Origin of the sequence: Flagellimonas oceani (assembly GCF_011068285.1) — a bacterium.
Lineage (GTDB): Bacteria > Bacteroidota > Bacteroidia > Flavobacteriales > Flavobacteriaceae > Flagellimonas > Flagellimonas oceani.
The window spans coordinates 2,794,145-3,024,830 of record NZ_CP049616.1 but is presented as its reverse complement, the minus strand read 5'-3'; the positions used below and the strand labels follow the sequence as shown (position 1 = coordinate 3,024,830).

Sequence of the window (230,686 nt, the reverse complement as noted above, 5' to 3'; positions counted from 1 at the left end):
CTAGTAAAGAACGAAATGGGAGTTCCCGCATTGACGAATGGGGAACAAATACTTTCTGTAAGCCTTACCCATCATGGAAGCTATGGTGCCTTTGCCATAGGATGATTGTTGAAAGAATTGCACATATTATGATATCTAATGAATCTAAAAGCACAAAACGTGTTTTGAACAAAAACTGACTTCATAAGAAAAATATTACGTTTTATCGAAATGTTTTTTCACGTTAGCTTTTAAAAATGTAAGTTTCCACAGCTAAACTAACGCATGAAAAAATTCTACTTCTCAATCCTTTTGGGCCTGGTTCATTTTATGGTATCTGCCCAAACGGAATTTATCACTACTTGGAAGACCGACAATCCAGGAGTATCAGCCGATAATCAAATTACAATTCCCACTTTTACGGGAGAAACCTACAACTATACTGTTGATTGGGGCGATGGCACTTCCGATTCCAACGTATCAGGTGATATCACGCACACATATGGAGTTCCCGGCACTTATCAAGTTTCCATTTCTGGCACATTTCCACGAATATACTTTGAGGCACAAATGGTCTCAGGTAGTTCTGGATTTTTAGTTAATGGACTTGACGATAACAATAAATTGTTGAGCATAGATCAATGGGGTTCTATCCAATGGAGTTCTATGCAAAATGCATTTTTTGGTTGTGAGAACATGGTGATCAACGCCACGGACATCCCCGACCTTTCAAACACTGATAATCTTAGTTCCATGTTTAGATTTTGTTCCTCTCTATCTACTAATGAAGCTATGAGAAATTGGGACGTAAGTTCTATTACTTCCTTTTATAGTATGTTCGAGTATGCAATACTTTTTAATGAAGATATAGGAGGTTGGGATACGTCTAATGTCGGGGGGATGGGGTTTATGTTTTCTGGAGCTGAATCTTTTAACCAAGATATAGGAGGTTGGGATACATCAAATTTACGCGATGCACAGTATATGTTCCAAACAGCATCTGCGTTTAACCAAGATGTTTCATCATGGAATTTAGAGAACTTGATATTTATGAACGGTATGTTTTCCGGGGCAAGTTCTTTTGATCAGCCTATCGGCAGTTGGAACGTTTCCAATGTTACCAATATGGCCAATGCGTTTAGTGGAGCTACTTCATTTAATCAACCTATTGGAGAATGGGATGTTTCCAATGTAGAAAGTATGAATTCACTTTTTGATCAAGCTATGTCGTTTAATCAAGACTTAAGTGCTTGGGATATGTCCAACGTAGTGGATTTGGGCAGTATGTTCCAATTTGCACAGGCGTTTGATCAAAATTTAGGTGATTGGGATATTGGCAACGTAACAAGTATGTCCAATATGTTTTCCTTTACGAAACTTTCCCAATGGAATTACGATAATACTCTTATTGGTTGGTCTAACCTTCCAAGTTTGCAGAGTGGAGTTCAATTAGATGCTGGACGCAGCACATTTTGTAACGGCGAAATGGCTCGGACATTTCTTATTACCGATTATGGTTGGACCATTACGGATGAAGGCAAAGGTTGTCCGTTTGTTACAACTTGGAAGACTGACAATCCTGGAGCTTCAGCCAGTAACCAGATTAGTATTCCTGTTTCCAATGAATCACTTTATGATTATGCAATAGATTGGGGTGATGGCACTGTCGATACTGATGTGGTTGCAGGTATTACTCATACATATTCAGCTCCAGGAACCTATGAAGTTTCCATTAGCGGAGACTTTCCCAGGATTTATTTTAACGAATCCGGCGATGCAGATAAGCTTCTTAATATCAAACAGTGGGGAGATATTGCTTGGACTTCAATGGAATCCGCCTTTGCAGGTTGTTCCAATCTTGCGGTTGGGGCTACAGATGCCCCAAACCTATCGAATGTTACGAGTTTACGCCGAATGTTTTATTACTGTAACTATCTCACTTATGATTATAGAGATACCCGGGAATTCTCCAGCTTTAATGGAGTTGAAAGTTTTGATTCTTGGGATGTGAGCACAATCACGGATATGTCCTACATGTTCGACAAGTCTTCATTTAATCAGGATATTTCGTCTTGGGATACGAGCAATGTAGAGGACATGTCATATATGTTTTTTAGTTCTAGTTTTAATAATGACATTAATTCATGGGACGTAAGCAATGTAGTGAACATGGCGGGGCTGTTTAGCAGCGGTATGTTCAATCAGGACATTTCTGACTGGGATGTAGGTAATGTTGTTAATATCGATTTTATATTTAATAGCACCTATTTCAATCATGATATTACCGGTTGGAATGTTTCGAGCCTTGTAAGTATGCGAAATGCTTTTAACCAAGGCCACTTTGATCAAGATTTAAGTTCATGGGATATTTCCAATGTGTTGGATATGAGTAATGCTTTCGATGATTCGGATTTATCCAGAGAAAATTATGATGCTATACTGATTGCTTGGTCGCAACTTCCGGGATTAAAGACGGGCGTTACTTTAGGGGCCAATGATGCTATATACTGTACGGCCGAAAACGAAAGAGCTACCTTAATCAATGATTACGGCTGGACCATAAACGATTATGGGATTGACTGTGAACCCGAAGTACCTTTTGTGACTACTTGGAAGACGGATAACCCAGGTCCTTCAAATGACAATCAAATAACTATTCCAACAAGTGCAACAGATATTTATGACTATAGGGTAGATTGGGGAGATGGTACTTTTGATGAAGCAGTTACTGGAGACATTACCCATACGTATGCACAGCCTGGAGTATATGAGGTGTCGATTACTGGAAAATTTCCTAGAATATATTTCAACGGTTATGAATTTGGTCCCCAAACCTCCGATGATTTAAAATTATTATCCGTGGATCAATGGGGTTCAAACCGTTGGAGGTCAATGGGTTTTGCATTCTCAGGCTGTGAAAATATGGATATTACGGCAACGGATATTCCCGATTTCTCAAGAGGAGTTTCCTTAAGTGGGATGTTCTGGGATGCCAAATCCTTGAAGGGGAACGCATCTATTGCCAATTGGGATATTGAAAAGGCGACATATATGAACTTTATGTTCAGAGGAGCCAGTAGTTTTAATGGTTCAATTGGAGAATGGGATGTTACCGGAAAGAGAGATTTCTATGGAATGTTCGAAGATGCCGAATCGTTTAATCAAGATTTGAGCAATTGGAATGTTCAAGAGATGGAAAATATGACCAATTTGTTCAAGGGCTCTGGCCTTTCAAATACGAATTATGATAAAATCTTGATAGGTTGGAGTCAGTTGCCATCTTTAAAAAGTGGGGTGCAATTGGGGGCTCCGGACAATTATTATTGTAGTGCCGCGGATGAGAGACAATATTTAATTGACACCTATGGATGGGTAATAGACGATGCAGGTGCCAACGAAACGTGTTTTTTTGTGACTACATGGAAAACAGACAACCCCGGGATTTCTGCGGATAATCAAATTACAATTCCTACCCATCCTGATGAAACCTACAACTATACTGTTGCTTGGGGCGATGGTACTTCTGATGAAAATATAACAGGTGATATTACACATACTTATGCAACTGCAGGAACCTATCAAGTTTCGATAAGTGGAAAATTCCCAAGAATATATTTCAATTATTTTCCAGAAGATGAGGCAAAGGATTACGAAAAGTTGATTTCAGTAAGTCAATGGGGCGACCTTCAATGGAGTTCAATGGCCGATGCCTTTGCGCGTTGTACAAATTTGGACGTTGTCGCAACTGATGTTCCAGATCTTTCCAATGTTGAAGACATGGGTTATATGTTTAGGGCTTGCAGTAGCTTGGTAGGAAAACCGAATTTTTCGGATTGGGATGTTTCAGGTGTCACTACAATGTTCGGTGTCTTTCTTGACGCGCCATTGTTCAATCAAGATATTGGCGGTTGGGATGTTTCCAATGTCACGGATTTGGGAGCTATGTTCTTGGGAGCATCATCCTTCAACCAAGATATATCATCATGGGATGTTTCCAACGTTACCCGAATGGTTAATATGTTTAGTGGTGCCAGCTCATTTAATCAAGACATAGGCCTCTGGGATGTTTCCAGTGTTGATGATATGGCCTACATGTTCAGATCTGCAAACAGTTTTGATCGGTATATAGGAAGTTGGAATGTTTCAAATGTAAACCGGATGGAAGGGATGTTCATGGGCAATAGGGTTTTTAACCAAAATATATCGTCATGGGATGTTTCCAATGTCAGCAGTATGGCGGTTATGTTCCTGTGGACAGATCGCTTTAATCAGGATATATCTTCTTGGGATGTGTCTAGTGTCACAGATATGGACAGTATGTTTCAAGAAGCGGTCGCTTTTGATCAAGATTTGGGTAAGTGGGATGTCTCTAATGTAACAAATATGGATTGGATGTTCCTTGGCGTACAGCTATCCAATGGCAATTATGATGGAATATTAAATGGATGGGGTTCCCTTTCAAGTTTGCAGACTAATATTAATTTTGATGCTGGCTCAAGTCAATATTGTGATTCTGAAGAAGCACGACAAAATCTTATTGATAACTTTGGCTGGACAATCATCGATGGCGGCAAGGTCCCTTTTTGCAACGAGGACAATGATGCCGATGGAGTTTTGGACCATCTGGACCTTTGTTTGAACACCAATCCAGATGCTGTAGTGGATGAATATGGATGTGAAATTATTCCAGCGGATGCCGTCCAGGTTTATGTATTGACACCTAGTTGTATCGATAGTACGGATGGGGCAGTACATATTTTGATGGATGTACCGGGTCATTTGATGGATATTTCAATATCTGGTAATTCTTACTCCAATCAATTTGATGATGTAGCATCCGGGCAGGAATTTGAAATTGGTAATCTATCCGCAGGAATGTATACCATTACCGTTTCCATACCTGAAATTTTGTTCGAACAAACTTATGGTGCCACTATAAACAGTTTGTCTTCCATAACGGGAAAAAGAGCTTCGACCGATTCCAAAAATGGTACCGTTTTATATGAGGTAGCTGGAAGTAAGAATTATGATGTTTTGATAAATGGGGAGAAAAAAAGCTACTCCTTTGAAAATACAGGAAGGCAAAACATTCTGATTGAGAACTTGTACGGTCAAAGTGAAGTTTCCATTTCAGGTGAGAATGCTTGCCAAGGCATTGTGTCCGATAGCTTTTTTATTGGAGACGCCATTCAAGTGTATCCGACCATAACCTCATCCCGAGTAAATATAATGACCAATAAAAGTGTAATTAACACAATGGTTTTTGGTTTGGATGGAAGGCTTGTCAGGGCTATCAATTATGATCAAAACAACAAAAGTATAGATGTTTCCACCCTGAAATCGGGAGTTTATTTCTTGCAAATGGAAGTTGAAGGACATATGGAAACCGTAAAAATTGTAAAGCGATGAAGACAATGAAGTCAATTGCCCAGATGATATGTTTTTGTATGACCCTTATTCTTTGCTCTTGTGGGGGAGGAAGCGGAGGGGAACAACCGCCCCCGGAACCTGAACCCAGTAATGATTTGCCTTTGAAAGTAACAGGAACATTGCCTGTGAACGGGGAACCTTGTTCCGATTATGAAGAAGTACCCTCGGACGATTCCATGGTCTTGATTGCTTTTAATTGGAACGAGGCGCAATTTGCGGACAATTACGAATTAGCTGTTATGGAAGGTAGTTCTGAGGTATTCAGCAATATGTATTCCAATTTGGAGGCCCAAGTGGAACTGCAAAGAGGGAAGACCTATACTTGGTCCGTTACAGCAATCAATGAGTTTGGGAAAACACCAGGAAACACCTATTCTTTTACCACCCCTGGAATACCAGTGGGCAATTACGCACCCTACGCAGCAGAAATAAGCGTTGCGTTTAATACCGAAACAATGGAAATGTCTATAAGTTGGGTTGGTAGTGATGAGGACGACGATGCGCTTACCTATGACATAAAAATTCTTGAAAACGAAAATATTATATTGGAAGAAACGGGTGTCGATGCTAATATTGTCGACCCAATCCAATTTATTGATGGGGTCGACTATTCGGTTGAAATAATCTCCAAGGACACTTCTGGCAACTTTTCGATTTCGACGCGGAGTTTTAAGGCTCCCTAAGAATTAGAAAGCCTCCGAAAGTCGGAGGCTTTTTTGTTTTTATAAGTCAATGGACTCCCCAATATCGGGCAGAATCAATTTTTTGCCTTTCTTCTCAAAATATTCCGCAGCTTTGGATTTATCCAATTTAATTGGGGGGAAAGTGTCGTAATGGCAACCGATGACTTGGTCACATTTAATAAAGTCGCTTGCAATGGTCGCATCCTCATAGCCCATTGTAAAATTGTCGCCAATCGGTAAAATGGCCATATCCAGTTTTGGGCAGGTCATAGGAATCAGTTCCATGTCCTTGGTCAAGGCAGTGTCGCCAGCAATATAAATGCATTTGGAGTCGTCCCATAGCACAAAGCCTCCAGGATTTCCGCCATTGCTTCCGTCGGGCAGCATACTGGAATGAATAGCGGTCACGTATTTGGCCGTTCCAAAATCAAAGGTGTATTTTCCTCCATGGTTCATACCGTGTCCATCGATACCTTTATCGCCAAACCAACTCACCACCTCAAAATTGGAAACCAATAGGGCATCAGGATTGTTCTTGGCTATGGCTTCCACATCAAGCACATGGTCTTGGTGGCCATGGGTCAGAAAAATATAGTCGACTTTAAGGTCATCAATATTAATATCGGATGCCATCTCGTTGCCGGTGATAAAAGGGTCGACCAAAATATGTTTTCCGTTCATCTCGATCAAGAAAGAAGCGTGTCCTAGAAAGGTGATTTTCATAGTATAGTATTTTATTTCATATGTTATTTTGAAGGCAATTCGCCCATCCTATAAAGTTAACAAGAAGAAGATGGAATATCAATTCAAATGGGAAACGTTCAGAATCCTTTTGCACATTTTTTTGAACCAATAAAATAGGATTGCAGAAAAAGAACTTAACTTTGCAGCATGATTGCCACGATTTGTAGAAAAGCACATTTTAACGCCGCGCACAGGCTCCATAACCCAAAATGGAGCAAGGAAAAGAATATTGAGGTGTTCGGTAAATGCAACAGTCCTAGCTTTCACGGTCATAATTTTGACCTTGAAGTACGGATAAAGGGCGAGGTAGACCCCGATACCGGGTTTGTAATGGACCTTGCCGAGCTGGGAACATTGATCCATGATGAGGTAGAGGAACGCTTTGACCACAAAAATTTGAACGAGGATTGTCCGGAGTTCGAAAATCTGCTTCCGACAACGGAGTATTTTGTAAAAGTGATCTACGATATTCTAAAACCCAAGCTTAAAAAGGGGCAATTGTTGCATATTACCTTGCACGAGACATCAAAGAACTCTGCAGAGTATGGAGATTGGGATTAATTTCCGATATTGCACCCCGTTTTCAAAGGGATATTAGCTCAGTTGGTTTAGAGCGCTGCCTTGACAGGGCAGAGGTCACTGGTTCGAATCCAGTATATCCCACTTTTTCTACTCATATTCCGAAATTCTTTTTCTTAATTTTTGGTTACTGCGCTCCAAGCGTTCGTTTTGGTTACGTAAACCGCCCAACACCTTTTGCATGGCCTGTAGGCTTTCTTGTTGTAGGCTGATGATTTGTTCTAAGTCTGATCGGGAAAAACTTTTGCTCATAGTTATGTTTTTATCTCTAAAAAAACTTTAAAGGTCTATTTATCTCCTAATAAAGCATTTCAAAGTTATGTAAAGATTTTTAAATCTCCCAACAAGGCATATTTTAATACTTATAACAGTTGTTTTTCTTGATTATTTTTATTGCTCAATCACAGCAATTGCTATGGATAAACCATTTTACAATAGAATTAAAGCGGTTTTAGCCGAAAAGGGAAAAACCAATAATTGGCTGGCAGATGAATTGGATATGAATACAAATACTGTTTCAAAATGGTGCCGGAATGATATGCAACCAAGGGTTGAAACACTATTTCAAATCGCAAAAGCCTTGGATGTGGATGTCAGGGAGCTTCTCGTTTCCACAAAATGATGGTAATGCGGCACAGGAAAATTCGGATTCATGGTTTTATAAACGTAACAACCAATCATAACACCTCTAATACCCGCTCCAAAGCCATCCCCCTTGACCCTTTTATAAGCATTGATGCTTTTTCCAAAGGATTCTTCATCAAATGTTCCTTTAGGGCATCAAACGATTTGAATTTGTTCAAAGATGTTTTGGTCGCATAGAAATTTTCACCAACGAGGTATGTTTCATCAAATTGTAGCTCGTTGGCAAAATCTGCAATGGCCTGATGCTCTTCGGCCGCTGTGTTGCCAAGCTCGAACATATCCCCGATGATCAAAGTCTTTCTCTTGGCCTTCATTAAATCGAAGTTTTCCAAGGCAGCCCTCATGCTCGTCGGATTGGCGTTGTATGCATCCAGAATGATATCGAAACCATTTTTGGACAATAATTGTGACCTATTGTTTTCCGGACGATAACCCTCAATCGCCGATTTGATATCCTCAATGGGAACATTAAAATATTTTCCCATTAAAATAGCGGCGCAACAATTGGAAAAATTGTATTTGCCCACCAATTGTGTTTGTATTTGTGTTCCTTCCACCTCCACTGCCACATAGGGGTCGGCGCCGAGGAACTTTATGTTATAATATTGATGGTCACTGGAGCTAAAGCCCATTTTTTTGGTGTAGCTCGCTAACTTTTCCTTCTGAATATCATCGTCGGCATTTAAGAAAACATATTTGTTGTGGCCGATTAAATAATCGTAGAGTTCGCTTTTTCCTTGGATTACACCTTCCACGCCTCCGAAACCTTCCAAATGGGCCTTTCCAAAATTGGTGATATAACCAAAATCTGGCTGGGCAATGCCGCACAAGAACTCGATTTCCTTTTTGTGATTGGCGCCCATTTCCACAATGGCGATCTCGGTGTCCTCTTTTATGGACAGCAAGGTCAAAGGAACCCCGATATGGTTGTTAAGGTTGCCCTTGGTGGCTATGGTGTCATATTTTTTAGAGATAACAGCGTTGATAAGCTCTTTGGTGGTGGTTTTTCCATTGCTTCCCGTCAGCGATACGATTCTGGCCTTGGAATAATTTCTATGGTAGGTTGCCAACTGTTGCAAGGTGGCCAAAACATCTTCGAAAAGAAGAAACCTGTCGGAGGTTTTGAATTCCTCCTCGTCGATTATGGCGTAGGCAGCTCCATTGTCCAACGCGCTTTGCGCAAAGGCATTGCCGTTAAAGTTGGGGCCTTTCAAGGCAAAAAACAGACAGTTTTCGGTGATTTTCCGGGTGTCCGTACTTATGGTGGGATGCTCTAAAAATAGAGCGTGCAACTCTTTCATCGTCATAAATCGAAGATAAAAAAAAGCCCCGACCTTTTTGGCCGGGGCTTTTAAAATACTCAATAACTTTTTTATCTCGCCTTTTTGTGGCGTACTGTCTTTTTAGATCTGGATTTGGATCCAACTCTGGACATGGCACATCTAAAGCCGATATCGTCCGTTGCCATATATTGTGGCAAATATCTACGTTGTGCAGGGTCCAACCAGTAAGCGCGGTCTCTCCATGATCCACCTTTGTACACGCGAACCTCGTTGTTGATCAAAGATGTTCTGTAGTTGGATTCGTCATATTGGCGAACAATTTCACCATCCTCGTTGCGCTCAACCTGGTGCTTAGGAGAGTCGTACATTTTTTGGGTGTCGCCATCCTCTTCGCTAAAGCGGCTAAAGAATCTTGAAGATCCTGGATCTCCATCCCTAAAACCTCTGTTGTCACTTTTATCGAAGTTGGTTCTTAGGTAGGTTTCCTCTTCGGTTACCGGAACTTCCTTGATTTCCCCTGGAAGGTTGACAGCTACAATTTTACCGTTTGGCAAGGTGTCGTATACAATTTCATCCTTTAATACCTCAACTTTTCCGTCTTCGCCTATGGCTTTTTTCGTGAAAACGTTTCCGCGGTAATAGTTGAAATCGCTTATTTCATCATCAACTATTGGGCGATACACATCCGCAACCCATTCGTTTACGTTACCGGCCATGTCATATAGACCAAAATCGTTGGGCTTGTATGATTTTACCTGACCTGTGATATCGGCTCCGTCATCGGACCATCCGGCAATACCGCCGTAATCTCCTTTTCCTTGTTTAAAGTTGGCCAATTGGTCCCCTCTACCCACACGTTGACCGTTACGGGTATAGTCACCTTCCCAAGGATATTTTTTTCTACCTCTGTAGTTATTGTATTCTCTGGTTCCAACAAGTGCCTGGGCAGCATATTCCCATTCGGTTTCGGTAGGCAATCTGTATTCTGGCATAATTACACCACTGCTTCTTTTGGCAAAGGAGTTGATGGAATCTTTTTTCTGTTTTCCTTGTAGGGAATCAATCTCACCTCCATAAACGGACTCTGGATTGTTCAAGTAGGCCTCGGTACTGAAAGTACCTTCCAATTCGCCGTTCAATACTTTGTACTTGGTATCGTCGGCAAGGTAGCCCTCTCTTTCCAACATAACTTCGTTTACCCTATCGGTTCTCCATTCGGCATATTGGGTGGCCTGCACCCAGTTTACACCTACAACGGGATACTCCGCATACGCAGGGTGTCTTAGGTAGTTGTTGGTCATTGTTTCGTTAAAGCCCAATCGGTTTCTCCATACCAAGGTATCCGGTAGGGCACCTTGGTAAATATTTGCATATTTTGGGTCGTCCGGAGGGTACACCGCCTTCAGGTAATCCAAATATTCAAGGTACATCACATTGGTTACTTCTGTCTCGTCCATGTAGAATGACTGAACGTGCTGTTGTGTAGGCGTGTTGTTCCAATCATGCATAATGTCGTCCTGGACTTTACCTTTGGTAAAAGTTCCACCCTCTACAAATACGGTTCCTGGAGGAGTTTCTTGTTCTTTAAAATCCGAATTGTATTGAAAACCTCCCTCTTTGGCATTAATTTTCCAACCAGTGGCTCTGGAGACATTCTTTGATGAGGAAGAGTTTTTACAACTGGAAAAACTTCCCATCACTACGGCGCAAGAAAGTACAACTTTAATTAAGTGTTTTTTCATAATTTGGGCTTGAGTACTTTAAATCTCAGGGTTTTGACCCTCAGTATCTTCGACTTGTTTTGATTTTTTAAATCTTTCGATGGCATTAGAACGGTGTTTTTACCATTATATTTTGTGCTCATCAAATATTTCTGACATACAAAAAATGCAGCATGCCACACTTCACTAACGGAGAAGGTTACAAAATAGTATGAAGAGGATGGTTTTTAACGGTTATGATAGGAACTATGGATGTTTTCACACTTTTGAATCAAAATAGGATGTGATTTATCCCTACCTATTATTATAAATATCTACCTCAACATAAGAATTTCGTTAAAACACCGTTTATGTGTAATAAGTCCAAAAGAATTGTTTTGGATTAAATAACTTTACTAAACGCTAAATACTTAGAATGAGAAAGTTACTCGTATTGGTGTTGTTGGTCATCGTAGGGGCACCGTCGATGAGCGCACAACAAGAAAGAGCGATTACCACAGCAGTTCCGTTTTTGACCATTGCAGCCGATGCGCGGGCATCAGGTATGGGGGATATGGGTGTCGCCACCTCCTTTGATGCATATTCCCAACAGTGGAACCCGGCCAAATATGCATTTGCCAATAAAAAATCAGGTGTCGGAATAAGCTATACCCCGTACTTGGAAACCATTGTCAACGATGTTTCCTTGCTAAATGCCAATTATTATAACAAACTTAACGACCAAAGTGCTTTTGCATTTGGACTGCGTTATTTTGGATTGGGGGAAATCGAACTGAGACAGACCATAGATCAAGACCCAACTTTGGTAAAACCCAACGAGTTTGCTTTGGATGGCTCTTATTCCTTAAAATTGAGCCCAACATTTTCCATGGCCGTTGGAGGTAGGTTTATAAGTTCAAATCTAAGATTTCAGGATGGTGTGCAGGATTCACAGGCAGCCAATGCATTTGCCGTGGATGTTGCAGGATTTTACAGGTCCAGGGAGATTGCATACAGCAATTATGATGGCCGTTGGAGAGCTGGATTCAATATTTCCAATTTGGGAGGCTCTTTGCAATATGATGAAGGAGGACAGGAAAACTTTTTGCCGACCAACCTGAAACTGGGTGTTGGTTTCGATTTTATTTTTGATCAAGACAATGTTTTGGCCATCAATACCGAGTTCAACAAACTATTGGTCCCTACGCCAAGGGATTTTAACGGGGATGGTCAGATTACCACGGAAGACAACGATGAATATCAGAATATAAGTTTCTTTAACGGAGTTTTTGAATCTTTTGGGGATGCCCCGGATGGTTTCAGTGAAGAATTGAAAGAGGTGACTTGGGCACTCGGTGCAGAGTACCGATTTAGGGAAGCCTTTATGTTGCGAAGCGGTTACTTTAACGAAAGTGAGGAAAAAGGTTCCCGAAAGTTCTTTACATTGGGAGCGGGCTTCAAATTCAAATCGGCCCAAATAGACCTATCCTATCTGTTCTCGACCTCTCAGGTCAGAAATCCATTGGAAAACACATTGCGTTTCTCGCTCAGCTTTGATTTTGGAGAGGAATTCTTCAACGATTAAGGTGGTTTAAAATATATAATTGAAAACCTGTCCGTTGGGGCAGGTTTGTTTATTTTTGGGTATATCCTAAAAGATTACATGGAAAAAAAGAAAATTGGTTTTGAACTGCTCATTTTTGATGATGCATCGGAGTTGTCACAAAACGAACAAAAATTGTTACATGAAGCGTCCATGGCCAGGCAGAACGCATACGCTCCGTACTCCAAATTTAGGGTTGGGGCCGCTGTGTTACTCGAAAACGGAGAAGTGATCATTGGGAGCAATCAGGAAAATGCATCCTATCCTGCCGGTCTTTGTGCAGAGCGTGTCGCTATTTTTCATGCAGGGGCAAAATATCCCGGTGTAGCCGTAAAAACCATTGCTATCTGTGCTTCTTCCTCCAAAGATGGGACAGTTTCACCTGCAGCGCCCTGTGGCAATTGCAGGCAATCCATTATAGAATACGAACAAAAACAGCGATTACCAATTTCACTATTGTTAAGTTCGGAAACAGGGCCCATATATAAATGTAATTCCATGGCCGATATTCTGCCATTGGCATTCAATAGCTCATTTTTGGGCGATTCTTAATTCAATTCTTTTTCCAAAAGAGATATATATGTATTTTTGCTGTCCCCAGTACAGGGGAAATTCATTTAATTACTACTATAGATGAAAAAAATCACCAAAGAAGTTTACCTTAAATGGTACGAGGACATGTATTTCTGGAGAAAGTTCGAGGATAAACTGGCCGCCGTATATATTCAACAAAAAGTTAGGGGTTTCTTGCACCTTTACAATGGGCAAGAAGCTGTTCTGGCAGGTGCATTGCATGCCATGGACCTCGAAAAGGACAGGATGATCACTGCCTACCGGAACCACGTTCAGCCCATTGGTATGGGGGTAGACCCTCGAAGGGTTATGGCAGAACTTTATGGTAAAGTGACCGGAACCTCAAAAGGTATGGGCGGTTCCATGCATATTTTCTCCAAAGAACACCGCTTTTATGGTGGTCACGGAATCGTAGGGGGGCAAATTCCCTTGGGTGCCGGGTTGGCCTTTGGTGACAAATATTTTAAAAGGGATTCGGTAACACTTTGTTATATGGGCGATGGTGCCGTAAGACAAGGTTCGTTGCACGAGGCCTTCAACTTGGCTATGTTGTGGCAATTGCCAGTGGTTTTCATTTGCGAGAACAACGGTTATGCCATGGGAACCTCTGTGGCACGTACATCACATTCCACGGAAATCTGGAAATTGGGTCTTGGTTATGAAATGCCATGTAGCCCGGTGGACGGAATGGATCCTGCCATAGTTGCTAAGGAAATGGACAAGGCCATCGAGCGTGCCCGTACAGGAGGGGGACCAACTTTCTTGGAGATGAAGACGTACAGGTACCGAGGACACTCCATGTCCGATGCTCAGCATTACCGAACTAAAGAAGAAGTTGAAGAATATAAAAAGATAGATCCGATCACTCAGGTGAAAGATGTGATCCTTGAGAAAGGATATGCATCCGAGGACGACCTTAAGAAAATCGATAAAAAAGTGAAGGACCTTGTTAAGGAGTGCGAGAAATTTGCCGAAGAGTCGGATTTCCCACCAAAAGAACAATTGTACGACACCGTTTACGAGCAAGAAGACTATCCATTTTTACAACATAAATTATAATTAGATGGCAGAAGTAATCAACATGCCTAGATTGAGCGATACCATGGAAGAAGGAACCGTGGCAAAATGGCTCAAGAAAGTAGGGGACAAGGTAGAAGAAGGGGATATATTGGCCGAGATCGAAACGGACAAAGCCACTATGGAATTTGAATCTTTTCATGAAGGGACTTTGCTTCACATTGGAATCGAGGAAGGTGATGGTGCCCCGGTTGATTCACTTTTGGCCATAATCGGTGAAGAAGGTGAGGATATATCCGGCCTATTGAACGGCTCGGGAAGCTCATCCGATGCCCCAAAAGAAGAAGGTTCATCAGAAGATAAGGATTCTTCTTCCGAACAAGAGGAAGAAACTGAATCCAAGGGAGATGAAAGTAGCGAGCCTGCCGATATTCCCGAAGGAGTAGAAATTGTGACCATGCCCCGATTGAGCGATACCATGGAGGAAGGAACGGTCGCCAGCTGGTTAAAGAGCGTTGGGGACAAAGTGGAAGAAGGAGACATATTAGCCGAAATCGAGACCGACAAGGCAACGATGGAATTTGAATCCTTCTATTCCGGAACCCTTTTACATATTGGTATTCAAGAAGGTGAAGGAGCTCCCGTAGATTCCTTATTGGCCATTATTGGCCCAGAGGGAACCGATGTTGATGCTGTTTTGAACGCACAATCATCAGGAGGTTCGTCCAAAAGCGCTCCCAAAAAAGAAGCTTCCAAAGATGATGCTCCGAAAAAAGAAGAATCATCCCAAAAAGAAGAAACAGCTCCGGCCACACAAGATGGTCAGCGTATATTCGCTTCACCATTGGCCAAAAAGATTGCCGATGAAAAAGGCATCAACTTGGCAGATGTAAAAGGAACAGGCGATAACGGGAGAATCGTTAAAAAGGATATAGAGAACTTTAAGCCATCCGAAAAAGCAGCTCCTGCGGCAGAAAAAACCGAAGCGGCTCCCGGAACGGCACCAGTTGCACTTCCTGTTGGCGAAGAAAGCGTGGAAGAGGTTAAAAATTCTACAATGCGCAAGGTAATCGCCAAGCGTTTGGGGGAATCCAAATTCACTGCACCACATTATTACCTGACCATTGAGGTGGACATGGACAATGCCAAGGCATCCCGTGCGCAGATCAACAGTTTACCGGATACCAAAGTGTCCTTCAACGATATGGTCTTGAAAGCTTGTGCCATGGCCCTTAAAAAGCATCCGCAGGTAAATACGTCGTGGAACGGTGATTCCACGATCTATAAACATCACATTCACATGGGTGTTGCCGTTGCCGTAGATGAGGGTCTTGTGGTTCCTGTAGTTAAATTTGCAGATCAGTTGAGTTTGACCCAACTGGGAACTGCCGTGAAAGATTTGGCAGGAAGAGCACGGAACAAGAAAATAAAACCGGACGAAATGGAAGGAAGCACCTTTACGGTTTCCAACTTGGGAATGTTCGGTATTCAGGAATTTACTTCCATTATCAATCAGCCTAACTCGGCAATCTTGTCCGTAGGGGCAATCGTTGATAAACCGGTGGTCAAAAATGGTGAGATTGTGGCCGGAAGTACGATGAAAGTTACTTTGGCCTGTGATCATAGAACGGTCGATGGAGCTACTGGGGCCCAGTTCTTACAGACGTTGAGGGCTTACTTGGAGAATCCGGTGACCATGTTGGCATAGACCATCAATGGAGTACATTCAATAATTACATAATTTAAAAGCATCCTTTTTCAGGATGCTTTTTTTATCTTTAAAAAACTCAAAAAACAACACCAATGAAAATTCTGTCATATGTTCTTGCAGCACTTTTGGCTCTAAGTTGCGGGTCGACCAAGATTGTGCAAACAACCAATGTTTCCCCTGAAACAAAAAAAACAACCAAGCCAACAGAAACTTTTACCGATGCAGAGCGTATTGGTGAAATGATGAATTATTTGGCGAGCAACGACCTCAAAGGAAGGGAGGCCGGTGGCGACGGCATTGAAATGGCAGCGACATATATTGAAAACTACTTTAAATCCTACGGGCTCAAACCATATTTTGAAACGTACCGCGACACACTTTCCAATTTTAAGAAGCCTGCCTACAATATTGTGGGTGTTGTGGGGGGCAACGACCCCGATTTAAAGGATGAATTTATTCTGATAGGCGCACATTACGATCATATTGGGGCCATAAAGCCCGAAAATGGTGATTATATTGCCAACGGAGCCAATGACAATGCTTCAGGTACAACTTCCGTTTTGGAAATGGCACGGTATTTTGGAACACAAAAAACGAACAAGCGGACACTTATTTTTGCTTTGTTCAGTGCCGAGGAGAAGGGTTTGTTGGGCTCCAAGCACTTGGCAAAAAAATTAAAAGAGCAGGATTTGAACCTATACACCATGCTTAATTTTGAAATGACCGGTGTTCCCATGCGGGACAAGGATTATTTGATGTATGTCACTGGATACGAAATGTCCAATCTTGCGGAAATCAGTAACGATTATGCTGGTGAAAAGTTGGTGGGTTTTTTGCCGACTGCAAAGGAGTTCAACCTGTATCAGAGGTCGGACAATTATCCGTTCCATGAAGAATTTGGAGTGCCTTCCCATACATTTTGCACTTTTGATTTCACCAATTTTGCGTATTATCATAAAGTTGGGGATGAGGTTTCCCTGATGGATTTTGACCATATGGCCGCTTTGGTGAACAAAACCATTCCGGTGATTGAAGGGATTGCCAATGCTCCATCGCAAGAAATCAAATTAAAGTAATAGCATATTTTCGAACAATCCGATCGTAGGTCGGAGTGAGAAAACCAAAATACAGTATGGCAAACATTATTATTACGGGTACGAGTAGGGGAATAGGATTTGAGTTGGTAAAACTTTTTGCCCGTGAAGGGCATCAGGTATTGGCGCTATCACGTAATGAAGGACCCGTAAAAGCATTGAAATTGCCCAATGTGCAAACGTTGCCCTTTGATTTGGGCAATCCTGCCGATTTTGAAAAGCTCAATAAATTTTTGGAACAATGGCATGTAGTGGATGTGCTTATCAATAATGCAGGTCGGTTTTTGGGCAAACCATTTTCGGAAACCACGACGGAGGAATTTGAAAGGGTTTACAAAGTAAACGTGTTCGGAGTAGCTGAAATCACAAAGACCATACTTCCAATGATGGGACAGGAGGGTCATGTGGTTACCATAAGTTCCATGGGCGGGGTGCAAGGCAGCATGAAGTTTCCCGGGTTGTCTGCCTATAGCTCCAGCAAGGGCGCCGTAATTACATTGACCGAACTCTTGGCCGAAGAATACAAGGAAACCGGCCCAAGTTTTAACGTGTTGGCCTTGGGAGCCGTGCAAACGGAAATGCTGGAAGAGGCCTTTCCGGGGTACAAAGCTCCTGTAACTGCATTGGAGATGGCCACTTATGTGAAGGAGTTTGCATTGACCGGGCAGAAATTATACAACGGAAAAATGTTGCAGGTGAGCAATAGTACGCCTTAGGTTGTTCGCTCTTATGTTGTTAGCAAATCGGAGTCCAATATACATTCTCAAGTAAAAATTCTTTGAAGGTCATGGTTTTGGGCTCGTCGCTTTTAGATTTTATCTCGAACCTTGCCTTTTCTTTGTTCCATTGCATAAGAACGGACATACATTCTAGCTGGGAATAGATATCATAGGCATTTTTTAATATGTTCAATTTTTCCGATAGTTCATCAAAAGAATCAAAATAGCCCATTGAGTCCTGTCCAACCAATGCATTTTCGATAAACTTTCTGTCATCAATATGGATACTTTCATAGTTTTTTTTCAACAAATAGGTTAAGGTGCTATCATCAATAATTTTGTTGGCCATGTATTCTATTTCTTTTATGTACTGGACAGGTGTGTTTTCATTTTCTTGTGAGTAGCTATAGGAGATTACGGAGTCCTTTTGTTCTTGTAAGATTCCAAAAGGAATAAGTTGTAATGTGAATTTGGTATCAGTTCCAAATCTGGGTATCTCAACATCCAAGAAAAATACCGCATAATCGGAGCTTATGTTTAGCTCTTCTTTTAAAAAGGTGTGAATACCGAAGTTCTCGGGTAGGATCTTTCCCAAATCTTTATTGGATGAGATGGATTTTCTATACTCGCACAAGAATTCTTCCTTTTGTAAAAAGGTATAAATGCCATTGGTATCTTTGTATGCACCTATGGTGGAGCTGCATGTGCATCCACAGGTAGGAAAGCTGCCCCATACTCTCAAATAACCGTTCTTTGAGTCGTCAATTTTATTGTACTCAAGAATACCATCCTCATTGGGTTCAAACAACGAATAACAGTTTTGAACCCTTTGCCATAATTGTTTTTCAAGATTGGTTTTGTTTTGACATACGACGATGTGCGGTAAAACAAAAAGAAGTAGCAGTAATATGGTGTTTCTCATGACTTCTCCATTTGTGGAAAAGTAAAAAACATTTTGAGCATTGGATGAGGTTAATTGACGAATGCCTATTTTCGTTTGACGAATGATGGAAACTACCCTACAAAAATACCTCCCAGAGCTTGCGGTGGCTCCCTGTTTTGAACTCATCAAAACCCATGGAGTGCATCTAAAGATTGTAAACCATCGAGTTACCCGGCATGGGGACTACCGAAGATTACCGAACGGTCTGCATCTTATTACCGTAAACGCTTCCCTCAACAAATACCGGTTTCTTATTACGCTCGTCCACGAGATTGCGCATTTGGTCGCCTTTGAAGCCTATGGTCGTCGAATAAAACCACATGGAACCGAATGGAAGCGTACCTTTCAGCACTTAATGGTTCCTTTTATCAGGCCAGAGGTGTTTCCAACACAGCTATTGCCCATAATAGCGAACCATTTTAAAAACCCGAAAGCAAGCAGTAGTACGGATGCCAGGTTGTCCATTGCACTAAAGGCTTTTGATGAGGAAGAAAGGAAAAACAGTTATGTGTACGAACTACCAACAGGCAGTGTTTTTAGGTTGTACAACGGCAAATTGTACAAAAAAGGAAAGAAGAAAGTAAAACGGTACGAATGTGTGGAATTGTCCACTGGCAGGTTATATTTGTTCCAACCAAACGCAGAGGTCGAGTTGGTGCAAGATGTAACGGGATGACCAACATTTTAAATTAGATCATAGTAAAATGAACAAAAATTATTATGCAGTTTTAATGGCAGGAGGAGTTGGATCACGGTTTTGGCCGGTGAGTACATCATCCAACCCAAAACAGTTCCACGATATGTTGGGAACGGGCAAGACCCTGATTCAAAAAACGTTTGATCGGTTGAACAAGTTCATCCCCACCGAAAACATTCTGATCCTCACCAATGAGCGTTACAACGACTTGGTGCTGGAGCAATTGCCCATGGTAAAGCAAGACCAGGTGGTTTTGGAACCCGCTATGCGAAATACGGCACCCTGTATTTTGTATGCATCGCTAAAGATTCAAAAAATGAACCCAAATGCGGTAATGATAGTAGCGCCCAGTGATCATTGGATTGAAGATGAGGCCGCCTTCGAAAAAGATGTCATTGCATGTTTTGATAAATGTGAAAAGGAAAATGCACTTTGTACTCTGGGAATTCAGCCTACTTTTCCCAATACAGGATTTGGTTATATCGAATTTGAAAAAAGAAGTGACGCCCAACTAAAAAAGGTGTCCCAGTTCAGGGAAAAACCGGATTATGAAACCGCAAAGGACTTTTTGGCACAGGGAAACTTTCTTTGGAACGCAGGAATATTTATGTGGAGCGTGGAAACCATAGTCGAAGCCTTTAAAAAATACCAGCCGGGCCAATATCAACTATTTGGAGAGGGTATGTCCTGTTACAATACAGGTGAAGAAGAAGCCTTTATTCAAGAGAACTACGCCAAGGCGGAAAATATCTCCATTGATTATGCTATCTTGGAGCGATCCCAATCCATTTATACCCTTCCGGCAACTTTTGATTGGAACGATTTAGGTACATGGGGCGCGCTGTACGATAAACTGGAGAAAGACGAAAACGAGAACGCAGTGGTAAACGCCCAGACCCTTTTGGAAGATGCAAAAGGAAATATGATTCGTTCCCCAAAAGGAAAGGTAGTGGTTGTGGACGGTCTGGAAGACTATATTATTGTGGATAAGGAAGAAGTGCTCTTGATCTATCCCAAGGATAAACAACAGGACATTAAAAAAGTATTGACCCAAGTGAAGGACAAATTTGGAGATCAATTAGCATAGCATATGACCGAAGAACAAAAAAAAGAAGCAGAGACCACGGCTCCGAACCAAGATAGTGGGGACGAGGTAAAAAAGGATTTTAAAGGACTTTTGGGCAGTGTGCGCAAGTTCCTTTCGGATCTGTTGGAAATCCGTTCCAATACAGATGCCGCCGCTACCAAAGAATCCATAATAGCGGATATCCCCTTTAAGAACCACACCACATGGATTTTGGTGTGCTCCATTTTTATTGCATCCATTGGTCTGAATGCCAACTCAACCGCAGTGGTAATCGGTGCCATGCTTATTTCCCCTTTAATGGGTCCCATTTTGGGAATGGGCATGTCGTTGGCCATTAACGATATTGATACTTTGCGCAGATCGCTCAAGAATTTCACCGTAATGGTGGTACTTAGCGTGATTACCGCATTCCTGTTTTTCTATTTTTTCCCATTACGAGACGAATCTTCGGAATTGTTGGCGCGAACCAAACCCGATATCCGGGATGTGCTGATTGCCTTTTTTGGTGGGCTTGCACTCGTGATCGCACGTGCCAAAAAAGGAACCATTGCCAGTGTTATTTTTGGTGTGGCCATTGCAACGGCTTTGATGCCCCCTCTTTGTACGGTAGGTTTTGGATTGGCCATCGGTAAGCCATGGTATGCTGCAGGGGCGATGTACCTGTTCATCATCAATACCATTTTTATAGGACTGGCCACCTTCTTGGTCATCAAGTTTTTAAGGTTTCCCATGGTGCGGTATGCCAATTCCCAGCGCAGAAGGCTAATTGCCCGTTTGGCATCCATTACCGGTATTTTGGTGATGATTCCGGCCGGATTTACCTTTTACAATGTGTTTCAGGAATCACTTTTTATGAAACAGGCACAGAGCTTTTTAAAGGATACGGTTGAGATATACCAGTTTGATGGTGCGGGAAGATATGTGGACAACCTCACCAAATTGGAGTACGTGGACGATGGAACTTCAATAATCGAAGTGGTTTTTATGGGGGATGAGCTGGTTCCCGAAAACATAATCAATACGTGGAGAACACAAAAGAACGAGTACAACAGGCTAAAAGATGCCGAACTGCACATCATTCAAGGCGGAAGGGACGATTCCGAAGAGAAGTTCAACTACGTGAGTGAACTTTACGAAAAGAACAAGGCCGAACTTTTGAACAAAGATGAGCAAATCAGATTGCTTGAAGAAGAATTGGCCATGTTGACCAAAAATGTAGGCAATCAGATTCCTTTTCAAAGCATAAGTGCAGAGGCAAAGGCGAATTATGAAAATATTGATGCCTTGGGATTCTCCTACCAGATACGCACCGATTTTAAGAAAATGGATACTGTTCCTGTTTTTGAGGTGGATTGGAAAAGCGGTGTGAGTTCAGACCAAAAAGAGGCGGACACCAAAAAAATGCTGGCTTGGTTAAAGTTGCGGCTTCAAGATTCCACTTTGGTCATTAAAGAGGCCGAATAAGCTTTCGTTTTATTTTTTGAATAGCATTCCAGAACCTGGAATGTCACTGTTTTCATTCCAAGCAGGTACCCAAAAATGGGTTGTCGAACCTTCGTCGGCTTCATCAAAATCATAATAGCCAACATCCAAACGTAAGGAGGTCCACGGACCTTCGTGCATCTTGTTGAGGTATTCAATTGGTATGGCCATTTCCATTTTCGCTCCTGTTTGGGTTTTGGTCAGTGCGGACTCGACTTTTACGGGCAAGGAGTCTTCATTGTAGATAGGGTTTTCTTCTTTGAAGGTTCTCAAAAAAGCCAGCCAATCGCGACCCCTTCCCGCTCCTGCACTAAAAGCACTGGTTCGTTGGGGTCTGGCATCAAGCCTAACAACTATGGCATCCTGCTCCCAATAAGAGCCTTCTTCATTGGTGTAAAAGTTATTGTCCTTTACATCTACGGCCACATAAAAATACCTGTCGTCATAAGCTGTGGCAAACTTCATTTCAAAATCTTCTTTCCCATCAAAATCAAAAGGGGAGCCATCCATATGCTCTACCTTGATCCATTTAGAATTGTCCCATTCCTTCAATTTTCCATCCACTTTTACTTTGGAAATTTCTTCTGTTTCATATTTAAAGAAGGGTAGAAAATTCAAGGTTGAAGAGAATTCAACGTTTGGTTGATTTTCAAACAAGTAGGTAATGTCAGCTTCCACTTTGATGGGAGAAAGGTCTTTTAGGGCTTTGCCATGTACATTTTCGATGGCCAAATCAAAAACGGCCATATCGTTGGGTTCCACAATAAAATCGGTCTCTTTAAACTGATAAAACAGTTCATCGTGGGCGATACCTTTAAGTTGCACTCTCATTTTTGTATCGGAATCGTTGGTGGTCCTTACTTGTGTGATGCTATTTTTGGCATTTGGCTCATTTTCATAAACAGGTTCTATTTTAACGGGAAAAGGGCGGTTCCGAACCAAATCAACAATTTCTTCGGTCACTACATCTTCGTCCCAGATTCCGTCCAAGAACAAATTGGCCAAAATGGGTCCCTCTTCTGTCATTGTGACCCAAACTACATGGTCAAATTCGCCGTACGCCTTTCCTCTAAGCTGACTTCCGCCCCCAGTGGTTGCCAAGGCAATATATTTACCATTGTTTCTTTGTGTTTTCCAGTATCTGTGATAGTGTCCTGCAAAAACGTTGTGAGGTCTGTCCTGAAGCAACTTTTCTACATCTTTCCACCTTTTTGTGTCGTTTTGGACCCAAAGGGGTTGATGTAAAAAGGCCAATGTCCATTTAACATCTTTGTTTTCTTCCAATACTTTTTTGATGTATTCATATTGTTCATCATCAATAGTTCCTTTTCCCGCACCACGTAAGTTGTCTTCAGAATTTAAGCAAAGGAAAAGCACATCTTTATAAACAAAATGATAGTAGGACACCCCGAACATTTCTTCCCATTTTTCCTCCATAACCTCATTGGTGATGTCATGGTTTCCGGGCACATAAAAAAATGGAGCCTCGAGTTGGGATATAAAACCATTAAACTCCTTCCATTCTTCATTCAATCGAACTGTATCACGCGTATATCCTTCAATAAAATCGCCAACGCTCATTACAAACTCGGGTTGTAATAAGTTCAACTTTTTAATTCCTGTTGGAAAAACACCAGGCCGGTGCCCCCCAGTTCGGTCTGTAACGACAGCAAATTGGAACTGTTCAGGGGATGCATTCCAATCGATATGGTTCCAAGGTTTTTGTTGTGTGGGGATATCGATGTAGATCGTAGGTTTGTCTTGGGCCAAGACGGTTGTGAGGGACAAAAGGGTAAGGGTAAGGAAATAAAAACGTGGCATGGTTGATTTTTAACGAAAATTGAGGATTTTTCGTTAAATAAACCGAAGGTTCAAATTAAGGTTGGGTTAATATTTATTTATGAACAGGCTACGCTACAACTCAATTTCTTTCTTCGATATACATTTGTCGAACTTTTTTGAACAACTCGGAGGAGTACACAAAATCGGTCACCGCTTGATTGTCTGTCTTAAAGATTTCCTTGTTGGTACCTTCCCATTCCTTGTGCCCATTTTTTAGGAAAAGGATTTTTTCCCCAATTTCCATTACCGAGTTCATGTCGTGGGTATTTATGATAGTGGTGATGTCGTATTCCTGGGTGATTTCATGGATTAGGTTGTCGATCAGGATGGCCGTTTTTGGGTCGAGCCCAGAGTTGGGTTCATCACAGAACAAGTATTTTGGGTTCATTACAATGGCTCTCGCAATGGCAACACGCTTTTGCATCCCCCCGGAAATCTCAGCAGGAAACCTTGTATGTGCATCGACCAAGTTGACCCGCTTCAAAACAAAATCCACACGATCTTGTTTTTCTGATTGGGACTGTTTGGTGAACATGTCCAAAGGAAACATCACATTGCCCTCTACCGTCATGGAATCAAAAAGGGCACTCCCCTGGAATACCATTCCCATTTCCTGTCTTAGGTTTCTTTTTTCTTTTATAGAAAGCTCGGAATAGATTTGGCCATTGTAGCAAATGTTTCCATCATCGGGCTCAAAAAGGCCCAACAGACATTTTAAAAAAACCGTTTTTCCAGAACCACTTTGGCCAATGATCAGGTTGGTCTTTCCTTTCTCAAAAGTTGTCGATATTCCCTTGAGTACGTGATTGTCCCCAAACGATTTGTGTATGTTTTCTACCTCTATCATTAGCCCAACAATAATTGTGTTAAAATATAATTCACGATGATAATAACAACACTGGTCCAAACAAACGATGTGGTACTGGCCTTTCCCACTTCCAAAGCCCCGCCCGTCATGTAAAAACCATGATATGAGGGCACCGTGGCGATCACAAAAGCAAAGACTACCGATTTTATCAGCGCATAGGTGACGTGGTACGAATTAAAATCCATTTGAAGGCCTTGTATAAAATCACCGCTTGGGGCAAAACCACCGAATACGGCGGCGACCCATCCTCCTAAAATACCGACGAACATCGAAATCGCGACCGCGAAGGGGTATAACATAATCGCTATAATTTTTGGGAATACAAGATAATTCAAGGAGTTGATGCCCATCACTTCCAAAGCATCAATTTGTTCCGTAACACGCATGGTGCCAATGCTCGAAGTAATATAGGAACCCACTTTTCCTGCCATTATTATGGAGGTGAAGGTCGGGGCAAATTCCAGTATCACGGATTGCCTTGCTGCAAACCCGATAAGGCTTTTGGGCAAAAGAGGGTTGGTTAGGTTAAGTGCGGTCTGTATGGTGACGACCCCTCCAATAAAAAAGGAGATGAAAATAATGATGCCCATGGCCCCAAAGACCAGTTCATCAACTTCCTTGAGGATCAAGGTTTTCATTATGCGCCACTTCGTAGGCTTTTTAAATACTTCCCAAACCATGATGAAGTATTTTCCAATCGCTTCTAGGTATTTCATGCGTTTTTTGGACTTGAGATGATAAAAATAAGAATATTGTGCAGCTTTTAACCTTCATTTAAATTTTAAAACAGGATAAATGAATAGTTTTGCCCTAATTTGATTAAACCCATAACATGAGAACAACCAACCTTATAGTTTCCCTTTTAGCATTGTGCATGATCAGCTTTTCCTACGGTCAGCGAAGAAAAAAGAACGATGAGCAAGTACAACCGCCAGCACCTATTGCACAAACCCCGAAACTGGTCGTGGGCATAGTGGTAGATCAGATGCGTTACGATTATCTGACGCGTTTTTGGAATCAGTATGGCGAAGGAGGCTTTAAGCGATTGGTAAACGAAGGGTTTAATTGCAAGAACAATCATTTTAATTACGCCCCAACAAGTACAGGGCCCGGGCATACCTCGGTTTACACAGGAACCACACCATCCATGCACGGGATTATCGGGAACGATTGGTTCGATAAGGAATCCGGGGAAGAAGTGTATTGCGCAGGGGATGACAGCTATAGTTCGGTGGGCACTACCTCCGATGCTGGACAAATGTCTCCGCACCGAATGCTGGTAACCACCGTTACCGATGAGTTGCGCCTGCATACCCAAAAAAGGGGAAAAGTAATAGGTGTCGCCCTAAAAGACAGGGGAGCCATACTTCCAGCGGGCCATACCGCAAATGCAGCATACTGGTTCGAGGGCGGACAGGACGGCAATTGGATAACAAGCTCTTACTACATGGACGAGCTGCCGCAGTGGGTGGCCAATTTTAATGCTTCGGATAAGGCGGAGACCTATAAGAAGCCTTGGAATACCTTAAAACCCATCGAAACCTATGTGGAAAGCGGTTTGGATACCAATAATTATGAAGGATTGCAAAAAGGGGAGACCACCAATGCCTTTCCCCATGATCTTCCTGCCATTTGGGATCAAAACGGACAGTTCGACCTCATAAGAAGGAGTCCTTATGGAAATAGTCTTACAGCTGATTTTGCTTTGGCCGCTTTGGAAGGTGAAGATTTGGGAGCCGATACCATAACCGATTTCTTGGCCATCAGTTTTTCTAGTACGGATTATGTAGGACATTTTTATGGGGTGAATTCCAAGGAGATAGAGGATACCTATATACGATTGGACCAAGATCTGGCCCGTATTTTTTCTACGTTGGACGAGAAGGTGGGCAAAGGTGAGTATACCGTGTTCCTTACCGCTGACCATGCAGCTATTGATGTTCCATCCTATTTGATGGATTCCAAGATTCCTGCAGGATATCTGGACATGAACGGTATGAAAACAAAGTTTGGGGAGTTTCTTCAATATAAATATGGAACAACGGATGTGGTTAAGGATCTTTCCAATTATCAATTGTTTTTGGACCATAAAATATTGGCCAATTTGGATATCGACCTTGATGATGCCCAAGAGGAAATCGCACGGGAATTATTGACCTACGATGGTATTGGCCAGGTCTATACGGCCCATCAAATGTGGGAGAACGAATACACCAAGGGAATACCTTATATTTTACAGAACGGTTACAACCAAAAACGCTCCGGCGATGTTCTTCTGGTCCCAAATGTGGGCTATATTTCGTACAGTAGAACGGGTTCCACGCATGGTTCTGCCCAAATATACGATACCCATGTGCCGTTGTTGCTGTATGGAAAGGGCATCAAACAGGGAAGTACGGTAAACCGCACGGAGATTCCCGATATCGCACCTACCATAGCCGCTTTATTGGGCATTGCGTTCCCAAGTGGAACTACGGGCCGGCCTATTGGGGAGGTTTTGGAGTTTAAATAGAATTAAGTTTGGACCAAATTCCCTTCCAACGGTAGCTCCTTATAAACTTTCCTTCTTTTTTGGAAACGTATCTGGGTTGTTGTTGGAAGAAAGCCTTGAGGTAACCCAAAATAGCTTGGAAGTACAATATTGGGCTTTTGGCCTGCAAAGCCATTTTAAGGGCAGCTATTTTAGTAAGGACGATTCCGTAACGCATTTTGTAAAATGCTTCGCCTTTGGTCTGATAATTTTTGGAACTGTATCCATGTCCTGTCGGGCGGAGGTGTTTTACATGAATTTCTGGGAGTGTAATGGTTTCAAAACCGTGGTATTTGGCCAGAAGCGTGTCCACAGTATCCCAACCCACTCCCGGACGTAGACCGTCGATTTTTTCAAAGCAGGCTTTGTGATAGAGTTTAATGGGTCCCCGGATATGATCTTTATCCGCAATATTTTCATAGATCCATTCATCCTCCTTTTTTATGTAGAGAAGTCCCGAGCACATGCCCAATTTCCAATTGGCCTGAAATTGGTTGACGATAAGTTCAAAATAATTATTGGGCAGTACGATGTCCGCATCAAATTTGCCGACGAGATCATATTCCGAAGCGTGTGCCAAGCCAAAATTGAAGGTGTCCACCACCTTTTTGCCAGGTATATGCTCATCGGTTGAGTTGCGCTGAACGACTTTTATCCAGTCGTATTTTTGTGCGTAGTCTTTTGCAATGGTAAAAGTATCATCAGAAGAGTTGTCGTCCACTACAATCACTTCATTGGGCAAATAAGTCTGGGCCACAAAGGAATCCAAGCAATCCTTTAAAAAAGAAGCTTCATTATGTGCTGGAATAACAATACTGATACGCATTGGCTAAAATTCCAAAAATCCCGGGACTTATCCCAAATTAGTTTTAAGTTTAGTAGTCAGTAGTCAGTAGTCAGTAGTCAGTAGTCAGTAGTCAGTAGTCAGTGGGGTAACCCTTGTGATGCTAAAATCCGGAACTCGGTCAAACCAGAAAGGACTCCTTAACACGCTCAGAAGCAGAAACTATATTTCTCTTTCAGCATAAACAATATAATACCTATTGGTAAAATACCGCAATATGGGACGTATTCCGATTTTTTTGGTGGGGTTGGTCCATTTGGCCGAATCCTTGATGGTCCAACCGGCTTTTTCCAAGAGCCAATCAAATTGCCAATCCTCGAACTCGTGATAGTGGCGGTCCCAAGGGTCCGTCTTGCTGCGGTAAGCTGGTGAAAACCATAGTCGCATAGGTATGCTGGCCACCAATTTTTTTGCTTTTACCTCTTTTAAAACATTCAGGGGGGCCACCAAGTGTTCAAAAATCTCAAAGGCGGTTACCACATCGGCATCCGATTGCGCCACATGTTCAAAATCCACGTCAAGATCTTCTCCGGTCGTATTTGTAACCGAATACCCATTGGACTTCATTATTTCTGAAAATGGATTTTCGACCCCAAGGTCCAAGATGGATTCCGAAGGGTCAATATGTTTTTGCAAGAACACTAGCGTATGCTTGTATCGCTTGTTCGGAAAGTTGTTTTCATACATGGGCTAAAATTCCAAAAAACAAATCACAAATCCCAAATTAGTTTTAGGTTTAAGTATTCAGTAGTCAGTATTCAGTAGTCAGTGGTCAGTGGTGGGCGTATTGAATTTGAACTTGATACTTGAGCAAGCTGTTCTAGATCAACATCTATAAACAATCGCATTCACGTTCATTCCGGCACCGACACTCGCAAAAATTACAACGTCTCCTTTTTTTACTTCATGTTCGGGCAGTTTTCCTTTAAGTACCATATCATAAAGTGTAGGTACCGTAGCTACGGAACTATTGCCCAAATCCTGGATACTCATGGGCATAATGTTTTCGGGAACGTTTTTTCCGTAGATTTTGTAAAACCTTTTGATGATGGCCTCATCCATTTTTTCGTTGGCCTGATGGATGAAAATCTTTTTAACATCATCAATATCAACACCACTATCATCTAGGCAGGAAGCCATGGCCTTTGGCACATGGATACAGGCAAACTCATAGATTTTACGACCTTGCATTTTAATGTACCGTGTGTCCTTGGAGGCTGAGGGACTGTTGGATTTATCAAAATAGAGATAATACGCTTCCTCATTGGCGTACGTTACCGATGCATGGGACAAGATTTCCCCATTGGATGTATTGGCTTCGAGTATGGCTGCTCCTGCGCCATCGGAAAAAATCATGCTGTCGCGATCATGGCAATCTACTACTCTGGAAAGCGTCTCACCGCCGATTACCAAGCATTTTTTGGCCATACCACTTTTAATGAACGCAGTGGCCTGAATCATACCTTCAATCCAGCCAGGGCAACCAAAAATAAGGTCGTAGGCCACACATTTTGGGTTTTGAATCCGTAGTAGGTGCTTTACCCTAGTTGCTAAGCTTGGAAGCGTGTCCCCTTGTATTTTTCCGAGGGTAAGGTCGCCAAAATTATGCGCGAAGATTATATAATCCAGTTCTTCCTTATCCACTCCGGCAGTTGCAATGGCCTCTTCGGCAGCCAGAAAACCGATGTCCGATGTTTTAAGATCCGGTTTGGCATACCTTCTATTGGCAATGCCGGTAATAGCCTCAAATTTTTCAATGATCACATTGTTCTGCTGTTCAAAGGCCGATCCATCGGTTTCCATGAACTTGTTGTGCAAAAAATCTTCGTTCTTGGTAATTATGGAAGGGATATGACTTCCGGTACCTGTTATGCCAATTTTCATGTTGTGCGGAGGTTTTACAATACAATTTAAGGTATTGAATCATTAATATTATGCATGCATAATAAAATATACAATGTTCAAAAGGTAACTTATATATTATTGGATACGAAAAAGCCTTGGTCTATTTCTAGAATCAAGGCTTTTTACTAATGTTTATGATGCTTTTTACGCTTCTATATAATCTTCAATAGGCGCACAGGTACACATTAAATTACGATCCCCAAACGCTTCATCCGTCCTTCGAATACTTGGCCAAAATTTGTTTTCGGCGATATAGGGCAGTGGAAAGGCTGCCTTTTCCCTGCTATATGAATGTTCCCAGGAATCGTTGGTGACCATTGCCAAAGTGTGCGGCGCATTTTTTAAGACGTTGTCCGTATCATCGGCGGAAGCCTCGTCAATTTCTGTTCTAATGGACAACAATGCATTGCAGAAGCGGTCCAGTTCGGCACGGCTTTCGCTTTCGGTCGGTTCTATCATCAATGTTCCGGCCACTGGGAACGATACCGTTGGCGCGTGGAAGCCATAATCGATAAGTCGCTTTGCGATATCGGTCACCTCAATGCCATTTGCTTTGAACGGTCTGCAGTCTATGATCATTTCGTGGGCGGCGCGTCCTCGTTCACCTGCATATAGCACGTCAAACTTTCCTTTTAAACGGTCTTTAATGTAATTTGCGTTTAAAATAGCCGTTTTGGTCGCATTTGTGAGTCCTTCCGAACCCAACATTTTAATGTATCCGTACGAAATCAAACAAACCAAGGAACTTCCCCAAGGTGCAGATGAAATTGCGGTAATCGCATTATCGCCACCTGTGGGAATCACGGGGTTGGTGGGTAAAAATGGTTTCAATTGTTCGGCAACACAAATAGGTCCAACACCAGGTCCTCCGCCACCATGGGGGATGGCAAAAGTCTTGTGCAGGTTCAAATGGCAAACATCGGCCCCAATGGTCGCAGGATTGGTCAACCCAACCTGGGCGTTCATGTTGGCGCCATCCATATATACCTGACCGCCCTTGTCGTGGATAAGTTTGGTAATCTGTTTTATGGATGATTCAAAAACTCCGTGGGTGGAAGGATAGGTGACCATCAATGCAGCCAAATTTTCTGCATGTTGCTCCACTTTTTCTTCCAAATCGTTCAAATCGATATTTCCTTTTTCATCGGTTTTGGTCACAACGACCTTCATTCCGGCCATCACGGCCGAAGCTGGATTGGTTCCGTGAGCCGAAGCAGGAATCAAACAAATGTTTCGGTGTGCTTCGCCCCTGGATTCGTGGTAGGCTCGGATGACCATAAGTCCCGCATACTCTCCTTGCGCCCCTGAGTTGGGTTGAAGTGAAGTAGCCGAAAACCCTGTGATCACATTGAGTTGTTCCTCCAAAGATTTTAGAACCGTTTGATAGCCTTCAGCCTGATTTAAGGGTACAAAAGGATGAATATTGCCCCATTCTCCCCAGCTCAATGGCAACATTTCCGATGCGGCATTCAGTTTCATGGTGCAGCTTCCCAAAGAGATCATGGACTGGTTCAACGCCAAATCCTTGCGCTCCAATTTTTTGATATAACGCATCAACTCCGTCTCTGAATGATAGGAGTTGAAAACTTCGTGCTCCATAAATGGAGCTTGTCTTTGTAGGTTTGACGGGATTCTTACTTCGCTATCCTTTTCAACGAAAAAATCTTCTTTGTTTCCTGTAAAGTGCGCGAATAATTTTGTCAATTTGATGACATCCTCATCGGAGGTGGCTTCGTTCAAGGAAATTGAAATGGTTTTATCGTCAACATAATTAAAGTTAATGCTGGACGATTCCGCCATCTCCTTTAATTTGGCTGCATCTCCCACTTCAATCTTCAATGTGTCGAAAAAGGAATTGTTCAATTGCTTTAGTCCGAGCTTTTCAAGTGCCGTTGCAATGTTGCAGGCCTGTCTATGGACTTTGTTGGCGATATATTTTAAACCTTCGGGGCCATGATAAACGGCATACATACCTGCCATTACGGCCAATAGTACTTGTGCGGTACAAATATTTGAGGTCGCCTTGTCCCTTTTTATGTGTTGCTCCCTTGTTTGAAGGGCCATGCGCAGTGCATGGTTTCCGTCCGTATCTTTGGTGATACCGATAATACGTCCCGGAATGCTTCGTTTGTACTCTTCTTTGGTGGCGAAGAACGCGGCGTGCGGTCCACCATAGCCCAATGGAATCCCGAAACGTTGCGTGGTGCCCACAACGGCATCCACACCCCACTCGCCGGGCGGGGTCAACATGACCAAACTCAGAATATCGGCAGCAACCGCTACCTTTATTTCATTTTCCTTGGCTTTCTCCACAAAGGAGGCATAGTCGTTTACTTGCCCATGCTTTCCGGGATATTGCAACAAGGCACCATAAAATTCATCTGAAAAATCAAACGTCTCATGGTTATCAACAACGAGCTCTATCCCCAGAGGAATGGCTCTTGTTTGCAATAAGCTTAATGTCTGCGGCAATATTTCTTCGGATACAAAGAATTTTACAGCACCATTTTTTTTCTGCTGACGGCTACGAAGCTCGAACAACATGTTCATTGCCTCTGCTGCTGCGGTACTTTCGTCCAAAAGCGATGCATTGGCGATTTCCATTCCGGTAAGGTCGGCGATCATGGTCTGGAAGTTCAACAGCGCTTCCAATCTACCTTGGGCAATCTCTGCCTGATATGGCGTGTAAGCGGTGTACCATCCCGGGTTTTCCAAAATGTTTCTTTTGATGACCGATGGGGTCAGGGATTCATGGTACCCCAATCCGATATATGTTTTAAAAACCTTGTTTTTCTTGGCCAGTTCGTTCAGGTGGCTCAGGAACTCATGTTCGCTGATACCTTCGGGCAGGTCCAATGGTTTTTTAAGTTTGATGTCATCGGGAATGGTCTCATAAATGAGCTGTTCCATACTTTCCACCCCAATGGTCTCGAGCATGTGGGGCAAGTCTCTTTCTGTGATGCCAATGTGTCTGGCGGCAAAAACCTCTGTGTTCATGTTCAATCCAATAAAGTGCACAAAATTAGGGATTAATTCAATGAAAATGGCCAATTTTGATGGTCTCTGGGGCAAAGTTGTTAACCACAAATTAACCTTGGGGGCAAAGCTTGATCTTTTACCTTGATGCGCACCCTAAAAGCTATTTTCGATTTTTACTTGGACGCCAGTGTACATGTGGCCATTGCTGTGATTTCTATGGCGGGCGTCACCTTTCATTTATTGGGAAGTTCATCGGATATCAATCTGATGGGGTTCATTTTTTTTAGTGTGATCGTGTGCTACAATTTTATTAAATATGGGGTAGAGGCCTATAAATATCTGATTGTTTCCAATGCCTATCACAAAATCATTCAACTGTTCAGCTTTGTCTCCTTTGCCTTCGCCATTTATTTTTTGTTGAAATTAGATAAAGCTATCTGGATGGCGACCCTAGTTTTGGGTGCTTTGTCCGCGCTGTACGCCGTGCCTTTGTTGCCCAGCGCCAAAAACTTGAGGAATTTGGCAGGGTTAAAGATTTATATCGTAGCCTTTGTTTGGGCCGGTTTTTCGGTCTTATTGCCTGTTTTGGATGCAAAAATAGCCTTGGACTGGGATTTTGCAGTAACCTTTATCCAAAGGATGTTATTGGTTCTGGTGCTGATTTTGCCTTTTGAAATAAGGGATTTACAATGGGACGACAAAAGTTTGAGGACATTTCCACAGGTCTTTGGTATAAAAAACACTACCAGATTAGGTATTGGATTAATTCTGATATTTTTCTTGATGACGTTTTTGAAAGACGAAATCCATCAAAATGAAATCACATTGCGGCTCATTTTGTCCATAGCACTTATTTTAGTGCTGGTTTCAAAAAAGCGAATGCAGTCCAAATATTTTGTGATGTTCTGGGTGGAGGCGATACCGATTTTTTGGTTCTGTTTGTTCTGGTGGACAGAGAATTATTTTTAAAGTTTATCTTCCAGATGCCTCTTCATTTTCTTCTTGTCGTCATCTGAGAGCATGGTCAGTCCGGCCCTGTCGCACAATGAGGTCAGTTCGCCGTTCTTTTTGGAATAGCCGCGACATACCTTGCAGTACAGCAGGTGGAAGCGAAGTTTTACGATGTCCCAAAAACTAGCTTCCTTGTACTGGGATTTGTCGCAGATACACGATGCCTCTTTACATGAAATCTTCATACCTAAAACCAATTTTCGTTTAAACAGCCCATGAGCGATGTTCTTGCCCTGTGGACCATTACCCACAAGTTGGACGGATTAATATCCAATTCATTACAGATATCCTCGGTGCTCATTCCCTGAATGGTCTTTAATTTAAATACCATGGCCTGTTTTTTGGGCAGTTTTGCAATACAATCTTGGATCGCCGAGCCCAACTCTTCATTTTCCATCACATTGTCCCCATCTCTGCTATAAGGGTCGGCGACCTGTTGTTCCAGCCAATCCCCTTCGGCATCGGTATCGGAACTATAATTGATGCGTACTTCGGCCTTGCCCTTTTTGGAATTTATTTTTCGGTAATGATCTATGACCTTTCGTTTCAAAATAGAAACTAACCAAGTTCTTTCTGCGGCATCACCTTTAAAGTTTTTGGCGGAATTTAAACCTGCGAAAAAAGTTTCCTGTACCAAATCCTTGGCAATTTCAGCATCGCTCACACGCGATACCGCATAGTTGAACAGGTAGTCCGCATATAGGTCGACCCAATTGTCCGGTTGAAGTTTGTGATTGGCCATATTCTTATCGAATTACCAAATGTAATGGTTTTTGGACATATATTTCCGAGGTTAAAAACGAGTTAGACGTTTCCTTGATAGCATACTAACAGGGAGCATTTGGTATTAACTGTTTTTGGCAGTCAATCATTTTCTAATTATTGGTCTCCAAAAGTCCAGCACGTTCCAACAATGCATTAACGTTCGGTTCGGCTCCACGGAATTTTATATAGAGATCCATTGGATTTTCGGTACCACCCTTGGAAAGTACGTTCTCCTTGAACTTATCTGCGACAGTCTTGCTAAATATCCCATTTTCCTTGAAATATGCAAAAGCGTCCGCATCCAATACCTCTGCCCATTTGTAACTGTAATAGCCTGATGAGTATCCTCCCTGAAAAATGTGTGCAAAAGAGGTGCTCATGCATGTTTCTGGGGTTTCGGGGAACAAGTTTGTGCTTTCAAAAGCTGCTTCTTCGTATGATTTTACATCCTTGATGCCTGATGGATTTTTCCCGTGCCATGCCATATCCAAAAGTCCAAAGCTCAATTGGCGAACCGTGGCCATACCTTCTTGAAAAGTAGCGGATTCTTTTATTTTTTCCACCAATTCCATCGGGATCAATTCCCCGGTTTCGTAATGATGTGCAAAAAGTTCCAAAGCCTCTTTTTCGTAGCACCAATTTTCCATCACCTGACTGGGCAGCTCTACAAAATCCCAATATACCGAAGTGCCCGATAGGCTAGGGTAAGTGGTGTTCGCCAGCATCCCATGCAATGCATGCCCGAATTCGTGGAACAGGGTTGTTACCTCGTTAAATGTGAGCAACGATGGTTTTGAGCTGGTAGGTTTGGTAAAATTACAGACGTTGGAAATGTGGGGTCTGCTGTTTTTGCCGTTCAAAATGTACTGAGGTTTGTAGGAGGTCATCCAGGCACCTCCTCGTTTTCCTGGTCTAGGATGGAAATCGGCATAAAACAAGGATATGAAGTTGTCGTTTTCATACACCTCAAAGGTTTTGACTTCTGGATGGTATTTGTCCACGTTGTCAACCTCTTTAAAGGTGAGTCCAAAGAGTTTTTCAGCAACTTTGAACACCCCATTGATCACATTTTCAAGTTTAAAGTAGGGTTTCAACTTCTCATCATCCAGATTGAATAATTTTTGCTTTAATTTTTCGGAATAGTAGGCGCTGTCCCATTTTTCCAAACGGTCGATGTTGTCCAATTCCTTGGCATAGGCCTCCAGTTCGGCAAATTCCCTTTCCGCTGCCGGTTTGGCTTTGTCCAAAAGTTCGTTCAAAAAGTCTTTTACTTTTTCCGGGGTCTCTGCCATACGCTCTTCCAGAACAAAATCGGCATGGGTTTCATATCCCAAGAGATTGGCTCTTTCGTGACGCAAGTTAACGATGCGCTTTACGTTTTCCTGGTTGTCCAGCTCATCATTGTGGAAACCCTTGCTACCGAAGGCCATGGAAAGTTCCTTGCGCAATTCCCGGCTCTTGGCATATTTCATAAAAGGTATATAGCTCGGATAGTCCAATGTAATCAGCCAACCTTTTTTATCCTTGGATTCCGCCAGTTGGGCAGCTGCTTCTTTGGTGCCCTCGGGAAGACCTGCCACATCTTTTTCATCCGTTAGCAACATTTCGTACTTGTTGGTCTCTGCCAATACGTTTTCTCCAAATGTGAGTTTTAACTTGGATAGTTCGGCATCAATCTCGCGAAGACGTTTTTTGTTCTCCTCCTTCAAGTTGGCCCCGTTTCTGCTGAAATTCTTGTATTTCTTTTCAAGAAGGGTCTTCTGTTCGGTAGTCAGATCCAGAGAGTCACGTTGCTCATAAACGGCTTTTACCCTTGCAAAAAGACCTTCGTTCAACGTAATATCGTTGCTGAACTCTGATAAAATTGGTGATACTTCTTGGGCTATTTTCTGAATCTCTTCGTTGGTCTCCGCTGAATTCAGATTGAAAAATATACTGGAGATACGGTCCAATTGCTGTCCGGAAAAATCCAAGGCCTCTAATGTGTTTTCGAACGTAGGGGCTTCAGGGTTGTTCACAATATCATCGATTTCCTTTTTGGTATCCTCGATGGCCTGAAGAAAGGCAGGCTTAAAATGTTCGTTTTTTATTTTGGAAAATGGAGCCTCATTAAATGCCTCCAATAATGGATTGTTCATAGTTGTTGCTTCTGTTCTTTGTTTTTTAAACGTATCACGGCCCAATCACTCAATAAATAGGCAAAACCGATAATGGATGAAATTACGGCCATGGTCAATGGGGCGTAACCTCTTATGGTTGTTCCATAGGTTTTTCTGTTCATGGCGGCGATGGCCTCTTCGGAATATTCGTTGAGGTCCACAAAACCGTTTCCGTTCAAATCGTATTTGCTGGCATAATCCGAAATGAACTGCCAGCGTATTTCAATGAAAATTAAAAGGGCGGCATAGATGGTAAATACCAAAAGGCCACTTTTCCAGAGTCCTTTTAGGTATGGATTGTGCACTTTTTTTAGCGTGAAGCCAAAAAAGGCAATGGCGCAAATCCCCAACAATATGCCGATTTGATTATAGTTCATAACCAAAAATGATTTTCTAAAAGCTCTTTTTTACTTCTTCGGCACCTTTGATGACTTTTTCCTTGAGGCCTTCTTTATAGGAGATGATATTGTTCATAATCTCGCTGTTGGAACTACCGATAATCTGCGCCGCAAGTATTCCAGCGTTTTTGGCCCCGTTCAGGGCAACAGTGGCCACGGGAACACCCCCCGGCATTTGCAGAATGGACAAAACGGAATCCCAACCATCAATGGAATTGCTGCTTTTTACGGGAACCCCGATAACAGGTAGGGGAGATAACGATGCCACCATGCCCGGTAAATGGGCTGCACCACCTGCTCCTGCAATTATTGCGGAATAGCCATTGGTGTGTGCGCTCTTGCTAAAGCTGAACAGTTTTTCGGGCGTTCTGTGGGCGGAGACAATATCCACATCCACTTCTACGCCCAGTTCCTTTAATATGTCGATGGCGTCTTGCATAACGGGAAGATCGCTCGTACTTCCCATGATCACGGCTACTTTGCTCATATCAATTTTTTATTAGGTTGATAATTAGTTTTATCATGATTTCCTTCTGATTTGGGTCGCTTTGTGCTATCAGTAGAGATAAGGCAACTAATGTATTTTCAGAGATTTTGCTATCCCCTGTTTTTTTAAATAGAAAATCATTTTGTTGTAGATACCAAACAAAAAGTAAGGCACCTATTCTTTTATTTCCATCGGAAAAGGGATGGTTTTTTATTATAAAATATAATAAGTGTGCCGCTTTTTCTTCAATGGATGGATATAATGATTGGCCATCAAAGGTTTGTTCTATATTACCTATTATACCTTTAAGGGAGTGGTCTTTTTCATTACCAAATAAGTTAGAGGCTTCTTTGAGAGACATTAACTTGGTCTTTAAGTTTTGAATTAGCTTCTTCGCTTCAGAGTACTCTATTTGATAGTGTATTTTTGAAGATAGGTTGTCGCTGTCCAGTCTATCTTCATCGAATTTATTGAGTATGATAAATGACTGGGTGTATCTTGTTAAAATCTCAACAAATCCTTTGGCTTCAATTAATTGAAGCTCCTTTTTGGATTGAAATGAGTGTGTTAAGAGTTCAATTGTGCTCTCCAGTTGTTTTAAATTGCTTTTATATGTCTGTTTTAATCTTTTTTCGTTTAAGGTGTATCCGTTGATTAGATGGTCTTTAATTAATTTGTTGGCCCATATTCTAAATTGTGTTGCCCTATTTGATTTTACACGGTAACCGATTGAAATAATTACATCGAGACTAAAAACGTCTATATTTCTTTCTACAAGCCTGCCACCTTCATTTTGGTGAACTGTTGCTTTTTTTGCAACGGTTGAGTCCAAAATCAACTCCTTCTCCTTGAAAATATTTTTTATGTGTCTTGAAACGACAGATTTATCCCTTTCAAATAATTCAGAAATCTGGTTTAGCGAAAGCCAAACTGTGTCATCACTAAGATTTACTTGAATCTCTGATTTTCCATCTTCGGTCTTATAAATTTTTATACTAAAGGACATTTTATTGCTTTGTAACCACTTTAATGGTTTCCTTTACTTGCTGTGCCACTTCCCTGGCCCTAACCATGTTCTCGTCCACAATGGTCACGTGGCCCATTTTACGAAACGGTCGGGTTTGTTTTTTGCCATAAATATGCGGTGTAACCCCATCCATTCCCAATATTTCTTCGATGTTTTCATACACTACCTCTCCAGTATGTCCTTCGGCTCCCACCAAGTTAACCATAATTCCGGCTACTTTGCTATCGGTTTTTCCCAATGGAAGGCCCAAAATGGCACGGATATGTTGCTCAAATTGATTGGTATAGGCGGCTTCAATACTGTAGTGCCCACTATTGTGCGGTCTTGGCGCGGATTCGTTGACCAAAATTTGGTCGTCCTTGGTCTGGAACATTTCTACGGCCAGCAGTCCTACGTGCTTCATGTGCTCGGAAACCTTCAAAGCCACTTCTTGGGCTTTTTGGGCTACGGCGTCATCAATCCGAGCGGGACAGATGACATATTCCACTTGATTGGCCTCGGGATGAAATTCCATCTCAACTACGGGATATGTTTTTACCTCGCCTTTGGCATTTCGGGCCACCACGACCGCCAATTCATTTTTAAAATCTATCATTTTCTCGGCAATGCACTCCACATTGGGCAGTTCCTTGAGGTCCTCCATCTTTCTAACGACTTTTACCCCCTGTCCATCATAACCAAATTGGGCGCTCTTCCAAACAAATGGCAGCGAAAGTCCGCCATTGTTTATGCTGTCCTCAATTTCGGAAGTGTAGGCAAAGCGGGTAAAGGGAGCGGTTGGAATACCATGGTCGGTATAGAACAACTTCTGTACGGCCTTGTTCTGGATGGTCCTTAATGTTTTGGTTGGCGGATAGACCGTGATTCCTTCGTCCTCCAGCTTTTCAAGGGCGTCCACGTTTACATTTTCAATCTCTATGGTGAGCACATCCACATCTTTCCCAAAGTCGTAAACGGCATCAAAATCCATTAAACTGCCCTGCACAAATTCGTTGCATGCTATTTTGCAGGGAGCTTCGGCCGAAGCGTCCATAACCTTGGTCTGTATGTCCCATTTTCTGGTTTCGTAGAGCATCATTTTGCCTAGTTGTCCACCACCTAAAATTCCCAATTTAAAGTCTGAAGAGAAAAATTGCATTGATTTGTAAATTGAATGTGGGCAAAAATACATGAAATCCACGAGGGTATAAAAGATGTAAGGTTTTAGCAGCTTTAAAAATAGTATCTTTGCCAACCTGACCATAACTTGAACACATTGATTAAGCTCCACGACAAAGTTTTTAAGCCGTATTTAAAGGAAGAGCAAATCCTTGCGGCCATTGATAAAATGGCCAAGGAGATTGCAGCTGATTATAAGGACGAAACACCTTTGTTTGTTGGTGTCCTTAATGGTGCTTTTATGTTCGTGGCCGATTTTCTGAAGGCTTACCAGCATCCCTGCGAAGTTTCTTTTGTGAGGTTAAGTTCCTATCAAGGACTGACATCAACGGGCATTGTGGAGACGCTTTTGGATGTGCCGGAGGAATTGGAGGGAAAGAGCGTCATTATTTTGGAAGATGTAGTGGATACCGGCCGAACTTTAAAGGAGTTGGTACACTTGTTTTCCAACACCAATGTAAAGGAGTTTAAAATCGGTACGCTCTTTTATAAATCCGATATTTATAACGGGGAATATGCCATAGACTACGTTGGACTGGAAATCCCGGACCATTTTATTGTGGGGTATGGACTTGATTATAACGAGCTGGGCCGAAATCTTAGAGAAGTTTACCAATTAAATCAAACAGATATGATCAACCTAGTGCTTTTTGGAAAGCCAGGAGCAGGGAAGGGGACCCAAGCAGGTTTCCTAAAGGAAAAGTACAATCTGAAACACATTTCCACAGGGGATGTTTTCCGTTACAACATTAAAAATGGAACCGACCTTGGCACCTTGGCCAAGTCTTATATCGATAAAGGCGAGTTGGTTCCCGATGCCGTGACCATTGATATGTTGAAAGCCGAAGTGGAGAAAAATCCGGATGCGGCAGGTTTTATTTTTGACGGATTTCCACGTACGGCCGCGCAGGCAGAAGCATTGGACAATTTCTTGGAGTCCAAGGATATGAAGGTGAACGCCACTATTGCTTTGGAAGCTGAGGACGATATCTTGGTGGAACGTCTTTTGGAACGTGGAAAAAGTAGTGGCCGTTCCGATGATCAGGACGAAAGTAAAATCCGTAACCGTTTTGATGAATACAATGAAAAAACGGCACCTTTAAAAGCATACTACGAAAAACAAGGGAAATTCCATTCTGTAAACGGGATAGGTGAGATTGATGAGATTACCCAGCGGTTGAGCAAGGTAATCGATTCCCTATAATTGATTTCCCAAATACTTTTTTATATTAGAATATGACCGAAGGAAATTTTGTCGATTATGTAAAGGTGCACATCTCTTCCGGAAACGGGGGAAAGGGTTCTGCCCATTTACGTCGCGAAAAATATGTGGCCAAAGGTGGGCCCGATGGTGGTGATGGTGGTCGAGGCGGTCATGTTATAGTCAAAGGGAACAAAAACTTGTGGACGCTGGTCCATTTTAAGTTCAAAAAACACTTCAAGGCCGGCCACGGAGAACACGGAAGTAAAAGCCGAAGCACCGGGGCCGACGGAGAGGATGTTTATATGGAAGTGCCACTGGGAACGGTAATACGGGATACCGAAACCAACGAGATACTTTTTGAGATTACCGAGGACGGTGAAGAGAAAATTGTGCTCGAAGGCGGTATGGGCGGACTGGGCAACTGGCATTTTAAAAGTGCCACGAACCAGACGCCACGGTATGCCCAGCCGGGCATAAAAGGACAAGAGGGCCATTTGACCCTTGAACTCAAGGTCTTGGCCGATGTAGGTCTGGTAGGTTTTCCCAATGCAGGAAAATCAACGCTGCTCTCGGTAATGACTTCTGCCAAACCCAAAATCGCCAATTACGAGTTTACCACGCTAAAACCAAACTTGGGTATTGTGGAATATCGTGATTTTCAAAGTTTTGTAATGGCGGATATTCCCGGTATTATCGAAGGTGCCGCCGAAGGCAAAGGGCTGGGGCATTATTTTCTTCGTCATATTGAACGGAACGCCACGTTATTGTTTTTGATTCCTGCCGACAGCAAAGATGTAAGTAAAGAATACGATATACTTTTGGACGAGCTGCGACGATACAATCCCGAATTGTTGGATAAAGGGCGTTTGGTGGTCATTTCTAAATGTGATATGCTGGACCAAGAACTTATCGCTGAAATGGATGAGGACATGAAAGAGGATTTCAAGGATGTGCCATATATGTTTATATCTTCCGTCAGTGGATTGGGAATTCAGCAACTCAAGGATAGACTTTGGAAGCTATTGAACGAATAATGGCCCGCTACCTATCGTCTAATCAATATATTGATTAATTTTAGGAGAACCCAAATATCCAATATGCGTTATTTACTTTCCATAATTTTGATTGTTTCGCTGGCATCCTGTAGCTCTGTCAAGGTAAACTATGACTACGATAAAACGGTTGACTTTGCCAGCTATTCCACCTATAATTATTATTCGGATATGCAATCTGGATTGAGCCAATTGGATGAAAAAAGATTGCTCAATGCGTTGGATTCTACCTTAAAAGCACGTGGCTATCGATTGGCGGAGGAACCCGAACTCTTTATCAACATAATGAGTAATGAATTTAGAAGTGCACCTAACAACAACGTGGGTGTAGGGCTTGGCGGCGGTGGAAGAAATGTCGGTGGAGGTATTTCTGTAGGGCTGCCATTGGGAGGACCGAACATGCAACGCAGTATCCAAATCGATTTAGTGGATGCCCAGCGGGATGCCCTTGTTTGGCAAGCGGTGGCCGAGAGCGGTCTCCGAGAGAATGCATCGCCCAGTGTGCGTGAGGATAAGCTGCGGGCCGTGGTGAAAAAGGTTTTTTCAAAATTCCCTCCAAAACTTAAATAGTAGCTCAAAATCAGTTTGTTGCATTTTTTTTAGGCCGAATGTCAACGGTTTTACCGTTCGCTTCGTCAAAATTACCACTTGTCATAAATCACTTCATCAGCAAACAATTGTCCGGTACTTTAGCTTCAGAAATAAATTCTAAAACCGAACAGTCATGATAGCACTAGCCAAATTTATTATCTCAATTTTAGTGAGCATTATTTTATAGTTTGCTGAGCCGACTAAAAAATTCATCAAAATGAAAAAACTGAACACAGCACAAAAAGTTGTTTTAACGATAGGCGTTCTGGGCCTTGCTGCATCGATATATGGGAAAATCAATGGATGGGAGTATAAGGAATACTTCCCGTTTTTTTACTCCAGTCTTAGCATGATGTGGATTGCATTCCTACCTCGGAAAAGGGCCTGCTTTAACCCTTTTAAAAGAAAATCGGCACAAAAATCCTAGTATGGCCAATTCTGTATTGGTTTAATGTAAATTTGGGCAGACCTGGCTCAATGGAATGGAATTAAGTTCTCGTAAAAGAAATATCGCATTTTGGACCCTTCAATTATTGGGTTGGGGTTTTATTAACTCCATAGCTGCGTTGATTCCCCAAAACATTAGTATAGAGATGACCGTTTTTTCCGTGGTCGTGGGTATTTTTATAGGTATTTTCTCCACTTCGATACTTCGCTTGTACCTTAAAAGAAATGTACATTTTGATTCTTTTGGAGGTAAAGAAGTCATTAAAATTATTGTGTCCATATTGGTGGCTTCTACAATTTTTGGGCTTTCAAATATATTTTTTGGATATATCTACATAAAATTTGGGCCAGAAATCACCGAGGCGGAAATGCTGATGTTCGAGGGTTACGACAAGTTTATGGTGCAAGTGCTGAACTCTGTTTTTTTGGTCGGGGCTTGGACAATTACCTATTTGGTCATCAAACTGCTCTTAAAGCTTAACCAGAACAGAATTGAACGGTTGGAACTGAACACTACCTTGAAACAGGCCCAATTGAACACCTTAAAAGGCCAGATCAATCCACATTTTATGTTCAATAGCCTCAACAATATTCGCGGTCTAATGTTGGAAGATGTGGAAAAGTCAAGGGAAATGCTTACCAAGCTCTCCGAAATTATTCGATATTCCCTTACCAAGAACAACATTAACGATATTCCCGTTCGGGAAGAGTTGGAGGTAGTGGACAACTATATCGACCTGTCAAAAATCCAGTTCGAGGACCGTTTGGAGTTTGTAAAACAAATAGAGGAAAATACATTGGACCTTAGGATACCGCCCATGATCATTCAGTTATTGATAGAGAATGCGGTCAAGCACGGTATTTCCAACCTTAAAAATGGAGGTCGAATCTTGTTGGCTATTTTCAAAAAGGAGGATGATCTGTTCATTGAGGTACGGAATACGGGAAAACTGAACATTTCCGAAGGCTCCACTAAATTGGGGTTGCAAAATATAGAACAGCGCTTGAAGTTGTTGTATGCAGAGAGCGCATCTTTTAAATTAGAGGAAATATCGGATGAGGTTGTGGCAGAAATCAAAATACCAAAGGCATGAAAATTAGGGCAGTAATAGTTGAAGATTCTCGATTGGCCCGTAATGAGCTCAAGGAACTTATCAAATTACACGATGATTTGGAACTGATAGGAGAAGCGAGCAACGTAGACGAAGGGGTTGTACTTATTGAGTCCGAGTCCCCGGATTTGTTGTTTCTGGACATCAACATGCCGGAAAAGGACGGTTTTGACCTCTTGGAAATGTTGGATGATGTGCCTATTACTGTTTTTACGACCGCTTATGATGAGTATGCCATAAAATCCTTTGAGTACAATGCTTTGGATTATCTGCTAAAACCGGTCAGCAACAAACGCTTTGATATGGCCTTGGAAAAAGTACGTGCAAAAATGGTTTCCAAGCAAGAGGATAACAGTTCCGCTAAAAAATTGACCAAGAACAGCCAGATTTTCATTAAAGATGGTGAAGCCTGTTGGTTGGTGAAAATAGGCGACATTTCCTTGTTCGAAATTGTGGGCAACTACACGCGGGTATTCTTTGAAGACAAGAAACCCATGTTGTACAAATCGCTTAACCAAGTAGAGGAAAAATTACCGGAAGATTCTTTTTTTAGGGCAAACCGCCAACAAATTATAAACACCAACTATATTGAAAATGTAGTGCCTTGGTTCAATGGCAAACTTAAGCTCACCATGAAAAATGGAGAGGAAGTAGAGGTCTCCCGGAGACAATCCTACATATTCAAGGATAAAATGAGTTTATAAAAAACCTCCAATTGAACTATTGGAGGTTTTTATTTCTTAAGGTCTTAGGATGTCCTTGTAACGGTCTTTATAGCCGACAAGCACCACAATGTTTAAAATCAGAAGAACCAAAGCTGGCACAATGGATTCCATAGCCATGGTTAGATGAACCAAAACGGCACATACCGAAACGCTCATCAGTATAATGGCCATTAAGGCTCCGTATTTGTTCAAAATAAATGAGATTCCCGCCAACACTTCTACCAATCCCACTAATATTATAGTTTTGGACATGGTCAACCCGGTGAAATATGCCATCATACCTTCCGACATTTCTTCGGGAGCGGGTAGGAATGGATAAAGTTTGTTGGCTCCAAATATGATGACGAACAATCCCAATAGGATACGGACCACCATAAAAACTTTTGAATTCATAGATGTAAATTTTATTGGTTACACACTAAAAGTATTCAAAAATTGAATATGTGATAATTTTTTAGGTGGATTTAATTTGTTGTACTTCAGTTTTTTAAAGCGATTTCAACAAGCCGCCATCAATCGGGATGTTGGTGCCCGTAATAAAAGCTGCCTGGTCGGAAGCCAAAAATGCAACGAGGTACCCATATTCTTTTGGGTCGCCAATGCGCTTTACAGGAACTTGCTCTTCCATATTGGAGCGGACTTCATCAGGTGAAATACCAAGTTTTTCTGCTTTTTTGGAGTTTAATTGTGCAATTCTATCCGTATCAAAATAACCTGTAAGGGTGCTGTTTACGGTGATGCCATCTTTGGCAACATCATAAGCTAAACTTTTGGCCCATGTGACCACCGCTGCACGAATAGTATTGGAAAGCGCCAAATAATTCAAGGGTTCCTTCACCGAGATAGAAGCAATGTTAATGATGCGGCCCCATTGGTTTTTCTGCATGTGTTTTATGGCGAGTTCTGTAGAGTATACCACAGATTTGAACAAGAGGTCAAAAGCATTTTGGTAATCCTCAACCTTCTTTTCCAAGGCACCGCCCCCTTCGGGACCTTGGGTATTGTTCACCAAAATATCCACGGTGTTGGATGAGAAGTATTCTGTAATCTTTGTTTTATAGGCCTCAAAATCGGTAAAATCAACGGATAGATATTGGTGTTTTTGACCTTGCGAACTGTCCATTTCATGGATCAATTCTTTCATGCGACCCTCACTGCGGGCCATTAGCGTCACACTTGCTCCACTTTCGGCCAGTTGTCGTGCAATCGCCTCTCCAATTCCTTTGCTGCTACCACCTACGAGGGCATTTTTTCCTTTTAACGAAATGTTCATGGTTAACGGTATTCCTCTCTTACAGGACTAAAAATGTCCATTAATTTACACGCGGTCAGTGCTTTTCCACTATGTGGGGCATTGGACGGAATAATCACAACATCTCCAGCGGTGTAGGTTCCTTTCTCTCCGTTCAAGGTAAATTCAAAAGTACCTTCCACAACGTGCATTATCTGTTCATGATCATGTTTATGTTCGGGCACTTCGGCATGTTGGTCCACATCCCAAAATACCCAGCTCATGCGTTCCCCGTGCACCAACTTGCCGTGGTAGCCGGGCATAATTTCTTTGGATTTTATTTCTGATAGGTTCATTGTTCTCAAATTTACCACCAAGATAAACATTAATCCAGCGTTTTCGAATTTGTAATGGCAACCGCTTTGGCTATTTTTGAGGTCTAATTAAAAACAATGCGGTTACATTTTATAGGTTTGGGGGAGGCCCATATGTTCAATTTGGCCATTGCCTTGCACAAAAAAGGGGAAGTGGTTACGGGCAGTGATGAGAAGTTTGATGGATCCCTTACATCAATTATGCGGGAGCAGGGCTTGGTATCGAACCAAACAGGTTGGTTTTCCGATAGAATAAATGATCGATTGGACGCCGTTATCTTGGGCACCGCCGTAAAAGAGGACAATCCTGAATTGATCAGGGCACAGGAACTGGGCCTTAAAATATTTTCTTTTTCCGGGTTCCTTTATGAGCTCACCAAATACAAAACACGGGTAGTGGTGGCCGGAAGTCAACGTAGGTTTATGGTGGCTTCCATGATTTTGCATGTTTTGGAGTACAACGATATTAAGGTAGATCATGCTGTTTCGGCGACAAACGGAATACATCTGACCAATGAAAACGACTTTGTTCTCATCGAAGGAGGGGACGGTATTTCATCCATCATCGACAAAACCCCTCAGTTTCATAAGTATCGACCGAACATAGCTTTGTTGAGCGATATTGAATTTGAAGAAAACGGTTCGTATGCTGACTTTGATACTTATGCGGAGCAGTACAGTATTTTTGTGGACAGCATTGTAAAAGGGGGAAGCATTACGTACAATGATGAAGATGTTGAAGTGAAAAAACGAGTTGAGTCATCCGAAAACCCTATAAGAAAACTACCGTATGTTACTCCGGAATATCAAGAAATGGATGGGGAAGTTTTTTTGGATACGCCCGACGGCGAAATGCCACTTGAAATTTCGGGGCGAACCGCATTGAATAATTTGGCGGGCGCCAAATGGATTTGCCAGCAAATGGGTGTGGACGAGGTGGAGTTTTACGAGGCGATGGCTACTTTTAAGTCTTAAACTCCAAACTGCCTTAAATGATGGTCAAGGTGCTTGTACTGCATTTGCCCCCATTGTTCTGAGGTAAAAGAGCCAAATGCCGGGTGTGGGTCCCATTCTTTTTTGTCTTTTTCTTTGTGGAAATCGTTGACCAAACCAATCAAAACATTTTTTTCTTCGGTGAAGTTTTTTGGTTCCACCACTTTTAGGCCTTTGGCCGTGGGCAACCCTTGGCGCCAAGGTTGATCGTTGTAGAGACTTTTTTTGAAAAATTGGCTCATAAACTTTAAAAGAGGACTTGGCTTGCCCATATCATACCTTCCCAAAGCAATTTTTAAGGGAAATTGGCAATGGTGGAGCATCTGTCCCACCTCCATTTTGCCCCATTGCCTTTCCGAAGATTTTGAAAGTTGATTGATTCGGGATAAAATTTCTTCGTATGCCTCAGTGTTGAAAAGGGATTTCATAATGAAGGATTTATATTGAAAATTACATAAAATTATTCTCCTATCTTTAGCACATGCAAGAAAAACTAGCTTCCTTTCCCATAAAAAACTGGGCCGATGATGACAGGCCAAGGGAGAAACTGGTGCAAAAGGGAAGTTTTGCACTTTCCGATGCCGAGCTGATCGCTATTTTAATCGGTTCGGGAAGTAGGAACGAGAGTGCCGTGGAACTTTCCAAGCGCATATTGGCATCTGTTGGCAATAATCTCAATGAACTTGGCAAATTGTCGGTAAACCAGTTGATGCGCTTCAAAGGAATTGGCGAGGCCAAAGCGGTGAGCATTGCGGCCGCATTGGAGGTGGGCAGGCGAAGAAGATTGGAGGATACCCCCAAAATAATCAAAATACAGAGCAGTCACGACGCCTTTGAGCTGCTCTACCCACTGATCGGCGAACTTCCGCACGAGGAGTTCTGGATCGTTTACCTAAACAACTCCAACAAAGTTGTACATAAGGCACAATTGAGCAAAGGGGGCATTACCGGAACGGTGGTAGACATCAGACTTGTACTCAAACAAGCATTGGAAATAGGTGCCGTAGGGATTATTTTGGCCCATAACCATCCTTCCGGAACTTTAACGCCAAGTGCTGCGGACAAACAAATAACCCAAAAATTGAAGATGGCATCGGATGCCCTGGATATAAAAATATTGGATCACTTGATCTTGGCACAGCACCAATATTTAAGTTTTGCCGATAAAGGAATACTTTAGCCCATGTTATTGATTTTTACCCATAAGGTAACCAATAGATTGAACTATACCGCCAAGCAGATTTTTGAAAAAATCCTGGGGGTAGAAATGGGTTTTACCACAAAGGTCGAAGAGTTCATCAAGCATAACGGACCTAAAATGACCTATTCCAAACAACCGTTGCAGAACGAATTCTTTATTCGGAGCAACGACCTCTTGTTCGAGCAGGGCATCAACGATTTGGAGGTAAAGGTATCCGATTGGGACGGCTTGCCCTGTTTTTTTTCGGCAGGAGATAAAAGTACGGTTCCCTTTGATATTTTTTCTGCCAGTTTTTTTCTTTTGAGCAGGTACGAGGAGTATTTGCCCCATGTAAAAGATAGTGTGGGCAGGTTCCCCGTTAAGGAAAGCATAGCTTATCAGAATGATTTTTTGGAACTTCCCGTGGTGGACCTTTGGGCCTACAAGCTGTTGGAGGCCTTAAGGGAAAGGTTCCCCGATTTGGATACCAAGGAAAAGGATTACCGTTTTACCTCGATCATAAATGTTACAACGTCCCATGCGTATGCCATGAGAGGTTTGGCAAGAAGCATTGGGGGCCTTTTGCTGGATCTGGGCAATTTTAGGTTTCGGGATGTTTTAGATCGCTTTTCGGTGATGATGAGGCTCAAAAAAGATCCTTATGATAATTTTTTCGAGTTGGTGGAGATTCATAAAAAGTTTCCCATTAAAACCATGTTCTTTTTTCAGTTTGCCAAGCATTCGGCGCACGATAAAAATGTATCTACCAATAATAATAAGTTTCGTTATCTAATAAAATCCGTGGCCGATTATAGCGATGTGTCCCTGAGCACCTCGTATATCTCATCCTACGATAAAAATGTGCTCCGTGAAGAAAAAAAACAATTGGGCAATTTGATCAATAGACCCATTAGCTATGCACGGCTCCGTTACAATAAAGTCAATGTTCCCGCTACCTACAGAAATTTGGTGGAGACCGAGTTTACGGACGATTTTTCCATGGGCTACACCCACGAAATCGGTTTTAGGGCGGGTACCTGTACGCCGTTTTATTTTTATGATATCAATACCGAGGTAAGGCAACCCATTAAAATACATCCATTTGCCATGCACGATTACGCATTGATCAAGTATAAGAGCAAAGAAGAGGTTTTTGAGAAGATGGACCGGGTATACCGTTTGGTAAATCAAGTGAAGGGCGACTTTGTTCTTGTATTCTCCAACGAGCTTTTGGGAGGAAAGCAACAATTGGATTGGATGGAACTTTATCAATCCCTTTTAAAAAGATACTATGTTTGATCATAAAGTAACCGACGTTTTTTTTGATTTGGACCATACCTTATGGGATTTTGAAAAGAACTCGGCATTGACCTTCGCCAAAATTTTGGTTGAAAACAAGGTCAACGTGGATTTGGACGATTTTTTAGAGGTTTATGCCCCCATCAATATGCAAATGTGGGCATTGTACCGGCAAAACGGAATTGGAAAATCCGAACTAAGGTACCAACGTTTAAAGAGGACATTTGATCAACTTGGCGAGCACGTGTCCGATGAAATCATCGACATATTGGCCCACGAGTACATTGCCCATCTATCATCTTTCAACCACTTATTGCCAAACACCTTGGAGGCTTTGGATTATCTTTTTCCTAAATATAGGTTGCACATCATCACCAATGGATTTCAGGAAGTACAGACAAAGAAGCTTAAGGGAAGCGGAATCCATCATTATTTTCAAAAAGTGATCGACTCCGAAATGGCAGGGGTCAAAAAACCTGATCCGTACATTTTTCAAATGGCATTGGACATGGCACAGGTAAAGCCCCAAAACTCGCTGATGGTGGGCGATAACCTTGAAGCGGATATTTTAGGGGCAAAGTCCATGGGAATGCAGGTGCTCCATTACAATTTCCATAGGGAAACCCAACATGGGGAATGTACCATGATCGACGACCTTATTGAAATAAAAAACATTTTATAGAGTTATATTACAAGTGGTAAACCCCTTTTTGGCACGTGGAAATGTTTTTGGCAATGAAAAGATTACTGTACTCCGTTCTCTGGATCACAGGATTATTGTTTTGCTCCGTATCATGTATGGAGGAGCAGGATTTTGATCAGATAGATGATTTAAGCGTGACCCCGACCTTGGCCTCGGGAATTTTTTATTTGGAATCCGATGAAGAGACCATAAACTCGGTTGCAACAGGTTCTTTTTATTCTGAAGAATTCACTTTTGAAGCCTTTAACGAGCAATATGTTGCCGAACGCCTTATAGAGGGAACCATTACTTACGAACTGGATAATACGACAAGCAAGGATTTACGCATTGTTGTTGAATTTTTGGATGAAGATGGAAGGGTTTTGGATATAGAGAGGTTTGATATCGAGGCGGACCCTTCCGAAACCTTGATCAGGGAAGTGTTTTATGGACCAAGTGGCAAACCTATCGATATTCTTGCAAATACCACCGGTCTTCGAGTGTCGGCCGTTAATTTGAGCGACAATACGAGTATATCTCCTGCTGAAAATCCAAGTTTAATCCTGCGTTCGGGGGCAGAATTTTTATTTCGACTACAATGAGGATAGCCCCAAGACTCATACTAATGGCCCTGTTTTTAAGCGCAACCGGGTTGGCCCAGAACAAGGAGATATTATACGATTTTTACGAAATTCCCCAGTCCCTGATGGTGAACCCTGGCGTGAAGACCTCGCAGAAATGGCATGCAGGTATTCCTGTTTTGTCCGGCCTTTCCGTACAAGCTGGAACCAGCGGTGTTACCGTGAACGATCTTTTTGCTGACGATGGGGTGGATTTTACCACCAAGGTCCAAGAGCGGTTGTTGTCTGTTATGACCGATAGGGATGATTTTGGCACAACCAACCAGATAGAGGCATTTACCGTAGGGTTCAGGGGTAAAAACCGACCGGAAAATTACTATACTTTTGGAATGTACGGCGAAATGGACATTATTTCCTATTGGCCCAAGGATTTGGCCATTTTGGCTTTTGAAGGTAACGGTGGGGCAAATTTGGGAAGGAGCTTTGATCTAGGGGACCTAAACCTTAGGGGCGAAGTGGTCAATGTGCTTCATTTTGGCATTAACAAGAAAGTTGATGAGAACCTCACCATTGGAGGAAGGGCGAAAATATATTCCAGTATTTTCCAGTTTCAGTCCATAAAAAATTCAGGATCGTTTGTTACGCGGGATGGACAGAGCAATGTTTACGAAAGTGCCATCAATGCCGATATGCAGCTTCAAACTGCAGGTGTAAAAGGGTTTTACGATATCATCGACGAGGATACGGGAACCACGAAAAAAGATGTGAAAAGCCTGTTTACGGAAAGAACGCTCTTGGGCGGAAACCTTGGTTTTGGTGTTGATCTAGGTTTTAGCTATAATTTGAATCCCCAGACCACGATAACGGGAAGTATTTTAGATCTTGGCTTTATTAATAATTCCAAAGATGTTTGGAACTACACTTTCGCTGGGAGTACGGTAACGGATGGAATTTCTGTTTTTCTTCCGGAGGATATCAACAATGTGGATAACGACCAGTGGCAAGAGCTCATAGATGAAATCGATGCAGCATTGCCCCATGGCGAAAACCAGTCCAGCTATATCTCGTGGAGGCCGGTAAAGGTTTATGGTTCCGCTAGGTACGATTTTGGACAGGGCGGCAATGGCCGGATTTTCGATAATTGTGGATGCGCTGTAAATGGCAGGGGTAGGGCAAGTACCTCAGATCATTACAGGAACAGTGTCGGCGGACAACTATTTATGATAAAAAGACCAAAGGGAGTCCAAGCTGCTTTGACCGGTTTTTACCAAAGGCGGTTTGGCCGTGTACTCTCATTAAAAGGTACGTATACCGTAGATAAATATTCCTTTACAAATATCGGGTTGGGCGCAAATTTTCAGATGGGACCGGTTAATTTTTATGTACTGGCGGACAACCTTCTGAGCTACTCCAATATTGCCGACAGTCACTACGCTTCTTTACAGTTCGGATTTAATATCATATCTTGGAACAATAATTGAGTATTGATATTATATGAAATCGAAAGTACTATACATATTGTTATTTGCAATAGTGATTGGCAATGCTGCGAACGCACAGTTGAACAGCTACAAATACATTATTGTGCCCAAGAAGTTTGAAGCTTTTAAATCGGTCAACGAGTACCAGACCAGCACTTTGGTCAAATATTTTTTTGAAGAGAACGGGTTCAATGCCCTTTATGATGATGAGCTTCCCATGGAGTTGGCAGGTGACAGATGTTTGGGGCTTTTGGCCAATTTAGAGGATGGTTCCAATATGTTTACCACAAAAGTCACCATCGTACTTAAGGATTGCAACAATGTTGAAGTGTTCAGGTCGGTCGAGGGCGTTAGTAAAATCAAGGAATACAATAAGGCTTACAGGGATGCCATTCAAAAGGCATTTATTTCCTTCGCGGGAATGGACTATAGCTATGAGCCCCAAGAAAAAGCACAAAGGGAACCAACAACCGTCACCCTCAATTTTAAGGACGATGTAAAATCGGTTCAAGAGGAACCAAAAGAACATATTTTGGAGCAAAAGGCGACCACCGAAGAACAAGTGTACAAATCGGTGGAACCGAAACCATCATCCATTGTAAGAGCCGCCGAAAAGCAATCGTCCGAGTTGCCAGATGAGGTTTTGTACGCCCAGCCTACCGATTCAGGTTATCAACTCGTGGACAGTGCCCCAAAGGTTGTTTTAAAGTTACAGGAAACCTCTATGGACAATGTGTTCATGACCGATTTTAATGGTAACAATGCGGTGGTCTTTCAAAAAGATGGCAAGTGGCTGTTGGAGTATTCCGAAAACGGAGAAAAGGTACAGAAAGAGCTCAATATCAAATTCTAGAAATTGTACTTGTTCTTCCACCTTTTCTTTAGAAAATCCTTCATGGAATTTTCTCTCGGGTTGTTCCCGGGCTTATAGAAAGTTGTACCCGAAATCTCTTCTGGAAGAAACTCAAAATCCACAAAATTGTTCTCATGGTCGTGAGCGTATGCATATCCCTTGCCATAGCCCAAGTCCTTCATTAATTTAGTGGGTGCGTTTCGCAATGGAATCGGCACGGATAAATCCCCTGTTTGACGGACCTTTTGCTGTGCTTCGTTAATGGCCATGTAGCTGGCATTGCTTTTTGGGGAGCTCGCCAAATAAGTGGCGCACTGGCTCAAAATAATCCTTGCTTCGGGATACCCGATGGTGGTAACCGATTGAAAAGTGGTATTGGCCATTACCAGCGCCGTAGGGTTGGCGTTTCCAATATCTTCGGATGCCAATATGATCATTCTACGGGCAATGAACTTTACGTCCTCGCCGCCCTCTATCATCCGCGCCAACCAGTAAACAGCTGCATTGGGGTCGCTTCCACGTACACTTTTAATAAAGGCGGAAACAATATCGTAATGTTGTTCCCCGGTTTTGTCATACCGAACCGTGTTGCTTTGGACCTTGTTGAGTACCAAATCATTGGTTATGACAATTTTTCCATTTGGCTCCGAATTAACGATAAGCTCAAAGATATTGAGCAATTTTCGGCCATCTCCTCCCGATAATCGGAGCAGGGCATCGGTTTCTTTTAGTTCGATGTCCTTTTTGGAGAGCAAGGTGTCGGTCTCAATGGCACGCTCCAAAAGTGCTACGAGGTCATCCTTTCCAAAAGAATTCAATGTGTAGACTTGGCAGCGCGACAAGAGTGCCGGAATTACCTCAAAACTTGGGTTTTCGGTAGTGGCTCCAACAAGTGTCACCCAACCTTTTTCCACCGCAGCCAGCAACGAATCCTGTTGTGATTTGCTAAACCGGTGGATCTCGTCAATAAAAAGAATGGGGTTTTTGGATGTGAACAGGCCACCGCTCTGTTTGGCCTTGTCAATTACTTCACGCACATCTTTTACACCACTGCTAATGGCGCTCAAGGTGTAAAATGGCCTTTGGCTTTCCGTCGCAATAATGTTGGCCAAGGTGGTTTTTCCTGTTCCGGGAGGGCCCCAAAAAATCAATGAGGGGATTATGCCACTTTTGATTTGGTTGGTCAAAGCGCCCTGCTTTCCCACCAAATGTTGCTGACTGATGTAATCCTCTAAAGTTTTCGGACGTATGCGTTCTGCCAAAGGTTCGTTCATACATCAAAAATAAAATAAATTTGATGGTCCGTTGTTCTTAAAAGAGGAAGGATTTTTATCTGCCACCTGACAATTTGTATAAATTTAATGTTATGGCGGGATGTTTGATTTTGTGACCGTATGAGTTCAGATTCGTTTAAATTCTCTAATTCAGTAATAGTGGCGCCCTTAGTGGCGGTGTTGTCCATTTGGATCGTGTTCTGGGTAGAGATGCAATTGGGCATCAACTTGAACGAGTATGGTGTATATCCTCGCAGACTATCGGGCCTGCTGGGAGTGTTCTTCAGTCCGTTTATCCATGGTTCCATCGAACATTTATACAACAATACCATTCCTTTAGCAGTTTTAACGGCATTCCTTTTCTATTTTTATCAAAGTGCGGCCCTTCGGGTTTTGTTGGTAGGAACCCTGATTTCCGGGCTTCTTACATGGGCAATAGCCAGGCCGTCTTACCATATTGGTGCAAGTGGTGTTATCTACTTATTGGCCAGTTTTATATTTTTTAAGGGGATTTTGGCCAAGAATTATCGTTTGGTCGCTCTGTCCTTGGTCGTGGTTTTTATATATGGCAGTATGATCTGGTACATATTTCCGGTCAAGGACGGTATTTCGTGGGAAGGCCATTTGGCGGGATTTATGACGGGACTGGTACTTGCTTTTGTCACTAAAATTCAAGTTCCGGAAATTCGAAAGTATGATTGGGAACGAGAAGATTATAGGGAAGAGGATGATCCTTTCCTACAACATTTTGATGACAACGGCAATTTTATAGAAAGTGCTCCCGAAGAGCCGGAAGAGAAAATTGAAATCAAATATCACTATAAAAAGTCGAGTGATGATTAGCCTCTCCGTTGTCGGACCACTTCATAAAGGAACACACCGCAGGCCACCGAGACGTTCAACGAACCAATTTTTCCAATAAGGGGCAATTTGGCCTGATGTTCTATAATGTTGAGGGTAGAGGGGGAGATGCCTTTTTCTTCCGAGCCCATTATGATTGCGGTGGGTTGGTTAAAATCTATTCCATAGATTTCATCATCTGCCTTTTCGGTAGCACCAGTGATCACAATTCCCGAGGATTGCAGGTAAAAAATGGCATCTTTTAAATGGTCTACCTTTGCGATGGGCACGTTAAAGGCAGCCCCGGCCGAGGTTTTTACGGTATCGTCCGTTATGGGAGCGGCCCCGCTTTTTGGAATTATAATGCCGTGAACGCCGCAACATTCCGCAGTTCGGATGATGGCTCCAAAGTTTCTTACGTCCGATACCCCATCCAGCATCAGGAACAGGGGAGTCTCTTCTTTGTTGAGTACTTGCTCTACCAATTCTTCAAACTGATGGAATTCCACCGGTGATATTTGCGCTACGGCTCCTTGATGGTTATTGTTACGGGTAAGGCGGTTCAGTTTCTCAACAGGAACATAGGATAGGCCGATACCGTTTTTTCGCGCGGAAGATTCCAGCTCTTTGATTAGTTCCCCCTTAATACCTTTTTGAATGAATATTTTGTTGATGGGTTGCCCGGCGTTTATCGCCTCCATAACTGCCCTAATGCCGTAGATCTGACTGCTCATTTTGTATTGCAATTGATTTGCAAAGATGCAACAAAGAACCTTATTCCCATTTTATTGGGGTCCCTATTTTGTAAAAAACGAAAATAAATAAAAGTTATAGGTCAAGTTCGAGCACTCCTGGAGCATCTTTTGCATAGTGGTACGACCTCCAAAAAAAACCGCTTCCAGCAAACTTCCACACTATTTTTCCACTCGATGTAACTTCCCAAATGCCGTAATCTCCTTCTGTTATCATCGTATTTCCATTGGGGAGTCTTACGGCGCCTGAAACCCTGTCCGCAAATAGGCCAGGATTTGAGAAACTCCATGTAATTTTTGGTGCTACGTTTTGGGGTATTGTTTGTTGGTCGAGTGCTTCTGGCAGTTCCATTTCATAAACGGTAGACTGGCCCAACTCTCCGCCATTGGAAAAAATCATGAATTTTCCGGGCTCGAAAAGGTTTGGGTGATGGTTGTTGTAGAAAATACGTTCTGATTCTTGGTCTCCGTAGGCAGCTGGATTTCCAAACCGATAGACTAGATCACCCCCCAGTCCAAAATTTCCGCCCGAATGTTCAGCAGCAGATGCGGTGGATGTACTATGGTCTATGACCCAAACTTCGCTGTAAAAATTGACACTAAGGTATATCAGGTCGTTATCGGCATCATAATCAATGCCATTAATGTGCATAAGATTGCCTGTATCGTTACTATTAAAGTTGATATCTATAAGCTGTGGGTTGTCGGATACTGAGCCATAATTGGATTTGGTGTCATCCACATCTTGTATGGTGTGATCTATGGAATGCCACTCCCAAACAATTTGATCGGTAGTAGGATCTATTTCAATGATCGATTCCAAATAGAGGTCCATATTATGGGTGGAACCATTTTCCAAGGCTGTTTCTTGAGGGATTCTTTCCCAGGCAATAGCTAGTATATTCCCATTGGGCATCCTTTCAATATCGTGATGCATTCGATGTTCACTGGTGGCATAGACGAAATCCCAAAGAGCTGTTCCTTCTTTGTCCAGGATTTGAATTTGACCGCCGTAACCTCCAAACACTATGTCATCACTTTCATCGTATCTTATGGTGGCAAGGAGTGTCCCATCATCTTGTAGTACAGCATCATTTCCGGTAATTCTATCTCCTAGGTCCCATTCGAATACAACATTTGCATTTTTATCCATAAGATAAACGGAAGAAGCAAGATCGTTGACCAATATAAAGCTGTCGCTGATTTGGTCCAGATCAAATAATGTTACAGTTCCTTTGTCTCCTTCACTGATTTCTGGATTGTTGTCGTCTTCTGAACCGTCGCCATTGTCATCGGGATTATCTGGTTGTTCCGTTTCAACCTCGGAGTCTGGAGGTTCTGATATTGATTCGTCTTTCGAACACGAAGGGAAAAGTAATATTATGGCCAGTAAGGTAAAAAGAGATTTGGTAATTGATTTAAGGGACATAAGCAGAGTCAGCATAAAAAAAGAAGGTGCTGCTATTTTTTGTTAAGATATTCAAACACCCTAATAAGGTCAGCTTCGCTTTTGACGTTTAAATCATTTGCTTTGAGATATTCCTTAAGGTCTTGTCTGGTGGAGCCTTCAAATAGTTTCAACATTTTCCTATTTCTTTGGGGTACTTGATTTATTTTATTGACTCCCTTTTTCTGGAAATAGTATTCCGTAAACTTTGAAAACCTACTTGGAATTGCTGCCACAAATGAATTCTGTGCTGGCTGACCTTCGGTAAACTTTACCAAGGTTCTTTCGTAAAGGTCATATTCTGAGCCATCGGAAATTAAGGTCAAATAACCATTTACGGTTTCTTTTTTATCCGTGATAAAGGTTTTAAAGCTCAGGGGATTTCCATTGATAAGAAGGCTTATGGCCTTGTCTTTATTGAGGGCTTGGTACAATTCGTCTTCTGACGATGTTTTTTTTATTTCAATTTCTTCATTAAGGGCATTATATCTATAATAAATTGTGCCTATAATCTCTTCTTTATATTTTAGAGGTGCAGGGGCAAATTTGTCGGCGGTGTAGGGAGATCCTTGAAATTTGTCAAGGTCTATTTCTCTTCTTTTTTGGTATGCCTCATTCACAGGTCCCAAAAAATTGGATACGGCCGAACCGGCAGCAGCATTTTGGCTTGCTCCAGCCATGTTGGAAGCTACTTGGCCTGCGTATTGGGAGTGGGATTGATAAACTATACTTATAAAAATACAAAGGGCTAGTGCTTTTCTCATATCTAAAAATATTATTAATTGATTAGTTTACAATGATTTAAATTCTAATTTTTTGTTAATTGAGTAATTTTTTTTGACAAATGAGATTCTTTGTTCATCAAGTTAATTTGAATTAAAAAATTAATAGCTGCCCCAAAATTTTTTGAGGCAGCTATCATAAATAATTTAATCAAGGTATTAACCTTTACAAATGTTCAATGTAATGGTGCCTACTGCCGGAGTTGGTCCATCTTCAATAGCTGTTTCGCCCGTAGGGGCAGTTATTTCATAAGTCACTTCAGAATCAAAATCACCTGAAACAAACTCAAGGGTAAATTCGGTAGTTCCATCAGGTACAGTAAAGGTTTCTGTTCCAGAACTTCCTTCCTCTAAAGTAAACGAAGATTCTACACCGTCTATGACAATATCTATGGATGCACCGTTCCAACCATCACCATAGCTATCTACCAAATCAATGGTATACTCGCCTGGTACTGGAGCTGGAGGGATACATTTTATAACAGGGCCATAAAAGAACGGAGCGTTAAAGAATGAACCGGTAATGGTACCCGTACTGTCGTCGTTTGAGAATGTTCTGCCGTCGGTCAGTGTCAGAACCAAACGATATTGGATGGCATCGCCTCCGTCAAAATCTCCTTCTTCAAGTCCCAAAAGGCTTAAGGCATTTGCCAAAGTTGACTCGTAGCTGGCCACTGGTAGGCCAAATTCACCTTCGGTAAAATCTTCTGGCAAAAAGGTTTGAATTAATATTTCATCTACGGTTGAATCACCGTTTTCTTCGGTATTATCGTCAAAACTGATGTACAAATCTACTTTTTCCATTAAATCCCCACCTTCATAATCTTGTTCTTCAAAGGTGAAGCCAAAAGTTGAGGATGTGTCGAAGCGATCGTAAACACCGTTGGATTCCAGGGTTCTTAAGACAGCGCCTCTGGTTGTTGATGAAAAAACTTCATCAATAACCTTGTCTCCATCATCGCAAGAAGAGACTAGCAGTACTGCTGAGGCTCCTAAAATATAGCTTGATATTTTACTAATTATTTTCATTTTGAAATTTTTTTAGTTAGCAGGTGGGAAAGCCGGTCCAGCTGGATTGGTGTCCCAAAATACTTGAGTTGATAAATCATCTTTCTGCGTTACGTTCGAGTTTGTAATAACCTCTGTTTGAGGATATAGGAACGATCTTGGGAATGCGCCTGGATTGGCCTCCCAGTTAGGGGCCAAAGTCGTAGGGAATCCTGTTCTTCTATAATAGTTATAGGCTTCTACACCTCCCCCATAAAGAGCGATCCAATACTGCTCGGATAGAATGTTCATCTGGGCGTCTCCGCTAGCAGCCAAGAAATCGGCAACAACTCCATCTATGTAGGTGGTAACTTCTCCATCGGTAGGTTCCAGGGACTTATCTGCACTGGCATCCAAAGCGCCAAAACTTTGCACCTTAGCAATGGACTTGGTCATTCCAGATTCAAGAAAAACAGCTTTTTCTGCTGGTGTTGCCGCCATTTCCGCTTGCCAGAAATCTACATAAGAGGCCAAGATAATTGGTTCAATACCAGCTCCGCCGCCTCCAAGGCCAAGACCTACAACATCAAAACTGTTATCATCGAATCTACCAGCTGCTGGATAAACTCCAACTGCCGTTCTTGTAAATCCATCTGGTGGTGTTCCTTCGTTGTTACCGTGAGATCTTCCCCAGTATCCGTTAGGAACGGAACAGTATACAAAACCGGCATAATGTGGCGGTGGAGTTGCTAGGGAACATGCTAGAGTTTCCTCATCTGCAGGTTCGCCAGCTGCACCAGGTGTGGCATCAGATTGTCTGTAAAAATAATATCTGATTCTTGGATCATTTTTATCCAACATGTAGTTCATCAACCAGTTGGATTGATAGATGTTGGCTCCACTTGGAGTGTAGTCATCCTGATAGTCAGGGTGACGTGTGTCAGGTTGCAAATCCCTGGCGCCATACTGCCATTGGAAATCATCCTCGGTATCGGAAATGTAGTTGCCAGCTGCTATTATTGAATTGAATGTGCCGGTATCTCCAGTTGTAACGGCAGCTTTCAATCTAATTGTATTGATCAGCTTGATCCATTGCTCCGTATCACCATCATAGAAAAAGTCAACAGCTCCTTGAGTGTCCGGATCAGAGGCGAACAAAGCTTCGGCTTCGGATAAAAGTGCCAAGGCACCAGTATAGACCTCTTGTCCTTCATCAAGTAGTGGGGCAGGGAAATCTACTGGATTTCCTGCTTCACTTAACGTCGCTTTACCCAAATAGTCTACAAATAACAAAAGCATATGTGCCTTTAATGTTTGGCCAACGGCAATATGAAAGGAGTAATCAATGTCTGATGTCTCATCTATTGTTTGAAGGTTGGCTACGTTGGGAAAAATACCAAGGTCAACATCAGAGTTGAAAACATCACCGTTACCATCGGTACTACTGTAGAGGCGTTCCCATACATCGTCAAAGGTGTTACCTGGGTAGGTGTTAAAGTAGTTACGTCCAAGCATGTAGTCAATCCTCGTTAACTCAGAGCCAATATCGTTCAACGTGTACATATTGGCCACATAGGATAACTGAATGGAATTAAGCAGCAAATTGGGGTCTGCTTGATCAGATGCCAAGTCATTAGGGCTAGTCCTAAGATCTAGATCCGTTGTTTCACAGGAATTTAATAACAGCCCTGCGGTAAAAGCAACGGTTATATATTTTATTATTTTTTTCATAATATTTCTATTAATTCAGATTAGCAATTTTTAAAAGGTTGCTTTTACACTAAGTCCATATCTTCTGGAACTTGGACCGTTCAAAAAGTCGAAACCTTGTGAGTTACCAACACCTGCACCCTGAATGTTAGGATCAAAGTTTGCACCGTCAGGTGTGTTGTAGGCATCATACCAAAGGTTGAAACCTTGCGCGGTAATGGTCAGGGATCCAAAAGGAGTCTTATCCAAGAACTTGCTTGGGAAGGTGTATCCAAGGGAAAGTTCCTGTAAACGTATCACAGATGCGTCATAAACTTTCAATTCGGTCGGGCCGAAAAGAATATTGTTAAAGTAATAAGTAGAGTTGTTGATCTGCTTGTTGTTTACTTCACCAGTGCTTTGCGATACACCAGGTAGGATGTATGTGTCCTCTCTGTCCAAGGTTTCGGTGATAAGACCTCTACCTAACAATGTTCCAATGGTGTTGGATACAATATCACCTCCTTTAATGTGATTGATTTGAAACCCTAGATTCCAGTTTTTGTAGGAGAAAGAGTTGATAAAGTTCATAATGTAATCAGGGTTTGGATTACCAATAATTGGCACATTTCCATTTATGTCCTGTTCTGTGGTCACGTAGTCGCCACCATCATCAACCAAAAAGTTGCCATCGGCATCTCTTGCTATTGCATCACCAACAATGACACCCAATTGTTCTCCTTTGATAGCTGCGTTACCACCTACGGATAAAGTAGAGCTACCTGCATAGATGATAATATCTTGCTCTTGTTCGGTTACAATGAACTTGTTTTTTGTGAAGTTAACTCTGGAATTCCAGTTGAACCCATCACGGTTTTCACTTGTAAACCAATCTATGCCCAAATCAACTTCAATACCGTCTCCTTCAATTTTACCAACATTACTTTGTGTAAATGTAAAACCAGTGGATGGAGATAAAGGTTCTTGTACGATCAAGTCTTTTGTAGTTCTGTCAAAATAGGTAAAGTCCAAGGATACTTTATTTTTAAAGAATCTGGACTCAAAACCTACTTCAAATTCTGATAATAACTCAGGTTTTAAATCAGGGTTTGCTTTGAACCCGGCAACTTGGTTGGTGGTAACACCACCATCGTCTCCATATACCTGTGTATTTTGCTCAACAACACTAACTGTTGGATAACCAGTTGGGAAGGTTGCAGATTGTCCAATACCAGCTCTTAATTTAAGGAAGTTCAATCCGTTTTCTGACCTTAAGCTGGAAAAAGCAGCGGTAGGAAGGAAGGATATACTTGCACTTGGGTAAGTTTGACTATTGTTCTCTGTAATAAGGTTGGAAACCCAATCCGTTCTTGTTGAAGCGGTCAAGAACAACATATTATCATAATCGAAAGTCGCTTGGCCCAATATACCAGCAATGTTTCTTCTCTGGGAGAATTGGATAGGCGACTGGTTGGCATAATTGTAGTGTCTTTGAATATCAAAAACAATTTGTCCTGTACTTGCAACACCCGATTGGTCAAATGTTGTGGAACGGGTAGTAGCACCAACGTTGAACGACATTCCAAGTTTTTCGGATAGGTCGTAGTTACCGTTCAAGGCCAAATAATGGTCCCAAATAGTATTGTTGTTGTCGTATGTGTTTAAGAAACCGAAAATAGCATTGGTGAAAGTTACCCCACCTTTGTTAGAATATTGTTCGTTTCTTTCATTATAAAAATCCAGACCCGCTCTATAAACAAGGTTGAGGTTTTCGTTTACATCATATTGAAGTGAAGCATTCCAAAACACACGGGTTGTTAGCTGAGAAAATTTGGCATTGGCAGCTGTCCACCTTGGGTTAAGGATATCGTTTCCATTTCTATAATAAACACTTGATCCGTCAATAGGGTTTTGAAAAGGAAGTCCCATAAGATCCACACTCCTAGGTGTAAAGTAAACTGCACCAAACAAGGAGAAACCTGTTGAACCATTACCTTCACTGGCCGCAATTGGAGGTGAGTTGTAATCTGTCCTGGAATAGTTCATAGCGCCGGATACTGTAAACTTGTTGGATAGTTTCGATTTACCACCGATGGAGATGTTTGCTCTTGTTAAACCGTTTCCAGGAATAAAACTTTGATCGTCTAAATATCCAAAGTTGGCATTGTATGTAGTGTTGCCATCTTCGGATGCTCCATTTATGTTTATAGATGTTGAGCTTACGTGACCAGGCTTGAAAAAGTCTTCAACGGAATCATAAGGTTTCCAATCGTACCTAGCGTTTTGCAATTCTGGAAAAGCATTTCTAATAGCGGCAATTGAAGTGGTACTGTATGGGTGGGCAAGTGTTCCGTTTTCATCTATAGCGGGTTGTCTTCCCCAACCGGACAAACCTTCTTTTTCGAAACTTGGTCCCCAGTTACTATAAAACCATCCAAATGCTTGATCAAATCCATTACCATATTCATCCTGATAGTCTGGCAACGAGGCAAATTCATTGACAAAATAAGATTGGTTTACGGTTATTTCGGTTTTCTTGGCGCCGCCTGCGGCAGAGCCTGCTTTTGTGGTGATTAAGATTACACCGTTCTTACCTTGCGAACCATATAGTGTTGCAGCTGCAAGACCTTTCAAAACCTCTATTTTGGCAATGTTGTTCGGATCTAGATCCAAAAATCTAGAAGAACCGGTGTTACCTGTTAGAAAGTTTGAACCATTACCGTTCAAGTCTTGGGCGTTAGTGTCACTACTAAAAGGTACACCATCCACGACAAATAGCGCCTGGTTGCTTCCACTAAAGGAACTCAAACCCCTTACAATCACGTTGGTTGCGGAACCGGACATACCGCCAGCGGCAGTAATCTGTACCCCGGAAGCTTTACCTGAAAGCACCCTGGCAACATCACCTTCAGATCTGGATTCCAAATCCTCCTCTTCAACCGAGGATACGGCAAACCCAAGTGCCTTTTTCTCTCTTTTGATACCTTGAGCGGTTACAACTACCTCCTCAAGGGCTTGGGTGTCTTCCACCATTTGAACATTGATTACGCTACTTGCGCCCACAACTTTGGTCGAGGGACGCTGGCCTATGTAGGTGAACAATAAAGTTTGTCCTTCACTAGCAGTGATTGCGTAATTTCCATCAAAATCTGATTGGGTACCTGTGGTGGTCCCTTCAACGACAATGTTGACTCCGGGCAGCGGGAGGCCTGCGGCATCCGTGACTGTACCCGTAATCGTCTTGTCCTGCGCATAGGATATATGCACAACAAACGCCAATAATAGCGTTAACAATCCATTAAGTTTTGTTCTCATTGTTAAATTATTTGAATTAGCTAATCGCTAAAATCATAATTTCATGTTAATAATCCAAACTAATTTTATAAAATCTTTAAGACTGGTCGTTTAAATGAAGTAACGGCAAAAACATCAATTTTGATTGATAACTACATAATTTAAAGGGGGTCTAATTATTCTTACTGCAATATTTGAAATATACCCCCATAAATTGATAGGGTTTTTGTGCAATAAGAATATTTTGATGTGTAGTGTTGTCTCAAAGAATAGGATTGGGAAAAATTGTTAGGATAATGTTAAGGAGCGGTTTCTTGTCTATGGGGGTCCTATACCTTAATTATATAGTGATTGTTTGAGTGCTGGATTTTTGTCTTTCAAGGGTTGTTTGTGATTGGTACGGTTGGTTGTTTTTAAGACAGGTTTTATCTTTTTTTGCATTCTGCTTAAAATTAATTGCTTGGGATTTGAATTATTGGGAATTATCATTACATTTGCAGCCCTCAAAATGAGGGTTATTTAGTTTTTAAAAGGAATTTAATGCCAACAATTTCACAATTAGTACGAAAAGGAAGGGCCACGATTACCAAGAAGAGTAAATCGGCTGCTTTGGATTCGTGTCCTCAAAGAAGAGGGGTTTGTACGCGTGTTTATACCACTACACCAAAAAAACCAAACTCTGCAATGCGTAAAGTAGCAAGGGTAAGGTTGACCAATGGTAAAGAAGTGAACGCTTATATCCCCGGTGAAGGACACAACCTCCAAGAGCACTCGATAGTATTGGTAAGGGGCGGAAGAGTAAAGGATTTGCCTGGTGTGCGATATCATATCGTTCGCGGTGCATTGGATACCGCAGGTGTTGCGGGAAGAACGCAACGACGATCTAAGTATGGTGCAAAGCGTCCTAAAAATTAATCATTTTTAAGAAGAAGCGATGAGAAAAAAGCAGGCAAAAAAGAGACCTTTATTACCGGATCCAAAATTTAACGATCAGCTTGTTACACGTTTTGTGAACATGATGATGTGGGACGGTAAGAAGTCAATTGCATTCAAGATATTTTATGATGCGATTGAAATCGTTGATGAAAAAAATACTGACGAAGAAAAAACAGGATTGGAGCTTTGGAAAGATGCACTTTCCAATGTTATGCCGCACGTTGAAGTTAGAAGTAGAAGAGTGGGTGGTGCAACATTTCAAATCCCTATGCAGATTCGTCCAGATAGAAAAATATCCACTGCCATGAAATGGTTGATCAGCTTTTCAAGAAAGCGTAACGAGAAATCCATGGCGCAAAAGTTGGCGGCCGAGATTTTAGCGGCAGCTAAAGAAGAAGGTGCGGCAGTGAAGAAAAGAGTAGATACACACAAAATGGCCGAGGCCAACAAAGCGTTCTCACACTTTAGATTCTAAACAATACAATGGGAAGAGATTTAAAATATACAAGGAATATAGGTATTGCAGCTCACATTGATGCTGGAAAGACAACTACTACAGAACGTATTCTTTTCTACACGGGTGTGAGCCACAAAATTGGGGAGGTGCACGATGGTGCAGCTACCATGGACTGGATGGAGCAAGAGCAAGAGCGTGGTATTACCATTACCTCTGCTGCTACAACATGTACTTGGAAGTTCCCAATGGAGAATGCCAAGGACTTGCCAGATACAAAAGATTACCATTTTAATATTATCGATACTCCCGGACACGTTGATTTTACGGTTGAAGTAAACCGTTCGCTTCGTGTATTGGATGGATTGGTTTTCTTGTTCAGTGCCGTTGACGGTGTTGAGCCTCAATCCGAAACCAACTGGAGATTGGCCGATAACTATAAGGTGCCAAGAATCGGGTTCGTAAACAAAATGGACCGTCAAGGTTCCAACTTCCTTGCGGTTTGTAAGCAAGTTCGCGAAATGTTGGGGTCGAATGCCGTGCCGATCGTTTTGCCGATTGGTGATGAGGCTGACTTTAAAGGAATCGTGGATTTGGCCAAGAACAGAGCTGTTGTATGGCACGAGGATAACTTCGGTTCTACCTTTGATGTGGTTGACATTCCTGAAGAAATGAAGGATGAGGTTAAGGAGTATAGAGCTGCCTTGATTGAGGCTGTTGCTGAATATGATGAGGAGTTGATGGAGAAATTCTTCGAGGATGAAGATTCCATCACAGAAGATGAAGTGCATGCCGCTTTGCGTGCAGCAGTTATGGATAGGGCCATTATTCCAATGATTTGTGGTTCTTCCTTTAAAAACAAAGGAGTTCAGTTTTTGTTGGATGCGGTTTGTCGCTACTTGCCATCACCGTTGGACAAAGATGATATCGTAGGGGTAAACCCGGATACTGAGAAGGAAGAAAGAAGAAAACCAGACCCAAAAGAGCCATTTGCTGCTCTGGCATTTAAGATCGCTACCGATCCTTTCGTAGGTCGTTTGGCATTCTTTAGAGCATATTCAGGTCGTTTGGATGCAGGTTCTTATGTGTTGAACAATCGTTCAGGTAATAAAGAGCGTATTTCCCGTATCTACCAAATGCACTCCAATAAACAAAACGCGATCGACTTTATCGAAGCAGGAGATATTGGTGCTGCGGTAGGTTTTAAAGATATCAAGACAGGGGACACCCTTTCCGATGAAAAACATCCAATTGTTTTGGAAAGTATGCAATTCCCTGAGCCTGTAATCGGTATCGCGGTTGAGCCTAAAACAAAGGCCGACGTTGATAAATTGGGTATGGCTTTGGCTAAATTGGCCGAGGAAGATCCAACGTTCCAGGTAAAAACAGATGAGGCATCTGGCCAGACCATTATTTCCGGTATGGGCGAGCTTCACTTGGATATTATTTGTGACCGTCTTAAGCGTGAATTTAAAGTTGACGTTACCCAAGGTCAGCCTCAGGTGGAGTACAAAGAAGCTATCACCGGAACGGCGGATCACAGGGAGACTTATAAGAAACAAACTGGTGGTCGTGGTAAATTTGCGGATATCGTATTTACTATGGAGCCTGCCGAGGAAGGTAAATCCGGACTTGAGTTTGTCAATGTTATAAAAGGTGGTAACATTCCTAAGGAATTTGTTCCGTCTGTTGAAAAAGGATTCAGAGAGGCTATGAAGAATGGTCCTTTGGCCGGTTTCGAAATGGATGCCATGAAAATTACCCTTAAAGATGGTTCTTTCCACCCTGTGGATTCCGACCAACTTTCTTTCGAATTGGCTGCAAAAATGGGTTACAAGGTTGCTGCCAAGAAAGCAAGGGCCATTATTATGGAGCCGATCATGAAGTTGGAGGTGTTGACTCCAGAGGAGAACATGGGTGACATTGTAGGTGACTTGAACCGTAGAAGAGGTCAAGTGAACAGCATGTCGGATAGAGCGGGCGCAAAAGTTGTTAAGGCCGAAGTGCCGCTATCGGAAATGTTCGGTTATGTAACCTCTTTGAGGACGTTGTCTTCAGGTAGGGCAACATCAACAATGGAATTTTCACATTATGCAGAGACTCCTTCCAATATTGCAGAGGAAGTGATCAAAGCAGCTAAAGGAGTAACCGCTTAATTTTTCAGCAAGATGAGTCAAAAAATTAGAATAAAATTGAAATCTTACGATCACAATTTGGTGGACAAATCTGCTGAAAAGATCGTGAAAACAGTAAAAACGACAGGTGCTGTGGTAACTGGACCAATTCCATTGCCAACACGCAAAAAGATATTCACAGTTTTGCGTTCGCCTCACGTGAACAAAAAGGCTAGAGAGCAGTTCCAATTAAGCTCGTACAAGAGGCTATTGGATATTTACAGCTCTTCATCAAAAACTATCGACGCCCTTATGAAGCTTGAGCTTCCAAGTGGTGTGGAAGTTGAGATCAAAGTCTGATAGAATTTCCGCCCAAGAGTGGAAACAACATGTCCCGAACGATGGTTCGGGAAAAACGGAGAAAGAAAAAAAATCTGGGTCAGAACAGAATATTTTCTTGACCCAATTTTTTTGCCAATTATTTGGCGCAAATAGAAAAGTAAACAATTAATAATTAATAATTATGTCTGGGTTAATAGGTAAGAAAATCGGTATGACCAGCATTTTCGACGAGAATGGAAAGAACATTCCATGTACCGTTTTGGAAGCTGGGCCATGCGTGGTTACCCAAGTCAGAACCGAAGAGGTGGACGGGTACAAAGCCCTTCAACTAGGTTTCGATGACAAGGCAGAAAAACGTGCTAACAAGGCCGAAACAGGTCACTACAAAAAAGCAGGTACTTCTCCTAAAAAGAAAGTCGTTGAATTCCAAGGATTTGAAGGTGATTACAAATTGGGAGACACTGTTGGTGTCGACCTTTTTCAAGAAGGAGAATTTGTTGATGTAGTTGGTACGTCAAAAGGTAAAGGATTCCAAGGTGTTGTAAAACGTCATGGTTTCGGTGGAGTTGGTCAAGCAACGCACGGTCAGCACAACAGATTGAGGGCTCCTGGTTCCATTGGTGCTGCATCTTATCCATCCAAAGTTGTGAAAGGTCTTCGTATGGCCGGTAGAATGGGTGGTGACAGAGTTACTGCACTTAACTTAAGAGTATTGAAAGTGGTTCCGGAGAAAAATCTTTTGGTTGTAAAAGGATGTGTGCCTGGCCATAAAAATGCATACGTAACTATTCAAAGGTGGCAATAATGAAGGTAGCAGTTTTAGATATCAATGGAAAAGAAACAGGAAGGAAAGTAGAGCTTTCTGACGATGTTTTCGGGATAGAGCCTAATGAGCATGCCATTTATTTGGATGTAAAACAATACTTGGCCCACCAAAGGCAAGGTACTCACAAGGCCAAAGAAAGAGCTGAGATAGCTGGTAGTACCAGAAAGATCAAGAAGCAAAAAGGTACTGGTACCGCAAGGGCCGGTAGTATCAAATCCCCTGTGTTTAGAGGTGGAGGTAGGATCTTTGGTCCAAGACCTAAGGACTACACCCAAAAGTTGAACAAGAACATGAAGCGTTTGGCCAGAAAATCTGCCCTGAGCTTGAAGTCCAAAGAGCAATCTTTGGTGGTTGTTGAAGACTTCAATTTTGAAGCTCCAAAAACCAAGGACTTTGTTAATTTCTTGTCTTCCTTGGGAATAGAAAAGAAAAAGTCCCTTATTGTGTTGGGTGATACAAATAATAACGTATATTTGTCGTCGCGTAATTTGGAACGCTCCGAAGTTGTAACAGGCTCAGGATTAAACACTTACAAAATTGTTAATGCAACAAGTTTGGTGTTGACCGAAAGCGCTTTGGAAGGAATTGAATCGAACCTAAAGAAATAAGAGTATCATGAGTGTGTTGATAAAACCGATAATTACGGAGAAGATGACCGCCGATAGCGAGCTTTTCAATCGCTACGGATTCTTTGTAAATCCAACTGCTAACAAGTTGGAGATCAAAGAAGCGGTAGAGGCTACTTATGGTGTATCTGTCGAAAAGGTAAGAACCATGAATTATGGTCCAACGCGTAAGAGTCGTTATACAAAAACCGGTATTCAGCATGGTAAAACAAATGCGATCAAAAAAGCAATTGTTGATGTAGCTGAAGGTGATATTATTGATTTTTACAGTAATCTATAAAGACGAGAAATGTCAGTTAGAAAATTAAAACCGATAACCCCTGGTCAGCGTTTTAGAGTAGTAAACGGATTTGACGCGATTACTACTGATAAGCCGGAGAAAAGCTTGCTTGCTCCGATCAAAAAGACGGGTGGTAGGAACAGTCAAGGAAAAATGACCATGCGCCACAAAGGTGGTGGTCATAAAAGAAGATATCGAATCATCGATTTCAAAAGGGATAAACAAGGTGTTGAAGCTACTGTAGTTTCAATCCAGTATGATCCGAACAGAACTGCATTTATCGCCTTGGTAGAGTATAAGGATGGTGAAAAAAGATATGTGGTTGCCCAAAATGGTTTGCAGGTAGGTCAGGCTATCCAGTCTGGTTCCGGTTCTGCTCCGGAAATTGGAAATGCACTGCCTTTAGGTGAAGTTCCATTGGGTACTATTGTTTCTTGTATCGAGTTGAGGCCCGGCCAAGGTGCAATTATGGCACGAAGCGCAGGTACATTTGCTCAATTAATGGCAAAGGACGGTAAGTTCGTAACCTTGAAATTGCCATCTGGGGAGACTAGAATGATTTTGGCCACTTGTTTGGCCACGATCGGTGCAGTTTCCAACTCTGACCACCAATTGCTTGTTTCCGGTAAAGCGGGTAGAAGCAGATGGTTGGGTAGAAGACCAAGAACTAGACCTGTAGCAATGAACCCTGTAGATCACCCAATGGGAGGTGGTGAAGGTAGAGCTTCAGGAGGTCATCCAAGATCTAGAAACGGTATTCCTGCAAAAGGATTCAGAACCCGTTCCAAGACCAAGGACACCAATAGATATATCATAGAACGTAGAAAGAAATAAAAGAAAAGTAAATGGCACGTTCGTTAAAAAAAGGACCATACGTTCATTTTAGTCTGGAGAAAAAAGTCCAGACCAATATAGAATCAGGTAAGAAAACAGTTATCAAAACGTGGTCTAGAGCCTCTATGATAACACCAGACTTTGTAGGACAGACTATCGCAGTGCATAACGGAAGACAATTTGTTCCCGTTTTTGTAACCGAGAATATGGTAGGTCACAAACTAGGGGAATTTTCACCTACAAGATCTTTTAGAGGTCATGCAGGGGCTAAAAACAAAGGTAAAAAGTAAGTAAGCTATGGGAGTTCGTAAGAGACAAATGGCCGAAAGGTTGAAAGAAGAGAAAAAGCAACTTGCTATTGCAAAGCTTAACAATTGCCCGACTTCTCCAAGAAAAATGCGCTTGGTCGCTGACTTGGTAAGAGGTAAGCAAATTGAGATGGCATTGGCTACCTTAAGATTTAACCCAAAAGAAGCATCCAGAAAGTTGGAAAAGCTGTTGCTGTCCGCAATCGCTAACTGGGAGGCTAAAAATGAGGGTGCTGATATCGAAGCTGCCAATCTTTACATCAAGGAAATCCGTGTGGACGGAGGAACTATGTTGAAGAGATTGAGACCGGCTCCACAAGGTAGGGCACACAGAATCAGAAAGCGTTCCAATCATGTAACCATGATCTTGGAGGCCAATAACAACGTTGAAAGCTAGAAATTAGAATATGGGACAGAAGACCAATCCAATAGGAAATCGCTTAGGAATTATCAGAGGATGGGAATCCAACTGGTACGGAGGAAATGATTACGGCGATAAACTGGCTGAAGACGATAAGATCAGAAAATATATCCATGCACGTTTGGCCAAGGCTAGCGTGTCCAGGGTAATTATTGAGAGAACCTTGAAATTGATCACCATTACCATTACCACATCAAGACCTGGTATCATCATCGGTAAAGGTGGGCAAGAGGTTGATAAACTTAAAGAAGAGCTTAAGAAAATCACCAACAAAGAGGTCCAGATCAATATTCATGAAATAAAGAGACCTGAGCTTGATGCCAACTTGGTTGCCGCAAGTGTTGCGAGACAGATCGAGAGCAGGATTTCATACAGGAGAGCCATTAAAATGGCCATTGCAGCTGCAATGCGTATGAATGCCGAAGGAATCAAGATTCAGATTTCCGGACGTTTGAACGGTGCCGAGATGGCTCGTTCAGAATCTTACAAAGAAGGAAGGATTCCATTGTCCACTTTCCGTGCAGATGTTGACTATGCCTTGCACGAAGCTCACACTACCTATGGTAGATTGGGAGTAAAGGTGTGGATCATGAAAGGAGAGGTTTATGGAAAAAGAGAACTTTCCCCATTGGTAGGATTGAGCACTGGTCAAGGAAAAAGCGGTAAGGACAACAAGAAACCTCGCCGTAGAAAGTAATTAGATAAAGTAAGGTAAAATGTTACAGCCAAAAAGAACAAAATTTCGTAAGGCCCAGAAAGGGCGTATGAAGGGTATTTCCCAGAGAGGGCACCAACTTTCCAATGGAATGTTCGGTATCAAGTCCATGGATTCGCACTTCATTACTTCCCGTCAAATCGAGGCTGCACGTATCGCTGCGACAAGATACATGAAGAGACAAGGTCAATTGTGGATCAAAATATTCCCGGACAAGCCTATCACCAAAAAACCTCTAGAGGTTCGTATGGGTAAAGGTAAAGGTGCTCCAGAATATTGGGTAGCCGTGGTGAAGCCGGGTAGAATCATGTTCGAGATTGCTGGTGTACCAAAGGATATTGCCCAGGAAGCCTTAAGGCTTGCGGCACAAAAACTTCCGGTTAAGACCAAGTTTGTTGTAGCAAGGGATTATTCCGCCTAATTTTTAATTGAGAAGAAAGATGAGACAATCAGAAATAAAAGAACTTTCAATTGAAGAGCTAAAGGAGCGTTTGGCCGAGTTGAAGAAACAACATGCCGACCTTAAAATGGCACACGCTGTTACTCCTTTGGAAAATCCTTTACAGATCAGAAAGACGAGAAGGACGGTAGCAAGACTTGCGACTGAAATAACTAAAAGGGAATTACAATAATCGGTTCTGCCTTATGGAAAACAGAAATTTAAGAAAAGAAAGAATAGGCGTTGTTACCAGCAACAAAATGGAGAAATCGATAGTGGTTTCTGAGGTAAAAAGAATGAAGCACCCTATGTACGGGAAGTTCGTTCTTAAGACCAAGAAGTATGTTGCCCACGACGAGAAGAACGATTGCAACGAAGGTGATACCGTTAAAATAATGGAAACACGACCACTCAGCAAAACAAAATGCTGGAGGTTGGTAGAAATCCTAGAAAGAGCTAAATAATTATGGTACAGCAAGAATCAAGATTAAGGGTTGCGGACAATACCGGTGCAAAAGAAGTTTTGACCATCCGCGTACTAGGAGGAACTAAAAGAAGGTATGCTTCCTTGGGTGACAAAATCGTTGTTACCGTAAAAGAAGCTACTCCGAACGGTACTGTAAAGAAAGGTTCTGTTTCTACAGCAGTTGTTGTTAGAACCAAGAAAGAAGTGAGAAGACCCGATGGTTCTTACATCCGTTTCGACGACAACGCATGTGTGTTGTTGAACCCGACCGGGGAGATGAGAGGAACTCGTGTATTCGGTCCCGTGGCCAGAGAGTTGAGGGACAGACAATTCATGAAGATTGTTTCATTGGCGCCTGAAGTGCTATAAAAGAAATATCAGAAAGATGAAGTTGAAAATAAAAACAGGGGATACGGTAAAAGTCATTGCGGGAGACCACAAAGGCAACGAAGGCAAAGTACTTCAAGTAGACCGTGAAAAGAACAAGGCTATCGTAGAGGGCGTTAACGAAGTGTCCAAACACGAAAAGCCAAGTGCGAACAATCCTCAAGGAGGCATAACTAAAAAGGAAGCTCCAATACACATTTCCAATCTTTCCTTGATCGACCCAAAATCTGGCGAGGCAACTCGCATTGGGTACGAAGTAAGGGATGGAAAGAAAGTAAGGGTTTCTAAAAAATCCAATGAAGTAATTTAGTCATGAGTTATATTCCAAGATTAAAGCAAGAATATAAGGAGCGCGTGATCAAGGCGCTAACGGAAGAATTTGGTTACAAAAATGTAATGCAGGTTCCTAAGTTGCAGAAAATAGTGGTTAGCCGTGGAGTCGGTGCCGCTGTTTCCGATAAAAAGCTTATCGATCATGCCGTGGACGAGCTGACCAACATCACAGGTCAAAAAGCGGTGGCTACCCTTTCAAAAAAGGACGTTGCTACGTTCAAGTTGAGAAAGGGAATGCCGATCGGTGCAAAAGTGACCTTGAGAGGAGAGCGTATGTACGAATTTTTGGATAGATTGATCACAAGTGCACTTCCAAGGGTACGTGATTTCTCTGGAGTTAAAGCCACAGGTTTCGACGGTAGAGGTAACTACAATTTGGGAGTTACCGAACAGATCATCTTTCCAGAAATCAATATCGATAGAATCAACAGGATCAACGGGATGGACATTACGTTCGTTACTTCCGCTGAGACTGATAAGGAAGCAAAATCATTGTTAACCGAACTGGGAGTACCCTTTAAAAAGAACTAGTATGGCCAAGGAATCAATGAAAGCCCGCGAAAGGAAAAGGGCTAAAATGGTAGAAAAATACGCCGAGAAAAGAAAGGCGCTAAAGGAAGCGGGAGATTATGAGGCTTTGCAGAAGTTGCCAAAGAATGCTTCTCCTGTTCGTATGAGGAACCGTTGTAAACTTACAGGTAGGCCTCGTGGTTACATGAGAACTTTTGGTATATCAAGGGTAATGTTCAGGGAAATGGCCAACAAAGGTTTGATTCCTGGTGTTAAAAAGGCAAGTTGGTAATTTAGATAAAGAAAAGAAATGCTTACAGATCCAATTTCAGATTATTTGACCAGATTGAGAAATGCCAACAAGGCAGGTCATAGGGTTGTAAATATCCCAAGTTCCAATCTAAAGAGACAAATTACCAAAATATTGTTCGACCAAGGATATATTTTGAGCTATAAGTTCGAGGAGAATGAAGTACAGGGGAACATTAAAATAGCCCTTAAGTATGATAAATTCACCAAAGAGCCTATCATTAAAAAATTGCAGCGGGTAAGTAAGCCCGGTCTGCGTAAATATTCAAACTCAAGCGATTTGCCTAGAGTGTTGAACGGTTTGGGAATTGCCATCATATCAACTTCGCACGGAGTTATGACGAGCAAGCAAGCTCAGCAAGAGAACGTAGGTGGTGAAGTATTGTGCTACGTATATTAATTGAGAAAAGAGAAGAAAAATGTCTAGAATAGGTAACAGTCCAGTTAATATTCCTGAGGGAGTCACTGTAGAAGTGAAGGATTCCATGGTTACTGTAAAAGGTAAACTCGGTGAACTTTCACAAGAGTTTTCAGGGATCGACATAAAAGTCGAGGACGGAAATGTTGTTTTGGAAAGACCTTCCGATGACAACGAGCATAAAGCAAAACATGGTTTATACCGCGCTCTTATCAATAATATGGTAGAAGGTGTAACCAAAGGTTGGACCAAGCAATTGGAACTTGTAGGTGTTGGTTACAGAGCCAGCAATCAAGGACAGAAATTGGATTTGGCCCTTGGATTCTCTCACAACATCATTTTGGACATCGCTCCAGAGGTGCAGATTGAGACCATCTCCGAAAAAGGGAAGAACCCTATCGTGAAACTAACATCCCACGACAAACAATTGGTAGGTCAAGTGGCCGCCAAGATCAGATCCTTCCGTAAGCCAGAGCCTTACAAAGGAAAAGGTGTGAAGTTCGTAGGGGAACAATTAAGAAGAAAAGCAGGTAAATCAGCTTAATAATTAAGACTATGGGATTATCTAAGACTGAAAGAAAATTACGCATCCGAAGAAGAATACGAAAAGTATCCTTCGGAACTGAAGCAAGACCAAGGTTGTCCATCTTCAGAAGCAATAAAGAAATATATGCCCAGTTGATTGACGACAATAAAGGTGTAACTTTGGCGTCCGCTTCATCCAGAGATAAGGATGTTGATGCCAAAGGAACAAAGTCCGAAGTCGCTACCAACGTGGGGAAGGCCATAGCCGAAAAGGCCCTTAAGCTAGGTGTAGAAGCCGTGGCTTTTGATAGGGGAGGAAACCTATATCACGGAAGAGTAAAATCATTGGCTGAAGGCGCTAGGGAGGCCGGACTAAAATTTTAATAAACTATGTACCAGAATTACAAAAACGTAGAGACAGTAAAGCCGGGTGGACTGGAGTTGAAAGACCGTTTGGTTGGAGTGCAAAGGGTTACCAAGGTAACAAAAGGAGGTAGAGCCTTTGGTTTTTCAGCAATAGTTGTTGTTGGTGACGAAAACGGAGTTGTTGGACATGGTTTGGGTAAATCCAAAGAGGTTGCCACAGCTATTGCCAAGGCTATCGAGGACGCAAAAAAGAACTTGGTTCGCATACCTTTGACCAAAGCAACACTTCCTCACGAACAAAAAGGAAAATATGGTGGTGCAAGGGTATTTATCAAGCCTGCATCCCATGGTACCGGGGTAATCGCCGGTGGAGCGGTAAGAGCCGTATTGGAGGCAGTGGGAGTGCAGGATGTACTTTCTAAGTCCCAAGGTTCCTCCAATCCGCACAATGTGGTAAAAGCAACTTTCGATGCCTTGTTGCAGTTGAGAAGTGCCGATACCGTTGCCAAGCAAAGAGGAGTTTCTTTGGAAAAAGTCTTTAAAGGATAAATAGAGGATATTATGTCAAAGATTAAGGTTACACAAATAAAGAGCGGCATTAAAAAGCCACAAGACCAAAAAAGAACTTTGGAGGCTCTTGGACTTAAAAAAATCGGACAGGAAGTGGAGCACGAAGCAACTCCTAGTATCCTTGGAATGGTAAATAAGGTAAAACACTTGGTTTCCACAGAGGAAGCTTAAAATATAAAGGCACATGGATTTGAATAATCTTAAACCAGCGGATGGCGCTGTGCACAAAGAAGGAAAACGTGTAGGACGTGGAGAAGGCTCCGGTAAAGGAGGAACTTCCACCCGTGGACACAAAGGAGCCAAGTCTAGATCTGGATATTCCAAAAAGATTGGTTTTGAAGGTGGTCAGATGCCATTGCAGAGACGTGTACCAAAGTTTGGTTTTACCAACATAAACAGAAAAGAGTACACAGGAATCAATCTAGGCAGATTGCAAGAGTTGGTGGACAAAGGAACCGTGAAAAACGAAGTTACTTTGGAAACCCTTATTGAGAACGGATTGGCCCACAAAAACGATTTGGTAAAGATATTGGGTGATGGTGAATTAAAGGCATCGCTTAAAGTATCTGTTCATAAATTTACTGCTTCCGCAAAAGCTGCCATCGAGTCAGCAGGAGGTGAGGCAATAAGTTTATAAGAAGTTATAGCATGAAGAAATTTATTGAGACCATATCAAATATCTGGAAGATAGATGAACTAAGACAACGCATCATCCTAACATTGGGGTTGTTGTTGGTCTACCGATTCGGTGCCCAAGTTGTTCTTCCCGGTATTGATACCGCCCAGTTGGCGGAATTATCCACCCAGACTGAAAATGGTATCTTGGGTATTCTGAATGCTTTTACGGGTGGTGCTTTTGCGAATGCCTCGGTGTTCGCTTTGGGTATTATGCCCTATATCTCCGCTTCCATTGTGGTACAGTTGATGGGAATTGCGATTCCATATCTTCAAAAACTACAAAAAGAAGGAGAGAGTGGTAGAAAGACCATCAATCAGATTACCCGTTGGTTAACAATAGGTATCTGTATTGTTCAAGCCCCTGCCTATTTGTACGGTCTTGGTGCCCTTGGTGTGCCAGATAGTGCATTTGTTTTGGGCAAAGGTTTGGATTTTATCGTTCCAGCTGTTATTATATTGGTAACAGGGTGTGTGTTCGCTATGTGGTTGGGTGAGAAAATTACCGATAAGGGTATCGGAAACGGTATTTCCTTATTGATTATGGTAGGGATCATTGCAACGTTGCCACAAGCATTTGCGCAGGAATTTGTTTCCAGAACAACAAACAATACCGGAGGAATCATGTTTATGTTGATCGAGGTAATCGTTTGGTTCTTGGTAATCTTGGCCAGTGTTTATTTGACCATGGCCGTAAGACAGATTCCGGTACAGTACGCAAGAAGAACAGCTTCTGGCGGATATGAAAAGAACGTAATGGGAGCGCGTCAGTACATTCCATTAAAATTGAATGCATCTGGTGTAATGCCCATTATCTTTGCACAGGCAATTATGTTCGCGCCAAGTTTGATCGGTAGAACGTTTAATGATACAGCTGCGGGACAGTGGATGGAAGTACAGTTCGCCGATATATTCGGATTGGCCTACAACATCCTCTTTGCGGTATTGATCATCATATTTACCTACTTCTATACAGCGATCACCGTGCCGACCAATAAAATGGCCGATGATCTTAAAAGAAGTGGTGGTTTTATCCCAGGCATACGCCCAGGAAAGGAAACAGGAAATTATTTGGACAAGATCATGTCCTTGATAACATTGCCGGGATCTATCTTTTTGGCCTTGTTGGCAGTATTGCCCGCAGTAGTGGTTAAATTGATGGATGTACAGGCCGGATGGGCATTGTTTTACGGAGGTACATCACTATTGATTATGGTGGGTGTGGCTATCGATACCGTACAACAAGTTAATTCGTATCTGTTGAACAGACATTACGATGGCTTGATGAAAACCGGAAAGAACAGAAAAGTAGCATAATAATAAAAGTTAGAAGCTAGAAGTTAGAAGTTAGACCTGAAAATTTGTAGTAAAGCTTTAACCGAAAACTTAAAACTGAAAACTAATAACTGAATATGGCAAAGCAGCCAGCAATAGAACAAGACGGGACTATCATTGAAGCATTGTCCAATGCAATGTTCAGGGTAGAATTGGAAAATGGGCACGTTGTAACGGCGCACATATCAGGGAAAATGCGTATGCATTACATAAAGCTGCTTCCCGGTGATAAGGTAAAGTTGGAAATGAGTCCATACGATTTAACAAAAGCAAGAATTACGTATAGATACTAGTTACATGAAAGTAAGAGCATCAATAAAGAAGAGAAGTGCCGACTGCAAGATTGTTCGCAGAAAGGGCAGATTGTATGTAATCAACAAAAAGAATCCTAGATTTAAACAAAGACAAGGGTAATTATGGCAAGAATTGCAGGGGTAGATATACCTAAACAAAAGCGTGGCGTTATTTCGCTTACCTACATCTTCGGTATAGGTAAAAGTAGGGCGCAAGAAATTTTGGCAGCAGCCCAAGTAAGTGAAGATACCAAGGTTTCCGATTGGACCGATGATGAAATCGGTAAAATCAGGGAAGCGGTCGGATCTTACACGATTGAAGGAGAGCTTCGCTCAGAAACCTCAATGAACATCAAACGTTTGATGGACATCGGTTGTTACCGTGGAATTCGTCACAGAGCAGGATTGCCATTGAGAGGTCAACGTACCAAGAACAACTCTAGGACCAGAAAAGGAAAAAGAAAAACAGTTGCCAACAAGAAAAAGGCAACTAAATAATAAGAACATAGTCATTAGTATTTAGACGTTAGAAGAATCTGTTTGAAATGTAAAAGTCTAGGATTCCAATAACTAAGAGCTAACACTAGAAACTAAAAAATATGGCAAAAACAAGTAAAACTACAACCAAGAAGCGTAAAGTAGTAGTAGATGCTACCGGAGAGGCGCACGTTGTAGCATCTTTCAACAACATCATTATTTCCCTTACCAATAAGAAAGGTGATGTTATTTCATGGTCTTCCGCAGGAAAAATGGGATTCCGTGGTTCAAAAAAGAACACACCCTACGCAGCTCAGGTTGCGGCAGAAGATTGTGCAAAGGTTGCCCATGAGGCAGGCTTGAGAAAAGTGAAGGTCTATGTAAAAGGACCAGGTAACGGAAGGGAATCCGCTATCCGTTCCATTCACAACTCGGGAATCGAAGTAACAGAGATCGTTGACGTTACTCCACTACCGCACAATGGATGTAGACCTCCTAAAAGAAGAAGAGTTTAATTATCAATTATATTGTTTAACGGGCCCCCTAAAAAGGGTCTTCACCCGAAGGTGCAGTTAGATTATCGAAGGATAAGCCTTAATTCATAATCGCACTTTCAAACCAAAAGAAGATGGCAAGATATACAGGACCAAAAACAAAGATCGCTAGAAAATTTGGAGAAGCGATTTTCGGAGACGACAAGTCATTCGAAAAGAAAAATTACCCTCCAGGACAACACGGTAACAACAGACGCCGAGGTAAAAAATCGGAATACGCAATCCAGTTGATGGAGAAGCAAAAGGCAAAATACACCTATGGTATTTTGGAGAAACAATTCCGTAACCTATTTGCCGAGGCAAAAAGAAAAGAAGGCGTTACCGGTGAGGTATTGCTTCAGTTGTGCGAGTCACGTTTGGATAACGTGGTTTTCAGAATGGGCATCAGCCCATCAAGGAGAGGTGCACGCCAATTGGTATCGCACCGTCATATTACAGTGAACGGAGAGGTAGTTAACATTCCATCATACTCGCTAAAAGCTGGCGATGTTGTTGGTGTTAGGGAAAAATCCAAATCCGTACAGTCCATTGTGGATTCATTGGCTAACAATAGCAGTGTTTACGAATGGATTACTTGGAACTCTGAAAAGAAAGAAGGTACTTATGTAGCTGTTCCAGAAAGGCTTCAGATCCCTGAGAATATCAAGGAACAACTGATAGTCGAATTATACTCTAAATAAGAATTCAACATTAATCCAATTATGGCATTACTTAATTTTCAGAAGCCCGATAAAGTTATAATGATCGATTCAACAGATTTCGAGGGGAAATTCGAATTTCGTCCCTTGGAACCTGGATATGGATTAACAGTTGGGAATGCGCTGAGAAGGGTTTTGCTTTCCTCTTTGGAAGGTTTTGCCATCACTTCTGTGCGCATAGATGGAGTTGAACATGAGTTTTCTGTTATCCCAGGCGTTGTTGAAGACGTTACCGAAATTATCCTGAACCTAAAACAAGTGAGGTTCAAAAGACAGATTGATGATGTTGAGAGCGAGACCGTGTCTATTTCCGTTAGCGGAAAGGAACAAATGACCGCTGGTGACTTCCAAAAGTTCATCTCAGGATATCAAGTGCTGAACCCAGACTTGGTAATCTGTAACATGGACCCTAAGGTGAACATCAATATGGAGATCGTTATCGAAAAAGGTCGTGGTTATGTTCCTGCCGAGGAAAACAAAAAATCCAATGCACCTTTGGGCAGCATTGCGGTAGATTCTGTTTACACTCCAGTAAAGAACGTAAAATACAGCATCGAAAACTATAGGGTAGAGCAAAAGACCGATTACGAAAAATTGGTTTTCGAAATCATCACCGATGGTTCCATCCACCCAAAAGATGCCTTGACAGAGGCCGCTAAAGTTCTGATTCACCACTTTATGTTGTTCTCCGATGAGCGTATCACCCTTGAGGCCGATGAAATTGCCCAGACCGAGACCTACGATGAGGAATCATTGCACATGCGCCAGTTGTTGAAGACCAAATTGGTAGACATGGACTTGTCCGTAAGGGCATTGAACTGTTTGAAAGCTGCCGAAGTGGATACTTTGGGAGATTTGGTTTCCTTCAATAAAAACGATTTGATGAAGTTCAGAAACTTCGGTAAAAAATCATTGACCGAATTGGAAGAATTGGTCATCAACAAAGGCCTGCAATTTGGTATGGACCTTTCCAAATACAAATTAGATAAAGATTAATAATCATATTTTGCTCTCTTGGTAAAACAAGATTTGGTAGCAAGATGATAACTTAGAACAATGAGACACGGAAAGAAGTTTAATCACTTAGGAAGAACAGCTGCCCACAGAAAGGCAATGTTGGCCAACATGGGAAGTTCCCTAATTGAGCACAAAAGAATCAACACCACGGTTGCAAAGGCCAAAGCGTTGAAGAAGTTTATCGAGCCTTTGATCACAAAAGCAAAGACGGAAAACAACCAGACTACCGAAAAAGGTACACACAATAGAAGGGTTGTTTTTAGTAACTTGCGCAGCAAAGAGGCCGTAACAGAATTGTTCAGCACAGTTGCCGAAAAAGTTGGCGACAGACCAGGAGGCTACACAAGAATCATTAAATTGGGTAACCGATTGGGAGATAACGCCGACATGGCCATGATCGAATTGGTAGATTTCAACGAGCTTTACAACGCAGGTAAGCCCAAGAAGAAGTCGACCAGAAGAAGTAGAAGAGGAGGCGGAGCCAAAAAAGCTGAAACACCAGCTCCAGCGGCTGAAACCAAAACTGACGATTCTGAAGAATAAGAAGAATGTTATTAACTATTGTATTTAACGAAAAAGGATAAGTGAGAACTTATCCTTTTTTTATGTTTTTTTGTCAAAACTGAAACTAGAGCACAAAATGAAGTATCACACAAAGAAAAAAGCGTTGATTTTGTTAGCGGACGGAACCATATTTTATGGTAAGGCCGTTGGAGGAAGAGAAAGTACCGCAGTAGGGGAAGTTTGTTTCAATACTGGGATGACGGGTTACCAAGAAATTTTTACGGACCCGTCCTATTACGGACAGTTAATGGTGACCACCAATGCACACATTGGGAATTATGGGGCCAACTTGGAAGAAGTGGAGTCTGATTCTGTGAAAATTGCCGGTCTTATTTGTAAAAATTTCAGTTACGATTACTCAAGACCCAATGCAGACATGAGTTTGTTGGAGTTCTTGGACAAGAACAATCTATTGGCCATTTCAGATGTGGACACCCGTGCTTTGGTGAGCTACATAAGGGACAATGGCGCCATGAACGCTTTGATCTCCACAAAAGTGGACGACATCGATGCGCTAAAAGAAGAATTGAAGCAAGTTCCCAGCATGGAAGGTTTGGAACTATCATCCAAAGTTTCGACAAAAGAGCCCTATTTCTATGGCGATGAGAATTCAGAAATTAAAATTTCCGCTTTGGACATTGGCATCAAAAAGAACATTTTGAGAAATTTGGCCAAACGAGGAGCCTATATCAAAGTATTCCCATATAATTCGTCGTATGATGAAATGAAGGAATGGAACCCCGATGGTTATTTTATATCCAACGGCCCTGGAGATCCAGAACCTTTAACGGATGCCGTGGCAGCCACCAAAGAAATGATTGCTTCCGACAAACCGCTGTTCGGAATATGTTTAGGTCACCAAGTATTGGCTTTGGCCAACGGTGTCTCCACCTATAAGATGCACAATGGTCATAGGGGAATCAATCACCCCATCCTGAACTTGGTAACCGGGAAGGGAGAAATTACGTCCCAAAACCATGGATTCGCCGTGAACAGGGAAGAGACCGAAGCAAATGCGGAATTGGAAATAACCCACACCCATTTGAACGATCAAACCGTGGCCGGAATCAAAATGAAGAACAAGGACGTATTCTCGGTACAATACCACCCGGAAGCAAGTCCAGGTCCGCACGATGCAGATTATCTGTTCGACCAATTTTTCGATTTGATCAAGGCCAGCAAAAACTAAAACGTTATAGTTTTGTTTTTAAGCAATTAAGTACGTTTTGTGAGTAATATCATGAAGCTAAAAACGCTACCTTTTGTATCTTTAACCAATAATCACAACTATAAAACATTGAATTAAAATGAGCATCATTATCAACATTCATGCAAGACAGATATTGGATTCCAGAGGGAACCCGACAGTAGAAGTAGACGTAGTAACCGAAAATGGAATTATGGGAAGGGCAGCCGTACCTTCCGGAGCCTCTACTGGGGAGCATGAAGCCGTTGAATTGCGTGATGGTGGCGATTCCTTTATGGGTAAAGGAGTGGGCAAGGCCGTCAACAACGTAAATACCATCATAGCAGAGGAGCTTATCGGCACTTCGGTTTTTGAACAGAACCATATCGACCAGACCATGATCGAGTTGGACGGTACTCCAAATAAATCAAAATTGGGCGCCAACGCCATTTTGGGCGTATCATTGGCAGTGGCAAAAGCTGCGGCCAATGAGTTGGGAATGCCATTGTACCGATACGTGGGTGGTGTTAGCGCCAATACGCTTCCAGTTCCGATGATGAACATTATCAATGGAGGGTCGCATTCCGATGCACCTATCGCTTTCCAGGAATTTATGGTGATGCCTGTTAAGGCGAAGGATTTTAGCCATGCCATGCAAATGGGGACGGAAATCTTCCATAACCTTAAGAAAGTATTGCATGATCGTAATTTGAGCACTGCTGTAGGTGATGAAGGTGGATTTGCGCCGACATTGGAAGGTGGTACCGAAGACGCTTTGGACACCATTGCAAAAGCTGTGGAAAAAGCAGGTTACAAATTGGGCGACGAGATTATGATCGCATTGGATTGTGCTTCGGCAGAATTTTATGTTGATGGAGCATACGATTATACAAAATTTGAAGGAAGCAAAGGTGTAGTGCGTACTTCAGAGGAGCAAGCGCAATACCTTGCCGACCTTTGTGAAAAATACCCGATTATTTCCATAGAGGATGGAATGGATGAAAACGATTGGGAAGGTTGGAAAGTTTTAACTGAAAAAATCGGTGACAAGGTGCAATTGGTTGGGGATGACTTGTTCGTGACCAACGTGGAGCGTCTTTCCCGTGGAATTGAAAACGGTATTGCCAATTCCATCTTGATCAAAGTAAACCAAATCGGAACATTAACGGAGACCATTGCCGCGGTAAACATGGCAAAGAATGCAGGATATACTTCCGTAATGTCACACAGATCAGGAGAAACCGAGGACAATACCATCGCCGATTTGGCAGTAGCATTGAACACAGGGCAAATCAAAACAGGTTCTGCGTCCAGAAGTGACCGTATGGCCAAATACAACCAGTTGTTGCGAATTGAGGAAGAATTGGGCGAGGTAGCCTATTATCCACAAGAAAAAGCCTTCAAGGTAAACTAAGAATAATGATTTTTTAGCATACAAAAAGCCTTTCCTGATCAGGAAAGGCTTTTTTTTGTTTCGGTTCCAAACTTTGGTTAAATTAAGGGTTCACTAAACAATCATTAATAATTCTCCCACATGAACAACTTTCTTTTTATTGCCGCCGAAAACGATGCTTTGGAAAACTGTAAAGCGGGAGGAATGGGCGATGTGGTCCGTGATGTGCCAAGGCAGATTTCGGAAAAGGGCGATAAGGTACATGTGGTCGTGCCTTCATATTCTAGGTTGCACCATGGGGGATTGCCAAGGACCACCGTAAATTTTACATTGCGAGGTTTGGGGTATACAGCGGAACTTTACGAGGTAAAACCTAAAAAGGAGTTCCCCAATATTTTCCATTACGTGCTGCACCATCCAGAAATTGAGGCGGGAGATATTGCCCACATTTACCATAACGACCCCGAAGAACCTTTCTATACCGATGCCATTAAGTACTTTATTTTTTGTACCGCAGTAGCCGAGGCCATAAAACAGGGAGCATTTGGTGATGTAGATTTGGTACACCTGCACGATTGGCACTCCAGCCTATTGTTGTTTCTGCGCGAATATCATCCCGACTACACCAATCTTAAGGATATCCGAATAGTTTACAGCATTCATAATTTGGCCATTCAAGGTATACGCCCTTTTGATAATAATTATTCCTCAGTAAAAAATTGGTTCCCCAATGTGCCGTTAGATTATCAAAAGTTGATGGACCACCGGTACCAGGACTGTATCAACCTGATGGCCGTTGGGATACGATTTGCGGATGCCGTGCATACGGTCTCGCCATCGTACAAAGATGATGTCTTATTACCAAGTTCACCTCCCGAATTTATCGGTGGCGAAGGTCTGGAAACCGATTTGCAAAAGGCCGATCAAGAAGGACGTTTGTTCGGTATATTGAACGGTTGTAACTATAAGAATATCAACAAAGAGAAGAAGGGGAATATCTATCGTAACACCGTCAAAGCATTATTTGGATGGTTACAGCAAGAAGATAAAAAGTACAAGGCTGATTTTTTGGCCCATACCGGGGAAAAGATCATGGCCTTTGTGGAGGAAAGACCCAAGTTTATCGCTTCGAGCGTTGCTAGGCTAACAGAGCAGAAGTTTTACTTTTTTATGAGGTCGCCAGAAGCCTTTGTCGAAATACTGAAAAAACTCGAAAAAGTAGATGGCATTTTTATGCTATTGGGTACCGGTGCTCCAGAGTATGAAGAGTTGTTCAGGAAATTGAGTTACCAACACAAGAATTTTGTATTCACCAACGGTCAATCCGAAAAATTGATCGATTCCATGTACTTGGAATCCGATCTGTATTTTATGCCAAGTCTGTTTGAGCCGTGTGGCATCAGTCAAATGTTGGCCATGCGAAACGGTAATCCATGTTTGGTCCATCATACGGGAGGGTTAAAGGATACTGTGGAGCATATGAAAACAGGTTTTAGTTTTGATGGCGATAGCTACGATGAAAAAATTAAAAGTATGTTGGAGGCCATGGACATTGCCTTGGACGTGTTCTTAAACGACAAACCCTCTTGGAAGAAAATACAGGCCGCGGCACGAAAAAAACGGTTTACGTGGCAGAAATCCGTGGACGAATATTACAAAGTGCTCTACAAATTGGATTGACCCGATTTTTATAGATCATTTTAGCGTTAATATCTACACAAATAGCGGCTGGAAATTGTTAATGGCTATGCTTTTTCGTAATTTTCGCTTTCTATTTTTACTAATCTATTAAAACATAAAATGTCGGATAAAGCTATACTCGAATATGGGGGAGAAAGATATGAATTCCCCGTTATAAAAGGTACTGAAGATGAATTGGCCATTGATATAAAAACCCTGAGGGCCTCAACAGGAATGGTGACGATAGACCCGGGTTACAAGAATACGGGGTCTTGCGAAAGCGCCATAACATTCCTAGATGGTGAAAAGGGTATTTTAAGATATCGCGGGTACTCCATTGAAGATCTTGCCGAGAAAGCTGGCTTTTTGGAAGTGGCCTATCTTTTGATTTTTGGCGAGTTGCCCAACACCCAGCAGCTGGAAAAATTCCACAACGACATTAAAGAAGAATCCCAAGTGGATGAGGAGATGAAGAAAATTTTGGACGGGTTTCCAAAATCGGCCCACCCTATGGGCGTACTTTCTTCGTTGACCAGTGCTTTGGTTGCGTTTAATCCATCTTGTGTGGATGTGTCATCGGAGTCCGCCATGTATAATTCAATTGTCCGTATTTTGGCCAAGTTCCCCGTTTTGGTGGCTTGGACCTTACGTAAGAAAAAGGGCCTTCCATTGGATTATGGGGACGATAGCCTTGGTTACGTGGAGAACATCCATAAAATGATGTTCAAAAGACCGAACCAAGAATACAAAAGAGATCCCATTGCAATCGATGCCCTGGACAAATTACTGATTTTGCACGCAGACCACGAGCAGAACTGCTCTACATCAACGGTGAGGATAGTAGGTTCTTCCCACGCCGGACTGTTTGCCTCGCTTTCCGCAGGTATCTCCGCACTTTGGGGACCGCTCCACGGTGGGGCCAACCAAGCTGTTCTGGAAATGTTGGAAGCCATTGAGGCCGACGGTGGAGACACCAAAAAATATATGGCCAAGGCCAAGGATAAGGAAGACCCTTTCAGGTTGATGGGCTTTGGACACCGTGTGTACAAAAACTTTGACCCAAGGGCCAAGATCATTAAAAAATCCGCGGACGAGGTGTTGGGCAATTTAGGTATTGAGGACCCAATTTTGGACATCGCCAAAGGATTGGAAAAAGAGGCCTTGGAAGACAGCTACTTTGTAGATAGAAAACTATATCCCAATGTGGATTTCTATTCCGGGATCATCTATCGTGCATTGGGTATCCCTACCGAAATGTTCACGGTAATGTTCGCTTTGGGTAGATTGCCCGGTTGGATCGCACAATGGAGAGAAATGAGATTGAGAAAAGAACCGATCGGTAGACCAAGACAGGTGTACATCGGGGAAAACCATAGAAGCTTTGTTCCATTGGAAAAAAGGTAAGATTTGGGACGATAAAATAAAAAAGGGGCGATATTCGCCCCTTTTTCAATGGGACGTGTTTAAAGAATGCCCACCACGTTTTTATTGAGGCGTCTGTCCTTTTCAAGGCACATTCTCATTATTTCAAACTGGTAATGCCTTTGAATTTCGGAAATACCTTCTTTCTCAGCAGCATTTCTCGCATCCTTAAATGTTTTATGGATAAAGTCATGTGCATCCACAGTACTCAGGTTTTTTAAGGTCGAATCCAAGGATATACCATACTTCCTTGCCGATTCGTTTACCTTATCGTATTGTAGTTGTAAATATTGATGCGTAATGTCGTGCGTAAACGTGGCAAATCCATCAGGTAGGTCCTGCTCTGTGATACAATCGTTATATTTTGCCGCATAAACAGTGTCTGTTTGAATAGGTGGCTTTGCTTTGGAAATAAAATCAAGCCGATCTATTCCCTGGAAAGCATACATGCCGCCCAAAACAATTGCCATGGTTGCCAATAAAATCAATGTAAGCGAAAATTTTTTCATAAGTAAGAAAAATCTTGGGTCAAAAGTAGTAATTAAAACATATTGAAAAACTGATATATGTCAGGTTTTTGAGTTTTTGAATAAATTTTAATCATTTGATAAACATTGGCTTGTTTTACGGACCTAAACTTATCATTTAAAGGAAAAGACATGGAAATGCAGGGGATTTTATCGATTTGGCAAGCAATAAAATTGGAGTAAAACACTAGATTTGCCATAGAATTTTAAGGATTTTTCTTTACTGAATACATTTGCCGATATTTTCGGCATTAAATAACCCAAGCATGATCGAATTGAACGTTGTTGATGAGACCAGTCCTTTAAAAGCAGTGATTTTGGGAACCGCTGAGAGCAGTGGTCCCATCCCTACTATCGAGGAGGCCTATGACCCCAAATCCATTGAGCATATAAAGGCCGGGACCTATCCAAAAGAGGAGGATATGATCAAGGAAATGGAGGCCTTTGCCCGCGTATTCCAAAAATATGGTGTAAAAGTCTACCGGCCCGAAGTGCTGCGGGACTGCAACCAGATTTTCGCGCGGGATATTGCCTTTGTACTAGAGGATAAATTGTTTCATGCCAATATTTTGCCCGATCGCGAAAGGGAGTTCGAGGCAATACACGAAGTATTGGACGGCATAGACCCCAAAAAGATTATAAGACCGCCCGAGGAAGTCCATATTGAGGGAGGCGATGTGATGCCCTGGAACGACCATATATTTATAGGAACCTACACAGGTGCTGATTATTCAAGTTACATTACGGCCCGCACCAATATCGAAGCCGTGGAATTTATTCGGGATATGTTTCCCCGTAAAAGGGTAAAATCTTTTGAGCTCAGAAAGTCAAATACCGATCCCAAGGAAAATGCATTGCATTTGGATTGCTGTTTTCAGCCTGTGGGAAGGGACAAGGCGATTCTGCACAAAAATGGATTTCTAGTGGAAGACGAATACCAATATTTGGTGGATTTCTTCGGACCGGAGAATATCTTTGAGATCAATAAGGAAGAAATGTACCAGATGTTCAGTAATGTGTTCTCCATATCCCCGGAAGTCGTAGTTTCGGAAAAGAATTTTACCAGATTGAACAATTGGCTGCGCGACCAAGGGTTTACCGTTGAGGAAATCCCCTATGCCGAAATAGCCAAACAGGAAGGTCTGTTGCGATGTAGCACCATGCCTTTGATCAGAGCATAAATTTTAACCCCGTTTCCTGCTGCCACAGGTATATCAAAACAGTCAAAGTATTGAAAAAACAGATTACCGGTACCATTCTGATGGTACGCCCCGTTAACTTTAGGATGAACGAACAGACTGCGGTCAACAATTATTTTCAGGAAGACCCGCATCTAAAAAATGCCGAAATCAATAAACAGGCACAAGAGGAATTCGACCAGTTTGTAAGAGTGCTTCGGGAACATGGTGTAAACGTAATCACCATAAGCGATAATTTGGAGCGCGATACCCCCGACTCCATTTTTCCGAACAATTGGGTTTCTTTTCACGACAATGGAACCGTGTGCGTGTATCCCATGTTTGCCGAAAACCGTAGAAAGGAACGCAGAGAGGACATTTTTGAACTTTTGGAGGAAAACGGTTTTGTGATCAACAATTTTATGGACTATACCTCCGCCGAAGGGGAAGAGGTGTTTTTGGAAGGAACCGGTAGCATTTTATTGGACAGGGTAAACCAGAAAGCATATTGCGCATTGTCCGAACGTGCGCATGAAGAACTCTTTATCGAATTTTGTGAAGATTTTGATTGTTTTCCGGTAATATTTCATGCCAATCAAACGGTGGAAGGTGAGCGATTGCCTATTTATCATACCAATGTAATGATGGCCATGGCCGAAACCTTTGCCGTTATCTGTTTGGATTCCATCGATGACAAAAAGGAACGAAAGAACGTAGTGGAGCACATTAAAATGGACGGCAGGGAAGTCATACGCATTACAGAGGAACAAATGTGCCACTTTGCGGGCAACATGCTCCAGGTAATCGGCGCCAACGATAAGCGTTTTATGGTGATGAGCACCCAAGCCTATAACAGCTTGACCCAGGAGCAAATCAGTGCCATTGAAAAACATTGTGCCATTCTCCACAGTCCTTTGGACACCATTGAGACCTGTGGCGGCGGTAGCGCGCGCTGTATGATGGCCGAAGTGTTTTTGCCAAAGGCCTAATAGTGCCCTTGAGAGTGCAGGGACGTATTTGCCCAATTGATATCGGAAGTAAATAGCATATGCGTAGAAATTTTGAGATCTTAGGGATGTGTGCGGGATGGTTTGCCGTACTCGCGCAACTGTATTTGATGCTCCAAAACCGGGAAACTGCACTGGTTGAAAGCTTGTTGCGCTTTGTAAGCTATTTTACCATTCTCACCAATACGTTGGTGGCATTGTTTTTTACTACGCGGGTTTTTGGTGCCGATCAAAAGAGATTGGCCCTCTTTCATAAAAGTGCGACACCCATGGCACTTACGGCTTTTATAGTGGTGGTTGGCCTGGTCTATCAGTTTGTGCTGCGCAAACTTTGGAGCCCAACAGGTTTGCAAATGGTTGTGGATGAGATGTTGCATACCATAATTCCAGTGTTGATGTATGTGTATTGGCTCATGTTCTGCGCCAAAACAACAGTTGCTTGGAAACAACTCTCCCCATGGTTGCTATATCCTTTTGGGTATTTGGTTTTTGTGCTGATGCGCGGACATTTTTCCGGATTTTATCCCTATCCGTTTTTAAGTGTGACGGAGCTTGGGTTTGGTTCCGTGCTTTTGAATAGCTGCTTTGTGGTTGTGTTGATGCTTCTTGTTATGGCCGCCCTCTTTTTTCTGGGGAAACTGCTGCGACCGAAACAATGAACAATTGACAGTGAGCAATAATCAATGGCATAGTTTGACACGTCTGCCTGCCGCCGGCAGGAATTCCACGAATTTTCCCGAAGTAGTTTTTTGTCATTTCGAACCGACTGAAAGGAGTGTGGGAACTCTAAGGAAAGTTGGGATTTATCAATCGATGCTTTGTATTTCACCCCCTCAACCCCACCACAATCCCCCGAAGCGCAGCGACCACTTCGTGCACTTCCTTGCGGTCGAACGTATCTTCTTCCAAGTAAAATAGCATTTCCAGAGCCAAGTCTAAAACTTTGGCCAATTCTTCAGGAGAACCGTACCAGTCTTCAATCCAGTTTAGTAGAATTTCTGCTTTTTCCATATCAGGAGCAAGAAAAACATTTTTTGTCAACGGGCACATGTCATAAATGACAAGAGGGGGGAAGGGTAAATGGTAAATGGAGAAGGTTACGGAAGAAAACTAAAAACTCAGAACTCTTAACCCAAAACTCATAACTAATCTTCCTCCTCGGCCGTAAACCCGCGAATGGCCTTGTTGGGCTCCATAATGGTATAGCCTTTCCAAAACTCCGCATCGTAGCGTGGCATATAAGTGGCCTTTACCGTTTTATCCTCTTTAAAGGACGTAAACTCGTTTTCGGCAATGTTATCTTGGTCAAACACTACCAGCTCCCATTTGTTGGTCATATGCATCTGGAAGTCGATGTTCAACTTTAGTTCGTTCTGCTTGCGACGGCCCTTGACATGTTTGTTCTTTTCCACCACTTTTAACGGTCGGTCCACCCCAAAAAATTTGCCATCGGCCAATTCCATAAACTGCAGGTCGTACTTGCCATTGGGTAGTTTGGCAAACCGCATGGTGCCCTTGTACACCGTTTCGCGGTAGGTAATGCCCAAAAGTCTAAAATTCCGGAGGCGTTGGGTGTTGGTAAAGTCCAGTCGCATCACCGCAAAGTCCTCGATATTGATGTAAAGTCGGCCTTTAAAATCCGCGCTGCTTCGCTTGGGCCAAAAATCCACCACATAAACACCGGTGTCCCCTATATCGGAATAACCGGCCAGTTTAAACTCGTACCGACGGTTTTTGTCCACCAAATCCAGTTTGGTGTCTTCCTTATAGTAGAGTTGGCCCAATAGTTCTTTAAACTGCCAACGTTGGCTGTCGGTCAGGCCGGAAACACTGTCTTTTTTGACCTGGGCCTTTAGTTTTTTGGCCTGGTCCATGCGTTCGTCGTCCATGGTGTCCAAAATGGAATCCACCTGTATCTTTTCACTAAAAATCCCCGATTTTATTTTTAGGTAGGAGCCCGGCTTTACGTTTTTTGTAAAGATGTCCTCCATATGTTCCGCCAGTTCCTCAAAAGAACTTACATCGCGTTTATCGTAAAGGTCGGCCGCTTTTATAATGTTGAGTTTGTAATCCGTATTGTTTTTGTAGAGGTCGCCAAAACTCTCGGTATAGTGCGATGCATTTTTGGGAATGGACCGGGCAATACTGTCCATCAATTCCTTGTTCAGTTCTTTGATGGATGATTTTTCGAACCCAAAATCCACTTTGTGCATATTGGCCAGTTCCGCTTTCCTTAGGAAAAAGCGTTGTTTTATGGGGGCTTTGTTCACATTCTGGGGAATGTTTTCTATCATTTTATCGATGATGTCGTCCACTTCCAGTTCCTTGTCGAACACATAAACGCCACTCAATTCGATGGCCTTGGCATTTAAGGGGACCAAGCTGTCCTGCATTTGCTCCAGCGTGAAGCCTTTTTTCTCGTAGCCCATCGAGGTCACAAAAATGGAGTCGGGCAACGCAGCACCTTCCTCCAGCACAAAACTAAAGCGGCCTTCCTCATTGGTGATCACGCCTTGGCCCTCTCCATATTGAATCGTGGCATACGGAATCCCTTTTTGGGTCTTGGCATCCACCAATCGGGAGCTAACGGTCTGGGCAAGCAGCGGAAATCCCATCAAAAGCGTTAAAGCGGCAATACAAAAGGTTTTTTTGAGAAGCATTTTTTTATCTAAGGTTACAATTACAAGACATTTTTTAAACGGTAAAGGTTGCCTGGGGATTAGACGAACGTTGGGGGAATTTGTGACAATGTGCGAAGAAATACCGAATCACAGGTGGAGGTTAATAGTATTTTAACAGCGAAGAGTCAGGAGTCAGGAGTCAGGAGTCAGGAGTTGGTGAGATTGCCATTTCTAGCGCAGTCGAGAAATCTTATGCCAAAAAATGATGACCAACAAATGAAAACATCTCGACTGCGCTCGATGTGACAGAGGTTTTTACTTTAAGTACTTACACTTTCGCAATATTCCTGATCATGTTTCCAAAAATGAAGAGGTGGAACGGCAGCACAGAATACCAATACAATCTTCCCAACAATCCCTTGGGACGGAAGGTTGCGGTTTGATAAAGCACGCCATCCTCGATTTTAAACTCGAGCCAAGCCTCGCCGGGGGTTTTCATTTCGGCAAAGAGGAGCAGGCGTTTGTTCTTTTTGTCCGCCAAGAGCACGCGCCAAAAGTCCAAGGCATCCCCGGGGAAAAGCCTGGTCGGGTGGGTGCGTCCGCGACGTAGCCCTGGACCACCGACCATTTTGTCCATAAGGCCCCGGACTTTCCACAACCAATTGCCATAATACCAGCCATTTTCGCCTCCAATGCGCCAAACATTTTCCAAAACGGCGTCCTCATCCTTAATTTTGATGGATTTTTTATCCCGTAGCACCCCATATTTGGGCACTTGGATGTAATTTTCGAGGTCCTCCTTGATTTGTCCGCTGGCGATGCTGTCCTTCCAACTGCTGATCACAAGGTTCTGCTCAATTTTTTTAAAGGCCAAATCTATGGCTTCTTCGTAAGTTCGGGTTTCAATGCCCAGCATCTCTTGCAGGCGATTGTCTTCAGCTATGACCTCCATCTTCATACTGTCCACCAAGTTCGTCGCCAGTTTGAAGGAGGTGGAAGTTACAAAATAGAGCCAGTAGGATGATAGTTTTGGGGTCATCACGGGAACCGTGAAAATCCAATTTTTAAAACCGCGCACCTTGGCGTAGCCGTGCAACATATCCTTGTACGTAAGAATATCGGGCCCGCCAATATCAAAAGATTGGCCGTAGGTTTTTTTGTTGCCCAGGACTTCGGTGAGAAACTGGATTACATCGCGAATGGCGATGGGCTGTGTTTTGGTGAGCACCCATTTTGGTGTGATCATCACCGGCAGTTTTTCGCAGAGATCGCGTATGATTTCAAAAGACGAACTTCCCGAACCAACTATGATACCGGCACGGAGCACGGTAAGGTCAAAAGGGCCTTTATAGAGGATTTCTTCCACATTTTTTCGTGAACTCAAGTGTTTAGAGAGTTCCTTGTCGTTGACAATACCGCTAAGATAGATGACTTGCCTGCATTCGGTCTGCTCTAAAATGGTATTGAAATTTTTGGCCGCTTGTGCCTCCTTTTCATCAAAATCCGTGACGGAAGAGGTCATGGAATGTATAAGGTAGTAGGCGGCATCAATATCTGCGGGAACTTTTTGTTTTTCCGGGTCGTCCAGAAAATCAATTTCAACAATATCGATTTTGGAACGCGTTTTGGCATCGACCGACAATCGTTTTTCGTCCCGAACCGCACAGACCACGCTGTGCCCCATATCCAAAAGTTGGGGCAACAAACGCATTCCTATGTAGCCATTGGCCCCTGTCAACAATATTTTCATAAATCTTCAAGGTTGGAGGGAAGGTTGTCCGCTCGATGGTCCATCAATTTTTTAAAGAACCGTTGAATGGCTTTAGTGTCGGACCTGACCTTAATAAAATAGTGGTCCATATAAATGGAATAAATGCCAATATCACCTTTGTACACGTTCAATTTGTAATAGGGAATGATGAGCCCATAGGTTTCCAAGCGGGAACGGAAGCGGACAATAATGCCGTTCGGACGAATTTCAACATTGCAGGAATTGGTGCTGTTGTCCAAAACGAGCAGGTTGTAAATATCGATGCTGGCCTCGGTAATGTGCAATTTTGGCGAACCGATGCCGCCCATGGCAAAACGCTCTTTTATAGGGAGGGGTTTGCCTACGGCTTCGTCAATTTTTTTGGTGATTTTTTTATCGTTATAGGAGACGTTCAATAGCATACTAAAGGTTTTGACCGAACCTGATCAAGTTTCCATCATTGTCCAACACGGAAAACTCTCGAACTCCCCAAGGTTTGTCTTCTAACGGGCCATTGGGATGGATTACCTCTGCCTTTTGCAATTCTTTATAAAGGTTGTCCACATCTTCCACATAAATGTAACAACTGGTGTTTTCGGGAAAGATTTTATTGTCACATTTCCAAAAGTGGATCTCGACTTTATCTCTTCCGACCACAGCATAGTTTTCATCGACCCAGCCCGATTTGTCGAACCCCATTTTTTCTTTATAAAATTCCACGGTTTTTAGAATGTCCAACGAAGCTAAGACCGGAGAGGCGCGCTGTAAATGTTCCATAGGAAGTTTTTTTAAAAATACGATTTATAACTGGGCAACGCCAATATGTATTACGTAAAAAGCCTAAAAAATGCGTAGTTTTGCGCCCTGAAAAGCCTATTTAGATGAGTTTGCAAAACGATTTGACCCAAAAAGTGATCGAGGCGGTAAAACAACTGTACCAAGTTGAGCTGCCCACGGTGGAATTTCAACCTACCCGAAAGGATTTTGAGGGTGATATTACCGTAGTGGTGTTTCCGATGTTGCGTCAAATCAAAGGGAATCCCGTTCAGATTGGAACCAAGATCGGCGAGTATTTGGTCGAAAATGTGGATGAGGTGTCCAAATGTAATGTGGTGCAAGGCTTTTTGAACATTGTTATCGAGGATGGATATTACCTCAATTTCTTCAACAACATCATTGATGAAACCGATTTTGGTTATGTAAAATCCCAGTCGGATGATGCGGTGATGGTGGAATATTCTTCTCCCAACACCAACAAACCGTTGCACTTGGGACACATCCGAAACAACCTTTTGGGGTATTCGGTGGCCGAAATTTTGAAGGCTTCTGGTAAAAAGGTGTACAAAACCCAAATTATAAATGACCGTGGCATCCACATCTGTAAGAGTATGTTAGCTTGGCAGAAATTTGGTGAGGGTGAAACTCCTGAATCTTCTGGATTGAAAGGTGACCACTTGGTCGGGAAATACTATGTGGCTTTTGATAAAGCATACAAAGAGCAGATTGCCGAACTGGTTGAGGCTGGAACACCAAAAGAAAAGGCTGAAAAAGAGGCTCCAATCTTGTTGGAAGCCCAAGAAATGCTCCGTAAGTGGGAGGCTGGCGATGATGAGGTGGTGGCTCTTTGGAAAAAAATGAACGGTTGGGTGTATGATGGTTTTGACATTACCTACAAAAACCTAGGTGTTGATTTTGATACGCTTTACTACGAGAGCGATACCTATTTGTTGGGTCGTGATGTGGTAAAAGATGGTCTGGAACGCGGTGTTTTCTTTAAAAAAGAGGATGGCAGCGTTTGGATTGACCTTACCGATGAAGGATTGGATGAAAAAATCGTTTTGCGTTCGGATGGCACGGCCGTGTATATGACACAGGATATAGGTACGGCCATTCAACGGGTAACGGACCATCCAGACATTAACGGAATGGTGTACACGGTGGGCAATGAACAGGATTATCACTTTAAGGTCTTGTTCCTTATCCTAAAGAAACTGGGCTATGCTTGGGCGGAACAACTGTATCACTTGAGCTACGGGATGGTGGACCTCCCCAGTGGTAAAATGAAGAGTAGGGAAGGTACCGTAGTGGATGCGGATGACCTGATCCAAAATATGGAGGATACGGCTGAATCCATTTCGCAAGAATTGGGCAAGTTGGACGGCTATTCCGAAGAAGAGAAAAAGCAATTGTACCGAACCATAGGTTTGGGGGCGCTTAAATACTATATCTTAAAAGTAGACCCGAAGAAACGCATCTTGTTCAATCCTGAAGAATCGGTGGATTTTCAAGGAAACACTGGGCCGTTTATTCAGTATACCTATGCTAGGATTCAGTCCATTTTAAGAAAAGCCGACAATGTTAGTTCAAGCTCCGTCCAGACTTCTTTGGACTTGCACGAAAAGGAAAAAGAGTTATTGAAACAAATCCAATTGTTTCCCGAAACTGTTCAGTTGGCAGCGGAAAACTTTAGTCCTGCCTTGATTGCCAATTACACTTACGATTTGGTAAAAGAGTTCAATTCCTTTTACCAACAAGTATCGATTTTGGGCGAAACGGATGCGCAGAAGAAAAACTTTAGGGTGCAGTTGTCCAAAAAAGTGGGCGAGGTGATTCAATCCGCGTTCCGATTGTTGGGTATTGATGTTCCGGAAAGAATGTAGATTTCTGCTTTCGCAGGAATGACACCTTTTGTCATTTTGAGTAGGTAGCCTGAGCGGAGTCGAAGGCTTTATGAAAGTCCTTTCGGTATTTTGACACGAATTACTCGAATGCTCACAAATTTTCTTGGGTCATTTCGAGCGCAGTCGAGAAATCATTTTTTAAAAACTTACCCTAAAACTCACATTTGGGGTAATGCCCAAAGAAAAGTTTTCCACGGTCTCGATTTCATCATCTTGGTTGACCCTGTAATATTTGTTGAGCGTGTTTTTTCTGTCCGTAAAATTTAAGATGGACAGTCCCGCATTGGCACGAATGGTTCTGCCGATTTGAAAATTGTATATCGCCGATGCATCTGCCCTAAAATATTCGGGCAATCGGCTGCTATTTGGGGCCTGAAAGTTGATTCTGGGCGGGGTAAAGTTATCATCCAGCCCATCATCACCCGGAACAGGTTCGGTAAACGGTTTGCCTGTTCTGTAGTTGAGACCAATACTCAATTTCAAGTCTTTGTAAGTGTAGGTGCTGGCAAAGGTGATGGTGTGCCTAATATCCAAATTGTTGGGGAAGGATTGCGGTACAATGGAATCAAAAGTGTAATCGTTTTTATTGTAGGCATAGCTTAACCACGTACTGTAGTTGTCGCCTTTTTTGTTGATGAGCAGTTCCAAGCCCTTAACATCGTAACTTCCAATTTCGCCCGAAAATTGATATTGATTCTGAAATCCTTGGGTACTGGTACTGATGCCGTCCACATTTTTATAGAAGCCTTCGATACCGACATAAAAATTGTTTTTCTCATAGTTGATGCCAACGGAACCCTGCTTGCTTTTGGTGACAGGCAGCGTGTTGTCGTTGGAGAGAATCCATCTACGCTTTTCAATGCCCAAAAAGTTCTGTTCCAAATCGATAACCTGATTGGTGGTCTGACTTTTGAACTCGCCTAAGAGCTCTGCCCTTAGATAATTTGCCAATTTAAAGTTCAGGTTGATTCGGGGTTCAATCAAAAACTTTTTGAAGGTACCCAGGTTTTCAATTAAGTTAAAACGAGCTCCAATTTTTCCAATGAATTTGTTCCCGGGAGAATTATAATTGAGTTGCGAATATGGAGCGTGGGTTCTAATAACTCCCTTAAGTTCACTCTCAAAACTGGGTTGATTGATGATTGTGGCATTCACGATTCCAGTTTCAATATATTGATACCCGTTGTTCCAGTTAAACGCATCATTAATAATAAAGTTGGTATTTAATTTTAGTGCATTTTCAATCACTTGATTGTTTTGGAAGAGCTGCTGAACTTGATTATCATAAACATTTTGTGCATCCAAATTATACTTGGAGTAATACATGTTAAGGTGCGTGGAAAACCTATCCGTCCAATTGCTCTGGAGTTGCCCGCCAATGGAAATATTGTTTTGTTTTAATAGGCTGATATTGGTTTCATCTGCGGAGACATTGGTCTCTTCAAATTTTAAATTGTTCTTGATGTGAATGGCACTCAGTCGAATTTTATGATTGTCGTTTAGGTCGTAAAGGATTTTCCCCGAAAAATCATAAAAGAAAAAATCTTCGTCCCGTATAAATTCATCATCAACGGTACTGTTGTTCTGTAATCTAATCTCACTATCCTGAAACGCCCTGTTGATGAACTGTTTGTAGGTGGGCGTTCTCAAAAAATCGGTAGCGGAACGCCTTGCGGAAAATTGAATTCCCAATTTGTTGGTTATGGGGGCTTCGGCATAAATATCACCACTTATCAAATTAAATCCACCTCCACCTTTGAAGTTTTCTGGGATGGAATTTCCGGTTTCCATTTGAATTACGCTGCTTACCCCGTCACCAAAATTGGCAGGCGTCCCATTCTTATAAATGGTGACTTTGTCGGTTTGATAGGGGTTAAAAGCGGATATCAAACCAAAAAAATGCCCGGATTGGTACATTTTTATACCGTTCCATAGGATAAGGTTTTGGTCATTGGTCCCCCCACGAACATTGATGTCCGATACGGTTTCGTCAATACTTTTGATGCCCGGCAAGGCTTGAACGGTCTGTAGGATGTCGGGTTCAATCAACCCTGGAAGGATGCCGAACTCGGCGGTGTTCAAGGTAATGCTCGCATCGGTTTCTTTGATGATTCCCGAAGTGAGGTATTTGTAAACGAACACTTCATCCAATTGTTCGTAATACGGTGCCAAAAGTATTTTGGGGCACTCTCCTTGTTCCAATAGGGATTCGACCTTAACATATTTGGTCACATACCCTAAGTATCGAATCTGCAAGGATGCATTTCTAGGAACGTTATCGAATGAAAAGGCGCCGTTGTTGTCGGTGATTTTAGCGTTGTCGGTTCCCAATAATTCTACGGTGGCGCCCATAACGGTGTTATCGGCAAAATTGTCCAAGACCACCCCGCAAACATTTACTTGATTGTTGGTGGAAAGGGTGTAATAACGGTCATTGAGTTTTTCTGTTTCAATGTGGAAGGTATCTTCAATATATTGAAGTATTGATTCTAACGTACTTAGATTTTTTGGTATTGCAATGTCAATATCCTTCAAGTCGTCATCAATATAGGAGAACTTGACATCAAAATGGTTTTCCAATTTTTTTATGTAGGAAATAAGTGATTGCTGCTCTTCCTGCGCATAGACATTGCTAAGCAGAAAAAGCATAAAACCAAGTACGAGGCCTAAATGCTTATTTTTTTGTGTTCTCAGCATAAAAAAGTACGTTGTCTCCGTCTATTCTAAAGCTTGTTTTGGAGGGGGTACTTATACTTTTTAACGCCATATTTAGGTCTGTGTTGTTGAACGACCCTGTAAATAAGAGGTTTGTGTCAATGTTTTCTGTTGAAACCTTAATGTTGAACTGTCTTTCGAGTTCGGCAAAAACATATTTTAAAGGAATACTTTCAAAGCTACTTTCATTGTTCATCCAAGAAGGCAAGCTGCCTTGGGGTGCCCCCGTACTGATTTGTTTGCCATTGATGACCAAAAAAGAGTTTCCAGCGGGGAGTTTTATTTCTTCCTTGTTGTGGGTAACACTGACCAAGCCTTCGTAGCAGGTTACCTCAAAAAAGCCTTTTCTGTTTTCCACATTAAACTGTGTTCCCAAAACGGCAACCGTTCCGTGGTCGGTAGAGACCGTGAATTGTTGTCCTTTGGCGACCTTAAAGAAGGCTTCACCTTTTAGATTTATATTTCTTTTGTTGTCCCAATTTTTTTCACTGTAGGATACTTGTGAACCGGCATTCAGGAATATTTCGGAATCGTCGGGAAGCACCACTTCGGAGCGTTCGGCAAATTCAGTGGTCACCTTTTCATTCAACGTGCTCACATAAAAGTACGAACCGGTAAGAAGCAGAGCGATAACCGCAGCAACTCTAAGGAATTTCTTGAACGGGTTCAAGGAAATCACTTTTGGCGCGTTGTCGATGTGCTCATCTTTTAAGCGTTGCAACGCTTGGTCGGCATCGAACTTTGGAGCGGTCAATCTACTTGAGGCTTCTTTCAATTTTTGATACGAGGCATACGCTTCGGAATTTTTAAATTCCCGAAGTTCATCCTCTGAAAGCTCACCGCTCAGCCATTTTGCCAAATAATTTTCTTGCATGCGTTCTATGCTTTACGTTATACAAACAACTTTCCGATAAAATACCCTACCTAAAAATCATTATAAATTTTAATGCTAAATCCCATCAATGTGCTCCCGTAAACTTTTGAGGGCCAAATGCATCCGTTTTTCAATGGCTTTTACGCTCACGCCTTCCATTTCTGCAATTTCCGCGTACTTTTTTCCGTCTATTCTGTTGAGCAGAAAAGTAGTCCGCTGATTTTCGGGTAGGGCGTCCAAGGCATTGTCCAGTTTCTCCTTGTATTCTTTTTCCTCCATTAAAAATTCCGGGGATTCGTTGGTTCTATCCTTTACAAGGCTGTCGGCGTGCCTCAACCTTACTTTTTCTGCTTTTATCACATTTAAATAAAGGTTGTTGGCAACCGTATAAACGTAAGATTTTGCTTTTTCGGGACTGACCTTCGCACAGTTCTGCCAGAGCTTTACAAAAGCTTCTTGAACCGCATCGTGCGCTTTTTCCTCATTCCCGAATTTGTAAAAAATATAATTGAAGACCGTTCTGGAATGGTCCTTAAAAACTTGGCTAAAAATGTGGTCCTCACATACGTTGCTCATAAAAGTTTGTTTGTCGAATCAAATATATTTGAAAAATTCGAAGGAAAAGTAGGGTTTTTTTTTAGAGAATTGTTTTAGAGTTGAATGATAACCCCAAAAAAGTAAAGTTATGAAGAAGCTGATTGGCAACATGATGCGGGCTGCACTCCTGGTATTCGTGCTCGGTTTGTCATCATGTCAAGAAGAATATGAAGAAGTGGGCGGAGGTGATGAGGAACAAACCATTGCGGCCCAATCCGACACGGCGGCTTTGGTGGAAAAAATGGCCTCGCTCGATGGCTCTTTTGATAATATTGTGGATGGAGCCAGTTGTTTTGCCGTTAAGTTTCCTTACACCGTAAATGCAAATGGGGTCGAGATCAACATTGATTCCACAAACGATTTAGAAAAAATCTACGATGTTTTTGATGCCACCATCGACGTGAATAATATCGTTGAAATTGTTTTTCCCATCACAATAACATTTTCCGATTACACCCAAATTACCATTCAAAATAAGGAGGAACTTTTAAGCATGGCACGTGAGTGCATTGAGGGCGGTGATGACGATGATATTGAGTGTGTTGACTTCGTATATCCCATAACCTTGTTCACTTTTGTAATAGATACAGAGCAAACTGCCCAGATAGAAGTAAAGAATGACAAAGAGATGTTCCAAGCCTTTTCCGAGCTGGAAGAAAACCGCTTGATCAGTATCCAGTATCCTATTACAGTCGTAAAATATGACGGAACCGAAGTCGTGGTCACAAGCAATACTGAGTTCAAGGCAACTTTGGAAATGGCAAGGAATATGTGCGATGAAGACGATGACAATGATTTTAACGACAATGATTTCTCTGAAGAAGAACTTGTTGAATACTTGATGGCTTGTCCCATGCAGGTAAAACAGGTAATCCGTGACCAAATGGACAACAGCGAGCAATATTTGGAGCATTTGATGACATTCAGGGCAGATGGTTCAGTGGTTTTATCCACATTCACTGCAGATGTAATCGTAGGTGCTTGGAACACGGGCATGTCAAACGGAGCAGTAATGTTGAATCTTGAATTTGAAAATTTCACAGACTTCACTTCCGAATGGCAAGTATATAAACTCGAAGAAGACCTCATCAAACTATACATTGATGACGGCAATAAAATTATTCTCGAAAAAAGATGTGATATATAACCCGCAACCATGGATTCTGGGTTAAAAAGATTTTGAAGAATTAACAGGCTTTATTTGTAAATTCTTCAAGAAGAAATAAAAATTTTCCCCATTCTTTTTCCAAAAGAAGGACGGCTCACCCCAAAGCCGTCCTTTTTCTTTTATATTATTACTAAATTTGTCCCTCCTTTAAAACAAAGAACATATGTTCGATAATTTAAGTGAAAAATTAGATAAGGCATTCCACGTCCTCAAAGGCCACGGTCAGATTACGGAAATCAATGTAGCAGAGACCCTTAAGGAAGTCCGGAGAGCTTTGTTGGATGCCGACGTTAACTTTAAAATAGCCAAGGAATTTACCAATACGGTAAAAGAAAAGGCACTCGGCCAAAATGTATTGACCACCCTTCAACCGGGCCAACTTATGGTGAAGTTGGTAAAGGACGAGCTTACCGAGCTTATGGGCGGCGATGCTGAGGAAATCGACCTATCCGGTAACCCTTCGGTAATCCTGATGTCCGGTCTTCAAGGTTCGGGTAAAACCACCTTTTCCGGTAAATTGGCCAACTACCTCAAAAACAAAAAAACAAAGAAACCTCTTTTGGTGGCCTGTGACGTGTACCGTCCAGCGGCGATAGATCAGTTGCACGTAGTGGGGGACCAGATAGGGGTAGAGGTCTATTCCGATAGGGATAACAATGACCCCGTTGCCATTGCCAAGGCAGGTATTGCCCATGCAAAAAATGCGGGCTGCAATGTGGTCATCATCGATACCGCAGGTCGTTTGGCCGTGGACGAGCAGATGATGGATGAAATCTCGAACATCCACAAAGCCATTGAGCCACAGGAAACCTTGTTCGTGGTGGATTCCATGACCGGTCAGGATGCCGTGAATACGGCCAAGGCGTTTAACGATGTCCTTAATTTTGATGGTGTAATCCTTACCAAACTCGATGGTGATACCCGTGGTGGTGCCGCTATTTCCATCAAATCCGTGGTGGACAAACCCATCAAATTTATTGGTACGGGCGAAAAAATGGAAGCCATTGATGTGTTCCATCCCTCCCGTATGGCCGACCGTATCCTTGGAATGGGAGATGTGGTGTCCTTGGTGGAGCGTGCCCAAGAGCAATTTGATGAGGAGCAGGCACGTAAGATCCAAAAGAAAATTGCCAAAAATAAGTTTGGGTTCGATGACTTCTTGAGCCAAATCCAGCAAATCAAGAAAATGGGGAACATGAAGGACCTCATGGGAATGATCCCCGGAGCCGGAAAGGCATTGAAGGGATTGGATATTGATGATGACGCATTCAAGCACATTGAGGCCATTATCCATTCCATGACCCCCGAAGAACGTTCTACACCCGCTATGTTGAACGCCAGCCGCAAGAAGCGGATTGCCGCAGGTAGCGGAACTTCCATTCAAGAAGTAAATCAGTTGCTCAAACAGTTCGACCAAATGAGCAAAATGATGAAGATGATGCAAGGCGGCGGAGGCAAGAAGATGATGCAGATGATGCAGAACATGAGATAACTTTAGTCAGAAGTCAGAATTAAAACCAACACGACCCTATATGGAAATCCTTGACGGAAAGAAAATATCGAACCAGATAAAAGAAGAAATCACCGTTGAGGTGGAGCAAATGAAAGAACGGGGCGAAAAGGTCCCCCATTTGGCCGCTGTTCTGGTGGGTAACGATGGCGCAAGTCTCACCTACGTGGGCAGCAAGGTGCGTTCCTGCAAAAAAATCGGGTTCGAATCAACCTTGATCCATCTTCCAGAGGAAACCACCGAAGAAGATTTGTTGAAGCAGGTTCACCAATTGAACAACGACCCTGCCATTGACGGCTATATAGTCCAACTTCCCTTGCCCAAACACATTGACGAGGAAAAAGTGCTGATGGCCGTGGACCCAGATAAGGACGTGGATGGATTTCATCCAACCAATTTTGGAAAAATGGCCTTGGATATGGAAACCTTTATCTCGGCAACGCCATTTGGAATAATGGAATTGTTGAAGCGGTACAATGTAGATACCGAAGGAAAACATACCGTTGTGATCGGGAGGAGCCATATCGTGGGCCGACCCATCAGTATTTTAATGAGCCAAAAAGGGAAACCGGGAAATTCAACGGTAACTTTGGCGCACAGTAGGACCAAAAACTTGAAAGAATTGACGCTTCAAGCCGATATCGTAATCTCAGCTTTGGGTGTTCCAAAGTTTTTAAAGGACGATATGGTCAAAGATGGTGTGACCGTCATTGATGTAGGAATCACCCGGGTTGCAGATGATACCAAGGAAAAAGGATACTACATCACTGGTGACGTTGATTTTGAGAGCGTGAGCAAAAAAGCATCTTTTATTACCCCCGTACCTGGTGGAGTAGGCCCTATGACCATTGCGATGTTGCTCAAAAATACCTTGTTGGCGCGGGAGCGTCACAATGGCTAAAACTAAGCTTAATCCCCAATTTTCTGTCCTGATTCAGTTTTTAGGGCAGCCTGTTGTTCTTCCTCCGGGTTCAGGTGTTCAAACTCGGTTTCACCTTCGTCGTTGGTGCAACTGGATACGGCCATGGCAGAAAAAATAAGGGTGACCAATAGTAAAATTGTCTTCATAGTAGTAGGATTTGGGCAAGGCCTATCGGCCTAATTGGTCTATTTATAACGAATTAGGGTTCAAATTCTTGTTTTTGCCATCAAAATATCGATGATCGACCCCGTTATTTTGCGAAAAGTTGTCCCATATCCTTAAAAGCTTTGAATTCCAAAGCATTGCCCGCTGGGTCCAAAAAGAACATAGTGGCCTGCTCTCCAGGCTCACCTTTGAACCTGATGTAAGGTTCAATCACAAAATCAATCCCCTTTGCAATGAGTTCTTTGGAAAATGTTTCGAAGGTTTCCCAAGGTAAAACAACACCGTAATGGGGCACGGGCACATTTTTTCCATCAACCGGATTGGTGTGGGTGTCCTCCTCGGATTTTGGTTTGTAGTGAATCACAAATTGGTGGCCAAAAAAATCAAAGTCCACCCATTGTTCGGCACTCCGACCTTCTTTACAGCCGAGAACATCCCGGTAAAAAGTTCTACATTCTGCCAAATTGTGCACGGGAACGGCAACGTGAAAGGGGGTTATTTTTTGCATGGTCTATTTTTTCCGAAAAATAGGACAACTTTATCAAGCTTCCAAAAATGCTATGATCTGATCGTTTACATCGTCTTGGTGCATGGAATGGCCCAAACCTTCGGTGCTGATAAGTTTACTGCCCTCCCAGCTTTTATTGACCGCCACAGAAGCATGATAGGGCGCAATTTTATCAAATCTATCATGAAAGATCAATCCTTTTTTGCTAATGGATCGTGCAAACTTGGACGTGGAGAACTCATCTATTTTAAAGCCAAAACGATTTTGGACGTAATCATCCAAATGCTTCATGACCCTATTGTTGAACTTTAATAGGTTCTGAAAGTGCTCCATTATTTCATAAAATTCGGACGGAGATCCAATGGTGACCATTTTCTCTACTTGAGAACTCGGGTTCTTGTATTGATTGTAGATGATCGTCATTCCCCCGACCGAATGTCCGATAAGGTGCTTCGGGCCATACTTTTTTACCATGTGGTCGACCACTTCCTCGTACAAGGGTACGTATAAATGTTTTCCAGTGGAGTAACCGTGAGATGGGGCATCAAAAGCAATAATATTAAAATCCGCCTCCCTGAGTTTTTTGATGAGGTTGCGCCACCTGAACGTATTGCTCTCCCAACCATGCACCAGCAAAACCGTTTCTTTTGTCCCGGGCCAGTGGTACGATTGTATCCGGTGACCGGCAGCTTCTTCCAAGTCCAGCTTAAAATTATCCAAATATGAGGCCTGTTCGGGTTTAATCCTTCCCTTGCGTACCGTACAAAATACATGAAAGGCGTCGTTGGCCACTTTTTTTGGGGCAATAAGGCTGTATGCGTTGAAATATTTTCCGTAGGCCAACGGCAGTATTTTATTGATTTGTTTTTTCATGAGGTTACTTTTTGTAACTTACTCTTTATTTGATACTAAAAGTACATATTCCTTTTAGAAAAGAAAAGAAGTGACGAATTGAAAACCAAGTATATGTATGGAAACTATTGCTGAAAATCAGAAGGTTAGGACCGTAAAAAAATTGGAAAAAATGTTCGGGCATATCGATTTTAAGAATCCGCCCGAGTTGTGCCCCGTTCGAGATGTCATGTCCGTGGCCTCCGATCAGTGGAGTACGTTGATCCTGCTCTGGCTCGGTTACTTTCCCGTGCTTAGGTTCAACAAGCTCAAGAAATATGTGTATGGTATATCGAACAAGGTGCTGAGCCAGCGGTTAAAAGTCCTTGAAGCCGATGGGTATATTCAGCGCAAGGCCTATCCCGAAGTGCCTATTCGGGTAGAGTATAGCCTTACCGCTTTTGGACGGTCCTACGTGGAAAAATTGCTCGATTTGGCCGAATGGATGCACGACAACAGTCCTAAAGTAATGGCCAATAGAGAAAAGTACGGTTTATTGTAACATCAAAAACGGCTATTCCCAGCCCAACATCAAATATTTGATCTTGGCATTGTCGGGAATCTGTACCGCTTCTATGTCCGATGTTGAAAAGCGTAGGTTTTCAGGAAGTTCCTCCTTGTCTATTGTAAAATATAGGTTACTTGCCTTGGGAAAAATGACGATACTGTTCAAGGTGGTCACAATTTTTTTGATATCGTATTTTTTTTGAATATCCTTAAAGGTGCTTTTAAGGCCTATACCGCCCTCTGTAACGTATCTGGCATCCATAACCCTTACGTTTTCGATAGTTGGGATACTGTCGGAGCTTGCCGTGAGGGTCAACAAGTGCTTGCCTCCCTTTTCAAAAACCTCGAATTTTTTTGGAGATGCTCCCAAACTTATCTGTACCTGGTCCCCTACCACCGAATCTTGTACAAAAATAGACTCAAGGTCGCTGGTTTTGGTATCTTGGGTCAATGGGCCAACACTCTTTTCCGTGATCAGGAAGGTAGTGTCCTTTTGGCAAGAGTGAATCAATACAACCCCGAAAACCAGGGCAATTACTTTGGTTGCTTTTTTCATAGAAATTATCGGATTACTTTTTTTAACACTCCCAAGACCCCTCGGATAAACGTGGCGCTTGTCAACACCTTGACCACGGGGTTCATTCGGGTGCTCCTTCGGCCCGATGACCGCTGGCTTGTTGTTTTTTCTTCTTTTTCCTTTTCGGCCTCTTTTTCGGCCACTTCAATTTTTTTGGTCAGGATTTCGTAAGCGCTTTCGCGGTCGATTTCCTCGTTATATTTTTTTATCAGCTTAGACCTGTCCAGCACATCTTTGATTTCGGAATCGGTTAAAATATCCATGCGGCTCATGGGAGCGCGCATCATGGTGGCCGCCAGTGGGGTAGGTCGCCCTTTTTCGTCCAAGGCGGATACTAGGGCCTCTCCGGTTCCCAATGAGGTAAGCACCTCCGCCGTATCGTAAAAATCCGTTATGGGATAGTTCTGTGCCGTCAATTTTATGGCTTTTCTGTCCTTGGCTGTGAATGCACGCAGGGCATGTTGCACCTTTAAGCCCAATTGCGCCAAAACATCGTCGGGCACATCGGTTGGGTTTTGGGTAACAAAATAAAGGCCTATTCCCTTGGATCGTATCAGCTTTACAATACTTTCAATTTGGTCCAAAAGTGCTTTGCTGGCATTGTCAAAAATCAAATGCGCCTCATCGATGAACAACACGAGTTCTGGTCTATCGCTGTCTCCTTGTTCCGGAAAAGTGGAATAGATCTCGGCCAACAGGCTCAACATAAATGTTGAGAACAGTTTGGGTCGGTCCTGAATATCCGTCAACCGGATAATGTTTACATAACCACGTCCATTTTCATCGATTCGAACCAGATCTTCCACATCAAAAGATTTTTCCCCAAAGAAAAGGTCAGCTCCTTGTTGTTCCAGTTCGATGACCTTCCTCAATATAGTTCCCGTGGAACTTGTGGAGATTCGTCCGTATGCCTTTTGAAACTCTTCTTTTCCTTCGCCAGTGGCATATTGAAGCACTTTCTTGAAATCGTTCAAATCCAAAAGCGGTAACTTATTGTCATCGCAGTATTTAAAGATCACGGCCACGATGCCTTCCTGTGTAACGCTCAGATCCAGGATTCTGGAAAGCAGTACCGGTCCAAACTCCGAAACGGTGGCACGCAAGCGGACCCCGCCTTGTTCGGAGAGCGACATAATTTCAACGGGAAATCCTTTAGCCTCGAAAGGAAGGCCTATTTTTTCTTGTCGTTCGTCAATTTTAGGATGTCCTGGACTGGGTTGGGCAATACCGCTGAGGTCACCTTTGAGGTCCATGAGCAATACGGGGATTCCCTTGTCGGACAAGTTTTCGGCCAACACTTGTAGGGTCTTGGTCTTGCCCGTACCGGTAGCACCGGCAATGAGTCCATGGCGGTTCATCGTCTTTAGCGGAATTTTTATGTAAGTGTTGGTCATGGTCTCGCCCTCCAACATTCCAGCGCCAACGGTAATGTAATCGCCTTTCATGGCGTACCCTTGATCTATGTGCTCAATGAACTTTTCTTTGTTGGCCATCCTGTTCAATTTCCGATAAAAATAGGGTAATTTTAAGCAAAACTAAAAACAGGATTATGAAACCTTTTCAATGTACGATTTGGGCCATATTGTTGATTGGCTTAGTAACAACCACATACGCACAGGAATCCACGGAGCTTATTTTTCATAAATCGCACGAGCCCAAAAAGCAAAATGCGCCATACAGTGATGCCGTACAAGCAGGCAATATGTACTTTTTGGCGGGACAGATAGGTATGGACCAAACCACAAGGACTTTGGTGAAGGGCGGGATTCAAAAAGAAACCGAACAGGCCATAAAAAACATACAGGATGTTCTGGCACAGCACGGTTTGACCTTGGACAATGTGGTAAAATGCACCGTGATCTTGGCCAATATTGAGGATTTTTCGGCATTCAATGAGATCTACACCCAATATTTTACCAAAAAACCCGCCCGAACCACTTTTGCGGCCAGTGGCCTTGCTGCCAATGCCCATATAGAGATAGATGTTATCGCTGTAAAGTAGGTGGAACCATAGAAGTGGATTATCTTTGCACCATGGTAGAAGAAAACGTGATGGATTTGGTGGAAAAGGGCTTGATGCTGCCCCTTATGGAAGAATTTTATACCATTCAAGGGGAAGGTTACCACAAAGGAACGGCCGCATACTTTATTAGGGTAGGCGGGTGCGATGTGGGATGCCACTGGTGCGATGTAAAGGAAAGCTGGAATGCCGAAACCCACCCGCCGACGGCAATCGATAGTATTGTGGCCAATGCCGAAAAATATTCCGATACCATTGTAATTACAGGGGGGGAACCGCTGACCTGGGATATGGGGCCGCTTACCCAAGGGCTCAAGGAAAAAGGTATGAAAATCCACATCGAGACTTCAGGAGCATATCCGTTAACGGGGGTTTGGGATTGGATTTGCCTTTCGCCAAAGAAAATTAAACTTCCCGTGGGGGATATTTATAAAAAAGCACACGAACTCAAGGTGATCGTATTCAACAAACACGATTTTATTTTTGCGGAGGAACAAGCTGCACAAGTAGGGGAGGATTGCATTCTTTATTTACAGCCCGAATGGAGCGTGCGGGACAAAATGGTTCCCTTGATAGTGGAATATGTGATGAAACACCCTAAGTGGAAAGTGTCTTTACAGACCCATAAGTATTTGAATATTCCCTAAGAGGATTATCGCCCTCCATATTTCTTAACGTCCAAAAGACATTCGGGACCCAAGCTTGGAACAGCTGCCAGACCTTTGGAGGTATTTCTCTTCATTTCTTTTAGAAGCGATGCTCCGAACTCCAGTTCTGCACGCATTAAACAGCCGTCCACGTTACAGTGGTTATCGGACTCGGAATCCTCATGGTCGTTTACTGATTCGGTAGATAAATTTATCAATCCGAACAAGTGGCCAAATTCATGGAGAATTGTGGCCGTTTCCACGTCCTCGGTAGTAATGGCCGTGCTCCTGCTGGCGATATCTTTAACGGTAGATTCATAAATGACCATGGATGTATTGCGGTACACGGCCCCTAGCGTTACAAGGTTTTCATCCTCTTCATCACTGTCCGCAGGTGCATCGGCAAAATAAATGTGAATGGCCAATGTTGAACCATTGTTGTACTCGTCCCGGTTTTCTTTCTCCAAATCCACGATCTCATCTAGGGTCAGCGTTTCTTCGTTCGGAGAGGATAAGGCCGTGTACTTGAACTCAATATCTTCTTTGAAAGTGCGAGCCCTCAAAAATTCTTCGAAGTTGGCAATGGCCCCTGCCGTTGGAGCAAAACCGTTCACATAATCGATTTCTATCAAAAGTTTATCAAAAGTATCGTTGGAAAGTAAATCCCTGGCAGATGCCCCCGTGGACAAAAGATTTCCTGCCTTTAGGTTTGCATTGGTGTCCGGCGAAGACGTAATATCCCCCCCTTTGGAGCAGTTGATCAATAATGCGAAACAGCATAAAACAGGAAAAACAACTTTTTTCATAATATGGGATATGTATTGTAACGTGCTAAAACGCAATCTATTATTTTTTTAATGTCAGCTTGGCCAAATAGTCGTAATGCTCACCTGAAATTACAAGTTCGCAATTAAAACCATTGGATTCACAGGCATTTTGCAAGGTATTTATATCTACGTAAACCCAATCAAAAGGGTTGCTTTTTTGTCCCTTGTATTCCATTTCAAAAGATACTTCGCCATAATAGGTGCCGTCGTCCGGAATCCAGTAACCACCATCGTCATCCTGTTCAAACATATAGATAATATCGCTGGAATCGAGCAAAACCTGACCATTGGGTAGCAATAATGAAGCCAAATGGTGTAGAAAACCACTTAAATTTTTCAGTTTTCCCGCCAGACCGATACCGTTCATCAACAATAGCAGGGTGTCAAACTTTTCCTCAGAGTAGTCCAGAATGGCTTTCTTTACGGTCGATTCAACCCCTCTGTCCTTGCACACGGCAATGGCACCTTCGGAATTGTCCAAGGCCGTTACATCAAATCCTTTGTTCTGAAGATAAAGTGCATGGCTGCCCGCTCCGGCACCAATATCCAATACCTTTCCGCTAGCCAATTGCAGGGCTTTCTGTTCAATTTTGGGCATTTCATCATACGTTCGGAACAAATAAGGAACGGGGATGATATCCTCTTCGTCCAAAGATGAAAAGGTTTTAATGTCCTCCGTATACCGGCCGTTTTGATAATCGTTCAGGGCCATTCCAAAAACATCTGCCATAGTTTCGGTTTGTTTCTGCAAAGATGTGACTTTAATGGTATAGATAGGTTTAAAATGGATAAGTTTGTGGCCTATGGAAGAAGTGCTAAAGGAATTACCACAAAAGGCCAGGGAGAAACATTCCGAGAACAAAAAATTCTTCGCCAAGCTAAAAAAGCGTCCGCCAAAGGACCTGGATTACACCATGCAGGAACTGCACGGGGCGGAGTTTGAACGTACCGATTGCCTTACCTGCGCCAATTGCTGCAAAACCACGGGCCCGTTGTTCACCAATGCCGATGTGGAGCGCATTGCCAAGCATTTTAGGATGAAGCCCTCCCAATTTATCGATGAATTTTTAAGGGTAGATGAGGAAAACGACTATGTTTTACAGAGCGTTCCCTGCACTTTCTTGGGAGCGGACAATTACTGTTCCATTTACGATGTACGCCCCAAGGCTTGCCGTGAGTTTCCGCACACGGACCGAAAAAAATTCCAACAGATTTCCAACCTTACCTTAAAAAATGTGGCGATTTGCCCCGCAGCTTTTAACATTGTGGAAGAAATGAAAAAGGCCATCAAATTTTAATGATTTGCTATATTTGAAGGAATGGAGCAGCTGATTTCATATTTTGAGACCATTCCCTCTTGGCACCGCAGCCTAATTTTGGTGGGCGGAATCACTTTTTTCTGGGTTTTGGAGGGTATTGTGCCCTTGTTCAATGTTCCCTATAAAAAATGGCGACATTCCGTTCCCAATTTCTTTTTTACGCTGACTACGATCATTGTGAATTTTCCCTTGGCCTTTCTTTTGCTGAAATCTTCGGATTGGGCGGTGGAAAACCAATTTGGAATCATTAATTGGTTGCCCGATATGCCCTTGTGGCTTTATGTTGTGCTCGGTGTGATGTTTTTGGACCTTATCGGGGCCTACGCTGCGCATTGGGTGGAACATAAAGTAAAACCCTTGTGGATGGTCCATTTGGTGCACCATTCCGATCATAATGTGGACACCACTACGGCGAACCGCCACCATCCCCTGGAAAGTTTGATTCGCTATGCGTTTACTTTGCTTGGAGTCATCATTGTTGGGGCGCCTGTAGGCATTATTATGCTCTATCAAAGTTTGTCGGTCGTGTTTTCACAGTTCAACCATGCCAATATCCGATTGCCCAAAAAAGTGGATAGCGCTTTGAGCTGGATAATCGTAAGTCCCGATATGCACAAAGTGCACCATCACTATCAATTGCCCTATACCGATTCCAACTACGGAAATATCTTCTCCATTTGGGACAGACTTTTTGGCACCTATATGTCCATGGACCCCAAGGATATTGTGTACGGGGTGGACACTTTCCCGGATGAAAAGGAAAATGCCAGCATCAAGGGACTGCTAAGGCAACCTTTCCATAAATACCGAAGGCCTACGACCAAAGGATAGGCAGTGGGCAGTTGACAGTTGACAATGAACAATTAACAGTTCGAGAACCTTTCACCTTTTCCCCTTAACCCTCAACCCTCAACCCTTAACCCGCCCTCCCCATCAACCAATAACAAATAACCGAATAACCGAATAACCGAATAACCCAAAAGTAGACTCAAGAGCCAAGACATAGGACATAGAAGTTGGAAGTACGAAGTCGGAAGTCAGTTGACAGTTAACAATAAACAATAAACAATGAACGATAAACAATAAACAATTAACAGTTCGAGAACCTTTCACCTTTCACCTTTTCCCCTTAACCCTTAACCCTTAACCCTTAACCCTCAACCCTCAACCCTCCCTCCCCATCAACCCAAACCCCTCATCCGTCAACTCAAACGGGGCATACGTCAATTGGTGGTTAAAAACCTCGGCAGAACTTCCGAATTTGCCGAAATATTTAATCATTAATCCAAAAAAATCATGAAAAAGATTCTTTTTTCAGTATTGGCCGTGGCCCTGTTGTGGTCCTGCGGTAAAGATGACGGCCCGGACACCCCGCCAGCGTCCACCAAGCCCACCATAACGGACTTTACGCCCAAAACGGGCCCCGAGGGCACAGAGGTGACCATTACGGGAACCAACTTTTCCACCACAAAAACGGAGAACACCGTTAAGTTTGGCGACATAACCGCCATGGTGGACAATGCCACCGCCACGCAATTGATGACCAAGGTGCCCACCGGCGCCACAACGGGCAAGATAACCGTTACCGTAGATGGCCAGACCGCCACAAGTACGGGAACATTTACCGTTGGCGAGGTTGAACCCGATAACCAGGCCCCCGAAATGGAAGACCAAGAGCTTACCGTAGCGGAGGACATTGCCGATACCGATGAAATTGATCAAGTAATGGCCACAGATGCCGATGGGGACGACCTTACCTTTGCCATGGTGACCAACGACAACGACCTTTTTATGCTCTCTGAAAGTGGTATTTTGACCTTGGCAGAAGGAAAAACCCTCGACTACGAGACCGCCACCTCCCATAGCATTACCGTAAGCGTTACCGATGGTGAGGAAACGGTGGAGGCCACCGTGACCATAACCGTGGAGAACGTAATGGATACAACGGCAGAAGACCCTACCTCTTTTGTGACCAAATGGGAGACCACGACCCCCGAAGAGACCATTTATATAGGTGCCAATGCCGATTACGCCTACGACTTTACCGTGGACTGGGGCGATGGTACCGTGGAGACCATTAACGAGCTGCCCGAGAACCATATGTTTGAACATACCTATGCGGAGCCGGGCATCCATACCGTGGCCATACAGGGAACTTTCCCTGCAATTCGTAGTTTTACAGTTTATGAACAGTTTGACAACGATGATGAACAATTATTGAAATTAGTCGGTCTGGAGGAATGGGGCACCATTGTATGGCAAAACTTTTCCTCTGCTTTTTATAAGTGTGGTAACATGGTGTACAATGCCACCGATGCACCTGATCTTTCCAATGTTAAAATCTTAGCGAGTATGTTCAATGGAGCTTCTTTGTTTAATGGCAATCTCAATGATTGGAACACGGAAACTATCACAAATATGAGTTTTATGTTCGCAGGGGCAACTTCCTTTAATGGGGATATCAGTGGTTGGAATACCTCTAAAGTAATTAATATGGAATGGATATTCTCAGAGGCCACATCTTTTAACGGGGACATCAGTGAATGGGATACCTCCAATGTGGTGAATATGATCTCAATGTTTTACGGGGCCACTTCATTTGATCAGAATCTAGGTGGCTGGGATATTGGTAGCGTTGATATTGATCTTGGGGGTATGGCCAGTATGTTGGACAATAGTGGGATGTCCAAGGAGAATTTTAATGCAACCTTGATCGGTTGGCATGGCTATGTTTCCGAAAATAATGCTCCGTTGGATATAAACTTAGGGGCAGCGGGGCTAACGCTTTGTGGTCTGGCTCCATTTGAAGCAGCGGACGACTTAGAAACGAGCTATGGCTGGGATATACAGGGTATTGCCAATTTTGAGCTGGAGTGCAATTAAGTTACTAACTATAATTTTTTAGGCAATTTGTTATGCAAGACCGGGAGGGCCACGTGCTTTTCCGGTTTTGTTTTTTATTCAGAAATCGGAAGTCAGAAGTCAGTTGGCAGCAAGCAGTTGGCAGTGGGCAGTTGACAATGAACAATTTACAACAACCCAATAACCCAATAACCGAATCATCCAACCATCCACCCTTCGACTACCTGCCAGCCGCAGGCGGGCGCTCAGGGTCCGCTCTTCCAACAATCCAACAATCGAGTAATCCCTTCACCCATCAACCATTAACAAATAACCAAATAACCGAATAACCGAATCCCCCCATCAACCCAAACCCCTCATCCGTCAACTCAAACGGGGCATACGTCAATTAGTGATTAAAAACCTCGGCAGAACTTCCGAATTTGCCGAAATATTTAATCATTAACACAAAAAATTATGAAAAAGATACTTTTTTCAATATTGGCCGTGGCCCTGTTGTGGTCCTGCGGCAAGGACGACGGCCCGGACACCCCGCCAGCGTCCAGCAAGCCCACCATAACGGACTTTACGCCCAAAACGGGCCCCGAAGGCACAGAGGTGACCATTACGGGAACCAACTTCTCCACCACAAAAACGGAGAACACCGTTAAGTTTGGCGACATAACCGCCACGGTGGACAATGCCACTGCTACGCAATTGATGACCAAGGTGCCCACCGGCGCCACAACGGGCAAGATAACCGTTACCGTAGATGGCCAGACCGCCACAAGTACGGGAACATTTACCGTTGGCGAGGTTGAACCCGATAACCAGGCCCCCGAAATGGAAGACCAAGAGCTTACCGTAGCGGAGGACATTGCCGATACCGATGAAATTGATCAAGTAATGGCCACAGATGCCGATGGGGACGACCTTACCTTTGCCATGGTGACCAACGACAACGACCTTTTTATGCTCTCTGAAAGTGGTATTTTGACCTTGGCAGAAGGAAAAACCCTCGACTACGAGACCGCCACCTCCCATAGCATTACCGTAAGCGTTACCGATGGTGAGGAAACGGTGGAGGCCACCGTGACCATAACCGTGGAGAACGTAATGGATACAACGGCAGAAGACCCTACCTCTTTTGTGACCAAATGGGAGACCACGACCCCCGAAGAGACCATTTATATAGGTGCCAATGCCGATTACGCCTACGACTTTACCGTGGACTGGGGCGATGGTACCGTGGAGACCATTAACGAGCTGCCCGAGAACCATATGTTTGAACATACCTATGCGGAGCCGGGCATCCATACCGTGGCCATACAGGGAACTTTCCCTGCAATTCGTAGTTTTACAGTTTATGAACAGTTTGACAACGATGATGAACAATTATTGAAATTAGTCGGTCTGGAGGAATGGGGCACCATTGTATGGCAAAACTTTTCCTCTGCTTTTTATAAGTGTGGTAACATGGTGTACAATGCCACCGATGCACCTGATCTTTCCAATGTTAAAATCTTAGCGAGTATGTTCAATGGAGCTTCTTTGTTTAATGGCAATCTCAATGATTGGGACACGGAAACTATCACTAATATGGCTTACATGTTCACAGGGGCAACTTCCTTTAATGGGGATCTCAGTGATTGGAATACTTCCAGTGTGGTTAGTATGTACTCTATGTTCAACGGAGCCATTGCCTTTGATGGGGATATCAGTGATTGGAAAACCAGTTCTGTTAAAAATATGACCTCTATGTTTCAAGACGCAACTTCCTTTAACGGTGACTTGAGTGGTTGGGATACCTCCAACGTGCTCGAGATGTTTTCTATGTTCGAGGGAGCCACCTCCTTTAACGGAGACATCAGTGGTTGGGATACCTCCAACGTGACCGTTATGTTTTCTATGTTCGAGGGAGCCACCTCCTTTAACAGGGACATCAGTGGTTGGAAGACTTCCAATGTGACCGACTTTAATAGTATGTTTAAAGGCGCCAGTGCCTTTGACCAAAATCTGGGCGGTTGGAAAATTAGCTCTGTTCAAAACATGAAAGACATGTTAAACAATAGCGGGATGTCCAAGGAGAATTTTAATGCAACCTTGATCGGTTGGCATGGCTATGTTTCCGAAAACAATGCTCCGTTGGGTATAAACTTAGGGGCAGCGGGGCTAACGCTTTGTGGTCTGGCCCCATTTGAAGCTGCGGACGACTTAGAAACGAGCTATGGCTGGAATATAGAGGGTATTGCCAATTTTGAGCTGGAGTGCAATTAAGGTATTAACTATAATTTTTTTAGGCAATTTGTTATGCAAGACCGGGAGGGCCACGTGCTTTTCCGGTTTTGTTTTTTATTCAGAAGGACGAAGTCGGAAGTCGGAAGTCGGAAGTCGGAAGTCAGTAGGCAGTGGGCAGTGAACAGTTAACAATGAACAATAAACAATTTACAATAACCCAATAACCAATAACCAATAACTAATAACCAAATAACCGAATAACCGAATAACCGAATCACCATCCAATAAATCAATCGTAGATCAAGTACTTTTCCCTAATTTTTTTAAACCGTTCCAAATCTGCTTGCCAAGTGGCCCTGATTTCTTCGTTGGTCATGCCATCCTCAATCTGTTTTTGAAGCAATGGGGTGCCTGCGTGTTTGGTAAAACCTTCTGTCAAAAAGAATTTCGATTTGTCCAAGGTGTTGTTGTAGGCATCAATGATCCATTCCATGGTCACCTCGCTCATTCTTTCAGTTTTGGAAAGATCCCGACCGTAACAGGTCTTGCCTTCTTCCTTTGGGTACTTGGAACCAAAGTTGGGTTCGGGCACATAGCTAAAATCATAGGCCGTACTGTCCATAAACGATGCCCCGTAGCGTTGGAACTGGAATTCGGTGCCGCGCCCCGCGTTTACATTGGTACCTTCAAACAATCCGAGACTTGGGTATAAGGTAATGGAGGTATCATTGGGCAAATTGGGAGAAGGCCGAATGGGCAAGTGGTATTCGGATTCGTGGGTGTAGTTCTCCAATTCAATGACGGTCAAATCAGCTTTGTTGCCATTTTCCAGCCATCCTTCGCCGTTCAACATTTGGGCATATTCGCCCATCGTCATCCCGTAAACGAGCGGAATCGTGTTCAGTCCCAAGTAGCCGGTGTGTTCTTTCATCATGGTAGGCCCGTCCACATAATGTCCGTTCGGGTTGGGTCGGTCCAAAACGATAATGGGCGTATTGTTTTCGGCACAGGCCTCCATTACCAGCTGCAATGTGGCAATATAGGTGTAGAACCGCACGCCTACGTCTTGTATGTCAAACACAATAACATCCAGCTCGCCCAATTGCTCTGGCGATGGTTTTCGGTTCTTCCCATACAGCGAAACAATGGGCAATCCCGTTTGGGTATCCATCCCATCTTTTACATGTTCCCCAGCATCCGCGGTGCCCCGAAACCCGTGCTCGGGCGCAAAAACTTGCTTTACATCGACCCCTGATGATAACAATGAATCCACCAAATGTACATGGCCTTCTTTTTTAAAGATGACACTGGTCGGGTTTGCTACCACGCCGACCGTTTTTCCCTGCAATAGCGGCAGGTAGGTTTCCGTTCGATTGGCCGCCACTTGTATGGGAGCTGGTGCTTGGATGGCAGGTTCCGAAGCAGAAATGGCTTTTTTTTGTTGTCCCTTGCAGGAGGAAATCACCAAAAACAACAATAAAACTGTACTTTTGATTCTAGATAAAATGGGCATTCGTTGAATTTAGAATTATTTATTGCCAAGCGCCTTGTTACAGGGAAGGAACATAAAATTAGTATTTCCGCCCCGATAATAAAAATTGCCATTGCCGCGATCGCTATCGGCGTGGTAATGATGCTCATTGCCATTGCTACGGGTGTTGGCCTTAAAAACAAGATTCGCGAGAAGGTCGCAGCCTTTAACGGTCATATCCAGATTTCCAATTTTGACAATAACAATTCCGAGGTTTCCCTCACACCTGTCTCCATTGATCAGGATTTTTATCCCGAATTCAAAAATGTGGATGGGGTAAGGCACGTTCAAGCGGTGGCCACCAAAGGCGGAATTATTAGAACGGCCGATACGTTCGAGGGAATGCTGGCCAAAGGCGTGGGTACCGATTACGATTGGAGCACGTTTAAAGAGTATTTGGTCGATGGCAGGTTGCCCGATTACGGCGGAGACCTAAACGAGGAGGTGCTCATTTCCAGTTTAATGGCCAATAGGTTGCAATTGAAGGTCGGGGACAGCTTCTTTTCCTTTTTTTTGAGGGATGGGGATGCGTCCAAACCACCGAACAATCGTAGGTTCGAAATCGTGGGCATTTACGATAGCGGTTTTGAGGAGTTTGATGAAACCTACGTTTTTGTGGATATCCGCCATATCCAATTGATGAACCGATGGGAGGAAAACGAAATTGGAAATTTTGAGGTCTTTATCGAGGATTTTGACCAAATTGATGAGAAGAGCAACGAGATTTATGGTAAAACCGTATCCGTTTTGGATACCCAGAACATCAAATCCAAGTACTTCCGCATATTTGAGTGGATCGGTCTTTTTGATTTTAATATCGCCCTGATCATCGGCATTATGATCATTGTTGGGGGCATCAATATGATAACAGCTTTGCTGGTCCTTATCTTGGAACGTACCCAAATGATCGGGATCTTAAAGGCGTTGGGGTCTGCCAATTGGAGCATCCGAAAAGTATTTTTGTACAATGCCGCCTATTTGATTGCCATTGGATTGTTCTGGGGCAACCTGATCGGGCTTGGGGTCATATTTCTTCAGAACAAGTACCGCATGTTCAAGTTTCCGAACCCGGAGGAATATTACATCGATTATATTCCCGTGCACATGGACTTGCCCACCATCTTACTGTTGAATGTTGGCGTAATGTTGCTTTGCCTGTTGATGCTTTTGATCCCATCGTACATCATCACAAAAATAACGCCGGTAAAGGCCATTCAGTTTGAATGATCGGAAATAAAAAATTATAGAAATATGGTTCAGCTTAAAAGCAAGAATACCGTTGTTGGAATTGATAAAGGGGAGTTGGTAAGTTATGTGGTGCAGGGACATGAGTTTATCCATCAAAAAGGAAGTCCGGGATGGGGCAGTGCCGATACCGAAATGTTTCCCATAATCGGCCCGGTGAACGAGGCCAATTTTCGGGTAAAAACCCCAAAGGGAGAAGCGGTTCAAGACCAGCACGGACTTTTGCGCCAAATGGAGTACGAGTTGGAGCATCAAACGGAAACTTCTGCCGTTTTTGCCAAAGAATATCCATCGGGGACGGAGGTTTCCAATTCAAAATTTCCAGAAAAATCCACGGAAGAAGCCTTATCCTGGCCCTATGATTTTAGGTTCGAGAAATCATTTTTATTGACGGACGATAGCCTTGAAATCCATTTCAAAGTTTCTGGAGAGGAAGGAATGCCCTTTATGTTGGGGTATCATCCCGCATTTAAATTGCATTCGGAATCGCCGGTCATTATCGCGAAGGACAAAGAAATTTCGTTGGATGAGGTCTTGGCCGTTGGCAGCCGGGCGTTGCAAGTGCCGGATTGTACGGCCATCACGCTAAAGGACAAGAAGGAGATTACCATTACAACCGAAGGTTTTGGCCATTTTATGTGCTGGACGGAGGTCGGGAATATGGTATGCATAGAACCGATTACCTTCTATCCCTATGCTGTGGAGCAGGCAAATTTGCATCAGGGATTTCAAAAATTGGAGGATTCGGCCCAATTTAAGGTGATCTTGAGTCCTAGGACATAGCTGTTAAGACGCAAGCACTTGGTTCCTGCCATGCTTTAAAAAATATTGGGTAAGAATGCTTTCTGTCTCCAACGTATGTTTTTGGGGCGTGATAAATGTTTCGACATCTTCAAGAGAGGATATTTCAATGTCCATATCTATAAAACCAAACCCTTTGTAGATACCGTCCGCAATTAAAATCACGGCGCTTTCATTTTCGACCCTGCCTTTTTCTTTGATGATACGGACTTCGGATGACAACAATTTCATGTGGGCGATCGCTTCCTCGACCTTTTGGTTGTAATCCTCCGGAGATTCTTCGCCTTTGCAGATTCCTTCGCAGGTATTTATTTGATGATGGGAGCAAGCGGCAGTTGTCTGTTGCAGATGACAATATTTGGGGCAAAGGGAAAAACTTTTGCACACCTCTTCCAAATATGCCCGGCATTCGGTTTGATTATGGAAAACCTTTAACGGATTCGGAACCCCCTTAATGGTATTGTAGGCAAGGTGGACAATTCCATTTCGGTCTTCATAGGCAAAAATGGCGTATTGCTTGCCCGCCCTTTTTTGGGCGCGGTTATAGGGAGGGAACAACCTTTTTATTTCTGCGGATTCCATCAACAGGGCGACCAGTTCGCTGCCTGCCAGTTTAAAGTCGATATGGGCCGTCTCCCCGCACATTTGAAGCTCTTTGCGGCTCTTGTCGTAAAAGTGCCCCAACACCCTTTTTTTCAGGTTGATGGCCTTGCCCACATAAATAATCTCCCCCTTTTGGTTCATAAAATAATAGATGCCCGGTTTGTGCGGGATCTTGTCGAAAACCGCTTTGGGCAAATGGGGCGGAAGTGTGGCTTCTTGACTTCGGGCATTCAAAAACAATTTAAAGACCCCTTCCGATTCAGGGTCCTTCAACAGCTTCTCGAACAGAAGCACCGTGGCATGTGCATCTCCGCGGGCTCGGTGCCTGTCCGATAGCGGAATTTGAACAGCGGAGCACAATTTTCCCAGACTGTAGGAGCGCAGGCCAGGAATCAACTTTCGGGATAGCCGAACCGTACAGAGTTTTTTTCGGGTAAAATCAACCCCGATTTGTCGGAACTCCTCTTTGATCACCCCATAATCAAAATTAACCGAGTGGGCCACAAAAACACAGTCCTCGGTAATGCTTAAAACGTTTTGGGCGATTTCTTTAAAAGTAGGAGCATTTTGCACCATTTGGTCATCAATTCCGGTAAGTCCCGTTATAAAATAGGGAATGGGGCTCTCTGGGTTCACCAAGGACGTAAATTCGTCCACGATCTGATTCCCATCATGTTTAAAAATGGAAATCTCGGTAATCTTGTTGCCCTTGATTCCGTTTCCCGTGGTCTCTATGTCGATGATGGTGTACAAACTGCTAAATGGAAATGAGTGTTGAAATTATGGATAAAGTTTTCAGCATCCAAGAATCAAATGCTTTTGCTCTAAAATTGATTGCGGTATTCGGTCGGCGTACAACTTTTGAACGCCCTGAACTTTCTATTGAAATTGGCTATGTTGTTGAACCCGCATTGTTCCGCAACTACGGCAACCGATAGTTCTGGGTTTTTTACCAGCATTTTGCAGGCGTTCTCGATGCGGATTTCAATCAAAAACTGAAAAAAAGTTTTATTGGTCCGTTTTTTAAAGTATCTACAGAAGGCGTTTTTGCTCATATTCGCCTTTTCTGCTATTTCATCCAGTGTGATGGGTTCTTGATAGCGCTCCATGGCATAGTCGTACACTTGGCTCATACGCTTGCCCTCATCGTCGGTAAACGATTTTCGATACACAAAGGAGGAAAGTGGTGTGGTCTTGGACTTGTTGATTTGATTGATGATCATCAGCAAGGAGGCAATCTGTTCCACTTTATTCTGATGGGAAAGTTTACTGAACAAGGGAATGATTTTACTTTTTCTGGATTGCACCATCATCCCAAACACGGATTTTTTAAAGAAATTTTGTGTGGACGAGAGATCCGTAAGCTGAAAAAAATCCTTACCGAAGGAATCTTGGTCAAAAAATAGGGTATGCATCAAGGATTCTTCCATGATCCGGGTATCGCTGCGGAACACGTGCGGGATAAAACTCCCGATGACCAGAATATCACCGGCCGTATACTCATTTATGCTGTCGCCCACAATAAGGGATCCCGCACCCTTTTCAACATAACTGATCTGAATTTCCCCATGCTGGTGCAATTGGTCATAAAATACTTGTTCCCTGTCAATCTGATAGACCAGTGCCTCGTTTTTGGGTTTAGGGATTTTAAAGGGCAAGACTTTCATGTATGGGCCTAAATTATTTCAAAAACAGAAATTTTGACTAAATTAAGGTAATATAGTATAGGAATGCGCTAATAATAGTATAAAAGATAGTTCGGTACTCTTTGTAATTTTAGATAGCAATAATTAAAGAAGACTATGGTAAAATGGGAAGGCGTAATGCCTGCTGTAACTACAAAGTTTACAAGTGACGATACTTTGGACCTTGCGATGTTCGAAAAGAACATCAAGGCGCAGATGGATGCCGGTGTGCATGGGATTATTCTAGGGGGAACCTTGGGAGAAGCAAGTACCTTGGAACAGGAAGAAAAAGAGGCGTTGATCCAAAAATCACTGGAACTGGCCAATGGAAAAATTCCAATAATTATGAATGTGGCCGAACAAAGCACCAAAGGTGCCATAAAGGCGGCCCAAAAAGCGGAAAAGGTAGGTGCGCAGGGATTGATGCTATTGCCTCCCATGCGATATAAAGCCACGGATTATGAAACCGTTGCCTATTTTAAGGCCGTGGCGAATAGCACTTCGTTGCCCATTATGCTCTACAATAATCCAGTGGACTATAAAATTGAGATTACCTTGGAGATGTTGGAAGAATTGACCGAATGCGAAAACATAGAGGCCATCAAAGAATCCACCAGAGATATCACCAATGTTATCCGAATACAAAATAAATTTGGGGATAGGCTCAAAGTTTTTACGGGAGTCGATACCTTGGGCTTGGAGAGTCTTGTGATCGGAGCCGTAGGTTGGGTAGCGGGCTTGGTTTGTGCATACCCGGCCGAAACCGTGGCCATTTATGAGTTGGTAAAAGCAGGAAGAACGGAAGAGGCACTCAAGATCTATCGTTGGTTCATGCCCTTGTTGGAGTTGGACATCAGCCCGCAATTGGTGCAAAATATTAAGTTGGCCGAAGTGGCAACAGGCATAGGCACCGAGTATGTTCGTGCGCCAAGATTACCTTTGCAGGGCGTGGAAAGGGAAAGAGTGTTAAAAGTGATTGAAGACGCAATGAAGAATAGACCGGAACTTCCGGAATATAAAAATATAAACAGTGTTGTATGATAACAGGTAAAAACTGTATTGGAGGACAATTTAAAGCGGATGGGTCCGTGGAGTTCAAAACCGTAGATCCAAAGAAAAACGAAGAGAACCCCACGGTTTTCATTGAAGCCACAAAAGGGGAAATTGATACTGCGGCCGAATTGGCGTGGGAAGCATTTAAAGTGTTCCGTAAAACTTCAGGAAAGCAGAGAGCGGATTTTTTAAATACCATCGCCGATGAAATATTGGCCTTGGACCAAGAGTTGATCGATACCTATATGCTGGAATCTGGCCTGCCCGAAGGTCGTGCCATTGGAGAGCGCGGAAGAACGGTTTTTCAATTACGATCATTTGCAAAATTGGTTGAAAACGATGACTGGCGCGAAAATACCTTTGATGCCGCCCAGCCCGATAGAAAACCACAACCCAAGGAAGACCTCCGCAAGACTATGATTCCACTTGGGCCCGTAGTGGTTTTTGGGGCCAGTAACTTTCCGCTGGCTTATTCCACCGCAGGTGGGGATACCGCGAGTGCGTTGGCTTCTGGTTGTCCCGTAATTGTAAAGGGGCACCCCATGCATGCCGGTACGAATGAGTTGGTGGCCTCGGCCATTGCAAAAGCAGCCGAAAAAACCGGAATGCCAAAAGGCGTGTTTTCAAGTGTAAACGGAGGTACCCAAACCGGAATCGATTTGGTGGAACACCCAAAAGTGAAGGCCGTTGGCTTTACGGGAAGCATTGGCGGCGGAAGGGCACTTTTTGATTTGGCGGCCAAGCGCGAAGAACCCATTCCCGTTTTTGCCGAGATGGGCAGTATCAACCCCGTGATCATGACCGCAGATGCCATATCCAAACGAGGTAGTGAACTGGCAAAGACCTATGCAGGCTCCATCACTTTAGGTACGGGTCAGTTTTGCACCAATCCAGGGCTTTTGTTAACGGTAAAAAGTCCGGATACGGAAGCCTTTGTTCAGGAGTTGGCCAAAGAAACCACCGCCATTGATGCGCAAACCATGCTGCATCCCAACATTAAAAAGGGATACGAATCCAAGGGAGAAGATGTAATTTCTCAAAAAGGTGTTGCAGTGGTTGGTAAATACGAAGGGAATTTGGACGCAAATGAAGCAGCTTCAATTATTGCAAGTGTTTCAGGCGAAGTATTTTTAAAAAACCCGAAAATGCACCAAGAAGTCTTTGGGCCCTTTTCCATGGTGGTGCAATGCAAGGATGAAGCAGAGCTTCTTCAGATTATAGAAGGCTTGGAAGGTCAGTTGACAGGGACGCTCATCGCGGAGAAGGGGGATGGTGCAAATCTCTTGGAAATCGTGGATGCGCTTCAGAACAGAGTGGGAAGAATTATTTACAACGGAGTTCCGACCGGTGTTGAGGTATGTGCATCCATGCAGCACGGAGGGCCTTACCCTGCATCAACGGACTCCAGATTTACGGCCGTGGGCATTCATTCCATAAAAAGATGGGTACGCCCCATAAGCTATCAATCTTTTCCAATGGAATTATTGCCGGACCATCTAAAAAAATAGCGAGTGGCCAGGAAAACATTTTTTTGTGTAGACGCACATACTTGCGGAAACCCGGTTAGGGTGGTAGCAGGAGGAGGTCCCAATTTGATGGGCAATGATATGAGCGAGAAGCGTCAGCATTTTTTAAAGGAATATGATTGGATTCGTCGGGGATTAATGTTTGAGCCCAGAGGGCATGATATGATGAGCGGAAGTATTTTGCTGTCTCCGCACGACCCGGAAAATGATTTTGCCATCCTGTTTATAGAAACATCGGGCTGCTTGCCCATGTGCGGCCATGGAACCATCGGGACCATTACGGTTGCCATAGAGGAGGGAATGATCGTGCCGAAAGTGCCCGGCAAGATCAGAATGGAGGCACCTGCCGGACTGGTGGAAATCGAATATCAGTTGACCGGTAAAAAGGTGGAATGGGTGAAGCTTGTTAACGTAAAATCGTATTTGGCGGCCGAGAAGCTAACGGTTGAATGTCCAGAATTGGGTGAAATCAATTTTGATGTGGCCTACGGAGGAAATTATTATGCCATAGTAGATCCGCAACAGAACTTTTCGGGATTGCAAGATTATTCGGCAAGCCAGATCATCCATTTTTCGCAAGTGGTTCGGAAACGTATCAATGAAAAGTATGCAGATATGTTTGTGCATCCCGATAATCCGACCATACGGGATGTCAGTCATATGATGTGGACCGGGCAGCCCATGGATGCCACGTCATCGGGCAGGAATGCCGTTTTTTATGGAGACAAGGCCATAGACCGTTCTCCTTGCGGAACGGGAACATCGGCGCGTATGGCACAACTATATGCAAAAGGGAAACTCGAACTGGGACAGCCTTTTGTCCACGAAAGCTTCATCGGGAGCAAATTTGTGGGCAAAGTTGAGGCGGAGACCACTTTGGATGGAAAACAGGCCATAGTTCCCAGCATTCAGGGATGGGCACAGGTGACGGGCTATAACAATATTATAATAGATGATGATGACCCCTATGCACATGGATTTCAGGTGTTATAATTTTAAAAATCAACAAAATATGAAGCATACATTACAAAGCTTTTTAAAACAACTCTGTTTTGGAACATTCTTTATTGTTTCGGCAATTGGAGTTTCCCAGACGAGCAAACTGGCCGATCTGGTAACCGAGTTCGAAATGGATGCTTGGGCGCTGGAAAGAACCTACATCATCGATGAATCCGAGGAATATTATCAGCGATTTACCACATTCTATTCCGATTGGGAAAAGAAAATATCAGCTGTTGACTTTGCTTCGTTGTCGCAGCAAGGCAAGGTAGACTACATTCTTTTGAAAAACCTTGTCGCCAAACGGGAATATTTTTTTAACCAAGATTACAAGGCCTACCAGGAAGTGGATGAGGTAAGCAATTTTGCCAAGGATATTTTCCCTTTCATCAAAGACAGACGAAGGGGTAAAAAACCGGATGCCAAACAATTGGCACAAACATTTCAAGATGCCACAGCTGCAATTGATTTGGAAATGGAGGCTTGGAAAACCAAGCCCTTCAAAGATTGGCAAACTGCCGATAAAGCTTCGGAGCTTGTCAATTCTTTTCAGAAGGGATTGGAAGAGGCCTACAATTTTTATTACGGCTACGATCCCGACTTTACGTGGTGGGTGGAAAAACCCTATCAAAAGCTAAACGGGAAAATGACAGCTTATGCAGAATTCTTAAAAGAGAATTATTCGGAGGGGAGTGTAAAGGATGATGGTAGCGGCATCATAGGAAAGCCCATTGGCGAGGAGGCACTTAAAGAAAGTTTGGCGTTGGAATTTATCCCCTATACCCCTGAACAACTTATAAAAACGGCCGAAGAGCAATTTGAATGGTGCAAAAACGAGATGATCAAGGCTTCTCGGGAATTGGGCTACGGCGACGATTGGAAAAGGGCATTGGAGCATGTAAAGAACACCTATGTTCCGGCCGGTGAACAACCACAGGCCATTATGGACCTATATTCCCATTCGGTAGATTTTATTGAGGAACGTGATTTGATCACCTTGCCAGCACTCGCGAAGGAAACTTGGGGCATGCAAATGATGAGCCCGGAAAGGCAAAAGGTCAGTCCGTTCTTTTTGGGTGGACGTGACATCATCATCTCGTATCCCACCATGGAAATGGACCATAACGACAAGTTGATGAGCATGCGGGGAAACAATCCGAATTTCTCTTTCCCAACGGTCCAACATGAGCTACTGCCAGGTCACAATTTGCAATATTTTATGACCAGCCGACATAAAAGTTATAGAAGACCTTTTTCTACACCTTTTTGGACGGAAGGTTGGGCCTTGTACTGGGAAATTATCCTTTGGAACAAGGAATTTCCACAAACACCGGAACAAAAAATGGGCATGCTCTTTTGGAGAATCCACAGGTGTGCAAGGATCATTTTTTCGTTAAAGTTCCATTTAGGGGAAATGACCCCGCAGGAGTGCATAGATTTATTGGTGGATGAGGTGGGCCACGAATATGCCAATGCCGAGGCCGAGGTGAGAAGATCGTTCACTACAAGTTACCCGCCCTTATATCAATTGGCCTACATGATGGGCGGCCTACAATTTTATGCCCTCAGAAACGAAATGCTGGAAAAAGGATGGGCCGAAAAACAGTTTCATGACAGGGTGATGTTGGAAGGACGGATGCCGGTAGAAATATTGAGGGCTTTACTGCAAGACCTTCCTTTGAACAAAAACTATAAAACAAAATGGAAATTTTCCACAGATTTTAACTAACAAGGTAGTTCCCCACAACTTCAACCAGAGTAGAGGATATAAAAACGGGTTTAGATTTTGAAGATAAACCCGTCTTCCTCCACTTTTTTCTCATATTTATCCTTATCAAAAACATAGAGGTAAGCACCTTTACGGGATACGCTCATATCTTTTTCGTCCAGTTTTATCAGTACATCCAAAGAATTGATCTTGTTGATGAAGTTCCGTTTGTCCAACTTTTTGTCCAAAATGGATTCGTACAAATTTTGAAGCTGTCGCATGGTGAACTTCTCAGGCAACAGTTCAAACCCAATGGGCTTGCTCAGGGCACGCCTTTTTAATCGTGCCTTGGCCTTTTCTATCATTTCATTGTGGTCAAAAATCAGATTGGGGGCTTCCTTAATATCGAACCAATGGGCGGAATCCAATTGAATCCCATCAAAATGGTGGCTATCAACGTCGATCAAGGCGTAGTAGGCGACAGATATGGTTCGTTGCCCTGGATCTCTATCAATTTTACTGTAGGTATGGATTTGCTCCAGATAAATATCGTTGAGTCCGGTCAGTGTCTCCAAAACCCTTACGGCAGCTTCATCTAAATTTTCATCCCTTTTTAGGAACCCTCCAATAAGTGACCACTTTCCCTTTTCTGGCTCAAAATTTCTTTTGATAAGTAAAATCTTAAGATTTTCCTTATCAAACCCGAAGATGATACAGTCGACCGCCAATAAAACCTGATCTTCTTTCTGATAATAATTAAGGTGCATATTAGGGTCTTCCGACACTTCCAAGTTTTCTTCCATCATTTTAATAGAATCTAAAAATCCATAAGCAAAAATATAAACAATTATTAAATAGTAAGGTTGTAATAAAATGATGCATGGCGCCGATGCAGTACGAGTTTAGAGAAACTTATTTAAAGTATCCATATTTTATCTTTTGAATGTTGACCTTGAACCTAATGAACTCTAGTGCCCACGAAAGGAAATTTGGATTAACATTTGTTTGCGTAAAAAAAAAAACTTTCGTTAATTTATAAATGTAAAAAAAACACTTATAGAAAAGGGCCAACGGTTTAAATCTATAAACACAATTAATGTCGGAAAGTAATTGGTTCCGGCTTGTAAATTAGAATAGTATCAAATCTCATGCACATGAAAATTTTAAAGTATTTGGCAATTGCAACTGTCTTCCTTTGCACGAAGTTTCTTCTTGCCCAAGAAAAAGTAAAGGTGAACATAGTCGAGGATAACGACGCGCCCATCGTCAGTAAACATATCTACGGTCACTTTGCAGAGCACTTGGGGCGTTGTATTTATGAAGGGTTGTATGTTGGAGAGGAAAACAAGATTATTCCAAATACCGAAGGAGTGCGAAACGATATTATTGAAGCCCTAAAGGAACTCGATATTCCAAACTTGAGATGGCCGGGAGGCTGTTTTGCGGACACCTATCACTGGAAAGACGGTGTAGGCCCCAAAGAGGATCGTCCTACCATCGTCAATCGTTGGTGGGGTGGGACCACAGAGGATAACAGTTTTGGGACCCATAACTTTCTAAACCTGTGTGAAGTGCTGGATGCGGAGCCTTATCTATCGGCAAATGTGGGCAGTGGTACCGTACAAGAGTTGATAGACTGGGTACAGTACACCAACCATGACGGTATAAGCCCAATGGCCGATTGGCGCCGTGAAAATGGACGGGAAGAACCTTGGAAGGTGAAATATTGGGGTGTTGGCAATGAAACCTGGGGCTGTGGCGGAAACATGACCGCAGAGTACTACGCAGATATCTATCGTCAATATGCCACCTTTATGCCGGGTTGGTCCGGTGAGACCGAGGTATATAGGATTGCCTCTGGAGCATCGGAAGATGATTACCATTGGACCGAAACCTTGATGAAAAATGTACCTCACGAATTAATGGAGGCTGTTGCCCTGCATGATTACGCCGTGTTTGATTGGAACGATAAAGGCCCATCTGTCAACTTTGATGAAGAGATTTATTTTAAAACTATGGAGCAGGCGCTCAATATGGAGGAGTATGTGACCAAGCATATCGAAATTATGGATAAGTACGACCCCGAGGGCAATGTGGACCTGTTTGTTGACGAATGGGGAGGGTGGTACGATGCCGAACCAGAAGTAAAGAACGGAGTGCTTTTCCAACAGAATACCATTAGAGACGTAATGATTGCCGGAACTGTGCTCAATACGTTTAACAATCATGCCAAAAGGGTTAAAATGGCAAATTTGGCACAAATGGTCAATGTGCTACAGGCAGTGATACTTACCGATGAGGAAAAAATGATCAAAACGCCTACCTATCACGTCATGCACATGTACAAAGTGCACCACGATGCAAAATTGCTGCCATCCACTATCGAAGAAAATGCAGAATTCAGAGGGCTTCCGGTATTATCCGTATCGGCATCCAAAGATGAAGAGGAGAAAGTTCATATCTCCGTAGTGAACATTGATCCGGAAAAGGACATGGAGGTGGAGATGGACGTATCCGCATTGGGCCTTAAAGATGTTGAGGGGAGTATTTTGACATCGGATAAGCTACAAGATCATAATTCCTTTGACAATCCAGAAAAGGTGACACCAAAGGAATTCAAAGGAGCCAAATTGAAGAAAGGGAAAATTACACTGACCATTCCTGCACATTCACTTATTGTTTTACAAGGAAGTTAGGAGAAAATGAAAAAAGTCCTATTGACACTGGGAGGTCTATTGCTTTTGAACATAGCCTGCAAGGAACAGTCCAAAAATGAACAGCGTGATCAAAGTATGGTCACGGAATCGCCCGACTATCCCATTGAGTCCGTAAACATCCAGAACGTAAAGCTCAAAGATGAGTTTTGGTTGCCCATCATACAACGGGTTCAAGAAAAAACCATAGCATATGCGTTGGCCAAATGCGAGGAAGAAGGTCGCTTTGACAATTTTTTGATTGCTGGAGGAGAAATGGAAGGCGAGGTAAAAGGAGCCATGCCTTTTGATGATACCGATGTCTATAAAATTATTGAAGGAGCCTCCAATTCCTTGATCAGTGCTCCCAATCCCGAATTGGAAAAATTGGTCGACTCCTTGGTATCCATCATTAAAGTCGGACAGGAGCCCGATGGTTATTTGACCACTTGGAGAACCATCAATCCGGCCAATCCACCTGCCAATTGGGTGAATGTTAACAAGGGAGAACGTTGGGAGTCCTTGGCGGCAAGTCACGAACTCTATAACGCAGGCCATTTGTATGAAGCCGCCGCTGTTCACTACAAGGCCACGGGAAAACGAAATTTTTTGGACATCGCGCTTAAAAATGCCGATCTAATGGTGGAGACCTTTGGTGATGGCGAAGGAAAGATTGCTGCGGTCCCTGGACATCAGGTCATAGAAACGGGACTCATCAAACTGTATCGGATTACCGGGAATGAGGATTATTTAACACTTTCCAAATACTTTTTGGACAATAGGGGCAATCCTGAAAATCACGAGCTGTTCGGACCTTATTCCCAAGATCACCTACCTGTTGTGGCACAGAACGAAGTAGTAGGGCACGCCGTGAGAGCCGTTTACATGTATGCCGCCATGACGGATATTGCTGCCATGGAAAAGGATACCGCCTACTTGGATGCGGTGAATGCGCTCTGGGAAAACATGGTCAACAAAAAAATGTACATAACAGGGGGTATTGGGGCCAAGCACGACGGTGAAGCATTCGGCGAAAACTACGAGCTGCCCAACCTGACGGCCTACAACGAAACATGTGCATCCATTGGAGATGTGTACTGGAACCATAGGTTGCACAACCTTACCGGGGATGTAAAATATTTTGATGTCATTGAAAGAACCTTATACAATGGGTTGATTTCTGGATTGTCGCTGGACGGCCAGCAATTCTTTTATCCCAACGCATTGGAATCCGATGGGGTCTACAAGTTCAATCGGGGAGCATGCACCCGACAAGATTGGTTCGATTGCTCTTGCTGTCCAACCAATGTAATTCGTTTTGTTCCAGCATTGCCCGGATTGATTTATTCCAAAGAAGGAAATACGCTGTATGCAAACCTGTATGCCAGTAATGAGGCAACCGTGGAATTGAAAGATCAAACTGTTAGGGTAACCCAAGAAACAGCCTATCCATGGAACGGAAAAGTAAAGTTTACCGTACAACCTAGAGAAGAAGGCGAGTTTACGGTCAAGTTCAGGGTTCCCGGATGGGCCAGAAACGAGGTGCTTCCCGGCGATTTGTATCGGTATTCATCCAAAGACGAAGCAAGGAACAAGCTTAGTTTAAATGGGGAAGAACTGGATGCGGCCGCCGATAATGGCTATTTTACGGTGACCAGAACTTGGAAACCAGGGGATGAGGTGTCACTGGAATTCCCAATGTCCGTTAGAAAAGTGATTGCCAATCCAAAGGTGGAAGAAGACCAAGGGAAAATGTCCCTCGAGTATGGTCCAATGGTCTATGCTGTGGAAGAAATCGACAATAAAGGTTCTTTTGATGAAATCGATGTGAAACCCGAGGACAGTTTTAAGGTGGAGATGCAACCGGAACTTTTGGGAGGCGTCAACACCATATCCAACGAAAAATTAACTGCAATTCCATACTACGCTTGGTCCAATCGTGGTATTGGCAAAATGAAGGTATGGTTGCCTGCAGAGGAAAAATAATACATCGAAGCTAGAAAAAGAGCAATGAAGAAATATGTAATAGGACTCGATTATGGTTCCGACTCGGTAAGAGCGGTAATGATCGATGCCCAAAATGGGGCGGAATTGGCTTCCGAGGTGTTCTGGTATCCCAGATGGAAGGCCCAAAAATATTGTAATCCGGCCATCAACCAGTTTCGTCAACATCCTTTGGATCATATTGAGGGATTGGAACACACCATAACCTCAGTGATGAAGCAAAGCGAGGTGTCACCAGAAACCGTAAAGGGAATTTGTATAGATACCACAGGCTCCTCACCAATGCCGGTGACCAAAGATGGCACGGCATTGGCCTGCACAGAAGGTTTTGAGGAAAACCCTAATGCCATGATGGTGCTTTGGAAAGATCACACCGCGGTAAAGGAGGCCAACCAAATCAATGAATTGGCCAGAAGGTGGGGTGGTGAAGACTATACCAAATACGAAGGAGGGATTTATTCTTCCGAGTGGTTCTGGGCCAAAATACTGCATATTGCCAGAGCGGATAAAAGTGTGATCGATGCCACCCATACTTGGATGGAGCATTGCGATTTCATCACCTATCTCTTGGCTGACGAAAAAGATTTAAAAAATTTCAAGCGAAGTCGATGTGCAGCAGGGCATAAAGCGATGTGGCACGAAAGCTGGGGCGGACTACCTGACAAGGAATTTTTATCCAAGCTGGATCCGTACTTGGCATCCCTTAAGGATGAATTGTACCAAGAAACCTTTACCTCCAACGAAATTGCTGGACATCTAAGCGAAGAGTGGGCCAATAAATTGGGCCTAACCACCGATACGGTTATTGCCGTAGGTACTTTTGATGCCCACGCAGGTGCCGTGGGTGCCAAAGTGGACCATCACGCATTGGTTCGGGTAATGGGCACCTCCACTTGTGACATTATGGTGTCTTCCAACGAAGCCGTAGGTGATAAAACCGTCAAGGGAATCTGTGGACAAGTTGATGGCTCCGTAATTCCGGGTATGGTAGGTTTGGAAGCAGGTCAGTCCGCCTTTGGAGATGTATTGGCATGGTTCAAAAGTGTATTGCAGTGGCCCATTGATAACATTGTCCTGAATTCCAAAGTACTGTCCGAAGAACAGAAAGCGGAACTTAAGGCTGAGGTAGAATCAAAGTTTATCCGCTCTTTGGCAGAACAAGCAGAAAATATTCCGCTTGCAGAAGCCGTGCCAGTTGCGTTGGATTGGGTAAATGGGCGAAGAACCCCAGATGCCAATCAAGAATTGAAGAGTGCCATTTCTGGAATCTCATTGGGGACCAAGGCCCCGCATATTTTCAAATCCTTGGTGAACGCGATTTGTTTTGGTTCCAAAATGATCGTGGACCGTTTTGAGGAAGAAGGCGTAAAAATCGAGACCGTGATCGGTATCGGAGGTGTGGCCAGGAAATCCCCATTCATTATGCAAACACTGGCCAATGTACTGAACATGCCCATTAAAGTTGCCGAATCGGACCAAGCACCCGCTTTGGGTGCGGCGATATACGCAGCAGTGGCCGCAGGAATTTATGAAAATGTGATTGAGGCCAGCAAGGTAATGGGAAGTGACTTTGAAGCCGAATATTTCCCACAATCGTCGCAAGTTGCAGTATATGCCAAATTACTGGAAGAATACAAGCAGCTTGGAAACTTTGTGGAAGAGCAAACGAACAAAAACAAATAAGCTATGAGCTCAAATTACAAATCGCTCAAAGAAGAATGCTATGAGGCAAACATGGAACTCAATGCCTTGGGTCTGGTCATATACACCTTTGGCAATGTAAGTGCCGTGGACAGGGACAATGCGGTTTTTGCCATAAAACCCAGTGGTGTTCCTTATGAAACCCTAAAACCAGAGGATATCGTGATCATGGATTACGATAACAATGTGGTTGAAGGAAACCTCAGGCCGTCATCGGACACCAAAACACATAGCTATCTCTATAAAAACTGGGAAAATATTGGGGGAGTGGCCCATACGCATGCCATGTACTCGGTTTCTTGGGCACAGGCACAAAAGGATATCCCAATTTTTGGAACCACACATGCCGATCATCTCACTCAAGATATTCCTTGTGCCCCGCCAATGGCTGATGAACTGATTGAAGGAAACTATGAGCACAACACGGGAATCCAGATTTTGGATTGCTTTAAGGAAAGAAATTTGGACTATAACGAGGTCGAGATGGTTTTGATCGGAAACCACGGTCCTTTTGCTTGGGGAAAAAATGCAGCCAAGGCAGTTTACAATACCAAAGTATTGGAGACCGTGGCACAAATGGCCTACTTGACCTTGCAGATTAATCCGCAAGCTCCAAGGTTAAAAGATTCACTAATAAAAAAACACTATGAGCGTAAGCACGGTAAAAATGCTTACTACGGTCAATAAATAAATCAAAATAAATGAAAATATCTAAAAAGGAAATCTGGTTTGTAACAGGAAGTCAACATTTGTACGGGCCGGAGACCTTAAAACAAGTCGCGAGCAATTCAAAAGATATTGTTGATGGATTGAATGCAGCTGGAAAATTGCCTGTCAGCTTGGTTTTTAAACCCATTGTAACCACACCGCAAGAAATTACCGCTCTCTGTCGTGAAGCAAGTAACTCCACCTCTTGTATCGGGGTCGTTACCTGGATGCATACTTTTTCCCCAGCTAAAATGTGGATTGCAGGACTCAAGATATTGAGCAAGCCTTTGTGCCACCTGCACACCCAATTCAATGCAGAAATCCCATGGGACAGCATTGATATGGATTTTATGAATCTGAATCAATCCGCACATGGTGACCGAGAGTTTGGATTTATGATGTCCCGGATGCGCAAGAATCGCAAAGTGGTTGTAGGTCATTGGAAAGATGAGCGAGTTCAAAAAAAATTGGCCATTTGGTCGCGAGTTGCTTTGGGTGCTGATGAATTGCAACATATGAAAGTGGCCAGGATTGGTGATAATATGCGAGAAGTTGCTGTTACCGAAGGTGATAAAGTCGCTGCGCAATTACGTTTTGGCGTGGCTGTGAACGGTTATGATTCATCCGACATTACCAATATTATCAATGGATTGGAACAAAACGCCGTTGATCAACTGATTGAAGAGTATGAATCGAGCTATAATCTGTCAGAATCGCTTCAAAAGAATGGAGCACAAAGACAGTCTTTGATAGATTCAGCCAGAATAGAATTGGGACTTAGAACCTTCTTGGACGATGGTGGCTTTAAGGCATTCACGGATACTTTCGAGAATCTTGGAGCCCTTAAACAGTTGCCAGGTCTCGCAGTACAGCGTTTGATGGCCGATGGATATGGCTTTGGTGGCGAAGGTGATTGGAAAACCGCCGCCTTGACCCGTACCATGAAAGTAATGGCCGAAGGGTTGGAAGGAGGCACTTCCTTTATGGAAGATTATACCTACCACTTCACACCTCAAAAAGATTATGTGCTGGGCTCGCACATGTTGGAAATCTGTCCTTCCATTGCAAGTGCAAAGCCCTCTTGTGAAGTGCATCCTTTGGGCATCGGAGGCAAAGAAGACCCAGTACGATTGGTTTTTGATTCCCCGGCAGGAGATGCATTGAACGCTTCCTTGATCGATATGGGCAACAGGTTCCGTTTGATCGTAAATGAAGTGGAGGCTGTGGAACCCATGGCCGATTTACCAAAACTACCTGTGGCACGGGTGCTTTGGGATGCAAAGCCAAACTTGGAAGTGGCCGCAACCGCTTGGATTCATGCTGGTGGTGCACACCACACCGTGTATACGCAGGCTTTGACCACCGAATACATGGAAGATTTTGCCGATATTTTCGGAATAGAACTTTTAGTCATAGATTCGGACACGAAACTTAGAGCATTTAAAGATCAACTCCACGCCAATGAAGCATATTATCATTTGTTTCAGCATGGAATGTAATCAACTAACTTAAAATTATAATGATGAGGATAACCAAACCTTCTATATTTTACGGGGTTTTACTTTTGGTCTTTACAATTATCAGCTGTAAGGAAAACAAAAAAGAAAGCCAGTCAGAAATGGAAACTGCAAAAACTGAAAGTACACAAAACCCCATTGAGGAGACCATCTTTGGGGAAATGCCAGATGGCACAAAAGTGAAAAAATTCACGCTGAAAAATGAAGCTGGAATGGAAGTGGATGTCATCACCTATGGTGGCATCATCACCCGCTGGACCGCTCCCGATAGCAATGGCGCCTATGAGGACATTGTTTTAGGTTTTGATGATCTAAACCAATATCTAGAGGGCAATCCGTACTTTGGGGCACTTATTGGCCGGTATGGGAACCGTATAGCCAACGGAAAGTTTTCTTTGGACGGTGAGACCTATACGCTGGCCAAAAACGATGGCGACAACCATTTGCATGGAGGAGAGAAAGGATTCGATAAAGTGGTATGGGACGGAGTTGCCAAAACTACGGAGGAAGGTGCTGCCGTCGAGCTCACCTACACCAGTGAAGATGGCGAGGAAGGATATCCCGGAAAATTGGATGTAAAGGTCACTTATACCCTTACGGATGACAATGCATTGGATATTCAGTATGAAGCTGTCACGGACAAACCAACCGTTGTCAACCTGACACAACACAGTTATTTTAATCTTTCCGGCCAACTGTCCGAACCTGTTTTGGATCATAAAATTTATTTGAACGCAGACACTTACTTGCCCGTTGATGGTGGTTTGATTCCAACCGGGGAATTTAGGGAGGTTGCAGGAACGCCTTTCAATTTTAAGGAACCAAAACCAATCGGCGAAGAGATAGAGGCCGAAAATGAACAACTAAGCCTTGGTGGAGGATATGATCATTGTTGGGTGCTTAATAACGGAGAAGAAGATTTCCGTTTGGCGGCCTCGGCCCACCATGGAGAAACAGGGCGTTTGTTGGAGGTGTACACCAATGAGCCAGGGATACAATTTTACAGCGGAAACTTTTTGGATGGTACACTGCCCTCCAAAACGGGAGGTACCTATGTGAAGCGTTCAGGATTCTGCTTGGAAACACAACACTATCCTGATAGCCCCAACCAGGCCGATTTTCCTTCCGTTAGGTTAAATCCTGGAGAAACCTATTCTTCTAGGACCATGTACAAACTATCAACCAAATAGATAAACCGTTATGCAGACATTGGATACTTTTGATTGGATTGCGATATCCATCTATTTCTTGGTGCTTCTAGGGATTGCCCTATGGGTAATCAGAAAAAAAGAAAACAACACCGAAGATTATTTTTTGGCGGGCAGAAATGTAGGATGGTTTGTGGTCGGTGCTTCCATTTTTGCATCGAACATTGGTTCTGAGCACGTTGTGGGACTTGCAGGAGCGGGTGCCGGTGACCGGTTGCCCATGCTCATTTACGAAATACAGGCTTGGATCGTACTGATCTTGGGTTGGGTCTTCCTGTCCTTCTACGCAAGAGCGGGAGTGTTCACAATGCCCGAGTTTTTGGAAAAACGTTTTGATGCAAGAGCCAGATGGATTCTTTCCGTATTTTCCATTGTGGCCTATGTGCTCACCAAAATTTCCGTGACCATTTATGCAGGGGGAGTTGTGGTTTCCGCACTTCTTGGCATCGATTTTTGGACAGGTGCCATAGCCACCGTTGTGCTTACGGGAATTTACACGGTGCTGGGAGGTATGCGTGCCGTGGTTTATACGGAAACCTTACAGGCCATTATCTTGGTGATCGGAGCTGCAGCGCTTACGTTTATCGGTTTGGACCACGTAGGCGGATGGGAAAGCATGAAAGAAACCGTTACCCCAGAATATTTGAATATGTGGAGGTCGGCGTCCGATCCCGATTTTCCGTGGCCATCCCTTTTAATTGCCAGTACCATTACGGGTATTTGGTATTGGTGTACGGACCAGTACATCGTGCAACGGGCATTGACCGCAAAAAACATCAAAGAGGGTAGGAGAGGTACCATTTTCGGTGCTTTGTTGAAGCTCTTTCCCGTATTCTTGTTTTTGATTCCAGGTGTGATCGCACTTACCTTGAAGATGAGGGGGGAATTGTCTTGGGACAGTCCAGACGAAGCATTCCCCGTTTTGATGAGCAATTTGTTGCCATCGGGACTTCGAGGGTTGGTGGCAGCGGGTCTTTTGGCCGCTTTGATGAGTTCTTTGGCTTCCGTGTTCAATTCTTGTTCCACCTTGTTTACCGTGGATATCTATAAAAAACTGAGACCCAATGCACCAGAGAAAAAATTGGTGAGAACAGGTCAGATAGCCACCATAATCGTCGTGATCATCGGTATTATTTGGATTCCGATCATGGCCAATATCTCTGGGGTGCTTTATGAATACCTGCAAAGTGTTCAGTCTTACATAGCACCGCCGATTACAGCCGTGTTCCTTTTGGGTATTTTCCACAAACGGATCAACTCCCAAGGTGCTTTTGTGACCATGGTGGTTGGATTTATTGTCGGGGCATTGAGAATTGTCCTTGAATTGGTCAAGGATTCATTGGATCCAGAAAGTTTCTGGTATCTTTTGGGAGATATGAACTTTTTGTCCTTCGCTTCGTGGTTCTTCCTTTTCTGTATCATATTGATTGTGGTGGTGAGTTATGCAACTCCGGCACCATCAGACGAAAAACTGAAGAACCTTACCTATGCCACTATTTCTGAAGAGGAAAGAAAGGAAAACAAGAACAGCTACAATTGGAAGGATATTGCCATTTCCATTGTCATCATTGCCATTGTGGCCTATGTGATGATATGGTTCAATGGAAAATAATAGCTAAGCACATTTTTTTAAAAGATGTACGCTCCCAAAGCTCTTATTTGTAGCTAACAAAAGAAAAATCACAAGAGTTGTTGGATGCACAGCAACAAATAAGGGTGCGATTAAATATGAAGAACAAATGCCCGTTCCTTTTGGAGCGGGTTTTTTCAATGCTATATTTCCAAATCCCCAGCGAGTTGCTTTAGCACGATTTCCGATAGTTTTGCCTGAAATTTTGCATTGCTCAGCCGCACATTCGCGTTGATATAATTTAACTGGGCAGCCCTGAACTCAATGGTAGGGATGATGCCTATGCGATATTTTTCAACGGTAATGTCCAGATTCTCTTTGGCGATGGCTTCGTTTCTTACTTCAAGTTCCATAAGACTGATGTTGGTCAAATACGTTTGATAAGTGGTGTTCACCAAGGAATTTAAGGCCTGTTCTTGCTGTGCAATCGCTATTTCGGCATTTTCCAAGGCCACTTTTCCTATTTTTTCATTTCTGTTTTGGTTGAAACCGTCGAATAGGTTGAGCGTTGCACCAAATCCATAATTGAAACCTTTTGATTCCGAGCTTATGGCAAAGCCCAATTCAGATTTAGAACTACCGATGTTGTATCCAGAAGTCACAAAAACCGAGGGGTAACGCGCAGCCTTTATTTGTTTAAGCTCCAGTTCGCTGATACGTTTGTTGATTTTTTCAGCCTGTAACTGGGGGTTTTCAGAAGCCACCCTTGTTTCCAGTTCTTCCAATGCCAATTCGTGGTCCACAAAGATTTCAGGAATCACCTTAAAATCAGTTTTAAGGTCGCGAGCCAATTGTTCGTTCAATTGGATTTTGGTGTTCTTGTAAAGTTCTTGTTGCCGTTGCATCAAGGTTTGGTCCGTGTTCAGGTCCACTTGTGCATTCAGCACCTCCAGTTTGGAAGCTTTTCCAATCGTAAAACGGTTTTGGGCCAATTCCACGCGCTGTTCCGAAATGATGAGCGTACTGTCCAGGGCGGCCAATTGCTGTTGCTGCTGAACTAGGTCGTAGTAAGTGATCATTACCTCGCCCACTGTGGTTAAAATCGCCTGCTTCAGTTCGGCTTCACCCAATTTTTTGGTTTCCTTCAATTGCTCAAAGTTGGCGAACATACGAAGACCGTCGAACACGGTCCATTCAAGTGCAACACCATAATTTAGACTACTGTTCTTTACATTGTCTCGTTCTTGAAGGGTACCATCGTTTCGTAACTGGGATAAATTCTGAACGCTGTTGTTGTCCGATAGATTCGCGTCCAGCGTTGGAAGTATCCCTGCTTGCCCAAGGGTAGCTCCCAACTCATCTATCTTTAGTTCGTTTTGTGCCGTTTTTATCTGATAATTGTTGTCGAGGGCAATTTTGACGGCTTCCTGCACAGTAAGGACTTCCTGTGCTTCTGCACAAAAAACACTTCCCATGATAAATATTAAAATACGTAATCTCATTTTAATGCCCATGTGAGGAAAGTTCGAGGTTTTTGAATTCTGGTCGTAGCACTTTTTTTCTGGACCACATCATATAAAGCGCCGGTATGATGAACAAGGTGAGCACCAAGGAAAATAGGGTGCCCCCGATGATGACAACCCCCATACCGGTCCGGCTCGTTGAAGCAGCTCCCAGCGAGAGTGCTATGGGCAGTGCCCCAAGGGCAATGGTAAGGCTTGTCATCAATATGGGGCGCAATCTGGATACGGAAGCCTTCATAATGGCCTCCATCTTGGTCAAATCTTCGTTCTCTTCCTGCAACTGATTGGCGAATTCAACAATGAGGATGCCATTTTTGGTCACGAGTCCTATCAGCATAATGGTTCCGATCTGACTAAAAATGTTCCACGTTTCCCCGAACAACCACAGTGAGAACATCGCCCCGGCAACGGCCATGGGCACTGTAAGGATAATGATGATAGGATCAATAAAACTTTCGAACTGTGCGGCCAGGATTAGAAATATCAACAGGAATGCCAAACCGAAAGCAAACGCAGTATTCGAACTGCTCTCCACAAAGTCCCGTGATTCACCACCAAGATCTGTTGTGAAGGAATCGTCCAGCACTCTTTCCTTAATGGCGTTCATGGCGTCTATGCCATCCCCAATGCTCATCCCAGGTGCCAAGTTGGCCGAAACGGTTGCGGACATATACCGGTTATTGTGAAATAATTGTGGCGGACTACTATGTTCTTCCGTGGTCACCAAATTGTCCAATTGGATCAGTTGTCCTTCATTGTTTTTTACAAAGATGGAGGTAAGATCGGTGGGTTCGTTCCTGTCCTGTTTGTCGAACTGTCCGATTACTTGATACTGTTTTCCGTTCATCAAAAAATATCCGAATCGCTGCCCACTTAGCGATAGTTGCAGTGTTTGGGCCACATCCCGTACGGAAACACCCAAGCTTTCTGCCTTTTCCCGGTCAATGGAGACGTAGATTTCGGGCTTGTTGAACTTTAGGTTGACGTCCACAAAGGAAAAAGTGGGGTCCTTTTCAGCTTCCGCCATAAATTCCGGCACTTTTTCTTCCAATTTTTGAAAATTTTTGGCCTGGATGATGAACTGTATAGGGGGACCACCACGACGGTTTACGGAAATTGTAGGTCTTTCGGACACATTTGACCGTCCACCGACAAATGCTTTGGACCATTGCCCAAGGTCTTCCGCAATTTCTCTTTGTGAACGTTCGCGTTCGCTGGGATCCACCAAAGCCACATTGGCACGGCCGCTATTAACGGAAGAAGTTCCAAATCCCGGAGAGGTCAGAACAAGGCTTACTTTTTTTTCGGGTATGGAATCATTGATGAGCTCCGTAATGCCGGTCATCAATTTGTCCATATATTCATAAGATGAGCCTTCCGGAGCCGAAACGCTCAAACGAACGAAGCTTCGGTCATCGTAAGGGGCTGTCTCCTTTTGTAGCAAGGAGTAAAAAAGGACAATCAAGCCGAGACATCCGATAAGAATCGGAAAACTGAGCCATTTTCGTTGCATAAACTTTTCGAGGGCACTTTTATAGGATTCGTTCATGGCCACAAAATACTTTTCGGTGACCTGATAGAATTTGGAACGACTCTGCTTGCCCGGCTTGGTAAGATAGGCATTCAGCATGGGCGTTAGTGTGAGGGACACAAAGGCGGAAACCAATACCGCAGTGCCGAGCACCACACCAAACTCCCTAAAGAGACGGCCCACAAAACCTTCCAGAAAGATTACGGGCAAAAACACCGCGGCCAAGGTTATGGATATTGAGATGACGGCAAAAAAGATTTCTTGGGAACCTTTAATGGCCGCCTCAATGGGGTTCATCCCCTCTTCGATTTTTTTATAAATATTTTCCGTTACCACGATGCCATCATCCACAACAAGTCCGGTGGCGAGCACTATGGCCAAAAGGGTAAGCACGTTAACGGAGAATCCCAACAGCCACATAAAAAAGAAGGTGGCGATCAAGGAAACAGGAATGTCCAGCAACGGACGCAGTGCCAAGGACCAATTTCGGAAAAACAGATAAATGACCAGAATCACCAGGACTATGGATATTAAAATGGTCTCGGCCACTTCGGTGACAGCTTTTTTAACAAATACGGTATCGTCTATGACAATGTTCAGCTTAAAATCTTCGGGGAGGTCTTTTTGCAGTTTTTCGTACTCTTCATAGAAAGCATCTGCAATTTCAAGATAGTTGGTGCCTGGTTGTGGAATCACGGCAATGGCTACCATAGGTTGCCCCGAGTCGCTCATTTTGGTTTCCATATTCTCGCCTTCAAGACTTGCACGTCCAATATCGCTGAGCTGCACGAGTTTTTCGCCATCGGCCAAAATGATGATGTTGTTGAATTCTTCTTCTGTATTGAGGTTTCCAAGTGTTTTGACGGTCAATTCGGTGTTCTCCCCGGTAAGCTTTCCAGACGGCAACTCAATGTTCTGGGCCAAAAGTGCAGTGCGCACATCGGCCACGGTGAGCCCGTAGGAAGCCAACTTTAAAGGGTCTATCCATAACCGCATCGCGTACCTGCGCTGTCCCCATATCTGCACACCGCTAACACCGGGAATGGTCTCTATTCTTTGTGCAATGACATTTTCAGCATAATCTGAGAGCTCCAAAATGTTTTTGTTGTCACTCTGTATGGTCATAGAAATGATCCTGTCCGCATCGGCATCGGCCTTGGAAACCACAGGCGGGGCATCCAAATCTTCGGGAAGGCTCCGCAATGCTTGGGAAACTTTGTCCCGGACATCGTTTGCGGCCGCTTCCAGGTCTTTGTCCAGTTCAAACTCGATGGTGATGGAACTAGATCCTTGCACACTGGAGGAGGTAATATTGCGTATGCCATCTATGGAGTTGATGGATTTTTCCAAAGGCTCTGTAATCTGGGACTCAATGATGTCCGCGTTGGCACCAGAATAATTGGTGCGGACGGATACCACGGCGGGATCTATAGAGGGAAACTCCCGTACACCCAAAAATGTATAGCCAATGATTCCAAAAAGGATGATGGTTACGTTCATCACAATGGTGAGAACAGGTCTTTTGATGCTTATGGTCGAAAGGTTCATTGTATTTGGGTCAAAGGTTCAAATTCTTCCAAAACAACTTCTACCGGTGAACCGTTTTGCAATGCCATCACACCGTATGTCAACACGGTATCCCCAACTTGCAGATTGGTCAATATGCGCACGGCTTTACCGGTCCGTGCCCCGATTTCAACATCGATTTCTTTGGCCTTGCCATTTTCCAGAATGAATATTTTCTTTCCGTTCTGTACGGGAATCAACGACTCGGAAGGCACCAAAAGGGCATCGTTTACCGTCTCGAGCGGTAGTTGCACATTCGCATATGCACCAGGGTATAGTTTGTTTTCCCGATTGTCCATGATGGCTCTCATCCGAAGGGTTCGTGTGGCGATGTCCACCTCAGGGTCTATGGCATAAATGGTGGCACTGTACTGTTCTCTGGAATCCGAAGTGGTAAACGTGAGGATTGTGCCCACATTTACCTGTGAAGCATATTTTTCCGGTACGGAGAAGGTGATTTTCAGCTCATCGGTGTTGACCAGTTTGGCAATAACCGTGGTTGGGGTCACGTAGGTTCCTTTGGAGATGGACCGTAGCCCAATGGTTCCCGAAAAAGGCGCCCTTATGATTGTCTTAGAAAGTTGCGCCTCTATCAATTCTGCCTCTGCACTGGCCGATTGGTAATCCGCACCCGCTATATCGTACTCTTCTTGGCTAATGGCCTGTTTTTCCAATAACAATTTGGCCCTTCTTTCATTTTCAGAAGCAAGTCTTTTGGCCGTAAGTGCTTTGGAGAGTTGGGCGCGAAGTTCAATGTCGTTTACCTTCAACAATACCTGTCCTTCTGAAACTTTGCTGCCTTCTTTAAAATTGATGCTTTCAACAACACCGGAAATTTCGCTCCTGATCTCAACTTGTTCATCAGCTTCCAAAGTCCCAGAAATGGAAATATTGTCCTTAAAGCTCTGCGGCTTTAAAATCATACCGGTCACAGTTGGAACAACCGATCCTGACCCACTTGGTTTGCCAATTTCGGCATTGGATTTGATTCTGTATGCGATAAGGGCAACTACTCCAACAACTAATAGGGCGTAGACTATGTTTTTTACTTTCATCTTGGTTTGGTGGTTGGTGGGCTGTTTTTATATAAAAACAGATGGTTCTCAAAGATAAAACTAGTCCAATAGTACTTAAAGTATCGATTGCTATTTTAACACAGCAATCCCATGAACGTCGATATAACAGGGGTTAACGACATTAAAATGAGTGTAAAAGGGAGATTGTGACCGCTGGTTTGTTAAATTTTGCCGCTGATTGGGTATTTGCCCGGGTGTTTTTTTGGACAAAGGCGACCATTTATCTTTGATAAAGGCCCAAATCGCATTCTTTTTCTATCTTTAGTCGCTGCACTACAAAACAAACTAAACCATACATGTACACAAAAGTAACTGGATGCATCCTTGCCATACTCCTATCGGTATCCTGTAAACAAGAAAAGAAAAAAGAAGAAAGCGAAACATGGCGTACTAAGAAGGCCGCAGTGGAAAACGCTACCCACAACCAATTGTTGGATGTGGAGAAGAAAGAGGGCTGGAAGCTGCTTTTTGATGGGCAAACAATGAAGGGATGGCATCTGTACAATGATCCAGGAGCCAATTCGGTTTGGGAAGTTGTCGATGGTGAATTGCATAGCAACACCAACGATGAATCCTTGACGGCCGGGGATTTGGTAACCGACCAATCCTATGAAAATTACGAACTTACCTTGGAATGGCGGATAGCAGGAAACGGGAACAGTGGTGTTTTTATAAACGTACAGGAGCTGCCCAATGTACCTACCGCATGGCAAAGTGGTCCCGAGTACCAAATTTTAGGTGCCGATCATATGGATTATGACGTTCCCGAAAAGCGGCCGGGTTGTTTGTATGTTTTTCAGCCGCAACAAAATAAGGTGGAGATCAATCAGGGTGGGTGGAACAAAACCAAGATCGTACAAGAGGACGGTAAAATAGAATTTTATTTGAACGGTGTTCTCACGGCATCGCAGGATTTTACTTCACCTGATTGGAAAGAGAGAGTTGCCGGGAGCCATTTTTCCAAGTACCCTGAATTTGGCAAGGCCACCAAGGGCAAAATTGCATTGCAGTATTGGTATTTTGAAACTTGGTTCCGAAATATTAAGATCAGGGAGCTCCGATAGCCTTTACGGACAACTTTTTTGCACATTCATGTTGCGTGGAAAGGTGTAATTTTTGCCCAAGATCAATAAACTGGGCTTTTCTTTTCTAATGTTTTTCCATATCCATAAACAACCATTTGCATTCTGGCACATCATTATAGAAACAATAAAATTTAAATGGAAATGAAACGAACATTTTTTAATGCTATCTCCTTAATGTGTATTGGTGTAACTCTTTTGTCCTGTTCTTCGGATGATGGACCGGAATGTGCCGAAGATTTTACAGGTGAGCTAACGGCCAATGAAGAGAAATTGGTCGGGGAATGGGTGCTTAGCGACATTGTTGCCGCAAAAGAATTGGATTTGACGGATGATGATACGGACAATGCATCAAAAAATCTTTTTGAACAATATGAAGAATGTGCCAGAGATGCAGCCTATACTTTTGAATCCGATAGGACCTTTACCTACGAAATCGGCAAGAATGCAGAGGATTGTGACAACCCTGTTACCTCCACGGGCACATGGGAGCTGATTTCACAAAATCTTAGTTTGGCAGCTTCCTGCACCGTGCAGGCAACTACGCTGGAATTTAATGAAGATTCGTCGGCATTTACTTTTTCAGAAATATATAATGTAACTGAGGTAACCGGTACCGTGGTGCAGACAAGGATCGATTTTACGTATACGTTGGCGCCTTAGGCAGATTTTATAACGATAAAAATAAAGGACCATGCCTATAAGACGTGGTCCTTTATTTTTTTAGCAATGCTTAATCTAGCGGCCAAGATTTCTTTTCGCGCAATCAAAGATTGGGATGTAGGGATTTCAAGGGTATTCATAAGATGCCATTTTTAGGGGATACTTATAAATAAAAAGATTAAAATTTGCCGTTAGTTCGAAATTTGTAAATTGCACGTGTAAAATGTTTGCATTTACCAAAAATGAAGCCAGAATATTTGCATAACCTCAAAATCGCCCCCCTGTCGGAAAATACCGTAGAGGATGATTTTAGTGTAATATATGAGTTCTACAGGCCTAAACTGGTTGTAATTGTGAACAGTTACATACCTTCTCAAGAGGATGCGGAAGAAATCATCCACGATGTCTTCATCAAATTATGGGAAAAATGGGGGACGTTGCAGATTACCTCCAATTTTACGGGTTACATTTATAGTATGACCCGAAATGCCTGTTTGGATTATCTCCGCGCCAAAAAAAATAAGCTCACCAAGGAAATGTCCGCCGAACAGCAAGAGTTTTGGTTGAACCATGGAGCTTTGGCAGACGACATGGCCTCTTCAATTTTGGCAGATGAACTCCAGTCTTTGGTGGATAAGGCCATAGAGCAACTTCCTGAAAAATGTAAAAAAGTTTTCACGAAAAGTAGAATGGAGGGGTTGTGCCATAAAGAAATATCGAAGGAACTGGAAATTTCCCCAAAAACCGTGGAAAACCATATGAGCAGGGCCTTGCGACAACTTCGGGTGGCCCTGAGCGAGTATCTGCCCTCTTTGTTTTTATAAAATTTACTTTCCGACTAGGGGGTGACCCTACTTTTTACGTCCTGCTATTGAATACTGTTCCTAATAAGCAATGAACAACAAGGATATAAATGCACTGGTAGAAGGTCGGCTATCAGACAAAAAAAAGGCTGAGGTTGTAAAGTGGTTGCTCAAGAACCCTAAGCAACAACGGCGTTATCATGTTCTGAAAGCAAGGCATGTGGCCAAACTGCTAAAAGAAGGTGAGCATAAAAACGTAACAGGGCCCAAAAGAAAATTTGCCGATTGGTATAAATATGTAGGATATGCAGCCTGCGTCATGATAATGGCGGCATTGGCCTATACGCTGCTTTCTCCAAATGAACAATTTGAAGAAAAATCTTCACAGATAATTTTGGCCTCTACCTCAATAGGGGAGAACAAGACCATAACCTTGTCCGATGGCACAAAGGTTACGTTGAATGCGAACACCACATTTTCCTACCCCGAAAAATTCTCGGAAGAATCTAGAGATGTCAGTCTTCAGGGAGAGGCATTTTTTGATGTGGCCCATAATCCGGAAAAGCCATTTATTGTGGCTACCGAAAATGGAATGAACATTCAGGTACTCGGCACCGTTTTTAATGTTAAATCCTATCCCGAAGATCAAAATGTGGAAACGACTTTGGTGTCCGGAAAGGTAAAAGTGGTGGAAGAGCATAATCAAAAGACCGTGGTTTTGGCACCTTCACAAAGGGCTACCTATGTCAAAGATGCCGACAAACTTATTGTTGATAATGTTCAGACCAAAAAGTTTACCGCATGGCGGGAGGGCAAACTTATTTATGACGAGACCCCCATCAGACAGGTAATAAGCGATTTAAAAAGAAAATACAAGGTTGATATATCGGTAGAATCCCCAGGAATAATGGATTATAAATATACCGGGGAGTTCGACAATCTTGGTATTGAACAGATCCTGGACCTCTTTGAGGTGTCATCACCTATACTCTATAAAATGCACAATAACCAAATAACACTATTTATGAAGCAATGACCCAAAAAGAGAGAGGAGAGTGTTCCCGCACCCTCCTCTCAGAAACTATTTAACCACATAAAAATGTAATTAAACATCGTAAACTCATCAAAATTATGGAAAAAAAGGAACTTTTTTTACCAAAGGTCCCAATTATCAGGATAATGAAAATCTATTTGATCTTAGTGGCGCTTACTTTGGCCAAGTTATTTGCTTCGGAAGCAAATGCACAAAGCATTTCGCTGGAGGCAAACAATGTAAGATTAAAGCGGATATTGAACGAAATCGAACGCAAGAGCGATTATAGTTTTTTCTACAACAACAGCATTGTGGATGTCTATTCCAAAAAAACGCTTAAAGTCGAAAACAAAACATTGGACGATGTATTGAACGAACTCTTCTCCGAGTCCGATATCGCTTTTAGCTTTGTTAGGAACCAGATTATTCTTTTTCCAAAGAACAACCCAGAGATCAAGGATAAAATTGAAAGCCTCTTAAGCAAGCACAATGTTGATAAAGTGCCTACGGCCTTGAGCCCTGACAGAATCAACGAGCTCATTAGAACAAATGTGCAGTTTACCGTAAACGGAAAGGTCACTGACGATGCCGGTACTCCGATTCCCGGGGTGTCGATACTGGTACAAGGTACTTCCAAGGGAACCACTACCGATTTTGACGGGAACTATAGCATTATGGCAGATGCCGGTGATGTGCTTATGTTCAGTTATATAGGTTTTGTGACCCAAGAAATCGAGGTTACCGGGGAACAGACCATAGATGTAACCCTTAAGGAAAATGTTGCCGCACTCGATGAGGTGGTCGTTGTGGGTTACGGTACCCAAAAGAAATCCGATCTTACTGGGGCCGTTGGTGCAGTGGACAGCGAAACACTTTTACAAGCTCCGGTGAGCAATCCCCTTCAGGGAATGAGAGGTAAAGTGGCCGGTGTAAACGTATTCTTGAACTCAGGTTCACCTACGGGATCCCCAAGAATTGTGATTCGTGGTGTTGGGACCATCAATTCCTCAACAGATCCATTGTATGTTGTTGATGGCGTTGTAATGGACGATATCCAGTTCATTAACCCGAACGATATTGAGCGTATGGAGGTGCTGAAAGATGCATCATCCGCAGCCATTTATGGTGCCAGGGGTGCCAATGGTGTAGTTTTGATTACGACCAAAAGGGGTTCAAAAGATGAAAAGATAAGTATTGGTTACGATGGTTTCTTAAGTGTGGGAAGCATCCGTAAGAAAATGGATTTGCTGAACGCTGAAGAGTGGTTGGAAGTAGTTCGTACAGGTATGGAGAATACACCAAAGTACCGTCCTGGCGACCCTGCTCCGGTGTTCACCACAAACGATCCCAATTTGTTCGATGCGCAAGGCAATCCACTTTACGATACCGATTGGCAAGATGAAGCTACTAGAACAGCGTACTCCAATAATCACCAATTATCCATTCAGCAGGGAAGTGAAAAATCATCCATCGGGGTGTTCTTGAACTATTCCCATATAGAAGGAATAATGCTGAACAACGAATTGGATAGGATCAGCGGTAAAATTGCATATGATGTTACTCCAAAAGATTGGTTGAAATTGGGTGTAAACCTTCTTGTAAACGATGTTAAGGATACCGAGTTCGAAGAAGGCGGTGGTGGCCAGACCCCAAGAAGGACCATGATCGAAATGCCTCCAATCTTCCCGGTAAAATTCCCTGATGGAACATGGAGCAATAGCCAAATGATCAGCGATGCCTACAACTTGGAGTCCATGTCCAACCCGGTTCACGTATTGGAAACACAAGAAAGATTCTGGGAAAGAAACCAGCTTTTTGGAAACTTCTATGCAAGTTTCACTATCATGCCAGGTTTGGAGTTTAGGACCCAATACGGTTTCGATAAAAACATCAGGAACAAAAAGGAATACTCTCCAAGAGATTTGGTGAATATTTCAGCACCTAACGGTTTTGCCCGTATTTTTAATGAAAAGAGTACCTATTGGCAACAGGAAAATTACCTTACTTACAACAAGGAGTTGGGTAATCACAGAATCAATGCCATGTTGGGTATTAGTTGGCAAGAGCGGACTTATGAGTCCTCCAATATTTTTGCCCAAGGATTTAGCGACGACTTTTTCCGTTACAACAATATAGGGTCTGCGAGCAACCCAAGTGCACCGGAATCAGAAACAAACGAGTGGGCTTTGAACTCCTACTTTTTACGTGCAGGTTATACGTTCAAGGATAAATATTTGTTGACCTTGACAGGAAGGGTCGATGGTTCTTCAAGATTTGGTGAGGACAATAAATACGGTTTCTTCCCATCAATCGGTGCTGGTTGGAACATCAGCGAAGAAGCCTTTATGGAAAATGTTACCGCGATCAACAGACTTAAGCTACGTGGTAGCTACGGTATTACAGGTAATACGGAAATTGACCCTTACAGTTCTTTGGCGACAGTTTCTTCAGGAACAGTTTTGCTGAACGGTACAAGGGTAAGCTCCAGTTCCGTAAATCGTTTGTCCAACCCAGGGTTGGAATGGGAAAAAACCAGTCAATTCGATATTGGTTTAGATCTTGCCGCCTTTGATTACAGGTTGCGTCTGGAGTTCGACTACTATGATAAGTTGACCAAAGATCTCCTATTGGACAGACCGGTCCCTTACACAACAGGATTCACATCGGTAAGGGATAACATTGGTTCTGTTTCCAATAAAGGTATCGAGGCCATGGTCACCGCAGAGATTATCCGCAAAGCGGATTTTGGCTGGGAGACATCCTTTAACATGAACTACAACAAGAACAGGATTGAAAGCTTGGGTGAAAATGACGAGGATATAGAACCAGGACCATTTTGGGTGTCCGGTAGTCAGACCATTCTTCGAGTTGGGGAATCTTTGAGCTCTTTCTGGGGATACGAGCGTTTGGGAACTTGGGGAACCGATGAAGCTGCCGAAGCTGCCGAGGTCGGAGCCGTTCCTGGTGAGGCCAAGCGATCTGCAGAAAAGAAAATCCTTGGAAAAGGTTTGCCGGATATTACGGGAAGTTTCATAAACACCTTCCGTTATAAGAATTTCGATTTCACCGCAGACATCCAATTTGTGGCAGGTGTAGAGATCATGCAGCAGTTCTATCACTCAACCGAAGACCGTTCAGGTATTGCCAACGGACTTGCCACTATTCTTTATGATGGATGGACCGAGAGCAATCAGAACACTCAGGTTCAGGAAATCAGGAACCAAGCGTATGCCGGACAGAACAGTCAGGTAGATAGCAGATGGGTGGTTGATGGTTCTTACATCAGAGGAAACCTATTCTCTTTGGGCTATAACTTCAATCAGCAGTTTTTGGATATCATGGGCTTGAACCGTCTTAGGGTATATGCCAGTTTGGAAAATGCCTTCGTGATTCATTCCAAAGACTTTCAAGGGTACGACCCGGAAGCTACTTCATGGGGCGGGAACCAATGGGGACAGAACATTTTCTTCTTCCAGTATCCCAAGCCAAGAACATTTACCATCGGATGTAGCCTCAAATTTTAATACATAAAAAAGATATCATGAAAATTAAATATATAGTTTTTCTAATCGGAATGATTGTATTGGGTTCCTGTTCGGACTTTTTGGAAGAGAAACCCTTGAGCGAACTGGATTCCAATCAGTTCTTTTCAGAACCAGACCAAGCCTACAGTGCCGTTAATTCACTGTATAGGACCGGTGCTCCCAACATGACGGATGGTGGAGTGTATAGCGGAACCCCCATGATGCTGGGAGGGTACATGTCCGGGTATTTCGTTAACGAATACGCAGGTCAGGAACTCCATGTGAGCAATTCCCAAGAGCTTACCCTTAACGGGGATAACATAGGAGGTTACCTTCAGGATAGATGGAGAGAGCTTTATCTGGGAATCTCCAGGGCAAACAATGCCATCAAGTATATTCCGGAAACACCTGGATTGAGCGATTCTGAAAGATCGCAACTAATGGCAGAAGCTAAATTCTTTAGGGCATTTGCCTACTATTTCTTGGTAAGATGGTTCGGTCCCGTACCATTGACCACTGAGCCTTATGAATCTTTGGAGAATCTTTATTTGGAAAGAAGCTCCGTAGCCGATGTTTATGCATTGATAGAGCAAGATTTGACCGATGCACTTGGCGGCGGATTGCCAACGGTAAGCATGGTGGACAATGGTAAGCGTGTTACCGCGGGAGCGGTCGCGACCCTATTGGCCGATGTATACTTGACCATGAGCGGAAACCCATTGAATGCGGACCGATACAGTGATGCAGCCAGCTTGGCACAGGACATCATCAATGGAACATACGGTTCCTACGATTTGGTACAGCATGATGAGCTATCCCCTGGAGTTGTGGATTTGGAAAACTCCGCCTACAACAAGATCAGAAAGTCAGATGCATCTGCCGTGGAGCATATTTATATCAAAGAATATGACCCAGAAATAGGAACCTCTGTTTATCCAAGGTATTCTTACCCTGTAGCACTTGCTTCGGAAGTACTTTATGATATTACAAACGGCGGTTACCTTCCTTCAGATGGATTTATCGATTTGTATGATCCGTCAGCCGACCTAAGAATTCAGGAAAAGCAATATTTTCATTCCACTTTTCAAGATTCAGGGCAGACCTTTGCAACAGCACCTTACGTCTGGCATGATGATGCAGCCATTTTTGAAACAGCAATGTCCGGAAAGGATTTTGCAGTTTACGGCTATGCCGATGTATTGTTGATTGCTGCGGAAGCCATTGCAAGATCTAGCGGGGTAACCCCGGATGCCATTAACTATTTGGCCCAAGTACGTGCAAGAGCTTACTGGGAATCTGACATAGCCACAGTTGAGGCTGATTTGTCAGGTTTGGGAACAGAGGCATTTGTACAGGAAGTTTGGAAAGAAAGACACAGAGAGTTAGTGTTCGAGTTCAAGACTTGGTTTGATGTTGTTCGTACAGGACAGTTCCCGGTCGCAGACTCTCCCGGTTCCATATCCTTTGTGAATGCCGTTGGCCATACTACGGAAAGAGGCAAGCAAATTGAAGAAAAACACATGTTGTTGCCCTTGCCAGGGCCGGAACTTCAGCGTAACCCAAGTTTGGGTACCGACAACAACGGTTATTAATACACAGTATTAAATGATGAGGCCCATCATTTCCTTTATGGATGGTGGGCCTCAATTTTAAAAAATAATACTCACGGGAATCCAGAGCATGGAATATCAGTTCCATGTAAGGTTTAATTGTGATTCCTTTTAGATTGATTCATATTTTACTCATTTATAATTAAACCAAACCAACAGATGCAGATAATAGAGAATTCGACGGTCTACGATGCGATCATCGTTGGCTCGGGCGCCGGTGGCGGGATGTCGGCGAAGGTACTTTCGGAGGCTGGCCTCAAGGTAGCCGTAGTGGAGGCGGGGCCTTTCTTCGACCCTGCGAAGCCGGAGCACCAGACCCAGCTCAAGTGGTCGTACGAGAGCCCCAGGCGCGGGAAGAGCACGCGCTTCCGTCCCTTCGGGGACTTCGATGCCGCCTACGGAGGCTGGGACATCGAGGGTGAGCCCTACACCCAGAAGGACGGCACGGACTTCTCCTGGTTCCGTTCGCGGATGCTGGGGGGCAGGACCAACCACTGGGGGCGCATATCGCTGCGCTTCGGCCCCCAGGACTTCAAGCACAAGGACGTGGACGGCCACGGGGACAACTGGCCGATAAGCTACGACGATGTAAAACCGTACTACGACAAGGTGGACAAGATGATCGGGGTGTTCGGCACCAACGAGGGACTGCCCAACGACCCGGACGGCTTTTTCCTGCCGCCGCCAAAGCCAAGGCTGCACGAACTTTTTTACATCAAGGGGGCAAGGAAGAGCAACATCCCGGTGTACCCGTCACGGATGTCGATGCTCACCAAGAAGATCAACGAGGACAGGGGCGTGTGCTTCTACTGCGGGCAGTGCAACCGCGCCTGCCAGGTATACGCCGACTTCTCGGCCGGTACCTGTTTGATCTTCCCCGCGCAGAAGAACGGGGGGCAGATCGACCTGTACGTGAACTGCATGGTGCGCGAGGTGACCACGGACGAAGAGGGCCGTGCCACGGGCGTATCCTACATCAACAAGGAGGACAGGAAGGAGTACAAGCTCAAGGGCAAGGTGGTGGTGCTGGGGGCCTCGGCCTGTAGTTCGGCACGAATCCTGTTGAACTCCAAGAGCGACCGGCACCCCAACGGACTGGGCAACAGCAGCGACGTGGTGGGCAAGTACCTGCACGACTCGACGGGCGCGGACAGGGCGGGCTTCATCCCGGACCTGATGAACAGGAAGGTGTCCTACAACGAGGACGGGGTGGGCGGCATGCACGTGTACTCCCCATGGTGGGGGGACAACAGCAAGCTGGACTTTCCGAGGGGCTACCACATCGAGGTATGGGGCGGCATGGGGATGCCCAGCTACGGCTTCGGCTTCAACGTGAACGAGTTCAACCAGTTCTTCGGGACGAAGGTGGGGGGCTACGGGGACGTGCTCCGCAGCGATGCCAAGAAATACTACGGCGCAGTGGTGGGCATGGCCGGAAGGGGCGAGTCCATCGCAAGGAAGGAGAACTATTGCGAGATCGACCCCACCACGGTGGACGAGTTCGGTATCCCCGTACTGAGGTTCAACTACAAATGGAGCCAGTTGGAGATCAACCAGGCGCGGCACATGCAGGACACCTTCGAGGAGATATTGATCAACATGGGCGGGGAGCCGTTGGGCAAGAAGCCGGGGAAGGAGACCAACTACGGGCTGCACAACCCGGGGAAGATCATCCACGAGGTGGGTACCACCCGAATGGGCGACGACCCGAGGACCTCGGTGACCAACAAGTACCAGCAGCTGCACGATGTGGACAACGTGTTCATCGTGGACGCGGGGCCTTTCGTGTCGCAGGCGGACAAGAACTGTACATGGACGATACTGGCGCTCTCGATGAGGGCCTCGGAGTACATCGTGGAACAACTCAAACAACAAAACATATAGCGGAATGGACAGAAGGAAGAGCTTAAAATCGATAGTGCTGGGCTCTGTTGCGGGCGGACTGGCGATCCACGGTTGCAGGCCCTCGACGGAGGGCACGGAACTGGTGGAGGCGCCGAAGGTCACCTACCCGGGAAGGGTACCGCAGGAGCTGGAGCACATAGCTGAACTACGGGACGAACAGTTCCTGAACCCACACGAGCAGGAGACACTGACCATACTGTGCGACCTGATCCTTCCCCCATCGGAGGAGTACAAGGGGGCATCGGACGCCGACGTGGTGGGCTTCATCGAGTTCATGGCCAAGGACGTGGAGACGCTCCAGCCGGACATCCGTGGGGGGCTCATGTGGCTGGACCACAAGAGCAACACGGAACATGGCACGGAGTTCAAGAAGGCCACGGAGCGGCAGCAGAAGGGAATACTGGACGGTATCGCGTACTACGACCCAAAGGTGCCGGGCAACGAGAGGCCCTTCGAGGTGAACTTCTTCTCGTTGGTGCGGAACCTGACGATGACGGGCTTCTACACGAGCAAGATCGGGATGGAGGAGATCGGTTACAAGGGGAACCAGCCCAATGTATGGGACGGGGTTCCCGATGACGTGCTGGAGCAGCACGGTGTATCGTACGACGAGGAATGGCTGGCCAAATGCGTGGACCAGAGCAAGCGGGGCGTCATCGCAGAATGGGACGAGAACGGTAATTTGATTACCTGATCTACATAGAATAGCCAAACCTTCTTTATGGAAAATAGTACATAAAGTGGATTTGAGTTAGTTTAGTTAATTTGATGCAGGCTCCTTAAGGGAGCCTGTTTTTCACTGAAACAATCCTATTCAATTATTTTTCTGAAACGATTAAGTATTTTTATCAAAATAATTTAATATGTTCGTACATAAATACAAAATATAAATATTCACTTTATTAGGGTAAATATTGCCACACAATCAGCAAGCGGATATTTGAATCATTTTCATCCATATCATGACAACCAAACAAACTATACTATTTCTTAGTGCATCCATATTGTTAAGCTCTTGTAAAACAGATGGGACAAAGCTGAAAACCGAATCATTAAATGATAAAACGCCCTATGCTTATGTGAATACATTTATGGGAACAGCACCCTTGTTGGACGAGAAAATAATTGGCTATACCCCTCCAAAAGATTGGAGGGTATGGGCGGGATTGACCTTTCCAGGGTCATCTCTGCCGAATGCCATGGTTCAGGTCAGTCCGATCACCGAATATGGTACGGGTGCCGGTTACGAGTATGAGGATACCGAAATTTTGGGGTTTGCCCATACCAATAAAGGGCACTGGAACTTGTGCAACTTACCTGTATTGCCAATTTCCGCTCAGGCCAAAGCACCTTTTAAAGCAACTTTTTCCCACGATAATGAATCGGCATCCCCTGGTTTTTATCAGGTTCACTTACAGAATTACGATATCAATGTAAGATTGACTTCAACATTAAGGGCCGCTATCCACGAATATCAATATGAGGAGCCCGCGGGAAAAAGAATAGTGTTCGATTTGGGAACTGCCAACAATCATGTCTCTGATTGGGGAATCACCAAGGTTTCGTCCAACGAGCTGAGCGGTCATCAAAAGGTGGGAAGGGATAAAATTCATTTCTATGCCAGAATGGATGCGGAAATCGATAGTATCGTATCGACCAATCCCGGAGAATCTAAAGGTTATGCTATTGCACATTTAAAGGACGATGGTGAAGGTAAGGTTACCATGAAGATCGGATTGTCCTATGTTAATGAAGAGAATGCAAAGTTGAATTTGGAACAAGAAGTTGGGGCCAAATCCTTTGAGGATGTATTTGGGGAGGGCAAAAAAATATGGTCGGATTTTCTAAATCAGATTGAGGTCACGGGCGGATCGGAAAAGCAGAAAGAAATCTTCTATACCTCCCTCTATAAATCATTTCTATGGCCCGCCTTACGAAGTGACAGTAACGGAGATTTTGTCGATGCCGCAGGAAAAGTTCAAAACAGGGATTTTCACTATTATACCATCCCCTCATTATGGGATACCTATAGAAATAAAGTGGTATTGATGGAAATTTTGAGGCCTGAGGTAACTTCGGATGTGATTTCATCACTTATCGACAGGGGAGCTGTCACAGGATTTATCCCCACATTTTTCCATGGTGATCATGCAGCATCTTTTATAACAGGGTCCTATTTACGGGGAATAAAGGATTTTGACGTGGAAAAGGCATACGAGCTATTGCTCAACAATGCCTATAAAGAAGGTGGCACCCGTCCATATATCAAAGAGTACATGGAACTCGGGTATATATCAGAACCTAGAATTGACAATCCCAATACAGAATCCAAAGGGAAGGCAGGGGTGTCCAAAACCTTGGAATTTGCCTATGATGATTATTCCCTTTCCTTATTGGCCGAAGAAATGGACGACCCGGAACATCAAAAGGATTTATTGGCTCGATCCAAAAATTACAAGAACGTATTCGATAGGAAAACCAATTTTATGCGGGGAAGATTGGCCAATGGTGATTGGGTTGAACCGTTCAATCCTGAATACCCCTATTACGAATACATGTACCGAGAGGCCAATGCATGGCAGGTTTCTTTTTTCGCCACTCACGATATGCCTGGACTTATTGACCAATATGGGGGAGAAGAAAAGTTTGAAGAAAAGCTCGATTCACTATTTACCTATAAATGGAACCCTGACTATATCGCTCGAAACATATCTGGATTTATGGGACAATATAGTCAAGGAAATCAACCGGGACATGAAGCACCATTTTCCTATTATTTTATAGGAAAGCCAGAAAAGTCACAGGCGGTTATCGATAAATTGTTGTCGGACTATTATGGAATTGGTGAAGAAGGTTTGGCACTTTCCGGAATGGACGATGCAGGAGAGATGTCGTCTTGGTATGTGTTCAATGCCTTGGGATTGTATCCGTTTTCCCCTTCGGACCCTGAATATTTGGTCACCGTTCCCATCTTTGATACCATTACATGGAATTTGAAAGACAATAAGACTTTAAAGCTCATAAAGGATGGAGAATCCAGAGATTTGAAAGACATTTATGTCAATGGAGCCCGAACCAATGGCTTTTTCATTGACCATTCCCTATTTGATAAGGGCGGGGAGGTTTTAATTAAGACAGAAAACTAATCGTTGACCCACTTGTGTTGAAACAAAACCCTAGCTTTAAACCCTTTAAATGAACTGTAAACTCGTTTAATTCATTATGAAACCATATCTATATCTTACACTGTCCCTTGTTTTTTTGTTCACTTCCTGTAATACGGGTCAAAAGTCGGAGGAGCAGGGCAAAAGTCCAGAAGCCGTTTTAAAAACCAAATGGACCGATCAAGTAGATCCAGAACATGTTTTGCCGGAATACCCACGACCTATCCAACAGCGGGAGAAATGGATGAACCTGAACGGATACTGGCAGGTAGATACTTCTCCAAAGAAAGACATTCCCTTTGGGACCGACCTTTCAGATACCATCTTGGTTCCTTTTGCGGTCGAGTCTTATCTCTCTGGGGTTATGGAAAAAACCGATGATCTATTATATCGAAAAACCTTTACCGTACCAGAGGATTGGCGAGGGGACGAAGTGCTATTGAATTTTGAGGGCGTTGACTATCACGCAACCATTTACATCAACACACAAAAAGTTGGAGAACATAAGGGTGCATTTGATCACTTTTCATTTAATATCTCCGAGTACTTAACCACTGGGCAACAGGAAGTGATGGTCAAGGTACACGATGCCTCAAATGATGGGTTGCAACCTGTAGGGAAACAGGTAAAGGAACCTGAAGGTATCTTTTATACGTCGACTACCGGCATTTGGCAAACGGTATGGATGGAACCCGTTAAGTCCAATCATATAGAAACCTTCAAAATAGAACCTGATATTGACCAAGGTTTGGTTGATTTTATTGGACAGACTACGGAAGGGGATGGAATGATCAAACTGGTTCTGAAAGATGGGAATCAAACCATAGCTGAGGCAGAGGGTACTGCGGGGGAGCATATCAAAATAAATGTTCCAGAGGCAAAGTTGTGGACGCCTGAACAGCCATTTCTTTACGATCTGGAAGTTCAATTGGTCAATGATGACACCATTACGGATGAATTTTCCAGTTATGTGGCGATGCGTAAAATCAGTTTGGGAAAAGATGAAAACAATGATACCAGAATATTGTTGAACAACGAACCCTACTTTCAAGTCGGAGTCCTCGATCAGGGATATTGGCCAGACGGCTTGATGACACCGCCTACCGAGGAAGCTTATATATGGGATATTGAGACCTTCAAAAAGATGGGCTTCAACTTGTTGCGGAAACATGCAAAAACCGAAAGTCAGCGCTGGTACTATCTCTGTGATAAAATGGGTATGCTGGTTTGGCAGGACATGCCACAGGTCTATCCCCATGAGGATTTTGAGGAAAGATTGACATCTGAGGATAAACAGCAGTTTGAAAAGGAACTTGAGGCAATGATAGATGATCTATACAATTACCCCAGTATAGTGATATGGGTTGTTTTTAATGAAGGTTGGGGGCAGTATGATACGGAACGACTTACCCATTGGGTCGAAGAAATGGATGGGACAAGGCTCGTGAGCAATGCCAGTGGTTGGACCGATCATAATGTGGGGGACATCATTGATATGCACAGTTACCCTGGTCCGGATATTTATCCGGTCGAAGAAGAGCGGGCCACGGTCTTGGGGGAATTTGGAGGCCTCGGACTTGCATTGCCCGGACATCTATGGCAGGAAGAGAACTGGGGATACCGCGAAATGACGGACACGCTGGAGTTTAAAAATTCATATACCGAATTATGGGATAAAGTCTGGCAAATGAAGCACGATAAGGCGGCAAGCGCCGTTGTTTATACCCAAGTGTCCGATGTGGAAGGTGAAGTAAATGGACTGGTGACCTATGACCGTGAAATCATAAAATTACCAATCGATTTTTTTCGTGATATCCATACGGACAATATGATTTCCCCGGTTTCCATTTCGTATGACCACGCAATCTTTCAGGATAAAGAAAAGGTTACGTTGACCAACAGGAAGGGCGAGGCCATTTATTATACATTGGATGGTTCGGAACCGACACAAAGCTCAAATAAATATACATCACCTATATGGGTCGATGCCACCTCGGTTTTGAAGGCGAGGTCCATTGTCGGTGATGAAAAAAGTAAAGTAGTGCAGAAGCGTTTTGAAAAAGTTGATTCCTTGAACCCGCCTCAATCTAAATTGAGTGAAAACTTTGAGAAGGGTCTGAAGTATGCATACTACCATGGACAATGGGACAATCTTCCAGATTTTAGTGAACTCGAATCATTGGAAACAGGCATTACAGGTACCGTTGATTTGAGCAAAGCAACAAGGGATAGCAATTATGGCCTTACTTTCGATGGGTATGTTCGTTTGGAAAAGGATGGGATCTATACATTTCATGTTACCTCGGACGATGGTTCTAAGCTGTGGATTGCGGATAAAATGGTCATTGATCACGATGGTCATCATGCCATGGAGACCAAAACCATTGATCTACCGCTTCAAAAGGGGTATCATAAATTCTCACTTCAGTATTTTCAAGCTGGTGGGGGATTGGGTTTGGATGTAAAGATTGTAGGGCCGGATGGTAAGGACTTGTCAAAAGATAATTATACGCATCAATAAAATGGGCGTTCCTGTAAACTTCCTTGATTGAAAATGTTAATGAATATGAATGAAAAACCATATTTATAGTGCTATTTTTGAGGGTATGTGTAAACATTGATCTATCCTACCATATAACTTAGGTACAACATGAAATTTGAAATAGACCACAAGAGTCCAGTTCCGCTACATGCCCAAGTTGAGCAATTGCTCCGTGAACTCATTGCGAAGGAAGAATATCAACAAGGTAAAATATTGCCCAGCGAAGTGGAGCTCAGCAAACGATTGGCGATTTCCCGTTCCACCGTAAGGCAAGCCATCAAAAAACTGGTTTTTGAGGGGCTTTTGGTACGAAAGAAAAAAGCGGGTACACGGGTAGCGCCCCAGCCCGTAAGTTCGCGGTCCAACAACTGGTTGAGCTTTTCCCAGGAAATGAAAGTAAGGGGAATACCCATACGGAATTTCGAATTGCATTTAAGTTGGGTGCGACCGCCATCCAGTGTTATGGATTTTTTTAATATCCGTGAGGACAAAAAAGTACTTAAAATGGAACGGGTTCGAGGAAAGCCCGATGAGCCCTTTGTCTACTTTGTATCCTACTTTCACCCCAGGATCGGGTTAACAGGAGAGGAAGATTTTAAAATGCCCCTTTATGAAATGTTGGAACAGGAGCACTCCACCATAGCTTCCCTTTCCAAAGAAGAAATAAGCGCCACGGCATCCAATGAGTTGGTTTCCCAAAAGCTTGAAATTGAAAAAGGAACACCGGTCCTGTTTAGAAAACGATTCGTTTTTGATCAAGGAGAAAGGCCCATTGAGTATAACATGGGCTATTATAAATCGGACAGCTTTATTTATACGGTTGAAAGCAGTAGGTGATTAAATTGCCATATTCCTAAAATAAACGACCGAACCCGAACACTTTCCAAATAATAAAAACATTTTTTTGTCGAAATCTTATGTTTTAAATAGATTAAATTATTATGTTTGTACATAAGTACATTATTAATTATTGAAGATTTAATGATTCAAAAGGAAGAAAATAGCGAAAGCACATTGCAAATACATAGAAAGAGCGATCAATACATACTATCGCCCAAAGTTAGCTTGGAACGGCCGCAAAACTCCCAATACCATATTTACCCCCAACATCACCTTGAAAGTGGAAAGATCTTTGAAGGTTATGAGGGGCTCGTAGATTATATCATCAAACACAAAACCATTTGTCTTGATGGATTTTCGGGAATTGCATGGGACATTGTGGCACAAAAGATCAGAGATGTTCTCTTGGGAAAGGGTTTTACAGCAAATATCGTAAACATTGATGTATGCTTAAAGGACGAAAGGGAAATCAAATCCATGATCCAACCCTTTTTGGGAGAGGAAGAATCGGTATGGGGTAGAAAATGTGATCTTTCCCTTGTGGATTATTTTGATGGGGAAAAGTTGAAAGCCCTTCGGCCAGATCACCAAAGTGCAATCAATATAGCATACGGGAACGGGTCTAGTTTGTTGAATTGGGACGGTCCGTTGGTCTATTTTGATTTGCCAAAAAATGAACTCCAGTATCGAATGAGGGGCGGTTGTGCATCCAATTTAGGTATTTCCACAAAAAACGTGGATTTTAAAATGTACAAACATTACTACTTTATCGATTGGGTGGTACTGAACAAGGAAAAGGAGCGATTGGCCTCAAAAATTGATGTCATGGTAGATGCACAGTTCAATGACACGATTACTTGGTCCTATATGAAAGATATCAGGGAAGCCCTTACATCCATGGCCGAATCGGTATTTAGGGTCAGGCCTTGGTTTGAGCCGGGTGCTTGGGGCGGCCACTGGATGATGGACCACATACCTGGTCTGAACAAGGATGTCGTCAATTATGCTTGGGCATTTTCTTTGATCGTTCCCGAAAATGGACTGCTTTTTGAAAGTGATGGCTACCTTCTGGAAATTTCCTTTGATTTTTTAATGAACCAGGAATCCAAAAGGGTTTTGGGCAAGCACGAACCAACCTTTGGAACCGAGTTTCCCATTCGCTTCAATTTTTTGGATACCTATGAAGGAGGGAATCTGTCCATCCAATGTCATCCCAGCCTTACTTACATTCAAGAGGAATTTGGAGAAAATATTACACAGGATGAATGCTATTATATTTTGGACTGCAAGGAGGATGCCAGTGTTTACCTCGGTTTTCAAGAGAATATTGATCCTCAAAAATTCAAAGAGGACCTTGAGCGCAGTCAAGAGGAAAATAGTGAATTGGACATTGTTGACTATGTGCAAAAGCACCCATCCAAAAAGCATGACCTTTACCTTATTCCCAATGGGACGGTACATAGTGCGGGTTCTGGGAACATGGTGCTGGAAATCAGTGCCACCCCATATATTTTCACCTTTAAAATGTATGATTGGTTACGTTTAGATCTTGATGGGAAACCACGCCCCATAAACATCGAACACGCCTTTAAGAACCTGAATTTTGATAGGAAAGGGAAAAACGTACCCAACGAACTCTTTTCCAAAACCTATGTTTCGGAAGAATCTTCCAATTATAGGGTTACAAATTATCCAACCCACCCCGAACATTTCTATGATGTCCGAAGACTTGAATTTGATGCGATCATTGAAAGAAGCACCGAAAATTCATGTCAGGTGATGATGTTGGTCGAAGGTGATCAAATCCAATTGGAAACTGAAAACGGCCATGTGGAAACACTTGCTTATGCTGAAACCTTTGTTGTTCCGGCAGCTGCCAAAAGCTTCAAGTTGAAGAATTTGGGCGAAGGCAGGGCCAAAGTCATAAATGCATTTCTAAAATAAATACCATGAAAAACAAACGAAAACCTATTCAGTACTACAACTAAACGCACACAGAAAACTAAAAATTAGCTTAAAACAAACGTATGAAATCAATAACTAACTTTTTAAGGAATGGATGCCATTTTTGGAGGTTCTTTTCTGGAATTTCTTCAAATGAGCTGTCATTTAGCATAGCAAATGTAGATCGAGGGAGGGGCTTTATTGCAAGGAGGTCCTTCGTAACCGTTCTTTTTCTAGTGCTTGTTGCACATAGCGGATTGGCACAGGAAATTAATATTACAGGTACGGTAAGTGATGAAGTGGGGCCCATATTTGGGGCAAACGTCCTTATTAAAGGAACCACCAATGGAACCAGTACGGGCATGGATGGAGATTTTGCCCTAACTGGTAAGGAGGGCGATATACTGATTGTATCCTATATCGGTTATAAACCCAAAGAAGTCGTTGTTAACAATGATACGCCACTAACCATAACGCTTGAATCGGACACCTCCAATTTGGATGAGGTTGTCGTAGTTGGGTATGGTACGGAAAAGCGGGCCGATCTTACAGGGGCCATCAGTACCATCGATGAGACTGCCATTCAAGGAAAACCTGTCAGCAATTCCTATCAGGCGTTGCAAGGTGAGTCTCCAGGACTGATCATTCAAAATACAACATCTAGACCGGGCTCTGTGCCCCAGATAAATATTAGGGGTGTAAGTACCATCAATGGAAACACCCCCTTGATTGTGGTCGATGGTGTAATCGGTTCTTTGAACAATGTGAACCCAAACAATATTGAGAGCATAAGCGTTCTTAAAGACGCGGCCTCATCCGCCATTTATGGTTCCCGAGCGGCCAATGGGGTAATATTGGTGACCACCAAAAAAGGGAAGTCCGGGAAACCCGTATTTCAATACCAAGGGTCTTATGGCGTCCAGACACCGACCAATTTTCCTGAATTTGCCTCTTCTTGGGAGTATGCCACATTGCGTAACGAGGCTTTGGTAAACTCTGGTTTTCAACCAGTGTTTACACCAGAGCAAATCTTGGATTACAAGGAGAATGGTCCCAATGTATACTGGAACCGTGAGATTTACAAGGATATGGCACTGCAAAGTAGCCATAACCTATCCATGAGCGGTGCGGAGAATGGTCTTAACTATTTGGTCTCACTTGGTTATGTGGACCAAGAAAGTATGTTCAAAGGTCCGGATTATGGCTACCAACGTTATAATGCAAGGATTAATCTGGAAAAGCAGGTCAATGATAAATTGAAGTTGGGCGGACGTATGTCATTTGCTAGAAACGATATCAAGGATAACGCCTATTTTGAGGAATGGATCATAGAGCCCACCATGCGTATCCCTCCCATTTATGACATTGTGGACGCAAATGGTGATTACACGCTTGTGAGCGGAAGCAACAGCAACCCTTTGGCCCAACTTGAGGTAGGAGGAACGACAAAATACCAGAACGATGAGTTCTTGGGGAATTTTAGCATTGAATATGAACCCGTTGAAAATCTGATTCTTAAAGGGGTATTGGGCGGTAACCTGACCAGTAACAAAACCCATCAGTTTCGTAAGGCCATAGATTTTGCATACCCAGGCGGCGGAAACAACGAAAACTCCGTAACCGATAATTATAATAGGTCCCTGTATTTAAACCCTTTCTTGACGGCTAGTTACAGCAAGGACTTTAATGATAAGCATAGCTTCAACATGATGTTGGGAGCTTCGTCCGAAAGTTTCAAGAGTGAATTTTTTGGTGTCACTGGAATCGATATCCCTGGAAATGAATTTGGGGTGATCAGCAATGCCAGTGATATTCAGAGTGCCAATGGTTCCGGTAATGAATGGTCCATCCAATCCTTCTTTGGTAAAATTGGATATTCTTATGATGATAGGTATCAGATCAATGGAAACATCCGATATGATGGATCGTCCAGATTCTCATCGAAGAACCGTTGGGGTGTCTTCCCTTCCATATCAGCCGGTTGGACCATAAGCAATGAAACTTTTATGGAATCCGTTGATTTTATCTCGTTTGCCAAAGTAAGGGCTTCTTGGGGGCAATTGGGAAATCAGGATATCAACGATCTGTACGGTTACCAGAGTTTGGTCAATATTAACAGCAATGTGTACAGTTTTGGCGGCGTGCCTGTTTCCGGATCATATTATTCCGTAAGCAACAGTAATAGGACATGGGAGACATCAACCATGAAAAACTTGGGTATAGACCTTTCATTGTTCAATAGAAGCTTTGATGTAACCGTTGAGTTATTTGATAACCTCACAGAGGATATATTGCTCCAATTGCCAGTTCCAGGGACCTATGGTCTGGGACAGCCTTTCCAAAATGCCGGGTCGGTACGGAACAGAGGTTGGGAGTTGAGTTTGGGCTACAGGTTCCAAACAGGGGAAGTTGACCATTCACTAAATATTAATGTCGCCGATAACAAGAATGAGGTCGAAGATCTTCGAGGTCGCGAATTCATTAATGGTTTTGATGTGAATACCATTTTACGAGAAGGATATTCCATCAATTCCTACTACGCGTTGAAGAGCGATGGCTTTTTTAACACAGATGAGGAAATCGCCAACAACCCCACTCCAATTTTTGTAAATGATGTAGATCCCGGGGATATCAAATATGTCGATCGCAATGGAGATGGACAAATCGATTATGATAACGACCGTTTTATCCTTGGCAATGAATTTCCTCGATATACCTACGGCGCAACGTATGCCGCCAATTGGAACGGGTTTGATTTTTCAATCTTCGTTCAAGGTGTGGGACAGCGAAAACAATGGTTACGAGGAGAGGTGATTGAGGCTTTTCATAACAGCAACGAAGGACCGGTGTTCAATCGCCATCTTGATCGTTGGACCCCACAAAACCAGGATGCTTCATATCCTAGGCTCACGGTCGGAGCTGAGTCAGTGAACAATGCCGCCAAATCCGATTTCTACATTTTTGATGCCCATTATCTTCGAATCAAGAACATTCAGTTGGGATATACCATACCCGATCTAGCGGTTGAGAAAATGGGGCTGAGCAAAATTAGGTTGTATCTGACCGGCTTGAACATTGCCACATTTAGTCCGCTGAATGCTATTGGCGTGGACCCAGAAAATACAGGGGCAAGTGGAAGGGTATACCCCGTGTCCAGAATCTTCTCTTTGGGACTTGACATTAATTTCTAAAAAAAACATCATGAAAAAAATATTTTTATTTCTAAGTGTCATATGGATATTTTCCGCATGTTCTTCAGATTTGGATCTATCCCCGATGGATTCGCAGAGCGAATTGAATTATTGGGATACCGAGGAGGATGCACAAATATTCCTGAACTCGATTTATGCTGATTTAATGTCAGCACAAGACTACCTATACTTTAATGCACTTTCGGATGACGCCTACACCAAGGCGATGGAAGAGTATCGTAATATTGCGAGTGGAAGTTACGGTACTGCCAATGGGGTAGTGGCCGGTGTATGGTCCGGTAGGTATGAAGCCATACGCAGAACCAATATATTTCTCAACAACATTAACGATGTTGAAGAAATCACGGAAGACCAGCGAAGGGCTTTTACCGCTCAAGCAAGGTTTATCAGAGCTTGGCATTATTTCAATCTAATAGAATTGTATGGCGATGTCCCATTTATTACAGATGAAATCAGTATAGAAGAGTCGCTTACTCTTGAACGGGACGATAGCGGAACCATTTTGGCCTTCATTTATGATGAGCTTTCCTCAGCGATAAATGGCCTTCCAAGCAGCTACCCCGCCGATCAAAGTGGCAGGATCACCAAAGATGCGGCAATAGCATTTAAGTCCAGGGTCCACCTGTACAATGGAGAGTATGAGAATGCGGCTGCATTGGCAGAAGGACTGTTGGGCGATTATTCGTTGTTCCCCAGCTATGCAGACCTCTTTAAAACTGAGAATGAGCTGGCCAACGAAATTTTATTGAGCCTTCAGTACATCCCTACATTTAGGGAACACAACAACCAATACTCATTGATACCGCCAAGTTTGGGTGGGTATGCCAATTTTTCACCCTTGCAAGAACTGGTGGATGCCTATCCGACCATAAATGGATATGGTATTGATGAACCGGAAGCAAATTATGACGAAAACAATCCCTATCAAAATCGTGATCCAAGGTTGTCCGCGACAATTATCCACGATGAATATACCATGAAGGATTTTGAAGGCAATGATATTGTAATAGGTACTTCCCCGGGTGATGAACCGGATGGACTGAACTTTTCATCCAATAGCACGCCCACAGGGTATTATGTGCACAAGTTCTACGACCCCATGGCCAGGAACCAAGTAAATTCCGGTCTTAACCTCATTTTGATACGATATGCGGAAGTACTCTTGAATTTGGCCGAGGCCAAAATAGAATTGGGGACATTCAGTCAGGCCGATTGGGATGCTACCATCGGAGCCATAAGGGCTAGGGCCGGACTTCAAGGAGATGCACTCGTTTTTCCAGGGAATGACCAAAATCTGTTAAGGGAAATCGTAAGGAACGAGAGAAGAATAGAGCTCGCATTTGAAGCAGGCCACCGTTTCTTCGATATCAGGAGATGGGAGATTGCCGAGCAGGTGCTCAACGGGTGGGCCAATGGCATTAAAACCGACGACAGTATGGTGGATGATGGATACATTAGAGTGGACGAAAGAAATTTTGACCCTGCAAAACACTATTTGTGGCCCATTCCGCTTAGTGAGCGAGATATAAACGATAATCTAACCCAAAATCCTAATTGGTAATGAAAACAATACTGAAGTCATTTTTGACATTGATGGTTTTATCCATGACATTGATTTCATGCGATAACGACGACTACACTTTAGATCCAGAAATTGCGCTAACGGGTTCTTTGGAAAGCCCAAGTAGTAGCGAGACTATAGCGATAGACCTTGAGAATGGTGACAACATCATCTTTTCTTGGACCCCGGCACAAGCCAACGATGGTGGTACCATATTGTACACCATAAAGTTTGATATGCCCGGGGGAGATTTTAGCGACCCCATATATACTTCACCGTCTGACAATGGTGGTGGGGCAACCACCTTTACCATGAGCACTTCGCGGTTGAACATTATTGCGGCCGAAGCCGGCATTCAACAATTGGAAACGGGTGATGTGGCATGGACGGTCGAAGCTTCGAGCAGCTATTTCAGGGAAAATTTCGCGGAGCCTGCTACGTTAAGTTTGATGAGACCTGAAGGATTGGCGATATTTCCGGAGTATATGTACGTATACGGTTCGGCCACCGAAGCATCCGATATTCCCAATGCAGTGGCCTTCAAGCAGATTTCCAATCAATTGCCCAATGATAATTTTCAACCTGGTGTTTTTGAATCGGTAACCCGACTTTCTCCAGGCGAATTTTATATCGTTAATGGAAACAATGCTTCGGCGGAAGATTTTACCCAGTACTACATCAACTCGGAAGGAAAGATCCGATCAGGGGATGATCCTACCACTTTTGATATGGAAGAAGGTGTGTACAGGGTGCGAATGGATTTGGCCAAAGCGACCATTTCCTTTACGGAAATTTCCAATATTCAGCTGTATATTTTGGCAAATCAAGCCGTTAAAGCAGACCTTGAATACGTAGGAAACCATACTTTTGAAGCTACCAATGCCTATTTCGAATTTTTGACCCCCGAATCACCTGATGCCCCGGATTGGTTAGGTTGGGAGGAAGAGCGGTATCGCTATCAATTCCAATTGGGAGATGGACAGGTTTCCTATCTGGGAAGTATGCACAACGAGGCAATGAATGCATCTTTAGTGCCAGGGCTTGAAGCATATAACGGAAGACCCAACGGAGGCGAACCGGAATACTATAACAACACCTATTTCTTGGGTCCCGATGCTGGATATTGGCAAGGAGCCTGGAAGTTTCCAGATGCATTGAACGGGGCAAACTTTACGGTAAGGATCGTATTTGACCCCAAGGCTGAAAATTATTATCAAGTATTAATACAAGAATAACTCCGTATATGATAAGTTCAAAATTCACATTTTTATGTTCCCTGTTGTTTTTATGGGGGGTCAGTTGTAGCAGCGACCCCTCAATCGAGGATCAGTTGGAAGAAGGAAACGAAGAAACCGAGAACCCGGTTCCCGAAGAAGAGGAATCCTTGAGCCATAAAGAAAAGGCGAAGGCCGTTTATGATATGATCCAATCCCTTTATAAGAAAGGGGAGCTTTATAAGGAAAATTTTCCGCCACAGTCGGGAGAACCCGAATATAGCTACTTATGGCCCTATGTGGGAATGCTTACGGCAGGCAATGTGCTTTATGAGCTAGGGTATGATAGGGCCATTTTGGACAAAGAGTTTTCCGGCCTTGAAGCCTATTATGATGACAGGAGCGTTTTGCCCACTTACCAAGCAGCTCCGGTAACCGAGGGACCCACCGATCATTATTATGATGATAGTGCCATCGTTGCCATGGAACTGATCAAAGCTTACGAGCTTACGGGGGATGCCTTTTATTTGAACAGGGCCAAGACGGTCACTGCATTTATTATGTCCGGTGAGGATTCCCGAATGGGCGGCGGATTGTACTGGTTTGAGGGAGAATCCACCAATTGTACGGATGGACCCAATTGTATGAAAGCGGCCAATACCAGTGCCTATGCAGCTTATGTAACCAGTAAAATGTACCAGTTGACCAATGAGTCACAGTACAGGACTTTTGCGGAACGGGTGTACGAGTGGAACTATAACACCTTAAGGGATCCCAGTGACAATCTATACTGGAACGATATCAATATAGCAACAGAGCAAATAAACACCATAAAGTGGACCTACAATGCGGCCTTAATGATCATGGCCGGGGTAAACCTCTATGAAATATCCGATGATCAAGAATACTTGAACGAGGCAATCGCCACGGCACGATCGGCCTACTCTAAGTTTACGAGCGTTGTGGATGGACAAATATTTTATCAGACCAATGATTCTTGGTTCAATGTTGAGCTGTTGTCCGCATTCGTGCAATTATCGGAATACGATTCAAAAACGGATGAGTACATAGATGTTTTTATCAAGAACATGGATCACGCCTGGGAAAGTGCAAGGAATTCAGATGGACAGTTTTTTGAGGACTGGTCTGGCAATAGCGAAGGCAGATATTATTGGTTGCTACATCAAGCGGCTTTGATAGAAGCTTATGGTGTGGTGGCCTTATATGAGGAAAACCAATCTTAAAAAAATCTTGATTGGAAAAACTGTTTTAAAAAATCAAATGTTCAGTATAGGAGTTGATATAGGAGGAAGCCATATTTCGTCTTGTGCATATAGCCATGGGGACAAAACCTTGTGTAGGGAAACATTTTCTTACAAGAAGATAAATCCGTACGGCACAAAAGAGGAAATATTGACAGCTTGGGTCGAAGCATTGGAAGCGACCATAAAAATTTTGGGAAAATCAATAAACGGTATAGGTGTGGCAATGCCCGGTCCATTTGATTACTACAATGGGATAAGCAAGATCACCGATGTTGAAAAACTTCAATCTTTATACGATGTCAATCTCCGTTTGGAATTGGCCGAAAGGCTTAAATTCCGACCTTCACAGATTCGGTTCATCAACGATGCAACAGCTTTTTCTGTTGCCGAGGCATTGATAGGCAAAGCATCAAAATATAAAAAGGCCATTGCCATAACCTTGGGCACCGGTTTGGGTTCGAGTTTCCTTTTACAGGGAAAACCCATCATAAAGGACAAACAGGTTCCGGAAGGAGGCTTTCTCTATAATCAATATTACCAAAACGTGTTCGCAGATGATATTTTCTCTACGCGTGGAATCATCAATGCTTTTGAAAAAAAGTCGGGCAAGCGACTTAAAAATGTAAAGGAACTCTGTGAATTGGTGGATGTGGATTCCAATGCCCGTAAAGTTTTCCACGATTTTGGAGTCCGTCTTGCTGACTTTATCAACCCTTACATTGAGGAGTTTGAAGCTGAGGTTTTGGTTTTTGGGGGTAACATTTCCAAGGCATTTGAATTCTTTGGCCCCGCACTCAAGGAAGCTTTGAGGGGAGTTGATGAGATTTATGTGTCCGAATTTGGGGAAGAAGCAGCCATTATAGGAAGCGCCCTCTTGCTGGATGAAGATTATTATGCAGAAATTGAAGAAACCTTAAAATTGATGTAATGAAGCGTGAAAAAATGAATTTTAAGGTAGTCCTTCCCGTGTTGTTGTGTTACATCGTCATGGGGTTTGTGGACATTGTAGGGGTATCCACTGGCTTTGCCAGACGTGATTTTGGCCTATCGCCGGAAATGGCGCAGCTTATCCCTTCCATGGTCTTTGTCTGGTTTTTTTTCCTGTCAATACCTGTAGGGGTACTACAGCACAATCTAGGAAAGCGTAAAGTGCTGCTTTTTGGTATTCTCTTTACAACTGTGGGGATGTTTTTGCCTTTTATCCATTATTCATATGGCATTTTATTGGCCTGTTTTGTGCTATTGGGCATAGGGAACACCATAATTCAGGTTTCCTCGAACCCGCTGTTGCAAGATGTTGTTGCCAAGGATAGGTTTTCCAGTTTTATGAGCCTGTCACAATTTATAAAGGCCATAAGTTCACTGGTCGGCCCACTGATCGTGACCTTTGCTGTATCCCGGTATGGCGATTGGAAACTGGTGTTTCTAGTGTATGGGATTACCTCTTCAATTGCTGGGCTTTGGTTGATGTTTACCCCGGTTGAAGAATCATCTTCGGAAGAAAGAGCCACGTTTGGTTCGGCACTCAAATTATTGAAAAATCCATTTATTGCCGCCATGGTGCTCGCCATTTTTTTGATCGTTGGGCTCGATGTAGGTATGAACACCAACATTCAAAACCTGCTAATCTCACAATTTGGGATAAGTCTTGAACAAGCCTCACTCGGAATCAGCGTATATTTTACGGCGCTGATGATCACCCGTTTCTTGGGTGCTCTGCTATTCTCAAAAATTGATAACCTTAAGTTTCTGTACTGGTCGTCATTGCTGACCATTTTACTGCTTGTTGTGCTGATTTTTTCTACATCGACCTTAATGGCGCAAGTGTTGATATTTCTGATAGGTTTAAGCTCTGGGAATCTTTTCCCATTGATTTTCTCCCTAACGGTAAACAAGATGCCCGAACGTGCCAACGAAATCTCCGGACTCATGATCATGGCAGTTGTGGGAGGAGCGGTCATACCGCCGGTCATGGGGTTGGTCAATAAATCGTTTGGTGTCCAATGGAGTTTTGTAGTGCTCCTGTTATCAGCACTATATGTTTTTGTTACTTATTATATTATTAAAAAAAGAGGTTAAATGATTTATAGATTTTTGATTGCCTGTGCCATTTTGCTGGTTTCCTGCGAAACTTCCAAAAAAGCTGAAAAAGTAAAGGATATTGCAGAAAGTTCCCCGATAACCTATGTGGATCCCAATATTGGTACCGCCCATAGCCGATGGTTCTTCTATACGCCTGCGTCCATGCCCTTCGGTATGGCAAAATTGGGCCCTTCCACCAATGGAAGTCTTGGCAACGAGCAGGGTTGGGAAGCCACGGGCTATGATTCCAGGGACAATACCATTGAAGGATTTGCCAACCTGCACGAGTTTCAAATTGGAGGTTTTTTGTTTGCGGCAATGACCGGAGACTTAAAAACGGTTCCAGGAGATATGGAAAAGCCTGAAACGGGATACCGCTCCAGTTTTGATAGGAAAGATGAAATTGCACGTCCAGGGTATTACAAAGTAAAACTCAAGGATTACGATGTAACGGCAGAACTTACGGCAACAAAGCGAGTAGGCTTTCATAAATACTCATTTCCCAAAACCGACAATGCCTACGTGATTCTGGATATTGGCAACGAATTGGGTGAAAGTGGCGATGTAAAGGATGCCGAGGTTGAGTACAATCCAGAAGATCAAACATTTGCAGGATGGGTAACAACCTATCCCAAATATGTGCAAAAGTATCAGCAAGGTGCCGAGGTAAAAATGTTTGTTGCAGGCGAGATAAACAAGAAACCCGAAGAGGCTGGAACATTTGTCAATGATGAGCAATTTAAGGATGTGTTCAAGCAAAAAGGAGAAGGTGCTGGAATATATCTGCGCTTCAAAACGGAAGAAAATGAAGCTGTTGAGATTAAAGCTGGCTTTTCCTATATTTCTGCCGAGAATGCTCTGGAAAACCTTAAGGCAGAAGCAGAGAATTTGACATTTGATGAAGCACTTTCAACAGCTACCCAGACCTGGGAGGATGAACTATCAAAAATTCGGGTTACCGATACTTCAACAGTAAACAAGACAAAATTCTATACAGGATTGTTTCACGCCTTGTTGGGCAGGGGATTGGCCAATGATGTGAACGGGCAGTTTCCAGAAAATGATGGAAGTATTGGCCAAATTCCTTTGGATGAAAACGGAAATCCGGAATTCAACTTTTACAATACCGATGCCATTTGGGGGGCTTTTTGGAACCTCACGCAATTATGGACGCTTGCATGGCCCGAGTATTACAACGATTTGGTGCAGACGCATCTCGCCGTATATAAAAACTCCGGTTGGATGGGAGATGGGCTGGCCAATTCCCGTTTTGTGTCCGGTGTGGGAACCAATTTTGTGAGTTTAATGATAGCTTCCGCCTATCAGGCAGGTATACGCGATTATGATGTGGAACTGGCATTTAAGGCAGCTTATGAGAATGAGGTGCGCTATAAAGATAGGATTGAAGGAGCCGGTAAAACGGATTTAAAGGGCTTCGTTGAAAATGGCTACATCGACTATATCCCGGGAATGGAAACCACACCCGAAGGTTCTGGCTTTTCCGTGTCGCACACCCTTGAATACTGTTTTAGCTCCTATGCCGTGGCACAGTTTGCAAAGGCATTGGGAAAACAAAAGGAATATGAGGAATTGATGAAGCTTTCAGAAAACTGGAAGAATCTATACGATGAACAGACCGATTTCATAAGACCAAAAGACTCATCAGGCAACTATTTGGATGATTTTGACCCCTTTGCTCCTTGGATTGGCTACCAAGAAGGAAATGCCTGGCAATATACCTTCTATGTGCCACATCAACCCAAGGAACTTGTAAATAAGATGGGAGAGGAAAAATTTGTAAAACGACTGGATTCCATTTTCACCGTATCCGAAAAAACGAAGTTTGGAGGTGAGCAGATTGACGCTTTCGCTGGGTTGAACTATTTGTACAATCAAGGGAACCAACCCAATCTTCACATTGCTTACCTCTTTAATTTTACGGACAAACCTTGGCTTACCCAAAAATGGGTGCGCGAGATTTGTGACGGCTTTTATGGTGTGGAACCCATCCACGGATATGGTTACGGTCAGGATGAGGACCAAGGACAGTTGGGAGCATGGTACAATATGGCTGCCATAGGATTGTTTGATGTAAAAGGATTGACGGATATAGACCCAAAATTTCAATTGACGAGCCCATTGTTCGATAAAATTGAAATCAAGTCAGGTTGGGGCAGTACCATTACCATAGAGACCAAGGATAACCTTCCGGAAAATCATTATATACAATCCCTAAAAGTGAACGGAAAAGAAAGTCATACCAATCAAATAGGGCTAGAGGTACTTAAAAATGGTGCCAAGTTAGAGTACCAATTGGGGCCTGAGCCTAATCAGGATTGGTTCGATTAAAGTTTAGTTTAATTAATTTGATTCAGTAGTTTAGTTAATGCAGGCTCCTTAAGGGAGCCTGTTTTTTTGTTTCTGATGTGTTTTTAGTGAATCCGGAGGACTGGAACCTACCTCTAAAAATCCCAATACATAAAGGGTTTCAAGCTTTCCGAAATTTTATGCTCGCCGAATAGGTCACTTTTCATTAAATTGATATTAATTCGTTGAAATACAATTGTTTAAATTATTGGACAAACACGATTATGCTGATTTTTGAATAAAAACTCCAAAGAATACTGAGGATTCGCCATAGCAATTGGTAAGTCGAAAAGGGAACCGAGTTGCAGTTTCGAATCACTAACCAGATTAATCATATTTGTTTACTGTGGTATACAATAAAAAGCTAATTGTGTTTATCAAACTAAACAAAATGGATGTCCATTTGAACAGTTTAAAAAAAGGACAAAGGAGGTATTTTATTTGAAATGACCAATTTTGTCATATTGGTTTGGTTTCCAACCCGGATATTATACAATACCTTATCTATGCTCGATTTTTTCTGGCTGAGGTGGTATACTATGACCAGCGTTCCCAGTTATGTCGTGGTATTTGGAATATAAATAGGGAAATGTATCTCCATTGAGAAGATTAGTGATGACTTCTATATTAAACATTTTAACCATTTATGTGTGTATTTGTTTATTATAATAAACTAAAAATGATTAATTAAAAACCAGGAAATATTTATTTCCTGGTTTTTGTTTTATCGACCTTAAGTCGATTTATGTATCGCTTTTTTTGTTATGAATGTTGGGCCTATAGCTTGTCTTGGGCCTTTATTGTCGTTCTGTGTTTTTGAAACTATACAGGTAGGGAGCCCTGTGCGCACCTCCCGTAAACCTTTTTTCAAGACGGATCAAGGCGTTTGTCGCCAACATTTTTCTTTGGAAAGCTATGCGATTGAGCGGTTCGCCCATGATTTTTTCATAGACATTTTGCAGTTCTTTCATCGTGAATTTTTCGGGCAATAAGTTCATACCCAATAATTTTCTGTCAAGATTTGCACGCAGGGTATCCAATGCGTTTTGTACAATTTCATTATGATCCATCATTAAAGGGGGGAGTTCATCCAAAGAATACCAATCAATGCTATCTGCCAACGCATCTGGAACTGGATTAACTGCTTCAAAATTGATCAGCGCATAGTAGGCGATGGATATAAATCGGTCCAATAGCCATTCATTGGCCTTAGGGTCCACCCCGTTCATTTTCAATATTCGCTCCATGGCTTCGGAATCAAATCTATCGAGCCCTCCAAAAGTATGGAACTGCTCCAAGTAAAGGTTATTGATTCCCGTACGCTGTACCACACCTTTGGTAACCGCATCTTTCAAACTTTCATTTCGACGCACAAAACCTCCAGGCAATGCAAATAGCTCGGTGTTATGGTACTCCAATACCAGTATTTTTAAATCTTTTCCATTGAAACCGAATATGACCGAATCAAATGCGATATGGGAAAGATACTCTTCCTTATTAAGGTTTTGCGATTGCTTACTGGTTTTCAAAATAGAATTTTTGGTAAATAAAGCATGAAAAGTCGTAAAAACAAAGTATTATTGTTACATATTGTTACAATAATAAATATTCAAAAGCACAATGAAAAAATTAACGACAAACTTTCTGGTTCTATTGGGGTTTGGTCTTTCGGTAATAGCGCAGGACAATAATGCTTTTCCTGTTCAGGTCGACCTAAAGAACGGAACCATCGAGGGACTCTATGACACCCATTCCGGCATCCAAAAGTATTTTGGTATTCCCTTTGCTAAACCTCCTGTGGGCGAACTGCGATGGAAAGCTCCACAGCCCTTGGATGACTGGAACGGCATCAAGGAAACTAAAGAATTTGGGCCACGCCCGGTACAGGCCATGGTGTTCGGCGACATGAAATCACGGTCCAACGGGTTGAGCGAGGACTGTCTATATCTTAATGTATGGACACCGGCAAAACATAATGAAAAGGACCTTCCCGTATTGGTCTATTTTTACGGCGGGGGCAATGTGGCAGGCGATGCCTCTGAATACCGTTACGACGGTGAGAGTATGGCCAAAAAAGGTATAGTGGTAGTGACCACCAACTATCGTCTGAACGTTTTTGGAAATTTGGCGCATCCAGAGTTGACAGCGGAAGCTCCATATAAAGCCTCCGGAAATTATGGGCAGTTAGATCAGAACATGGCCCTTCAGTGGGTACGGGACAATATTGCCGCTTTCGGAGGAAACCCGGACCAAGTAACCATTGCAGGGGAATCTGCTGGTTCCATAGGGGTCAGTGTCCAAATGGCATCTCCTCTATCAAAAGACCTTATTGCAGGAGCGATTGGGGAAAGTGGAGCTGCAATTTCGCCCACCATGGCACCCGTTTCCTTGGAAGAGGCAGAGAAACAAGGCGTACAATTTCTTGAAAGCATCGGTGTAAAAAATATAGCCGCATTACGAAAACTGAGCACAAGAGAAATTTATGAAAAATACAATGCCACACAAAGATTTGGTTTTCCCATGGTCGTTGATGGCTATCTTTTGCCCAAAACACTGCCTGAAATATTTGCTTCAAAACAGCAAGCTCAGGTACCGTTATTGGTAGGTTGGAATTCTGCGGAAATACCAGGTATGGCATTTACGCAGGGCCCGATTACCAAAGAGGCATTCGTAGAAAAGGTAAAGCAAAATTATCCTAAAAAATATGAGGAGGTTTTGGAGCTCTATCCCCATGGTACGCCCACGGAAGTGGAATGGGCAGCGACCAATTTGGCATCGGATAATTTTATTGCGTACAGTACTTGGAAATGGTTCGATTTACACCGTAAAAACTCGGACCAACCCGTTTACCGTTATCTGTACAGTAAGATACGTCCGCCTTTGCGCGATCAAAACTTGGTCTCGGGATTAGCGGGCGGGACCGTGGAACGGGATTCCAATGCACCACAAATGCCCAAAGCGATCGGGGCACCACATGCTGCAGAAATAGAATATGCCATGGGCAATTTGCATCTTGTGGATGATTATGCCTGGACCGCCGATGATTATAAAGCATCCAAAACCATGCAGGAGTTTTTTGCCAATTTCATTAAAACTGGAAATCCCAATAGCGATGAAGTTCCCAACTGGGATGCTGCCAAACCCAATGAAAGTGATCCTCCGGTAATGGTCATCGATACAAAAAGTGGATCTTCCAAGGCTGGGAATGATGCGCGTTATAACTTTTTGGACAAAGTCTATAAGAATTGATACTTTTTGCGGGCATAGCAATAACAGTGGTACTGCTGGCACTTATCCTTTCCAAAAAGGTAAGTGCCCTTTCCGCTTTGATTGTTGTGCCCATTGTTGGCTCCTTGATTGCAGGCTTCGGTCTGGATACCGCTGATTTTGCGATAGAGGGCATCAAAAACATTGCGCCCGTGGTAGCCATGTTCGTTTTCGCCATATTGTTTTTTGGTGTATTGACGGACGCAGGCATGTTCGATCCCATCATCAATACCATTCTTAAATTGGTGGGACGCAATCCGGTTAAAATTACCATAGGTACGGCTATCCTGTCCATGATTGTGCATTTGGATGGTTCCGGGGCGGTTACCTTTCTCATTGCCATTCCAGCTATGTTGCCCCTTTTTGAGGAGCTCAAAATGGATAAAAGAGTGCTGGCCTGTGTGGTTGCCCTCGGAGCGGGTACGATGAATTTGGTACCTTGGGGAGGCCCTACCATCCGTGCAGCTACAGCACTACAGGTCGAAATAACGAAATTGTACACTCCTGTTATGATTCCGCAATTGTTCGGGATATTGTTCGTTTTGGTCATCGCATGGTATTTGGGCTCCAAGGAAGCCAAACGACTTCAATTGGATTCCATGGAAGATGGAGGGAAGAGTTATTCGAGAAAAATAACAGAAGAGGAAGAACTTCTTAGAAGACCTCGATTGTTCTGGTTCAATGTCATATTGACTATTACGGTAATTGTTTTTCTGATCATGGGTATGGTCGCGCCAGCGTTGCTATTTATGCTTGGTACCATCATTGCCCTTATGGTAAACTACCCTGACCTTAAGGATCAAGCCTCCCGAATAGATTCCCACGCCAAAGCCTCATTGCTGATGGCAAGTATCTTATTGGCTGCGGGTGTCTTTACCGGTATCATGACAGAATCGGGTATGATCGCTGAAATGGCAAGTGCAACCGCGGACGTCATTCCTGCCAGTGCTGGAAAACAGATTCCGGTCATCATGGCGGTCACCAGCATGCCCTTGAGCTTTGTTTTTGACCCGGATTCCTTCTATTTTGGATTTCTGCCCGTGCTATCGGAAGCTGCCGGACAGTTTGGTGTGGAACCCATTAGTGTAGGACAGGCCGCTATTTTGGGACAAATGACCACAGGGTTCCCATTAAGCCCATTGACAGCTACCACATTTTTGCTCATTGGCTTGGCAAAAGTGGATTTGGCGGAACACCAGCGGTTTACTTTTAAATATGCTTTTGGTACGACCATCGTTATGACCATTGTATCTATATTGACAGGAACCATTCCAATATAAAATTGATGATGCCAGAAAAAACAATTCGCATTGGGTCGGGAGCAGGGTATTCGGGTGACCGAATAGAACCTGCTGTGGACCTGATAAAAGAGGGTGATTTGGATTATATCATATTCGAATGTCTCGCAGAGCGGACCATTGCTCTGGCGCAATTACAGAAAATGCAGAACCCGGAGCTGGGATATGACCCCTTTTTGGAAGAGCGAATGAAGGCCTGCTTGCCTCATTGCGTTTCAAATAAAGTGAAACTCATAAGCAATATGGGTGCCGCGAATCCTATTGCTGCCGCTAAAAAAACAGCTGAAGTTGGACGGGAACTTGGGCTGGCCGATTTAAAAATAGCGGCCGTTTTCGGTGATGATGTTATATCGATGCTCGACTTTAGTGCAAATAAATTTTTGGAAAGTGGCGATTCCTTATCGGTTTTAGGGGATGAAATCATTTCCGCAAATGCTTATTTAGGCGTGGAAGGGATTTTAATGGCATTGGAAGATGGAGCCGATATTATTTTGACAGGTAGAGTGGCAGACCCATCTTTGTTTTTGGCTCCCCTCGTACATGAGTTTGGATGGTCAATGGAAGATTACCCACTCTTGGGAAAGGGAACAGCTTTAGGTCATTTAATGGAATGTGCCGGCCAAGTATGCGGTGGCTACTTCGCCGATGGGGTAAAAAAACAGGTGCCCAATTTGGGTAACCTCGGATTTCCCATTGCGGAAATAGGCAGTGATGGTTCTTTCCACATTACCAAATTAAAGGATTCGGGAGGCATGGTCAATGCGGCGACCTGCAAAGAACAATTATTGTACGAAGTGCATGATCCATCAGCATATTTGACCCCGAATGTGGTAGCCGATTTTTCCAATATCCATTTTAAGGAAATAGAAAATGACAAGGTTGAAGTTTACGGAGCTTCTGGAAAGGCATTGACCGGAAAGTTAAAAGTATCGGTGGGATATCATGATGGTTACATGGCCGATGCACAAATAAGTTATGGCGGGAGCTATGCATTGGAGAGGGGCAACTTGGCCATTGAAATTATCAAGGAACGACTTCAAACCAAGAATCTATTGGTGGAGGATATCCTTTTCGACCTTATTGGGGTCAATAGTCTTTTTAAAGAAGATGTATCGGATATCAACCCTCAAGAAATACGGTTGCGCGTGGCCGCCAAAACAAAAGACAGGGAAGAAGCCTTAGAATTGGTCAATGAAGTGGAAACGCTCTATACCAATGGACCTGCCGCTGGGGGAGGAGTTTCCAAGTCAATTACGGAAATCATAGCCATACAATCCATTTTGATTGACAAAGACCAGGTAAAACCAAAAGTCGAATACTTTAAAAGTTGATCTATGAAACTTAAAGATATAGCGCATTCGCGGACAGGAGATAAGGGAGATACGATAAATATCTCTGTAATTGCCTTTGATGAAAAGGATTATCCCATCATTAAAAAGCAGGTGACCACCGCAAAAGTGAGACGATTTCTCGGGGAGACCGTGAAGGGTGAAGTGGTTCGCTATGAACTTCCCAAACTGGGAGCTATGAATTTTGTAATGCAAAAAGCATTAAGGGGCGGGGTCACACGTTCACTGCGATTGGACAAACACGGAAAGACATTGTCCTCTATGTTATTGGAAATGCCACTAAATACTAACGATTAAACCAAATTGATGAAAACATTTTTACAATTGACCTTGGTGATATTCGCCTTTCAACTGACCCTTGCACAAACTTCCAAAGGGACCATTGTGATCGATTCCATTTACTCCGAGAACTTGGTCAATGATTTTGGAGAGAACCCTACTCGGGAAGTCGGGGTATATCTTCCGCCCAATTATGAGACCGAAACCAAAAAGTATCCGGTCATCTATTTTTTACATGGGTTTTACGGAGACCATACCATGTTGGAACAGATGAAGGAAATTTTGGATTTTGCCATAGCCACTAAACGTATCCGCCCATTTATTTTGGTGGTTCCCAACCAAAAAACGACCTATGAAGGTAGTTTTTATGCCAACTCGGGAGTTTTTGGAAACTGGGAGGATTTTACCGTACAGGATTTGGTATCTTATATGGACGGGAATTATCGAACCATACCCAAAAAAGAAAGCCGAGGAATAACCGGACACAGCATGGGGGGCTATGGTGCTTTGAATATTGCCATGAAGCACCCTGATGTTTTTAATACCGTATATGCCATCAGTCCAGGGGCCCTGGCCATAGTACGTGAATATGGGCCCAACAGCAGCACATTTATAGAACTTGCTGAAATATCCACTTATGAGGAGTTGGAAAAAACGTATTTTGGCAAGGTAATGGTAGCCTTTGGTCGCTCTTGGTCGCCCAATCCCGATAGTCCGCCTTTTTATTGTGATTTTCCTTTCGGATATGAAGATGAGGAATTGGTGATACACCAAGAAACACTGAAAAAGTGGCACGATAATATGCCTTTCTACAATCTTGAAAATTACATAGACAACCTCAAAAGTTTAAATGCCATTAAAATGGATTGGGGGCGCAACGCTGGTGAACGATTTACCCAGCAATGCAAGATGTTCAGTGTTAAGTTGGAGAATTTAGGTATAAAACATTTTGCAGAGGAATACATCGGAACACATGTGAACAATATATACACAAAAGATGGGCGTATTCCGCAACAGGTGCTGCCGTTTTTTGAGTATTATTTGCAATTTGATTAATTCTCTGATTTTGGGTTGTTTATCACTCTTCGTACACGAGTTAAAGGATAAATGCAAATACGGTTCTTGGGAATAGTTGACATTTCCTTTTTTTTGTTAGGGCTGATATCTCTACAGGAAAATGACATGTTTACTGCTGTAAAACCTTTTTGTGACATCGGTCATTTCGTGTGATGAAAATGGACAAGTTGTTATAAAACTCAACGTTTCCATGATAGATAGTATATGGGGCGATTACCAAACCTTTAAAAATGGTAATTTCATTCCATTTATACTTTTATGGATGAGCCGAATGGTTGAGACCACCAAAACGGAAAATTTAGGCCATCCAAAAATTGACCTTAATGATTTGAAAGTCAGGTTATTGTTTTGTTTCCAAGCATGCTCGATTTTATCCGGCGAATGTGGTATACCATGCCCGGCGTCTCCACTCAGCGCAAGGTGTCCTTTAAAAATCGTTCTCGACATTCAACTGGCCTATGGCCATTAGAATTTTGTCCTTCTCCCTTTCGGTCTCGCTGCGGGCATCCTTCTTTCCCTATTCGAACACCTGCTCGCACCAATCGAGGAAATCGTGCTTCCACGTGCTTATCTGGGTAGGGTGTATCTCGTACTTTTGGGCAAGTTCAGCAAGGCTATGCCACTCCCTCAAGACTTCCAAGACCACTTTGGTCTTGAACTTGGCGGTGAATTTTCTTCGTTTCGTATTCAGTAAATTTAATGTTTAAACCTACTGCCTTAATTTTTGGGGTATCTTCATACAAGCATAATCCTTATAATAACGAATATAAATACATACAAGTGAACTCTGTAGACAAGGTTCTAAGGTTAATTTTACGGTGGCCACCCCGAGATGTTAATCCTTCCACTTCATCTCGATGAGCTCAAAATCTTCTGAGGTATGCTATGCCTCCTTTTTTTGTCAGATGGCACTTGAGGTGAATACACCGTTTACTTTCCTCATAATACCCAAAGGATTTTCGTTTTGTAGTTCGGCTGGTAGCATGGATTGTGGCCAATTTTGGAAAGAGACGGGGCGAACCCATCGAATTATGGCCGAGGACCCCACCGAAGTGAACCTACTGTCCGTTGTCGCCGGAAAAGGGCCACCATGAAACATGGACGGACAGACCTCGACACCAGTGGGAACACTGTTGAAAATAATTCGCCCCACTTTACTTTTTAGGGCATCTACTACCTTTTCATATGTTTTTATCTCTGATTCATCACCCAATATTGTTCCGGTAAGTTGACCTTCCAAATGATGAAGGATATTGGTAAGCTCATCCTCATCGGCACATTGGACAACAAGGGACAACGGTCCAAAAACCTCTTGGTGCATTACAGGGTTCTCCAAAAAATCCTTTCCGCTTACGGTAAGTAATTGCTGCCTGCCATAATTTGGAGGCAATTCTTTCCCATACTCCGCCACAACGGATACTTTTTCATGACCGGAGATTTCCTTTCGTCCCTTTTCATAGTTTTTATGTATGTTCGGATGCAACATGCTCGATGGATCCAAAAGCGTCAGTTGTTCGCCCAATGTGGAAACAAAATTGTCCAAAGCCTTTCCTTTGAGTCCGATCAACAAGCCGGGATTGGTACAAAATTGGCCAGACCCCAAAGTAATAGAGTTGGCATATTGGGAGGCCCAATGATTCTTTTTGTGTTCCAAGGCAGAGGGAAGCACAATAACTGGATTCACACTCCCCATTTCTGCGAAAACAGGTATGGGTTCCTCCCGTTGTGTACCCAAATTATAAAGTGCCGTTCCTCCACGGATACTTCCGGTAAAACCTACCCCCTTTACTTTTGGGTGGGTAACCAATCTTTCTCCGACTTCGATTCCACTGCTGTTCAAGTTTGAAAAAACTCCATCAGGCATTCCTGTTCTTTCTGCGGCCTTTATAATGGCCGACGCAACAAGTTCGCCGGTTCCCGCATGCATGGGATGGCTCTTTACAATGACAGGACACCCCGCTGCCAGGGCACTTGCCGTATCACCACCGGCAGTAGAGAAGGCGAAAGGAAAATTACTGGATCCAAAGACTACTATGGGGCCGATTGGTATCAACATCTTTCGTATGTCTTCTTTGGGTATAGGTTCACGTTCGGGAAGTGCGGTATCTATGGTCGCATCGGTCCAGGAACCCTCTTCCAACAATGTGGCAAATGCATTGAGCTGTCCCATAGTGCGGCCCCGTTCTCCCAAGGCACGACCTTCGGGAAGTCCAGATTCCTGCATATAGGTCTCAATTAACTCGTCGCCCAAATTTCCAATTTCTTCGGCCACGGCCCTTAGAAAACCTGCTTTCTTGACACCGGAAAATTGTTTGTATTCCTGAAATGCATGCGCTGCCAAGTCAACTGCTTCGTCAATTTCCGCCGAGGAAGCTTCATAGAAGGTCCAAGCCGTAGTTTGGTTGCTTTTTGGATTAAAGGTTTTGAATGTTCTCTCGCCATTTGCCGATACTTTTGAACCGATATAGTTTTTACCTGATATCATTTTTTTATTTTTTATCTTATTAATTAGTAAAGGGTTTTATAGGTCAAAGCCATGAAAATGATTCGCCCGAAGCTTCTTTGATTTCAAAAGAGGTTTTGGACAAGCGGTTTTTGTCGTGGCCCAAATCCGTACATCGGAAAGGTCTGTATCCTTGGCTCTGATGGTATTTCAACATACGTACCATTAGTTCTTTTTTTGTAACCGTTTTAAGGAGTAGTCAACAAAAGCATTGATTCCGAAATTCCAATTAGGAATCTTATCTGCCGAGTTGACCCAATTCACTAGTGTCCCCAGTTTAGGTGATTCAATAATCACTCTGTCCTGTGGTTTATGGGTGAATCCCATATCTTTTTCATTTCTATCCAAAGTTGGGGCGAACATGGTTCCACAAAAAAGAACGAATCCATCGGGATACTGATGGTTCTCATTGATTACTTGCTTTACCAATTCTTCGGGCGACCTGCTTATTTCTCCCATATCACTAGCATCTTTTAGTTCAAAACCATCACTCCCGGTAATAGTTAAGGATACCTTGGCACTTTTTACATCCTCCAATGAAAAAGAGTCATCAAACAATCTGAACAGGGGGCCAACGGCACAAGATCCGTTTTGGTCTTTTGCTTCTCCCAATAATAAAGCACTTCTGCCTTCATAGTCCCGTAAATTCACATCATTGCCCAAAGTTGCTCCCACTATTTTGCCGGAATTGGTGACCACCAAAACTATTTCAGGTTCTGGATTATTCCATTTGGAATCGCTGAGCACGCCTACCTCGGCACCAAACCCAACCGACGAAAAAGGTTGGCTTTTAGTGAATACTTCTGCATTGGGGCCAATACCAACTTCCAGGTACTGGGACCAGATCCCCCTTTTTTTTAATTCATCTTTTAAACTAATTGCCTGTTTGGAGCCGGGTACTATATTGTTAAGACTCTCCCCGATGACAGCGGTAATCTCGTCCCTTAGTTGTATGGCCAATTGAGGTTCTCCTTTTGCTCTCTCCTCAATTACTCTTTCCAATAAACTTTTTATAAAAGTAACCCCGCAGGCCTTTACGGCCTGGGTGTCGTTAGGAGAGAGTAAAAATGGCTTGGCATCATTTTTTTGATGATAGAATGAATTTTCCAAAATTTCTTCAAAAGCTCCCACTTTTGTAATGTTTGGATCTTTTACATTCAATATTTCTTTGTAGTTGATTGAATTGATGAGCTCTCCGGTAGATTTGAAATAATGAGATAGATCATATACCCATTCTTTATGTACCCAAATTACATGGGGCCCTTCGATATTGTTATAGGCTCTTTCAGGTGGTACGTGGCATCTTCCTATCCAAATGCCTTCATTTGTAATGCTACGGTTCATCAACAGGTCTTTCATGGAAAATTTTGATTTTAATAACACCCAGTTATAAGTTTTGTCTCTTCAGTTTGAGCGACTGCAATATTACTTGAGTGCGAAAATGGCAATACGATGTTTTTTATTTGTAATTATCATATTTTTTTTGCACAAATAACAACAATTTGATAAATTGCTATTGTTTAAAGTGTAAAATATACAATTAATTATAATGTATTCAAATTTCTTTTTTCTACCATAATCATTAAGCTTTATTAACCAAGTTCATAATAATTACAGAAATGATAAACACTAAAAATTTGGAAGAAATGTTTCTTGAGCATTACCAAGAATGGTGTTTGTTATCTTATAGTTATGTGCAAGATTTGGATGATGCAAAAGATGTGGTACAAACAGTTTTCACCAAGCTATTACAGAAAAATGAGCATACAACTATTGAGAATTTTAAGCCCTACATCAATACTGCTGTACGAAATGAAAGTTTAAAAAAAATTAAAAATTCTCAACGAACTTTCGATATGTCCCATTCCACTACTTATGTACCTTCCTATGAGAATGAGTGGATCCAATCAGAGATTTCTGAAACAATTTTTAAAGAGTTGGAATCCTTGCCGGTACAAAATAGAAAGGTATTTGAGCTTTGTGTTATAGAAGGAATCAAATATAAAGGAGCGGCAGAAATTATGGGGGTAACTGTCAATACCGTAAAGTATCATTTGAAAAAGTCTTTTAAGATGCTTCGCTTAAATTTGAGAAATATCCATTTTTAGACATCTTAAAATGTCATATTTATAAAAAATTATATAAAAATATAATATTTTCACTACCCTCTTTTCAGTTTTTTAGGTCTTATAAGTAGATGATATGTCATCATCGCTATAAACAAAGACCAAATTGATCGTAGAAATTATCCTTAAAAAATTAAAAGGGCCCATAAGCGAAGAAGAAGAAATTCTATTTGAAAAATGGTTGTCTGAAGATGATGAAAATATTTTGACCTTTCAAAGGCTCACAAATTTGCAGGATAAATCCAAAGAACTGCAAAATATACATCATCTTGATTCACAAGAGGCTTGGGAAAAAATTCAACATGCACTTCATACAAATAAATCCAACAAGCGTTTAACGATTTCTTATTCAAGTTTTATGGGTTATGCGGCAGTTTTCGCTGGTGTGGTCGTGTTATCTCTTCTTTATAAGTCATTTTATATGGAGGAATTGGTAGAGGTGGAGCATGACCCAACAGCTATTACGTTGGAACTGGGGAATGGAGAAACCCGAATCCTCTCTCAATCAGGTTCTACTGCAATTGTAACAAAAGATGGCGATTTATTGGGCAATAAAGCTGATGGTATGGTCGACTATTCCCAGAATAATTTTGATGAAGATGATGGCGAGTTGGTATACAATACGCTACATATTCCAAATGGAAAAACATTCAAAATCGTATTATCAGATGGGACTACCGTACATCTTAATGCAGGTTCGACCTTAATGTATCCGGTTAAATTTATCAAAGGACAAAACAGAAAAGTCACCTTGATCGGTGAAGCATTCTTTCATGTTGAGAAAAATGAGAATAGCCCATTTATTGTCACTTCGCAATCATTGGATATACGTGTTTTGGGAACCCAGTTCAATGTTTCCTCCTATCCTGGGGATATAGATGAAAAAACGGTATTGGTTGAAGGATCTGTCAGGGTCTATGAATCGGGAACGGATTACAACGAGGACGATTCCACATTGCTTGTCCCTGGGGAGATGGCTTCATGGCAGCCCACGGATAAAAAAATAAGCGTAGAAAAAGTTGATACCGAATTACACACCAGTTGGATGCAAGGCAAACTTGTACTTAAAGGAATGAAGTTTAAGGATATAGAGAAAAAACTTGAAAGGCACTATGGGGTAATCATAGAGAACAGGAATAAAAAAATGGAAGATAGGGTGTTCACTGCCACTTTTGATGTGGAAACTATCGAGGAAGTGCTCAGCACTTTCACATCCGAAACAAGTTTTGATTACGTGATAGAAAACAACCAGATAATCATCTTAGAATAAATAACCAAAAACCAGTTATACGCCTATGAAATAAATGCACAAAAAAAAATCGGGAGATGCTGCAACACCTTCCCGATTTGAGATTATTAACTCAAAAAAATAAGTTAACTAAAAACATTACAAAGGTATGAAAAATTACATCAAGAGCACTCTGCCTTGTTTAACAAACAACTTGTCGCTGACGGTGAAACTAACTGCACTTTTCTTGATAGTTTCCTTTTTTTCGACACATGCAAATTCCTACTCCCAAAATACCAAACTCAGTTTGGACATGAAAAATGTAGAAATCATGCAAGTGTTCGAACAGATTGAATCTGTTTCAGAATTCAAGTTCTTTTATGACAACAAAAAAGTAAATGCTCACAGAAAGGTCTCTATCAATGTAGACCAAAAATTGATCACTGAAATACTGGACCAACTTTTCCAGGGAACTAATGTTTCTTATCTTTTTAACAAACAACAAATTATTTTAAAGACTAGAAACGCAATCGATGTAGCTCCGGCAGAATCAAGTCTTTCCCCATCTCCTGATGATGACTTCCAAACCACACTTTCAGGTGTAATTACGGACTCCAATGGTGTACCCATACCAGGGGCATCTGTGATAGAAAAGGGCACGACCAATGGTGTTGCCGCCAACTTTGACGGGGTTTATCAGATAACTGTTCAGAATACCAATGCCGTTTTGATAGTCAGTTCCATCGGGTTTACAAGAAAAGAAGTCCCGGTTGGTGGATCCACTACCCTTGATATAGTATTGCAAGAAGATACCCAGAACTTGAACGAGGTCGTGGTAACTGCTTTGGGAATCAAGCAAGAAACCAAGAAATTGGGATATTCCATTGCTCAGGTTGATGCTGAAGAGGTCAATGTGAACAGGTCTTCCAACTTTATGAACACCCTTCAGGGCAAGGTAGCAGGTGTGAATATATCCTCATTGAGTTCAGGACCAGGTGGATCATCAAAAGTTAGGATCAGAGGTCAATCCTCAATTTCCGGTACCAATAATCCCCTAATAGTGGTAAATGGTGTGCCAATAGACAATACTTCCTTCGGTACAAGCCCGGGAAGTACCAGTACAGAAGTGGGCACCAATAGTGATGGGGTCTATTCTGATGGTGGTGATGGTTTTTCCAGTATCAATCCAGACGATATAGAAAGCATGACCATCTTAAAGGGGGCCACTGGTGCAGCGCTTTATGGATCTAGGGCAAAGGATGGTGTTATCATGATCACCACGAAGTCACGTGGGCGTCAACAAGGAATAGGGGTTACCTATAACCTTAATATAACCGACCATACCCCTTTGGATTTTACAGACTATCAGTATGAGTATGGGCAAGGAGAGAACGGAGTGAGGCCTACATCGGCCAATCCCACATCCGGACAATGGTCCTTCGGGGAACGTTTTCAACCGGGAATGACACAGGTTCTTTTTGATGGTGTGGAAGTTCCTTATGTTCCGGTTTACGACAGAATCAAAAAGTTTTATAGAAGTGGTCTGGACATCACCAATTCCGTATCCATTTCAAGTGGATCAGAAAAAGGAGGGTTCAACCTTTCACTTTCCAATCTAGGGAGTAAAGGCATCACCCCCAATAACGAGTTCAACAGGAAGACGGTAAACTTTGGGGCAAATTATGACCTGTCCGACAAGCTTAGCGTTGAGGCCCATGTCAACTATTCCTACGAGAAAAACATAAACCCGCCCAACGTAGGCCAACAGGACAATACTATCCCGGTGGCCCTTTATAATATGGCCAATTCCATGCCTTTTGATTTATTGGAGGAGAAAAAGCTTGATGAGAATGGGAACGAATTTGTATACAGCAGGTTCAGAAACCGTACCAATCCATATTTTACGCTTTCCGAACAGTTCAACGAAATACGGAGAGATAGAATATTCGGTAACGTTGCCGCACGCTATAAAATTCTTTCATGGCTTACAGGGCAGATACGGGTAGGGCAGGACTATTGGTCGCGTTCCCAACAATTTAATGGGTATCCCACCGGACAAGCTTCCAGACCTGCGGCACCAGCCCCTTTCTTTAATGGAACCTTTACCCAAACCGCAAGAAGTTACCGTGAAACCAACGTCGACTTCCTGCTTTCAGGAAATGTTGATGTAAGTGAAGATTTTGGGGTCTCATACAATTTGGGAGGCAACCAGATGAGAAGAAGACAAGATTTAAATAGGGTTGATGTGACTGATTTTGTGATCCGTGACCTGTATACTGTACAAAACGGTAGGGTGAAGGACCCGACCTATTCATTGTCCGAGAGAGGTATCAACTCCTTGTACGGAGCAGTTGACCTATCTTATCAAGATACTTATTTTTTAAGTGGTACTGCCCGTAACGATTGGTTTTCAACACTCTCTGAGGCAAATCGAAGTATTCTTTATCCTTCCGTTTCAGGTAGTGTACTATTCTCCAATCTGTTGGGTGATAGTGCAGAATGGTTGACGCTTGGTAAGTTCAGGGCCGCCTATGCCGAAGTGGGCAGCGATACGGACGTAAATCCTTATTCTGACGCACTATTCTATGATATCAACGCCAACTTCTTCCCAGGACCGGATGGATCACCCAAGCCGGTTGCCGGAGCCAATACATCCATACTGCCCAATCCCAATCTCCGCCCAATGAGGGTGAAAGAAACAGAACTAGGTGTCGATCTAAGAATGTTCGATAACCGGGTCGGATTGGATGTGGCTGTATACCGTAAGACCACAATAGATCAGATCATACCCGCTCAGATTTCCAATTCTTCAGGATTTATAAGCCAGTTGATCAACAGTGGTGAAAGTAGGAGTGACGGTATTGAAATGTTATTGAATTTGACACCAATTCGTAATGATGACCTAAGATGGGATTTTAATTTCAATGCATCCTACAATAAAACCAAAGTAATCAGCCTGCTTAGTGATGAGGAGGGAGAGAGTATTTTGGTGGGGAACCACGTATTTAACGGTTATCTCTACCAAGTGGTAGGCAAGGAAATCGGTCAATTGGCCGGTTTTGGTTATAAGTTCGATGACCAAGGAAGACAAATATTTGCAAATGATGGAAGACCTTTAAGGTCGGACGACATCAAATTTTTTGGTAGTGCATTGCCCAGATGGGTTGGTGGTATTACAAATACCGTACGTTACAAGGATTTCAACTTCTCCTTTTTGATTGATTTCAAATTGGGCGGTAAGATGATTTCCGGTACCAACTTCAATGCCGTTAGACATGGTCTCCATAAAATGACCCTTCCTGGTAGGGATACCGGGGTTATCGGAGATGGTGTAAACCAAGCGGGAGAACCCAATACTGTTGCAACAGAATCCCAAACTTATTGGGAAGTTGTGCGCTCACAGCAATTGATAGAGCCCATTGTGTACAATTCTGGATTCTGGAAATTGAGGCAGATCACCGTAGGGTATGATTTCCAAAAGCTCATTCCAGAGGACTCCTTTGTACAAGGGGTTACCCTGAGCTTGGTCGCAAACAATGTGGCGATACTTAAAAAATGGGTCCCCAATATTGATCCCGACTCCTTTGCGTATAGTTCGGACAACGTTTCTGGACTGGAATCCACAGGTGTACCGACCACGAGAAGTATCGGATTTAACCTAAACGTCAAATTCTAAATAAGACATCATGAAAAATATAGGGAATAGAATCATAATCTTTGTAATCCTCATAGGTCTATTGGGATGCGAAGAAAATTTTGATGAACTCAATACCAACACTGTAGATCCAACAAGTGAAAGTATAGACCCAGTGTTCTTGTTGAACAATGCAATCGTTGGACTTTCCTTCCCAAGTGGTACCAATATCTACTACGATGAAGCGATTGTACAGCAAATTGTTACACCCAATTCGGGATTTGTGGCCGGAGCCAACTATAATCAGGATAACCGTAACAATACCGGTAACCAGTGGGATGCATATTATCAAAATGTCATAAAACATACCAGTGACGTTATTCTTCAGCTTAATACTGAAGAATCGGACCGTTCCAATTTATTGCAGATGGCCCGTATCTTGGAAGCCTATGCTTTCATGGTATTGACTGATGAATACGGGGAAATCCCCTATTTTGAAGCAGGTAAGGGCTTGTCCGAGCAGGTGGTACTGCCAAGTTATGATCCCCAGGAACAGATTTATCCGGATTTGATCAATGAATTGACAGAGGCAAGGGACGCGTTGAGCGATTCAGCTCCTGCCGAAAGTGGAGAAGCCATGTATGCAGGAGATTTGGACCAGTGGAGAAAATTGGCCAATTCCCTCTTGGTCAGGATGGGTATGCGACTTTCAAATGTAGATCCCACCTTGGCACAACAGACCGTTCAAAGTGGCTTTAACGGAGGGGTTATGGAGTCCAATGATGATAACTTTGTGGTCAGGCACGATAACAATTTCACCAATCCATACAGTTTTACCTTTAATGGAACGGAAGCCAACAACTTCTATTTAACGGATGTATTCGTGGATTACTTATATAATAACGATGATCCAAGATTGGCTTCGTTGGCAATCAGATATGTGGGTGCTGCATCGGGACCGGACCAAGTCGAGGCAATTGCCTCCAAGGATGCTGATGATCAAATAGGGATGCCCATGGGGTATGACAACAGTACCATTGGCACTGTTGCGACCAGTGAAGGACTTGCCAGTTTCTATGACTTTTCACAAGTGGATCGGTTTACCTACGGTGCCCAGTCGTCGCCAATGTTTCTCTGCACCTATGCACAGACCCAATTGTTATTGGCAGAAGCCGCCGTCAATGGATGGGTAGCGGGCGACCCGTCCGAGTATTACGAAAATGGGATACGCGGACATATGGAGCAGGTAGCGGCCTATGGTGAAAGTGTGGCCATTGCTGGAACTGATATTGATTCTTATATAGCTGCCAACCCCTTGAACCTGGCCAATGCCGTTGAGGAGATCAATACACAATACTGGGTGGCTTCCTTTTTGAACGGACCGGAGTTGTTCGCCAATTTTAGAAGGTCCGGGTATCCGGATTTGACGCCCAACCCATATCCTGCCCAGGATATCACAGGAGATTTCATAAATAGGTTGACTTATCCTCCTGCCGAGATAGCTGTAAATCAGGCAAACCTTCAAGAAGCGGTTTCCAGAATGGGACCCGATAACTTGGATACCAAGGTTTGGTGGGATGTGGATTAATTAGAAACCGATATTATCAAAAAGGAATAAAGAATGAAATCAGTATTAAAACAAATCATAGCCAAGAACAAGCAAGAAGAAAGAGACCTTAGGTTGGCGAGGCAGGCAGAAATTGAGAACCCAAAAACCGCGGATGACAGAAGAAGCTTTCTGAAAAAAACCGCATTGGGAGGCATTGCAATGACCAGTATGGTTGGACTGGGCATCGAGGAAACCATAGCACAGACCACATCCAAGGTCAGCCGTATGTCCGCCCCTTCGGAACTCAAGATTACCGATATGAGGTATGCCCTCACAAATGTGATGGGCGGGACGGCCATAATCAAGATAGAGACCAATCAAGGAATCTATGGTCTTGGTGAGGTAAGGGACGCCGCAGACGTACGTTATGCACTATTTCTTAAAAGTAGGATTTTGGGTAAAAATCCTTGTAATGTCGAGAAAATATTCAAGAGTATAAAACAATTTGGGGGACCTGCCAGGCAAGCTGGCGGGGTTTGTGCGGTGGAAATGGCACTCTGGGATATTTGTGGCAAGGCCTACAATGTACCCGCTTGGCAATTGCTGGGAGGACGCTATCGCGATAAGGTAAGACTTTATGCTGATACGCCCCAGGCAAGAAGCTCCGAGGAACAAAAGAAGCTGATCGACTATAGAATGAATACCCAAGGGTATACCTGGTTGAAAATGGATGTGGCTATTTCTTCACTTCCACCAGATTCCGGAACCTTGGTGAATGATAAATTCTGGAGAGATGACAACGGTCGTTTGTCCCAGTGGGGAGATGCCAGGAACTATATGTCCTACGGTAACACCATGCATCCCTTCACCCAAATCCAGATTACGGAGAAAGGCCTTGAAATGTTGGCCCAACGCGTAGCGGATGTTAGGGAAATGGTAGGTTGGGAAGTTCCAATTTCCACCGATCACTACGGACACTTCGACCTTAACAATGGAATCCGTTTAGGAAAAGCGCTGGACAAATTTAGACTGGCTTGGTTGGAAGACATGGTGCCATGGCAATACACAGAGCAGTGGAGAACCATCTCCGAAGCTCTGGAAACGCCTACCACCACAGGTGAGGATATCCATTTCTTGGAGAACTTCAAGCCCATCATCCATAACAGGTCGGTTGATATTGTACACCCAGACTTAGCATCATCAGGTGGTCTTTTGGAGACAAAACGGATTGGTGATTATGCAGAGGAATTTGGAATTGGAATGGCCATGCACCAAGCAGGCACACCTGTTTCCTTTATGGCCAATGTGCATTGTGCGGCTGCGACCCAAAACTTTTTGGCTCTGGAGCACCATTCGGTGGATGTGCCATGGTGGGAAAGTCTGGTAAAAACGGTTGGAGGTTTTAAGATGATCGATAAAGGTTTTGCCACGGTTCCACTTACCGCACCAGGTTTGGGGATAGAGTTGGATGAAGAAGTGGTGAAGGCGCATTTACATCCTTCGGATAAAACATTCTTTAAATCTACCGAGGAATGGAACGAGCTTCGTTCCCACGATAGAACTTATAGTTAACGAATAAAGGTGGTAACATCCTACTGAATGAGGATGTGCCAATAGATTATCATTGACCCTGTAGTAGGGACAAGTTTGGATTTAGTTTGAGTTAGTTTGATTTAGTTTAAGTTGATGGGAGAACTCCCGTGTTAACGGGGGTTTCCTATCCAACTTAACACAGTAGGGAATTAGTGAAGAACGGATCCCTTTTAAAGGAAAATTAAAAAATATAGAACATGAGAAATTTAAGGATGGTATTGGGGCTAAGTTGCTTTCTTGCTTTTTTTTATGCCAAACCGCAAGGAGTTACCGCTTCACCGGAATACATTATGGAATTGACCTCCAACTGGACCGGAGAGCGTTTTGAGGACGGAAGGCCAAAGGTTTCCGATGCCTTATTGCAAAGAATGAAAAATATTCAAATAGAAGAGGCCTGGGGCTTTTTAAGAAGAAAGGGATATAACAACCAATATGAAGGTGAATGGGAAATAATCCATCCAGAGAGAGCCATGACCGGTAGGGTGGTAACGGCACAATATATGCCACTTAGACCAGACTATCAGCAGTTGGTGAAACTTAAAGGCGCACAGGAGAAACGGGATACCATTGGAGGAAGCAATTCATGGCCCATTCAACAATTAGTGCCTGGAGACGTCTACGTGGCAGATGGCTATGGAAGAATTATAGATGGCACGCTGATCGGTTCCAATTTAGGAAATGCCATTTATACCAATTCCAAAAACGGGGTAATTTTTGACGGTGGCGTAAGGGATGTCGCAGGGCTCTTGGATATTGAGGGATTCAATGGCTGGCACAAAGGTGCGGATCCTTCTTATCTGCAGGAGGAAATGTTGACCAGTATTAATATGCCCATCCGAATTGGAAGGGCAACCGTATTACCGGGCGATGTGGTTTTGGCGAACCGGCATGGTACCGTTTTTATTCCTTCACATTTGGCTTCGGAATTGGTACTGTCTTCTGAAATCGTAGGCCTGCGCGATCTGTTTGGGTTCCAAAGATTACGGGAGAAAAAATACACCGCAGGACAGATAGACACGAAATGGACGGAAGAGATCAATACAGATTTCGAAAACTGGCTAAAGGAATATCCAGATAGCAAGTTACCCATGTCCAGAAAAGAACTCAATGATTATATGGCATCTAAAAAACAATAGATAACTGCCAGCATAAAACCAATAGAATGAAAAAATACCTTATTGAATTTTCAACCATAACAAAACACTGTTTTTTAGGAATACTTCTTTGTTTCTCCACCACTTTAGTGGCCCAAAAAAATACTGCCGAAGTCAAAAAAATCGATGATGCCGTAAGTCAACTTTACAAAGCCATGGTCAATAGAAACAAAGATAAACTGGAAGAATTGACTATGGAAAGTCTAACCTACGGCCACTCTAGCGGTAAGATAGAGAACAAAAAGGAATACGTGGACGGTGTTTTAAATGGTGGTTTCCAATTTTCTTCGATAACCCCGGTAGATCAAACCATAACAACTTCTGGTAAAACCGGTGTAGTACGCCATATTTTTAAGGGAGAAGGAACGAATAATGGTACACCCGCGACAGTGAATATTGGTTGTCTGTTGGTTTTTCAAAAAGAAGGCAAACAATGGAAATTGCTGGCAAGACAGGCCTATAAACTTTAAATCTCTCCTATTTTGAAAAAGATAAGTATTTATTCTATAGCATTAGGGTTGGCAGCTCTGCTTTTCATCGTTATAATTGGAATGGTCATCATGGGCCATATCGATCAAGCTGGACCATTTATCCTTGGATTTTTTGCTTTGTTGGCCTTCGGGTTTAACGGGTACGAAAAAATGAAGGGATTGATTTTCACAACCATGATTTTTGCAGGGGTGACGGCAGCACTTTATTTTCCTGATTACTTTACCCAAATTGGTGATTTCAAATTCACGGCACTCATAATTCCTTTGATACAGATTATCATGTTCGGTATGGGAACAACAATGAGTATCAAAGATTTTGCCGCCATATTTCAATCCCCAAAAGGGGTGGTGATCGGAGTTTCGGCACAATTGGTCGTAATGCCGCTAATGGGCTATTTTTTGGCACAGATCAGTAACTTTCCACCAGAAATTGCGGCAGGAATAGTGCTCATAGGCTGTTCTCCCAGTGGTGTGGCCTCCAACGTAATGGCTTTTTTGGCCAAGGCAAATGTCGCACTTTCGATAACCATTACTTCCATCGCAACACTTTTGGCACCATTTCTTACGCCTTTAATGATGAAGTTATTCGCTGGGGAGTTCATTGAAATTGATGTGTTAACCATGATGTGGAGTATCATAAAGATGATCATTCTACCCATTGGGGCCGGACTATTGTTTAATAAACTATTTGGCAATAACACTAAATGGTTGGGTAGGGCAATGCCCTTAATATCCATGTTGGCAATTGGGCTTATAATTACCATCATTACTGCAGCGGGTAGGGACAGCCTTTTGGAAATCGGTGGAACGTTGATGTTGCTGGTGTTGATGCACAATATTTTTGGGTATTTACTGGGATATTGGTACGCAAAGCTCTTTAGGATGTCCGAAAGGGATGCCAGGACCATTGCCATTGAAGTGGGAATGCAAAACGGAGGATTGGCATCAGGTATAGCAAACAGTTTGGGTAAAATTGCCACGATGGGATTGGCACCCGCAGTATTTGGACCTCTGATGAACATCACCGGCTCAATCTTGGCCTCATACTGGCATAGAAAGCCTACCCCTGACCCCCCTAAACCTATAGTAGTCAACTAAAATAATATTTTATCCATTTTAAAAAAATTCTCAAATTATGAAAAATTCAAGAAGATCTTTTATATCCAAATCAATCATGGCCAGTGCAGGATTGGGAATGGTGTCATCAGCGACATATGGTTCAGAATATCAAAAAGCAATAGATAAAAATCCAAAATTATCCGCACCATCTGATTTAAAAATCACGGATGTTAAATGCGGATATATTAGACGAGGAAGCGGATTGTTTGTTAAAATACACACCAATCAGGGAATTTATGGTTGCGGAGAGGGCGTGGATGCCGTGCCCGGAACCTACCACTTGGTCAAAAGAATGGGATTTTTTTTGAGGGACCAAAATCCGTTCAATGTCCATAAAATATTTGAAGACATTCGTCGTGCAGGTCATTTCGGTGGTGGGCAATCAGGGGCATACGTAGCTGTTCTTTCTGCGATAGAGACCGCTTTATGGGATTTGGCGGGTAAGGCACTTGATTTGCCCGTTTATCAATTGTTGGGAGGTAAGTTCCGTGATAAAGTAAGGGTATATTGTGATACCGCTTTATACCGTGTTCGGTTCCCTTCACCCGATGATTTCGCTACCGCGGCCAAGGACGCCATTAAAAATTGGGGCTTCAATGCATTGAAATTCGACTTGGATTATGCCAGTGACCCTGATAAATACGATCGCTATAATTGGACAGCCAGCCCTGGGGAAATTATAAGAATGTATGACCAACTTGCTGCGGTCAGGGAAGCGGTAGGACCAAAAATTGATCTATGTGTGGATATGCATGGACGATATGATCATGTGACCGCCCAGACCATTGCCAAAAAAGTAGAAGATTTGAATCTAACATGGTTGGAAGAGCCAATTCCGGCAGAGAACTTCGACGCTTTTAAAACGCTGGCAGAGGAAACCAGTACGCCCATTTCTGCAGGTGAAAACGTATACTTAGGTCACGGATTTAAACAATTATTGGATAATGGCGTGGATATTATAATGCCAGATCTGCAAAAGTGTGGTGGACTGGGAGAAGGACAAAGAATCGCCAATCTTGCGAATCTTTATTATGTGCCTTTTTCACCACATATGGTAGCCTCGTTTTTGGGGGCCATGGCATGTGCCCATGTTTGCGCCTCTGTACCTAATTTCCATTTAATGGAGTGGCAATCCTATTTCCACACCGATTCCATGTTTAAGGAAATTGTGACCTATGATGAAGGGGATTGGGTGAAGGACAGTTTTGTAAAGGTTTCGGACAAACCAGGTATTGGAGTAGACATCAATGAAGAGGCCATGAGAAAATATGCGCCCGAGGGAATACCATTTTTTGAATAATCGATAACTCATTAAACAGATACTATTATGTTACGAAAAAAGTATATGATCCTAATGGTTCTTGTTGGTCTGGCAACCCAATTGATAGGTCAACAGATCAGTAAGGAAGAACTTATTTTTTTAACCCCGGAATGGAAAGGAGAACGCTTTGATGATGGAAGGCCAAAAGTTTCGGATGCATTATTGGAAAGGATAAAATCCGTTAGTGTGGAAGAGGCTTGGGCCGTAATGAAAAACGAAGGCTATCGATATCAAATCGCAGAGGACTGGAAAATGATAAATCCAGATAGTGTTTTGGTCGGGCGTGCTGTCACGGCAACCTTTATGCCTGGTCGCCCCGATGTTTGGAAAGCCATCGATGATCGTGGTAAGGCCCAGGGAAAACGAGGACAGAATACGTGGCCCGTGGATATTTTGGTGAAGGGAGATGTTTATGTAGCCGACCAATTTGGTGCGGACAAGGATGGCCCAACAATTGGTGACAACGTGGGTAACGCCATTTTTGCAAAAACAGGTAACGGAATTGTTTATGATGGCGCACTAAGGGATGTGGAAGGACTCATGGAAATTGGCGGTTTTACTTCCTATTACACCAGTTACGACGCTTCCCACCATAATCCCCCGGGGGACTTGAACACGATGCTCATCGGAATCAATCAACCTACAAGGATTAGAACCGTAACCGTAATGCCCGGGGATGTTGTTTTGGGCAAAATGGGGGTGGTCACCTTTATACCGGCCCATTTGGCAGAAAAAGTGGCGACAACTTCCGAAGTTGTTCGCTTACGTGATATGTTCGGACATCAACGTATCAAAGAAGGAACCTATACTGCCGGACAGATTGATACGCGTTGGTCCGATGAAATCGAAAAGGATTTTAGCAAGTGGCTCAACGAACATATTGATGAGCTTCCTGTTTCCAGAGAGCAGATTCAAGAAATTTTGAAGAAAAGAACTTGGTAAACCTAAACCTATCAAATTTTGACAAATGCCATTTGCCCTGCCGAGTGTATGAAAACTTGGTATAATGGACTTTTCATCGAGAACAATGTCAACTACTAAATTCACTTCTACGTCGAGACCTATCTCGACCATGCTGATAATCTTGGCTACTATATTGGGATGTCGGAACCATTCAAACGTAGTTGCTGAACACATCACATGGTCACACTATGGAGGTAGTCCAGACCAATCCAAGTTTTTCGAGTCGCCCAGTATCACCAAGTCTAATGTTGAGCAAATGGAATTGTTGTGGAGCTACCCGTCGGGAGATGATCGTTTTTATTTTTTCAGCCCCATTATTGTGGACAGTACCATGTACGTTCTCGGGAAAAATAGCTCCCTTATTGCCATCAATGCCAAAACGGGTGAAGAACTTTGGATACATGCGGATTTACCGGGAATTACCCGAAGAGGTATCAATTATTGGGAAAGTGAGGACAAAAAAAGCAAAAGATTACTGTTCACGCTGAACAATTCCATTCAGGCGATTGATGCCGTTACTGGAAAATCTGTTATGGATTTCGGCAACAATGGCTATGTTGATCTTAGGGAAGGTTTAGATAGAGATCCAACATCCATAACAAGGATACAGCCCATGATGCCGGGTGTTATCTACGAAAATCTGTTGATACTGGGGTCCGCGCCCGGGGAGGCCTATTTTTCTCCACCTGGTCACGTAAGGGCCTATAATGTGGTTACCGGTAAAATGGAGTGGATTTTTCACACCATACCCCATCCCGGGGAATATGGATATGAAACTTGGCCTAAGGATGCTTATAAATATGTAGGAGGTGCCAACGTATGGAGCGAAATATCGGTAGATACGGAACGTGGAATTGCCTTTTTGCCCATCGGTTCGCCAACCTATGATTATTATGGCGCTGATCGGTTGGGAAGTAATCTTTTCGCCAACTCTTTGGTGGCCCTTGATGCAAAAACGGGGGAGAGGCTCTGGCACTACCAAACGGTGCACCATGATCTCTGGGACTATGACCTGTCACCGGCACCACAATTGCTCACAGTGGACAAAGATGGCAAAAAAGTGGATGCAGTGGCCATTGCTACCAAACATGGTTTTGTTTTTGTATTTGATAGGGTAACCGGGGAACCACTATTTCCCATAGAGGAAAAACCGTTTCCCAAAAGCGAAATGCCAGGGGAGGAATCTTGGCCCACCCAACCCATCACCTCACTTCCGAGTTTTACGAGACATGAGGTGACCAAAGAAAACTTGAACCCTTATTTTTCGGATAGTCTTCGGCAGGATTGGCTCAAAAGATTGGATTCTGCAAAAACAGGATTGTACGTACCTCCCTCAGATAAATACGAGACCATTATGATGCCAGGGGCTTTGGGTGGTGCCAATTATGGAAACACAGCGGCCGACCCTCGCAATGGAATGATGTACATAATGACCCAGGAATATGCATCGACTTACAGATTGAGCAAGGTGGAACCACCAAAAAACGAGCTTACGGAAAATGATGTGGACAAGGTCAAATCCCTTTATGGCTCCTCGTGTATTGCCTGCCATGGTTCCAATATGGAGGGTGGGGCAGGACCCTCCCTAAAGAATCTGGGGCATCATATGTACTACGAAGAATTCAGAAATACAGTGATCAATGGAAAAGGTGTAATGCCCGGTCTGGTGCATGTGGATGAAGCTTCCTTGAAAGCCTTGTTCCGTTATATAGGAGGAGACCCTGAACGCAGAAGTTTTAGAAGAAGCAATCAACAAGCAGAATCAGTAGATGGCCCTGTCGTAGCTTCAGGAGGGGTGACTATTCCACCAGATTTAAAGCGAGGAGCCCCAATGCAGGATTATCCTGAAGGCGTGGAACAACCAGAAGACCAATATACTACGGATTACGGTCTGGATTGGCCCGGTTTGATAGATCCACCTTGGTCCTCTATTGTGGCTTATGACCTGAACGAAGGAACCATTAAGTGGCGCCGACCTATTGGTATTGATTCGCTTTATGCGCAAGGAGGCGAAACCAAAGGAGCCCCCAATGGTACCCAGCGAAAAGGCATGGTCATTACCTCTACGGGCATTGTGTTTGCCACGGCAAAAGGGGGCAAGGTTTATGCGCTTGATGCCGAAAATGGGGATGTGCTATGGGAAACTACACTGAGTCATGAGACCAATGCACAACCCAGTATGTTTACCTTGGATGGCAAGGAATATTTGGTAATCAATGCAACCTCTAATTTTAGAAGCGATAGTTACGACCACTCCAAGAAGCCCGGAGCAGTTGCAAAAGGCTACCTGGTTTATGGTATACCGGACAAAAAGTAGCCTATATGAAAAGATACAAATACATTATTATGAAACCAATATTCAGTTTTTTGTTCTGTTTGATGGGCAGTATCTGTATGGCCCAAAATCTTAATGAAAGAGTGGTTCACAATGATCCTTCGACGTATAGGGAATTATCCAGTGTACATGCCGGTGCCGGTAAAATGGGTTTTACCCAATTGATAGGGCGAAATGATCTGGCAACCAAATTCTTGTACTTGCATTCTGGAGTTATTCAGCCTAAATCGGGTATTGGTCACCACTTTCACCATTCCATTGAAGAAATGTATGTTATTCTGGATGGAGAGGCTGAGTTTACCATTAATGGTAGAACATCAAAAATAAAGGGACCAGCTTTGGTTCCTTGTAAACTGGGAGATTCCCATGGTATTTATAATGCATCTGATAAACCGCTCAAATGGCTGAATTTTGCCGTAAGTGAAGTCAAGTCACAAGGAGATGCGTTTGATTTGGGGGATGATCTTGCCAGATCGAAAAAAGATGTTGTCCCGACATTCGTTTCTTCCCGATTGGACACGGATAAACTGAAGCAAGACAACGATGTTTATAGTGGAAAAGGAGTTTTGTATGGAAGGATTTTTAGTCCAGAAGTTTTTAGAACGGATTGGAACTATGTGGATCACTTGGTAATTCCACCTGGCAGTTCAACGGAAAAACATTTGTTGGAAGGTATTGAAGAAGTGTATTATATCATGAACGGAAATGGGTCGGTAACGGTAGGTGCTGAGACGGTAAAGATTCAAAAGGATGATTCGTTCCATGCTGGTTTGGGAGAAGAAATAGCTTGGTCAAGTAGTGGAAATGAAAATCTTGAAATTCTAATAATTGGTATTGCAGCTTCAAAAAACAATGGATTGTCAATTGTCAAACCTTTGGAAACACCCAAAGCCATGGTCCTACAAATGGATTTTGTGGTGGAAAAGGAAAATGCCAAGGCTTTTGAAGAAATGTACTATTCCATCTACGTCCCTGCCATGGTTGTCCAAGACGGGTATCTCAGTTCAAAACTACTTCGGCTTTTTCCACAGGATTTAGCCAAGGAAATACAGGCGGAACCTACTACATACAACTATCAGATTCAAATATCTTTTGATACGGAGGAAAACAGGAGAAAGTGGGTGGCCAGTGATCAGCACCAAATTGCTTGGCCAGCAGCATCAGGACTTGGCAAGGAATTCAAATGGCGCGGTTATGATGTTATGGGCGACGATGTACAGAATTAGACATTGTCATTGACACTTTAAAGATAATTGACATACCCTGTTCTATTGGTGCGAATCTTGTACACCTTATCATAACTGACAATGTAGAGCGTTTTCATATCCTCATCTCCAAAACCCAAACTTACCGGAAATGATGGTAGATTGATCATGCCGACAAAAGAACCTTTGGAATCAAAAATCTGGACCCCAAAATAGGTGGCCACATAAATATTTCCCATAGTGTCAATGGCCATCCCGTCCGCGCTGGAGGATTTTCCTTTGCGGTCCAAAACGTTGCCGGTCAAACGCAGTTCTGCAAATTTCCGACCGTTTGAAATGGTACCGTCCTCGTTCACATCATACGCCCAAATAAAATTATCCTTTGAACTGTTTACCGGATACCAAGATTCGTCATCATAACAATTATTGATGTAGAGCGTTTTCCCGTCGGGAGTCAATAATATTCCATTGGGCATGGCAAATTCATTGGGTTCCACCAAGCGGGTCACTTCTTTTTCAGGGGAAATATAGTAAACGGCCCTGCCCGGTTGGAATTTTTCCGCTTCCATCGTAAACTGGGGGTCGGTGAAATAGATGCCGCCCTTGGTGTCGGTGATAATATCGTTTGGACCGTCTATGGGCTTGCCGTTATAGGTGTCGGCAATAACTTGGACCACTTGCCCGGATGTGGTCATTTCCACCACCCGGTGCCCAATCATGTCACAGACCAATAAATTGCCATTTTTATACGGATACAATCCGTTAGCCTGCATTTTACCTTCCATAATATTTTGGTGTGTTCCATCAGGTTCCAATGCCACAATGGAACTCCTTTTGGGGTCGGCGTTCCAGTTTTGGTCGAAGTACATGTTGGAAAAATAGAGTTTCCCGTCCATCCACTTGGGACCTTCACTAAAGGTCAGTTGCGGTTTTGTTTTGGAACCATCTATGACCAATTCTGGCTGTGCGTCCTTGGGTATGATTTCGTGATATCTTTCAAGTGCGGCCTGTTGCTTGGCTAGATAATCTTCCCGAACGGGCCAAAAAATATCAAGGGCATCAAAACCCAACTCGCCTGCTACACCAGAATGCACTACGTTTCCAGGAACAAGGATCACATCGTAAGGGTTCAATCCCATCTCTTGGTCCAAGACGGTTTGCTTTAGGGTTCCCCTTAATAGAACCGTAATTTGCTCCTCTGGATGAATGTGTGCCGGTGACTTGGAATTTGGGTCCGCCAAGACAAAACTTAGCTGTATGTCCCCTCCAGAAACCAATCTTGCATAGACCCCTTCGGTTAATTGGGTAAACTGAATGTCGAAAAGGTCATAAACCTTATTGGGAACAACGGTCGGTTCATTGTTGGAAACCCTTCCCTGATTTTCCGAAGGAAGTTCATTAACCCCCATTTTTTCTAGATAATCAAACCTTATAGGGCTATAAATTTCCATTACCTTGGCTCCAGCATCTCCAGCGACAATCTCGCTTTCGTTTCCTTTTTCTTGATAAATAAAATCATTTCTAGGTGTGCCGCTATGGGTGCCATCCGGTTCTTCCCGTTCCCTCGCCATCATATCATGCTTGTTGCCATTGCCAAACAACTCAATGGAACCTTCAGTTACAATCAAAAATCTATCCGCAGGCAAGTTTTCTTTTGGGATGTTGGAATTGGGTTCCAGTTCCAATACACTGACCAGATTCCCATTTCCCCAGAAAATTTTGGCCATGACACCAGGATATAATTGCACACTTTCCAAATTTTGGAGATTTGTGGATGTTCCTACCTCCAAATTGGGCCTTATTTCTGTAGACGGCAATCCGGGCAGCTCCCTCACCTGGAGTCCGTATTGCTTTATTAATTCGTTGTTCCGCTCCTCCCATTCCGGTTTGGAAGAGGAATTGCAACCACCAATTAAAATAAATACAAATAACATGGAAGCAACTTTAAGACTAAAAGAAATACCTTTCATACTGTTTTGATTTTCACTGTTCGTTTTCAACATTGACCGTTTTAATGAATTCTTGTTTGGACTTATTACTTAAATAAAAGCTGCGCAAACTTATACAGGTCGTGCCGCCAAACCGGCCATGTATGTCCTCCTGGGTATTCGCTATATTGATATGTAATACCCATATCGTCAAATTTCTTCATCATTACTTGACAGTTTTTATAGGCGATATCCTCCGGACCTCCCATTGAAATGAAGAAATTGGATAGGTTGCCGTTTATTTTGGCCACATTGTTTTGCATAAACTCATATTGTGGGCCCGATAATTCATCGTTATTGGCAAACCAACCCGAACTAAAAACTCCCAAATGGGAAAACATGTCGGTGTTGTGCACACCTGCATGCAAGGTCTGCAGACCCCCCATGGAAAGTCCGGCCAAAGCCCTGTTACTAGCATCGGTCTTCACCCGATACGTTTGCTCCACATAGGGAATGGCACCTTGTTTAAGTTCGTTCTCAAAGGCCATCAATGCATTTTGATTGAATCCGGCAACTCCTCCTGTAGAAACATTGCCATCCAACATGGCAATGATCATGGGGGCAGCCTTGTTTTCGGCAATAAGGTTGTCCAATATCAAATTGGTCTTTCCTTGGGTGGCCCAACCTCTTTGGTCTTCTCCTCCACCATGCAAAAGATATAAAACAGGATACGCTTGATCGGATTCCTCATAACCCGGCGGTGTGTAGACATACATTTCCCGCCATGACTGTGATGCATTTGAAAAGTACTTTTTTATGCGTATGTCGCCATGGGGTACATCCTTCAAGCTATAATAGCCATCTCCCTTAAACGGAATCTCAATGCCGCTGGCCATACGACCCATACCATAAAAGGTTTCACTGGCGGGGTCTGCCACGGCCACCCCATCCAGAATCAATGAATAGTAATGAAAGCCTTCGGTGATGGAATCTGTGGTCACTGTCCAGAATCCCTCATCGTCAATTTCCATATCATATTTTTTGCCGAGGTCTATCTGAACCTGTTTTGCCTCCGGTGCCTTTGTTTTAAAAACCACCCGGCTATCCGGTAAAATTTGCGGATACTGCTTATTCCTAATGTTGGTACTTGCTGGTAAACCCAAAACACTGTATTTGTTGAGCACATCATTGTTGACAGGCTTAAAAAGCATTTGGGAAAACATATAAAGATCATTCTTCCAAACCTTAAAATCGTGACCGCCCGGTTCCACGTAAAAGATATGGGGCACATCATGGTCTCTTAAGTACTCGCTGGTGCGACTGCTAAAAGGCATTAGACCGTCTGCATCCCCACAAGAAATCCATAACAACTCCAATGATTTGGCTTTTTCAGGGTAGGGAAGCAATTCCTGGGGTGCCTTGGTGTTCGGTGCCGATGAAAATGCACCTACCCAAGCAAAAGTGTCCAAATTGCCAAGACCAAAGTTCAAGGTTTGTCCACCGCCCATGGAAAGACCGGATATAGCCCGGTGCTCCCTGTCTTTATAGACCTTAAAATTCTTTTCCACGTAGGGGATCAAATCATTTAGAAGGTCTTGCTCAAAGGTGGCAAACGCCTCCACTTTGTCCTTGCTGAAAATATTTCCTTCGGCACGGTCATTTTTCATGGCCCGTCCATTGGGCATTACCACAATCATGGGCTCCAATTTTCCGTCTGCATAAAGATTGTCGAAAATTACCTGAGGAGTACCCTGTGTAAGCCATTCCTTTTCATCCCCGCCAATACCATGCAAGAGATACAAAACTGGATATCTTTTTGATTTGGAATACCCGGGCGGAAGATAAATCATGGCCTTTCGTTCCGTGCCCACGGTTTTCGACTTGTATGTTATGCTGTCTATCCTTCCTTGTGGAATGCCATTTCTCATCTTGTCAAATCCTTCTGGCGCATGCTTCTCTACTATGGGGTCATTAGCTTGGTTACGCAGCACATTCAGCAGCTTTATGGCATACCTTCTGCCCAACATGCGATATCCTTCGGCATTAAAATGAAGATTATCCTTGGCATCGGGGACTCCTTTTGAGGAAACAACATGTGCATTGGGAATGGTTTCTGGGAGCGTGGCCACAATTTCATTCATACTGGCGCATATGCCTCCTTGATCGGCGTGAACCATTTCTCCTGCTAACAGAGGGGTTTTTGATGCCTCCAAATTCAAATCTTTCAGGAGGTTGTCGTAAACGGTCTTCACTTTTTTGGGCCAAAGGGTGTCTCCGGTATTCGATTCTCCTTGGTGTAAAAGAATTCCCTTGATCACACCATCCTTTTGGGCAATTTTTGCCATTTCCACGAGACGGGCATAAGGGTTTCCATCGTATTCTGCCACCATATTTTTCAACCAATCTGGGGCCTTGGAGACATATGCTTGGTAGTTGTCCTTATCAAACAACTCGATTTTACAGCCTCCAACGGCGACGTTGATGATTCCGACCGTAATACTGTCCGGCAATTTCTCCACCAAGGTCCTGCCAAAATAATCCGCAGGGGAAAGCCCTGTTTTACATCGGCACAATGGAGGAATTGCAGTGTACCATTTCCCTTTTTCGCGGTTCAAATCAGGACAATCCACTGCAGCCAAGACCTTAAAACGGTCATTAACGTCAACGGTGTCCTGCGCCTCTATTTGGGCACTGCCCTCCATGTTTGACTGACCCAAACTCAGATATATATGAAAATTGGGGTTCTGTGCCGTAATTTTCCCCGAGAACAATAAGATTACTGCTAAGAGACAAAATTGCAGTACTGATTTTTTCATAATTTGCGTTTTTTCTGATGGTTTAGTTTCTTTTCTTTTGTTGTAGTATGATGTTATTGATCTTTTTGGCATACAGTTCTAAAAGACCACTTTAAATCTGCCAACGAGTGGAAAATATGCCCACTGAAACCATATCTTCTAAAATCTTTTTCATTGGTATTGGATTAATCCTGCCAAAGGTTGGGCAAGAATCTATAATACAGGAGATGACGCCAAGTGGACCAGTCGTGCCCCCCGTTACCCCCTACATAGTATTCGTGTTCTATATCATGGTTATTTAATGCATCGACGAGACCCTGAACCCTTGAGTTGAAAAAACCTTCCGCTTCCTTGGTGCCCTGCCCCACAAAAAGATAATCTACCTTGTTATTTATTTCTGGGTCATTTAAAAACTGGGATAAGGTGGTTTCCGCAGTGGTGTCCCCAGCACTGAGAATACCAAAATTAGCAAAGAGATCTAGAGATCTAAAGCCTACGAACATACTATGGCGACCCCCCATGGACAATCCTGAAATGGCCCTTCCTTCTGGACTTTGAATTGTACTGTAATTTTCATCCACCACGGGAATCACATGGTTTCTGAGCTCTTTTTCAAAAATGTCGAAGGTGAGCTCTGAATGCTGTGGATGGTTCCGGTGAATCACTTGGTTGTTGGGGATTGCTATGATCATGGGCTTGGCTTTGTTTTCCGCCAAAAGATTGTCCATAATTAAATTGGCTCTTCCATCATACACCCAATTGGAAGGCAGTTCACCACTTCCACCCAATAAATAGAGTACCGGATATTTTTTACCGGAATCGTAGCCGGGCGGTGTGTACACATAGAGTTCACGTTCGCCCTGGGTTACATCAGAATGATAAATGTGACGGGTAACGTTTCCATGAGGGACATTTTTTGCATCATAATATGCTGGGCCATCACCATGAACAATCAATTCACTATAGGGTGGCATGGCCGTAAATGCGGCATACGTATTGCTGGGGTCCGCAATTTGCACGCCGTCCACCCGAACATGATAGGCATACATATCAGGAGGGAGTGGTCCAATGGTCAAGGTCCAAACACCCTGTTCGCCTTTTGTAAATGGAATTGGCTCCCTACCCTTGCCCAGAGCGGTATTGATGGCTCCGGGATTCAATTCCACTTTTTCTGCCTCTGGTGCTTTCACCCGAAACGTAACGGTTTGGTCATCATGCACTTCGGGAGAATTTACAGGTGCACTAAAGGGAATAAGTCCTTCTGTATCTTCCTGTGGATTATAGTCCAGGTTTACATTTGCCTGTTGACCATAGCCAAAGCTTGAAATAACCAGAAAGGCGAAGGCATTATAAAATAAACTTGTAATTTTCATATCATCAGTGTTTAGAAATGTGCTGCGTCAACACTATTTAAAGAGCAATTGTGCATATTTCATTTGACTTTCTTTTTAGGGATTACTTAAAAAGAAGGGGGGCTAGTTCATGCAGACTGCGCCTCCAAGTCTGAAATTCGTGTGCTGTTCCTTCGGAAACATAGGAAACGGCATTAATTCCTGCTTCATTTAAGGCTGCTGCTGCACTTTTTACGGCTTCTGGCCTTTCCTTGCTTCCAGAGCTTAGGAATATCAGTTTTACATCTGCACCCTCTTTGATATCCTCTGGGCTATAGGTGCCGCCGCTAAGTAAACCGTAATAGGAAAAAACGTCCGGTTTGTTCAGTGTGATCATCTTGGTCTCCATACCACCCATTGAAAGACCGGCAATGGCTCGGTGGGATTTATCGGCTACGGTACGATAATTGGCATCGATATAGGGTATCAACTCATCCACCAAAACCGTTTGAAAGGGGCTAATGTCAAAATTGCGTAGCCCTCCAAATTTGATCTCGTTGGTCATACCATAGGTCATTACAATGAGGAAAGGATCAATTTTGCCTTCTGCAATAAGATTGTCCATAATAAGGTTGGCTCGGCCTTGGTTGCTCCAAGCGGTTTCATCTTCGCCCCAACCGTGCTGCAAATACAAGACCGGATATTTTTTAGATGGGTCTTTGTCATATCCTGGAGGGGTGTAGACAAAGGCCCTTCTGGAGGTGTTGGTACTCTTTGAAGGAAACAGGATTTGCTCCACCTTTCCATGGGGAACGTCTTTCAGTGCATAAAATTCTTGGTCATGGGCCGGTATTTCTATACCACTTTCCCATCGTGTGGAACCATAAAAATTTAGAGCTCCTGGATCGTTGAAAGTTCCCCCGTCTACATCTACATGATAGTAATGGAATCCTTCATCCATAGGTCCTTCGGTGGTGCCCATCCAAGAGCCATCTTCGACTTTTTGGAGTTTTGTGCCTCCTCTTCCGCCAAGCCCTAGGCTTACCCGAACACTGTCGGCGGCGGGCGCTACTATTTTAAATCGTGCATATCCCTGCGAATTGACCTGTGGATATTCCTTTCCAGGCTGGTTCAAGGTCGAGGGTTTAAAGTCTTCGATTACAGTTTTAGGATTGGTTTGGGCAATACTTGTGGCATAGCAAACCAATACGAATGTTAATGTTGCAGCATTAAATTTCATCATGTTTGTTTTTAGTTAACTCTTTTTAGTTTCTAATTGATTATTTATTTGTAGTTATAAAATAGTTGGACGCTATACGGTTTACTTCTCTCCATTGCGCAAAATGGAGTCATTAGGGCAATGGCCTGAGCGTTGGGGTAAATTGCATATTGTGTTTTCTGATACCAATATAAGTGTTTATTCAACACATTGGAAATGAATCTAGAAGAAATTCTTGAAAACCCATGTGCATCAAGAAAATGGAGTTGGTTTGTGGAGAAGTACCAGGGAGTTGTTCTTATGTTCTTTTTGATACTCTTTAGGGGTTCCCTACTATTTTTTTCAATTGTATATTTAAAAGGGAAAGGTTGTTAAATCCTGATTCTTCACAAATTTGATCGATACTAAACTTGTTTTCTATCAGTAATTTGCAGTTGTGCCGGACACGGATTTTATTTGAAAGCAGGCAAAAACAGGATGAGTCGGATGGTCGATACCACTAAAGACGTAAAACCATCCCATAGAAAATTATCAAAAGTCCTTAGCTCGCCAATGGTGCTTACCCTTCAACCACCAAGCTATGGTGCACATAACCTTGGATGTTATGGTTTAATAGTACATGGTACCAATTGATCGTTTTTCCCAAAATAATGACAGGGTGCATTTTTTCCAGGGACATTGTTTTCTCCTTTTCCACACTGGGCCCTACTCGAACATTGGCAAGAGCAGCACCAATATGGCCCCTCGGCAACGGGGTATTCAAATCCAGCTTAGACTGCTGGTCTTTTTTTATGAACGGTAAAGGGTCTATGGCCCCTTTGCCTGAATATATCCCAAAATGGAGATGTGGCACGGTAGTTCGGGCATTTCCCGTGTTGCCCACGAAGCCCAAGGTATCTCCTTGTTCCACTTTTTGTGCAAAGGACACGTTTATGCTATCCAAATGGGCATAATAAAAGGAATTATTGAACAATCCGTCCCTGAACCATACCTGTTTTCCGCCCAATCCTTTGTTGCCTACAGAACTGACCCTTCCTTCGGTTACGGCAACCACGGGCGTTGACCGTGGCGCAAAGATATCAACTCCCTCGTGGCGTCGGGCACCGCCGGCCCTGGTATCTCCCCAAAAACTTTGAATGGCCTTGGAATCCACATCCAACACTGGAAAAATCAGGGTAGGTTCGCTGTACAACTCCCATCTGAAATCAGAAGAAAGACCAATTTTAGGTTGTATCAGCACCTTATAATCCCCCGTCTCCTTGACATGGAGCTCCACCGTATTCGAACCTTTGATGCGCTGGCTCAGCAAAGGTTTCTTAGCCAGATTATATGGGAATTGGTAAATGTCCACAAAAACATCCAAGCTATCGGATGCGGAAGTAACGGACACTTTCAATTTCCGACCGTTTTGAAGTTGTACATCATACCCATAGGCAAAGCTAAATTCCGATGGAAGGATACCTACTTCAGCATAGGGCAGGGCAATGGACAGCGTATCTGACAAAGCACTTTGGGTCGCCTTGTTCCAAGCCAGAATACGGGGGTCGTTCTTTTCAAATGTCCTCACATATTTTTCCCTATCGGTAGGTTGCACGAATATATCCGTAATATGCTGCACCTCACGGCAGGAAGTAAATGCCAGAATGGTCAATATGATGGTCCAGGGTCTGGTCAAGGTCACCAACCATTTCTGTAAGGGGCATACTTCAAATGTTATTTCTTTACGCTTTTTCAACATTAGGATAAAGATATCCATAGCACATCCCTTGCCTTGACCCAAAACATTTGTTTATTGCACCTTATCAAACTTTGCAGATAGTTGATTTTTGAAAAATTCGGAATTCATCCACTGCGAAAAAGCGAAGGGTAGGGCGGTCATTTTTACTATGAATTCATGGCTTCCTTGCGCTTTCTCAATTGTCGTTCCAGATCACTGACGGATTCGGCTATTGAATGTGCAAAACTCTCATTGCTGGATTCGGCAAACAGTCTGGGTCCTGGAAGGCTCAACCTTATGTTACAGATTTTACCGGTTTCATTGGAAGTGGTGTTCTCTTCCTTGAAAAAGACATCTGCCCGGATGACCATATCAAATTTTCTTGAAAGATTTTCCAACTTTTCCTTGGCCAATTGTTCCAAGCGATCGCTTTGGGCAACATCATGATATTCAAATATTATTTGCATGTCAATTTATATTTTATGTATTAAATTTTGTCTAACCAACTCAGTTCAGTTTTACTTTTTATTGCCGAATGCTCCTTGTAAAATCTACCTCAAGTTTTTCGTTTTTTAATCTTGGCGTATGTTGCGTTGAATCCATATAAATTCATTTCGACTATCATTTGCCAAAAAAGCTTAGACCACAATATTTATAATCGCATTTCCGCCCAACGAATTTCGTTTCAAGGAGTTGATGGTAGCTTTGATAGATGCGACCAAGGAATCAAATGAATCAGGTTTTCGGATATATCTATTGGCTCCCTTAAAAAATAACTGCGCTATGCGGTCCATATCAAGTTCGGTGGAATAGATGACGATTGGAACTGATTTTAAATCGGTATTTTTACGTAGAATATCAAGGCACTCTTCCCCATCCAAAATGGGCATGTGTAGATCCAAGTAAATCATATCAGGTTTGCTATCCTTTTGGCGAAGGGCCCTAAGGAGCTCATCACCACTATTAAATATTGAGAGCAGCACTGCCTCATTGATTTCCGAGAGTGCATCTCTGAAAAACTCTTGATCTTCTTTATCGTCATCAACTAAAAAAATACGTAGACCATCCATACAGGAATCTATCTTTTTATATTCTTATTTTATAGTAAACCTTTAAATATGATTGTCCAAATCAATCCTTCGCTTTCCATGCTGTACCATATTGTGTTTCAAAACCGTATATTGAAAAGGTGAAAGGTCGGTAATCAAAAATGATGAATACCATGGCAAATTCTTACTCCGATAAAAAGAAAAATTGGCTCTAAGCATCAAATTACAGGAGGTCGTTCGGTTGGTGCGGCACCGCTATAAAAACGTAAATCAAGAAGCAAGGGCTCACCTTTCATATCATAAGATTTTCCGTTGCTGTCATCAGACATCAAAAGGGAACCGCCCGGTAATTGGGCCAGACCTACAGGACTTCCGGCTTTTTTGGTATATGTGCTAATTTGTAGGCTCACCATATTCTAATTTTGGATCTTATGGTACTGTTGAGTCCTTGGATTACTTAGGTTTGATTCCTTGGGTATGGTATCAGTCCTGTGCTGTAAATCCATTTGATTCAATAAAACATTATCCGGTCAAATGACTTTAAAAAATTAAAGTTTGACTGTAAGTGTCAAGTTTTTCAGCCAAAGAATGCTAAAACGTATTGAGTCCAAAAGATTTTTCTTTGCATTAAATAAATGGAAACCGTGGAACTACTTTTAATGTAGATGCTAAACGGTAGGCATTTTGTTACCGTAAATTTTAAATAATTATGAACAACGATATAAAAGAAATTGAGGACAGTATAAACGACATTATCCAGAAAAATGAAGATGCCATCAAAGGATATGAAAAGGCAGCTGAAAATGCCAAAGAGATTGGTTTAAAACACTATTTTCTTACCAAATCCAAAGAACGAAGAAATTTTTTGGTTGGATTGAAGGCCACCGTTCCTGCATTGGAAACCAGGGATGACATGAACGGTAGTGCAACTGGAGCCGTACACAGAGCATGGATGGACGTAAAGGCATTTTTCTCGGGAGATAACGATGAAGCTATGTTGGAAGAGGCCATTCGAGGTGACAAAGCTGCCGTGGAGGAGTACAATGAGGTGCTTGCCAAAACGGATTTACCTGTTGAGACGGCCAAAATCATTAGAGAACAACGGAATTGGATCGTAACGAATCTTGATAAAATCAAAAGATTGGAAGATGTAATGTAAGTTTTATATGCGAACAGCTTCAATTCAAAACAAGAAAGAGTCGGAAATAGCCGACTCTTTTTGTTTTTGGAGTTTGTATAAAAGAATAAGTGGAAAAATGCAATTCAAATATAGTATTGATTGATGGCCACGTTAAAGGTGCCCCACTGGATTAATCATAAATGAAAAAATTACCTGTAGCGTTTTTAAGGGCCATTTGCAGATCCTGAAGGTTTTTGACACACTTGTAGATCAAAGTTTTTAATTGATTGAAGGAAGAAGGTTTTCTGAGATACCCGGTAGCCCCCATTCTACGAAGCTGCTCTATTTCTTTTTTAAGATACGACGTGGAATAAATGATAACCGGAATGTTTTTGAATTTTTCATCATCTCGAATGTCCGACAAACATTCAAACCCGTTCATCATCGGCATGTTCAAATCCAAAAAGATAATGTCGGGAAGTTTTTCATCGGAATACAGGTTTCCCATTAAACCTACGCCATCTGCAAAGGCAGAGGTTTCTATGGACAAAGGGATTTCCTTCAGGGCTTCGGCAAAAAACAACCTGTCCTCTTCGTCGTCGTCAGCTAAAAAGATATTCATGGTCTAATTGATTTTTTTAAAGATTAATTTAAGTTTAAGAGAGAAGTAGGTTGGGTGTTTACTGAATTGCTCCATCCCGTCCAATATGGATTGAAAGTCCCTGATATTGGATTCTGTTTTTTTAAGGTGGGCCTTAAGAACGTTCTTTGTTTTCCATAAACCTCTAATTTTATATGACGGAATAACATTAAATACAATTACGATAAAGAGGTGGAAATGTAGAGTTTCAGTTCTTAAAATAATACTCCATTTGCACGAATTAGTAACTCGAATAGATTCTGTGCTTTTCTATTCGGGCAAGGAGTTTCATTAACATGCTTGTTCCAGAAGCGGAATTGCCGGTCAGGGGATTTTTGCCCCGTCCTTTCTTGGCAAACCCTACTTGGGGCCTTACTGAAAGGCCGAAAATCAGCCCAGTAGCCCATCAAATTTTAAGGGTCCGTAATAAAAGAAGCTCTGGTTGTTTTTCGGGTCATCAAAAAACAGGGCAGAGCCCGGAGATGACCAAACGTTAAGAAAAGGTCTTGCAGACCTTTTTAGCGAAGGGGCGAGCTTGTCGCGTTGGCCTTCGAAGCCCGAAAGCGAAACAAAAAAAGCCACCCGGAGGTGGCTTTTGTAGTGGAGCCGGAGGGATTCGAACCCTCGTCCAAACAAGCAATAACCATGCTTTCTACATGCTTAGTATCTGTTTGATTTTCGATGCATGCCTGACCAGATACGGCCTAACATACACTTAGCTTCTTTAGGTTTTAGAGGTGTCGCCAAAGCGAACGAACACCCTTGTGTTGACTTTTTTGGTGCCCCTAAAAAGGTCGCCGTCAACAAGGGCTACCAAGGGACATCTCGCTTCCCTACCTTGTAGGGACGAGGCTAATCTTACTATAATTCAGATTATGCGGCAAGAGCGTAATTATTTTCGCCAATTAAAAGTGTGAAACATGAGATTTACGAGCTGTATCCCAGCGCTCGGCATGCTTACATCGCCATTGGTCTTGCTGTCAAAACCGGTCGGCCCCATAATGTCATTCCTGCACTTCGTCTACGCTCAGCATAAACTTCGGCAGGAATCTCTCACTTTTTTATCAAAGAACTTAGCCCTGCACTGAGCAGAATCGAAGTTTGGGCGTTCCCGAGACCTTGCTTCGCAAAATCTCGGTCGGGCTATCGGCCGTACATGCCTGCTTGCTGCAGGCAGGGTACCTACCTCTATCCCTAACGCGGTCGGCAAAGGTAACGCATATCCATCAAACAATAAAAAGTTTGCTTACCCTGCCTTTTCCCCTTATTTTGGTCAATAATTATACCAAAACACCATATGAAGTTCGGAATCATCAGGGAACGTAAAAACCCGCCAGATCGCAGGGTGGTACTATCACCAGAGGAGTGTCAAAATGTCCTATCCAAATTTCCAAAAGCCGAGATTTTGGTCGAATCTTCGCCCATTCGCGTGTTTTCTGACCAAGAATATGCCGATAAAGGCCTAAAAGTGGTCAATGATTTGGAAACCTGCGAAGTGCTGCTCGGCGTCAAGGAAGTGCCTATTGATGCATTGCTTCCCAATAAAAAGTATTTCTTTTTTTCCCATACCATAAAAAAACAGCCCTATAACCAGGAACTGCTCCAAGCCGTACTCGATAAAAACATCGAACTGTATGATCACGAAGTCATTACCAATGCCAAAGGGGCTAGATTGGTGGCCTTTGGTCGCTACGCAGGTATTGTTGGAGCCTACAACGGGTTCAGGGCCTACGGACTTAAGTACGATTTGTTCCAACTGCCCAAAGCGGAATCACTTCTGGACCAACAAGCCTTGATCGCCGAACTCAAAAAAATACAACTGTCCAACATTAAAATTCTACTTACCGGAAAGGGTAGGGTGGGCAATGGCGCCAAGGAAATGCTCGATGCCATGGAGTTAAAAAAAGTAAGCGTATCCGAATACCTGAACGATTCATTTGAAGAACCCGTGTATTGCCAGATAGATGCCTCTGAGTATAACAAACGAAAAGATGCCGTTCGTGGCAGCAAAGCGGATTTTTTTAAAAACCCAGGAGAATACAGATCTGATTTTTTCCGTTTCGCCAAAGTGACGGACTTCTATATTGCGGGGCATTTTTATGGAGACGGAGCTCCTTATCTTTATACTCGAGAGGATGCCAAGCAACAAGAATTCAAAATAAAAGTGGTGGCCGACATCAGTTGCGATATAGATGGCCCCGTGGCATCCACCGTTCGTTCATCTACCATAGCGGAACCCATTTATGGTTACGACCCACAATCCGAAACGGAAACTGATTTCAAAAATGAAGATGCCATTGCCGTAATGGCCGTGGACAATCTGCCCTGCGAATTGCCAAGGGATGCCAGCGTTGGTTTTGGTGATGCGTTTTCCAAATATGTGATACCTTCCTTTTTCAATGGCGATAAAGACGGTATCTTGGAAAGGGCCCTTATGACCCAAAACGGAAAGTTGACACAACGCTATACCTATCTACAAAACTACGTTGACGGTAAAGAATAACTCTTTGTCCAAAAACATTTGCTAAAAGTTGGCTGTGGACTGATTTTTAGTATATTGTATGCCCTAACTCTCAAAAGCCAGTGAAATTCAATTGGGTATTTTCTGGAGATGACAATCCAGCAATGCAACGAACCTGTATCGATCTAGAGTACAGCCTTAGGCCAAGAATCATGCGGTTCTTGTTGTCAAAATTGGACGTAGATGCTGACTTTTCATCTTTCCACTTTGATGTCAATGTCGATAAAAAATGGGTATCAATCTCGGAAAACACCCCACAAGAATATATCCAAAAAATATTGCCGGATTTTAATCAGGCCATCAATGGGTCTTCTTTTTATTCCGTGGCCTAAGCGTGTCCCTTTCATCACAATTAATAAATATTTAAGGATTGCCAAAGAGGTAGAACGTAAATTCCTGATTAATTTTGTCGGCTTAAAATATCAGTACGTTGCACAAGGATTTGATCATAGCGGCACTTTGGAGTATTTCCCCTTTTGGCGAGGCCAAGGTGGGCATTCCCTACGGTATGTACCAAGGAGCTAATGAGTACGTCGTATTTATTGTGTGTTTTTTGGCCAATGTAATGGTATTTCCTTTAATGATGTTCTTTTTGGAGTATATCAACAGGCATTTGGTCAAATGGCGTTTTTATAAAAAGTCCGCCGTATTCGTCGGCCAAAGGGCAAAAAGAGGTTCCGGAAAAAAAATACAGCGTTTCGGTTTCTTGGGCATTGTGTTGTTTGTAATGATTCCGCTGCCTGGTACCGGTGTCTACGCAGGAAGTATAGCCGCGTATCTTTTCAAAATGAAAAAACGTGAAGCTTTCGCCGCAAATACCATAGGCATCTTTTTCTCCTCAGTAATAATTTGGGTGGCCACCTTAATGTCCATGGAGGGCGTTAATTAATATTACTTCGTTATTTTATTCTTTTTGTGCAGGTTGTTATCCATGGTTTTATTTATTTTGCTTTCAACGGATCATTAATTTTAAAATACTTCTATGGCCTCAGGTTTTTTCGCTGTTTTGGACGATATCTCCGCACTTATGGACGATGTGGCGACCATGAGCAAGGTAGCAACCAAAAAAACGGCGGGCATTTTGGGCGATGACTTGGCGGTAAATGCCGAGAAGGCTACAGGTTTTTTGTCCAACAGGGAAATCCCAGTGCTCTGGGCCATTACCAAAGGGTCCTTTATTAACAAATTGATCATTCTCCCGGTCGCATTTTTATTGAGCGCCTATCTGCCCACCGCGATCACGATCATTCTTTTATTGGGAGGTGTTTACTTGGCGTACGAAGGGGCGGAAAAAATTTATGAGTATATTTTTCATAGAGATGATAAGGGCGTAGCCGAAGACCCTACCGAAATTCCCGAAGAGGAGTTGCCCGAACTGGAAAAGAAAAAAATAAAACAAGCCATTATCACAGACTTTATACTGTCCATTGAAATTGTGATCATTGCGCTGAGCACCGTGGTGAACGAACCGTTGGTAACGCGCATAGCCGTAGTTTCTGTAGTGGCGCTATTGGCCACGGTAGGGGTTTATGGTATTGTGGCCCTTATTGTGCGTATGGATGATTATGGCTATCGGCTCATCAACCTTAACGAACAAACAGACAGTTTCTCCGATAAAGTTGGTAAGGTCTTGGTGAAAGGCCTTCCAATCATAATTAAGGGATTGTCCATAGTGGGAACACTTGCATTGTTATTGGTGTCGGGCGGAATTTTTAATCACAATATTGAATTCTTGCACCATTTGTTTCCCGCTTTTCCTTCTTTGCTGAAGGATTTTCTGGTGGGGCTGGTCGTGGGTCTTGTGGCAGTTCTGCTAATGCAGGTGGTAAAGAAGGTTTTTAAACGTAACTAGGATTCTTCCTTAAATTCAAATTTGACCAGAGTGAACCCGGCCGAAGACTATATCCTCAATCAAAAAGAACCCTTCAGAAGCATTTTGTTGCACCTAAAAGCTGTAATCGAGTCTGTTGTTCCTGATGTGGACATGAAATACAAATGGAGCATTCCTTGCTTTTATGCAGGCAAACAGCCCATTTGCTATTTAAATGTGTCCCAAAAAGGGAAGTTTGTGGACATTGCGTTTTGGAACTCGGCACATTTGACCCTTCATTTGGAAAAAATGGTTACGGAAAATCGTAAAGTGGTCAAATCCCTACGGTATTTTACTTTGGAGGAAATCGACCAAGAGGTGTTGGTGGACGTACTGCAGGAATGTTACTCTTTAAAGCATAAAGGTTTCTATAAGCGCTAAACCGTTCAGGTTGGTTATGCGGAAACCGGTTTGGTCGCTTTATCTTTCAATTTAAAGAAAGCGATCCAGAGCGATACGATTCCCAAAACCAACCAGAGCAAATCCACCAAAAGGATGTGCTGATATCCATTTTGATAGGCTACCCACATCCAATTGCCCGATGCAATTCCGTTGGCAATCGGAACCAACAATCCCAACACGCCACCTGAGATCAACGTCCATTTATTGGTAAAGGCAATGTTCTTTTTAAGGATAAAGAATACCGATGCAGCTAACCAAACAAGGAAGTACGTCTGGTATAAAAAGGCACGGTTCACTTCTGGCGCAAACTTCACAAGGATGAATTCCAAGGCAGTCACAGGAAGCAAACTAAGGCAAATTGCCATATACCAATTCGCAACTTGATGGTTGAACTTTCTGCGTTTTTCGGGGATGCCCTTTTTATCGCGGGCGACCAGCCAGATCATAATTCCGGACAATATCACAAAACAGGAAATCAACCCAAGTACAAATGAGATCACCCGCAGGCCGTAACCTGCATAATCGCCAAAATGAAGCCGGAACATCATATTTTTTACACCATCCAAATAGGAATTGTTCGTAGTGGGCACTTTTTCCTCTACAACGGAATTGTCCGCAATTTTGTAAATACGATACCCAAGACCGTTCATTTTGGTCTCGTAACCAAGGTATCCGCTAATGGCGGCGTGCATGTTTTTATCGCCATAGTTGAAGATGTGGGTTTCGGTCATTTTAAAATCGGGCCAATCCTTCTTCATTTGGTTTACGAGTTGATCCAAATGGATCTCTTTGTTCAGTTTCTCGTTCTGAAATTCATATACGGGATGATTGTACTCAAGGTCTTCATATAGTTTGTTCTGGTCACCATTGTACATGCCCATGACCACGGGAAGAATCAAAATACCTTTGAGCAAAAAGAAGGCTCCGGTAACGGCATACACAAACTGAAATGGAAATCCTATCACTCCAAGCGCGGTATGGGCATCCGTCCAAATCGTTTTGATCTTGGCCCAAGGCCTGAAGGTGTAAAAGTTGGAAACGATCTTGTTCCAGTGCACCAAAATCCCTGTAATAATGGCAAACAGGAAGAAAAAGGCAACCAAACCTGACAAATATCTACCGTAGGGATAGGGAATTTGGTCCAAAAAATGAAGGCGGTACAAGAACTCGCCCAAATGGTAGTTGCCTTCGTAATCCCCTTTGGTCTTGTCCATGGTATCCAGGTAAAAAAAGACACGTGCCTTGTCCTCTTCCGCGGCCAATGAATCTTGCGAAGCACCCATGCTCACGGAAATGTTCCTTTCGTTATAATAGTGGCGGAGCTCCACATCCCGGCCATTAAGGTCATGCTCTTTGGAGAGTTCGTCCAAATATCCGTCTATACTTCCAGTTATTGCATCTTCTTGGGTAACGGCATGCCCACGTTGCCAGTTGGTTATCTCATCCCGAAAAAAGGAAAAAGATCCTGTAAAAAAGATGACATAAAGTGCAACACTGATTACAATGCCGCTTACGGTATGTGTATGGAAGAGTATATTATAAATGCGGTTTCCCATAATGCTAAACAATAGGGTTGGTTTGGTTTCCAAAATAGAATATGGCACCGAGCACTAAACTCGCCAAAAGGTAAATGCCCCAAATTTTCCAGCCATTTTTGCCCAAAAAGGCAACTACCATCAACACGGCCCATAAAATAAAGGCGGAAAAAGTACTGGTGATTATTACGGTAACATGGTCGAACCAACTGGCCAAGGCCATATGGAACATTACCGCAACGATCAGACCGCCCAAGATGGCTGCGGAAATTTTCGCGAATCGTTGTGCGGGGGAGGGGGTCAAATATTTTTTGTTGGCTGGCATAGTCTAAAACAACAGGATTTCAAAAATAAACGAACAGGCAAAGATCAGAATCAAAAAAGGGTAGTTCATCAACCGAAGAGGTGCCAAAAGTATCACTAAACTGGCAACCGTCATTAAGATTATAAAAAAAGTGAATGTTCCGGCGCCAAGGCCCCAGTAAAAACAGCTTAGCCCCAATGAAAAAATCATAAGGGCCAGGCCGATATATTTGGAGGCTTTTTCGTGTGCGCCTATCAATTCCTCAAAACCTAAATTTCCGATTCCCGACATTTTTTTTGATGTACTGTACAGCAAGTAAAAGGAAATAAACGCAAGAAGGGAAATTCCGGTGGCCATGGTTATCTCTTTATGCAATAGGTGGCACAATGCCAGATAAATTCATAGTCCTCACCATTGTAGGTGCCGGGAATTTCTTCTTTGGTCGTCGTCTCCACAATGTACTTGGTGTCCCAAGGCAGGGCAAAGGAAACCTCGCCGTTATCATCGGTGTACAAGGTTTTGGACCACAGGTCTGCAACATAAACTTTAAGTTCGTTCTCGGCAATGGGCTCGCCCTTGTACAGCACTTGGAGCTTGATTTCTTTCCCATCATTTTCCAATTGTTTTACAACGATTCCATCAGGATTTGCCGTTTTTGTATCACCATCAGCACCTACTTGAACCTTTGCAGTGGAATGGTAATGCGTTTTGAAAATACCAAAGTCGTACTGGGTATAATCGATTACATCAATTTCGTTGTTGTTCAGGGCAACGGTATAAACACCATTTTGTGATGGAGTGAAGCTGGCCAGATAATGATCTTCTTTGGCTTCGGTGCTCAACTCGGTTTTGGTGCCATCGGGAGCAATTACCCAAAGGGTAAATTTGGAAACGGCGGGAAAGGCTTCACCTGCTACTTTTTCGATAACACCATAGGTGTATTCCCCATAGTGCACGCGTACTTCCTGTGCTTGACCAAGTTTTCCGGTTCCATTGGTCTCTATCCACAAGTAATGGGCCTGGGCACTAAGGGTCCCAAAGAGACAGGTTAAAAAGAGGATGAATTTTGTTTTCATGATGATTTACATTTAAAGCCCCATGCGAGTACATGGGGCTTGATTAATTTGTTTGATGTTAAAAACTATATGCCACGGTAAGTCTTCCGTTGATTCCCGGTTCCGATTGCCAATAGAGGTAAGAACCATAATTGGCACCGGAATATAGATATTCGTCCAAAATATTGTTGATGTTCAACTGAACCCTGAAATTGCTGTTTCTCCATGATAGGGCACCATCCATCCTAAAATAATCTGGAAGGTCGGACTGGTTATCTGCGGCCCAGGCCCAAGTAGATCTATCCACTTGGTATTGGTAGCCCAAGGAAACACCGAACCCGTTCAACGATGATGTCTGGGCGAAGTTGTAGTTCAACCACCCATTGGTTACATGTTTGGCGTGGCCGGCCACTCTGGTGCCCACAATGTCCGGATTGGGGTCTTCGGTCACTTCAACTTTGGTGTTGGCGTAGTTCAGGACTACATTGAGTTCTGGAGTAATTTCCCCTTGCAAGTCGAACTCTATACCTTTTGATTGGACTTCACCCAAATACATGGAGAAGTTTGGGTTTGATGGGTCTGTGGTCAAAATGTTCTCTTTGGTAATTTGATAGACGCCCAAGGAAGTCCGTAATCTTCCATCGAAGAAAATCTTCTTAATACCACCCTCAATATCGTTCGCATCAACAGGGTCGTTCAAAGGTTCCATATCAACGCTCATTCCCGCTTGTGGCAAGAAAGATTGGTCATAGAGTCCGTAGACGGTCAAATCGGGCAAAATGTCAACGCTCAAACCAACACGTGGCGTAAATACATCATCGTTTTCAGTTTTTCCTTGCGTGTACAAGTTCGTGTACCGTCCGGCCAAGGTCAATCGAATTTTATCCTCCAAGAAACCAATCTCATCTTGCAGGTAGTATCCTCTTAACGTATTTGCGCTATATGGAGTACCGCCATTTCTGTACTGAACATTAACGGAACGGTCAAATTCTGGGATAGTGACACCATATTGGGGATTATAAATATTGAAGGGAGCAGCAGTGTCCACGGGAAGTGTAACCGAGAAATCGGCCCAATAGGATTTGTCGCTGAAATCGAAGCCTCCCAATATTTTATGGGAAACAGCGCCGGTATTGAAGGCTCCATTGATATATAACTGGGCATATTTACCTACGGATAGTGCATCCCACTGGGATATGGTCCTAACCACATCTCCGGTATCGCTATCAAGTCCTCCAATCCATGCGGAGTTCCCAACTTGATCATATCTTAGGTATGCCATTTGACCTTCAACGCTCCAGTTATCGGAGAATTCGTGCTTGGCATTTAAAAAGAAGGTAACTTCTTGAATGTCGGTTTTGGGGTAATTGGTATCAACAAAGTTGAAATCACGGGGCAGGCTCGCGTATCCGTCTTCCACAGGCGCAAAAATATAGGCAGATCCCAAGAAGGATTCGGCATCCTGTAGGTTCATCTCTGCTGTAACGGAAGTTTTATCGCTAAACTTGTAAGTTAGGGCGGGGGCAATGCCAAACCTATCCGTCTTTTCGTTTCCTCGGTGGGTGTCGGTAGTTTGATACATGGCATTAAAACGATAGAGCAACTTTCCATTTTCGGAGGCTTTACCGCCCACATCAATGGTACCGCGATAAAAATCAAAGCTTCCTGCCGTAAAAGAGGCATTGGCGACAAATTCTTCCGTAGGTTTTTTGGTGACTACGTTATAAAAACCACCGGGCTCGCCAGCGGACATCATAAATCCGGCAGGGCCTTTTACAAACTCAATGCGTTCCACTGTGTTCATATCTTCGGCCAAAGGCCCCCAACTGTCCTGAACGTTTACCCCGTTCCTGAAGGCTGGTAAACGGAAACCGCGCATATTGATCCTGGCAAATTGACCCCAGTGCTCCAGCATGGTCACACCGCTCACGTTTCGGGTAAGTCCGTCCATTATGGTGGTAACCTGTTGGTCCTTGAGCAGTTCATTGCTTATGACCTGTACATTTTGCGGTAGTTTCACCAATTCGGTTTTTAGCCTTAGCGATGTTGAAGGTTCTTTTTCTAAATATTTATTTTGATGGCCTTCAACAATCACTTCGTTAAGTTGTTCTTGTTTTTCCATCATTTTAACCGTTGGAACCTGTGTGGTTTGTCCGGCGTTAATAGTGATGGTCTTAGTTTGCATACCATAACCCACCATAGAAAAGGTAAGGGTGTAGGAGCCAGCTGCAAGGTCGTCGATTTTATAGGATCCCGAACTATCGGATGTGGCACCCAAACTGGTGTTGGATAGCATGATGTTTACGTCGGGTAGGGGGCTGTTTCTTTGGTCTGTCACTTTTCCTTCCAAACTTCCTGTTTGGGCTTGCGAAAAAGAAAAGACAGCTAGGCTGAGGATGAGTAGTATATTTTTCATTAGTTATTTGTAATTAATCTAAATAAATTTCGATTGCAAATGTATGTTCCAACATTCAATCCGGCAAAAAATATTTAGACTAATTATAAATAAAACTAAAATTTAATTGTAATTGGTTTTAAATCAAAAGATTGATTTTGTTAAAATTGTAGTTTACAAAGAATTTACAGGGAATTGATGGTTTTTCTGATTGCAGTCAAATCGGTCAAAAGTTTTTCCAATAAACTTAAATCCAACATATTGGCGCCATCACTTTTAGCATTGGAGGGGTCAAAATGGGTTTCCATAAAAAGTCCATCGACACCGGCAGCAATTCCTGCTCGGGACATGGTTCCAATCAATGCGGGACGACCGCCCGTAACTCCGGAAGATTGGTTGGGCTGTTGAAGGGAATGGGTCACATCCAGTACCACTGGTGCATATTGTTTCATGGTAGGGATACCACGGAAATCCACGATCATATCCTGATAACCGAACATGGTTCCACGATCAGTGATCCACACTTGTCCATTTCCAGTATCGGTTACCTTGCTTACCGCATGTTTCATACTTTCAGGGCTCATAAACTGCCCTTTCTTTAAGTTGACGACTTTGCCCGTTTCTGCAGCAGCTATGACCAAATCGGTCTGTCTCACCAAAAAAGCTGGTATTTGAAGCACATCCACATATTCGGCAGCCATGGCAGCATCAGATATTTCATGGATATCGGTAATGGTCGGAACTCCAAATGTATCGGAAACCTTTTTTAGAATTTTAAGGGCCTTTTCATCTCCAATTCCAGTGAATGAATCAATACGGCTACGGTTCGCTTTTTTAAAACTTCCCTTAAACACATAGGGGATGTTCAGTTTGTCCGTAATGGCGGTGACCTTTTCCGCAATACGCATGGCCATATCCTCGCCTTCAATGGCGCAAGGACCTGCCAATAGGAAAAAATTATCGCTGTCCGTGTGTTTTATCTGTGGGATTTTGGTGATATCCATTTCTTAAAGTTTGCACAAATATACTATTAAACCATGGTTCCTTTTTAGATTTATCGATACAAACCATCAACCATGAAAAATACATATGTTCTTATTTTGCTTTGTTCAGTGTCGACTTTTGTGCAAGCCCAATGGCAAGAGCGGGGCGGAACATTTGATTTGGCCCATTTGGAGCGGCATCAGTTTAAACTGAACTTGCTGAGTCCGGGATTTACGTATGAACTGGGCCTGTTTAAAAACCAGAGTGTGTCCGCCAACCTTGGTTTGGCCAATGCTACATACGAAGAGGGCTATGTGCTCGGTTTGGCAATGAACAACCGTTACCGCTATTACCATAATTTTGATAGGAGGGAGCGGTTGGACAAAAATACCTCTGGCAACTCTGGGAATTATATCGCCGCCGCTCAAGCTATTTTCTTTTCACAACTTCGGATTTCCACAAACGTTGAAGGTCCGGACGATTTCAATCTAGGTTTTTACGGACTGGCTTACGGTATACAGCGTACGTATGAGAAAGGCTTCAATTTTAATTTGGAACTTGGTGCAGGATATTACAAAGGGGATGGTGTGCCCGATGGTTACGGACCTTTGATAAACTTTACCTTTGGTTGGGTGGCGACCAAACGGAAGAAAAAAAACCCGTATTTTGACTAAAAAGGACATTAAAGCATACTATTTTGCTCAACTTGGGGTTATAGTACTACCAAATTAGCCTACATGCGTCGCTTATTATTTCTGGCTTTCCTTTTGATTGGATTTCTGACCCAAGCTCAATATGGGACAAACTGCGAAATCCGCCAGTTTAAGCTCAATGCCTTTAATCCCGGTATTGAGTATGAGATGGCTTTGGGGGTAAACAGCACATTGGATATTCGAGTCGCTTATCAGGCCGCTTTAGAGCCGGCGAGCTCCCGACCATTGGAAGATTTTGATTTTTTCCCAGCCATTACCGTCCAAAACAGATATTATCACAACTTGAACAGTCGTGAAAGGCGCAGAAGGTCCATTTATGGGAATTCGGGCAACTACATCGCACCTTCAGCAGCTATCTTTTCTCCCGGGGACCGTGTGGTAGAGGGCCGTATAGTGGAAGGTGTTCATGGCTACGGTGGTCTTGTCTATGGCATCCAACGTAGTTTTGATTCAGGTTTTAGTTTTTCCATTGATGCCGGTGCAGGCTACTATGTAGGGCCGTTCAAAGGGACCATTCAACCCGTGGTAAACTTGAGTATTGGTTGGATTATCAGCGAAAAGCGCTGGTGCGTTGGTTTGTAACCTCTATCTGGTACAGTATTTGATTGTGAAAGAGGAAATACAAACTAACCATTTATGAAAACCATTTCCTTCTTATTTTTATGTTTATTCGTTGAAGCTATAGGGATAGCACAATCCGCAAAGAATGTTGAAGACCATCAACTTACCCTAAATGTACTGCTGCCTGGTGTTATTTACGAACAGGGACTTTCCCAAAACTCAACTATAGCGGCTGAGGCTACAATGGGGTTTGCTTATGTAGAGTCTAGTTTCACGGATAACGGATTTGGTATTTATCCCATTGGAAGACTTCAATACCGACATTACTATAATTTTGAGAGAAGGCTTGAAAGAGGAAAACGCATTGCTGGCAATACGGGAAACTATATATCTCCCATTATCGCCATTCAGGGCGGCAAGGCGATAATCGGGAACTTGAATTACATGTCGGATTATTTTGCAGGAATTGGCGCCGTGTACGGTCTTCAGCGTACGGGCCAAAAAGGATTGCAATTTAGATTTGAGTTCGGACCAGGTTATTTCTTCGATGAATTTGAAAGTAACTTCGGTATTTTTCTTGCCCTGAAGCTCGGTTGGGTGGTCAGCAGAAACTGATATGTCG

At 43.1% G+C, this 230,686-nt stretch carries 212 protein-coding genes, 1 tRNA gene and 1 other RNA gene (1 of these 214 only partly in view); 140 read left to right on the top strand and 74 right to left on the bottom strand.

Annotated elements, in window-relative coordinates; all coding sequences use genetic code 11:
- From GVT53_RS13915 to GVT53_RS13905, 3 genes are all read left to right on the top strand, one after another.
- Positions 1–105: the final stretch of a 4'-phosphopantetheinyl transferase family protein gene (locus GVT53_RS13915; RefSeq protein WP_166249115.1), read on the top strand. The gene continues 438 nt to the left of window position 1, outside the view; the window shows 105 of its 543 coding nt (coding positions 439–543); its start codon lies off the left edge, out of view; the stop codon is at positions 103–105.
- 159 nt (positions 106–264) lie between these two features.
- The gene (locus GVT53_RS13910; protein ID WP_166249114.1) at positions 265–5,388 is read left to right on the top strand and encodes a BspA family leucine-rich repeat surface protein; all 5,124 of its coding nucleotides are present in this window, start codon (positions 265–267) and stop codon (positions 5,386–5,388) included.
- Positions 5,385–6,092, top strand: a complete 708-nt coding sequence (locus GVT53_RS13905) for a hypothetical protein (protein WP_166249113.1) — start codon at positions 5,385–5,387, stop codon at positions 6,090–6,092. Before GVT53_RS13910 ends, GVT53_RS13905 begins: the two co-directional genes overlap by 4 nt.
- Before the next feature lie 39 nt (positions 6,093–6,131).
- On the opposite strand, the gene GVT53_RS13900 is transcribed toward GVT53_RS13905, so the two are convergent.
- A complete protein-coding gene (locus GVT53_RS13900; RefSeq protein ID WP_166249112.1) occupies positions 6,132–6,815 on the bottom strand; it encodes a metal-dependent hydrolase in 684 nt (227 codons plus the stop codon).
- A 168-nt stretch (positions 6,816–6,983) separates the two neighbouring features.
- On the opposite strand from GVT53_RS13900, the gene GVT53_RS13895 reads away from it, so the two are divergent.
- Positions 6,984–7,397 carry a 6-carboxytetrahydropterin synthase gene (locus GVT53_RS13895; RefSeq protein ID WP_166249111.1) on the top strand — a complete coding sequence of 138 codons (414 nt, stop codon included), beginning with the start codon at positions 6,984–6,986 and terminating at the stop codon, positions 7,395–7,397.
- Between the two features lie 27 nt (positions 7,398–7,424).
- Positions 7,425–7,499: transfer RNA gene (locus tag GVT53_RS13890), tRNA-Val, on the top strand.
- Positions 7,500–7,505: 6 nt separating this feature from the next.
- Here the strand turns inward: GVT53_RS13890 and GVT53_RS13885 are convergent.
- Positions 7,506–7,667, bottom strand: coding sequence for a DNA replication initiation control protein YabA (locus GVT53_RS13885; protein ID WP_166249110.1), 162 nt, complete (start codon positions 7,665–7,667; stop codon positions 7,506–7,508).
- Positions 7,668–7,830: 163 nt separating this feature from the next.
- Here GVT53_RS13885 and GVT53_RS13880 point away from each other — a divergent pair, with 163 nt between their 5' ends.
- The gene (locus tag GVT53_RS13880; protein WP_166249109.1) at positions 7,831–8,037 is read left to right on the top strand and encodes a helix-turn-helix transcriptional regulator; all 207 of its coding nucleotides are present in this window, start codon (positions 7,831–7,833) and stop codon (positions 8,035–8,037) included.
- Positions 8,038–8,092: 55 nt separating this feature from the next.
- Here the strand turns inward: GVT53_RS13880 and GVT53_RS13875 are convergent, their stop codons facing one another.
- Both GVT53_RS13875 and gldJ read right to left on the bottom strand, forming a co-directional pair.
- Positions 8,093–9,367 carry a UDP-N-acetylmuramoyl-tripeptide--D-alanyl-D-alanine ligase gene (locus tag GVT53_RS13875; RefSeq protein ID WP_166250498.1) on the bottom strand — a complete coding sequence of 425 codons (1,275 nt, stop codon included), beginning with the start codon at positions 9,365–9,367 and terminating at the stop codon, positions 8,093–8,095.
- A 65-nt stretch (positions 9,368–9,432) separates the two neighbouring features.
- Positions 9,433–11,085: a gliding motility lipoprotein GldJ gene (gene gldJ, locus GVT53_RS13870; RefSeq protein ID WP_166249108.1), complete on the bottom strand. Its 1,653-nt coding sequence runs from the start codon at positions 11,083–11,085 to the stop codon at positions 9,433–9,435.
- Between the two features lie 394 nt (positions 11,086–11,479).
- Here gldJ and porV point away from each other — a divergent pair, with 394 nt between their 5' ends.
- The 6 genes from porV to GVT53_RS13840 all read left to right on the top strand — a co-directional run bounded on the left by porV (position 11,480) and on the right by GVT53_RS13840 (position 17,757).
- Entirely contained in the window at positions 11,480–12,628 is a 1,149-nt protein-coding gene (porV, locus tag GVT53_RS13865) for a type IX secretion system outer membrane channel protein PorV (protein WP_166249107.1), read from the top strand.
- Between the two features lie 78 nt (positions 12,629–12,706).
- A complete protein-coding gene (gene cdd, locus GVT53_RS13860) occupies positions 12,707–13,198 on the top strand; it encodes a cytidine deaminase (RefSeq protein ID WP_166249106.1) in 492 nt (163 codons plus the stop codon).
- A gap of 81 nt (positions 13,199–13,279) precedes the next feature.
- Positions 13,280–14,278 (top strand): pyruvate dehydrogenase (acetyl-transferring) E1 component subunit alpha, encoded by a 999-nt coding sequence (pdhA, locus tag GVT53_RS13855; RefSeq protein ID WP_166249105.1) that lies wholly within the window; start codon positions 13,280–13,282, stop codon positions 14,276–14,278.
- Positions 14,279–14,282: 4 nt separating this feature from the next.
- On the top strand, positions 14,283–15,944 hold the full coding sequence (locus GVT53_RS13850) for a pyruvate dehydrogenase complex dihydrolipoamide acetyltransferase (protein WP_166249104.1): 1,662 nt from the start codon (positions 14,283–14,285) through the stop codon (positions 15,942–15,944).
- Positions 15,945–16,039: 95 nt separating this feature from the next.
- Entirely contained in the window at positions 16,040–17,023 is a 984-nt protein-coding gene (locus GVT53_RS13845) for a M28 family metallopeptidase (RefSeq protein ID WP_166249103.1), read from the top strand.
- 56 nt (positions 17,024–17,079) lie between these two features.
- Positions 17,080–17,757, top strand: a complete 678-nt coding sequence (locus GVT53_RS13840) for an SDR family NAD(P)-dependent oxidoreductase (protein WP_166249102.1) — start codon at positions 17,080–17,082, stop codon at positions 17,755–17,757.
- 19 nt (positions 17,758–17,776) lie between these two features.
- Here GVT53_RS13840 and GVT53_RS13835 read toward each other — a convergent pair whose 3' ends face one another.
- Positions 17,777–18,682, bottom strand: coding sequence for a hypothetical protein (locus tag GVT53_RS13835; protein WP_166249101.1), 906 nt, complete (start codon positions 18,680–18,682; stop codon positions 17,777–17,779).
- Positions 18,683–18,767: 85 nt separating this feature from the next.
- Here GVT53_RS13835 and GVT53_RS13830 point away from each other — a divergent pair, with 85 nt between their 5' ends.
- The 3 genes from GVT53_RS13830 to GVT53_RS13820 are packed head-to-tail and all read left to right on the top strand — an operon-like array spanning position 18,768 to position 21,951.
- Positions 18,768–19,379 carry a SprT-like domain-containing protein gene (locus GVT53_RS13830; RefSeq protein ID WP_166250497.1) on the top strand — a complete coding sequence of 204 codons (612 nt, stop codon included), beginning with the start codon at positions 18,768–18,770 and terminating at the stop codon, positions 19,377–19,379.
- 28 nt (positions 19,380–19,407) lie between these two features.
- Positions 19,408–20,487: a mannose-1-phosphate guanylyltransferase gene (locus tag GVT53_RS13825; RefSeq protein WP_166249100.1), complete on the top strand. Its 1,080-nt coding sequence runs from the start codon at positions 19,408–19,410 to the stop codon at positions 20,485–20,487.
- 3 nt (positions 20,488–20,490) lie between these two features.
- Positions 20,491–21,951 carry a DUF389 domain-containing protein gene (locus GVT53_RS13820; protein ID WP_166249099.1) on the top strand — a complete coding sequence of 487 codons (1,461 nt, stop codon included), beginning with the start codon at positions 20,491–20,493 and terminating at the stop codon, positions 21,949–21,951.
- Between the two features lie 9 nt (positions 21,952–21,960).
- On the opposite strand, the gene GVT53_RS13815 is transcribed toward GVT53_RS13820, so the two are convergent.
- From GVT53_RS13815 to GVT53_RS13805, 3 genes are all read right to left on the bottom strand, one after another.
- Entirely contained in the window at positions 21,961–23,790 is a 1,830-nt protein-coding gene (locus GVT53_RS13815) for a sugar-binding protein (RefSeq protein WP_166249098.1), read from the bottom strand.
- A gap of 100 nt (positions 23,791–23,890) precedes the next feature.
- Positions 23,891–24,658, bottom strand: coding sequence for an ABC transporter ATP-binding protein (locus GVT53_RS13810; RefSeq protein WP_166249097.1), 768 nt, complete (start codon positions 24,656–24,658; stop codon positions 23,891–23,893).
- Complete coding sequence (locus tag GVT53_RS13805) at positions 24,658–25,395, bottom strand: MlaE family ABC transporter permease (protein WP_166249096.1); 738 nt, start codon at positions 25,393–25,395, stop codon at positions 24,658–24,660. Before GVT53_RS13805 ends, GVT53_RS13810 begins: the two co-directional genes overlap by 1 nt.
- 116 nt (positions 25,396–25,511) lie before the next feature.
- Here GVT53_RS13805 and pafA point away from each other — a divergent pair, with 116 nt between their 5' ends.
- Positions 25,512–27,191: an alkaline phosphatase PafA gene (gene pafA, locus GVT53_RS13800; RefSeq protein ID WP_166249095.1), complete on the top strand. Its 1,680-nt coding sequence runs from the start codon at positions 25,512–25,514 to the stop codon at positions 27,189–27,191.
- Here pafA and GVT53_RS13795 read toward each other — a convergent pair.
- The 4 genes from GVT53_RS13795 to gcvP all read right to left on the bottom strand — a co-directional run bounded on the left by GVT53_RS13795 (position 27,184) and on the right by gcvP (position 32,955).
- A complete protein-coding gene (locus tag GVT53_RS13795) occupies positions 27,184–28,035 on the bottom strand; it encodes a glycosyltransferase family 2 protein (RefSeq protein ID WP_166249094.1) in 852 nt (283 codons plus the stop codon). The two genes, pafA and GVT53_RS13795, sit on opposite strands and share 8 nt — an antisense overlap.
- Positions 28,036–28,215: 180 nt before the next feature.
- Positions 28,216–28,740 (bottom strand): class I SAM-dependent methyltransferase, encoded by a 525-nt coding sequence (locus tag GVT53_RS13790; protein ID WP_166249093.1) that lies wholly within the window; start codon positions 28,738–28,740, stop codon positions 28,216–28,218.
- A gap of 138 nt (positions 28,741–28,878) precedes the next feature.
- A complete protein-coding gene (locus tag GVT53_RS13785) occupies positions 28,879–29,937 on the bottom strand; it encodes a 3-oxoacyl-ACP synthase III family protein (RefSeq protein ID WP_166249092.1) in 1,059 nt (352 codons plus the stop codon).
- 165 nt (positions 29,938–30,102) lie between these two features.
- Positions 30,103–32,955, bottom strand: coding sequence for an aminomethyl-transferring glycine dehydrogenase (gene gcvP, locus GVT53_RS13780; RefSeq protein ID WP_166249091.1), 2,853 nt, complete (start codon positions 32,953–32,955; stop codon positions 30,103–30,105).
- Between the two features lie 126 nt (positions 32,956–33,081).
- Between gcvP and GVT53_RS13775 the strand changes: the two genes are divergently transcribed.
- Complete coding sequence (locus GVT53_RS13775) at positions 33,082–33,906, top strand: UbiA prenyltransferase family protein (protein WP_166249090.1); 825 nt, start codon at positions 33,082–33,084, stop codon at positions 33,904–33,906.
- Here GVT53_RS13775 and GVT53_RS13770 read toward each other — a convergent pair.
- The 7 genes from GVT53_RS13770 to GVT53_RS13740 all read right to left on the bottom strand — a co-directional run bounded on the left by GVT53_RS13770 (position 33,903) and on the right by GVT53_RS13740 (position 39,922).
- Positions 33,903–34,133: a hypothetical protein gene (locus GVT53_RS13770; protein WP_166249089.1), complete on the bottom strand. Its 231-nt coding sequence runs from the start codon at positions 34,131–34,133 to the stop codon at positions 33,903–33,905. The genes GVT53_RS13775 and GVT53_RS13770 overlap by 4 nt on opposite strands.
- 2 nt (positions 34,134–34,135) lie before the next feature.
- The gene (locus GVT53_RS13765) at positions 34,136–34,690 is read right to left on the bottom strand and encodes a sigma-70 family RNA polymerase sigma factor (RefSeq protein ID WP_166249088.1); all 555 of its coding nucleotides are present in this window, start codon (positions 34,688–34,690) and stop codon (positions 34,136–34,138) included.
- A gap of 133 nt (positions 34,691–34,823) precedes the next feature.
- Positions 34,824–36,851 (bottom strand): M3 family metallopeptidase, encoded by a 2,028-nt coding sequence (locus tag GVT53_RS13760; RefSeq protein ID WP_166249087.1) that lies wholly within the window; start codon positions 36,849–36,851, stop codon positions 34,824–34,826.
- On the bottom strand, positions 36,848–37,249 hold the full coding sequence (locus GVT53_RS13755; RefSeq protein WP_166249086.1) for a hypothetical protein: 402 nt from the start codon (positions 37,247–37,249) through the stop codon (positions 36,848–36,850). The genes GVT53_RS13760 and GVT53_RS13755 overlap by 4 nt, the downstream gene beginning before the upstream one ends.
- A 16-nt stretch (positions 37,250–37,265) precedes the next feature.
- Positions 37,266–37,757: a 5-(carboxyamino)imidazole ribonucleotide mutase gene (purE, locus tag GVT53_RS13750; protein ID WP_166249085.1), complete on the bottom strand. Its 492-nt coding sequence runs from the start codon at positions 37,755–37,757 to the stop codon at positions 37,266–37,268.
- Position 37,758: 1 nt separating this feature from the next.
- Positions 37,759–38,763, bottom strand: coding sequence for a virulence RhuM family protein/type II toxin-antitoxin system death-on-curing family toxin (gene rhuM / locus GVT53_RS13745; RefSeq protein ID WP_166249084.1), 1,005 nt, complete (start codon positions 38,761–38,763; stop codon positions 37,759–37,761).
- A gap of 1 nt (position 38,764) precedes the next feature.
- Complete coding sequence (locus GVT53_RS13740; RefSeq protein ID WP_166249083.1) at positions 38,765–39,922, bottom strand: 5-(carboxyamino)imidazole ribonucleotide synthase; 1,158 nt, start codon at positions 39,920–39,922, stop codon at positions 38,765–38,767.
- A 117-nt stretch (positions 39,923–40,039) separates the two neighbouring features.
- Here GVT53_RS13740 and GVT53_RS13735 point away from each other — a divergent pair, with 117 nt between their 5' ends.
- The 6 genes from GVT53_RS13735 to GVT53_RS13710 all read left to right on the top strand — a co-directional run bounded on the left by GVT53_RS13735 (position 40,040) and on the right by GVT53_RS13710 (position 45,052).
- Positions 40,040–41,146 (top strand): adenylate kinase, encoded by a 1,107-nt coding sequence (locus GVT53_RS13735; protein WP_166250496.1) that lies wholly within the window; start codon positions 40,040–40,042, stop codon positions 41,144–41,146.
- Between the two features lie 32 nt (positions 41,147–41,178).
- Entirely contained in the window at positions 41,179–42,180 is a 1,002-nt protein-coding gene (obgE, locus tag GVT53_RS13730) for a GTPase ObgE (RefSeq protein WP_166249082.1), read from the top strand.
- A gap of 63 nt (positions 42,181–42,243) precedes the next feature.
- Positions 42,244–42,768: a DUF4136 domain-containing protein gene (locus GVT53_RS13725; RefSeq protein WP_166249081.1), complete on the top strand. Its 525-nt coding sequence runs from the start codon at positions 42,244–42,246 to the stop codon at positions 42,766–42,768.
- A 238-nt stretch (positions 42,769–43,006) separates the two neighbouring features.
- Positions 43,007–43,216, top strand: coding sequence for a hypothetical protein (locus GVT53_RS13720; RefSeq protein ID WP_166249080.1), 210 nt, complete (start codon positions 43,007–43,009; stop codon positions 43,214–43,216).
- A 55-nt stretch (positions 43,217–43,271) separates the two neighbouring features.
- The gene (locus GVT53_RS13715) at positions 43,272–44,330 is read left to right on the top strand and encodes a sensor histidine kinase (protein WP_166249079.1); all 1,059 of its coding nucleotides are present in this window, start codon (positions 43,272–43,274) and stop codon (positions 44,328–44,330) included.
- The gene (locus tag GVT53_RS13710) at positions 44,327–45,052 is read left to right on the top strand and encodes a LytR/AlgR family response regulator transcription factor (protein ID WP_166249078.1); all 726 of its coding nucleotides are present in this window, start codon (positions 44,327–44,329) and stop codon (positions 45,050–45,052) included. Before GVT53_RS13715 ends, GVT53_RS13710 begins: the two co-directional genes overlap by 4 nt.
- A gap of 36 nt (positions 45,053–45,088) precedes the next feature.
- Here the strand turns inward: GVT53_RS13710 and GVT53_RS13705 are convergent, their stop codons facing one another.
- From GVT53_RS13705 to GVT53_RS13695, 3 genes are all read right to left on the bottom strand, one after another.
- Positions 45,089–45,466 carry a DoxX family membrane protein gene (locus GVT53_RS13705; RefSeq protein WP_166249077.1) on the bottom strand — a complete coding sequence of 126 codons (378 nt, stop codon included), beginning with the start codon at positions 45,464–45,466 and terminating at the stop codon, positions 45,089–45,091.
- A 94-nt stretch (positions 45,467–45,560) separates the two neighbouring features.
- Positions 45,561–46,346, bottom strand: a complete 786-nt coding sequence (locus GVT53_RS13700) for an SDR family oxidoreductase (protein ID WP_166249076.1) — start codon at positions 46,344–46,346, stop codon at positions 45,561–45,563.
- Between the two features lie 2 nt (positions 46,347–46,348).
- Positions 46,349–46,660, bottom strand: a complete 312-nt coding sequence (locus tag GVT53_RS13695; protein WP_166249075.1) for a cupin domain-containing protein — start codon at positions 46,658–46,660, stop codon at positions 46,349–46,351.
- A 96-nt stretch (positions 46,661–46,756) separates the two neighbouring features.
- Between GVT53_RS13695 and GVT53_RS13690 the strand changes: the two genes are divergently transcribed.
- Positions 46,757–47,653, top strand: coding sequence for a Mur ligase domain-containing protein (locus GVT53_RS13690; protein WP_166249074.1), 897 nt, complete (start codon positions 46,757–46,759; stop codon positions 47,651–47,653).
- Here GVT53_RS13690 and GVT53_RS13685 read toward each other — a convergent pair.
- On the bottom strand, positions 47,650–48,099 hold the full coding sequence (locus GVT53_RS13685; RefSeq protein WP_166249073.1) for a DUF1569 domain-containing protein: 450 nt from the start codon (positions 48,097–48,099) through the stop codon (positions 47,650–47,652). The genes GVT53_RS13690 and GVT53_RS13685 overlap by 4 nt on opposite strands.
- Positions 48,100–48,152: 53 nt before the next feature.
- On the opposite strand from GVT53_RS13685, the gene radC reads away from it, so the two are divergent.
- From radC to GVT53_RS13655, 6 genes are read left to right on the top strand one after another with little or no spacing between them, the layout of a single operon-like run.
- Entirely contained in the window at positions 48,153–48,851 is a 699-nt protein-coding gene (gene radC / locus GVT53_RS13680; RefSeq protein ID WP_166249072.1) for a RadC family protein, read from the top strand.
- A gap of 3 nt (positions 48,852–48,854) precedes the next feature.
- Positions 48,855–50,150 (top strand): polysaccharide deacetylase family protein, encoded by a 1,296-nt coding sequence (locus GVT53_RS13675; protein WP_166249071.1) that lies wholly within the window; start codon positions 48,855–48,857, stop codon positions 50,148–50,150.
- Entirely contained in the window at positions 50,143–50,832 is a 690-nt protein-coding gene (locus GVT53_RS13670; RefSeq protein WP_166249070.1) for a YjjG family noncanonical pyrimidine nucleotidase, read from the top strand. Before GVT53_RS13675 ends, GVT53_RS13670 begins: the two co-directional genes overlap by 8 nt.
- A gap of 53 nt (positions 50,833–50,885) precedes the next feature.
- Positions 50,886–51,434, top strand: a complete 549-nt coding sequence (locus tag GVT53_RS13665) for a hypothetical protein (RefSeq protein WP_166249069.1) — start codon at positions 50,886–50,888, stop codon at positions 51,432–51,434.
- Between the two features lie 23 nt (positions 51,435–51,457).
- Positions 51,458–52,894: a DUF5723 family protein gene (locus tag GVT53_RS13660; RefSeq protein WP_240905022.1), complete on the top strand. Its 1,437-nt coding sequence runs from the start codon at positions 51,458–51,460 to the stop codon at positions 52,892–52,894.
- Positions 52,895–52,907: 13 nt separating this feature from the next.
- Entirely contained in the window at positions 52,908–53,747 is an 840-nt protein-coding gene (locus tag GVT53_RS13655; protein ID WP_166249067.1) for a hypothetical protein, read from the top strand.
- On the opposite strand, the gene GVT53_RS13650 is transcribed toward GVT53_RS13655, so the two are convergent.
- Positions 53,744–55,021: a replication-associated recombination protein A gene (locus tag GVT53_RS13650; RefSeq protein WP_166249066.1), complete on the bottom strand. Its 1,278-nt coding sequence runs from the start codon at positions 55,019–55,021 to the stop codon at positions 53,744–53,746. The two genes, GVT53_RS13655 and GVT53_RS13650, sit on opposite strands and share 4 nt — an antisense overlap.
- Before the next feature lie 120 nt (positions 55,022–55,141).
- On the opposite strand from GVT53_RS13650, the gene GVT53_RS13645 reads away from it, so the two are divergent.
- Positions 55,142–55,864: a rhomboid family intramembrane serine protease gene (locus tag GVT53_RS13645; RefSeq protein ID WP_166249065.1), complete on the top strand. Its 723-nt coding sequence runs from the start codon at positions 55,142–55,144 to the stop codon at positions 55,862–55,864.
- On the opposite strand, the gene rlmB is transcribed toward GVT53_RS13645, so the two are convergent.
- The 6 genes from rlmB to GVT53_RS13615 form a co-directional block, all read right to left on the bottom strand.
- The gene (gene rlmB, locus GVT53_RS13640) at positions 55,861–56,595 is read right to left on the bottom strand and encodes a 23S rRNA (guanosine(2251)-2'-O)-methyltransferase RlmB (RefSeq protein WP_166249064.1); all 735 of its coding nucleotides are present in this window, start codon (positions 56,593–56,595) and stop codon (positions 55,861–55,863) included. The genes GVT53_RS13645 and rlmB overlap by 4 nt on opposite strands.
- A 94-nt stretch (positions 56,596–56,689) precedes the next feature.
- Positions 56,690–58,057 (bottom strand): aryl-sulfate sulfotransferase, encoded by a 1,368-nt coding sequence (locus GVT53_RS13635; RefSeq protein ID WP_240905021.1) that lies wholly within the window; start codon positions 58,055–58,057, stop codon positions 56,690–56,692.
- A gap of 17 nt (positions 58,058–58,074) precedes the next feature.
- A complete protein-coding gene (locus tag GVT53_RS13630) occupies positions 58,075–58,824 on the bottom strand; it encodes a hypothetical protein (protein ID WP_166249063.1) in 750 nt (249 codons plus the stop codon).
- Positions 58,825–59,001: 177 nt separating this feature from the next.
- The gene (locus tag GVT53_RS13625; protein WP_166249062.1) at positions 59,002–59,871 is read right to left on the bottom strand and encodes a hypothetical protein; all 870 of its coding nucleotides are present in this window, start codon (positions 59,869–59,871) and stop codon (positions 59,002–59,004) included.
- A gap of 12 nt (positions 59,872–59,883) precedes the next feature.
- Positions 59,884–61,560, bottom strand: coding sequence for a SusD/RagB family nutrient-binding outer membrane lipoprotein (locus GVT53_RS13620; protein ID WP_166249061.1), 1,677 nt, complete (start codon positions 61,558–61,560; stop codon positions 59,884–59,886).
- Between the two features lie 30 nt (positions 61,561–61,590).
- Positions 61,591–64,833 (bottom strand): SusC/RagA family TonB-linked outer membrane protein, encoded by a 3,243-nt coding sequence (locus tag GVT53_RS13615; protein WP_166249060.1) that lies wholly within the window; start codon positions 64,831–64,833, stop codon positions 61,591–61,593.
- 519 nt (positions 64,834–65,352) lie between these two features.
- On the opposite strand from GVT53_RS13615, the gene rpsL reads away from it, so the two are divergent.
- The 36 genes from rpsL to GVT53_RS13435 all read left to right on the top strand — a co-directional run bounded on the left by rpsL (position 65,353) and on the right by GVT53_RS13435 (position 88,267).
- On the top strand, positions 65,353–65,727 hold the full coding sequence (rpsL, locus tag GVT53_RS13610; protein WP_014032016.1) for a 30S ribosomal protein S12: 375 nt from the start codon (positions 65,353–65,355) through the stop codon (positions 65,725–65,727).
- Positions 65,728–65,746: 19 nt separating this feature from the next.
- Complete coding sequence (rpsG, locus tag GVT53_RS13605; protein ID WP_108246806.1) at positions 65,747–66,223, top strand: 30S ribosomal protein S7; 477 nt, start codon at positions 65,747–65,749, stop codon at positions 66,221–66,223.
- Positions 66,224–66,231: 8 nt separating this feature from the next.
- On the top strand, positions 66,232–68,358 hold the full coding sequence (fusA, locus tag GVT53_RS13600; protein ID WP_166249059.1) for an elongation factor G: 2,127 nt from the start codon (positions 66,232–66,234) through the stop codon (positions 68,356–68,358).
- A 12-nt stretch (positions 68,359–68,370) separates the two neighbouring features.
- Positions 68,371–68,676, top strand: a complete 306-nt coding sequence (rpsJ, locus tag GVT53_RS13595) for a 30S ribosomal protein S10 (protein WP_108246808.1) — start codon at positions 68,371–68,373, stop codon at positions 68,674–68,676.
- Between the two features lie 163 nt (positions 68,677–68,839).
- Positions 68,840–69,463, top strand: coding sequence for a 50S ribosomal protein L3 (rplC, locus tag GVT53_RS13590; protein ID WP_166249058.1), 624 nt, complete (start codon positions 68,840–68,842; stop codon positions 69,461–69,463).
- Positions 69,463–70,092, top strand: coding sequence for a 50S ribosomal protein L4 (gene rplD / locus GVT53_RS13585; protein WP_108246810.1), 630 nt, complete (start codon positions 69,463–69,465; stop codon positions 70,090–70,092). Before rplC ends, rplD begins: the two co-directional genes overlap by 1 nt.
- Positions 70,093–70,099: 7 nt before the next feature.
- The gene (rplW, locus tag GVT53_RS13580) at positions 70,100–70,390 is read left to right on the top strand and encodes a 50S ribosomal protein L23 (RefSeq protein ID WP_163626144.1); all 291 of its coding nucleotides are present in this window, start codon (positions 70,100–70,102) and stop codon (positions 70,388–70,390) included.
- 9 nt (positions 70,391–70,399) lie between these two features.
- Positions 70,400–71,224, top strand: coding sequence for a 50S ribosomal protein L2 (rplB, locus tag GVT53_RS13575; protein ID WP_166249057.1), 825 nt, complete (start codon positions 70,400–70,402; stop codon positions 71,222–71,224).
- Between the two features lie 11 nt (positions 71,225–71,235).
- The gene (gene rpsS / locus GVT53_RS13570) at positions 71,236–71,514 is read left to right on the top strand and encodes a 30S ribosomal protein S19 (protein WP_108246813.1); all 279 of its coding nucleotides are present in this window, start codon (positions 71,236–71,238) and stop codon (positions 71,512–71,514) included.
- Between the two features lie 7 nt (positions 71,515–71,521).
- Positions 71,522–71,929: a 50S ribosomal protein L22 gene (gene rplV / locus GVT53_RS13565; RefSeq protein WP_166249056.1), complete on the top strand. Its 408-nt coding sequence runs from the start codon at positions 71,522–71,524 to the stop codon at positions 71,927–71,929.
- 10 nt (positions 71,930–71,939) lie between these two features.
- Positions 71,940–72,650, top strand: coding sequence for a 30S ribosomal protein S3 (gene rpsC / locus GVT53_RS13560; protein WP_108246815.1), 711 nt, complete (start codon positions 71,940–71,942; stop codon positions 72,648–72,650).
- A gap of 19 nt (positions 72,651–72,669) precedes the next feature.
- Positions 72,670–73,089, top strand: coding sequence for a 50S ribosomal protein L16 (gene rplP, locus GVT53_RS13555; RefSeq protein ID WP_108246816.1), 420 nt, complete (start codon positions 72,670–72,672; stop codon positions 73,087–73,089).
- 19 nt (positions 73,090–73,108) lie between these two features.
- Entirely contained in the window at positions 73,109–73,300 is a 192-nt protein-coding gene (rpmC, locus tag GVT53_RS13550) for a 50S ribosomal protein L29 (RefSeq protein ID WP_108246817.1), read from the top strand.
- A 13-nt stretch (positions 73,301–73,313) separates the two neighbouring features.
- Positions 73,314–73,571 (top strand): 30S ribosomal protein S17, encoded by a 258-nt coding sequence (gene rpsQ / locus GVT53_RS13545; RefSeq protein WP_100816200.1) that lies wholly within the window; start codon positions 73,314–73,316, stop codon positions 73,569–73,571.
- A gap of 2 nt (positions 73,572–73,573) precedes the next feature.
- Complete coding sequence (gene rplN, locus GVT53_RS13540; RefSeq protein WP_014032002.1) at positions 73,574–73,942, top strand: 50S ribosomal protein L14; 369 nt, start codon at positions 73,574–73,576, stop codon at positions 73,940–73,942.
- A gap of 16 nt (positions 73,943–73,958) precedes the next feature.
- Complete coding sequence (gene rplX / locus GVT53_RS13535) at positions 73,959–74,270, top strand: 50S ribosomal protein L24 (RefSeq protein ID WP_166249055.1); 312 nt, start codon at positions 73,959–73,961, stop codon at positions 74,268–74,270.
- A 2-nt stretch (positions 74,271–74,272) separates the two neighbouring features.
- Positions 74,273–74,824 (top strand): 50S ribosomal protein L5, encoded by a 552-nt coding sequence (rplE, locus tag GVT53_RS13530; protein WP_108246819.1) that lies wholly within the window; start codon positions 74,273–74,275, stop codon positions 74,822–74,824.
- Position 74,825: 1 nt separating this feature from the next.
- Entirely contained in the window at positions 74,826–75,095 is a 270-nt protein-coding gene (gene rpsN, locus GVT53_RS13525) for a 30S ribosomal protein S14 (protein ID WP_036379829.1), read from the top strand.
- 18 nt (positions 75,096–75,113) lie between these two features.
- The gene (rpsH, locus tag GVT53_RS13520; protein ID WP_166249054.1) at positions 75,114–75,512 is read left to right on the top strand and encodes a 30S ribosomal protein S8; all 399 of its coding nucleotides are present in this window, start codon (positions 75,114–75,116) and stop codon (positions 75,510–75,512) included.
- 19 nt (positions 75,513–75,531) lie between these two features.
- Positions 75,532–76,074, top strand: coding sequence for a 50S ribosomal protein L6 (gene rplF / locus GVT53_RS13515; RefSeq protein WP_166249053.1), 543 nt, complete (start codon positions 75,532–75,534; stop codon positions 76,072–76,074).
- A gap of 11 nt (positions 76,075–76,085) precedes the next feature.
- Positions 76,086–76,439, top strand: a complete 354-nt coding sequence (gene rplR, locus GVT53_RS13510; RefSeq protein WP_166249052.1) for a 50S ribosomal protein L18 — start codon at positions 76,086–76,088, stop codon at positions 76,437–76,439.
- A gap of 6 nt (positions 76,440–76,445) precedes the next feature.
- Positions 76,446–76,970 carry a 30S ribosomal protein S5 gene (rpsE, locus tag GVT53_RS13505; protein ID WP_166249051.1) on the top strand — a complete coding sequence of 175 codons (525 nt, stop codon included), beginning with the start codon at positions 76,446–76,448 and terminating at the stop codon, positions 76,968–76,970.
- 12 nt (positions 76,971–76,982) lie between these two features.
- Complete coding sequence (gene rpmD, locus GVT53_RS13500) at positions 76,983–77,162, top strand: 50S ribosomal protein L30 (RefSeq protein ID WP_166249050.1); 180 nt, start codon at positions 76,983–76,985, stop codon at positions 77,160–77,162.
- A 13-nt stretch (positions 77,163–77,175) separates the two neighbouring features.
- Positions 77,176–77,628, top strand: a complete 453-nt coding sequence (gene rplO / locus GVT53_RS13495) for a 50S ribosomal protein L15 (protein ID WP_166249049.1) — start codon at positions 77,176–77,178, stop codon at positions 77,626–77,628.
- Between the two features lie 11 nt (positions 77,629–77,639).
- Complete coding sequence (secY, locus tag GVT53_RS13490) at positions 77,640–78,983, top strand: preprotein translocase subunit SecY (protein ID WP_163626134.1); 1,344 nt, start codon at positions 77,640–77,642, stop codon at positions 78,981–78,983.
- Between the two features lie 95 nt (positions 78,984–79,078).
- Positions 79,079–79,294 carry a translation initiation factor IF-1 gene (gene infA / locus GVT53_RS13485; RefSeq protein ID WP_014031991.1) on the top strand — a complete coding sequence of 72 codons (216 nt, stop codon included), beginning with the start codon at positions 79,079–79,081 and terminating at the stop codon, positions 79,292–79,294.
- 4 nt (positions 79,295–79,298) lie between these two features.
- Complete coding sequence (ykgO, locus tag GVT53_RS13480; RefSeq protein ID WP_010519235.1) at positions 79,299–79,415, top strand: type B 50S ribosomal protein L36; 117 nt, start codon at positions 79,299–79,301, stop codon at positions 79,413–79,415.
- A gap of 2 nt (positions 79,416–79,417) precedes the next feature.
- Positions 79,418–79,792, top strand: coding sequence for a 30S ribosomal protein S13 (gene rpsM, locus GVT53_RS13475; RefSeq protein WP_166249048.1), 375 nt, complete (start codon positions 79,418–79,420; stop codon positions 79,790–79,792).
- A gap of 101 nt (positions 79,793–79,893) precedes the next feature.
- The gene (gene rpsK / locus GVT53_RS13470) at positions 79,894–80,286 is read left to right on the top strand and encodes a 30S ribosomal protein S11 (RefSeq protein ID WP_108246829.1); all 393 of its coding nucleotides are present in this window, start codon (positions 79,894–79,896) and stop codon (positions 80,284–80,286) included.
- 113 nt (positions 80,287–80,399) lie between these two features.
- Positions 80,400–81,005: a 30S ribosomal protein S4 gene (gene rpsD, locus GVT53_RS13465; RefSeq protein WP_166249047.1), complete on the top strand. Its 606-nt coding sequence runs from the start codon at positions 80,400–80,402 to the stop codon at positions 81,003–81,005.
- Positions 81,006–81,026: 21 nt separating this feature from the next.
- The gene (locus GVT53_RS13460; RefSeq protein WP_108246831.1) at positions 81,027–82,019 is read left to right on the top strand and encodes a DNA-directed RNA polymerase subunit alpha; all 993 of its coding nucleotides are present in this window, start codon (positions 81,027–81,029) and stop codon (positions 82,017–82,019) included.
- 60 nt (positions 82,020–82,079) lie between these two features.
- Complete coding sequence (gene rplQ, locus GVT53_RS13455; RefSeq protein WP_166249046.1) at positions 82,080–82,583, top strand: 50S ribosomal protein L17; 504 nt, start codon at positions 82,080–82,082, stop codon at positions 82,581–82,583.
- A 97-nt stretch (positions 82,584–82,680) separates the two neighbouring features.
- On the top strand, positions 82,681–83,793 hold the full coding sequence (gene carA, locus GVT53_RS13450; protein WP_166249045.1) for a glutamine-hydrolyzing carbamoyl-phosphate synthase small subunit: 1,113 nt from the start codon (positions 82,681–82,683) through the stop codon (positions 83,791–83,793).
- A gap of 118 nt (positions 83,794–83,911) precedes the next feature.
- Positions 83,912–85,204, top strand: a complete 1,293-nt coding sequence (gene eno / locus GVT53_RS13445) for a phosphopyruvate hydratase (RefSeq protein ID WP_166249044.1) — start codon at positions 83,912–83,914, stop codon at positions 85,202–85,204.
- Positions 85,205–85,324: 120 nt separating this feature from the next.
- A complete protein-coding gene (locus GVT53_RS13440) occupies positions 85,325–86,863 on the top strand; it encodes a glycogen synthase (protein ID WP_166249043.1) in 1,539 nt (512 codons plus the stop codon).
- 120 nt (positions 86,864–86,983) lie between these two features.
- Positions 86,984–88,267 carry a citrate synthase gene (locus GVT53_RS13435; RefSeq protein WP_166249042.1) on the top strand — a complete coding sequence of 428 codons (1,284 nt, stop codon included), beginning with the start codon at positions 86,984–86,986 and terminating at the stop codon, positions 88,265–88,267.
- 59 nt (positions 88,268–88,326) lie between these two features.
- Here the strand turns inward: GVT53_RS13435 and GVT53_RS13430 are convergent, their stop codons facing one another.
- On the bottom strand, positions 88,327–88,794 hold the full coding sequence (locus GVT53_RS13430) for a hypothetical protein (RefSeq protein ID WP_166249041.1): 468 nt from the start codon (positions 88,792–88,794) through the stop codon (positions 88,327–88,329).
- 284 nt (positions 88,795–89,078) lie between these two features.
- On the opposite strand from GVT53_RS13430, the gene GVT53_RS13425 reads away from it, so the two are divergent.
- The 3 genes from GVT53_RS13425 to GVT53_RS13415 all read left to right on the top strand — a co-directional run bounded on the left by GVT53_RS13425 (position 89,079) and on the right by GVT53_RS13415 (position 91,656).
- A complete protein-coding gene (locus tag GVT53_RS13425; RefSeq protein WP_166249040.1) occupies positions 89,079–89,993 on the top strand; it encodes a dimethylarginine dimethylaminohydrolase family protein in 915 nt (304 codons plus the stop codon).
- Between the two features lie 80 nt (positions 89,994–90,073).
- A complete protein-coding gene (gene ctlX, locus GVT53_RS13420) occupies positions 90,074–90,979 on the top strand; it encodes a citrulline utilization hydrolase CtlX (RefSeq protein ID WP_166250494.1) in 906 nt (301 codons plus the stop codon).
- Positions 90,980–91,038: 59 nt separating this feature from the next.
- Positions 91,039–91,656, top strand: coding sequence for a Pr6Pr family membrane protein (locus GVT53_RS13415; protein WP_166249039.1), 618 nt, complete (start codon positions 91,039–91,041; stop codon positions 91,654–91,656).
- 166 nt (positions 91,657–91,822) lie between these two features.
- On the opposite strand, the gene GVT53_RS13410 is transcribed toward GVT53_RS13415, so the two are convergent.
- From GVT53_RS13410 to GVT53_RS13390, 5 genes are all read right to left on the bottom strand, one after another.
- Positions 91,823–92,047: a hypothetical protein gene (locus GVT53_RS13410; RefSeq protein ID WP_240905019.1), complete on the bottom strand. Its 225-nt coding sequence runs from the start codon at positions 92,045–92,047 to the stop codon at positions 91,823–91,825.
- Positions 92,048–92,142: 95 nt separating this feature from the next.
- Complete coding sequence (locus GVT53_RS13405) at positions 92,143–93,657, bottom strand: carboxypeptidase-like regulatory domain-containing protein (RefSeq protein ID WP_166249038.1); 1,515 nt, start codon at positions 93,655–93,657, stop codon at positions 92,143–92,145.
- 289 nt (positions 93,658–93,946) lie between these two features.
- Complete coding sequence (locus GVT53_RS13400; protein ID WP_166249037.1) at positions 93,947–95,368, bottom strand: SDR family oxidoreductase; 1,422 nt, start codon at positions 95,366–95,368, stop codon at positions 93,947–93,949.
- Positions 95,365–95,790, bottom strand: coding sequence for a hypothetical protein (locus GVT53_RS13395; RefSeq protein WP_166249036.1), 426 nt, complete (start codon positions 95,788–95,790; stop codon positions 95,365–95,367). Before GVT53_RS13395 ends, GVT53_RS13400 begins: the two co-directional genes overlap by 4 nt.
- A 1-nt stretch (position 95,791) precedes the next feature.
- The gene (locus GVT53_RS13390) at positions 95,792–96,145 is read right to left on the bottom strand and encodes a bleomycin resistance protein (RefSeq protein ID WP_166249035.1); all 354 of its coding nucleotides are present in this window, start codon (positions 96,143–96,145) and stop codon (positions 95,792–95,794) included.
- Positions 96,146–96,249: 104 nt separating this feature from the next.
- On the opposite strand from GVT53_RS13390, the gene argS reads away from it, so the two are divergent.
- Positions 96,250–98,028 (top strand): arginine--tRNA ligase, encoded by a 1,779-nt coding sequence (argS, locus tag GVT53_RS13385; RefSeq protein WP_166249034.1) that lies wholly within the window; start codon positions 96,250–96,252, stop codon positions 98,026–98,028.
- A 159-nt stretch (positions 98,029–98,187) separates the two neighbouring features.
- Here argS and GVT53_RS13380 read toward each other — a convergent pair whose 3' ends face one another.
- The 3 genes from GVT53_RS13380 to GVT53_RS13370 all read right to left on the bottom strand — a co-directional run bounded on the left by GVT53_RS13380 (position 98,188) and on the right by GVT53_RS13370 (position 102,214).
- On the bottom strand, positions 98,188–100,698 hold the full coding sequence (locus GVT53_RS13380) for a TonB-dependent receptor (protein ID WP_240905017.1): 2,511 nt from the start codon (positions 100,696–100,698) through the stop codon (positions 98,188–98,190).
- 25 nt (positions 100,699–100,723) lie between these two features.
- The gene (locus GVT53_RS13375; RefSeq protein WP_166249032.1) at positions 100,724–101,638 is read right to left on the bottom strand and encodes a FecR family protein; all 915 of its coding nucleotides are present in this window, start codon (positions 101,636–101,638) and stop codon (positions 100,724–100,726) included.
- Positions 101,639–101,713: 75 nt separating this feature from the next.
- Complete coding sequence (locus GVT53_RS13370) at positions 101,714–102,214, bottom strand: RNA polymerase sigma factor (RefSeq protein WP_166249031.1); 501 nt, start codon at positions 102,212–102,214, stop codon at positions 101,714–101,716.
- A gap of 109 nt (positions 102,215–102,323) precedes the next feature.
- Here GVT53_RS13370 and GVT53_RS13365 point away from each other — a divergent pair, with 109 nt between their 5' ends.
- The 3 genes from GVT53_RS13365 to folD all read left to right on the top strand — a co-directional run bounded on the left by GVT53_RS13365 (position 102,324) and on the right by folD (position 105,814).
- Positions 102,324–103,382 (top strand): hypothetical protein, encoded by a 1,059-nt coding sequence (locus tag GVT53_RS13365; protein WP_166249030.1) that lies wholly within the window; start codon positions 102,324–102,326, stop codon positions 103,380–103,382.
- Positions 103,383–103,566: 184 nt separating this feature from the next.
- Positions 103,567–104,895, top strand: a complete 1,329-nt coding sequence (gene ffh / locus GVT53_RS13360; RefSeq protein WP_166249029.1) for a signal recognition particle protein — start codon at positions 103,567–103,569, stop codon at positions 104,893–104,895.
- A gap of 40 nt (positions 104,896–104,935) precedes the next feature.
- Positions 104,936–105,814, top strand: coding sequence for a bifunctional methylenetetrahydrofolate dehydrogenase/methenyltetrahydrofolate cyclohydrolase FolD (gene folD / locus GVT53_RS13355; protein WP_166249028.1), 879 nt, complete (start codon positions 104,936–104,938; stop codon positions 105,812–105,814).
- 8 nt (positions 105,815–105,822) lie between these two features.
- Here the strand turns inward: folD and GVT53_RS13350 are convergent, their stop codons facing one another.
- From GVT53_RS13350 to GVT53_RS13340, 3 genes are all read right to left on the bottom strand, one after another.
- Positions 105,823–105,981: a hypothetical protein gene (locus GVT53_RS13350; protein ID WP_166249027.1), complete on the bottom strand. Its 159-nt coding sequence runs from the start codon at positions 105,979–105,981 to the stop codon at positions 105,823–105,825.
- A 104-nt stretch (positions 105,982–106,085) separates the two neighbouring features.
- A complete protein-coding gene (locus tag GVT53_RS13345) occupies positions 106,086–106,508 on the bottom strand; it encodes a VOC family protein (protein WP_166249026.1) in 423 nt (140 codons plus the stop codon).
- Between the two features lie 33 nt (positions 106,509–106,541).
- A complete protein-coding gene (locus tag GVT53_RS13340) occupies positions 106,542–107,381 on the bottom strand; it encodes an alpha/beta hydrolase (protein ID WP_166249025.1) in 840 nt (279 codons plus the stop codon).
- A 97-nt stretch (positions 107,382–107,478) separates the two neighbouring features.
- Here GVT53_RS13340 and GVT53_RS13335 point away from each other — a divergent pair, with 97 nt between their 5' ends.
- On the top strand, positions 107,479–107,901 hold the full coding sequence (locus GVT53_RS13335) for a winged helix-turn-helix transcriptional regulator (protein WP_166249024.1): 423 nt from the start codon (positions 107,479–107,481) through the stop codon (positions 107,899–107,901).
- A 12-nt stretch (positions 107,902–107,913) separates the two neighbouring features.
- Here the strand turns inward: GVT53_RS13335 and GVT53_RS13330 are convergent, their stop codons facing one another.
- Positions 107,914–108,462 (bottom strand): hypothetical protein, encoded by a 549-nt coding sequence (locus tag GVT53_RS13330; RefSeq protein ID WP_166249023.1) that lies wholly within the window; start codon positions 108,460–108,462, stop codon positions 107,914–107,916.
- A gap of 5 nt (positions 108,463–108,467) precedes the next feature.
- On the bottom strand, positions 108,468–109,976 hold the full coding sequence (locus GVT53_RS13325) for a helicase HerA-like domain-containing protein (protein ID WP_166249022.1): 1,509 nt from the start codon (positions 109,974–109,976) through the stop codon (positions 108,468–108,470).
- Positions 109,977–110,032: 56 nt separating this feature from the next.
- Here GVT53_RS13325 and GVT53_RS13320 point away from each other — a divergent pair, with 56 nt between their 5' ends.
- Both GVT53_RS13320 and GVT53_RS13315 read left to right on the top strand, forming a co-directional pair.
- Positions 110,033–110,485, top strand: a complete 453-nt coding sequence (locus GVT53_RS13320; RefSeq protein ID WP_166249021.1) for a Rid family detoxifying hydrolase — start codon at positions 110,033–110,035, stop codon at positions 110,483–110,485.
- A 32-nt stretch (positions 110,486–110,517) separates the two neighbouring features.
- On the top strand, positions 110,518–111,150 hold the full coding sequence (locus GVT53_RS13315; protein ID WP_166249020.1) for a 7-carboxy-7-deazaguanine synthase QueE: 633 nt from the start codon (positions 110,518–110,520) through the stop codon (positions 111,148–111,150).
- Positions 111,151–111,155: 5 nt separating this feature from the next.
- Here GVT53_RS13315 and GVT53_RS13310 read toward each other — a convergent pair whose 3' ends face one another.
- Together GVT53_RS13310 and GVT53_RS13305 are read right to left on the bottom strand one after the other, a co-directional pair.
- Positions 111,156–111,956: a hypothetical protein gene (locus GVT53_RS13310; protein ID WP_166249019.1), complete on the bottom strand. Its 801-nt coding sequence runs from the start codon at positions 111,954–111,956 to the stop codon at positions 111,156–111,158.
- Positions 111,957–111,996: 40 nt separating this feature from the next.
- Positions 111,997–112,707: a class I SAM-dependent methyltransferase gene (locus GVT53_RS13305; RefSeq protein ID WP_166249018.1), complete on the bottom strand. Its 711-nt coding sequence runs from the start codon at positions 112,705–112,707 to the stop codon at positions 111,997–111,999.
- Positions 112,708–112,780: 73 nt separating this feature from the next.
- On the opposite strand from GVT53_RS13305, the gene GVT53_RS13300 reads away from it, so the two are divergent.
- From GVT53_RS13300 to GVT53_RS13285, 4 genes are all read left to right on the top strand, one after another.
- A complete protein-coding gene (locus tag GVT53_RS13300) occupies positions 112,781–113,275 on the top strand; it encodes a YkgJ family cysteine cluster protein (RefSeq protein ID WP_166249017.1) in 495 nt (164 codons plus the stop codon).
- Between the two features lie 21 nt (positions 113,276–113,296).
- On the top strand, positions 113,297–114,127 hold the full coding sequence (locus GVT53_RS13295; RefSeq protein WP_166249016.1) for a sterol desaturase family protein: 831 nt from the start codon (positions 113,297–113,299) through the stop codon (positions 114,125–114,127).
- A gap of 465 nt (positions 114,128–114,592) precedes the next feature.
- Positions 114,593–116,179 carry a BspA family leucine-rich repeat surface protein gene (locus GVT53_RS13290; protein WP_166249015.1) on the top strand — a complete coding sequence of 529 codons (1,587 nt, stop codon included), beginning with the start codon at positions 114,593–114,595 and terminating at the stop codon, positions 116,177–116,179.
- Between the two features lie 435 nt (positions 116,180–116,614).
- Positions 116,615–118,414: a BspA family leucine-rich repeat surface protein gene (locus GVT53_RS13285; RefSeq protein ID WP_166249014.1), complete on the top strand. Its 1,800-nt coding sequence runs from the start codon at positions 116,615–116,617 to the stop codon at positions 118,412–118,414.
- A 250-nt stretch (positions 118,415–118,664) separates the two neighbouring features.
- Here the strand turns inward: GVT53_RS13285 and GVT53_RS13280 are convergent, their stop codons facing one another.
- A complete protein-coding gene (locus GVT53_RS13280) occupies positions 118,665–119,888 on the bottom strand; it encodes an exo-beta-N-acetylmuramidase NamZ family protein (protein WP_166249013.1) in 1,224 nt (407 codons plus the stop codon).
- Positions 119,889–119,891: 3 nt separating this feature from the next.
- Here GVT53_RS13280 and GVT53_RS13275 point away from each other — a divergent pair, with 3 nt between their 5' ends.
- Positions 119,892–121,133 (top strand): ABC transporter permease, encoded by a 1,242-nt coding sequence (locus GVT53_RS13275; RefSeq protein WP_166249012.1) that lies wholly within the window; start codon positions 119,892–119,894, stop codon positions 121,131–121,133.
- A 24-nt stretch (positions 121,134–121,157) separates the two neighbouring features.
- Complete coding sequence (locus GVT53_RS13270) at positions 121,158–121,934, top strand: aldose epimerase family protein (RefSeq protein ID WP_166249011.1); 777 nt, start codon at positions 121,158–121,160, stop codon at positions 121,932–121,934.
- A 3-nt stretch (positions 121,935–121,937) separates the two neighbouring features.
- Here GVT53_RS13270 and GVT53_RS13265 read toward each other — a convergent pair whose 3' ends face one another.
- The gene (locus GVT53_RS13265) at positions 121,938–123,308 is read right to left on the bottom strand and encodes an exonuclease domain-containing protein (RefSeq protein ID WP_166249010.1); all 1,371 of its coding nucleotides are present in this window, start codon (positions 123,306–123,308) and stop codon (positions 121,938–121,940) included.
- Between the two features lie 71 nt (positions 123,309–123,379).
- Positions 123,380–124,222, bottom strand: a complete 843-nt coding sequence (locus GVT53_RS13260; RefSeq protein ID WP_166249009.1) for an AraC family transcriptional regulator — start codon at positions 124,220–124,222, stop codon at positions 123,380–123,382.
- Between the two features lie 135 nt (positions 124,223–124,357).
- Here GVT53_RS13260 and GVT53_RS13255 point away from each other — a divergent pair, with 135 nt between their 5' ends.
- Genes GVT53_RS13255 through GVT53_RS13240 form a run of 4 tightly spaced genes read left to right on the top strand, consistent with a single transcriptional unit; the run spans position 124,358 to position 129,547 of the window.
- Positions 124,358–125,281 carry a dihydrodipicolinate synthase family protein gene (locus tag GVT53_RS13255; RefSeq protein WP_166249008.1) on the top strand — a complete coding sequence of 308 codons (924 nt, stop codon included), beginning with the start codon at positions 124,358–124,360 and terminating at the stop codon, positions 125,279–125,281.
- Positions 125,278–126,801, top strand: a complete 1,524-nt coding sequence (locus GVT53_RS13250) for an aldehyde dehydrogenase (NADP(+)) (protein WP_166249007.1) — start codon at positions 125,278–125,280, stop codon at positions 126,799–126,801. Before GVT53_RS13255 ends, GVT53_RS13250 begins: the two co-directional genes overlap by 4 nt.
- Before the next feature lie 3 nt (positions 126,802–126,804).
- Positions 126,805–127,812, top strand: coding sequence for a 4-hydroxyproline epimerase (locus GVT53_RS13245; protein WP_166249006.1), 1,008 nt, complete (start codon positions 126,805–126,807; stop codon positions 127,810–127,812).
- Between the two features lie 19 nt (positions 127,813–127,831).
- Positions 127,832–129,547 (top strand): DUF885 family protein, encoded by a 1,716-nt coding sequence (locus tag GVT53_RS13240; RefSeq protein WP_166249005.1) that lies wholly within the window; start codon positions 127,832–127,834, stop codon positions 129,545–129,547.
- A 50-nt stretch (positions 129,548–129,597) separates the two neighbouring features.
- On the opposite strand, the gene GVT53_RS13235 is transcribed toward GVT53_RS13240, so the two are convergent.
- Complete coding sequence (locus GVT53_RS13235; RefSeq protein ID WP_417940543.1) at positions 129,598–130,332, bottom strand: NUDIX hydrolase; 735 nt, start codon at positions 130,330–130,332, stop codon at positions 129,598–129,600.
- A 348-nt stretch (positions 130,333–130,680) separates the two neighbouring features.
- Here GVT53_RS13235 and GVT53_RS13230 point away from each other — a divergent pair, with 348 nt between their 5' ends.
- The 7 genes from GVT53_RS13230 to GVT53_RS13200 are packed head-to-tail and all read left to right on the top strand — an operon-like array spanning position 130,681 to position 140,969.
- A complete protein-coding gene (locus GVT53_RS13230; protein WP_166249004.1) occupies positions 130,681–132,222 on the top strand; it encodes an alpha-N-arabinofuranosidase in 1,542 nt (513 codons plus the stop codon).
- A 6-nt stretch (positions 132,223–132,228) separates the two neighbouring features.
- Positions 132,229–134,205 carry a glycoside hydrolase family 127 protein gene (locus GVT53_RS13225; RefSeq protein ID WP_166249003.1) on the top strand — a complete coding sequence of 659 codons (1,977 nt, stop codon included), beginning with the start codon at positions 132,229–132,231 and terminating at the stop codon, positions 134,203–134,205.
- 24 nt (positions 134,206–134,229) lie between these two features.
- Positions 134,230–135,906, top strand: coding sequence for a ribulokinase (locus tag GVT53_RS13220; protein ID WP_166249002.1), 1,677 nt, complete (start codon positions 134,230–134,232; stop codon positions 135,904–135,906).
- Positions 135,907–135,909: 3 nt separating this feature from the next.
- Positions 135,910–136,611, top strand: a complete 702-nt coding sequence (locus tag GVT53_RS13215) for an L-ribulose-5-phosphate 4-epimerase (protein ID WP_166249001.1) — start codon at positions 135,910–135,912, stop codon at positions 136,609–136,611.
- Positions 136,612–136,625: 14 nt separating this feature from the next.
- A complete protein-coding gene (araA, locus tag GVT53_RS13210; protein WP_166249000.1) occupies positions 136,626–138,131 on the top strand; it encodes an L-arabinose isomerase in 1,506 nt (501 codons plus the stop codon).
- 20 nt (positions 138,132–138,151) lie between these two features.
- Entirely contained in the window at positions 138,152–139,339 is a 1,188-nt protein-coding gene (locus tag GVT53_RS13205) for an aldose epimerase family protein (RefSeq protein ID WP_166248999.1), read from the top strand.
- Positions 139,340–139,349: 10 nt separating this feature from the next.
- Complete coding sequence (locus GVT53_RS13200) at positions 139,350–140,969, top strand: sodium:solute symporter (protein ID WP_166248998.1); 1,620 nt, start codon at positions 139,350–139,352, stop codon at positions 140,967–140,969.
- A 161-nt stretch (positions 140,970–141,130) separates the two neighbouring features.
- Here GVT53_RS13200 and GVT53_RS13195 read toward each other — a convergent pair whose 3' ends face one another.
- The 3 genes from GVT53_RS13195 to GVT53_RS13185 are packed head-to-tail and all read right to left on the bottom strand — an operon-like array spanning position 141,131 to position 146,602.
- Positions 141,131–142,402: a TolC family protein gene (locus GVT53_RS13195; RefSeq protein ID WP_240905015.1), complete on the bottom strand. Its 1,272-nt coding sequence runs from the start codon at positions 142,400–142,402 to the stop codon at positions 141,131–141,133.
- A 28-nt stretch (positions 142,403–142,430) separates the two neighbouring features.
- Positions 142,431–145,529 carry an efflux RND transporter permease subunit gene (locus GVT53_RS13190; RefSeq protein ID WP_166248996.1) on the bottom strand — a complete coding sequence of 1,033 codons (3,099 nt, stop codon included), beginning with the start codon at positions 145,527–145,529 and terminating at the stop codon, positions 142,431–142,433.
- Positions 145,526–146,602, bottom strand: a complete 1,077-nt coding sequence (locus GVT53_RS13185; RefSeq protein ID WP_166248995.1) for an efflux RND transporter periplasmic adaptor subunit — start codon at positions 146,600–146,602, stop codon at positions 145,526–145,528. Before GVT53_RS13185 ends, GVT53_RS13190 begins: the two co-directional genes overlap by 4 nt.
- Positions 146,603–146,919: 317 nt before the next feature.
- Between GVT53_RS13185 and GVT53_RS13180 the strand changes: the two genes are divergently transcribed.
- From GVT53_RS13180 to GVT53_RS13090, 19 genes are all read left to right on the top strand, one after another.
- Positions 146,920–147,687 (top strand): 3-keto-disaccharide hydrolase, encoded by a 768-nt coding sequence (locus GVT53_RS13180; RefSeq protein WP_166248994.1) that lies wholly within the window; start codon positions 146,920–146,922, stop codon positions 147,685–147,687.
- A gap of 162 nt (positions 147,688–147,849) precedes the next feature.
- The gene (locus tag GVT53_RS13175) at positions 147,850–148,368 is read left to right on the top strand and encodes a DUF5004 domain-containing protein (protein ID WP_166248993.1); all 519 of its coding nucleotides are present in this window, start codon (positions 147,850–147,852) and stop codon (positions 148,366–148,368) included.
- Positions 148,369–148,610: 242 nt separating this feature from the next.
- Positions 148,611–149,192, top strand: a complete 582-nt coding sequence (locus GVT53_RS13170; protein ID WP_166248992.1) for an RNA polymerase sigma-70 factor — start codon at positions 148,611–148,613, stop codon at positions 149,190–149,192.
- A gap of 70 nt (positions 149,193–149,262) precedes the next feature.
- The gene (locus GVT53_RS13165; RefSeq protein ID WP_166248991.1) at positions 149,263–150,207 is read left to right on the top strand and encodes a FecR family protein; all 945 of its coding nucleotides are present in this window, start codon (positions 149,263–149,265) and stop codon (positions 150,205–150,207) included.
- A gap of 143 nt (positions 150,208–150,350) precedes the next feature.
- Positions 150,351–153,728 carry a TonB-dependent receptor gene (locus GVT53_RS13160; RefSeq protein WP_240905013.1) on the top strand — a complete coding sequence of 1,126 codons (3,378 nt, stop codon included), beginning with the start codon at positions 150,351–150,353 and terminating at the stop codon, positions 153,726–153,728.
- A gap of 17 nt (positions 153,729–153,745) precedes the next feature.
- Complete coding sequence (locus GVT53_RS13155) at positions 153,746–155,320, top strand: RagB/SusD family nutrient uptake outer membrane protein (protein ID WP_166248989.1); 1,575 nt, start codon at positions 153,746–153,748, stop codon at positions 155,318–155,320.
- Positions 155,321–155,497: 177 nt separating this feature from the next.
- Positions 155,498–157,222, top strand: coding sequence for a GMC oxidoreductase (locus GVT53_RS13150; protein ID WP_166248988.1), 1,725 nt, complete (start codon positions 155,498–155,500; stop codon positions 157,220–157,222).
- A 4-nt stretch (positions 157,223–157,226) separates the two neighbouring features.
- The gene (locus GVT53_RS13145; protein ID WP_166248987.1) at positions 157,227–157,937 is read left to right on the top strand and encodes a gluconate 2-dehydrogenase subunit 3 family protein; all 711 of its coding nucleotides are present in this window, start codon (positions 157,227–157,229) and stop codon (positions 157,935–157,937) included.
- Positions 157,938–158,205: 268 nt separating this feature from the next.
- Positions 158,206–160,389: a GH92 family glycosyl hydrolase gene (locus GVT53_RS13140; RefSeq protein WP_166248986.1), complete on the top strand. Its 2,184-nt coding sequence runs from the start codon at positions 158,206–158,208 to the stop codon at positions 160,387–160,389.
- Positions 160,390–160,465: 76 nt separating this feature from the next.
- Entirely contained in the window at positions 160,466–162,928 is a 2,463-nt protein-coding gene (locus tag GVT53_RS13135; RefSeq protein ID WP_166248985.1) for a PA14 domain-containing protein, read from the top strand.
- A 129-nt stretch (positions 162,929–163,057) separates the two neighbouring features.
- On the top strand, positions 163,058–163,786 hold the full coding sequence (locus GVT53_RS13130) for a GntR family transcriptional regulator (protein ID WP_166248984.1): 729 nt from the start codon (positions 163,058–163,060) through the stop codon (positions 163,784–163,786).
- Between the two features lie 144 nt (positions 163,787–163,930).
- Complete coding sequence (locus tag GVT53_RS13125) at positions 163,931–165,733, top strand: class I mannose-6-phosphate isomerase (RefSeq protein WP_166248983.1); 1,803 nt, start codon at positions 163,931–163,933, stop codon at positions 165,731–165,733.
- An 83-nt stretch (positions 165,734–165,816) separates the two neighbouring features.
- On the top strand, positions 165,817–168,924 hold the full coding sequence (locus GVT53_RS13120; RefSeq protein WP_166248982.1) for a SusC/RagA family TonB-linked outer membrane protein: 3,108 nt from the start codon (positions 165,817–165,819) through the stop codon (positions 168,922–168,924).
- A 10-nt stretch (positions 168,925–168,934) separates the two neighbouring features.
- A complete protein-coding gene (locus GVT53_RS13115; RefSeq protein WP_166248981.1) occupies positions 168,935–170,506 on the top strand; it encodes a RagB/SusD family nutrient uptake outer membrane protein in 1,572 nt (523 codons plus the stop codon).
- On the top strand, positions 170,506–171,741 hold the full coding sequence (locus tag GVT53_RS13110) for a SusE domain-containing protein (RefSeq protein ID WP_166248980.1): 1,236 nt from the start codon (positions 170,506–170,508) through the stop codon (positions 171,739–171,741). The genes GVT53_RS13115 and GVT53_RS13110 overlap by 1 nt, the downstream gene beginning before the upstream one ends.
- Positions 171,742–171,749: 8 nt before the next feature.
- Positions 171,750–172,964 carry a glycoside hydrolase family 76 protein gene (locus GVT53_RS13105; protein ID WP_166248979.1) on the top strand — a complete coding sequence of 405 codons (1,215 nt, stop codon included), beginning with the start codon at positions 171,750–171,752 and terminating at the stop codon, positions 172,962–172,964.
- A 37-nt stretch (positions 172,965–173,001) separates the two neighbouring features.
- Positions 173,002–173,913 carry an ROK family protein gene (locus GVT53_RS13100; protein WP_166248978.1) on the top strand — a complete coding sequence of 304 codons (912 nt, stop codon included), beginning with the start codon at positions 173,002–173,004 and terminating at the stop codon, positions 173,911–173,913.
- The gene (locus tag GVT53_RS13095) at positions 173,913–175,064 is read left to right on the top strand and encodes an MFS transporter (protein ID WP_166248977.1); all 1,152 of its coding nucleotides are present in this window, start codon (positions 173,913–173,915) and stop codon (positions 175,062–175,064) included. Before GVT53_RS13100 ends, GVT53_RS13095 begins: the two co-directional genes overlap by 1 nt.
- The gene (locus GVT53_RS13090; RefSeq protein ID WP_166248976.1) at positions 175,065–177,416 is read left to right on the top strand and encodes a GH92 family glycosyl hydrolase; all 2,352 of its coding nucleotides are present in this window, start codon (positions 175,065–175,067) and stop codon (positions 177,414–177,416) included.
- Between the two features lie 815 nt (positions 177,417–178,231).
- Here the strand turns inward: GVT53_RS13090 and GVT53_RS13085 are convergent.
- Complete coding sequence (locus GVT53_RS13085) at positions 178,232–178,963, bottom strand: NUDIX hydrolase (protein ID WP_166248975.1); 732 nt, start codon at positions 178,961–178,963, stop codon at positions 178,232–178,234.
- A 91-nt stretch (positions 178,964–179,054) separates the two neighbouring features.
- Here GVT53_RS13085 and GVT53_RS13080 point away from each other — a divergent pair, with 91 nt between their 5' ends.
- The 6 genes from GVT53_RS13080 to GVT53_RS13055 all read left to right on the top strand — a co-directional run bounded on the left by GVT53_RS13080 (position 179,055) and on the right by GVT53_RS13055 (position 185,173).
- Positions 179,055–180,683, top strand: coding sequence for a carboxylesterase/lipase family protein (locus GVT53_RS13080; RefSeq protein WP_166248974.1), 1,629 nt, complete (start codon positions 179,055–179,057; stop codon positions 180,681–180,683).
- On the top strand, positions 180,680–181,981 hold the full coding sequence (locus GVT53_RS13075) for a CitMHS family transporter (protein WP_166248973.1): 1,302 nt from the start codon (positions 180,680–180,682) through the stop codon (positions 181,979–181,981). Before GVT53_RS13080 ends, GVT53_RS13075 begins: the two co-directional genes overlap by 4 nt.
- Positions 181,982–181,986: 5 nt before the next feature.
- Complete coding sequence (locus GVT53_RS13070) at positions 181,987–183,330, top strand: acyclic terpene utilization AtuA family protein (RefSeq protein ID WP_166248972.1); 1,344 nt, start codon at positions 181,987–181,989, stop codon at positions 183,328–183,330.
- Between the two features lie 3 nt (positions 183,331–183,333).
- The gene (locus tag GVT53_RS13065; RefSeq protein WP_166248971.1) at positions 183,334–183,645 is read left to right on the top strand and encodes an AtuA-related protein; all 312 of its coding nucleotides are present in this window, start codon (positions 183,334–183,336) and stop codon (positions 183,643–183,645) included.
- 9 nt (positions 183,646–183,654) lie between these two features.
- The gene (locus GVT53_RS13060; protein WP_166248970.1) at positions 183,655–184,683 is read left to right on the top strand and encodes an alpha/beta hydrolase; all 1,029 of its coding nucleotides are present in this window, start codon (positions 183,655–183,657) and stop codon (positions 184,681–184,683) included.
- A 211-nt stretch (positions 184,684–184,894) separates the two neighbouring features.
- Entirely contained in the window at positions 184,895–185,173 is a 279-nt protein-coding gene (locus tag GVT53_RS13055; protein WP_166248969.1) for a hypothetical protein, read from the top strand.
- A 48-nt stretch (positions 185,174–185,221) separates the two neighbouring features.
- Here the strand turns inward: GVT53_RS13055 and GVT53_RS21270 are convergent, their stop codons facing one another.
- The 4 genes from GVT53_RS21270 to GVT53_RS13035 form a co-directional block, all read right to left on the bottom strand.
- On the bottom strand, positions 185,222–185,350 hold the full coding sequence (locus GVT53_RS21270; protein WP_166248968.1) for a helix-turn-helix domain-containing protein: 129 nt from the start codon (positions 185,348–185,350) through the stop codon (positions 185,222–185,224).
- 255 nt (positions 185,351–185,605) lie between these two features.
- A complete protein-coding gene (locus tag GVT53_RS13045; protein WP_166248967.1) occupies positions 185,606–187,189 on the bottom strand; it encodes an aldehyde dehydrogenase (NADP(+)) in 1,584 nt (527 codons plus the stop codon).
- A 43-nt stretch (positions 187,190–187,232) separates the two neighbouring features.
- Positions 187,233–187,373, bottom strand: coding sequence for a hypothetical protein (locus tag GVT53_RS13040; RefSeq protein WP_166248966.1), 141 nt, complete (start codon positions 187,371–187,373; stop codon positions 187,233–187,235).
- Entirely contained in the window at positions 187,373–188,566 is a 1,194-nt protein-coding gene (locus tag GVT53_RS13035; protein ID WP_166248965.1) for a fumarylacetoacetate hydrolase family protein, read from the bottom strand. Before GVT53_RS13035 ends, GVT53_RS13040 begins: the two co-directional genes overlap by 1 nt.
- Before the next feature lie 260 nt (positions 188,567–188,826).
- Here GVT53_RS13035 and GVT53_RS13030 point away from each other — a divergent pair, with 260 nt between their 5' ends.
- From GVT53_RS13030 to GVT53_RS12975, 12 genes are all read left to right on the top strand, one after another.
- Entirely contained in the window at positions 188,827–189,315 is a 489-nt protein-coding gene (locus tag GVT53_RS13030) for an RNA polymerase sigma factor (RefSeq protein WP_166248964.1), read from the top strand.
- Positions 189,316–189,439: 124 nt separating this feature from the next.
- Positions 189,440–190,603: a FecR family protein gene (locus GVT53_RS13025; protein WP_166248963.1), complete on the top strand. Its 1,164-nt coding sequence runs from the start codon at positions 189,440–189,442 to the stop codon at positions 190,601–190,603.
- Positions 190,604–190,874: 271 nt separating this feature from the next.
- Positions 190,875–194,237 (top strand): SusC/RagA family TonB-linked outer membrane protein, encoded by a 3,363-nt coding sequence (locus GVT53_RS13020; RefSeq protein ID WP_205791692.1) that lies wholly within the window; start codon positions 190,875–190,877, stop codon positions 194,235–194,237.
- Positions 194,238–194,247: 10 nt separating this feature from the next.
- On the top strand, positions 194,248–195,783 hold the full coding sequence (locus GVT53_RS13015) for a SusD/RagB family nutrient-binding outer membrane lipoprotein (RefSeq protein WP_166248961.1): 1,536 nt from the start codon (positions 194,248–194,250) through the stop codon (positions 195,781–195,783).
- A gap of 33 nt (positions 195,784–195,816) precedes the next feature.
- On the top strand, positions 195,817–197,316 hold the full coding sequence (locus GVT53_RS13010) for a mandelate racemase/muconate lactonizing enzyme family protein (protein ID WP_166248960.1): 1,500 nt from the start codon (positions 195,817–195,819) through the stop codon (positions 197,314–197,316).
- 218 nt (positions 197,317–197,534) lie between these two features.
- Positions 197,535–198,473, top strand: a complete 939-nt coding sequence (locus GVT53_RS13005) for an RraA family protein (RefSeq protein ID WP_240905011.1) — start codon at positions 197,535–197,537, stop codon at positions 198,471–198,473.
- 26 nt (positions 198,474–198,499) lie between these two features.
- On the top strand, positions 198,500–198,961 hold the full coding sequence (locus tag GVT53_RS13000) for a nuclear transport factor 2 family protein (RefSeq protein ID WP_166248959.1): 462 nt from the start codon (positions 198,500–198,502) through the stop codon (positions 198,959–198,961).
- A 12-nt stretch (positions 198,962–198,973) separates the two neighbouring features.
- Positions 198,974–200,080, top strand: coding sequence for a bile acid:sodium symporter family protein (locus GVT53_RS12995; protein WP_240905010.1), 1,107 nt, complete (start codon positions 198,974–198,976; stop codon positions 200,078–200,080).
- A gap of 37 nt (positions 200,081–200,117) precedes the next feature.
- Entirely contained in the window at positions 200,118–201,401 is a 1,284-nt protein-coding gene (locus GVT53_RS12990; protein ID WP_166248958.1) for a mandelate racemase/muconate lactonizing enzyme family protein, read from the top strand.
- Positions 201,402–201,428: 27 nt separating this feature from the next.
- Positions 201,429–202,364 (top strand): RraA family protein, encoded by a 936-nt coding sequence (locus GVT53_RS12985; RefSeq protein ID WP_240905008.1) that lies wholly within the window; start codon positions 201,429–201,431, stop codon positions 202,362–202,364.
- 130 nt (positions 202,365–202,494) lie between these two features.
- Positions 202,495–204,702, top strand: coding sequence for an outer membrane protein assembly factor BamB family protein (locus GVT53_RS12980; RefSeq protein WP_205791680.1), 2,208 nt, complete (start codon positions 202,495–202,497; stop codon positions 204,700–204,702).
- Positions 204,703–204,707: 5 nt separating this feature from the next.
- A complete protein-coding gene (locus tag GVT53_RS12975) occupies positions 204,708–205,946 on the top strand; it encodes a cupin domain-containing protein (protein ID WP_205791673.1) in 1,239 nt (412 codons plus the stop codon).
- A 17-nt stretch (positions 205,947–205,963) separates the two neighbouring features.
- Here GVT53_RS12975 and GVT53_RS12970 read toward each other — a convergent pair whose 3' ends face one another.
- The 8 genes from GVT53_RS12970 to GVT53_RS12935 form a co-directional block, all read right to left on the bottom strand.
- Positions 205,964–207,895: an SMP-30/gluconolactonase/LRE family protein gene (locus tag GVT53_RS12970; protein ID WP_166248957.1), complete on the bottom strand. Its 1,932-nt coding sequence runs from the start codon at positions 207,893–207,895 to the stop codon at positions 205,964–205,966.
- A gap of 65 nt (positions 207,896–207,960) precedes the next feature.
- Positions 207,961–210,669 carry an alpha/beta hydrolase-fold protein gene (locus GVT53_RS12965; RefSeq protein ID WP_205791671.1) on the bottom strand — a complete coding sequence of 903 codons (2,709 nt, stop codon included), beginning with the start codon at positions 210,667–210,669 and terminating at the stop codon, positions 207,961–207,963.
- Positions 210,670–210,833: 164 nt separating this feature from the next.
- Positions 210,834–212,021, bottom strand: a complete 1,188-nt coding sequence (locus tag GVT53_RS12960) for an esterase (protein ID WP_166248956.1) — start codon at positions 212,019–212,021, stop codon at positions 210,834–210,836.
- A gap of 82 nt (positions 212,022–212,103) precedes the next feature.
- Positions 212,104–213,222 carry an alpha/beta hydrolase-fold protein gene (locus GVT53_RS12955; protein WP_166248955.1) on the bottom strand — a complete coding sequence of 373 codons (1,119 nt, stop codon included), beginning with the start codon at positions 213,220–213,222 and terminating at the stop codon, positions 212,104–212,106.
- A 535-nt stretch (positions 213,223–213,757) separates the two neighbouring features.
- Complete coding sequence (locus GVT53_RS12950; protein WP_166248954.1) at positions 213,758–214,954, bottom strand: peptidoglycan DD-metalloendopeptidase family protein; 1,197 nt, start codon at positions 214,952–214,954, stop codon at positions 213,758–213,760.
- Positions 214,955–215,082: 128 nt separating this feature from the next.
- Complete coding sequence (hpf, locus tag GVT53_RS12945; RefSeq protein WP_166248953.1) at positions 215,083–215,382, bottom strand: ribosome hibernation-promoting factor, HPF/YfiA family; 300 nt, start codon at positions 215,380–215,382, stop codon at positions 215,083–215,085.
- Between the two features lie 171 nt (positions 215,383–215,553).
- Complete coding sequence (locus GVT53_RS12940; RefSeq protein WP_166248952.1) at positions 215,554–215,985, bottom strand: response regulator; 432 nt, start codon at positions 215,983–215,985, stop codon at positions 215,554–215,556.
- Between the two features lie 197 nt (positions 215,986–216,182).
- Complete coding sequence (locus tag GVT53_RS12935; protein WP_166248951.1) at positions 216,183–216,377, bottom strand: hypothetical protein; 195 nt, start codon at positions 216,375–216,377, stop codon at positions 216,183–216,185.
- A gap of 296 nt (positions 216,378–216,673) precedes the next feature.
- Between GVT53_RS12935 and GVT53_RS12930 the strand changes: the two genes are divergently transcribed.
- Positions 216,674–217,123, top strand: a complete 450-nt coding sequence (locus tag GVT53_RS12930; RefSeq protein WP_166248950.1) for a ferritin-like domain-containing protein — start codon at positions 216,674–216,676, stop codon at positions 217,121–217,123.
- 151 nt (positions 217,124–217,274) lie between these two features.
- Here GVT53_RS12930 and GVT53_RS12925 read toward each other — a convergent pair whose 3' ends face one another.
- Complete coding sequence (locus tag GVT53_RS12925; protein ID WP_166248949.1) at positions 217,275–217,706, bottom strand: response regulator; 432 nt, start codon at positions 217,704–217,706, stop codon at positions 217,275–217,277.
- Between the two features lie 616 nt (positions 217,707–218,322).
- Positions 218,323–218,722, bottom strand: a transfer-messenger RNA (tmRNA) gene (gene ssrA / locus GVT53_RS12920).
- A gap of 299 nt (positions 218,723–219,021) precedes the next feature.
- Between ssrA and GVT53_RS12915 the strand changes: the two genes are divergently transcribed.
- The 5 genes from GVT53_RS12915 to GVT53_RS12895 all read left to right on the top strand — a co-directional run bounded on the left by GVT53_RS12915 (position 219,022) and on the right by GVT53_RS12895 (position 222,496).
- Positions 219,022–220,227: an NAD(P)-dependent oxidoreductase gene (locus tag GVT53_RS12915; RefSeq protein WP_166248948.1), complete on the top strand. Its 1,206-nt coding sequence runs from the start codon at positions 219,022–219,024 to the stop codon at positions 220,225–220,227.
- Positions 220,228–220,307: 80 nt separating this feature from the next.
- Positions 220,308–220,577 (top strand): hypothetical protein, encoded by a 270-nt coding sequence (locus tag GVT53_RS12910; protein WP_166248947.1) that lies wholly within the window; start codon positions 220,308–220,310, stop codon positions 220,575–220,577.
- A gap of 98 nt (positions 220,578–220,675) precedes the next feature.
- Positions 220,676–221,134: a COG2426 family protein gene (locus GVT53_RS12905; protein ID WP_166248946.1), complete on the top strand. Its 459-nt coding sequence runs from the start codon at positions 220,676–220,678 to the stop codon at positions 221,132–221,134.
- 93 nt (positions 221,135–221,227) lie between these two features.
- Positions 221,228–222,097, top strand: coding sequence for a DUF808 domain-containing protein (locus tag GVT53_RS12900; protein WP_166248945.1), 870 nt, complete (start codon positions 221,228–221,230; stop codon positions 222,095–222,097).
- Between the two features lie 30 nt (positions 222,098–222,127).
- The gene (locus GVT53_RS12895) at positions 222,128–222,496 is read left to right on the top strand and encodes a DUF1801 domain-containing protein (protein ID WP_166250485.1); all 369 of its coding nucleotides are present in this window, start codon (positions 222,128–222,130) and stop codon (positions 222,494–222,496) included.
- A 14-nt stretch (positions 222,497–222,510) separates the two neighbouring features.
- Here GVT53_RS12895 and GVT53_RS12890 read toward each other — a convergent pair whose 3' ends face one another.
- From GVT53_RS12890 to kdsA, 6 genes are all read right to left on the bottom strand, one after another.
- Positions 222,511–224,073 (bottom strand): PepSY-associated TM helix domain-containing protein, encoded by a 1,563-nt coding sequence (locus tag GVT53_RS12890; protein ID WP_166248944.1) that lies wholly within the window; start codon positions 224,071–224,073, stop codon positions 222,511–222,513.
- Between the two features lie 4 nt (positions 224,074–224,077).
- Positions 224,078–224,377 carry a hypothetical protein gene (locus GVT53_RS12885; RefSeq protein WP_166248943.1) on the bottom strand — a complete coding sequence of 100 codons (300 nt, stop codon included), beginning with the start codon at positions 224,375–224,377 and terminating at the stop codon, positions 224,078–224,080.
- A 3-nt stretch (positions 224,378–224,380) separates the two neighbouring features.
- Positions 224,381–224,713, bottom strand: coding sequence for a hypothetical protein (locus GVT53_RS12880; RefSeq protein WP_166248942.1), 333 nt, complete (start codon positions 224,711–224,713; stop codon positions 224,381–224,383).
- A gap of 2 nt (positions 224,714–224,715) precedes the next feature.
- A complete protein-coding gene (locus GVT53_RS12875) occupies positions 224,716–225,432 on the bottom strand; it encodes a DUF4198 domain-containing protein (protein ID WP_166248941.1) in 717 nt (238 codons plus the stop codon).
- A 58-nt stretch (positions 225,433–225,490) separates the two neighbouring features.
- Positions 225,491–227,827 carry a TonB-dependent receptor gene (locus tag GVT53_RS12870; RefSeq protein WP_166248940.1) on the bottom strand — a complete coding sequence of 779 codons (2,337 nt, stop codon included), beginning with the start codon at positions 227,825–227,827 and terminating at the stop codon, positions 225,491–225,493.
- 164 nt (positions 227,828–227,991) lie between these two features.
- Positions 227,992–228,810 carry a 3-deoxy-8-phosphooctulonate synthase gene (gene kdsA / locus GVT53_RS12865; RefSeq protein ID WP_166248939.1) on the bottom strand — a complete coding sequence of 273 codons (819 nt, stop codon included), beginning with the start codon at positions 228,808–228,810 and terminating at the stop codon, positions 227,992–227,994.
- A gap of 72 nt (positions 228,811–228,882) precedes the next feature.
- Here kdsA and GVT53_RS12860 point away from each other — a divergent pair, with 72 nt between their 5' ends.
- The 3 genes from GVT53_RS12860 to GVT53_RS12850 all read left to right on the top strand — a co-directional run bounded on the left by GVT53_RS12860 (position 228,883) and on the right by GVT53_RS12850 (position 230,679).
- On the top strand, positions 228,883–229,464 hold the full coding sequence (locus tag GVT53_RS12860) for a hypothetical protein (RefSeq protein ID WP_166248938.1): 582 nt from the start codon (positions 228,883–228,885) through the stop codon (positions 229,462–229,464).
- Between the two features lie 63 nt (positions 229,465–229,527).
- The gene (locus GVT53_RS12855) at positions 229,528–230,085 is read left to right on the top strand and encodes a hypothetical protein (protein WP_166248937.1); all 558 of its coding nucleotides are present in this window, start codon (positions 229,528–229,530) and stop codon (positions 230,083–230,085) included.
- Between the two features lie 54 nt (positions 230,086–230,139).
- On the top strand, positions 230,140–230,679 hold the full coding sequence (locus GVT53_RS12850; RefSeq protein WP_166248936.1) for a hypothetical protein: 540 nt from the start codon (positions 230,140–230,142) through the stop codon (positions 230,677–230,679).
- The last annotated feature ends 7 nt before the right edge of the window (positions 230,680–230,686 follow it).

Excerpts from the sequence above, each read along its gene's own strand:
- GVT53_RS13660 (WP_240905022.1), top strand. The coding sequence starts at position 51,458 with ATGGCCCTGTTTTTAAGCGCAACCGGGTTGGCCCAGAACAAGGAGATA.
- GVT53_RS12935 (WP_166248951.1), bottom strand. The coding sequence starts at position 216,377 with ATGGTGAGCCTACAAATTAGCACATATACCAAAAAAGCCGGAAGTCCT.
- GVT53_RS13630 (WP_166249063.1), bottom strand. The coding sequence starts at position 58,824 with ATGAGAAAAGCACTAGCCCTTTGTATTTTTATAAGTATAGTTTATCAA.
- rplD (WP_108246810.1), top strand. The coding sequence starts at position 69,463 with ATGAAGGTAGCAGTTTTAGATATCAATGGAAAAGAAACAGGAAGGAAA.
- rpsQ (WP_100816200.1), top strand. The coding sequence starts at position 73,314 with ATGGAAAACAGAAATTTAAGAAAAGAAAGAATAGGCGTTGTTACCAGC.
- GVT53_RS13335 (WP_166249024.1), top strand. The coding sequence starts at position 107,479 with ATGGAAACTATTGCTGAAAATCAGAAGGTTAGGACCGTAAAAAAATTG.
- GVT53_RS13845 (WP_166249103.1), top strand. The coding sequence starts at position 16,040 with ATGAAAATTCTGTCATATGTTCTTGCAGCACTTTTGGCTCTAAGTTGC.
- GVT53_RS13810 (WP_166249097.1), bottom strand. The coding sequence starts at position 24,658 with ATGATAGAGGTAGAAAACATACACAAATCGTTTGGGGACAATCACGTA.
- GVT53_RS13430 (WP_166249041.1), bottom strand. The coding sequence starts at position 88,794 with ATGAAAAAATTTTCGCTTACATTGATTTTATTGGCAACCATGGCAATT.
- rplW (WP_163626144.1), top strand. The coding sequence starts at position 70,100 with ATGAGTGTGTTGATAAAACCGATAATTACGGAGAAGATGACCGCCGAT.
- GVT53_RS13175 (WP_166248993.1), top strand. The coding sequence starts at position 147,850 with ATGAAACGAACATTTTTTAATGCTATCTCCTTAATGTGTATTGGTGTA.
- GVT53_RS13830 (WP_166250497.1), top strand. The coding sequence starts at position 18,768 with ATGGAAACTACCCTACAAAAATACCTCCCAGAGCTTGCGGTGGCTCCC.
- GVT53_RS13460 (WP_108246831.1), top strand. The coding sequence starts at position 81,027 with ATGGCATTACTTAATTTTCAGAAGCCCGATAAAGTTATAATGATCGAT.
- purE (WP_166249085.1), bottom strand. The coding sequence starts at position 37,757 with ATGAGCAAAGTAGCCGTGATCATGGGAAGTACGAGCGATCTTCCCGTT.
- rplC (WP_166249058.1), top strand. The coding sequence starts at position 68,840 with ATGTCTGGGTTAATAGGTAAGAAAATCGGTATGACCAGCATTTTCGAC.
- GVT53_RS13155 (WP_166248989.1), top strand. The coding sequence starts at position 153,746 with ATGAAAATTAAATATATAGTTTTTCTAATCGGAATGATTGTATTGGGT.
- rplE (WP_108246819.1), top strand. The coding sequence starts at position 74,273 with ATGAGTTATATTCCAAGATTAAAGCAAGAATATAAGGAGCGCGTGATC.
- GVT53_RS13030 (WP_166248964.1), top strand. The coding sequence starts at position 188,827 with ATGATAAACACTAAAAATTTGGAAGAAATGTTTCTTGAGCATTACCAA.
- GVT53_RS13785 (WP_166249092.1), bottom strand. The coding sequence starts at position 29,937 with ATGAAAATTGGCATAACAGGTACCGGAAGTCATATCCCTTCCATAATT.
- GVT53_RS13285 (WP_166249014.1), top strand. The coding sequence starts at position 116,615 with ATGAAAAAGATACTTTTTTCAATATTGGCCGTGGCCCTGTTGTGGTCC.
- GVT53_RS13775 (WP_166249090.1), top strand. The coding sequence starts at position 33,082 with ATGCGCACCCTAAAAGCTATTTTCGATTTTTACTTGGACGCCAGTGTA.
- GVT53_RS13135 (WP_166248985.1), top strand. The coding sequence starts at position 160,466 with ATGAAACCATATCTATATCTTACACTGTCCCTTGTTTTTTTGTTCACT.
- rpsK (WP_108246829.1), top strand. The coding sequence starts at position 79,894 with ATGGCAAAAACAAGTAAAACTACAACCAAGAAGCGTAAAGTAGTAGTA.
- araA (WP_166249000.1), top strand. The coding sequence starts at position 136,626 with ATGAAAATATCTAAAAAGGAAATCTGGTTTGTAACAGGAAGTCAACAT.
- rplF (WP_166249053.1), top strand. The coding sequence starts at position 75,532 with ATGTCTAGAATAGGTAACAGTCCAGTTAATATTCCTGAGGGAGTCACT.
- rplQ (WP_166249046.1), top strand. The coding sequence starts at position 82,080 with ATGAGACACGGAAAGAAGTTTAATCACTTAGGAAGAACAGCTGCCCAC.
- GVT53_RS13315 (WP_166249020.1), top strand. The coding sequence starts at position 110,518 with ATGGTAGAAGAAAACGTGATGGATTTGGTGGAAAAGGGCTTGATGCTG.
- GVT53_RS13120 (WP_166248982.1), top strand. The coding sequence starts at position 165,817 with ATGAAATCAATAACTAACTTTTTAAGGAATGGATGCCATTTTTGGAGG.
- GVT53_RS12990 (WP_166248958.1), top strand. The coding sequence starts at position 200,118 with ATGAAAAATTCAAGAAGATCTTTTATATCCAAATCAATCATGGCCAGT.
- GVT53_RS12885 (WP_166248943.1), bottom strand. The coding sequence starts at position 224,377 with ATGCCAGCCAACAAAAAATATTTGACCCCCTCCCCCGCACAACGATTC.
- GVT53_RS13125 (WP_166248983.1), top strand. The coding sequence starts at position 163,931 with ATGATTCAAAAGGAAGAAAATAGCGAAAGCACATTGCAAATACATAGA.
- GVT53_RS13770 (WP_166249089.1), bottom strand. The coding sequence starts at position 34,133 with ATGAAGATTTCATGTAAAGAGGCATCGTGTATCTGCGACAAATCCCAG.
- GVT53_RS13010 (WP_166248960.1), top strand. The coding sequence starts at position 195,817 with ATGAAATCAGTATTAAAACAAATCATAGCCAAGAACAAGCAAGAAGAA.
- GVT53_RS13345 (WP_166249026.1), bottom strand. The coding sequence starts at position 106,508 with ATGCAAAAAATAACCCCCTTTCACGTTGCCGTTCCCGTGCACAATTTG.
- GVT53_RS13250 (WP_166249007.1), top strand. The coding sequence starts at position 125,278 with ATGATAACAGGTAAAAACTGTATTGGAGGACAATTTAAAGCGGATGGG.
- ffh (WP_166249029.1), top strand. The coding sequence starts at position 103,567 with ATGTTCGATAATTTAAGTGAAAAATTAGATAAGGCATTCCACGTCCTC.
- GVT53_RS12890 (WP_166248944.1), bottom strand. The coding sequence starts at position 224,073 with ATGGGAAACCGCATTTATAATATACTCTTCCATACACATACCGTAAGC.
- GVT53_RS13290 (WP_166249015.1), top strand. The coding sequence starts at position 114,593 with ATGAAAAAGATTCTTTTTTCAGTATTGGCCGTGGCCCTGTTGTGGTCC.
- GVT53_RS13105 (WP_166248979.1), top strand. The coding sequence starts at position 171,750 with ATGATAAGTTCAAAATTCACATTTTTATGTTCCCTGTTGTTTTTATGG.
- GVT53_RS13070 (WP_166248972.1), top strand. The coding sequence starts at position 181,987 with ATGATGCCAGAAAAAACAATTCGCATTGGGTCGGGAGCAGGGTATTCG.
- GVT53_RS13885 (WP_166249110.1), bottom strand. The coding sequence starts at position 7,667 with ATGAGCAAAAGTTTTTCCCGATCAGACTTAGAACAAATCATCAGCCTA.
- GVT53_RS13165 (WP_166248991.1), top strand. The coding sequence starts at position 149,263 with ATGAACAACAAGGATATAAATGCACTGGTAGAAGGTCGGCTATCAGAC.
- GVT53_RS13305 (WP_166249018.1), bottom strand. The coding sequence starts at position 112,707 with ATGGCAGATGTTTTTGGAATGGCCCTGAACGATTATCAAAACGGCCGG.
- GVT53_RS13225 (WP_166249003.1), top strand. The coding sequence starts at position 132,229 with ATGAAAAAAGTCCTATTGACACTGGGAGGTCTATTGCTTTTGAACATA.
- GVT53_RS13145 (WP_166248987.1), top strand. The coding sequence starts at position 157,227 with ATGGACAGAAGGAAGAGCTTAAAATCGATAGTGCTGGGCTCTGTTGCG.
- GVT53_RS13790 (WP_166249093.1), bottom strand. The coding sequence starts at position 28,740 with ATGTATGAAAACAACTTTCCGAACAAGCGATACAAGCATACGCTAGTG.
- GVT53_RS13795 (WP_166249094.1), bottom strand. The coding sequence starts at position 28,035 with ATGCGTATCAGTATTGTTATTCCAGCACATAATGAAGCTTCTTTTTTA.
- GVT53_RS13900 (WP_166249112.1), bottom strand. The coding sequence starts at position 6,815 with ATGAAAATCACCTTTCTAGGACACGCTTCTTTCTTGATCGAGATGAAC.
- GVT53_RS13160 (WP_240905013.1), top strand. The coding sequence starts at position 150,351 with ATGAAAATCTATTTGATCTTAGTGGCGCTTACTTTGGCCAAGTTATTT.
- GVT53_RS13040 (WP_166248966.1), bottom strand. The coding sequence starts at position 187,373 with ATGGTACGTATGTTGAAATACCATCAGAGCCAAGGATACAGACCTTTC.
- GVT53_RS13055 (WP_166248969.1), top strand. The coding sequence starts at position 184,895 with ATGATAGATAGTATATGGGGCGATTACCAAACCTTTAAAAATGGTAAT.
- GVT53_RS13090 (WP_166248976.1), top strand. The coding sequence starts at position 175,065 with ATGATTTATAGATTTTTGATTGCCTGTGCCATTTTGCTGGTTTCCTGC.
- GVT53_RS13840 (WP_166249102.1), top strand. The coding sequence starts at position 17,080 with ATGGCAAACATTATTATTACGGGTACGAGTAGGGGAATAGGATTTGAG.
- GVT53_RS13685 (WP_166249073.1), bottom strand. The coding sequence starts at position 48,099 with ATGAAATCCCTTTTCAACACTGAGGCATACGAAGAAATTTTATCCCGA.
- GVT53_RS13635 (WP_240905021.1), bottom strand. The coding sequence starts at position 58,057 with ATGCTGACTCTGCTTATGTCCCTTAAATCAATTACCAAATCTCTTTTT.
- rpsC (WP_108246815.1), top strand. The coding sequence starts at position 71,940 with ATGGGACAGAAGACCAATCCAATAGGAAATCGCTTAGGAATTATCAGA.
- GVT53_RS12915 (WP_166248948.1), top strand. The coding sequence starts at position 219,022 with ATGAAGTTCGGAATCATCAGGGAACGTAAAAACCCGCCAGATCGCAGG.
- GVT53_RS12985 (WP_240905008.1), top strand. The coding sequence starts at position 201,429 with ATGTTACGAAAAAAGTATATGATCCTAATGGTTCTTGTTGGTCTGGCA.
- rplO (WP_166249049.1), top strand. The coding sequence starts at position 77,176 with ATGGATTTGAATAATCTTAAACCAGCGGATGGCGCTGTGCACAAAGAA.
- GVT53_RS13330 (WP_166249023.1), bottom strand. The coding sequence starts at position 108,462 with ATGAAAAAAGCAACCAAAGTAATTGCCCTGGTTTTCGGGGTTGTATTG.
- GVT53_RS13765 (WP_166249088.1), bottom strand. The coding sequence starts at position 34,690 with ATGGCCAATCACAAACTTCAACCGGACAATTGGGTCGACCTATATGCG.
- GVT53_RS13205 (WP_166248999.1), top strand. The coding sequence starts at position 138,152 with ATGATGAGGATAACCAAACCTTCTATATTTTACGGGGTTTTACTTTTG.
- rplX (WP_166249055.1), top strand. The coding sequence starts at position 73,959 with ATGAAGTTGAAAATAAAAACAGGGGATACGGTAAAAGTCATTGCGGGA.
- GVT53_RS12900 (WP_166248945.1), top strand. The coding sequence starts at position 221,228 with ATGGCCTCAGGTTTTTTCGCTGTTTTGGACGATATCTCCGCACTTATG.
- pafA (WP_166249095.1), top strand. The coding sequence starts at position 25,512 with ATGAGAACAACCAACCTTATAGTTTCCCTTTTAGCATTGTGCATGATC.
- radC (WP_166249072.1), top strand. The coding sequence starts at position 48,153 with ATGCAAGAAAAACTAGCTTCCTTTCCCATAAAAAACTGGGCCGATGAT.
- GVT53_RS12970 (WP_166248957.1), bottom strand. The coding sequence starts at position 207,895 with ATGAAAGGTATTTCTTTTAGTCTTAAAGTTGCTTCCATGTTATTTGTA.
- GVT53_RS13715 (WP_166249079.1), top strand. The coding sequence starts at position 43,272 with ATGGAATTAAGTTCTCGTAAAAGAAATATCGCATTTTGGACCCTTCAA.
- rplV (WP_166249056.1), top strand. The coding sequence starts at position 71,522 with ATGGGAGTTCGTAAGAGACAAATGGCCGAAAGGTTGAAAGAAGAGAAA.
- GVT53_RS13170 (WP_166248992.1), top strand. The coding sequence starts at position 148,611 with ATGAAGCCAGAATATTTGCATAACCTCAAAATCGCCCCCCTGTCGGAA.
- GVT53_RS13045 (WP_166248967.1), bottom strand. The coding sequence starts at position 187,189 with ATGATATCAGGTAAAAACTATATCGGTTCAAAAGTATCGGCAAATGGC.
- GVT53_RS13690 (WP_166249074.1), top strand. The coding sequence starts at position 46,757 with ATGCGGTTACATTTTATAGGTTTGGGGGAGGCCCATATGTTCAATTTG.
- GVT53_RS13395 (WP_166249036.1), bottom strand. The coding sequence starts at position 95,790 with ATGCTATTGAACGTCTCCTATAACGATAAAAAAATCACCAAAAAAATT.
- gcvP (WP_166249091.1), bottom strand. The coding sequence starts at position 32,955 with ATGAACACAGAGGTTTTTGCCGCCAGACACATTGGCATCACAGAAAGA.
- GVT53_RS13095 (WP_166248977.1), top strand. The coding sequence starts at position 173,913 with ATGAAGCGTGAAAAAATGAATTTTAAGGTAGTCCTTCCCGTGTTGTTG.
- GVT53_RS13370 (WP_166249031.1), bottom strand. The coding sequence starts at position 102,214 with ATGAGCAACGTATGTGAGGACCACATTTTTAGCCAAGTTTTTAAGGAC.
- GVT53_RS13295 (WP_166249016.1), top strand. The coding sequence starts at position 113,297 with ATGGAGCAGCTGATTTCATATTTTGAGACCATTCCCTCTTGGCACCGC.
- GVT53_RS13340 (WP_166249025.1), bottom strand. The coding sequence starts at position 107,381 with ATGAAAAAACAAATCAATAAAATACTGCCGTTGGCCTACGGAAAATAT.
- fusA (WP_166249059.1), top strand. The coding sequence starts at position 66,232 with ATGGGAAGAGATTTAAAATATACAAGGAATATAGGTATTGCAGCTCAC.
- GVT53_RS13190 (WP_166248996.1), bottom strand. The coding sequence starts at position 145,529 with ATGAACCTTTCGACCATAAGCATCAAAAGACCTGTTCTCACCATTGTG.
- ykgO (WP_010519235.1), top strand. The coding sequence starts at position 79,299 with ATGAAAGTAAGAGCATCAATAAAGAAGAGAAGTGCCGACTGCAAGATT.
- pdhA (WP_166249105.1), top strand. The coding sequence starts at position 13,280 with ATGAAAAAAATCACCAAAGAAGTTTACCTTAAATGGTACGAGGACATG.
- rpmD (WP_166249050.1), top strand. The coding sequence starts at position 76,983 with ATGTCAAAGATTAAGGTTACACAAATAAAGAGCGGCATTAAAAAGCCA.
- GVT53_RS13220 (WP_166249002.1), top strand. The coding sequence starts at position 134,230 with ATGAAGAAATATGTAATAGGACTCGATTATGGTTCCGACTCGGTAAGA.
- rpsJ (WP_108246808.1), top strand. The coding sequence starts at position 68,371 with ATGAGTCAAAAAATTAGAATAAAATTGAAATCTTACGATCACAATTTG.
- gldJ (WP_166249108.1), bottom strand. The coding sequence starts at position 11,085 with ATGAAAAAACACTTAATTAAAGTTGTACTTTCTTGCGCCGTAGTGATG.
- GVT53_RS12875 (WP_166248941.1), bottom strand. The coding sequence starts at position 225,432 with ATGAAAACAAAATTCATCCTCTTTTTAACCTGTCTCTTTGGGACCCTT.
- GVT53_RS12850 (WP_166248936.1), top strand. The coding sequence starts at position 230,140 with ATGAAAACCATTTCCTTCTTATTTTTATGTTTATTCGTTGAAGCTATA.
- GVT53_RS13705 (WP_166249077.1), bottom strand. The coding sequence starts at position 45,466 with ATGAATTCAAAAGTTTTTATGGTGGTCCGTATCCTATTGGGATTGTTC.
- rplN (WP_014032002.1), top strand. The coding sequence starts at position 73,574 with ATGGTACAGCAAGAATCAAGATTAAGGGTTGCGGACAATACCGGTGCA.
- GVT53_RS13700 (WP_166249076.1), bottom strand. The coding sequence starts at position 46,346 with ATGAACATTTCGTTAAAAGGAAAAAATGCCCTCGTAGGTGGTAGCAGC.
- GVT53_RS13390 (WP_166249035.1), bottom strand. The coding sequence starts at position 96,145 with ATGGAACATTTACAGCGCGCCTCTCCGGTCTTAGCTTCGTTGGACATT.
- GVT53_RS13895 (WP_166249111.1), top strand. The coding sequence starts at position 6,984 with ATGATTGCCACGATTTGTAGAAAAGCACATTTTAACGCCGCGCACAGG.
- GVT53_RS13710 (WP_166249078.1), top strand. The coding sequence starts at position 44,327 with ATGAAAATTAGGGCAGTAATAGTTGAAGATTCTCGATTGGCCCGTAAT.
- GVT53_RS13235 (WP_417940543.1), bottom strand. The coding sequence starts at position 130,332 with ATGATGGAAGAAAACTTGGAAGTGTCGGAAGACCCTAATATGCACCTT.
- GVT53_RS13410 (WP_240905019.1), bottom strand. The coding sequence starts at position 92,047 with ATGTGCCCGTTGACAAAAAATGTTTTTCTTGCTCCTGATATGGAAAAA.
- GVT53_RS13805 (WP_166249096.1), bottom strand. The coding sequence starts at position 25,395 with ATGAAATACCTAGAAGCGATTGGAAAATACTTCATCATGGTTTGGGAA.
- GVT53_RS13180 (WP_166248994.1), top strand. The coding sequence starts at position 146,920 with ATGTACACAAAAGTAACTGGATGCATCCTTGCCATACTCCTATCGGTA.
- GVT53_RS13825 (WP_166249100.1), top strand. The coding sequence starts at position 19,408 with ATGAACAAAAATTATTATGCAGTTTTAATGGCAGGAGGAGTTGGATCA.
- ctlX (WP_166250494.1), top strand. The coding sequence starts at position 90,074 with ATGGTACGCCCCGTTAACTTTAGGATGAACGAACAGACTGCGGTCAAC.
- GVT53_RS13415 (WP_166249039.1), top strand. The coding sequence starts at position 91,039 with ATGCGTAGAAATTTTGAGATCTTAGGGATGTGTGCGGGATGGTTTGCC.
- rpsS (WP_108246813.1), top strand. The coding sequence starts at position 71,236 with ATGGCACGTTCGTTAAAAAAAGGACCATACGTTCATTTTAGTCTGGAG.
- carA (WP_166249045.1), top strand. The coding sequence starts at position 82,681 with ATGAAGTATCACACAAAGAAAAAAGCGTTGATTTTGTTAGCGGACGGA.
- infA (WP_014031991.1), top strand. The coding sequence starts at position 79,079 with ATGGCAAAGCAGCCAGCAATAGAACAAGACGGGACTATCATTGAAGCA.
- GVT53_RS13230 (WP_166249004.1), top strand. The coding sequence starts at position 130,681 with ATGAAAATTTTAAAGTATTTGGCAATTGCAACTGTCTTCCTTTGCACG.
- GVT53_RS13115 (WP_166248981.1), top strand. The coding sequence starts at position 168,935 with ATGAAAAAAATATTTTTATTTCTAAGTGTCATATGGATATTTTCCGCA.
- kdsA (WP_166248939.1), bottom strand. The coding sequence starts at position 228,810 with ATGGATATCACCAAAATCCCACAGATAAAACACACGGACAGCGATAAT.
- GVT53_RS13425 (WP_166249040.1), top strand. The coding sequence starts at position 89,079 with ATGATCGAATTGAACGTTGTTGATGAGACCAGTCCTTTAAAAGCAGTG.
- rpsM (WP_166249048.1), top strand. The coding sequence starts at position 79,418 with ATGGCAAGAATTGCAGGGGTAGATATACCTAAACAAAAGCGTGGCGTT.
- GVT53_RS13100 (WP_166248978.1), top strand. The coding sequence starts at position 173,002 with ATGTTCAGTATAGGAGTTGATATAGGAGGAAGCCATATTTCGTCTTGT.
- rlmB (WP_166249064.1), bottom strand. The coding sequence starts at position 56,595 with ATGAGCAGTCAGATCTACGGCATTAGGGCAGTTATGGAGGCGATAAAC.
- GVT53_RS13280 (WP_166249013.1), bottom strand. The coding sequence starts at position 119,888 with ATGCCCATTTTATCTAGAATCAAAAGTACAGTTTTATTGTTGTTTTTG.
- GVT53_RS13695 (WP_166249075.1), bottom strand. The coding sequence starts at position 46,660 with ATGAACCTATCAGAAATAAAATCCAAAGAAATTATGCCCGGCTACCAC.
- GVT53_RS12975 (WP_205791673.1), top strand. The coding sequence starts at position 204,708 with ATGAAAAGATACAAATACATTATTATGAAACCAATATTCAGTTTTTTG.
- rplP (WP_108246816.1), top strand. The coding sequence starts at position 72,670 with ATGTTACAGCCAAAAAGAACAAAATTTCGTAAGGCCCAGAAAGGGCGT.
- obgE (WP_166249082.1), top strand. The coding sequence starts at position 41,179 with ATGACCGAAGGAAATTTTGTCGATTATGTAAAGGTGCACATCTCTTCC.
- GVT53_RS12880 (WP_166248942.1), bottom strand. The coding sequence starts at position 224,713 with ATGGCCACCGGAATTTCCCTTCTTGCGTTTATTTCCTTTTACTTGCTG.
- secY (WP_163626134.1), top strand. The coding sequence starts at position 77,640 with ATGAAGAAATTTATTGAGACCATATCAAATATCTGGAAGATAGATGAA.
- rplR (WP_166249052.1), top strand. The coding sequence starts at position 76,086 with ATGGGATTATCTAAGACTGAAAGAAAATTACGCATCCGAAGAAGAATA.
- GVT53_RS12950 (WP_166248954.1), bottom strand. The coding sequence starts at position 214,954 with ATGGATATCTTTATCCTAATGTTGAAAAAGCGTAAAGAAATAACATTT.
- GVT53_RS13150 (WP_166248988.1), top strand. The coding sequence starts at position 155,498 with ATGCAGATAATAGAGAATTCGACGGTCTACGATGCGATCATCGTTGGC.
- GVT53_RS12965 (WP_205791671.1), bottom strand. The coding sequence starts at position 210,669 with ATGAAAAAATCAGTACTGCAATTTTGTCTCTTAGCAGTAATCTTATTG.
- GVT53_RS13880 (WP_166249109.1), top strand. The coding sequence starts at position 7,831 with ATGGATAAACCATTTTACAATAGAATTAAAGCGGTTTTAGCCGAAAAG.
- GVT53_RS13440 (WP_166249043.1), top strand. The coding sequence starts at position 85,325 with ATGAACAACTTTCTTTTTATTGCCGCCGAAAACGATGCTTTGGAAAAC.
- GVT53_RS13195 (WP_240905015.1), bottom strand. The coding sequence starts at position 142,402 with ATGGGAAGTGTTTTTTGTGCAGAAGCACAGGAAGTCCTTACTGTGCAG.
- GVT53_RS13140 (WP_166248986.1), top strand. The coding sequence starts at position 158,206 with ATGACAACCAAACAAACTATACTATTTCTTAGTGCATCCATATTGTTA.
- GVT53_RS12955 (WP_166248955.1), bottom strand. The coding sequence starts at position 213,222 with ATGATGAAATTTAATGCTGCAACATTAACATTCGTATTGGTTTGCTAT.
- rpsD (WP_166249047.1), top strand. The coding sequence starts at position 80,400 with ATGGCAAGATATACAGGACCAAAAACAAAGATCGCTAGAAAATTTGGA.
- GVT53_RS13755 (WP_166249086.1), bottom strand. The coding sequence starts at position 37,249 with ATGAACTATAATCAAATCGGCATATTGTTGGGGATTTGCGCCATTGCC.
- GVT53_RS12855 (WP_166248937.1), top strand. The coding sequence starts at position 229,528 with ATGCGTCGCTTATTATTTCTGGCTTTCCTTTTGATTGGATTTCTGACC.
- folD (WP_166249028.1), top strand. The coding sequence starts at position 104,936 with ATGGAAATCCTTGACGGAAAGAAAATATCGAACCAGATAAAAGAAGAA.
- GVT53_RS13130 (WP_166248984.1), top strand. The coding sequence starts at position 163,058 with ATGAAATTTGAAATAGACCACAAGAGTCCAGTTCCGCTACATGCCCAA.
- GVT53_RS13650 (WP_166249066.1), bottom strand. The coding sequence starts at position 55,021 with ATGAACGAACCTTTGGCAGAACGCATACGTCCGAAAACTTTAGAGGAT.
- GVT53_RS13200 (WP_166248998.1), top strand. The coding sequence starts at position 139,350 with ATGCAGACATTGGATACTTTTGATTGGATTGCGATATCCATCTATTTC.
- GVT53_RS13325 (WP_166249022.1), bottom strand. The coding sequence starts at position 109,976 with ATGGCCAACAAAGAAAAGTTCATTGAGCACATAGATCAAGGGTACGCC.
- GVT53_RS13215 (WP_166249001.1), top strand. The coding sequence starts at position 135,910 with ATGAGCTCAAATTACAAATCGCTCAAAGAAGAATGCTATGAGGCAAAC.
- GVT53_RS12980 (WP_205791680.1), top strand. The coding sequence starts at position 202,495 with ATGCTGATAATCTTGGCTACTATATTGGGATGTCGGAACCATTCAAAC.
- GVT53_RS13110 (WP_166248980.1), top strand. The coding sequence starts at position 170,506 with ATGAAAACAATACTGAAGTCATTTTTGACATTGATGGTTTTATCCATG.
- GVT53_RS13760 (WP_166249087.1), bottom strand. The coding sequence starts at position 36,851 with ATGAACAATCCATTATTGGAGGCATTTAATGAGGCTCCATTTTCCAAA.
- GVT53_RS13740 (WP_166249083.1), bottom strand. The coding sequence starts at position 39,922 with ATGCAATTTTTCTCTTCAGACTTTAAATTGGGAATTTTAGGTGGTGGA.
- rpmC (WP_108246817.1), top strand. The coding sequence starts at position 73,109 with ATGAGACAATCAGAAATAAAAGAACTTTCAATTGAAGAGCTAAAGGAG.
- rpsL (WP_014032016.1), top strand. The coding sequence starts at position 65,353 with ATGCCAACAATTTCACAATTAGTACGAAAAGGAAGGGCCACGATTACC.
- GVT53_RS13350 (WP_166249027.1), bottom strand. The coding sequence starts at position 105,981 with ATGAAGACAATTTTACTATTGGTCACCCTTATTTTTTCTGCCATGGCC.
- rhuM (WP_166249084.1), bottom strand. The coding sequence starts at position 38,763 with ATGTCCTTTAGTATAAAAATTTATAAGACCGAAGATGGAAAATCAGAG.
- GVT53_RS13875 (WP_166250498.1), bottom strand. The coding sequence starts at position 9,367 with ATGACGATGAAAGAGTTGCACGCTCTATTTTTAGAGCATCCCACCATA.
- GVT53_RS13720 (WP_166249080.1), top strand. The coding sequence starts at position 43,007 with ATGAAAAAACTGAACACAGCACAAAAAGTTGTTTTAACGATAGGCGTT.
- GVT53_RS13820 (WP_166249099.1), top strand. The coding sequence starts at position 20,491 with ATGACCGAAGAACAAAAAAAAGAAGCAGAGACCACGGCTCCGAACCAA.
- rpsG (WP_108246806.1), top strand. The coding sequence starts at position 65,747 with ATGAGAAAAAAGCAGGCAAAAAAGAGACCTTTATTACCGGATCCAAAA.
- GVT53_RS13670 (WP_166249070.1), top strand. The coding sequence starts at position 50,143 with ATGTTTGATCATAAAGTAACCGACGTTTTTTTTGATTTGGACCATACC.
- GVT53_RS13375 (WP_166249032.1), bottom strand. The coding sequence starts at position 101,638 with ATGCAAGAAAATTATTTGGCAAAATGGCTGAGCGGTGAGCTTTCAGAG.
- argS (WP_166249034.1), top strand. The coding sequence starts at position 96,250 with ATGAGTTTGCAAAACGATTTGACCCAAAAAGTGATCGAGGCGGTAAAA.
- eno (WP_166249044.1), top strand. The coding sequence starts at position 83,912 with ATGAGCATCATTATCAACATTCATGCAAGACAGATATTGGATTCCAGA.
- rpsH (WP_166249054.1), top strand. The coding sequence starts at position 75,114 with ATGCTTACAGATCCAATTTCAGATTATTTGACCAGATTGAGAAATGCC.
- porV (WP_166249107.1), top strand. The coding sequence starts at position 11,480 with ATGAGAAAGTTACTCGTATTGGTGTTGTTGGTCATCGTAGGGGCACCG.
- GVT53_RS13300 (WP_166249017.1), top strand. The coding sequence starts at position 112,781 with ATGGAAGAAGTGCTAAAGGAATTACCACAAAAGGCCAGGGAGAAACAT.
- GVT53_RS13815 (WP_166249098.1), bottom strand. The coding sequence starts at position 23,790 with ATGCCACGTTTTTATTTCCTTACCCTTACCCTTTTGTCCCTCACAACC.
- GVT53_RS13400 (WP_166249037.1), bottom strand. The coding sequence starts at position 95,368 with ATGAAAATATTGTTGACAGGGGCCAATGGCTACATAGGAATGCGTTTG.
- GVT53_RS13435 (WP_166249042.1), top strand. The coding sequence starts at position 86,984 with ATGTCGGATAAAGCTATACTCGAATATGGGGGAGAAAGATATGAATTC.
- GVT53_RS13020 (WP_205791692.1), top strand. The coding sequence starts at position 190,875 with ATGAAAAATGTAGAAATCATGCAAGTGTTCGAACAGATTGAATCTGTT.
- GVT53_RS12960 (WP_166248956.1), bottom strand. The coding sequence starts at position 212,021 with ATGAAAATTACAAGTTTATTTTATAATGCCTTCGCCTTTCTGGTTATT.
- GVT53_RS12860 (WP_166248938.1), top strand. The coding sequence starts at position 228,883 with ATGAAAAATACATATGTTCTTATTTTGCTTTGTTCAGTGTCGACTTTT.
- GVT53_RS12940 (WP_166248952.1), bottom strand. The coding sequence starts at position 215,985 with ATGGATGGTCTACGTATTTTTTTAGTTGATGACGATAAAGAAGATCAA.
- GVT53_RS13615 (WP_166249060.1), bottom strand. The coding sequence starts at position 64,833 with ATGAGAACAAAACTTAATGGATTGTTAACGCTATTATTGGCGTTTGTT.
- GVT53_RS13910 (WP_166249114.1), top strand. The coding sequence starts at position 265 with ATGAAAAAATTCTACTTCTCAATCCTTTTGGGCCTGGTTCATTTTATG.
- GVT53_RS13620 (WP_166249061.1), bottom strand. The coding sequence starts at position 61,560 with ATGAAAAAAATAATAAAATATATAACCGTTGCTTTTACCGCAGGGCTG.
- rpsN (WP_036379829.1), top strand. The coding sequence starts at position 74,826 with ATGGCCAAGGAATCAATGAAAGCCCGCGAAAGGAAAAGGGCTAAAATG.
- GVT53_RS13320 (WP_166249021.1), top strand. The coding sequence starts at position 110,033 with ATGAAACCTTTTCAATGTACGATTTGGGCCATATTGTTGATTGGCTTA.
- GVT53_RS13655 (WP_166249067.1), top strand. The coding sequence starts at position 52,908 with ATGAAATCGAAAGTACTATACATATTGTTATTTGCAATAGTGATTGGC.
- GVT53_RS12925 (WP_166248949.1), bottom strand. The coding sequence starts at position 217,706 with ATGAATATCTTTTTAGCTGACGACGACGAAGAGGACAGGTTGTTTTTT.
- GVT53_RS13310 (WP_166249019.1), bottom strand. The coding sequence starts at position 111,956 with ATGAAAAAAGTTGTTTTTCCTGTTTTATGCTGTTTCGCATTATTGATC.
- GVT53_RS13060 (WP_166248970.1), top strand. The coding sequence starts at position 183,655 with ATGAAAACATTTTTACAATTGACCTTGGTGATATTCGCCTTTCAACTG.
- GVT53_RS13015 (WP_166248961.1), top strand. The coding sequence starts at position 194,248 with ATGAAAAATATAGGGAATAGAATCATAATCTTTGTAATCCTCATAGGT.
- GVT53_RS13835 (WP_166249101.1), bottom strand. The coding sequence starts at position 18,682 with ATGAGAAACACCATATTACTGCTACTTCTTTTTGTTTTACCGCACATC.
- GVT53_RS13625 (WP_166249062.1), bottom strand. The coding sequence starts at position 59,871 with ATGAAAATAATTAGTAAAATATCAAGCTATATTTTAGGAGCCTCAGCA.
- GVT53_RS13905 (WP_166249113.1), top strand. The coding sequence starts at position 5,385 with ATGAAGACAATGAAGTCAATTGCCCAGATGATATGTTTTTGTATGACC.
- GVT53_RS13065 (WP_166248971.1), top strand. The coding sequence starts at position 183,334 with ATGAAACTTAAAGATATAGCGCATTCGCGGACAGGAGATAAGGGAGAT.
- GVT53_RS13005 (WP_240905011.1), top strand. The coding sequence starts at position 197,535 with ATGAGAAATTTAAGGATGGTATTGGGGCTAAGTTGCTTTCTTGCTTTT.
- GVT53_RS13850 (WP_166249104.1), top strand. The coding sequence starts at position 14,283 with ATGGCAGAAGTAATCAACATGCCTAGATTGAGCGATACCATGGAAGAA.
- GVT53_RS12870 (WP_166248940.1), bottom strand. The coding sequence starts at position 227,827 with ATGAAAAATATACTACTCATCCTCAGCCTAGCTGTCTTTTCTTTTTCG.
- GVT53_RS13260 (WP_166249009.1), bottom strand. The coding sequence starts at position 124,222 with ATGAAAGTCTTGCCCTTTAAAATCCCTAAACCCAAAAACGAGGCACTG.
- GVT53_RS13035 (WP_166248965.1), bottom strand. The coding sequence starts at position 188,566 with ATGAAAGACCTGTTGATGAACCGTAGCATTACAAATGAAGGCATTTGG.
- GVT53_RS13675 (WP_166249071.1), top strand. The coding sequence starts at position 48,855 with ATGTTATTGATTTTTACCCATAAGGTAACCAATAGATTGAACTATACC.
- GVT53_RS12930 (WP_166248950.1), top strand. The coding sequence starts at position 216,674 with ATGAACAACGATATAAAAGAAATTGAGGACAGTATAAACGACATTATC.
- rplB (WP_166249057.1), top strand. The coding sequence starts at position 70,400 with ATGTCAGTTAGAAAATTAAAACCGATAACCCCTGGTCAGCGTTTTAGA.
- hpf (WP_166248953.1), bottom strand. The coding sequence starts at position 215,382 with ATGCAAATAATATTTGAATATCATGATGTTGCCCAAAGCGATCGCTTG.
- cdd (WP_166249106.1), top strand. The coding sequence starts at position 12,707 with ATGGAAAAAAAGAAAATTGGTTTTGAACTGCTCATTTTTGATGATGCA.
- GVT53_RS13185 (WP_166248995.1), bottom strand. The coding sequence starts at position 146,602 with ATGAAAGTAAAAAACATAGTCTACGCCCTATTAGTTGTTGGAGTAGTT.
- rpsE (WP_166249051.1), top strand. The coding sequence starts at position 76,446 with ATGTACCAGAATTACAAAAACGTAGAGACAGTAAAGCCGGGTGGACTG.
- GVT53_RS13665 (WP_166249069.1), top strand. The coding sequence starts at position 50,886 with ATGAAAAGATTACTGTACTCCGTTCTCTGGATCACAGGATTATTGTTT.
- GVT53_RS13365 (WP_166249030.1), top strand. The coding sequence starts at position 102,324 with ATGAAGAAGCTGATTGGCAACATGATGCGGGCTGCACTCCTGGTATTC.
- GVT53_RS13380 (WP_240905017.1), bottom strand. The coding sequence starts at position 100,698 with ATGCTTTTTCTGCTTAGCAATGTCTATGCGCAGGAAGAGCAGCAATCA.
- GVT53_RS13645 (WP_166249065.1), top strand. The coding sequence starts at position 55,142 with ATGAGTTCAGATTCGTTTAAATTCTCTAATTCAGTAATAGTGGCGCCC.
- GVT53_RS13405 (WP_166249038.1), bottom strand. The coding sequence starts at position 93,657 with ATGCTTCTCAAAAAAACCTTTTGTATTGCCGCTTTAACGCTTTTGATG.
- GVT53_RS13255 (WP_166249008.1), top strand. The coding sequence starts at position 124,358 with ATGGTAAAATGGGAAGGCGTAATGCCTGCTGTAACTACAAAGTTTACA.
- GVT53_RS13240 (WP_166249005.1), top strand. The coding sequence starts at position 127,832 with ATGAAGCATACATTACAAAGCTTTTTAAAACAACTCTGTTTTGGAACA.
- GVT53_RS13725 (WP_166249081.1), top strand. The coding sequence starts at position 42,244 with ATGCGTTATTTACTTTCCATAATTTTGATTGTTTCGCTGGCATCCTGT.
- GVT53_RS13000 (WP_166248959.1), top strand. The coding sequence starts at position 198,500 with ATGAAAAAATACCTTATTGAATTTTCAACCATAACAAAACACTGTTTT.
- GVT53_RS13270 (WP_166249011.1), top strand. The coding sequence starts at position 121,158 with ATGGTTCAGCTTAAAAGCAAGAATACCGTTGTTGGAATTGATAAAGGG.
- GVT53_RS13080 (WP_166248974.1), top strand. The coding sequence starts at position 179,055 with ATGAAAAAATTAACGACAAACTTTCTGGTTCTATTGGGGTTTGGTCTT.